This is a genomic window from Heyndrickxia sp. FSL K6-6286 (assembly GCF_038630395.1).
GTDB lineage: Bacteria > Bacillota > Bacilli > Bacillales > Bacillaceae_C > Heyndrickxia > Heyndrickxia oleronia.
This window is the reverse complement of the sequence record NZ_CP152029.1, coordinates 175001-405686: the sequence shown is the minus strand read 5'-3', so window position 1 is coordinate 405686 and position 230686 is coordinate 175001. Positions and strand designations below refer to the sequence as shown.

Genomic DNA, 230686 nt, shown 5'->3' with positions numbered 1-230686 from the left:
TCAAATCATTACATTTAATAAAATACGTACTGGTTCTTTTCTTAGCGGCAGCGATACCAATTGAGGTAGCTAAATGGGTTTTCCCGACCCCACTTGGGCCAAGAAAAATGATGTTTTCTTTTAACTCAATAAATCGCAATGTCGTAAAATCTAATATCTGTTGCTTATTTATGGAAGGTTGAAAATTGAAATCAAAGTCCTTTACTTCTTTCATGTGAGGAAATGCCCCAACCTTTACCATAGATCTCACCATGTTTATTTCCTTCATATCAATTTCGTAATCAGTGAGTTTGACTAATGTATCTACAAATGGAAGTTGATTTATGGTCATGAAATCAATTGTTTCATCAAGATGATTGATCATCTGCTTTAACTTTAAGTATTCAAGATTTTGTACAAGTTTTGCATAACTACTATTCATTTTTATACACCTCATTAATTGCCTCTAGATTTTTCTTTGCCAGTTCTTCAATATTCGTCGAAGAAGTCAGTCCCCTAGCCAATGTTTCTATGTAGTGTTCTTGTTTGTAATTGATTTTCAACGGGCTAATGGTATGTTCGACAATTAAATCCGTGTTATAATAAACAAAGATATGATTATCATATACTTGTAAACCTACGGTTTTTCCTATGTATCCAGCTGGAACTGAATACTGATTGGATTTGTAGGTGATCATATTGGAAGTATTTACTTTAACGAGTGTATGATCGATTTTATAGTGGTCTCTTATTCTTTCATTTGGTAGTGGGGATAAGAGATCTTTTTCTTTTTTTAATGCCAATACAGGTATTTTCCCTGTTCCCTGATGGTAGCTATGATTGATTCGATTGCACAGTTTTTGAACAAATTGATGAAGCTCTTCGTAGTCAAACTTTCCTTGATAAGCATGTATCTCGTCTAGTATCTTCATTGGGGCTTCTATCTTGGCTTTTGTATTGGGTCTTCCGGCAATACAGGGTTTGACTTTAAATCCCATATCCTGTGCGAATTGATCAAAACGTACATTTACTTTTCCTTTCGTGTATTTGGTTCGAGGCTCGTCCATGACAGTTTTCATATTATCAGTCACAATCGTTTTAGGAACTCCCCCAAGCGCTTCAAAACTTTCCGTCAGGAAAGATAATAAGACGCTTTGGGATTTTGAAAGGGATAAATAATATGTTCTAAATCTTGAATATGCAAGTAACAACACGGCAATATTCACATAGATGATTTCCCCATCTTTTGTAATATATCGGATATTTTCTTTCCAATCTAATTGTGCTTGTTCAGCAGGCGGTGTTTCGAAGCGAATAACTTCGCTGTGTGTTCCCTTTGGCTTCCCAGAATCAAAATACTTTTGAAATTCTGGTTTAGATGATATATAAGCTCTAAAGGTAGATGCAGCGCACTTTAACCCATGATTATCTTTTAAGTACTGCCATAGTACTCTTTTGTAATAAAATACTTGTTTAGAATCCTCTGATAATAACAGCGAAATGGTCCCGTAATATTCATCAATTTTTGATGTGCATTTCCGGGAAGTTTTGGGTACATAGCCCGAAAGATATTTATCAATCGTACGCCGATCAACCCCCATATCCCGAGCCAGGCTACTCTTATTAATTTTCATTTTTAAATTTTCCATCAACATTTTTAATTTCGGCAAATCTAAAAGACTACTAATTTCAATATCTGTATTAATACTTAATTGTAAATGCACAATATTCACCTCAAGAATATTATGCAAGATTATCGACGAAATTGTACATTTTTAGACAATCGTTTCTGTACATGATTAGGGTATCATTTATAATTTTGACCGGTTTCTTTCTTTTTTTGTTTGGTTCACTTACATTTTTAAGGGGTTCTCTCTCGTTTGTGGGGTTTCACTCTTCCTTTATTTGGTTCATCCTTTATTTTGACCGGTTTCCTTCTTTTTTTGTTTGGTTCACTCACTTTTTTTAGTGGTTCCCTCACATTTGTGGGGTTTCATCCTTTTTTTATTTAGTTCATCTTTTATTTTGACCGGTTTCCTTCTTTTTTTGATTGGTTCGCTCACTTTTTTAAGTGGTTCTCTCTCGTTTGTGTGGTTTCACCCTTTTTTATTTGGTTCATCCTTTATTTTGACCTGTTTCTTCTTTGGTTCGCTCACTTTTTTAGTGGTTCCCCCACAGTTGTGTGGTATCATCCGGTTTTTTAGTCCAACCTTTATAGTCCGGTTCCACAATTCAAATAAAAAAACGCAGATGTTTCCATCTGCATTTTCTAACATCTAATTTAATAAGCTTTTGCCCAGTATACTAAATGCTTCGCTTCGCCGCCACAGCATACACATGTATCCGATACTTTTTCTTCTTCGAAAGGAATACAGCGTGAAGTTGCGGATGTTTCGTCTTTAATGAAGTTTTCGCAGGCTACATCTCCGCACCACATAGCTTTGATAAAACCAGGATTTTCGACTAGAGCCTTTTTGAATTCGTCCATATTTAATGCGATATTGGTTTTTTCTTCACGATGTGCTTTTGCCTTTTCGAAAAGGTTGTTTTGGATATCTTCAAGAAGCTCAACTACTTTTGCTTCAAGATCTTCCATTGCTACGAAGATTTTTTCACCTGTGTCGCGACGCGCAAGTACGACTTGACCTTTTTCAATATCTTTAGGGCCCACTTCTAAACGTAGTGGAATTCCCTTCATTTCATATTCATTAAATTTCCAGCCTGGCATTTTATCGCTAGCATCAATATCTACTCTTGCTACCTTTTTCAGTTGATCTCTTAATTCATATGCTTTATCGAGTACGCCTTCTTTATGTTGAGCAATTGGTACAATCATTAGTTGTTTTGGTGCAATTTTAGGTGGTACCACTAAACCACGGTTGTCACCATGAACCATAATTAATGCTCCGATTAAGCGGGTTGTAATTCCCCATGACGTTTGATGTACCGTTTGAAGTTCGCCATTTTTATCTGTGAATTGGATACCAAATGCTTCAGCAAAGCCAGTTCCTAAGTAATGTGAGGTACCTGATTGTAATGCTTTTCCATCATGCATTAAGCTTTCAATCGTTAATGTATGAACGGCACCTGCAAATTTTTCCTTATCTGTTTTACGTCCACGTAAAACAGGAATCGCAAGGTATTTCTCGCATACTTCTGCATACATTTCAAGCATTCTTGATGTTTCTTCCTGAGCATCTTCACTCGTTGCGTGACATGTATGTCCTTCCTGCCACAGGAATTCAAGAGAACGTAAAAATGGTCTTGTTGTTTTCTCCCAACGAACCACATTTGCCCATTGATTATATAGCTTTGGTAGATCACGATAGGAATGAATAATATTTGCATAATGCTCACCGAATAATACTTCTGATGTCGGGCGAATAACTAGACGTTCAGCTAGTTCCTCAGAGCCGCCATGTGTAACCCAAGCTACCTCTGGAGCAAAGCCTTCAATATGATCCTTTTCCTTTTGCAATAGGCTCTCAGGAATCAATAATGGCATATAAATATTTTCATGACCCGTTTCTTTAATTTTCCCATCTAGCACATCACGAACATTTTCCCAAATGGCAAAACCATACGGACGAATAATCATTGACCCTCTTACAGAGGAGTAATCTACTAAATCTGCTTTCTTTACAACATCTGTGTACCATTGTGCAAAATCATCTTCCATTGCAGTAATTTCTTCGACAAATTTCTTATCCTTTGCCATGATTCAACTTCCTCTCAAATGTTTTCTTAAACGCAAAAAGACCTCCGTCCCTAGAAAAGGGACCGAGGCCTGGTGGTACCACCCTTATTTACAGCTTAGCTGTACACTCTTTACTGATAACGGTTTTGAATAACCGCACGTATCTTAGTCAATCGATACAGAACTCAAAGGCAGGTTCAAATGGGCCTTTTGGAAACTTGCACCAACCGTTTCCTCTCTAAAAAAGACGGGACATTTTACTAATCCTTATCGACGTTTTTTGATTTATAATTTTTACAAAAATATACTAATTATTTACGACAAAGTCAAGTAGATGAAAAATAAATTTTATTTTTTACGTTTGATGAGTTTTTTCTCTTTTTCATTTTTCACATCTAATACATCCAAAAGGAAAACGAAGACTGGAATTCCAAGAATTAACCCCCATACACCGAAGAAGTGCTCTGAGAAGATTAATACAATAAATGTATAAAATACGGGTAGATTTGTTTTCGATGACATAAGTTTGGGATTTAAAACATACGCTTCAACCGCATGGACAACTGCCACGATAACCACTACATAAAGAACTTGAATAGGTCCACCAATACTATAAGCGATAAAGCATAGTGGGACAAGTGAAATAATTACACCTGCAACAGGGATTAGACCTAAAAAGAAAATCATAATCGCTAATCCAAATAGCTGCGGGAATCCCATAATAGATAAAGCAATCGTTGTAAGAACCGTGTTCACAATCGCAATAATAAACTGGGCTTCAATTACCTTACCGAAAGTTGATACAAATTTCTTACTAAAGAACTCGATCTCATCATAAAATGGACCGACTTTACTCTCTTTAAACTTTTTTGTAAAATCGATGAGACGTTCCTTTTCTAAAAGATAGAAAATACTTAATATCAGTGATAAGAAAACATCTACACTTACTTTACTTACATTTGTAAAATAACCAAGGAGGAAAGTAAATCCTTGTTTTAAAAAGTTAGTAATTTCATCTTTCTCTTGTATCTGTTTTACAATATAGTTTATGACAACATTTTCTTGTGGTTGTGAGTAAAAATCAAAAAGCTGCCTAACTAATTGTGTAATTTCCGCAATGAGAACGGGTAGATATTTGACAATTCCAAGAGATAGTAAGCCGACAATCGCAATATAAAGGACGACGACGACCACCTTCCGATGAATCGGCAATCGTTTCGCTACAAATTCTGATAGACGATCCATTAAAAAGGCAAATATAAATGTTAGCAGTATTAAATTCATCATGCTTCTCAGAAAATATAAAATGAGTGCAATTAAAGCAAATATAATAAGGCGCTTCACTCCTCTTTTTTTAAAAAAACTGCTAACAAACTCTGTCATTATCCTTTTTTCCCCCTAAATATTAGCTTCTTCAACATCATAATACTTCATTTTCTCATACTTTCATACTATATACTCAAAAAAAGACTTGATTTTTTTAAATAGATACAAAAGTATCTTATTCAATACATTTTTTAGTAATAAATTTGTCCTGCTTATCAAGTCTAGCTAAAGCACTTCTCTTTTCTTAATATATGAAATAATGATGTTGTCCCATTCAAATTATGTGTAAACTATTTCTTCCAACGCCCTTTCGAGTTGTGGAAAATGAAATTTAAAATCGTATCGCAATGATTTTTCCGGTATAACCTTCTGCCCCTCCAATAGCATGCTACTCATTTCGCCAAGCCCTAATTTCAATACCCAACTTGGAACTGGTAACCAATGTGGTGAGTGCATGACGGAAGAGATAGCTTTTCCAAACTGTCGCATCGTTACAGGATTTGGAGCAGTTACATTTAAAGGACCTTCAATCTCCTTATGAAGGATAGCAAAGTACAGCATTCGGACAACATCTTCTACATGTATCCATGATACCCACTGCTCTCCTGTTCCAATCGTCCCACCAATTTTCATTTTATATGGAAGCAGCATGAGAGGTAATGCCCCACCATTTCCTAAAACTAAACCAAATCTTGCAAAGACTACTCGTGTACCAGTATTTCTCGCCTTTGCCGCTGCATTCTCCCACTTCCGGACTACTGTTGCTAGAAAGTCCGGTGCTTCATCGTTATTCACCTCAGTGAATTCTTGTGTTTTAGACATTCCATAATAACCGATAGCTGATGCATTAATTAGAACTTGAGGTTTCGGATGTAATTCGTTCATCATTCGCACAATTTCGTTCGTTGCTGTCATTCTGCTATGAACAATTTCATACTTCTTTTTATTTGTCCAGCGTAACCCATTAATAGACTCTCCCGCTAGATTGATAATAGCATCGACCTCTTTTAACTCCTTCTCAGGTCTACTATCTTTTTGAAGCCATTCTACTGCAGATAATCCCCTTGTTTGATTCGTTTTATTTGGATTCCTCGTTAAAATTGTTACTTGATGCCCATTCCCCAAAAGAAACTTCTGTATTTTTTTACCTATAAAACCACTTCCACCTGCAATCACTATATGCATATGCTCTCCCCTTTTCCCTATCAGTTATCGTCCATTTATCCAATGTATATGCACATTTATAAGGTATATCTAGTGTAATCTTTTAACTTTATTAAAGGAAATGATAAAAAACTTATTGATTTATGTATTATAAAACGAAAATCTTCATATTTATCAAAAAAGGACAAGGAGAGTGATGGTTTTGAATACGTTCATGATTTTGTGTTTTAGCATACTACTAATAATAATTCTATTAATTATTTGTCTTTCTTTTATTTCAAAGCACAAACAAAAGGCTATTCAGATATTTACATTTGAGAGCTTTATTCATTCTCCTCCAATAAGTAAGAATCACAAAAAAGGCTTTATTGATACTATAAATGACTTTTTTGATAATAATAGCACTGGAACAATCGATGGGATAGAAAATGACGACAGCGATGTCGGAGGGGATGATGGTGGAGAATAGTATTCCGCCATTTTCAGAAATGACATCACGAGTCCATAGAAAAAAGGATGATCATCGATCACCCTCTTTCTCTAGTTTTATTAAGATTTCCCAAGAACCCACTTACTCTTTTGGAACATTAGGGAAGCAATCGTAAATGTAATTGCGATAAATAAAATGGAGCTTCCAGCTACTAATAAGATACTATTTAAATCATAAATGCCATAGATTAATTGCTTAATAAGGGCGTAAATATTCATAAATGGAATAATAAAGTGATAAGGTTGAAATTCATTTGGTGTGATACCAATTAAAAGAAAGTATGGAATCATAGATACCATCATTACAGGTGATACATAGTTTTGTGCTTCCTTCATCGTATTTGCTGCCATGCTAAGGACCATCTGTAATGCGGAAACTAGAAAAGCAAATACAATTATACCTACAGCTAAACTACTTATAAATGCAGTGATATGCTGGTCAAGCTGAAGAGCTTCTTTCATATTAGACGTAAATAATTGAACAAAAGCTACTAAAGTTAGTACAGAAAAAATGCCACTAATCATTCCAAGAGTTGCAATCGTAAACCATTTTCCTACTAAAATATGAATTCTCTTCACAGGAGTCATCATTAATGCCTCCATTGTTTTTCTTTCCTTTTCACCGGCGAATAAGTCACTTGATGCCGGTAGTCCTCCCATTAAAACACCTAAAACAATAACAAGCTGTGCCATGATAGAAATCATATATTTAGACATTGTATCTTTTTCACCTGTAACTGATTGCTGTTTAAAGGTGAAGGGTTCCATAATCGAACTGCTTACATTTGCTTCCCCCAGTTTCTCTATAATTTGTTCATTCTTCTTGGAAGAAAGTAAACCTAGAATCATATCAGTAGCCGAGCTTCCTTTACTACTTGTCGGTTCGCTATAAACAGTAATGTCTGGTACTTGATTTGCTCCTTCTTTTACATCAATGGCAATTAATGCCTTACCTTCTTTCACCTCATGTAGGGGATCATCAGATAAGTTAATATCCAACTGTTTGATACCTTTAAACCAATTAATAATTTCTGTATCTGTATGTTCATTGATCGATACAGATATGCTATCCCCTTCCTTATCAGACTGAATATAATTATCGATAAAAAACACAATACCGATATTAAACAAAATAGGGATAATAATGCTTAGGAAGATTGTTTTTCGATCACGAAAGGCATCCTTCAACTCTTTCAGATAAACATTCCAAATCATACCGTTTCACCTCTCACTATACGTGACATAAAGATATAATTTAAATTCTCGGTTTCTTCTTGTTGATACAGCTCCTGAAGGGAACCATGATAGATCAAATTTCCCTTATGAATCATAACAATGGTCTGACATAGCTGTTCAACCTCTTCCATAATATGACTAGAGAATACGATGGTCTTTCCCTCTTTACGCAAGTGATGAATAAGCTCTCGAAACATATTTGCAGAAGTAATATCTAAACCTGTAGTCGGCTCATCTAAAAGAATCACATCTGGATTATGAATCAGTGTCCGAGCAATCGCTACCTTTTGACGCATTCCTTTAGAAAACCCCCCTACTTTTCGGTCAAGATATTCCTTCATTCCAAACCGTTTCGCAAGATTTTCAATTCGCACATTTGATTCATGTTTGCTTAAGCCATATAGTTTGGCAAAATATTGGAGATTTTCCTTCGCGGTTAACCGGTCGTACAATCCTGTTTCACTACCGAAAAGAACCCCGATTTTCCTTTTTATTTCCATCGTTTGCTGACTAGTATTTTTTCCATCTATAATAATTTCTCCTTTTGTAGGTTCTAAAATAGTCGCGATCATCCGTAATAATGTTGTTTTTCCTGCCCCATTTTCACCGAGTAAACCAACAACCTCACCCGTTGGGATTGTAAAACTTACATTTTGAACAGCATGAATTTCCTGCTTTTTTTCCTTAAATGTTCGGGAAACATTATTTATTTCAATCATTCGATATCCCTCCAGCCCTTTTGATATGTTAATCATACTCGATAACCATTTTCCCGACTTCAAAAATGTCGCAAAACGTCTTTTTCATGTCATGAATAGGTCAAATTTCATGATGAATCTGGTACAATATAAATATTATTATTGGTAAAGAGTGGGGTATATGATAAAGATTGGCTTAGTGGATGATCAAGCATATGATTTAGAAAAACTACAAACGATTTTGGAAAAAGAAGAGGAGATTAAAATTGTCTTCGCTACGAATAATTCCGAACATGCCTACTCATTACTGAAAACAACAGAGATTGATCTTCTCATTACTGACATTGAAATGCCAAAATTATCCGGTTATGAATTAGCAGACTTTGTACATACGAATGCCTTAAATATTCGTATTATCTTTGTAACAGGATATAGTGCATATGCCGTACATGCCTTCGAGTTGAATGTATTGGATTATATTTTAAAGCCCTACTCTAAAGAGCGGTTATTAAAAGGCATTCATCGATTCAATCACGTCAATGCAGAGAAGTTAGAAACAGATAAAATGATGTTAAAGTATAAATCTGATATACATATGATCGAAAAGCAGGAGATTATTTTTATTGAACGAACAGGTCGATCAACAACAATCGTCACAAAAATAGGAGAATTCCAAACCTATCAAACTTTAGGGGAATTAGAATCAAAGTTAACAAACAAAAGCTTTATTCGGGGACACCGTGGTTTTATTATTAATATACAATATATCAAAAACTTTTCTCTTTACACGAAACAGTCTTATATTGTCCATTTCCATCACACTGAAAAAACAGCCATGATGACGAAAGTGAATGTAGAACAATTACAAAAAAATTATTACTAAAACCTTTCTCAAAAACTGGCTAGTGACTTTACATATCAAGTTGCAAAAGGAGCTACCGTGTTGAAAACCAACCTGCTTCATTTATTATATTTTAGTATGAATAGTATTCTAGTAGCCTTATTGTTTATTATAAAATCCCATAACTCAGCTATTATTTCTATTATATTTTTACTAGTATCTGTTTTCATCTTCGGCTATTTTAAAAGAAAAATGACGATTAGTAATGATCTATCCCTTCTTATTCTTTGCTGCTTCATCTTTTTCCAAGGACTTATGATCGCAAGTATACTTGCGACGAAACAGATTACTAGCGTAATCTTCCTACTCGCAGGAATGAATCTTATGTATTATCTAATCAATTATCTTAGCTTAAACAGTTATCTATATCAAAGGAGAATTGATGCGATTCAAGAGGAAATAAAACATTTCAATCAATCGGTGCAGCACTTACGTATACAGCGTCATGATTTTTTAAAGCATGTCAATGCCTTGGATTATATGTTTGAAAGTAAAGAATATGATCAAGCACATCAATATATGAAATCCTTGGTACAGGATTATCAAACAGTCAATGGCACAATACAAGGGGAATCGAGCCACATGACTGCTGTTCTTTTAAAAGCTGTCGCACGGTCTCATTACGATAAAATCAAGTTGAATTTACACTCGAATCAACCAATATCCCATATCCCGTTACCACCAGTCGACCAAGTTAATTTAATATCTAATTTACTAGACAATGCACTAGATGCAGCTGCAATTAGTAAGGAAAAAAAGATTATTTGCTCAACCAGAAAACAAAAAGGGTTCTTTATTTTCGAAATCAAGAATTCAACAACAGAATTGCCAAACGAAATTGCCGATCATTTATTTCAACGATTCAATCAAACGACTAAAGCTGGGAATCATGAGGGACTGGGGACATTCATTATTTATGACATTATTAAGCGTTATAATGGAAATATCAGCTATTCCTATAATGGCAATGAAATGGCTATTAAAGTTAAGTTTCCGATTGTTGAGGAATATCTTCAAACGATACAAAGGGGATGTCATAATACTTCAGACATCCCCTTTATCTGCTTGCATATCATGCACTGGCTGGTGTTTTCATGTTCTTATCCTTTTGTTTAGTTAAGAATTGTAGAACAATCATCCCAACAAAAATACAGAGACCAATAATATCAGAAATACCTTCAGGATAGATTAACAATAATCCCCCTGCAAGTGATAAAAGTCTTTCAATAATATTTAGCTTTCGATACCAAAATCCAATGAAGCATCCACCAATAGCAATCATTCCACAGAAAGCAGTAATAATTACCCAAACTAAGTTAAAAAAGGTCGTATCAATCATTAATAGTTCCGGTGAAAATACAAACATATATGGGATAATAAATGCCGCTATTGCAAGCTTTGATGAATTTATTCCCGTTCGTATCGGTTCCCCACCAGATATCCCAGAAGCAGCGAAGGCTGCAAGAGCAACAGGCGGAGTGATATCAGCGACAATCCCGAAATAAAACACAAACATATGCGCTGCTAATTCAGGTACTTGCAAAGCGATAATCGCTGGTGCAGCAATGGTTGATGTTATTACATAGTTTGCCGTTGTCGGAGAACCCATTCCTAAAATTAATGATGTAATCATAGTAAAAATTAGTGTCAGTAATAATTTTTCGTCTGCTAAATCAACAAGACCATTTGCTAATTTTAAGCCTAATCCTGTTTTCGTTACAACTCCTACGATTATACCTGCACAAGCGGTAGCTGCTGCAACAGATAATGCTGATTTTGCTCCTTCTGCTAAAGCAATAATAGCATCTTTAACACCGATTCGAGTATCTTTACGAATCGCACTCACTACAACAGTTGAAACTATGGACCATAATGCCGCTCTCATAATACTCATACCACTAAATAGTAGTACGACTACTACTAATATTGGAATTAATAAATATATTTTTTTCAATACTTCTTTACGATCAGGCATTTCCTCATCTGAAAGTCCTTTCAAACCTGTACGTTTTGCTTCCAAATGAGTCATAATCCAAATCCCTGCAAAGTAAAGTATTGCTGGTATAGCAGCCGCTTTTGCTATTGTCCAATATGTCATTCCCGGGATAAAGTCAACCATTAAAAAGGCAGCAGCCCCCATAATCGGTGGCATGATTTGTCCTCCTGTTGAAGCTGCTGCCTCAACTGCACCGGCAAATTCCTTACGGTAGCCCAATTTTTTCATCATTGGAATCGTAAACGATCCTGATGTTACTACATTAGATACAGAACTCCCACTAATTGTTCCTTGGAGTGCACTAGAAAATACTGCAACCTTCGCTGGACCCCCGATTCTTTTTCCAGCAATGGAGCACGCCAAGTCATTGAAATATTGCCCAACTCCTGTTCTAATGAGAAATGCACCGAACAGAAGGAATAAGAAAATATAGGTTCCGGAAACCTTTAATGGGGTGCCAAATATCCCTTCAGTTGTAAAGAACATCGTCTGCACCATGGACTCGAGATCTAATCCACGATGGATAAAGAATCCTGGCATATACGGTCCGAAATAAGCATAGGCCAAAAAAACTAGGGCAATAATCATAATCGGCAATCCTACTGCTCTTCTCGTTGCCTCTAATACTAAAAGTATCCCTAATAGTCCCACTGTAAAATCAAGGGTTGTCATAACCCCGATTCGGTTTACGATCGTATCGAACATTAGAGGTAGGTATGCACCAACGCCTACTGAAAGAATAGACAAAATTAAATCATACCATGCAACACTAAATTTCTTTTTCGTTTTTTTCCGCGCGGGGAAGAGTAAGAAAATAAGTGCTAAAGCAAATCCAAGGTGGATGGATAATAGCTTTTGGATTGGCAATACCTGAAACAGTGAAAAATAGACTTGAAAGATTGAAAAAGCGATTAGTCCAATGAACACAATCCACTTAAATACACCTTTCAATTTTCTTGTATTTGATTCTGGATCAAATTGTTCTAAAAGTTTCTGTTGTTCTTCTTCAGAAATCGTCTTTAGTTGTTCCTTTTCCAACGATGTTCACTCCTTTCAATAGTTGAAGCAGTGATAGCTTCTTAACCTCAATCGTTATGATGGTTCCTGGTTTAATAAAATTTTTAAAAGGATAGATTTTATTTTTGTATATGAGGCGATGATTAGCGACAACCTGCCCCGTACTTAAATGAAATTTCCGAAAATCCCTTTTCATATTTTTTATATAATAATGTCCATTTTTTTGAATAAAAACTTCTCCGTCTTCGGCCTCAGAAGGCATCCCAATAGATGTATCATCATACATTAATTCATATTGCCTGATGTCATTATTTTTTAAGATCTTATACGATTCTTTTACCTCTGAGAGGTGAATGGAATGTGTATATTGAATCTGAAAAGTTTGCTCTTTTTGCACGGGCATAAAAGCGAGGATTTCCTTTGAATGCATTTTTTTACAAACAATGCTTTTCTTAAAAGGAACCATAAAGATCAATATGGTGAAAATTACTACGATAAACAAATAGAGATATTTTTTTCTGGCTAGCATAGCTACACCTTTTTCTTAGCTTGGAGATTTCGGATGCGAATAGGCTTGTCATCCACATTAATGAGGAAAGAGGCTGTCTAAAAACATGAGGTTTTCACCTCATTATCGACAACCCCACCTTTAACACACCAAAATTTGAGCGAAGGTTTAAATGGCTGACTCGTTTATATTTGAGTCAGCCCAAGTCCCTCAATTATTATTGAGAAATACCCTTTTCATCAAAATATTTCTTTGCACCTGGATGCAAATCGATACTCATTCCATTTAAAGCACTCTCTGCTTTAATAAATTGAGCTTTGGAATGTTTAATCTTATCGGTATTTTCATAGATTGCTTTTGTAACTTTGTATACAACATCTTCTGGTAGATCCTCTCGTACAACTAGCATAGATAAAACAGCGATTGTAGGAACAGCTTCTTTAATTTTATACGTATCAGCTGGAACCTCATCTTTAATGTAGAAAGGATATTTTTTAATTAAGGCATCTGCTTTGTCTGCATCGATTGGAACAATACTAACTGTATCTGTAGCAGACAAGCCCTCAACTGCACTTGTTGGAGTCCCCGCTGTAATAAATGCAGCATCAATCGAACCATCTTGAATGCCTGCTGTAGAATCATCAAATGAAAGATCACGAACTTTAATATCATCAAATGACATGCCATATGCTTCTAAAATCTGCTCTGCATTAGCTCTTGTACCCGATCCAGCCGCACCAACTGAAACCACTTTTCCTTTTAAATCTTCAACCGATTTAATATCTGATTTTGTTGTAACAATTTGAATGGTTTCTGGATAGAGTGTTCCTAACCCTTTAAGTGAATCAATCTTTTTGCCATCAAACATTAATTCACCTTTTGTTGCATAGCTTACAATATCTGTTTGAGTGAATGCGATATCTGCTTTATTATCCTTTAAAATTGCCATATTTTCAGACGATGCTCCAGATGTAATAACATCCGCATTTATTCCTGTCTCATCTTTAATAATTTTCCCCATCATCCCACCAAGTGGATAATATGTACCCCCTGTTCCACCGGTTGCAATGGTTAATAGTTTTACTTTACTATCCCCTTTAGCATCACCAGAAGATTTCTTCTCGCCACCACATGCAGCTAGAATCATAGATAATGAGAGCATGATTACCGCGCCGAGAAAAAGGCTTCTTCTCTTCATAAAATTTCCCCCTTTAGTTATTTTTTTCTATCAAGGTTATTTTATCAAAGGAGTCCTAATTGTCAAATAAATTTAAAAATTGAAACCGTAACCAGAGTTCAAAGTGTACCATTTTAAATATATTATAAATATTCAAATATATGATCATAAAAACAAAGGCACCCTACAAATATAGAGTGCCTTTGTTTATTCGACTTTTCTAATCCTAAATAATTGATAGATGTGTAAAACAACAACCTTCAATACTGCATAGGTCGGTATAATTAAAATCATCCCTAGCACACCTGCAAGATTCCCCCCGACAAGGATGAGTAAAATAATGGTTAATGGATGAACATTTAATGTTTTTCCCATGACCTGTGGCGATACCAAATTACTTTCAATTTGTTGAGCGACAAACATGATGATAACGACATAAAGTGCCATAATCGGATTCTGGAAAAAAGCGACGATAATAGCGGGCGTCGCGGCAATAAATGGTCCAAGGAATGGGATGACATTGGTTGCCATACCAAAGAGTGCTAGAATCAGCGCATAATCCAAACCAATAATTAAATAACCAATTAATAAAAGAATCCCAACAACAGAGCTGACAATTAATTGACCTTGGATATAACCTCCAAGTGCTTTGTCCATATCATGTAGAACGGAACGAATTTCTTTTTCCTTTGATTTAGGGAAAAAGCGTGTCACATTTGGTACAAACCGATCCCGATCATTTAACATATAGAATAGGATAAATGGAACAATGACTAGCGAGAAAATAAATCCAAAGACATTTCCTAAAACTTTGGCCACCGCTCCCCCTGTTGCCAATGCATTTGTTTGCAATTTAGTAGTTAAATTTGCAATGATATCCTTTGCAAATTGAGGGATATATTCTTGATTTTTTTGCCAATAAGTAAAAGCATCCTGTGCGGCTTTTACCATATCTGGTACATTTTCTATTAACCGCTTAAACTGATCTTGTAATAACGGACCAATTAATTCAATCACCGCAATGACGATTCCAATCAAAATCACAAATATCAGCATAATAGCTAGTTTTCTTGGAATCCTCCATCCTTCTAGCAGCCTAACAACAGGTCTCGCCAAATAGTATAAAATTCCCGAAATTAAAAACGGAATAAACAGGGTCTGAATAAAGATAACCAATGGAGTGAAGACAAAACTCACTTGATTTAATAGCCAAATGATAATTAAAACAATAATTATCCCTATCCCTAAGTTAAAAAATTTCTTTTTTATTTTAAACACCTCTACTATTTACTTTTATTTACTATGATAATGAATTTTCCCATAAGTTAAAAGGAATTTCCCCGACGTTTTAAAAAATTTTCACCAAAATAAATAAGGACTGTCTAAAAAGCAAAGGGGGCAGACCCCACAACACAGTATATAGAATGAATTTATTCAAAATCACTCTATATAATAGTTCATCGTGAGGGATCAGACCCCTTATTAGACAGCCCCTTGCCCGTACATATTAGATAAGATTATTTTTTTTCATTTGAGTCGTCATCCATGATTCCGCTCATACCTTTTTTAAATTCTCTTAATGTTTGACCTGCAGCTTTACCTAACTGAGGAAGTTTTGACGGACCAAAAATCAATAGGGCAATGACAATAATAAGAAGAATTTCTCCGAATCCTAAGTTACCCATTTGTTCATCTCCTAAGTATTTAAACTAGATTTATACGATCTTTCAATTTAATCATTATGCCTACGGCTATTTTAAGCCTATTACTTTTGAAATTCAAGTTACTAAAATGGACAAATGATGACGTTTTTTACAGAAAATGTTGTTTATTCTGCTATAAAAGAACGACGAAAAAAAAGAAAAAAATTCTTCTTTACAACTTTTTTTGATGGGAGTAATATTTCAATATAAAAAAATGAATATCTTTTATCGCTTAATTCGAAAGAAGCGGGGGAACCATGATTGTGGCTATTAGTCACTTGGGGTGAATCCTTTTTTTAAAGGTAGGGTTACTCTCATACCCGAATCCGACAGCTAACCTCGTAAGCGTTGCGAGAGAGGAGTGTTTATGTGATCGAATCATCGACCACAGAGGACTGCATCCCTCTGTGGTTTTTTGCTGTGCAATTTTAAATAATCAAGACATCAAACAGACTTACATTAAGGAGACTTTATTTATGTACAGTTCATTTAAACGCTTATTAATTGGAAGGCCATTAAAAACACATGAACTTGGCGAACAAAAGCTAACAAAACTTAAAGCATTAGCTATTCTTTCATCTGATGCCTTATCTTCTGTTGCCTATGGTACAGAACAGATTTTAATCGTTTTAGCGACGATTAGTACATTAGCCTTCTGGTATACGATCCCGATAGCGATCGGCGTTTTATTTCTTTTAGCAGCACTTACCTTATCTTATCGTCAAATTATTTTCTCTTACCCTCAGGGTGGAGGTGCTTATATTGTCTCTAAGGAAAATCTCGGTATCAATCCTGGTTTAATTGCGGGAGGTTCTTTATTAGTTGATTATATACTAACCGTGGCTGTTAGTATTTCAGCAGGAACCGATGCCATCACATCAGCGTTTCCTATCTTGCACGAGCATAATGTGTTTATTGCCGTCATGCTTGTCATTTTTATTACAATATTAAATTTACGTGGTTTAACTGAATCTGCAGCAGTTTTAGCCTATCCTATCTATTTATTTGTTTTTGCTTTAGTGATGCTGATTTTTGTAGGGATGTTTAAAATTGCAACAGGGCAAGTGTCACCACAATTGCATACATCCATTGGGACACCGGTAGCAGGAATTTCTTTATTCCTATTACTACGCGCCTTTTCATCAGGCTGCTCAGCTTTGACTGGTGTAGAAGCGATTTCGAATGCTGTCCCAAATTTTAAAGCACCGGCTGCAAAAAATGCTGCTGCAACATTAGCCTTAATGGGATTTATTCTTGCTGTTCTATTCTCGGGAATTACTTTTTTAACCTATTGGTTTGGAATTGCTCCTAAAGGAAATGAAACGGTGATTTCTCAAATTGCAGCACAAACATTCGGACGAAATTTCCTTTATTTCTTTGTACAAGGAACTACTGCATTAATATTAGTACTTGCTGCTAATACAGGTTTCTCGGCATTTCCTATGTTAGCTTACAGTTTATCCAGGGATAAGTATATGCCAAGAATGTTCTCGATTAGAGGGGATCGTTTGGGATACTCAAATGGAATCATTTTTTTAAGCATTGCTTCTATTTTGCTCATCATAGCATTTAAAGGAAAAACAGAGCATTTAATTCCCTTATATGCAGTAGGCGTTTTTATTCCATTTACCCTTTCTCAAACAGGTATGAGTATGAAATGGTTAAGAGAAAAACCGAAAGGATGGATTGGTAAACTTGCTATTAATTTAATAGGGGCACTTATTTCATTTCTTGTACTAGCGATTCTTTTTGTAACTAAATTCCATCAGGTTTGGTTTGTCATTATCTTCCTACCTATTGTTGTATATACGTTTTATCAGATAAAAAAACATTACTCAGCGGTTGGAGAACAGCTACGTTTATCAAAGCATATAGAGGAAGAAATTAAGGGAAACATTTTTATAGTGCCTGTTGCGGGAATAACAACGGTTGTGGATCGCTCGATTAATTATGCAAAATCTTTATCTGATCAAGTAATTGCTGTATATGTTGCCTTCGATAAGGAAGATGAAAAAAAGATGGAGCTACAATGGGCTGAATTAAATAATGGGGTTCGCCTTGTGACACTTTATTCATCCTATCGGAGTATACTTCATCCTTTGTGTAAATTTTTAGAAACGATACAAGCCAAAGCAACAGAAAAGCATTATATGGTGACTGTATTAGTCCCACAATTCATCCCTAAAAAAAGATGGCACACTATTTTACACAATCAATCAGCTCTATTGATAAGAGCCAGATTGCTGTGGCAAAAGGACATTGTTGTTTCAACATTGCCGTATAAATTTAAAAAATAGAAGCCAAAATATCGTTTCAAAAAATTTACCATTGATTTATTATAAAATTATTTTATAATAGTAAATTATGAACTAAATAAAAAAATCCTCATCAAACCGATGGGGTAGAGGTCGCGGTTATTAAGAGTAAGACGGACGAGATCCAGAGAGATTGATAACTCCATCTGAAAGGAATAACTGCCGAAGCTTGTACACATCTCTGTGTGTATCGGCTGGGGCTGTATCCAAATAGGAGCAGAACTGTCACGTTTATTGATTCCAAATGAACGTGTTGTGCTATCTTCGGAAGGTATGATGCGGGGTGTTTACAATGCCGCGAAATCTTTTTCGTGGCATTTTTGTTTATTCCCCACCCTTCCAATAATCAATTAAGCGACCACCTCTTAAGGTCCGACGCTTATTATGAAAAGGGAGTGTATTTCTACATGGATAATCAACAAGAACCTCAACTAAAACGCAAATTAAAATCCCGACATCTATCGATGATTTCACTTGGAGGTACTATTGGTACCGGTCTCTTCTTGGCTAGTGGTGGAGCGATCCATACAGCAGGCCCAGGTGGAGTAATCGTCGCATATCTATTAATCGGAATCATGGTTTATTTTCTAATGACCAGTCTTGCAGAGATGGCTGCCTTTATGCCTGTATCTGGAACATTCAGTACGTATGCATCAAGATTTGTTGATCCCTCTTTGGGGTTTGCTCTTGGATGGAATTACTGGTATAACTGGGCGATTACAATTGCCGCAGAATTATCAGCAGTCACTATAATTATGAAGTTCTGGTTTCCACATACTCCTTCTTTAATTTGGAGTAGTATTTGCTTAGTCATTATGTTTCTCTTAAATTATTTATCTGTTAAAGGATTTGGTGAAGCTGAATTTTGGTTTTCCCTCATTAAAGTCATAACTGTTATGGTATTTATTATTACAGGTTTTTTAATGATCTTCGGCATTATGGGTGGCGAACCTGTAGGTTTTAAGAACTTCACTGTTGGTGATGCCCCATTCCATGGCGGATTCATGTCCATGCTTGGAATATTTATGGCTGCAGGATTCTCATTTCAAGGTACAGAACTTCTTGGAGTAGCTGCAGGTGAAAGCGATGATCCAGAGAAAAGTATTCCAAAAGCTGTTCGACAAGTATTCTGGCGTATTCTTTTATTTTATATATTAGCTATCTTAGTAATCGGTCTTCTTATCCCTTATACTGACAAAAATTTAGCGATGGAAGATGTTGCAATGAGCCCTTTTACTATTATTTTTGATAAAGCTGGAATTGCCTTTGCAGCATCAGTAATGAATGCAATCATTCTGACAGCTGTATTATCTGCAGGAAATTCAGGGATGTATGCATCTACTCGTATGTTATGGGATTTAGCACGGGATGGGAAAGCACCAAAGTTTTTAGCAAAATTGAATAAAAACGGAGTACCAGTTAATGCATTAATCGTAACATCTTTAGTTGGAACAATTGCCTTTCTGGCCTCATTTTTTGGTGATGGTGTTGTGTATGTTTGGTTGCTCAACGCTTCCGGAATGTCAGGGTTTATTGCATGGCTGGGCATCGCGATTAGTCACTATCGATTTAGAAAAGCTTATGTGGCACAAGGTCGTGATTTAAATGACTTACCTTATCGATCAAGGCTATTTCCATTCGGACCAATCTTCGCCTTTATCCTATGTGCAATTGTTATATTAGGACAAAATTACTCATCATTTTTAGGTGGGCATATTGATTGGACAAGTATTTTAATTTCTTATATCGGTTTACCACTATTTATCATCGTTTGGTTAAGCTATAAGTTCATTAAAAAAACAAAAATCGTACCTCTTGAGGAATGTGATTTTAGTACAAATAAAAATTACTAATATTGACCGTCTCTGACGGTCTTTTTTTATACCGGTACATGGAAGATCCATAGAAAAAGAAAAGCAGTTATAACGGAAAGAGCATAAACAAGCAACGGTTTAAGCATATGCAATCTCATAAATGTATACATAACGAAATAAAATGGAAGCTCCATCCAAAATCCCCATCCATGGTCAAATTCAATCTCATTAAAGTAAATAAATAAACCTTCAATTAGCATGGAGCCTATAACCCACTTACTTAAAAAAATAAACTTTTTTATTTTCCTTACCCCCTCTGGATAACGGGATAAGTACAATAAGGATAATAATGGTAGGAGAACTAGGACATTAAATAATTCTATTTCTTTTTCAGATAGAAAAGGGGAATGATATTTCCAAAGCCAATAGTCCCTACATAATACAATATAAGTTAAATTACAAGTAATTACATATAATAACGTTGTGTGATAGTCTCTCCAATTTTTTAGATACCCTTTCCAAATCAATATAATCAACAATAAAACTGTCACTGTGATGCTCATTTAATTACTCCCATCTAGTCTCTTGCCTATGATTATTTTTTCCAAGCCGGAAGTTTCTATCCACTAATTATTTGCGGTTGAACGGATAAAAAATGCCGAATATCAAAAAATAAAAATGAAAGAGGTGATTACAAATGAAGGAACGGAACACAAAACTAACTAGTCCCGAAATAGGAGCTCTTTGGGGAACTTATATGAATAATACAATGGCTTGGTGCCTTATTACTTATTTTCTTCATCATATTAAAGATAGTGAGATTGAAAAAATTCTACAAAAGTCACTGGATTTTACTAATATACGAATACAAAAAATTATAACTATATTTAACGAGGAAAATATCCCCATTCCAAACGGTTTTACAGAAAGGGATATTAACCTAAATACACCACCACTGTTTAATGATCCTTTTGCCTTAAGCTTTGTTTATAATATGGGAAGATTGGATATGATTTTTTACTCATTTGCCATTGTAAATACTGCAAGACATGATATCACTTCCTTCTTTTCAGCTGCATTATCTGAAGCTTCTATGCTATATGAAGATGCAGTAGTTTTACTATTATCAAAGGGATTATATGACCGTCCCCCAAATATTCCGTATCCTACAGAAGTTAAATACATAAAAAAAGAAACCTATATAAATGGGATATTTCATAAAAGAAGACCATTAAATGTTAATGAATTGACTGAAATCTTCTTTAATATCGAAAGAAACTACTTTTCTATTCTGTTATGTACGGGTTGCTTGCAAGTTGTTCGTGATAAGGAAGTAAAGGACTTTATAAAGAAAGGAAAGGAAAGGAAATTTCAACTAAACAAATTAAATTTTTTAATGATCTATTATTCAAGGAAGATTTACTTGGAATCACTACTGTAAATATGGAGGTAACAGACTCACAGAATTCCCCTTTTTCTGATAAATTAATAATGAATCTGTTCAATACTTTAAATGCACTGGATATTTCATTGCTCGGGCATTCATTATCCACTTCATTACGAACGGATTTAACCGTACAAATTAGTAAGATTATCGCTGAAATTCTGTCCTATACGAAGGATGGTTTTGACTTAATGGTAAATAGAGGCTGGTTAGAGGAACCTCCTGCAGCTCCTGATCGAAGAGCTCTTGAAAAAAATGAATAACGAAATAAGGAGGCTTCCATAGGAGCCTCCTTATTCATTAAAATTGAATTTTTTCTTCTAAAAAGCTTTTTAGTTCTGAAATTGGAAGACGAGTTTGTTCCATAGTATCCCGATCACGAACCGTTACCATATGATCTTCTTTTGAATCAAAGTCATAAGTAATACAGAATGGAGTACCAATTTCATCTTGTCGACGATAACGTTTTCCGATTGAACCAGTTTCGTCAAAGTCAACCATATAGTGTTTAGCTAAATCAGCGAAGATCTCCCTTGCTTCATCAGATAATTTTTTCGATAATGGTAGGATTGCTGCTTTATACGGTGCAAGTGCTGGGTGCAAATGCATAACTGTTCTCGACGTACCATCCTCTAATGCTTCTTCTTCATAGGCATTAATCATAAATGCTAGTGTTACACGGTCTGCTCCTAAAGATGGTTCAATACAATACGGAACATAGCGTTCATTTGTTTCTTGATCCAAATAGGTAAAATCTTCACCAGAAAATTGCATATGCTGTTTTAAATCGTAATCTGTTCTTGAAGCGATTCCCCATAGCTCTCCCCATCCAAATGGGAATTTGTATTCAAAGTCCGTTGTTGCATTACTATAATGTGATAGTTCTTCCTCAGAATGATCACGGAGACGAAGATTTTCTTCTTTTACTCCAAGTGATAATAACCAATTCTTCGCATATTCCTTCCAGTAATTAAACCACTCTAACTCTTCACCAGGTTTACAGAAAAATTCTAATTCCATTTGTTCAAATTCACGGGTACGGAAGGTGAAGTTTCCTGGAGTAATTTCATTACGGAAGCTTTTACCGATTTGGGCAATACCAAATGGTAATTTCTTACGCATCGTACGTTGAACATTTTTAAAGTTTACGAATATCCCTTGTGCTGTTTCCGGACGAAGGAAAATTTCGTTTGTGCTCGTTTCAGTTACACCTTGGAACGTTTTGAACATTAAATTAAATTGACGAATCCCTGTAAAATCTTTACTACCACAATCTGGACAAGCAATATCATATTCCTTCATAAGCTCTTCCATTTTTTCAAACGGGAGCCCATCAACAATAATTTCTGTCCCTTTTGCTTCTGCTGCATTTTCAATTAATTTATCTGCACGATGTCTCGCTTTACAATTTTTACAATCGATCATCGGATCATTAAAGTTACCAATATGGCCAGATGCTTCCCATGTTCTTGGGTTCATTAAAATAGCTGAATCAAGACCTACATTATAAGGGGATTCTTGAATAAACTTTTTAGTCCAAGCCTTTTTAATATTATTCTTCAACTCTGTACCAAGTGGACCATAATCCCATGTATTTGCAAGACCTCCATAAATCTCTGATCCAGGAAATACAAATCCACGGTGCTTCGCATGTGATACAATTTGTTCCATAGTTACTGCCATAGTTATTCTCTCCTTTTCGTAAAAATCAAAAAGCTCTCGTTCCCAGGCTCGTTTAAGCCTGGGGACGAGAGCTATACTCACGCGGTTCCACCCCAGTTGATGTGTAAATATACACATCCACTTTCTTACAACGACTCCAGATTGCCGTTTCACTAAAACTTCTTATCAGGCTTCCACCTTCCCTGACTCGCTAGCAAAGAATACATTTAGCTACTATTGATCCTTCAATGTCGTCCATATTTTTAAGATTATATTACCCCAATGGAGGAATATAAGTCAATGGACGGTAGCTCTTTATTGTTAACACCTACTATAAAAAAGTTATTAAATATGATATTTTTACATAAAATAATTGACAAATGGAGGTTATGAAAATATAATTATATTTAAATCACCAACTATAAAATATATAGCAACTTACATTAAGTAATTAATATAAATGGAGGAATGAAATATGACAATGTCAAAATGGACTGTTGACACAGCACATAGTAGTATTGATTTTTCAGTAAAACATATGATGGTATCTAAAGTAAAAGGAGCTTTTCAACAATTCTCTGCTGTAGTTGAAGCTGATCCAACAAACCTAGAAACAGCAAACATCGATTTCAGCATTGATGTCGCAAGTATCGACACTAGAAATGCAGATCGTGATAACCACTTACGCTCTGCTGATTTCTTTGATGTTGAACAATATCCAACGATGACCTTTAAAGCAAACAAAATTGTGAAAACAGGTGAAGATGAATACAATGTTACAGGTGATGTTACACTTCATGGCGTTACACGCGAAGAAACATTTGCAGTGACATTCGAAGGATTAGCAAAAGATCCAATGAGTGGAGCGGAAAAAATCGGCTTCAGTGCTAATGGAAAAATCAAACGCAGCGACTATGGTTTAACTTGGAATGCAGCTCTTGAAACTGGCGGTGTCCTAGTTGGAGATGAAATAAAAGTAGCTATTGAAATCGAAGCAGCGAAGGAAGCGTAAAAAGAGGCTGGGACATAACTAGCTTCAAATAGTGAAAAAGTTGAATTTGAGCGAACTCAAATTCAACTTTTCCTATTTTTGTGTGTTAATTCTTCTATTACCGTAGTTGTTTGGCCGTGAATTTTCTTAAATTCACGGCCATTAATGCGAGTCCCATTTCATTTTCTACCTTCGATTTTCCTCGTACAGAAAATCGAGTGAAACGTAAATTAGCCTTCAAGAATCCAAAAACTGGTTCCACATCGATTTTGCGTTTTCGATAGATGGAGCTCGTTTTCTCTTCTGAAAGCTTCGCTCTCACATATACTTTTTGTTGTTCCCATTGTTCATTCACCATTAGTTTTCGATTGTTGCCTTCTTTCGCTTTTGTACATGATGAACGGAATGGACATCCCGAACAGTCCTCACACTCGTAGATCTTGAACCTTCGTTGGAATCCCGTACGATCAGTACGGACAGAATGATATTGAAATTCAAGACGTTTCTGGTTAGGGCATATATATGTATCTGTTTCTTCACAATACTGCCAGTTGTCGGGATTCAATGGGTTTTGTTTGTACTTTTTCTTTTGCTCCTTCAAATACAGATTATACGTAATCAGTGCTTCTCGTTTTCTGTTCAAAAGGATATCATTATAGTTTTGTTCACTACCATAACCTGCATCTGCGACAATATGTTTCGGTAACACGAAATAATGGTTCTCGATTTCATCAAGAAATGGAATTAACGTACGTGTATCTGTTGGGTTTGAAAATAAACTATAGGCAAGCGTGTATTGCCCTTCTGTTGCGATTTGTACATTGTAACCAGCTTTCAATTGTCCGTTTTGCATATAATCATCTTTCATTCGCATAAATGTCGCGTCCAGATCTGTTTTGGAATAGCTATTACGTGTGCCTAAAATTTCAAAGTCTCGTTGATATTTTTGTTTTCGTAAGACAAAATCAATCAACTGTTTACGCACTTGTTTCGGGTATTTGCGTTCACTTCTTAAAGCTTTTCGTTCTGGAACGTCTGATGATTCCTTAATTTGTTTATCATACTCAGCTACGACATTGTCCACTTTTCCTACCAATTGAGCGAGCTCTTTCAATGATAATTGTTCATCACCTTCCCGTTCAATTTCAGGTATAATTTCGTTCTCAAGTAGCTCGTTATATAGCTGGTTTGACCTTTCAATTAAACTGTGATGATATTTCTCAATCGATTTCTTCCAGACAAACGTAAATTTATTCGCATTTGCTTCAATCTTTGTACCATCAATAAAAATTGCTTCTTGATCGATTAGTTTTTCTTCGATTAATTGGCAACGAAATTGGACGAAACATTGGCGAATTAATTCTTTCACATCTGAATGAACACGGAATCGATTGATTGTACGGTAGCTTGGTTCATACCCTTGTGATAGCCACATCATCCGGATACTGTCTTTTAATAGGGCTTCAATTTTTCGCCCTGAAAAGACAGATTGGGTGTAGGCACATAAAATAATTTTAAGCATCATGCGTGGATGATAAGCAGGATAGCCCTCATTTCGCAGAAATGGTTCGAAAACTTCATGAGGAATACTTTCAACTAGATGATGGATATGAAAGGCAATATCATTTTTTTGTAATTTTACTTCTAAATCTAAAGGCAAAACTAATTGATTCATGGTATAATTTTTAAACATAAGGATCCTTCTTTCTGTATAATTTTGTTGTGGTGACTTAATTTTATCAGAAGTGGTCCTTATTTTTGTTAAAAAAATAATCAAAGCCGGTGAAATTTTACTTGTCGTAAAATTTCACCGGCTTTTTCATCTCAGAGGTGGGTTTTGTCCCAGCCTCTTTTTTAGGCTGCCACGTATAGTTGATTGCTCTTGTCAAAAGCGATTTAGCAATTATTATGGAGCTTGTAGCTCTTTTCTCAGTGGAATGAGAGGTGTAACGTTATAACTACATCTAAATAGAAACTATGTTTGAGAAAAGAGCCATTTTTTACAATTCCATGTCATTGCGGTCTATAACTTGACGTTTCAAACTACATTATGTAAAACTTACGTTAAATTAGAAACTATAATGGTAAAGGTGTGCAATTATGGCAAAGTCAAAAAAAGCTAATAAATCAGGAAGTTCATTTTTTTGGATCGTTATTGTAGTAGCTGTAGTCTTACTTGCATTAATTGTATTTTTAAGTAAACAATCTTCTGATGAACCAAAACAGGACGAGACCTTCTCATTTGATTATAGTAATCAGCCATTTGAAGGTGATGAAAATGCCCCAGTTGAAATTGTTGAATTTGGAGATTACAAATGTCCAGCTTGTAAAGATTTTAATGATACTGTCTATCCAGTGATTCAGAAGGATCTTATTGAAACAGGTAAAGCCAAATTATATTTTATGAACTATCCATTCATTTACAAGGATTCGGAACGCTCAGCACAATTTGCTGAAACCGTTTATCAAGAACTTGGAAATGATGTATTTTGGAAATTCCATCATCTTCTGTATAGCAAACAGCCTAAAGAAGAAAAAACTGATTTCTTTACTCTCAAAGTCCTTAAAGATTCATTAGCTGAATTGGTGAATGAAGCAGATGTAAAGAAAGTGGAAGAGGCATTTAAAAATAAGGAATATAAGGATGCATTAGCAAAAGATCGATCCTATGTGAGCGAATTAAAAATCGACTCCACCCCTTCCCTCTTCATCAATGGAAAGAAATTCACAGGCAGTTCCTATGATGAATTTATTCAAGAAGTGAAAGATGCGGCTAAAAAATAATAATAAAAAAAGAAACGCTTGATTTTTCAAGGGTTTCTTTTTTTATTAACTCTTATTGATCAATTGTTTTAATAGTCATAAATATTCTTGAGAAAACATCTAAAATGTTTACCTCATTTACAGTATCATTATATAAACCATATCCCCAAGATTTCTCAGTATCATTTGATAGGTGGTAATATCCAGAGGCATATTCACCTGAATCTGTATCTGGAAATGCTTCATATTCAATTTCTGCTTCAATGAAAGGTACATGGGACTTTTTCGATTCAATAAAGAAAAATGGAATACCATAATTTTTATAGATTTTTGCATATGGAGCTCTAGCTGCTTCTATTAAATGCTCCTTCATAATAAAGATTGCATCATATTTTGAGGATAGATTTCCTTTTCTTATATCATTTAAATCGATGTTTTTAAAAACAATGTTCCTTTCCCGAACATCAGGTATTTTACCAACAACACCAATAGTCAAATCTCGCCCTTCATATAACGGGCTATCCTTGACCTCATTTTTATCCATACTACAAGCTGCTAACGTGGATATCAACAAAAAGAGCAGTATAATTTTTCTCCTCATTTAACCCTCCCGAGTCCATACTTTTTCCTAATAATAGCATATATTCCCACAGGAAAATTCACCTAAATATCTTTGAAGCTAATAAAAAAAGCACAAATCGAAGTTTTTTTGGAGTACTATGATGGTTACAAAAAGTAATGTTAATGTTTGTTATTCTTTTCACGGAAACGAGCGGAGCTTAAGTAAAGAGATTTATTATAAAAATTTGGAAAAAGACACATACTAATTTGGTATTGTTTTTCGTGAAGGAAACATTTTTAGTTCATGATTAAAACCGTAGATTCACTCAACTATCTTTCTCTAGACCCACCAACACTGCGTTTGTTATGATACAAAGGCAACGTTAAAAAGTTACAAAAGACCGTTTTTTTTGATTGGGGTGTTTTACATTGGGGAAAAGGGAAGCCATTGCTAAAAAAATTGCATGGATTAGTGTATGGAGTAATATCCTCTTAACCTTAGGGAAAATGATTATAGGCTGGTATGCACATAGTGATGCCGTATTTGCTGATGGAATCCACTCTGCTGCTGATGTGTTCGCCTCTGTCATTGTTCTATTAGTTATTAAAATTGCAAACAAACCTGCAGATAAAGAACACCCATATGGACACGGAAAAGCAGAAGTCATTGTATCTGGAATTGTTGGTATTTTATTGTTGTTAGTAGCCCTTTATATTGTTTATGAAGGAATTAGTGGCTTCTTCCACCCAATAGAGACACCTAATATTCTAGCAATGTATGTTGCAATCTTTTCTTATCTGTTTAAGGAATTCTTATATCGTTCCTCTATGAAAGTAGCTAAAGCTCATAATAGTAAAGCGATTGAAGCCATAGCATTTGATCATAAAGCGGATATAGTTGCTTCGATTGCTGCAGCCATAGGGGTATTATTATCGGTTATTGGAGAAAAAACTGATATTACGATTTTACTTTATGGTGATAAGGTAGCCAGTATCTTTGTTGCATATTTAATCTTTAACATTTCAAAGGAATTACTCAGTGAGGCATTTAATATCCTTTTAGAAAGAAATATTGATATGGATACACTCCAAGATTTTGTAACCATTATTTCTACATTTAAGGATGTCAAACGAATCGATAAAATCCGTGCTAGAGACCATGGCCACTATATTCTTGTTGATTTGAGAATTTCTGTTGATCATAGTAAAACAATAAAGGAAGGTCATGATCTTGCTAGAGAAATTAAACACGCACTGATGAGCAACTACGATAATATTCAAGAGGTGCTTATTCATTTAAATCCTTATTACACGAATGAGGAAAAAGAATAAGTAAGACGAAGCTGTCTATACTGAGGTCTACCCTCTTTACCTTTTAGACAGCCCGTCTGTAGTCCTTATTTCTTCTAGAGATTCCATTTTATTAAGAGACCTGCATGTGTGAGTCCTCCACCAAATCCGTACATTAAAAGAGTCTCTCCGTTCTTTACTTTTCCTTCTTTTATAGCTAAATCCAATGCTAAAGGAATAGAAACGGATGATGTGTTTCCAAAGTATTGCATACTAGTTAATGTCTTCTCCAGCGATATTCCTGTTCTATCACATACAGTTTCGATCATTCTAAGGTTCGCACTGTGCGGGATGAACCAGTCTACCTCATTTAGCGACATGCTGTTTTTTTCCAATAATTGCTCGATTCCTTCTGGTAATGTTCGAGCAACCCATTTATAGACTTCTCTCCCGTTCTGCACCATCTTCTTACTATCGATCAGCTCCTGCCCGTGCATTGTTGTCGATAGATGCGTTCGATAGACATTTTGCCCTCCATCACCATTCGTACCAAGGTGACTTCCAATAAAGCTAGGATTTACCTCGTCAAATTCAACTAAAGCAGCTGCAGCACCATCCCCAAATAAAATACATGTCGAGCGATCCTGATAATCTGTTACTTTCGTTAATGTTTCAGTTGCCACCACCAAGACTTTCCGATGTAGACCTGAAGTAATCAAACCATTCGCTACATGTAAGGCATAAGTAAATCCTGCACATGTGGCGTTTAAATCGATGGCACCTGTTTGTGGAATATGGAAATGATCTTGAATTTGACAAGCTACACTCGGAAAAGCGTAATCAGCTGTCGTTGTAGAGACGATGATGAAGTCAATGTCTTGAATATTCTTTTGGTAGTTTTCCGCTAAATTTTCAATCGCTTTAAATGCTAATGATGAAGCGAATTCATTCTCCTCTGATATTCTTCTTTCTTTCATACCAGTCCTTTGGACAATCCATTCATCATTCGTATCTACTAACTTTTCTAAATCAGCATTGGTTAGTTTCTTCTTTGGCACATAAGTTCCAATTGCTGTAATTCTTGCCGTTGACTTCATTTTAATCCTCCCCTTTTCTAACACCTAATATTATTATCTAATATTAGTACCTGGTATTAATTATGTCAAATTTGTTTGTAAAGTTTGTGTAAATAAAAAGGGTTTTTTCCAATATACATGGAATGAACACATTATCAATTGAAAGAAGGTGAACGAATGATTCAGAGTCATCAGGCGAAACAAATAGATACTCATCCTGATCGACCATTATCTACATGGAAATTATTTTTATCACTACCGATTTTGTCTTGGGCCTTATACGATTTTGCTAATACGATATTTTCCTCCAATATCAACACCATCTTTTTCCCATTATTTCTTGAGCATGCAGTTGGTGGAAATGCGGTAATGAATCAAATTGCTAGTACGTTTATTTCTTACGCGAATGCAGCAGCAAGCTTTTTCTTAGTTATCTTTTCACCACTTTTCGGAACAACTATTGATCGAACCGGAAAAAAGAAAAGTTGGATTGTCTGGTTTACGTTAATCACCGTAATCGGTACCTTATCAATGGGGGTATTTGCTTATTATCAAGTACCCGGTCAATTGTTTAATCTTCCTATCTCACTGATTCTTGTTATTATTTCTTTTGTCATTGCAAAGTTCTTTTATCATTCTAGCCTCGTCTTTTACGATTCAATGATTTCCGATTTAGCTCCTAAGTCGCAAATACCTTTAATATCTGGATTTGGTGTAGCGGTAGGATATATTGGGACATTACTTGGTTTAGGCGTATATCCTTTTGTCGGAGATGATGGGTACCATATTGCATTTTTACTCACAGGGGCATTATTCTTTCTATTCGCATTACCTCTATTCTTTTTTTCTAAAGATAAAAAAGTCATACAAAAACCTGATCATGCAAGTTTTTTATCAGGTTATAAAGACATCATTGCTACCTTTAAAGAAATGAAGAATTACAAACCAGTCTTTACATTTATGATTTCATACTTTTTCTTAAATGACGCGATTGCAACAGCTATTGCTATGATGGCCATTTATACGAAGGCTGTCGTAGGATTTACAACAGGCGAATTTATTTTACTGTATTTAGTCTCCACCGTATCCAGTATTATTGGGTCATTTATATTTGGATTTATTACAAAAGCTCATGGTACTAAACGGGCCGTACTCTATGTTGGGATATTAATGTGTTTAGCTCTACTTGTTGGAAGTATTGCCACAGCAAAATCAATGTTTTGGGTTGCCGGAAGTATGTTTGGAGTGAGTCTTGGTGCTATGTGGGTCACCTCAAGAACCTATATTGTTGAACTCAGTCCAGAAAACAAGCGTGGGCAATTCTTTGGACTATTCGCCTTCTCTGGAAAGGTTTCATCCATACTTGGTCCCCTATTGTATGGATCGATCACCTGGATTTTTGCAGGTTACGGAAATTTAGCCAGTCGCTTAGCAATGGGATCTCTTATTATTATGACGTTCATAGGAATATTGGTACTATTTAAAGTTAAACCTGTCAAAAATTAGGAAAGTTTGATAGTTCACTTGATATGACAAGTGAACTTTTTTGTTCGGACTTTTGGAATTGATCAGTTGGAGAGTATTTTTTGTGGGATTAAGTTTACTTTTTGAGGGGATTCGTTGAAAATAATGGGTACTGTAACCTTTTTATCAGGTTTTCTCTCTTTTTTTGTCAGGTCCTATTAGGATTGATTGGTTTTATAACTTTTTTAATAGGTTTTCCTTCTTTTCTGTTTGGTTTATCCTTCTTTTTCGTAGGTTTCTCTCTTTTTTTGTCAGGTTCTATTCAGATTGGTAGGTTTTAGAACTTTTTTATCAGGTTCTTCTTCTTTTTTGTTTGGTTTATCCTTCTTTTTCGTTGGTCTCTCTCTTTTTTTGTCAGGTTCTATTCAGATTGGTAGGTTTTAGAACTTTTTTATCAGGTTCTCCTTCTTTTTTGTTTGGTTCATCCTTCTTTTTCATTGGTCTCTTTCTTTTTTTGTCAGGTTCTATTCAGATTGGTAGGTTTTAGAACTTTTTTATCAGGTTCCTCTTCTTTTTTGTTTGGTTTATCTTTCCTTTTCATTGGTTTCTCTCTTTTTTTGTCAGGTCCTATTTATATTGATGCGTTTTGTAACTTTTTTATCAGGTTCTCCTTCCTTTTTGTTTGGTTTATCTTTCCTTTTCATTGGTTTCTCTCTTTTTTTGTGAGGTCTTATTGATAATGTTAGGTTTTAGAACTTTTTTATCAGGTTCTTCTTATTTTTTGTTTGGTTCATCCTTCTTTTTCGTTGGTCTCTCTCTTTTTTCGCGAGGTCCTATTCGTACTGATAGGTTTTATAACCTATTTTACGGGTGCTTCTTCTTTTTTGTTTGGTTTCATCCTTCTTTTTAATGGCTTTACATATAAATAAACAATACAGTTTCACAAATATTCCCTCTCAAAGAAGGATTTTTTTGGGACCTAATAGAATATTAATCTAACAGTAAAAGGAGTGATTTTATGATTGTTAAAGAGTTAACCATTCCATACAAATTATTAATGGATGTTGCCTTATTAAGGCGTCTTCGACCTACTCATCCTAAATTAGCTATGATTGAGGAAGATTTAACTAGACGTAAAGTGGGGTATCGTGGTGAGCAAAATCTTCTCTATCATTTAGGATTTTTACCTCCCCAAAATCAAAAAATTTTTTTTGGACTCCGTTTACCATTTGAAGATAAAACCTTCCAAATTGATACCCTTATTCTAACTCCCTCATTTATTCTCATTATCGAAGTAAAAAATTATTCAGGAATATTACTTTTCGAAAAACATTCTGATCAATTAATAAGAATTTATCAAAATAAGGAGGAAACATTCCCTAATCCAATTTTTCAGGTACAACGACATCATATACTGTTTGATCGGTTTCTAAAACATTACAACATTCCAAATGTCCCAATTGAACACATTGTTATTATTAGCCATTCAACCACACAAATTAAAACAGCTTCTGATAATCTTCATATCTATGAAAAGGTTCTTCACTCCGAAAAAATCATTTCCAAAATGGCGGAACTCCATCAGAGACATAAACAAAACAAACTTAAAAATCATCATCTACAGAAGGTCTCACAACTATTACTTGAACAGCATAAACCCGAGGTACCAAATTCTAATGAGATTTTTGACATTTACAAGGACGAGATTATAAAGGGGGTATGTTGTCCAGTTTGTCGAGCCTTTAAAATGGTTCGAAAACACGGAAAATGGGTATGTTCACGCTGCCATACAAGTTCTAAAGAAGTACATAAACAAGCTATTCTTGATTATCTCCTTTTAATAGAACCTTCCATTACAAATAAAAGTTGCCAAGACTTTCTTGATTTATCTAATCCCAGTCTTGTACACCGACTTTTATCATCCATGAAGCTACCCTCCAAAGGTAATGATGGTGGAAAAAAATATTTACTCCCCACTCCAGCATATTTCCAAGAACAATATGGTTTTTAATAGATGAATGCCAATCCTAACTACTTCCTGGATATATAAAAAATGACATTTGTCATCTCATAAACATGACATTCCTTACTAAAAGCATCTCATTATATTTTTTAAACTAAGACTATAAGTTACGGAGGTGCATTATCAATGAATGAAATTGTCAATGTCAATCAGGTTTCAAAAGCCTTTCAGGATAAGCATGCGGTAAAAGAAGCTTCTTTCTCAATAAATAAAGGAGAGATCGTTGCCATACTGGGACCAAATGGGGCTGGAAAAACAACAACTATTTCGATGATGCTCGGTCTACTGAAGCCTACTTCTGGAGAGGTTCGTTTGTTTAATCAAAATCCAGATGATAAAAGCGTACGAGAAAAACTGGGGATTATGCTCCAAGAAGTAAGTGTCATGCAGGGGCTAAAGGTACGAGAATTACTTGATTTAGTCAGACAGTACTATCCCAAGCCACTCTCACTAGAAGAAGTGATTGCTTTAACGGGTTTAACTGAAAATGATTTAAAAACACGCGCGGAAAAATTATCGGGTGGTCAAAAGCGGCGTGTAAGTTTTGCACTCGCTCTTTCCGGAAATCCAGAGCTAATTATTTTAGATGAACCAACTGTCGGAATGGATATTTCTTCACGAAACCGTTTCTGGAAAACGATTCAGACGTTATCTAAGAAAGGCAAAACGATTATTTTTACTACTCATTATCTTCAAGAAGCTGATGATGTGGCGGAAAGGATTATTTTATTCAATAACGGAAGTATTATTGCTGACGGTACTCCAATAGAAATAAAAGCAAGACTGACGAAACAATTTGTTTCATTCCACACTACTTCTGGATCAATTAATAAGCTTTATGGACATTCCGTTATAACTGCTATTTTTGAAAAAAATGATCGAGTATATGTTCAAACAGATGATACGGATGCAGTATTAGCCCTCTTGTTTTCAGAAAATATTGGGGCTCATCATATACAAATTGAACGAGGAAAATTGGAAGAAGCATTTGAACAACTAACAACTGAGCATAAGGAGGTCATTTAAATGAGACTGATATGGTTACAATGTAAAGCTGAAATATTAAGGGTGTTGCGAAATCCCTATTTTGTTTTTTGGTCCCTTTTAATGCCAATCGTATTCTATTTCATTTTTACAAAGGTCGTCAATACTGGAGCACCTGATGCTGAAGCATGGCATGCACATTATTTAATGTCAATGACTGCCTTTAGTGTCATGGGTTCATCAATTATGACCTTAGGAATCAGGATTGTGCAAGAAAAATCGCAAGGATGGTCCACCTTTATGAGGTTGACGCCACTGCCTGATTCTGTCTATTTCTTTGGACAAATGATTGGTCAAACAGTGATCCACATTCTTTCAATTTGTGTTATTTTTATCGCAGGAGCGATTATTAATGGCGTTTCTTTAACTTTATTTGAATGGGTAATGAGTGGACTATGGATCTTAGTTGGCTCGATTCCTTTTCTAGCATTTGGTACGATTATTGGATCAATGAATAAAGTTGAAACAGCATCCGGGATTAGTAATGTTCTTTATATGGTTTTAGCCGTTTCAGGTGGTATGTGGATGCCAATGGAGATTATGCCCAAAATGATGCAAGCTATCGGAAAATGGCTTCCTTCCTATAATTATGGAAATGGTGCATGGCAAATTGTTCAAGGAAATTTGCCAGAATGGAAAAATATTCTCGTTTTATTCTGTTATTTTGTCGCTTTCATGCTACTATCAAAATATATAAGAAGAAAACAAGAAGCGGTGTGATCATGAATGATTCAATTAAAAAGCTTAAGGTTTCAGATATTCCCTAAGAGATATGGTTTTTTCCCTTACATGTTTCTTGTGTATTTAGCTCTTCCTGTCTTTTATATAGCTGGCGAAACTGGTTTAAGGAGAATCATTGGATTTATTCTTCTAGGTATATTTTTATTCACCTATCGTCAGCTATACTTTTCAGTTTCTAATGTTGTTGCTTTTTCCTACTGTTTAGCCATACAAATGGCAATTGTATTTTTGTTTAGTATGTTTTATGATCCTAACCTATTATTCATGGGGTTCTTTCCAGCTAATTTTATTGGATGGTATTTTGATAAAAAGAAATTTAAGATTGCACTTATTAGTTTTATCTTAATGGAGTTAATACCGGCTTTCTATCACGGTCTATTCTTTTCAACGAATACTCTCTACATTTTGCCGTTTTTAGTGATTATGATCTTATCTCCATTTGGCATTCGTTCCATGAATAAGCGGATGGAGCTTGAAAAGCAGTTAGATCAAGCAAATGAAAAGATTAAAGAGTTGGTTAAACGGGAGGAACGGACACGTATTGCCCGTGATCTACATGATACACTCGGGCATACCTTATCCCTTATTACATTAAAGAGTCAGCTTGTAGAAAAATTGACTAAAATCGATCCAGAAAGAGCACAAATAGAAGCAAAGGAAATAGAAAAAACATCAAGATCTGCTCTTAAACAAGTACGTGAGCTTGTAACTAGCATGCGCGCCATTACGATTGCGGAGGAACTCATTCAAGTTCAAGAAATATTACAAGCGGCAGGAATTGCCTACCATCACGAGGGTTTAACTGACTTATCTAACATCCCTCCATTGACGCAAAATATCATTAGCATGTGTTTAAAGGAAGCTGTAACAAATGTTGTCAAACATAGTAAAGCAAAGAACTGTTCCATTACAATCCAATCTACTACAGATAGCCTTCGCTTTATCGTTAAAGATGATGGAATTGGATTAAACAATAAAAATGAAAATGGGAATGGCTTAAAAGGCATGGAGGAACGACTTTCTCTTATTGATGGCATTCTACTACTCTCACATCAAAAAGGAACGAGCCTAGAATTACAGATACCTATTATCAAAAAATTAGAGAAGGAAGGTGCTGTCGTTTGATACGAATCTTTATCGCAGAAGATCAACGGATGTTGCTCGGAGCACTCGGATCATTACTAAATCTTGAGGAAGATATGGAGGTTATTGGTCAAGCTACAAATGGTGAAGAAGCACTTTCCTCTATTTTAAAGTTGGATCCAGATATCTGTCTGATGGATATTGAAATGCCCGTAAAAAGTGGTTTGGATGTGGCAGAAGCTCTAAAAAAAATAAACAATCCAACTAAAATCATCATATTAACGACCTTTGCACGACCCGGTTATTTTGAACGTGCGATTAAAATTGGTATTGATGGTTATTTACTTAAAGATAGTTCCATTGAGGATCTATCCGATGCCATTCGCCAGGTGATTTCAGGAAAACGAATGTATAGTCAAGAATTGATGTTTGATCTCATTAGAGAAGAAAATCCTTTAACACCTCGTGAACAAGAAATTTTAAAATTAGCAGCCGAAGGAAAAACAACAAAGGAAATTATGGCCGCTCTTTTCTTGTCCTCAGGAACAGTACGTAACTATATTTCTGAAATCATTCAAAAATTAGAAGCAAAAAATAGAATGGAAGCCATTACTATCGCTCAAAACAAGGGTTGGATCTAACATGAAAGAAACATTTACCTCTTATTATGCATATTCTATTATAGGTGCCTAACCCAGTATCACTTGGGAAACTTTTTGAACAAATGCATTTGGAGGTGGAGTGAATGCTTTGGCTCATTGCCGCCATAATTATGGTCGTATCAATTGCTTGGATTTTGGATTATCGAGATCAGAAACAAAAGGGAAAGAAGAGCAGGATAAATAAAATAGATAAAGGTCCTACTTTAAAAATGGGAGATCATCGATATACAAATAATCGGTGAATAAAGGAAAGGTGGGCTATACCACGCATGATAGCCCACCTTTCCACCTATAGTTGTTTGATTGCCACATTAATTGGTGTTTCACCTGCTACTACATCAAATGAACGTCTTAATGTATTCTTTTCATTAAGACAAGCGATGATCAGTTCAGCAACATCCTCTCGAGAAATAGCTCCTCTCTGTAGGTTTTCTGCAATTGAGACCTTCCCTGTACCTGGATCATTTAACAATCCACCAGGACGAATGATTGTGTAATCTAAATTACTGGAAACTAATACCCGATCAGCATAGTGCTTTGCTACATAATATGGTTTAATTGATTCATTCCAATTTTCACGGTGATGTGCTTGTAGAGCACTGACAATAATAAAACGTTTAATTCCTACCTTTTCTGCAGCTTCCATTGTTTTCACTGCTCCATCCAAATCTATCAGTAAGGTCTTGTCGGCACCCGTTTTCCCCCCAGAGCCTGCCGTAAAGACGATTGCATCACAGCCTTTTATGGCATCTGCTATTGTCTCCACCTTATCTTCGAGATTCGCGATTACTGTCTCAATTCCCTCATTCTTTAATTGGAGAGACTGCGCTTCATTTCTTACCATTGCCTTTGGTGTATGTTCTTCATTCTTCTTGAGCTTTTGAATAAGGTGTCGACCAATTTGTCCATTTGCTCCGACAACAAATACTTTCATTTACTTTAGCTCCCTTCATTGAAATAATCTATTTCTTTTATTATTTCAGAAGAGAAATCAGTTTACAAATCAACCGATTATTTAATCGCTATATATATATCTACCACTGCTTGGTCGGGATCAACGCATCTCTCATCATACAGTTCAAAATCACCTGTATATGTGCGTTCTACACCAGAAGTTTCGAACCATTTCCAAATATCTATCCATGCCATCGGAACAATTTCAGTGATTTTCCCCTGATTAGTTGTAAATACAGCATAATTGGATGCCGGTATCGTTTTGATCACGAAATAATTTGAAGATTGATTTGGCTCTTCCACCTCTGTTCCAATAGAGAAATCATATTCGCCTGAAACATCACTTTCATAGTTAGAATAGAGGGCAATTGTATGTTGTGGGTTGACTTGATTTGGTATTTGCGCTGCAATTTGCCCTGTATAATATTTTTCCCACATAGATGGGATCACACCTTCAGGAGTAGCTTCTATTGCATTCATTGTTCTTGTATTTATTCCCATGAAGGTAAAACCATCTTTTAAGACTATTTTAGGTTCGGAAATCGGCTCACTTTTCCTCCAACGTTTTAAATATGGCATCGATTTCTGCAAAATAGTAAGTGCCTCATCCTCTTTCATCCCTTCCTCTACCATAAATGGGATGCAAAATTGGATCATTTCCTCCATCGTCATATTTGGTTGCTTAAACTCCCCATTTTCATAACAATATAAGCAAAATTCCTTATTCTTTTCCCCCGTCAATTCAGTTCCAAAAACAGAGCTCTCCTTCATAGGCATCCCACAGCTTTGACAAAATACTTGATTCATTATTAACAACCTCCTTTTTTTCCTAGTATATCGACCCTAACTTGACATCTTTATGTCATGTTTCAATAATTATCATCCAAGTATTTATCTATCATGTTTTTTAGCAGGTCTTTTAGTTTTTTCCTTACATGTAAGGGCTCAAGTACTTCAATGCGATCCGAAAAGCTAAGTAAAAAACTGTACATCCCTTCATCCTCAGGCATTTCTGTATGGACAAGGAGTCTCCCATTTTCATCCCTTGTCACATTTTCAATTCCAAACATCTCTTCCATAATGGATTGGTGTTTTTCTTGAAAGGTTATTGTAAGCTGTATCACGTTTTTTGGATTGTACCAAGCTTTATCCCAAGGAGATTGATCAACTTGCACTTCCTTTCTACAAAATGTCTTGTCACTTAATACCAAATCTTTCATTCTCGGAATCTTAAATAATCTAAATTCTCTTCTATGTAAACAAAAACCGTATAAATACCAAGATTGGCCTTTCAAAACAATCGTATGTGGTTCTACATCCCGATAAGATTTCTCTCCTAAATTATTTGAATAGAAAAATTGTACACATAAAGAGCCTTCGATTGCCCGTTTTAAGCTTGTGATTTTTCCCTTTAACAATGGATTTCCACCCCAAGGACTAAAATCTACAAAAATAGTTTCTGGCGGCTGTTGGGAGTCAGACAATCCTTTAATTTTTTCCAGTATGGTTGATGCATGTTCATCTTGATAGGAGGTAGAAATACTTTTTAATGCAGTAGAAATAGCGGATAATTCATCTCTTGTTAAAACATTTTTATCCATTCTAAAACCATCAATTAACCCAATGCCACCATTTTGCCCTTGATAAGTCACTATTGGGATTCCCGCTTGATTAAGTGTCTCAATATCACGATAGATGGTTCGTACCGACACTTCAAACATGTCTGCTAGCTCTTGTGCCTGCACTCTCCGTTGATTGATCAAAACCATTGTAATCGCTAAGAGCCTATCTAATTTCATGACCATTTTCCTTTCTTCTACAAAAATCATTTGTAATGACACTTTTCTTTGTAAATATGAGTTTTCCTTCTAAAACAACTTCTTTTTCGTTAAAACTAAATTGTTTTTTAGTGGACATTTTATTGAAAGTCATTATACTAAAAAAACCGATCTCAGCTATGGCCAAAATCGGTTTTTATCCTGCTATTTTCGATGCATTTTAAATTCTAAGAACAGTTCATTATAGTGAGCAAGCATTCGTTTTCCGAGATTCTCATATACTTCAAGACCTTCAGCTTTATCTAAATCTGGATAGAAGCGCTTGTCTTCAGATATTTCCTTCGGTAAATAATCCAATGCCTTTTCATTTGGCGTCGAGTAACCAATGTACTCAGCATTTGCTGCTGCATTTTTTGGATCAAGCATAAAATTAATAAACTTATGCGCCCCATCAATATTCTTTGCAGTTTTAGGAATGACCATATTATCAAACCAAAGATTAGAGCCTTCCTTTGGAACAACATAGTCTAAATCCTCATTCTCTTCTACAATACCTGCTGCTTCTCCAGACCATACTACACCAATGGCAGCTTCATTGTTGGCTAAAAATAGTTTAATTTCATCTCCAACAATAGCTTTTACATTTGGTGTTAATAAATCTAGCTTACGTTTCGCTTCTTGAAGATGTGCCTCATTTGTATCATTTAAGGAATAATGCAGACTATTTAATCCCATTCCAATAACTTCTCGTGCACCATCTGTTAATAGTATTTGATTTTTTAGTCCTTTATCCCATAAGTCATTCCAGCTCGAAATGGTCTTTCCATTAAGAAGCTCTTTATTATATACAATTCCCACCGTTCCCCAAAAATAAGGAATTGAATATTTATTCCCTTCATCAAACGGTAAATCTAAAAAGCGAGGATTAATATATTTCAGGTTCGGTAGCTTTGAATGATCCATTGGCAAGAGCAAATTTTCTTTCTTCATTTTATCAATCGCATATTCTGAAGGCACAGCGACATCAAATGTGGTTCCACCTTGCTGAATTTTCGTCATCATCGCTTCATTCGAATCGAAGGTTTGATAAATGACTTTAATTCCTGTTTCCTTCTCAAATTTCTTTATTAATTTCGGTTCAATATAATCTCCCCAGTTATAAACCGTTAATGTATTCCCACCGGCAAGTCCTTGAGAAGAATTAATTCGATTGATAAAAAATAGAATCGCAAATGACACGATAAAAATCATAATAAACACTCGTACAAGTTGCTTCATTTTTTAACCCCCATTCCACTTGGGCGGTTATTACGCTGATTAATATAGTAATATCCAATCACGAGAATGATTGTGAACAAGAAGATCAAGGTTGATAATGCATTAATAGATAAAGAAATACCTTGTCTTGCCCTTGAATAAATTTCAACAGATAATGTTGAGAATCCATTTCCCGTTACAAAGAAAGTAACCGCAAAATCATCTAGTGAATAGGTTAATGCCATAAAAAACCCAGCAAAAATCCCTGGAGTAATAAATGGCAGCACAACCTTTGTCAGCACATTCCATCGGCTTGCACCTAAGTCTCGTGCAGCATCGAGTAGTGTCGGGCTCATTTCCTGAAGCTTCGGCAATACCATCAATACAACAATAGGTACACAGAAGGCAATATGTGAAAGTAAGACAGAAAAGAAACCTAGCTTAATACCAATAATCGTAAACAAAATTAGAAAAGATGCACCAATAATGACATCTGGACTAACGATTAGTACGTTATTCAGTGTTAATAATGTATTTTTTGATCTTCTTTTTCTCACAAAATAAATAGCCAATGCACCAACAACACCCAGAATGGTAGACAATGCTGCTGAAAGAAGAGCAATGACAACTGTATTTAACACAATGATTAATAACCTTGTATCGTGAAATACCTCTTTATACCATTCCAATGTAAAACCTTCAAAGTCATGCATGGATCCCCCACTATTAAACGAGTAATACATTAAATAGAAGATTGGGGCATACAAAATAATAAAAATGATGACTAGATAAAGATTAGCTATTTTTCCTTTTTTTCTCATGTTATACCCCTTTCTTTCTATTTCCTGTAACAAGCATGAATAATGCCATCGCTATAATTAAAAAGACGGCAATTGTTGACCCCATTCCCCAATCCTGTGTAACGAGGAAATGCTGTTCAATCGCTGTACCAAGCGTTATCACACGGTTTCCTGCAATTAATCGTGTAATCATAAACAGGGACAATGCAGGGATGAATACAACCTGACATCCAGATTTTACTCCATCTATCGTTAATGGGAAAATCACGCGACGAAACGTTGTCCAAGGAGAAGCACCTAAATCCTTCGAAGCATCTAAAAGGGTTGGATTCAGTTCTTCTAACGAGTTGAAAATCGGTAAAATCATAAAAGGTATAAAAATATAAACCGCTACAAATAGGAAACTAAAATCAGTGAATAATATTTGTTTAGTTCCAATGCCTACCCATTCTAAAAATGTATTTGCTGTACCATACGTTCCGAAAATTCCAATAAATGCATAGGCTTTTAACAGTAAATTAATCCACGTAGGCAAAATAATCAGCAATAGCCATAGATGCTTATGCTTCGTTTTTGTTAGTAAATATGCAGTCGGATAGGAAATAATTAATGTAATGGCTGTAATTAAAAACGCATACCAAAATGAACTCAGAGTCATTTTTAAGTAGACTGGTGTAAAAAACTTGCGATAGTTTTCGAATGAAAAATCTCCTTCAATATTAAAGAAGGAATAATACAAGATTAGAAGAATAGGAGCGACGACAAATAGAATAATCCAAAGAACATACGGAATAAGATATATATTGCGTGATTTAGTTTGCATGATCGCCCTCATTATATGATTCTAATCGCTTATCAAATTCTTCTTCTGTCTCACCAAATCTCATGACATGGATCGCCTCTGGGTCAAAATAAAGTCCTATTTCATCGCCTACTACTGCTTTTTTAGTTGAATGAACAAGCCACTCATTTCCCGCTTCATCATAACAACAAATTTCATAATGAACACCACGGAATAATTGGGAATCAACGCGGACCTTTAGCTTACCTTGATCCTTTTTCGTAATTTCCAAATCCTCTGGTCGAATAACAATTTCTACAGATTCATTAGGATCAAAACCTTGGTCGACACACTCAAATTGTTTGCCAACAAACTCTACTTCAAAGTCCTGAATCATTTTTCCTGGTACAATATTCGATTCACCAATAAAGTCAGCGACAAAGCGATTAATTGGCTCATCATAAATATCTGTTGGTGTTCCACTCTGTTGGATTTTCCCTTTGTTTAAAACAAATATCTCATCAGACATTGCTAAAGCTTCTTCCTGATCATGAGTAACAAAGATGAATGTAATTCCGAGACGACGTTGTAGCTCACGAAGTTCGTACTGCATTTCAGTACGTAGCTTTAAATCTAGTGCCGATAACGGTTCATCAAGGAGGATCACTTCAGGCTCATTGACGATAGCTCGTGCAATTGCAACACGCTGGCGTTGTCCACCTGACATTTCTCTAATTTCACGAGTTTCATAGCCTTCCAAATTGACGAAACGCAATGCCTCTTTCACTTTTTGTTGAACTTCGGCATTTTTCATCTTTTTAATACGCAAGCCAAAGGCTACGTTCTCAAACACATTCAAATGTGGGAAAAGGGCATAGTCTTGAAAAACAGTATTTACTTGACGATTATTTGCGGGAACATGATTAATCACTTTCCCATTAAAATAAATATTCCCATGGCTCGGCTCTGTAAACCCAGCAATCAAGCGTAAAATAGTCGTTTTTCCACACCCAGATGGACCTAATAGTGTATAAAACTTCCCTCGTTCAATTTCAAAGCTAACACTATTTAGAACAGCAGGGTCATCATCGTATTGCTTTGTTACCTCTTCAAAGCGGATAATTGTGTTTTCAGTCATAGTGGGCTCCCCCCTTAAAAATTATAAATAAGACTCTGTTGCAACGAGAAGTAATTTGGAGATACCTGGGGAATCATTGATGATTTGATGTTTCTCGGAAGCATGATAATAGATCACTTCTCCTGTTTTTGCGGAGTATACGCGTCTACCTAACCGAATCATGATTTGTCCACTTAATACATAAGCAAATGTTTCTGATAAAGATGGTTCAAATTCTTTAAATTCCCCTTTTTCTTCTAGGGTTAAAATAATTGGCTCCATTTCCTTTTCATTTGACTCCGGAACAAGCCACTGAATTTGATAGCCTCTTTCCTCATCTATATAATCGGTTTGATCCTGTTCTCCATAGACTACTTTCTGTTCTAATTCTTGTTCATCAAAGAAATCCTTTGGTGCGCAACCCAAAACTTCAAGAATATCAAAAAATGTTTCGATAGATGGGGAACTTAAGTCACGTTCAATCTGAGATATATAACCTTTACTTAAATCTGTACGCTCACCAAGTTCCTCTTGGGTTAATCCTTTTTTTAATCGTAAATTTTTAATCTTTTTTCCGATTTGCATTGTAATAACCCTCATTCATGTTTAGCATTAGTAAACTACAAATGAATAAAGTTCACTTATATTAAACTTAAAGTTTACTTTCCTAGACCATTATACATAATCAAACAAAAAATTCAATCCAAACCTTTCATATTTTATTAAATAAATAGGAAAAAAGTTGTTTCCTTTTTATGGGGGGTCAGACCCCCTTTTAAAATACATTGCCATTAGTGGCTTTCTTCTTTCAAAGCGTCCCTTTTGGGGTCTGACCCCACCACGAGATTTACTAAAAATTCCGTCTTATCTTTCCTTTTGAAAAAGCGATTGCATAATTCCTAGTTGAATGCTATGTTTTTACTGATTACAGTATTTTGGGGAGGACATCATGAACAAGAGAAATCCTTTTAAGCACTTATTTATGTTTGTTTTAGTTTTGGCACTGGTTGTTGTAACTGCTGCCTGTGGTAATGGAGATTCCACAAAGGAAAAGAAGGAAAAGTCAAGCTGGGATAAAATTAAGAAGGAAGGAAAGATTACTGTTGCTACTTCTGGAACACTTTATCCAACATCCTTCCACGAATCCAAAACAGATAAATTAACTGGATTTGAAGTAGAAGTCGTGCGAGAAATGGCTAAAAGAATGGATTTAAAAGTAGATTTTAAAGAAATGGCTTTTGATGGGATGCTAACTTCTTTAAACAGTGGAAAGGTCGATATCGCGGCCAATGATATAAATAAAACAAATGATCCAAGTAGAAATAAGAAATTCGCTTTCTCCACTCCTTACAAATTTTCTTATGCAACAGCAATTGTACGAAAAGATGATTTATCCGGAATTAAAACGGTCGATGATATAAAAGGAAAAAAAGCTGCTGGTGAAGCAACAACAAACTATATGAAAATAGCAAAAAAATTTGGTGCAGAAGAAGTAGTCTATGATAATGCAACCAATGAACAATACTTAAGAGATGTTTCAGCAGGAAGAACAGATATCATTATTAATGATTATTATTTACAAAAGCTAGCAATTGCTGCTTTTCCAGATCTAAATATTACCATTCATCCTGATCTCCAGTTCGAAACTGGTGAAAAAGGGACAAGCATTGTCATGAAAAAAGCAAACAGTAACGAATTAAAGAAACATATTGATCAAACCATTCAAGAAATGCTAGATGATGGAACGATTGCAAAGCTATCCAAACAATTCTTTGATGGAGCCGATGTAACAAAACAACCTGAGGTTGAACTTAAGTAATTACATCTAGAAAGGAAGAGGAATATGGCGAACATTCAATGGGAGTATATATTTGATATCAAATTAGCCATTGAATCCTTTCCTTATGTTATGCAAGGTATTGGCTATACCGTACTCATTTCTTTAGTAAGTATGCTATTGGGTTTAATCCTTGGCTTTTTTATTGCACTAGGTCGAATGTCAAACAAGTGGCTCTTCCGATTTCCCTCAAGATTATATATTTCATTTATGCGTGGGGTGCCAATTCTTGTTTTTTTATTTATTCTCTACTTTGGCTTACCTATGATCGGTATTGAATTTACAGCCGTAACGGCAGCGATCATCGGTTTTAGTCTAAACAGTGCAGCATATATGGCGGAAATTAATCGCTCTGCAATTGCCTCTGTAGATAAAGGACAATGGGAAGCAGCCTCCTCACTGGGCTTTACTTATTGGCAAACAATGAGGAAAATTATTCTTCCGCAGGCAGTGAAATTAGCTCTCCCCCCCTTGTCAAATGTGTATCTTGATTTAATCAAGGGAACATCATTAGCGGCAATGATTACCGTGCCTGAGCTTTTTCAAAAAGCCAAGATTGTTGGTGGACGTGAATACGATTATATGACCATGTATATTGTAGCTGCATTAATCTATTGGGGAATCTGTTCAATCATCTCGATTCTTCAAAACTATCTTGAAAAGCGTTATGAAGTAAAGAATCTTTAATAGGTAGGCTCTTTTCTTAAACAAAGTTGCTATGTAAGTAAAGCTTTAACTAGTAAATATCGGCTTAGAATCGCTAACCATTCATTTTACTGAGAAAAAAGCTGCAATCTTCTATACGAACCGCTGGAACCTTTTTTGGGTGTAAAAGCTGGTAATTGGGCTTTCACAAAAGCAACAAGCTTTACGAAAATAGCCAACATGTAAAAGGGTGCCATCACTTGTTGTGAAACGCACCCTTTACTATATTTCTATAATATTTCATGAATCCATTTTTCTAAATTCTTCTTTTTCATTTCCCCTTCTTCCATTCTCACAACTTTTCCCTCTCTATTAACAAAAAAGCTGGCTGGAAGATTATAAACATTATACATATTGTTTACCTTTGAATCCTTATCCTGCATGACCGGGAAGGTTAATCCATATTGTTTAATAAATTTATTTACGATAAATTTCGCTTCTTTCTGATCAATCGAAACAACTTCAAATCCTTGTTTATGGTATTTTTCATATGCCTTCTGAATAAGGGGCATTTCCCGTTTACATGGTTCACACCATGTACCCCAAAAATTAATTAGAACCGCTTTCCCCTCTAAATCCTTTAATCGGAATGTCTCACCATCTAGTGTCTCAAGCTTAAAATTGGGGGCCTTATCCCCAATTGCCACCTTTTTATCTTTATGAAGATTTTGGTATAAGGTAAATCCAACCACCCCAAGTAAGACGACTAAAATAATGGTCCGAGTGATCAGCCTTTTCTTTTTATTACTCATAAAGTCACCTCTAAAAAACATGTATATACTATTATCTTATAAGATAACAAGGTGAATAGGTAAAAAATTTGTGTTTGTATTGTTACAATTTTAATTTCATCATCTTTCGTTTTCCAACTTGCAGGATCATTCCATCTACTATTGATACTTCAGTAAAAATATCATTAATCTTTTCGGAATTCATTTTCACCCCGCCATTTTCAATCATTTTCCGCGCCTCACCTTTGGATGGGAGTAATTCTAATGTCACAAGAAGTTCGATAATGCCTATTCGTTTCTCTCCATCCCATTTACGCTCGGGTATATCTGTTGGAATGGCACCTTTTTGAAAAATGGTTTTAAAGTTTTCTTCCGCATGATTAGCAGCCTCTGCCCCATGATACATGTTTACAATGGTTTTACCTAATAACATTTTTGCATCGCGTGGATGAAGCTTGCCTAACTTTAACTCATTTTTTATTTTCAACTTATCTTCAAGTGATAAATCCGTCACAAGATCAAAGTATTTTCCCATTAATTCATCAGAGAGCGACATCGTTTTTCCAAACATTTCAGTTGGCTTTTCATCGATACCAATGTAATTATGTTTTGACTTCGACATTTTTTCTACTCCATCCAATCCTTCAAGTAATGGCATAAGGATAACAATTTGCTTTTCCAGGCCGTAATGTTCCTGAAGATGACGCCCCATTAGTACATTGAAATGTTGATCATTCCCACCTAATTCAATATCACTTTCAAGAATGACCGAATCATATCCCTGCATTAACGGATAGAAAAATTCATGCAATGAGATTGGTTTTCCTGTTGCGTAACGCTCCGAAAAGTCATTCCTTTCAAGTAATCGTGCAACCGTCATACTACTAGCTAAATGAATAATCTTTTCCAGATTTAGTTCAGATAACCACGCTGAGTTATAATTCAGCTCAACTTTCTCCATATCAAGAACTTTTCCAAATTGCTCAAAATATGTTTTAGCATTATGTTTCACTTCTTCATCGGTTAACTGCTTTCTTGCCGTTGATTTACCAGTCGGATCACCAATTTTCCCAGTAAAATCACCAATAATAAGCTGAATGATGTGACCATTATCTTGAAATTGCTTGAGTTTATTAAGGACCACAGTGTGTCCTAGATGAACATCTGGTGCAGAAGGATCTAGCCCCAGCTTTACCTTCAACGGAGTATTTAATATAAGAGATTTTGCAATTTTATTCTTCAACTCAAGGGCAGGAATGACTTCTTGTGTCCCATTTACATAAATAGCAAACTGCCTCTCCATCTCTTCTAATTGTTCACTTGTTAACCGTTTAATAAACTGTTCCATTTTATTAACCTCCTATTTTATTAAAATAAAAAAGACAGCCACACCCCTTATAAAAGGGACGTGGCTGTCTTACACGCGGTACCACCCTCATTGAAGAATATGCTCTTCCGCTCAAACGTATAACGGTACGTCCGTTCTTTGCTACTTCATTGTTCGCAAAGAAAGCTCGAGGAGGTAATTCGCCCTTATCTTTGTTCCGATTTCCACCAACCATCGGCTCTCTATTACAGGGAGATAAGACACTACTGAATCCTGTCATAACTTTTTAAATATTTCTCCTATCATATCTAAAACAAAAAATAAATACAATATTAAATTTTTTAAAACATGATTGATGCAAATAAATAATTATTCATTCGTTATTTGTTCCTCTATGTGGTTTTTAAGATGGTCAATTCCAAAGCGATTAATGAATTTAAAGAAGGGCTCTCTCTTTTTTCCTTGTTCAGCATACATATCGACCAACTTCTCCACCACCACATAGAGCTGTTCAGGGATTAACTGCTCCATAAATAGAGTACCTATATGTGCATCCTTTCCTTTTGCTTTTCCACCAATATATAAATCATATCCATCCTTTATTTTCATTATGCCAATATCATTAACTAGTGGCTCGCCACATCCAATCGGACAACCTGTATATGCTGGTTTTAAGGTAAAGGGAACAGGTTTTCCAGCAATCCGTTCATTTATTTCGATAGCAACCGGCATTCCTTCTCTCTCTGCACCTTTACAAAAATTACAGGTTCTCAAGCTTTTCACAAAGTTCCCTACTGGATAACAGGATAAACCAACTTCCTTAAATCTATTTTTTACTACCTCTACTTTGTCCTCTGGTACCTCAATATAAAGCTGTTGAAATGTTGTCAGCTCAAGCTCGTCGCCATCATCCAAATACTCTGTAATTACAGTTAATTGCCTAGCATTTAATTTGGCACCAAAAGCAATGCCACCATTAACAGCCAGCTTTATTTTCGTTTCTTTCTCTTCCATTCCACCTTCACATCCTATTCTTAGTTAAGTCTTTTCTCATTTGTATAGGGCTCACCAATAACTGGACTATCTGATCACTTGATTGATTCTGCAGGACATCTTTTATAGGCGTCTTTTATTTCCTAATAAGGGAGATGGGGAAATTCAGTAAATACTATACCACCGAATGGTATAATTAATACTAAAAAACATACTCCATTCGCCTTTTGCTTAATTACAATCTATTTCTATAATTAGCCCCTCAACAATCATTTTACTATACCCTTGTAAGGTATGTAAATACAAAAATATATATTTGCGTAACTCTCCACTTAATTTCATCGTTATGTCTTCTTGGTTTGACTTTCTTTATCGACATACTTCATATACAATTGCTTCGATTAGGGATATCATTTTAAAGCATTTATAAATTCTTGCATGTACTTCTCCACTCACATTTTTTATACCCTACCCTCGTATATAACAATAAAGAATCAAACAGACAACTTCCATCTAATTGTCTGTTTGATTAATACTTCGATGAAAGGTGCAGCTTTATATGGTTCATCATTTGAAATATCACCTATTGTGCTTCACCCTTTTCACTTCATAGAAATCATAAAAATCCAGCATATCGTCTTTTTTGTCTCGAATCACCAAGTTTGCTATGATAATTTCAACTACACATAAAATGATTAAAATCAATATACCTATCAACATATTTTATTATCTCTCCTTCTTCTTCTTTTAAGAAGGCTCTTTTCGTATAGGTTGTTGCTTTTATAAAATCTTTAGCTAAATAGCAACAATGTTTGAAAAAAGCCTCTATGAAAAAGGTAATGGATGAAACGCGTTTCAGGTCAAGGCTGAGTTTGATTTTTATAGAGAGGATTTTTTTTATGGCAAATATTCGTGAAATTGCAAAGCTTGCTGGGGTATCAGTAACAACAGTATCTAGGGTTATTAATAACCATCCTTATGTTAGCGAGAATAAAAGAAAAGCTGTTCTAAAAGCTATGGAGACATTAAATTATAAAAGAAATATTCACGCTATCCATTTAGCTAAAGGTAGGTCTAACATGATTGGGATCGTACTTCCAAACATCGATCATCCATATTTTAGTCAATTTGTTGAAGGTGTTGCAGAAGAAGCAATCAAACATCACTTGCAAATAGTTTTATTCCAGACAAACTATGAAATTGCAAAAGAGCTCGATGCCCTTGAATCACTACGAGGTAACTTGATTGATGGATTGATCTTTTGCTCACGTGCCATTTCCCTTGATATTCTATATCAATATAATGACTATGGATCAATTGTTCTTTGTGAGGATTCAGATCAATCCATCTACCCTTCCATCAGTATTCCACATGAACAAGCCTTTCAGTTTGGATTAGAATACTTATTAGCAAAAGGACATACTAAAATTGCTTATACATTAGGAAGAAGAGAAGGACCAAATAGTTTTAAAAGAATGCAAGCTTATGAAAAAATGATGAAAAGAATAAATCAAAACATACGTAAAGAATGGATTTTTGATAAATGTCTATCCATTACAGATGGAAGTGAGGTTATGTCGAAATTTAAAGCATTAAAAGAAAAACCAACTGCCTTTTTGGCAACTAATGATCAAGTTGCTGCCGGGCTTTTATTAGGGGCAAAAAAATTGGGCTACATTGTTCCTAAAGATATAGCTATTTTAAGCTTTGATAATCAACCGATTGCGGAATTAATGGATATTTCGTCTATTAGTATCCCTATTAAAAAAATTGGTGCATTATCTGTCAGCACTTTATTAGATACGAACAATCAAAGTAGTAAAAAAATGATACTACCATTTAAATTGTATGAACGATCAACTGTCTAACTTTATCCTTTACAGGTTTCGAGGAATTTCTCAGGAAATAATTCTTTATTCGACTAATTTTTTGCTAGATTATCTATATATTCTCTGATTTCTCTCTTATTCTTTAATGTAATAATTGTTTTTCCTAAATCCTGATATTCTTTAAAGCGTTCATTCATTTTAACCTTACGTGGGTGATAGGTAGTTACAATAAACTTGATAAACTCCCAATCAAGTTTTTCCTTACACCCTTTTCCCATGTCTGGTCGAGTTCTGCCTATATTCATTAGCCACCTCTTCATTACACGATATAAGCAAACAGACAGAGGAAGTTCAAGATAAATAATCGTATCTGCAGGAGCAATGCGAATATCAAAGGAACCTGTATAATTACCTTCGATAATCCATTGGGACTGTTTGACAATGTTCTCCTGTTGGCCACGAAATTCCTCTTCGCTTGCCTGAACCCAACCAGGCTTCCAAAAATACGCATCCAAATGAAACACATCTATATGTAAAATGTCTCCTAACTGTCTAGCAAAGGTAGATTTTCCTACACCCGCAGAAACTCCAATAATCATGATTCGTTGCATACTACCCAACTCACTCCTTCCCTAATTTCAACTTATTTAAAATTTGTTTAATTCAGAGAATAAACATAATATCAGAAGTTCTAATATTTATCTAGTATTGAAAGTTTGTTTTTGATAGTTTTTTGCTTTTGTAAAAACCCAACTGCTCGCTTTTACAATCAATAAAGGATTCAGTAATTTGGTAGAGAAATGAAAGGTGTAGTGGTCTTCAGCCGATAGTTATTAGTTAAAGCTTTACTTAAATAGCAGCAATGTTTGAGAAAAGATCCTTTAGAAAAAACTAGTAAAAAGAGATAAAATAGAAAGAGATATTTTACCCAAAGGAGTTTATGTCATGTACATATCTACAGTTGAAATTCAGCTATCATATGCTGACACAGATATGATGGGAGTTATTTATCACGGCAATTATGTAAAATGGATTGAGCTCGGCAGGACTAAATTAATCGAAGATGTAGGATATAATTACCTGGATATGGAGCAAGCAGGCTACTACGCACCAGTATATAATTTAGAAATCACCTATAAAAAATCAATCAAATATGGAGACAGAGTCTTTGTAAAAACATGGGTTGAGGAAAACAAAAATTTACGTACCATTTACGGATTTACTATTGTGAATCAAGAAGATGAAGTATGTGCAGAGGGAACGACGACACATATTGTTGTACGAAAAGAGGACTTTAAACCCGTTCAATTTAAAAAGATATTTCCAGAATGGTTTCAGAAGTATGAGGAAATTAAGAAGCAATAGTTCTTCACAACTAAAGGGGCTGTCACTTTAACAGCCCCTTCTTCCTTATCGTAAATATGCTTGAAGCATCCAGATATGCTGTTCTAATGAAGTTTGAATATCAGTAAACATATCCGCTGTTGGATGATCGTTTGCCTCTTCGGCTAATTCAATTAATTCCTTAGAACCCTTTACAAGACTTTCATAATCACGAACAAGATCACTGACCATGTCCTTTGCTTGCAATTCATTACCTGCTTCATTCAATGTTGTAAGCTCTAGATATCCCCTTAATGTTGCTACAGGTTTACCTCCAATAGCTAATATTCTTTCCGCAATTTCATCTATATTTCCTTGTGCTTCCGTATAAAATTCTTCAAATTTAGCATGTAATGTAAAAAAATCTGGTCCTGTTACAAACCAATGATAATTCTGTAATTTTGTATTGATCACATTCCAATTTGCGAGCTGTATATTTAATTTATTCATTAATTGATTTTCCATTTAAATCACTCCTTATGTATTGTTCTTACATTTATAATAATAGCATTAATTATAATTATTATCAACTAGTAATTATTATAATTTAATCATTATAATTATTTATTTTTAATTGTAATTTATTTTGAAACTTTTATAAAAACATTTGCGTAATTGTATATAAAACCTTTTGGGGGGATTTCATTGGATAGTATGTTTGAACTTGCACCCATTTTCTTTGGCATTATTTTTATTATCGTCATTGGATCAATTATTTTGAATGCAGGTAAAGGTATCAGTCAATGGAAAAAGAATGAGGATTCGCCACGATTATCTGTTCATGCCATGATTAGTAGTAAGAGAACGAATGTAAGTAGACATACACACCACCATGACGATCATATGCATTCCCATAGTACCTCTACTACTTATTATGTTACATTTCAATTTGAAAGTGGTGATCGTTCCGAATTTAGGATTTCTGGAAAGGAATATGGACAGCTTGCTGAAGGTGACTTGGGGACTCTCACCTTTCAAGGAACAAGGTATCTTGGATTTGAAAGAGACTATCACTCGTCTCAGGATACACTAAGGGGGTAATCATTACTTGGAAAACGGATATTTTGTTGGCTGGGGAACACTAGCCCTTATTAATGCAGGATTAGCCCAAGGAAAAAACAGATCAGGGTTCAATTGGTTTCTCCTTTCATTATTCTTAGGTCCTCTGGCCACACACTGATATTATTATTTGTAGAGAAGCGCAAAGAAAATTAGGTCTTTGCAATAGACTAATAAAAAAGCCCTCATGTAAAATTTATACACATGGGGGCTTTAGTGTTTTTATGCTCTTTTCTCAAACATTCAAAAAAGGTTACAGATAGATCCTTAGATCAATGTTTTCCTCAAATTCCGCAAGTATCGATAACGGATCATAAGGAAATACATCAGCTGAGCAACTAGAAAACCTGCGAGGACAATGATCACTTCGGTAGCAATTGAGAGCTGATAAAAGCTTTGCAATGCCATAAATGCAAAGGCACTGTGTACAAATGCCACCACAATAGGTACGAAGAAAAGTAATGAGAGCTGACGGGTGACTATTTTATTCAACTCCTTATCTGTTAGCCCTACTTTTGTGATTGTTAAATATTGACGGCGATCATAATCTAGGTCTGCATAAAGTCGGAAATACAAGAAGCTTCCCGCAGCTATGAAAAAGACAGCACCGACAAGAAGAGCCACAAAGAGCATCATTCTAAACATATTCATTTGCACTTTATACAAAGTACCACTTACAATCATTGAGTATTTCTGATCAGGTTTAGATTTTACTATTCCTTCATCTACTAGGTTTTCTGCCATACCTGCTGTTTTCTCGAGATTTTTTGTGTAAAATCCAGTAAATATTCCAGTATTCACTGGTTTTAATTGCTTATAAAGCTCATCGCTTACGACCAATCCCTTATTTTGAATCAATTGAATAGGGAAAACAACATTTTCTGTAAGCTTAACTTGCTGAAGGGTAAGATGATCTTGTTTTAAAGTATATTGCACGGATTCATCATTACTATAAGGTGATGTTCGCATTTCAAGTGCCACATTTCCTGCTAGTGGCTTCTCTTGTACATCAAATCCCGCTGCTTTTCCTATTTTTCTGTAATCCGAGAACGAAATAATCGCCATTGTATCTGGTGTATAACGATCTGACGAAGAATCGATCGCAATATATTTAATAGGCACTTGATTGGTTTTATAATGAATATTTCGATGCTTAAACTCATCATTAATTTGTTGTAAATGTTCCTTATGAATGGCTTGATCATCTAATGCGATATAACCGATTTCTGCCGGAAATTCCTTGTCCACCTGTTTATTCATGACATTCATAGAAGCAAGTGTGCCAACTGCACAAAATGCAACTGTGGACACAATCGTAACCATAAAAAACATTCGTGCATTATCCTTCAAACGATAAGCTAGACTAGAAATGGTGATTAAATTTGTTTTTTTCCAAAATAATAATCGATTTTTCTGCATCATTTTTATAATAAACACTGATAACTGTGTAAAAAAGAAGTAGGTCCCTACAATTGTCATAGCAATTACAGGCAGGATTCTATAAAGTATTGTTTGCATGGTTGTTGTAGCTGCCAAGTAATAGCTGACAATGAGTAACACCGCTGCCAAAAGCGATAATAATACAGAAGCTTTTGGTTCTTTCTTTGGTTTTTCCCCTGCCTGAAATAAATCAATTAACTTATTTACCCCAACAAGAATGGTTGTAAACAAGGAAATGCAAAAGAATAATAGTAAAAATGCAAGGGTGGTCAACAATAAAGCTTTTATCGATAGGATAAACGGTAATTGATCGATTCCAATCATCCTCGAGCCAATCATTAAAAACAATTTTCCTGTAAGAATTCCTACTCCAATACCAACCACAATCGCTCCAATACCAATAATCATATTTTCCAAGAAGACCATCCGGTTTAACTGACTTCTAGTCATTCCATGCATCATTAATACTCCAAATTCACATTTCCGCGATTTTAGAAAGGTACTTACAGAATATAATACAAATAGGAAGGAGAATACATACATAATCACTTCTGCAGCGGTCATTAATTGTACCGCAACAGCAGATGTGACTCCTTTTTTAATATCTGGATGAAAAATAAATAATGCATAAACAAAGAAAATCATCACCGAAAATGCACTACTCAAAAAATACGCAGCATATATCCGTTTGTTCCGGATTACATTTCTATAAACGAACTGTGGAAAGGTCACGACTATCCCCTCCTAATAATGCAAGCATATCAATGATCTTTTGAAAGAATGTTTGGCGGTTTTCCCCGCGATAAATTTCGTTATATAATTGGCCATCTTTAATAAAAATGACACGATGGCAATAGCTTGCTGCTACTGCATCATGGGTAACCATTAATGCAGTGGCACCATCCTCTTTATTAATGGTTGTGAGAGTTTCCATAACATCCTTTGATGCTTTGGAATCTAAGTTTCCAGTTGGTTCATCCGCTAATATAAGGGAAGGTTTATGGATAATAGAACGAGCGATTGCTGTACGCTGCATTTGTCCACCTGAGATTTCATATGTTCGTTTCTTTAAAATTTTATCAATCCCAAGCTTTTTTGTGACTTCAATCAGCTTTTTTTCCATTTCACGTACGCTCACACCATCAAGGGTAAGTGGTAAAACAATATTCTCTTCAACCGTCAATGTATCTAGCAAATTAAAATGTTGGAAAACAAAACCCAATTCATGTCTTCTAAATAATGCTGTATCTTTCCGATTAAGCACATGTGGATTCTTCCCATTAATTAACACCTCGCCAGATGTTGGTTTATCAATAGTTGCAATTAAATTTAGTAGAGTTGTTTTCCCGCTACCAGACGGGCCCATTATTCCTACAAATTCCCCTTTATTTATCGAAAAATTAATATTATCTAATGCCTTGTGAGCTACTTTTCCCTCATATATTTTTTCTAAATGCCTTACATCTAAAATCGGCATAACCCTCACTCCTATATCTTTGTTATCCTCATTCTAACCAAAATCCTTTTCACCCTACCATTTCATATACTTACAATTCCCTTACAAATATGTAAGGTGTCAGACCTCATGTGAATGGTTACACATGGAGCCTGACACCTTTAGAAGACAAGACGAATAGTCGTACCTTGATTGATTTTTGATTCAATTTCTATTTGATGCCCAAGCTTCTCGCATATTTGTTTTACGAGATACAGGCCCATTCCTGTTGATTCTTGGAAGTGTCGGCCATTTTCTCCGGTAAAATAAGGATCGAATACCCTTGATAAATCACTTGGAGGAATTCCAACACCCTCATCTGTTATTTCCAACACTATACTAATACCTCGTCTATAACTATTAAAATAAATTTTACGATTCTCGTGAATGGTATAACGCAGGGCATTGGTTATAATTTGGGTAATGATGAATGATAGCCATTTCTCATCAGATGCTATCTGTATATCGTGATTAATTTGGATTGAAGGAAAAATGCGTTTTCGAATAAATAATCGTTTTTGACTCGAGGTAACTGCCCGAACCACATTTTCTAAGGAGAGACTTTCCACATAGAAATCACGTTCAAAAGTATCGAGACGTGCAGTATATAAAACCATTTCCAACCCTTTTTTTAAACGATCCAATTCATCTCCAATTGCAATAAAACGAGGATCATCTTCATCTTGAATCGTCAAATGTATGACTGAAATAGGCGTCTTCATCTGATGAACCCATTGATTGATAAACTGTATATGTCCATCCAGTTTATGTTTATAACGATATAAGTCCGTTCGATAGTGACGGAACTGGCTTTCTAGTAATTGTTGTAATCCTTCAGCCAATGGTGTGGTATGGATACCATTTGCAAAATCCTCCAATTGAGCAAAAGGTTTTTCTAATCGTTGATAGAAGGAACGGTGCCTTAAATATCGAAAAACTAGATACCCGATTAATAGACTCCCACTTAATATAGCGGCATATAGCGAGATAGCTACATGACGATAACCATCAAGCCAGTATATCATCATAATAATCAATAATTGAAGAATATAAATAACAATCAATGGGAGCTGCTCACGAATAAATAGCTTCATTCTTTATGCCCCCAGTCTGGAATCAAACGATAACCTTGACCACGAATCGTTTGAATTGCATCATTTATTCCAAGTAGCATTAGCTTTTTTCGTACTCGTGTGACATAGACATTTAGTGTATTATCATCGACAAACGCCTGATCATCCCAAATTTTTTCCAATAACCGGTCACGACTAACTACACGTTCTAACTTTTTCATTAGTTCATCAAGTATTTTCGCTTCTGTAAGGCTTAGTTCAATTGTTTGTTCATTTAAAGAAAGCTGTAGACGTTCAACATCGAGCGTTAACCCATGAACAGTATAGCTTCTACCATTTTCTGTGCTGGCATACTGACCATATGCCCTTCTAAGTTGACTATTAATTTTCGCAGTCACAATTTCATAATCAAATGGTTTCGTAATATAGTCATCTGCCCCATTATCTAACGCCATGACCTGATCCATCTTACTATCACGGGCAGATATAAATAGAATTGGACAGGTAGATATGCTGCGAATTTGTCTACACCAGTAATAGCCATCAAATTTCGGTAGATTAACATCTAATAGAACCAGATGGGGAGAATACTGTTCAAATTGATTTCTTACTTCTTCAAAATCATCAACGGACTGTACATCATAGCCAAATTTATGTAAATGCTCTTTAAGTAAGTTAACAAGTTGTTTATCATCTTCAATAATGAATATTTTAAACATCTATATTCCCCACTTCCCTTTATACTTCATTAAATTGTACCAAAAATAGGATAATAATGGAGGTAAGAGAATACAATGGCCCATTAAAAATTATTTTTGTTACCTATTGACCCCAACCTTAGGGAAGCCATTAATATATCCAATGAGGTGGAAAACATGTTATATACGGTAAAAGATATTGCATCATTAGCAAATATTACGATTAAAACTTTGTATCATTATCATAAAATCGGTCTATTAGTGCCTTGTAAGATAAGTGAAGCAGGCTATCGATTATATGGCATAAAAGAACTAGAGCGCTTACAGGAAATATTATTTTACCGCGAACTTGACTTTCCTCTCAAAGAAATAAAACAAATTTTAGATGGTAACCCCGATCGATTATCTATTTTATCTAATCAAAAAAACCTCCTTCAAGCACGCATAAAAAGAATGGAGAAATTAGTCCAGACAATTAATCAATCGATTTAGTATACCGCGAAAGGAGAAATCATGGATCAATCCAATATGTTTAATGGTTTTCGCAATAGGAAGGAATGGAACGAGGCACTTAGTGAGCAGAAACAATATTTAAAAGAAACATACAACTATGATGGATTTGAAGAAAACTCCATTCAAGTTGAGGAAATGAATGAGCAAGCGATAGAAGCTAAACATTTTATGGAAACCTTGGCTAAAGCACTCAAGGATGGATTAAAATTTGACACAACTGAGGTTCAAACACTTATCGAACAGCATATTCAGTTTCTAAATAACCATGGACATTTAATGGAAGCAAACGACTTTGCCGCTCAAGCACGATTCTTCCTACAAGATGATTTCCATCGAAACATGCTTGAATCTCAACAAACTGGTCTATCCTATTTTCTTTGTATTGCTGCCGAGGAATACGCAGCTAACTAATGGATGTCTAAAAGATTAAGGGGGCGTTAGCCTTAATCGCCTCCCTTTTCCTTTTTGCATCTTTTATGTGGAAATAAAAATTAAGGACCTTCAACATTATTGCTCTGCATATTGATAGCGATATTTAATATAGGCAACACGACAATCCGTGGAACTCGACCAACTCTTCCACATACTATTGTTTTTCTTTGTCTCCTTCGTTAAAAGTGGAGCTTCTGCCCCTGCTTGCAACGACATATGATCAACTGATGTTGTTTGCATTAATTGATCATTTCGATCATAGAACTGTACCTCTATGTTTACGTTTAAATTTTGTTTACTAAAATTCTTTACCACAACTAAATTTTCATAATTCGAATCTCTACATGATGATGATTTAGAAGAGTAGCAATGTTGTTGGGACTCAACAATAGCAGCCGCAATCGGTTGTTCTTCTATGGTTGACATCTTTTCAAACGCTTTATGGGCTCGTTTCAATATCTCTATATAATCTGCTTTCTCTCCGGCAGGTAAGATAAATAAAAATACCAGCATTAAATGTAAGAAAATAAAACCAAACACTCCAAAGAGATTGAATAGCAAGTGGAGCATTTTTCGAAATGGGGTACGCTGTACAAGCGATGTTATGATGGAAACAAGAAAAATAATAAAGGCTAAACTAAAAATAACCCCTCCCATAATAAAAATTTCTGTATGATTAGGTAAAATAGGAAATTGATATTTCCTTAAATAATCAATATTCATACCGAAAGCAATGCCGAAAAAAACAAGCCATATGAATACACTTATACTAAGTGGCCTGATTAATACTTTGTAATGTCTATGGCTCATTAGCGAAAAAATAAACACAAGCAATGGTAACGAAGAAATAAGAATGAAAATGTAACCAAACATCCGTCTATTACACTTCCTTTCTATCTTTTTCCGTGGGTTTGAGTTGTAACTTCTCATCTGTAAATTCAATGATAAAATCATTTTTAGTTTCTTGTAATGAATACAAAAATGCTAATCTTTCCTTTGTTTCATTGAAAAGCTTCTTATACATTTGTTGATAATTATCGGGATTTGTTTTCCAGCGGGTAAATAAATAAAAGTAACGATCATGCCAGAAAGCATATAGTTTCCATCTAAACCATCTCCATTCAATACCCGTCATAAATTTCATCTTCTGTGCATGAATAAGCTTTCGTGCTTCAAATAAAGGAAGCTCTACTAATTTCATCGAAAGGATATAACATGTATGTAAACGTTCTAAAATTTTTACTAGATATTTTTCATCAAATTTTAAATAATCTCCATTTCTCCATAACGTTTTTTCTTTAGAATCCTCAGCTATATGAATAATCGAAAGCAAATGATCCATTGTTTCGTTGAAATAAGTTATATTTTGATGATTAAAAAAGGAGTGTTCTTGTTGCTCGCCTATTTCCTGTAATGATTTGAAGAAATCCACACATTGTTGAAATGTTTGTTTTGCCTTATCATTCTCGAGGTATTCAAAAAAAGTTGCTGCAATAGTATATAAAATTTGAAATAGGTACTCGCGTTGAATAAAATCCTCACCCATTTCCTTACTCGAAATGCTTCGAACTGAATTTTCATCATGTACCAATAAACGAGCTTTAAATTCTTTCTTTCCCTTTCGATAAATTAAACACTCTATAAGGCGATCTTCCTCTTCATAGACGATTCTCCCGTTGAATTGCAATAAGGAAATGCCTAATTGCTTTAGCACCTTCGTATCAGATAACCTCATTTCTAACTGATTGAGTAACTCATTCATTCGATCACCATTTTCTTTTATCAATTTCAAAAATAACCAGACTTATGTGATTTTATTCTTAGGCTAAAAGTATTTATATTTTTTGTCTATCCATTTTTATGACTAATTTTCATAAAAATAAATAGGATAAAAGAACGTGCTATGACGAATGAATACACAAGCCATAATCAAAATTATTATCCCTTCTTTCAATTGTGGCTATTTTTGGAATCTACTTTTCGTTAAAATTAATATAATGATAGGCTTTATTCTCAAACATTGTTGCTATTTAAGTAAAGTTTTAACAATTAATATCGGCTAAAAAGACCACTACACCTTTCAATTCACTTAAGAAGAGAGCTACAAGCTTTATAAGAATGGCTGAATCTTGTATTGGGTGGAATAGCTGGCCATTGGGCTTTTACAAAGCAACAAACTATATGATGAAACGAAGGAGTGTGAACATGAATAACCGCATTTTGTTCGTAGAGGATGACCATTCAATTCTTGAAATGGTCAAAGATTATTTAACGAAGGAAGGATTTCAGATAACTACGGCAATGGATGGCGAAGAAGCCGTTTCAACTTTTCTTAATCATGCCTTTGATTTAATTATCCTTGATATTATGTTACCGAAACTCGATGGATTAGAAGTAATGAAAATCATTCGTGAACGAAGTACTGTTCCAATCTTAATTATGTCTGCAAAGGATAGTGATCTTGATCAAGCATTAGGTCTTGGTTTAGGCGCAGATGATTATTTATGTAAGCCATTTTCCATGGTTCAGCTTGTTGCAAGAATTAAGGCCCAAATTAGACGGGCTACAAAGTACTCTCAGCACAAAGAGTCGGTAGTAAACATTTTGTCTATTCGTGATTTAACAATTGACTTCACCAATTATCAAGTAAAAAAACACGATCGGCCAATTAAACTAACTTCAAAAGAATTTGAGATTTTAAAGCTTTTTACTACTCACCCTAATCGTGTATATACAAAAGCACAAATTTATCAATCCATTTGGCAAGATGAATATTATGGCGATGAAAATATCATAAATGTTCATATGAGAAGATTGCGAGAAAAAATCGAAGATGATCCGTCCAACCCTCAATATATTAAGACTTTATGGGGGATTGGGTACAAATTAGAGGAATAATCTTATGGTCACGATTTTATCTTTAATTATCATTCTTTTAATCGGAATCATCCTGCTCCAATTTTACAATAAGAAGGTACGCAGTCGTTCCTTAGCCTATTTGCATAAAAAACTTCAATCCATTCTGACGACGGAAACAAGTGAAAGACTACTTATTGTTACAGATGATCAGGAACTTAAGTCAATCTTAATTGCAATTAATCATCTTTTAGATTCAAATCATAAAATAAAAGCAACTTATGCTAGAACAGAAGATTCCATGCGTAAAATGCTATCCAACATTTCCCATGATTTGAAGACACCACTCACCGTTATACTTGGCTATATCGAAATATTAAAAATTGATACTTCCCTAAACGATAAAGAAAAAGAACAATTATTAAATAAACTTCAAATTAAAGCAAATGAAGTTTTAGAACTAATTCATAAATTTTTTGATCTAGCAAAGCTTGAATCTGGTGATAAAGATATTCAGCTAACCAAAATCAATGTGAGTGAGATTTGCCGTAAAAATATCCTTTCTTATTTTGAACACTTAACAATGAACCATTTTGCAGTTGATATAAATATACCCGAAAAGGATCTTTATGCACTTGGTAATGAGGAAGTACTGGATCGCATTTTAAGTAATCTCCTTTCAAACGCTATTACGTATGGAGTAGATGGAAAAATGGTTGGGGTATCTGTTAAAGAACATGGAGCATTTATTTCTATAGATATTATAGATAAAGGAAAAGGAATTGATGAAATTCATATTGACAGAGTATTTGAGCGAATGTATACATTGGAAGATTCACGAAACAGATTTTATCAAGGAAGCGGTCTAGGCTTAACCATTACAAAAAGACTTGTAGAAGCATTAGGAGGCGAAATCCATCTCAAAAGTAGGCCGTATGAAAAAACTGTGTTTACCGTTATGTTAAGAAAGATCTCCTACTAACATTGGGAAAATAAGGACCCTCTTTTGTAATTACAAACTTAAGATTTATGTAAGAAATGAGTAAGAAAAAAGAGATTTTCATTTCCTATACTTAAAGTATCAAAAACAGAAAGGAAAATGGATCATGTCCTATCTTTTAAAAACGAATCATTTATCAAAAGTATTTCATGGAAAGGAAATCATTTCTGATGTGAATTTACACGTAAAGCAAGGAGAAATTTATGGATTTATTGGCCCCAATGGTGCAGGAAAAACAACGATTATGAAAATGATAACCAACTTAATTAAACCGACTAGTGGTGAAATTGAAATGTTTGGCGAAAAATTAACAGATACATCCTATGAGATTTTAAAACGGCTAGGAACAATTATTGAGTACCCCATTTTTTATGAAAAATTAACCGCTGTTGAGAATCTGGAGCTCCATTGTGAATACATGGGCTATCATAACAAGAAGGCAATAGTAGATGCACTAGAACTAGTAGGCTTGAAGAATATTAATCATAAGCCGGTAAAGGAGTTTTCCCTTGGAATGAAACAAAGACTTGGTATTGCCCGAGCCATCTCAACAAAACCGGAACTACTCATTTTAGATGAGCCAATTAATGGTCTTGATCCTATTGGTATCAAGGAGTTAAGAGATTTATTTAAAATGCTTTCTAAGGAATATGGTATGACCATCTTTGTTTCCAGTCATATTTTAGGCGAGATGGAACAAATGGTGGATACCATCGGAGTCATTAATCATGGTAAATTACTTGAGGAGATCTCACTAGATAGCATTAACGGGAGACATACTGAATATATCGAAGTTGTCGTGGATAACAGCAATCTGGCCTCCTTTATTTTAGAGGAAAAGATAGGGATAAAGAATTTCAAGGTTTTAAATCATGGTCTAATACGAATCTATGATTCTAATGTTACTCAAAAAGAAATATCTAAATCACTAGTGTTAAACGATATATCAGTTGAATCCATTAATAAGAAAAGCCATTCATTAGAAGAGTATTTCTTAAAATTGATTAATGGTGGTGGAATTCATGCTTAATATTATTAAACTTGAACTGAAAAAATATAAACTTAGTGGATTAATTAAAGGGGCACTCATTGCAACTTCGATTATTTTCCTTATCGTAGCTTTATTATTTTTTGTAAAAGTAGATGATGAACTTTCCTTTGAAAATGTCAACGATGCACTGATACTTATTGATACTGCTGTTAGGTCTGTATTTATTATTTATGCTGCATCGCTAATTTCAAAACTTGTGATTGATGAATTTAAAAGTAAGACGATCTCCATTTTATTCATGTATCCCGTTAATCGTAAGAAAATATTAATTGCAAAGCTGCTGATCATTGCGATTTTTACTTTTGTCTCAATCATATTTGCCAATACCGTTCTTGCGATTTTATTTTATTTGATCAATAGCATCTACCCTACTTTAGAAGATACCTATACGCTTGCTTTAATTAAAAAAAACACTCATTAGCCGTACTTATGAACGCACTATCCGCTACAGGAATGAGCCTCATCCCCTTATTTTTTGGGATGCGCAAATACTCAGTACCAGCAACGATCATTTCCTCAATTATTCTTGTTAGTTTATTCAGCTCAAACTCAGGTGGGAAGTCATTGAATGATATTGTCATTATTCCAATTACGCTTGCCATTATCGGTGTGCTTATCGCCTTTTTCTCCATTAAAAATATAGAAAAAACAGATTTATTATTATAAAAATGAGCGAGTAGAAACTTTGATCTACTCGCTCTTTACCTTATATATTAAACGTATTCACTAGCTCTCTTAATTCCTTCGCATTATTAGAAAGAGATCTTGCAGAAGAATTAATTTCCTCCATGGAAGCCAATTGCTCCTCTGTTGATGCCGCCACTTCTTCTGAACTTGCTGCATTCTCCTGTGCATAAACAGAAATTTCTTTTGCTGTTGATGATACCACTTCTACATTAGCAGAAATTTGTTGAACAGTTGCTGTAATATCTTCTATTTGTGGAGTGATATTCTTTGTCCGTTCAATGATTTGCATGAATCTTCTTGAGGTCTCTACTGACCCTTTAACCCCTTGTTCGGCATTTTCCATAACTTCATTCATCATGTCTATCGAATGTTTCATATCCATCTGTATCCCTTGAATAAGCTGTGCTATCATTTTTGTGGACGATTGCGATTGCTCTGCTAGGTTTCTTACTTCATCCGCTACTACCGCAAATCCTTTGCCATGTTCTCCTGCCCGTGCAGCTTCAATAGCGGCATTTAACGCAAGCAAATTAGTTTGATCAGAAATCCCACTAATGACATCGAGAATTCCACCAATTTCATGGGAACGCTCAGCTAATGACTGAATTACTTCATGAGATTTCGATACAGATTCATGAATAAATTTCATTTGTGCCATATTCGTTTCGATTGAATGTCCTCCCTCTTCTGCTTCCTTAGAAGTTTCCCTTGCAAGCTCTGAAACATTTGTTGTGCTTTCTGCAATGCGTAACACACCTTGAAGAACCTCTTGCAAGGATTTTGAGTTATTTTCAAGTTTTTCAGTCGAATCCTCAGCTCCGCTTGCTATTTCTTGGATAGCTGATGCAACATGTTCCGTTGCAGCTGTCGTTTGATCCGCACTCGCTGTTAGCTCTTCTGATGCTGCGGCCAATTGTTGAGATGTATCACTTACTTGTTTGACCATCCCGTTAAGGCCGACAATCATATGATTAAATGAAGTGGTCAATTGACCAATCTCATCCTTTGATTGATATGTTCCCTTTACGGTAAAATCTCCTTTTTCAGCTTTGGAAAGCAAATCAACAATATCCTTTGTTGGATTTACAATTACTTTTGTAATTAATATTCCTAAAGCAGTAGAAATAATCAATGCTGCCAAAATAATCCCGATTGTGATCAATGACTCAGATTTATAGGAATCTTTAATATCAGTTTTGATTTGCTCGGCTACCGCCTGGTTTAATTGCATTAAATCATTTAGAGTATTACTTACTTTTTCACCTTGTGGCAGAACCTTTGATTTATAGAGATCATAAGCTTCTCCGTTCTTGTTTTGTAATGCTAAATCAAGGACCTCATCTCGAACGGCCTGTAAGTCTTTCGCTTCTTGTTTGTATAAGTCGAAAATTTCAAATTCCTTCGAAGATAGATTAGACTGACTAAGTTTATCGATGACTTCATCTATATCCTTCTGTAGTGAAGCGATATCATTTTTCATTTCAATATTTCGTGATTCCTCAGTTGTAATCATTACCTCTAATATATCTGCATCAATGGTTCGATCATTTCTTTGAATTTGCCCAATCCATTGATTAGGTATGAATCGATTTTGATACATAGAATCAGAGCGATTTGCGATATCTTTTATAAAATGCAAACCTCCAAATCCCACAACTAGTAACGCTAGAATTTCAATCACGATAAGCAGAGATAATTTTCGTGATATCCTCAAATTTCGCAAAAAATGCATTGTAGGCTTCTCCTTATATTTTATTAAATTGTTTGGATATCATCCTCTTGTTATATACGAACACTTCTATCCATAAAATTTAATTTATACTATATTAATTACTTATTCAACATTATTCGACGTAGTACGACATTTTTTTATACGAATTAGTGGATATAAATTTACAACTCATCTGTAATTGAAAACAAACTTCTATATGTTACATATTTTTAATGTCAATACAAATAATAGTAATGGTGTTTTCACCAATCTAACTTTCAAATGGAGGGAATCATTTTATGAATAAGCTTAGAATAATCATTCATTTCCTCATTTATTTGTGGAAAAACTTTATTCAAAGAAACCTTCAAAAACTTAATGGTCTCTATAGGTTCCCCTCTTATTCGTAAAGACTACATTTAAAGTTAGATACACAAGTTTTCTTTAAAAACACAAAAACCCCCAAGTGCAAGTCTACTACTGACTTGTTCTTAGGGGGAGTGTTTTATCAACGAAGTTTTTTCATTTAATCTCTACTCTAAAATATATCCAATTACCGAAACAATAAAAATTATAGTCAGTCCAACAATGATCCATTTTCTTATTTCAACACCCATCATCCTTCACACCATTACTCTATTTAATTGGCGAAGATATAAAATGCGAACAAAGATAAAATAAAGCACCTGAGCTGCACCAAATGCACCTACCGCTATTAAAGAAGGGCTGAATGTAACTGTAAGACCAACTTGTCCTTGAATGATGGCAACGGTAACGAGAGTTCCTATAGCTGCTACAATTAACGGTAGGAAAAAGAGAACGAACATCTGGATGGTAGCTGCTCGATTCATTTCCTTTTGACTAAGCCCTATTTTAGATAGAGAATGGTAAATCTTTTGATCCTGTTGAAGGTCGGTATATAGTTTAAAATATAGAAAACTCACAGTTGATAACGAAAACAAAATGGCAATAAAGAGAAAAATAAATTGGATTAAACGATACATTTGCTCTGCTTCTAAATAGTGTAAGCCACGTAGCATCGCATATCCCGTTTCTCCATGGACAACCGTTTCAGGTATTTTCTTCGTTATCATTATTTCCTCTGATTTTTCAGTCGGAAGCTGATTATTCTCCCATCTAGGAATATAATAATTAATTAAAACTGATAGATCCATCCCCTGCTCCTTCTTGGTTAAAGAGGCAGCTAGACCATTAAAGTCTTCATCAGATAGTACACAAAGCGAGCTAAATCCAAATCGATCCAAGAGATTAATCTCCTCAATCCCTGCTATTTTAAAGCTTGTTGATTTTGCTGTCAGCTTGGATAGTGATTGTTGATGCTCAACGGCCTTCTTACTATCATTGTGTAACTGTGCAATATTTTTAGAATTAAAAATGGTGATGGCTTCATGATTCTTTACAGATATCGTTGATAACCCATAATCCGCTGCGTAACGATTATAGTCTGATGCTTTCATTACTGTAAATGAAGTTTCTTTAAATGTATATTGTAGTGAATGCTGAACATGCTTTTCATACTTTACTCCAACAGATTCCAACTGTTGATCAATCTCTTCGATATCCTTCTTCCAATTTTCTTGATCTTGTTCATTAAAAGGAGTATAGGTGATCGCATATGGATTTTTTCTATATAAATCTCTCGTTTCGTTACCCATACTGACGATCAGACTTACAAACCCACAGGCCATAGCGGTAACAACTGTAATAATAAAGAACATTCGTGCATTGTCCTTCATCTTATAGGCCATCTCTGATATCCATAGCATATTAATTCCTTTTCTAAAAAAAGAACGTCTTTTTTTTAGCAATCTAATCGAAAAAACACTTAACTGTGTAAAAAATAAATACGTGCCAATACTACCTAATCCTAAAACATATAAATAGGTTTTCCCTAAATCATGGAACATCAAATAAAACGAACCTACAAAGCTAATGATACAAACAAAGGCTAAGAGGATTGATAGTTTTGGTTCCTTTTTTGGCTTACTATTTCCTAGAAGCAATTCAAGGGCCTGTTGTTGTCGTAAAAAGAGAATCGTCATAATCGATATGCCCAAAAACAAACCAAAGAAACAAGCAAATGTTAATATAATTGCCTTCACTGGTAGATAAAAAGGCAGATTATCAATACCTGTCATCGTTGAAGCAAATAACAAAAACAGCTTCGAACAAATCAAGCCAATAACGGTTCCCATCACAATCGCCGCAAAACCAATGATCATATTCTCAAAAAATACGATTCCATTTACTTGTCTACGTTCTGCACCAAGTATAGTTAAAATACCAAACTCCTTTTTTCTCGCTTTTAAAAAGGCACTAATGGAATATAAAACAAATAAAAGGGAAAAGAAAAAGATGACATATTCCCCCGTTTTCATTCCAACCTGTGCTGTTTGTCCCATTTCTGTTTTTTTTAGCTCAGGGTGAAACATAAATACTGCATAAGAAAGAAAAATCATGACAGAAAAAGTACTACTCAAAAAATAGGCTGCATATGCCCGTGAATTACGTTTCACATTATTCCACGCTAATTGACGAAAGCTCATGTGCATTGCCTCCTAAAAAAGAGAGTGTATCTATGATTTCCTGAAAAAATGCCTGTCTATTTTCTCCACGGTAAATTTCATTGTATAATTGTCCATCCTTAATAAAAACGATGCGATGACAATAACTTGCTGCAAGTGGATCATGGGTAACTAATAGCATTGTTGTATGATCGGTTTGATTAATAGTTTCCATCATTTCCATGACAGAGCGAGAGGATTTAGAATCTAAATTCCCTGTCGGCTCATCTGCTAATAATAATGATGGTGAATGAATTGTTGCCCTTGCAAACGCTGCACGTTGTTTTTGCCCTCCAGATACTTCGTAGGTTCGCTTATTTAAAATTTGGGTTATTCCCAGCTTTTCTGCTATGGTTGCCAGCTTTTCATCCATTTCTTTATTGCTTCTTCGATCTAATGTTAAAGGAAGTATAATATTTTCACCAATTGTTAATGTATCAAGTAAGTTGAAATCCTGAAAAACTAGACCGAATTCCTGACGACGAAACTTTGCTAAGTCATTTTTTTTCAATCCATTGGGGTTTTTCCCGTTAATAAAAATTTCCCCAGACGTTGGCTGATCTATCGTTGAAATTAAATTTAATAAAGTGGTTTTCCCACTTCCAGAAGGACCCATAATCCCAACAAATTCACCTTGCTTTATTGTTAAATCAATATCAGTTAATGCACGATAGTTTACTTTTCCATTATAGATTTTTGATAATCGGTTAATTTTTACAATCTCCACTCGTTTTCCATCCTTTCGTTGTCCGATTGATACTTAGTTTACTAAAACAAAGACAGATGAACGACCGATTAAAATTACAATAACCTTACATCCCTGTAAGGTTATCTATTGTAAATTTCTAAAACTTAAACTCACAGTCGTTCCCTTGTTAACAACCGATTTCAACGAAATATCATGGCCTAACTGTTTACAAATTTCAGCAGTTAAATAAAGCCCCATACCAGTTGACTCCTTATATTTGCGACCATTTTCACCAGTATAATAAGGTTCAAACACACGCTCAATGTCCTGCTTAGGGATCCCTACCCCCTGATCCCTTACCTCAATTATTTGTTCTGTACCCTTTTTGACTGCGGCAATAACGACTGAATTTCCATAACCCGCCGAGTAGCGAACGGCATTCGTTAATAATTGATTGAGAATAAACCTTAACCATTTGGCATCTGTTAATACTTCCATTGTCTCTGATATTTCAATAACAGGGTACACCTCGTTACGAATGAGTAAGCGTTTGTTTTCATGAACCACTTCACTAACAAGTTTCTTCAAATCTACCGATTCAATATGAAAATCCGGTTCAAATGAATCCAAACGAGACATATATAAAATCATTTCCAATCCTTTTTCAATCCGATCTACTTGATCATGAATATCATCAAAAATAGGCTCAATCTTACCTTTCAGCAATAAATGAATAACTGAAATGGGCGTTTTCATTTGATGGACCCATTGATTCGTAAAGGTTCGATGATTTCTCTGCTGGTATTCATATCGATGTATGTCTTGCTTATATTGTTGGTATTGGTTCTGTAAAACTTCCTGTAATGCTACTGGCACTGCAAAAATTTCCTTCCCATGAACCGTCTCCTCTAGAGTATGCATAGGTTCTTGCTTGGAAAGCTTTTTATAGAAGGAAAAATGGGTAAAAAAACGAAAAAGTAAATAAGCAATTAATAAACATCCTCCAAAGAAGAGAGAATAAAGTGCAATCGATAGATCATGATTTCCATTTAACCAGTAAATACTAATGATCAATAAAAGCTGAATTATATTGAATACAATTAAGAAAAGATGATCCTTCAAAAAGAGCTTCATGATTGATCCTCCTCTGAAAGATTCAATCGATAGCCTGCTCCTCTTACTGTTTCTATCACATCACCTAATCCCAAATCCTTTAATCGTTTACGTACCCGAGTGATATAAACATTCAATGTGTTTTCACCTACAAATTGATGATCATCCCATAAAACATCTAACATATGAACTCTTCCAACCACCTGTTTCGGATGCTCCATTAGTAATTCCAACAGATTAGCTTCCTTCAGACTAATTTCCGTTTTGCTCTTCCCATATTGAAGTTCTAATGTTTCTGGAAAAAGGGTCAGTCCCGAAACGTGAAGCTTTCTAATCTTTTTATCTAACGCATAGCTACCATATGCTCTTCGTATATTGCTCTCTACTTTTGCTAACACTACTTCTGGATAAAAAGGCTTCGTTATATAATCATCCGCACCGTTTTGTAGAGCAAGGACTTGATCCATTTTATCGGCTCTTGCTGAAATAAATAAAATAGGACAGGTTGATTTTGTTCTGATTTGCCTGCACCAGTAAAAACCGTCATAACGCGGAAGATTGACATCTAATAACACAAGATCTGGTTGGACCTGTAAAAAAGCCTGTAGTATATTTTCGAAATCATTCACTATTTCCACAGAATAACCGTATTTCTGCAAATATTCTTGTAATAAAGTGCTTATCTGCTCATCATCTTCTATGATTAATACTTTGTTCAATGTTCATCCCTCGTCTTTTTGGCTATTAAAGAGTAATTAACCTTCTATTCCCTTGGCCCTTTTCTAAAACATTGTTGCTATTTAAGTAAAGTTTTTAAAAATAAACTATCAGCTGAAGGACCGCTACACCTTTTATTTCGCTGAGAAAAGAGCTACAAACTTTATGAGAATCGCTGAATCTTTTACATCAAACTTTATGAAAATAGCCTTTTCCTTTTGCTTACATTGTCTTATTTAAATTCCTAAATTTCAAATGGAAATTTACATTTCTTATATGATGTTATTTCCCAAGGAGGCATCTGGCTAAATATATTTGTGCCACATCTTAAAAGAATAAGGAGCTATCAATAATTCAATAATTGTATTAAACCAAATTAAAATTAGCCATCTCTCTTCTCAGCTAAGAAATAAAAATCATTTACATTTTATTCACGCTATGATAAATTAGCCTATGAACCAATCATCCTACAAATTTTAGAGGTGTACTATGGAAATTTCAAAAACCAGTCGCTTATCTCTTGTTGAACAAGTAGTAGCACAAATGGAGGCCTTAATTGAATCTGGTACATGGCCAATTGGGTACCGCATTCCTCCAGAATTAGAATTAATGGGACAATTTGATGTAAGCCGGAATACATTACGTGAAGCGATACGAGCTCTAGTCCACGCAGGGCTTCTTCAAACAAAACAAGGTAGTGGTACATATGTACTAACATCCAGTGTGCTTGGAGCTGCACTAGAAAAACGAATTCAAAAGGCGAGTCTTCTGGAAACTTTGGAGGTTCGACAAGCACTTGAGAGGGAAGCCGCACATTTAGCTTCCATTAGAAGGAATAACGAAGATATCGAGCAATTAAGAATCCTGCTAAAAAAATGTCAAACGGCTGCTAAACAAAAGGATCGGAGAGAGTATGTATTATCAGATATGCTTCTCCATAAAGCAATTGTAGATGCTACTCATAACAGCATATTAATAGACTTGTATGACCATATGACTACCTCTATTCAAGCTTCTATTGAAAACCTTGCTGAAATGACGAATGATGTTGATTTTCATATTGATCCACATAAAAGACTTGTCCATGCCATTATCGATCAAAATACAGATCAAGCAATGGCAGCTGTTAATGAATATATTGCTCAATTTAAAGAAACTTTAACATAAACGGGAGGTGCATCATGAGTTCACAACAAGTATCGGTTCACCAAGAACATACATCAACAGTAAGTGTAAAATCAAAAGCGATATTATTTATCATTGGAATTATTTTTATTGCTGCAAACCTTAGAGCACCATTGACATCAGTCGGACCATTAGTTGCCCCAATTCGGGACAGTTTAGGAATATCAAATACATTGGCAGGGACACTAACAACTGTTCCACTTCTTGCCTTCGCCCTCCTTTCACCTTTTGCACCAAAACTTTCACGCAAATTTGGAATGGAGACTGTTCTCTTTACTTCATTAATTTTAATAGCAGTTGGCATCACGTTAAGAACCTTACAAAGCGTCTGGACTTTATTTGGAGGGACCGTCCTACTCGGATTAGGAATTGCGTTTGGTAATGTATTACTACCAAGTATCATTAAACAGAGATTCCCGAAAAAAATAGGATTGATGACAGGTGTTTACGCTGTTGCCATGAATTTATGTGCTGCGATTGCATCAGGATTAAGTGTACCTGTTTCATCAAAAATCGGTTGGCATGGTGCATTAGGCTACTGGGGATTTATCGCATTTATCGCTATCCTATTTTGGATCCCACAAATTCGTACTCATAAAATAAAGGCAGAAACAAAAACGAATCAACAATCTTCAGTGAATTTATGGAAATCAGGTTTGGCTTGGCAGATAACTCTCTTTATGGGATTACAGTCACTGATATTTTATACAATTGTTGCTTGGCTTCCTGAAATCCTTAAAGAACAAGGGGTCAGCTCCAATTCAGCCGGATGGATGTTATCGTTAATGCAGTTTGCTATCATTCCCTTTACTTTTATCGTGCCAATTATTGCCGGTAGAATGAAAAATCAGCTTGCTTTAGTTGTTCTTACTGCTCTTTTCTTTATCGTAGGAATGTTTGGGGTTCTTTATGGAAGTGTAGCACTTATACCATTATGGATCATTATTATAGGTATTGCTGGGGGAGCAGCATTCAGCTTAGCTATGATGTTTTTCAGTTTACGGACCCGAAGTACACATGAAGCAGCTGAGCTTTCAGGGATGGCCCAATCATTTGGCTATCTGCTTGCAGCCATTGGTCCTACATTATTTGGTATATTACATGATCTTACACATAGCTGGTCTCTACCTTTATGGATGCTAATTATTGCCTCCTTTCTTATTTTAGTTTCTGGTATGAGTGCTGGAAAAGATCAATTTATAAAAGTTAAGCATGATGGTTAATCATACAAAATAAGACACTGAGAAAATGGTTCTCTGTGTCTTATTTTTATATATGGATAAAAGATCTCTATTGTTTGGCTAATCTCTTTTTGATAAATAAAATGACAAATAAAATAATCAGCACGGCTAATATCGCGTAGACGATATTTGAGTAGACATCCATATATCCAACTATTGTTTCCCATGAAGCCCCAACTGCAGCACCTACATTCACTAAAATGGTATTCCATATTAATGTCCCTATAGTAGTAAATAGTAGGAATAAACCAATATTCATATGTGACATTCCTGCTGGTATCGAAATTAGGCTTCTAATTAAAGGAATTAAGCGACAGAAAAAAACCGTCCATATCCCATATTTATTAAACCAATCATTTCCCTTATGAAGATCTTTTTTTGTTAAGCGCAGTATATGTCCCCATTTTTCAATAATTATTTCTAATCTCTCCACATCGAGAAGACGCCCAATTCCATAAAGAGCAATAGCACCAAAAACTGATCCCAAGGTCGATACAATAATTACCCCCATTACACTTAAATCAGAGGAGGTAGTCATAAAACCTCCAAATGTAAGAATGACCTCTGATGGGATCGGTGGGAAGATATTTTCTAATGCGATTAAAAGAAAAATCCCGACATACCCGAACTCATCCATTATATTTGTTATCCAAGCTTCCATTTGCTCACACCCCTTTTTTATCATGTTAATTGTTCATTAATTTTACGATAAATGAATGAATCCATTAGTTTATAACCACAGAATAAAGCAATAAATCCCATCCCATAAGCAATAAGTATGAGACCGATGATCAATAATAACTGTGACGAAGGATAGAACCCCCCATATAGCAACCATATGATAATATCTACAATGGCTGCTAGGATCGCCCAGCCTATTAAATAATAATGAGCATGTAGGTTAAAAAGCATGGTATCTTTTGATAAGGATAAAATTTCCTGAACCTTGAATTGGTTAATCGCTTCCTTTGCAGCTTCATTTTTTGGCTTACCTTGCATAATTAAGTCGGCTGCATAGTCTTCCAAATAATGTTGTAGTTCTAATTTATCCTCCTTACCCATTGCTAGGTTTTCAACATAAGCCTGAATATTGTTTTGCTTTTGATACATAACATTCATACGAATATGCCCTATATAATTAATCACTCCCCATACTACTGCCAGTGCAAAAGCTAAAAGATAGCCAATTGTCAACCATCCTGGATCCTTCATATCAGACCGATCAATATAGAAGACTAAGAAGCAGAAAGCTATCGATAGTAAGAGAAGCCAGCTATATTTTATATCACGTAAGCAAAATACTTTTCTCATTATCTTACTCATACACCATTCCTCCTTAAATAAAACGGTCAACCATTTTCGTCATTTGATTCCAATCATGAATAAACCTTTGTAATAAAACAAAACCGTCTTCTGTAATGGCATAATATTTGCGTCTCCCACCATGGCTTTCATTTCCCCAATAAGATGTAATTGCTCCTTGCTTCTCTAATCGCTTCAAGGATAGATAAAGTGTCGCTTCCTGAATTTCAAACATACCTTCTGTACGTTCTTTTATCTCTTTGGAAATTTCATAGCCATAATTCTCTTTTTCTTTAAGAATGGAAAGAATGAGAAGATCAATCGTTCCTTTCAGCATTTCTTTATTCAAAATTAAGACCTCCACAAACTACCTTACATTATTAAGTACTTAATTATCATATGTTATATTACTTAAAAATGCAAGGTACTATTTAATGATATATATTCTTCATTAAAAAAATCCACTGTTCTAAGAACAGTGGATTTTGGCCTAATATGCCTTCATTACATGTAGTAAATAATCTTTCCTATTTAGAGGATTAAAGTCTACTCGTTTTCTTACTGGAAAATCACTCACCATTTTTTTATATCCATATGGTTTGGCAATAAATATACCTTCACCTTCTGTAAATGAGTAAAGATTTCTCTTGAATTTCTCAGTTACAGCCATAGGAAGCGTCCCTTTCAGAATATAGGAATCCCTACGAAAGAATGGTTCTGTAAATTCTGCCTGAATCGCTGAAAGTTTAAACATTGCTTGGCTAATAGAGTTAGCAGGAACACTTAATTCAAATTTGTTCATTGGCTCATATACATCCGTGCCCGCTTTCACAAGTGCCTCCATTAATACTAATGGAACTAACTTTCTAAAATCACTCGCTGTTGTGACGGGACTTGCATATCCAGTATGTGTAAGAGTTACGACAATATCTTCTACTTCCCATCCAAACAATCCTTGCTTTAATACATCAAAAACCGTCTCTTCAATGGCTTTATGAAACGCCAAAGGCAAAGAACCGAGTTCCACTCCTAGTTTATAGGTCTTACCGCTACCAAATTCACCAGGTTCTACTCGAAAACCCACTGTCCCATAGAAGGGGTTATCTGCCTCCCCCATTCTTTCTAATGCCTGACCGATCCCTTTTGGTTTTTCAATACAGATGACTCTTGTTTCAGAAAAGGTAACTTCTACATGATATTTCTCTTTTAAAACCGAGTGAATAACCTCTTTTTGAACTTCTCCAAATATACGGATGAAGAGGTCATGATGAAAGTCATCCTTTAATACATGTATAAGAGGATCCTCCTCAGACATTTCCATCAATGCTTGATAAAGATCATGCGTTTTTTCCTTTTGTACTGGTTTAATCTGTGTTTCTAGCTGCGGGGCCGCAAAAGGAATATTCATGATTTTATCGGACCATTCACCTACAAGATCGCCAATTTTAATATCCTTCAAGCCCCAAACTTTACAAAAGTCCCCGGCTATTACTTTTGGCGATATCACACTGCTTCCGTTATAGAATTGGTGAATCTTTTTAATTTTTTCAGTGTGTGTATTTATTGTCTTTTCTATATTTTTTCGATTGATCTTTACATATTCTCTAACATGAATGGTCCCAGAAAAAACTCTAATATACGCAATCTTTTCACCTGATGCTTCTCTCTCAATCTTGAACACTGTCCCTGATAATGACTCTTTTTCTAAACCATGACTAACGGGAAGCATCGTTTCAACCCCATTAAGCAATTCCCTTACACCAATACCAGTCATAGCTGAGCCAAAATAAATAGGACAGAGCTTACCTTCCTTTATTCGATTGATCATGATGGCTTTTATTTGTTCTTCTGTGATTTTTCTCTCGTTTACGTAAGCTTCTAATAAAAAATCGTCATTCAATGCCAATAGACTCTCTTCAAAAAAATAAGGATCTGATGCTGCATTAAATTGTTTTTGAACAATCTTGGCTTCCTTCGTTCCCAATTTTTCTACGGTATATAACGGAATAATATTTTCTATCAGTTTTTCTTTTATATTCTCAATTAATCTCGTTGACTTTGCCCCCATGCGATCAATTTTATTGATAAAAATGAGGGTCGGTATCCTTAACTTTTTAAGAATGCTCATTAATATTTTAGTCTGGGCTTGGATCCCTTCCACAGCAGAAATGACAAGAATCGCACCATCTAAAACGGAGAGGGATCGCTCCACTTCCGCAATAAAATCTGCATGTCCAGGAGTATCAATTAAATTAATCTTTACATCTTTTAGAAAAAAAGAAACGACTGATGCCTTAATCGTAATCCCTCTTCTTCTTTCTAATTCCATTGAGTCTGTTTGAGTATTTCCATGATCGACCTTTCCGATCGTATCAATCACAGCAGTCTCAAATAAGATACGTTCAGTCAAACTCGTCTTTCCAGCGTCTACATGCGCTACGATCCCTATATTTATTATTTTCATGAATGAATATCCTCATTTCGTTTCTCAAATTAAATTCCTCTTTTCTTTTGATAAATTGCCGCATTAGAATCACTCCAATCAATTTTGTAAATCTATTATATAATTATTGTAAATACTTGTAAAATTTCCAATAAAAATAACCTGATCTCCATTTATCAGGTTATAACTATTAAATAGCCATTGAATTTGTGAATTTTAAAACTTCCACTTCAATAAGACAAATATTCACTTTTTTCGGCAACGCCTTTTCGTCTCACCAGGGTTAAAAATATAGCAATAGATAAGAAAGACATTAAGATTAAAATTCCAGCACATATAAAGAAATCAGTATTAAAGGGATAATCGTACATATAGATTAAAACACTGGTAACAACCAACAAAACGGCTAGAAACAATTCAAAAAGAAGTGTCATTAATATAAACAATAAATAAGGAAACACAATCTCTTTTCTTGAAACATGCTGTAAAGTAAGGCCTTCCCAGCAAATATCAGCTAGCTTAACAAGTTTCATCATCTCTCCATCACCCCTAGAACATCCTTATAGTAAAAGTATGTCCAAAAGGGAGAATTATTAACTGAATAATAAAAAAATTTATTAGAAGGTTCTGAAGCACGGACTTAGTCATTTGTTGGCTTTTTTAAATAGAAGTTTTTAGACTTTAATATTGGCACTTTTCGAAATATTATTTCTATTAAAGTAAAGTTTTAACGAATAACGATCGGTTGAAGGCTCTACACCTTTCATTATAAAGATTATCCCTAGTCATAAAAAATCAGCCTCAAACAAATTTGAAACTGATTTCACTTCATGCTTAACCTAACAGAAATAAGGATATTAGTCCTCTGCTATACTTTTTATCGCTTGTTTATACTTCTCATACCAGATTTCCCACTCATGTTTTCGTGATTGTACAGTTCTTCCATCTAATAATGCCTGGATAACCTGTAGACAAACATGCCATCCTGCAAGATCCTTTGGCGTGTGATTCGTTATTTCCTTTATCGTCTCAATAAAGATTAATAAACATCCTTCAGGCTCTTTATATAATTCGAAACGGACACGGTCTGCAGCCCATGTATACTCCAATACGGAATACATTTTCAGTTCAGTAATCTGCATCTCCGCAAAGGTGCCATCCCCCATATTAAACGTAATCAGCCCACCCTCACGAAGATCGGCAACTCTTAATTCTGAAAACCACTTTTTTAATTCTTCATTATCTGTTAGCATCCTCCACACTTTTTCTAAATCGTGTGGAAAATGGTGTTCATATCTAGCAATGTAATAATCATCAACCTTTTTTATAGTAGCTAACATTCACTTCACTCCTCTTTTATTAGCATGATTATATATCCACAGACATGATTAATTTTATCTTAAAAAAGACATTCTATTTCAAAAGACTCATTTACTTTATCTTTTTACTAAATCTATCTGTTAAATTTAGATCGGATATCAAGTGGTAAACTATTAAAAATCATTATTTTCGATTGAAACGATCGAAATAATCATCTTTATTGATTTATAATCCCATTATAAAATATCAATGATAAAGACTCTTTTCTCATACATTGTTGCTATTTTAAGTAAAGTTTTAACTAAAACTATTCACTGAAAATCGCTACACCTTTAAATTTTACTGGGAAAAGAGCTACAATCTCCATACAAAAACAACCTTTATAAAAAGAAGAAAAGGAGTAGACTTATTCATGTCAATTGCCGTTATTTATGGTGGGACTAGAACAAATGGAAATTCAGAAGAATTAACTAAGTACACTATTCAAGGCTTAGAAGTGGAAAGCATATTTTTAACAGATTATACGATTCAGCCCATAGTGGATGGACGACATGCAACAGAGGGATTTCATGAAGTGAATGACGATTATAACGCAATTATTGAACGGATTTTACCTCATGACATTTTCATTTTTTCTACCCCTATTTATTGGTATAGTATGTCTGGTGTGATGAAAAATTTTATTGATCGTTGGTCACAAACATTGCGTGACATAAATTATCCGCAATTCAAAGAAAAAATGGCCACAAAAAAGGCATACGTTATAGCTGTTGGCGGAGACCAACCAAATATTAAAGGACTTCCGATGATTCAGCAATTCCAGCATATCTTTGATTTTATGGGAATCACATTTGAGGGCTATATCCTAGGTGAGGGAAATAAACCTGGCGATATTGCAGAGGATAAAAATGCTTTATATGCAGCTGAACAAATTCAAAAAAAGCTAAAAGAAGGGTTGTCTAATTAGTAAAGGGGCACATCCCCTTATTAGACAACCCTTCAAATTATCATGTAGCTATCTATACGGCAGCTGTTTTAGAAAATTGGCTATTATAAAGATCCGCATAAAATCCATCTACCTCTAATAAATCTTGATGTGTACCTTGTTCAATCACTTTTCCTTGATTCATGACTAGAATTAGATCAGCATCTCTGATTGTTGAAAGACGATGAGCAATGACAAAGCTAGTTCGATCCTCCATTAATCGATTCATTGCTTGTTGGATAAGTAGCTCGGTCCGTGTATCAACACTCGATGTCGCCTCATCTAATATCATAATAGGTGGGTCTGCAAGTATCGCTCGGGCAATCGTAAGGAGCTGTTTTTGCCCCTGAGAAATATTCGAAGCTTCTTCGTTTAAAACTGTGTCATAGCCTTCGGGGAGTGTTCGAATAAAATGGTCCGCACGAGCTGCCTTGGCAGCTTGATAAATTTCCTCATCTGTTGCCCCAATTTTTCCGTAAGCCAAATTTTCTTTAATGGTTCCATTAAACAGCCATGTATCCTGTAGAACCATTCCAAATGTTGTTCGCAAATCTTCACGTGAAATTTCCCGTGTATCAATACCATCAATTTTTATTTTCCCGCCATTTAATTCATAAAATCTCATTAAAAGATTGATTAAGGTTGTCTTTCCTGCTCCTGTTGGTCCTACGATTGCAACGGTTTGCCCTGGTTTTACATCAATATTCATATCCTTTATTAACAAGTCCTTCCCGTAACCAAAATCAACATGTTCAAATGTCACTGCACCCTTTGCCTCAGTGAGACTAGCTACCTTTGATTCCGGGATTTCTTCTTCTTCATCCAATAATTCAAAAACCCGTTCTGCCGCTGCAACTGTAGATTGAATGATATTAGCAATATTAGCAGTCTGAGTAATCGGTTGCGTAAACTGGCGTGAATACGTAATAAATGCTTGGATATCTCCTATTGAAATTGATCGCTTAATGACTAAGATTCCTCCAATTATGCTAATCAGGACATAGCTCAAATTCCCAATAAAAAACATCATCGGCATAATAATTCCCGAGATAAATTGAGCTTTCCTTCCTGCTTGATATAATTCTTCATTCACCTCATCAAACTGAGCAATCGCTTTTCTCTCATGACCAAAAGCCTTCACCACTTGATGACCTGTATACATTTCTTCAATATGTCCGTTTAACTGACCAAGTGAGCGCTGTTGATCCATAAAATGCTTCTGTGATCTCTTCAATACAGGTCGAATGACAAAAATCGATAACGGCAAACTAATGATCGATATCAATGTCAGAAGTGGGCTGATCGTCAGCATCATAATAATGATTCCAACAATGGTCACAATAGATGTAATAAACTGAGTCGCACTTTGTTGAAGGGTACTCCCTATTAAATCTACGTCATTCGTTACACGACTTAATGTCTCACCATTTGCACGACCATCATAATATTTAAGTGGAAGTTTTTCTAACTTTTGGTTCACATCTTCTCTTAATTGATAAACAGTTTTTTGGGCAACAATTGACATTAGGTACTGCTGAATATAACTAAATAAACTACTAATGACATATAGTCCAGCTAATAAAAGTAACAACTGTCCAACAGCCCCAAAATCAATTTCTGCTCCGGGTATGCCGGTTAGTTTCCCATAGATCCCTTCAAATAATTTAGTAATGGCATTCCCCATTATTTTTGGTCCTGCAATCATAAAAATTGTACTCATAATCGCTGCCGCAATTACAGCAATTAAACGATTTCGAAATGGTTTTAAATAGCTTAGTAATCTCCATAATGTTCCTTTAAAATCTTTCGCTTTCTGTTGTCCCATCATCATGTGCCCGCCGCCATGACCAGGTCCACCGCCTTGAGGTCTTGCTTTTCTTTTACTCATGCAATTTCCTCCTCTTGAAGCTGGGATTCAACAATTTCACGATAGACATCATTGTTCTCTAACAACTCTTCATGTGTTCCAATACCAGCAACTTCTCCCCTATCGAGTACAATAATTCGATCTGCATCGATGACCGTACTCACACGTTGAGCGACAAGAATTACAGTTGCATGGGCAATCTCGCTTTTTAGCGCTTCACGTAGTTTAGCATCTGTTTTATAGTCCAATGCTGAGAAACTATCGTCAAAAATATAGATATCTGGTTTTCTAATAAGTGCCCGGGCAATAGATAAGCGCTGTTTTTGCCCACCTGACACATTAGAACCACCTTGAGTAATCAACGACTCATATTTGTTTTCCATATTATTAATAAAATCATCTGCCTGAGCTATATTAGCGGCATACTCAATTTCTTCTTGGGTGGCATCCTCTTTTCCAAAACGAATATTATCAGCAATCGTTCCTGTAAATAGGAGCGCCTTTTGTGGAACGAAACCAATCTTTGAACGAATTTCTTCCTGTGATGCATCACGAACATCAATACCATTTACTCGTATCGAACCACTTGTTACATCATAAAAACGTGGAATTAAGTTAACAAGAGTAGATTTACCAGCACCAGTCCCACCAATAATTGCGGTAATTTCACCTGTATTCGCTTTAAAGCTAATATTTGATAAAGCAGGTTCCTCAGCTCCAGGATAACTGAAAGATACTTGATCAAACTCAAGGGTGCCTCGGTTACGATTAGCCTCCTTTGTTCCATCATCTAAAAAGGTCGGCTCCATCTCAAGAACCTCATTAATACGTTTTGCAGAGACAGCTGCACGCGGAATCATGACAAACATCATGGATGCCATGACAAGTGCAAACATGATTTGCATAATATATTGGATGAAAGCCATTAGATCCCCAACTTCCATGGCTCCATTATTAATCCGAATTCCACCAAACCAAATAACGCCTACAACAGTTAAATTCATTACAAGCATCATTACAGGCATCAAGAGTGCCATTACTTTATTCACTTTTATTGAAACATCGGTTAAATCCTTATTCGCCTTTTGGAGACGAATCTTCTCTTCCTTTTCACGATTAAATGCACGGATGACCCGAATACCAGTCAAATTTTCCCGTAATACTAAATTCAATCGATCCAGACGTGTTTGTACAGCTTTAAAAAGCGGAATTCCTTTATTCATTATAAGAAGAATGGAACCAACTAATAATGGAATAGTAACCACTATAATAAGAGACAGCTTTGCATCCTTTGACAATGCCATAATCAGACCGCCTATAAACATAATTGGCGCACTTATAACCATACGCAACATCATGATGACAACTTGCTGTACTTGTGTAATATCATTTGTGGTTCTTGTTATGAGGGAGGCAGTACCTATGTGATCAACATCTTGAAGTGAAAACTTCTCTACATGAGTAAAGACTTTTCGACGAATATCCCGTCCTAGTCCCATCGCAGCTTTAGATGAATAATAACTTGCAATGACCGATGCAAAAGCACCAAATGCAGCTACCAGAAGCATTAGCCCTCCAATTTTCCAAATATATGGTGTATCTCCCACAACCACCCCTTTATCAATAATATCCGCCATCAAAGTTGGTAAATAAAGATCTGACATGGATTGGATAAACACAAGTCCAAATACAGCTAGAACGATCCATTTATAAAACGTAAGATTTTTTAGTAGTTTAATCATCCCATCATTCTCCTTTTTCAGTCATTTCTTTTTCTAAAAAAAGTGCAATTTTCTCGAGGGAATAAAGGAAATCATCACGTTGCTTTTCAGTAAATGTTTGGAGCGCTAACTCAAAACCATGATGAATGCTTCCCTCTCGTAACCAGATTTTCTCAAAAAATTCCTTGCCTTTTTCGCTAAGTATCAGTTGCATTTCCCTACGATTATCCTCAACCGGATGGCGATGAATTAAATCTGCTAAGACTAAACCATCAATAGCCTGACTTAATGTGCTTTTAGGAATATAGCTTTCCTTCGCCAATTCCTTTTGAGTCATTTTCCTTCTAGGAGCTATCTTCATTAGAATCACTAATTGCGGCATGGAAAGATTATTGTCTGCAGCCGTTTTCTGGAAAATTTTACGTGAATTTTGTTGAACACGATCAAATGCTTGGAGAATTTCAATTAATTTAATGCTACTCATAACTTATCCTTTCTGTTCTGTTTCGAATTGTTCATTTATGAACTGTTTAAAATCATACAATAAATTTACTCCTTTAGATTCTTCAAGTCAATCGTTTAATTTTTGTTCATAACTATCTTTTTGTTCCACGCAAAGAGGCCTGAATCACCATTTCATGTGAAATCAGACCTCTTAATCGTCTTATTTTTAGGCAATAATCCTTTATTGCATATAGGTTTTTACAAGTTCATAACATCTTTCTTTCGTTACACGAGCAGCTACACTAAGATACTCTACTTGTTCATGAGTACCCCCTTTATATTTTGAAGATTCTTGTAGCGCAGTCTCATCTCTATATGTTATCCATTGTCTTTGCTTATGCTTTAACTTCTCCATCTCATCAGATGGCAACGTCATTTTTAGTTGATTATAAACATCATTTAATGCATGATCCCATCTTTCATATCGTTCATGTTCTGCTTGTTTCATTTCTACCGTATTTTCATTTTTATATAAACCATCTAAGTCAGACATTCCATATTCAATCGAATCAAGTTTTGCTAGAAATTCATTTCTTTGGCCTGCATTCGAATGACTAATAGTTTTGTTTTTAGAATCACTTTTTTCTTGATTTAGATTTTGAGATTCATTGTTTTGTTTAATGACTTTTTGATTCGCATTCGCCTTTTTGTTCTCTTCTGCTAGCTTTGCATACTTATCTAATTCAGTTTTTAAATGACCAGATAACGATTTTTTATCTCTAATTTGGTTTGCCTTTTCAATGGCTTTATCCCATTCATCCTGTTCAATCGCTTGTTTAACCTGAATAAGTGCTTCTGTGTTTTCATATAATTCCTTTATATTTTTATCTTCAGGTTTTTCGTCTAATGCAAGAGCATAGGAGGCAGCAGCTTTTTCAAATTCACCACTCTCTAATGCTTCTTGTGCCTTTTTCATCGCTTTATCATATATACCATTACTACAACCTGCAAATATTATAGATGCAACAATAAGGAGCAATCCCTTTTTCACATTTATATCCTCCATTCAAAATTAAGGGGGTATCCGAAAAATTTAAGTTTCAGACACACCTCTTTAATATATTTCATCAACTATTCTGTTTCATATGTACCTCTTCATATGGTTGAACAACAACAAAACCTTCTCCTTCAAATTTCATCTGAATAGATTCACCACTTCCTCTACCTAAGAAAGTCTTGAAGGAAATATCTGTTTGAAACTCCGGCTTTAAATCTCCCGACCAAGCGACCGTTGCATTTGGATCTGTAATAATAGGTTTTCCTGGTGTCACCTTTAAAGTAAGTGGTTCATAATAGGTAGTGATCGCAACCATTCCGGTTCCTTCACAACGGACATTGAATAATCCTCCCGCCATCATTCCAGCCACTTTTTTCATTAATTTAATGTCCCATTTGATACTTGGTTCAAATGCGAGTAAATCATTTCCGTTAACAAAAATGGCATCATTCTGTAAGTGGAGAATAATTACTTTTTTACCTGAATCAGCAAGATATAATTTCCCATTCCCATTTGCCTTCATTAGGGATGTTCCTTCACCCGTAAATGCCTTTTTAAATGTTTTGCCTAAACCATGCTCAAAAATCCCCTCACGTTCAAACTTTATTTTCCCAGTGTAAGAGACCATTGAACCCGCTTTTGCCCATACTTGCCCATCTAAGTTTACTTCAAGAATACGAGGTGTTTCTAATTCAAAAAATCCTTCGCCTTTATCCTCCTGTTCTGTTTGTTGAATAAATTGGTCAATTGAATATTTGCTCACCATAAATCATCCTCCCTTTTAATAACAAACATTGTTCTCCAGGTATGTAGCAATTTTTTGTAAAACCACTTTATCTGTTATGATAATAGAATATTTTTTTGAAAAAAGTCTTTTTTTTAACTTAATTTCTAAATGATATCCGTGATTTACATCTTCATGAAGCCCATAAAATTTATGCCATTTCTTAATCTCTTCTATTTCAAAGGAATCGATGGCTGAGTAATGATAGAATTTTCCATTCATAACCATTCCCTCTTTAACGATAAAAAATGAATCTTGTAGTTTAATGGATGTAGTAAATAAATAAAAAAGAACCGACAATGTAAAATAGGAGGAGTGGAACCAATTTGTAGTAAAAGTAACAATGACGAATACTACAAATAGACAAATAGTTAGCACAGTCGTCCATTGAGCCAAACGGTATCCTCTAGAATCCTTCTTTAATGGTTTCTCGATCTTCATTTCTGGCAAAAACCGAATGGCATGATAATCTTCATTAGAAGGATAAAGTGCTTCCTGACTAAGATTTATTGCATTTCTTAATTGGAAATTATAACGAATTAACATTCCGGTTATACAAGCTAGAACGATACTAAATAGGATATTAAACATTATTTCCATAATAAATCACCCTACAAGATTTTACGAATGAACCATTGAAAATGTTTCATGTTCTTTTATTTAAATATAAGACTGATTTCGTATAGATTGTTGCTTTTGTAAGAGCCCAACTACCGGCTATTACATCCAATAAAGAATTCAGCGATTCTTATGAATTTTGCAGCTCTTTTCTCCGCGAAATGAAACATTTAAAATAGCAACAATGTTTAAGAAAAGAGCCCAATAAAAAAAGCCCGAAGCTATTTTTTGCTTCGGGCTGTTCATTTTATCCTTACCTATTTCACTGGAATCCATATTTCGGAATATAAATCTGGACTTGATGGATCATCTTCTGAGTAGACCTCTAATTCAGGTGTACCGGCATGCTCATATCCACTGGAAGGAAACCATTCTGAGAATATTTGTTTCCATACCTTTGGCATTGCACCAGGCATCGGACCATGAACCTCAAACACTGCCCATTTTGAAGCAGGAATTTCAAAGCTATCTAACCCTTCCGGCACTTCCCCATTACTTGCAGATGCGATCCAATACTCCATTTTCTTTGATTGATCAGCAATATTATCAACACAGATTCCCAGCACCCCTTTAATTGGTCCATTATTCACCTTATACAATAAACCGTCGGTACCATTCTCATTGACTTCCTCCCAAAATTTTGGGATACCGATTAAATTTTCTTCATTCTCATAAGAATATTCCCTCTTTAATCCAACTACTTGAAATGCAGCTTCTTCCACAATACGATATTTCATTGGTTCTACCCCTTTCAGATTGACCTGAATAATCAGGCGATTATAGGATTGCAGCTTTCCTATCCCTTTTCGAGCATCACTGGGAGTAACACCGTGTTGTCTTCGAAAAGCTTTAGTAAAAGCCTCGGGAGTGTCATAACCATATTTATAGGCAAGATCAATAATTTTACAATCAGTACGCGATAGTTCTTCAGCAGCTAAAGTTAAACGCCTCCTACGAAGATATTCACCTACCGATACATCCGTTAGGACGGAGAATGTTCGCTGAAAATGAAAGCTTGATGCATTTGCATGTCTAGCAATACTTTCAATTGTTATATCCTCAAGCAAATGATCCTCCATATAATTGATTGCCTTTTGCAAAGATTCGATCCATGCCATGTCACTCACTCCTTAATTACATTTTAAAAGGGGGAACCATTTATATCCTGTTATTTTATGCTTTGTTCGGACAGTAAATGGCAATATCATAGATTATTACAATAAATAGAATAGACTCATCATTCAAATTATAATATATCTAGCCAAATTTTTGCTGCAGTTACAAAAATTAAAATGGATAAAATAACTTGAAGAACCTTCGTATTAGTATTTTTTCCGATCTTAGCTCCTATTGGTGAAGCGATAATACTTGCAATAACGATAATTAATGCTGGCAAATACTCCACTTGTCCCGTCGATACTTTTCCAGTAGCGGATCCGATCGATGAGAGAAAAGTGATGGCTAAAGAGGAAGCAATCGTCATTTTTGTAGGGATCTTTAAAACAACTAGCATAATCGGTACTAATAAAAATGAGCCACCTGCTCCTACAATTCCTGCACCAATTCCTATAACGAATGCAAGCAGTGCAGCTAACCATTTATTAAATTTCACTTGATTTAGTGGAATATTATCTATTCCTTTTTTAGGAACAAACATCATAATTGCTGCAAGCAGTGCCAATATCCCATAAATGATATTCACTCCACCTTCAGACATATGTGTCGAACCAAAGCCCCCTACAAAGCTTCCAATGAGGACACTAATGCCCATAAAGCCAATTAAAGTCTTATTTAAATACCCACCCTTTCGGTAAGCCCATACACCACCTATCGTTGCGAAGAACACTTGAATTGCCGTGATGCCTGACACTTCATGAGCACTAAAATGTGCAACTCCGAGAATTGCAGGAATATATAATAATAGAGGGTAGTTAATTATCGCCCCACCTATACCTAACATCCCCGAAATAAATGAACCTACAAAGCCAATGAAGAAAATGGTAACAATAAGGCCCATATCCATCACCGTTTACCTCCTTTAAAAAAGGAACCATAATCGGTTCCTTTTATTTAAAGCATTTTACTAATGTTACTTCACATGTCACTACTAGCCTTTTTTAATCCAAAATTTTAGAATTCCATCAATTTCTTCTTGTTTTATAAGCTCATGACCAACTGTGTTAGTCCATGCAGCCAAGTCATTCTTTGCACCTTTATCAGTTGCATGAATTTCTAAAATTTCTCCAAGGTTCAGTTCATCCATTGCTTTTTTTGTTCTCACGATTGGCATTGGACATGCCAGCCCTTTTGCATCTAGAATTTTTGTCACTTCCATCTCTCTATTCCTCCTATTCTACCGAACCGCACAACGATTTGGCCCAATTTCCATTTCGCGTTGCTTTTCTTCATCAAGGGAAAATTTCCCCATATTTGCTTGTCGAATTTCTTGATACGCATTTGGTTGAGGGGGCAAATTCTCGGTTACTAGCCTTCTAAATTCCCTTTCATCCTCTATGCTTAAGCCATGATTCTTTCTAAACAAAGTTCCTAGCTTCTCTGAAACACTGCCATCATCATTCAACTCATCAATAATCATGAAATGAGCTGGTAGAACAATTAGCTCTTCTGATAATTCTCTATAACGGGTATACAGGCTGTCTCTTAAATCAGAGACCCAATCTTCCGCCATCCCAGCTAGATCTGGTCTTCCGATTGAATCAATAAATAAAATATCCCCTGTTAATAAATATTGGTCATCAATGATAAATGACGTTGAGCCAATGGTATGGCCCGGTGTGTATAAAGCATGAATATGAATACTTGTATTTCCAATCATTACATCGCTTCCGTCTTCTAATGCTTGATAACTAAATGTAACTTCTGTTGCATCTTTAGACGGTAGCCAATAGATCGCATTCATTTCGTTGGCAATGCTTCTCCCCCCTGAAATATGATCCGCATGAAGATGCGTATCGAAAACATGCTTTATTGTTGCATTTTTACTTTTCGCAAAATCTATAAAAATATCAATCATGCGTGTGGCATCTATTACCGCTGCTTCTCCATTTGATATAACCATATAGGATAAACAACCTTTACCCATTCGAACAAATTGGTATACTTCGCCGCCATTGATCAAGTCGCCTACTTTTACTGGCTCTAAATACTCACTCCAAGCTTTCATTCCACCTTTTAAGTAGGACACAGTTAGACCTGCTTCGGATAACATTTCCGCGATCATGACAGAGGAGCCTTCCTTCGCACAAACCACCAATACCTCTTGTTCAGTTGGAATACGATCAAGAATTCCCTCTACCCCATCAAGCAATTCAAAATAAGGAATATTTAAATGGTCAAAGAATTCCCCTGTAATTTTCCAATCCGCAAATTCTGAATGATTGCGTACATCTAAAATAAACAATTTTTCTTTAGCAACAATCCTTCTAGTTACATCCTTAGCTGTTAACATATGAACCGTCATTCCAAATTACCCCCTTAGGTATATTTGATACTAAAAAAAATACTCTTATCTTTGATTTAATAGGGGGCTTTACCCCCTATCAATTAGAATGTTAATGTAATATCAGCATCTTTAGCAAAATCTAAAAATGTAACGGCTCCACCAACTTCAATTCCTGAGACAAATGATTCCTTTTCAAGTCCCATAACATCCATTGTCATTTGACAACCGATAAATTTCACTCCCATTTCTTGAGCCATTTCAACTAACTCAGGGATAGATGGTACATTTGCCTTTTTAAACCCTTCAGCAAAGTGTTCTTTTCCTTCAGGCATTGGAAGTTGCTTATGAGCTTCCTTATGAATTAAATTTAAACCTTCAAAAGTAAAGAAGATAGCTACCTCTTGATCAGTTGCTGCTGCAGCTGTTGCAATATTAAACACCTTATATGCATCAAATAGTCCACCATTACTTGCAATAATTGCTACCTTTTTATTCATGTTCATTTCCTCCTAGTTTTCTAATGCTTTCATTATTTGATTTGGGTCATAACCGACAACCCATTTGCCATTAATCTCTATTTGAGGGACTCCCATTTTCCCTGTCATATCAATTAGTTTTTGAACAATTCTCGGATTTTGGTCTACATTAATCTCTTTAAATGGAATGTTTTGATCCAATAAAAAGTTTTTTAACATGACACAATATACACATTGGTTAGTTGTGTAAACAGTAACAGGTTCCATATTGATTACCTCCTAGCTGTTGATATTAATCGTTTTACCTAGCCAGTTACTCATCCCAGGAACAACATTAAATACCTTCTTAAAGCCTTTCGCTGCTAATTTTTGTGCAGCAAGATCACTCCGATTCCCTGTACGACAAATAATAGCAATTTCCGCCTCTTTATTGAGATCATCTAAACGACTTTCTAAATCTTCTAATGGAATAGAGATGGCATTTGGTATATGATTAAATACATATTCGGCAACTTCACGAACATCGATTAAGACGAAATCAGCATTTTCTTCTAACTTCTTTTCTAATTCTTCATTACTTAAAATATGGGGATGTTTTCGCTCATCCGATTCTTCATTCGAAGACTTTCTCAAATAATGTTTCAATACATCTCCATCTTCAATTGTCCCTAGATATTGATGGCCAGTTGTTTCTGCCCAGGCTTTCATATCTGCTTTTGAACCCTTATCAGTGGCTTGAACCTCTAATACTTGACCAGCTGCTAAATCATTCATTGCCTTTTTCGTTTTAACTATTGGCATTGGACAAGCTAGCCCTTTTGCATCCAATGTGAAATTGGTTTTTAATGATTCCATATGATAACCTCCATACTACTACCCCTATAGGTATATTGTATTCCAAAAATTTTTATTCTGTTTCACCATCCCACTCTAGCATACCACCAGACATGTTAATTACTTGATAGCCCCAACTTTCAAGAAATTGTGTCGCACGTCCACTTCTTCCTCCAGAGCGACAAACCATAATATATTCCTTTGATTTATCTAATTCATGCATACGTGCTTCCAATAAACCTAGAGGAATATTTACAACACCTGGTATCTTACCTTCTTTTACTTCATCCACCTCACGAACATCGATTAGATTTAAAGACTTACCACTTTCAAGTAATTGTTTCACTTCAGTTGTTGATAGTTGTTTCACTTTATTCCCTCCATTTACTTATCTCCAGCTACTTACTCCGCCTTTTACATTGGCTATATGTTTAAAACCTAATTTTTTTAGCATTTTACTCGCCTGTTGGCTTCTCATCCCACTTTGACATATAACCACAACATCTTTCTCTTTTGATAGAATTTGTGCTTTTTGTGATAGCTGTTGAAGTGGAATATTTTTAAATCCAGGGATATGATATCCTTTAAACTCGCCCGGTGTACGCACATCGATAAATTGTTTATTTTGATGATCTTCTAATTCATGTTTTAACTGACTAATCGTTATGTTCTTTACTCCCTTTGTTGGCAAAAAGCGAAATACAATAAAAATAACAATCACACCAAAAATTATATAGCTCAACAACATCTTCTCCTTTTTAATTACCATTACCCCTATAGGTATATAGAACCTTAAAAATAAAAGGGGTGTCAGACCCTTTATCTACTTTTTACGAGTAGATTAACAGCTTCCTTAATTAATTCCTCAGGACTGTCTCCATTATTTTCATTCGCTTCTTTTACACATTCAACGAGATTAGAACTTACGATTACACCAATTGTTCGATCAATTGCAGTTCTTGCAGCGGATAATTGAGTAATCACATCTTTACAGTCTTTCGTTTCTTCCATCATTCTTAAAATGCCTCTTAATTGACCCTCAATGCGTTTCACTCGATTTTTCATTTGATCATTATATTCCATTCCCTTTCCTCCCTTCGCACAATATATTTATTAAGGCTCTGCTATTTAAGTAAAGTATCAACTATTGTAGACTGCTCTCACCTTTCATTTCACTGAGAAAAGAGCAGTAAACTCATGTAATTCTTTATTAAGTCTTTACTTAAACAACAAACTATACTAAGACAGCCTTTTTTTAAAATGACCTTATTTCAAAGATCATCTATTTATTTGTAAAATGACTTAACAAAACTAATCATATACCCATATGGGTATGTTGTCAACTAAAAATATATTTCTTTATTTACAATAATCAATACAGACTATTAATCGTTTCTCAATATCCTCTGCTAAACGCTGCATCTTTTCATCATGTAACATGCTAATTAGTGATGTAGGTCGAGGCATGCCGATTTTAGTTTTCCCATTATCTTCAAACACTACTATTTTACATGGCAGAAAATAACCGGCCATTTGATTTTCACTTAGTACACGATAAGCTTCATATGGATTACATACCTCAAGGACTTTAAACTCTCTTGAAAAGTCTAATCCTTTATCATTCAGCTTTTCCTTCATATCAAATGTAGATAAGACTCCAAATTGCTCCTTTTTCAAGCTTTCCTCGAGGGCTGCAATTGCTTCTGGCATACTTTTATCTGTTTCAATTGTGTAATCAAACATATTGAACCATCCTTTCACTACCTCATCTCTATAATCGCTGCATAAACTGCAGCATTTAATGAAACAATTTTGGAATGAAATCCATTGTCTAATAAAAAACTTTGCATTTTATCAGAAGATATTCTTTCATGAATCGGTGGTCCTACCTGTGACTCTACGGCATCCCACTCAATAATCATTAATTTTCCATCTTTTTTTAAAATCCTCTTGAATTCACTTAAAGCTTTCTCCATATTAGGTATCTCATGCATAACGAAGGCAACAAATGCTTTGTCTACGCTTGCATCACCCAATTGGATATTTTCAAGATCACTTAGGACATATTGAATATTCTCTATCCCTTCTTTTAACGCACGTTCCTTTAACAACTCAAGCATTTTAGGCTCAACATCTACCGCATATACATGATTATCCGTTTCTTTCGCAAACGGAATAGTGAAAAATCCATTTCCAGATCCGAGATCGGCAATACGATCATGATCAGAAAGATCTAGTAATGAGATTATTTCTTTTTGATTAAGTAGTTTCGTTCTTTTTGGATCCAATAGTTTATCTGCCTTTTCTGGGCTAAAACGATGACCAGCCATATTCATCTCTCCTTTTCATTTGAATTCATTCGGAATTATAGACCTATATGACCCGCTGTGTCGAATAATAGGATTACTAAGTTTTGATTTAGTATTCCAATTCAACCGTAAAGAATATTATTTTTTAGGACAAAATTGAACAAGGAAATTATCGCCAACTTCCTTTACCTTAGGAGCAAAATTCTTTAGAATTATTGATTCTTTTAATATGATAGCATTGACTATATTTTTATGGATATCTTAAGACTAGGTGATAATTATGACACAAACATTACGTAAGCCATGGTTACTCGTTTTAACCATTGGATTAGGCACATTATTAAATCCGTTAAATTCTTCAATGATTTCAGTAGCATTAACACGAATGCAGCATGAGTTTGCTTTAAGTTTTGCAGATGCATCGTGGCTAATTTCCGTTTTTTATCTGGCTAGTGCTGCTGCACAACCTGTAATGGGGAAATTAAGTGATATGTTCGGACCAAAAAGATTGTTTTTAGCTGGGTTGATTCTTGTTGCAATTGCTTCGACATTAGCACCGTTTTCGCCCAGTTTTCCTTTTTTATTAGGGTGTAGAGCGCTTCAGGCAATTGGTAGCTCCACATTGTTTCCAAGTGGGATGAGTATGGTTCGCACAAGTATTTCTAAAGGGCAGGCAAAAGCACTTGCAACATTATCTATTTTTTCCTCCACCTCAGCAGCTTTTGGCCCTTCCATTGGGGGATTTTTAATTGAGTCGTGGGATTGGCCATCGATCTTTTTCGTTAATTTCCCTTTTATCGTCCTTTCCTTTATTATGGCAATTTTTATTTTGCCTAAGACTGAACAAGTAAAGATTGAATTGGGACGTATAGATTTCGGAGGCATTCTACTTTTTATCATAACAATGATTGGATTGATCCTTTTCCTTTTATCTTTGGAATCAACTATTCGCTGGTGGGCATTAATTGTATTTGTAATCGCAGGAATCGTATTCTACAAGTATGAAAACAAGCAAAACGAACCGTTTATTGACTTCGATTCTTTGAAAAAGAATTCGAATGTATCCTTTATCTATTTACAGTTCATCAGTATTAATCTTGTGTTTTATTGTTATTTCTTTGGGTTTCCACTATTTTTACAGCAGGTTCATCATTATAGTGAAAAGCATACAGGTTTAATTATGCTTGCCCTCGCAGGGTTTGGTGTTATTATCGCACCGATTGCAGGGCGATTAATTGATCAATATCATTCAAAACTTCCACTTGTTATCGGAGCAATATTTTTATTAGTAGGAACAGCTTTATTATTAAGTCTGCGGGAACAATCCCCACTATTGTGGCTACTTATCATTATGGCAGTCCTGGGAATCAGTAACGGCTTCAATAATATTTCCATGCAAACTGCTCTTTATGAACATGTGAAACCTGAAGAAACCGGCTCAGCATCTGGCCTTTTCCAAACAAGCCGTTATATTGGCTCCATTCTTTCATCCAGTCTATTAGGTATTTTATTTAGCACACATTTAGATGTGCAGCATCTTCACAAGGTTGCCATCGTCTGCCTATTTTTTTGTGTATTAGTGCTCATATTGGCACTTCGACTTCCGGGAAAATTGCAGCTAAAAAAACAGGGGTAGGGGTATCATGGATGCCCCTCTTTCTTTAGCTAAACTTTCTACCATCCATCTGTAACTTTTCCCTTTCTTTTTCGTCAATATAGTTAGAATAATCGCTGGGAGGAAAGATAATGAAAAAAGTGAGTATCATTACTGCAAGTGTAATAGCAGCTGGAATCGCATTAAATAGCTCTCCTGTCATGGCCGCCAAATCTGAAACAGCAGATGAGAGTACCCAACAAATAGATGCATCGGACTATATCAGCGGAACTGGGGTGATAACGGAAATAAACCAAGATGGAAACTCCCTATCAATAGTTGTTGAAAATCCCGAAAATTCATTAATTACAATTTTCCCGATCACTAAAGATGTGCTGTTAGTTGATAGCGGGACCACTAACGAGATCAATAAGAATCAGCTAAAAAAAGGGACGAAAGTAACAGCATATTATGATAAACATAAACCAATGCTGATGATTTATCCCCCAACGATTACCCCAGAGCTATTGGTCGTTCACAGCGACAAGGACATGGGGATGGTCAAGGTAGCTAAGTTTAATCAACAACTGGTTAGCTTAGATGGTCAGCTAAAATTAAATCTTAGCAATGACACCATTCTCTTAAATAAAACAGGAGAAAAAATTAATAAAAAGGACCTTTATGGCAAGGATCTTGTTGTCTTTTATTCAATAGCAACAAAAAGTATCCCAGCACAAACGACACCCAAAAAGATTATTGCTTTAGACAACCTTGATCAGAAAAAAAGGGAGATACAGCAAATAATCGGTAAAGATTACTATATGAAAAAAGAAGTGAAGATGATTCCCCTACGCAAAGTGGCAGACCATTTAGGCTATCATGTGAAATGGGATGCTAAAACTTCTAACACCATCATCACCATTAGTAAGCAAAATCGATCCTATCAAATTTCGATTGGACAAAAAGAATACGGATACAATCGCAGTATTAAATTTTTTGAGGTGGCTCCTGAAATAAAAAATGGAAAAACCTATGTTTCTGAAGATTTCCTCGAGGAGTTATTTAAGGATTAATTTCAGTAGTAGAGCTTCTGTAAAAGTAGGAAGCTCTTTTTTCGTGCAAAAGATGTGCTTGATTGTGCGAAAAAGACTAATTTCGTGCGAATCGTTGCCCAAAACGCGCGAATATCGATTGATTTCGTGCGAATCACCTCCGAAATCATGCGAAAATAATCAAATTAAGCTAGCTTTATTAAAAAATAAAGACTCTTAAAGTTAGATTTCTGAAAGTTCACTCCCCATGCAGGAATCCAGACACAGTTGTTGAATAAATTTAGAAAGAAAAGGAGTTGAAAAGATGATTAAGAAGGAGTGCAAAAAATCATTTCGATTATTAGGATTGGAAACCATTCACCGGAGAATATCCCCTTCACATCAGAGAAGATCAATGATTGAAGAGAACTTAAGAAGAGAAAAAGCTGGATACCAGGGTGAAAAATCACTAGATTATTATTTAAGTTTTTTATCCGATCGAAAATACCTCATTTTCCACGGAATTAGACTTCATAATACTAATCAATATTATTTTCAAATGGATATTCTTATACTATCTCAAAGTTTTTTTGTCATTATAGAGGTAAAGAACTTTGGAGGCGCGATTACATTTGACGAAGAATTAAAACAATTAATCCAGGAAAAGGACGGGGAAATTAAAGTTTATCAAGACCCACTCTCTCAAGTTCTACTTCAAAAGCGTCAATTTGCGAAATGGTTGCAAATACATAAGATTTCTTCCCTCCCCATCTTCACATTTGTTGTCATCAGTAACCCCTATACACTTATTCATTTTAAAAACACATCTAATCGTCTGCATATGGTAAGTAACTCTATTCATCTAATCTCAAAAATCGAGGACATTGAAAGAATAAATCATAGGGATGTTTTAACAAAAAAAGAAATCCAAAAACTAACAAAATTATTATTAAGGGAAAACGAATCAAAAAAGGAGGATTTATTAAAGCAATTTCAGATTCACAAAGATGAGATAATCAAAGGTGTATATTGCCCTAATTGTTTTCAGCTCCCAATGAAAAGAGGACACGGAAAGTGGTATTGTAAACAATGTCTGCAGTCCTCAAAACATGCACATTTATTTTCATTGCAAGATTATATTTTGCTATTAGGAACCTCCCTTACCCATAAACAATTAAGTGATTTCCTACAGATTTCCTCGCGAACAATTGCTACAAATATTATCAAATCATTAAATTTACCATTCGAAGGAAAAGGGAAAGGAAGAGTATATGATCTATCAACATTGGAACGGAAAATGTTTTAAAGCAATATTAAATGCTCTTGCTTATTAAGAAATCTCATCACTTTTGAACCTGCGTTTACCTCGAACAAATGCATCCCTGTGTCACCCGTTGGAAAAACAGTTTCACTATTAAATGGAAGTGAAAGACATGCTTTTAAAAAATTTGAGATAAATCCACCGTGTGACACAATAGCGATACGCCGATACTGATAATAATCTGTGGTCACCCTGGAGTACACTCGTTCCGCTCGATAACGAAACTCGAGTTCAGATTCTCCATTTTGAATCGGAATATGTGCAGGTCTCCCATTCACAGGTAAAGGATATTTCTTTGCTGCCACTTCTTTAGGGACTCCAGCTAAGACACCATTATTAAACTCCATTAAGTCCCTATCCTCAATTAAGGAACAATCTATTCGTTCCTTTAATAATTCAGCCGTTCTTTTTGCCCTTTTTAGTGGACTTGTTAATATGATATCTGGTGGGAAATGGGTATCTACATATTGAGCCATTTTCTTTGCTTGACGTTCCCCTAATGGTGTCAATGGGAAGTCAGCTCTCCCTTCATGCACATCTAACAAATCTGCTTCTGATTGCCCATGCCTTATTACTAATATTTCCATTTCAAACCCCCTCTTCATGTCTGTCTGTTGCTAATACATCATTCTCCCCTCTAAGGACTTTTTCCTTCATACTTATACTCACAACAAGTAATTCTCATTTTCTACTTCCAGTTGAATAGAAATTATGATCATTCAACCAACCGTTGATAGGAGAATCTCTTTATGCTATTGAATAAAATAGATACAGAACAATTAAGCCCTCAACTATTTGCTAGCCTTGCCCCATTTCTAGATAAACAAACGATCACTAATATAGTAAATAAATGATTATGTAAGGAAAACTAGTCTATTTCTATTGAGAGATTTTTCAATTTTAGTATAATTACAATAATATAAACACCGTTTATTAATGTTAAGGCCTTCATATATAAACAAGGCCTTTCATTATTTTTTTAAAGGAGAGAGCAAATGGAAATAAGAGAATATCACTCAAAAGATAAGGTCGGATGGCTCCGTTGTAGAGCTCTATCATTTCTTCATACTTCATACTATGACAATGTCTTAAGGGAAAAGGAGCACTATGAAAATCCTTCTATTGAATTAATTGCTATAGAAGATGGGATAGTTGTTGGTTTACTAGATATTGAGTATGAAAAAGAAGAACTCACAGTCTGTTCTAGAGGATCTGGTCTTGGCGGTATGATATGGCATGTAGCTGTTCATCCCGATTACCAAAGAATGGGGATTGGTAATAAATTATTATATGAAGCTGAAAAAATAGCCAAGCAAAAAGGGCTAAATCGATTAGAAGCTTGGACAAGAGATGATCAGTGGGTGCAAAATTGGTACGAAAAAAATGGCTTTAGCAAGGTGGATTCCTATTTACATGTATTTATGGATGGAGAACAAGAACTAAAGGGATATGTCCAATCTTCATTCCCAAAATTATACCCTGTTCAGGCTTTTGCCCATTATCTTGGCGAGGAAAAAGAAGAAATAAAGAAGAAATTTAAACGTGTCCATGAATGTGTATGCTATGAAAAAATGTTAAAATAAGTAATATTGCCGAAACGTCAACCTTTTTTAGAAAGGAAATTGTATATGAACAGATGCGGTTGGGTCAATGATGATCCATTATACATTCATTATCATGATCACGAATGGGGTGTGCCTGTTTATGATGATCAATTATTATTTGAGTATTTAAATTTAGAGGGAGCACAAGCAGGCTTAAGCTGGTACACCATTCTCAAAAAAAGGGAGAATTACCGAAAAGCATTTGATCAATTTGATCCTGCAAAGATTATTCATTATGACGATAAAAAAATACAGGAGCTATTAAACAATGAAGGCATAGTCCGTAACAAACTAAAGATCAACGCAGTAATAACGAATGCAAAAGCCTATTTTAACATTGTTGAAGAATTCGGTTCCTTTCATACTTATTTATGGTCATTTGTCGGAGGAAAACCGATACAGAATCATTTTCACTCATTAAGTGACGTCCCTGCCACTACAGAAATTAGTGATAAACTAAGTAAGGATTTAAAAAAACGCGGATTCAAATTCGTCGGCTCTACAATTTGCTATGCTTTTATGCAAGCAACCGGAATGGTTAACGATCATATTGTCAGCTGTCATTGTTATCCGGGATAATGGGACAAGGGGTCAGGTCCACTGTCCCGTTCTTTCTAAATCAAAATGGGACAGGGGGTCTGACCCCCTGTCCCAATTATTTTGATTGTACTAGTTTTTCAGAACGATCTTTTTGATTTAACATCACGACGCCACCAATTATTAATATAATACCAATTCCAGAATAAAGATTAAAAGATTCACCCCAAACAACTACACCGACAATGACGGTTAAGGCTGTACCTACACCTGACCAAATGGCATAAGCTAAACTTAGCGGTATCATCTTTAAACATAAAGACAAACAGTAAAATGCAATACCATAGCCTAGAGCAACCCCTATACTAGGGAAGATCACAGTAAACCCATCTGATATTTTTAGCATCATTGTTGCAAAAACTTCCGAAATAATAGAAATTGATAAAAATAGATAACCTTTCATAAGTACTCCCCCTAATGTCCTCCGCCTAAAAGATTTAACACGACAACCCCTACAATAATCATGGCTATACCCGAAAGTTTTTTGAAATTAAAACGTTCACCAAAAATGGCGGCTCCTGCAATAGCCGTTAAAGCTGTACCTAATCCAGCCCATACAGCATATGCTGTACCAAGTTGGAGATGCTTTAATGTTAAGGATAGAGTATAAAAAGCTAAGGCATATCCAATCACAACGCCCAAACTCGCCCATACATTCTTAAAGCCATTTGAGAGTTTCAACATGGAACTAGCAAAAACCTCTGACACGATAGCAATTAGCAAAAGGATATATACATACATTAGTGTTCTTCCTTTCTAGTCATTTGTAATAATTTCTCTATTACCTCATCTGTCACACGATCTGAAACTGGTAGAATATTCAATAGCCGTGAATAATACAATCCATCAATAGTTAAACGGATCAGCTGAACGGTCGATGCATCGATATCGTTCTCCTGAAGCAAATCATTCATTAAACATTCATACATTTCCGTAATGTTCGTATTGCTATTTTGCATAATTTGGATCGCAACATTAAAACGTGCTCCAGCATGTAAGTCCCGTTGTGAGGCGAGGATAAACGCTCTAATATGTTTCCCATCCCCTTTTTCGTGCTCTACTATAGTTTCATATGCTTCTAGGAACTCATTTATAATTTCTTCCGCCACGGCGAGTTGTAATTCGTTTTTGTTTTTAAAATGATATAATAGCCCACCTTTACTAATTGAAGCTTTTTGGGCAATCCCATCTAGTGTCAGTGAGTTCAAATCATTTTCCAGTATATATTGAATCGCTGTATTTAGGATTAATTGTCGTTTTTTTATAGCTTTTAATGACATGATCCATCACCTTTTAAACCGTCTAGTCGGTCTTTTTTATATTCCTAATATAAAGTGTTATCCATCATGTGTCAATTACTATTACACTGTCCTTTCCCGCTCTTGAGAGGTCTCCTGTGTCTTCTTCAACCATTCTTAAATGGGGTCAGTTCAATGCTGTGACCCCATCATAACTATTAACCTAGTTTTCTAAACATTCGAAAGGGATCCAACCTACCTCCCCGTCTCCATTCTTTACAAGAACAAAGCCATCACATTCCTTATCAACAATCCATACCTTCTCTCCCTGCTTAACAGATAAAAAGGTTGTACTTAGATCATCTTTGCAATAAATTTGATCTTCTTTATAAGATAAATATTCATTTTTTATCCATTGTTGAAAACCTAAATTACTATTCTCACATAGAGTAAAATATGGTTCCTTTTTTATAATTTTCATTTCATAATTTGGATAGGTTACCGTACCTTTTCGATTCAAAGAGTCTGTATAATCTCTTTGAACCACCTTTTCTTCCTTTAGTTCATCCACATATATAAATGTGTATGTGTCCTTTTCTATAACTAAAGCGTTTAATTGGCCATCGTCTTTAATTTGGTTTCCACCATCTATTGAAATAATCCTTTTATGAAAATCAATGATGGGGTTATGTGAGCAAATTTCGTCTGACCGGTAATTTACAACGGGCCAATGTCCGACAATGACCATTTTTTCAGCATAATGCTCTTTTTCATAAAAAGCTGGTAAAGATAAAGCCATTGACTCTTCGGTTTTCTTCCAATCTTCTATTCTATCAATTCCTGCATGAATAATAATATAATCATCTGTTTCATAAGCAATCGGAAGGGATTCAATCCATTCAATTTCATTATGAAAATGCTGGCGATAAAATTGCGATAATTCCTCTATAGAAGAAAAATCATCTAGTGATCTCCCTTTAATAGATAACATTTCATTTAACACGGATTTTTTTCGTTTGTTCATATAGGGGATAATCCATTCGCTTCTATTAAAAACGGAACGATGGAGTACATCACAATTCCCTTTTGTTACATATACATGTCTAGTCTTCCTAGATAAATTCCTTACGAATTCAATCACATCTAGACTATTATCTCCTTTTTCACAAAGATCACCATTAATAAAAAGATAATCATCATCTGTATAATTTAACTTGTCTAGCAATTTGTTAAAGAGCTCAAGATTTGCATGTATATCTGATATAACAATAGTACGTTTGGTTTTATCTATATCCACTTGTCTAACATCAAGCATTTACTCATCTCCAAATTTCTTCCTTCTAACTATTCTTTACCATTATATCAAAATATACAGAAATTACATTCTAATTAAAAAACACCTTCCCTCTGAGGCATAGACCCATACGGTCATCGCATCAAATGGAAAGTGTTTCGCATAATAACTAGTTTATTAGCGTTGTCCTGTCTTCCGTTGAAATATCCAAGTACACCAAATATACGAGCCTATAAGAATCAATAGACACCAGCCTATTGCCCACCATGCATAATGGTGTATTGGAGTATGGGTGAGTAACCCGCGAATCGTTTCAATTACTGGAGTGATTGGTTGATGAGCAGCAACTCCTTGCAGCCAACTTGGCATCGTATCGGTTGGAACAAACGCACTAGAAAGATAGGGTAGAAAAAGCAAGGCAAATCCATAACTACTAGCAGCAGTCGGACTGGAGGACACCAAACCTATCGCCGCAAAAAGCCATGTAAAGGTGAGAATAAACAATGTGATGATCCCAATTGCACCAATCCACTCAAGAAGATTCGCAGAAGGTTGAAATCCAACTAATAATGCGACACAAATAACAATCCCCGTCGCCACAAGGTTACGTACTAAACTAGCAATGACATGACCTGTTATCACATGGATACTCTTGATAGGCATGGTTCGAAACCGATCAATGATACCGTTCGTCATGTCTGTAGCGACATCCACCGCTGTGCTTGATGATCCAAAGCCTGCACATAGGAGAATAATTCCTGGCACAACATAGGTTACATATTCACCACTCGGATCGATTGCTCCACCAAATACATAAGTAAATAACAACATTAGTATGATTGGTAGTGCAATAGCCATGATTAAGCTTTCCGTATTTCGCAAACTATGTCGCAGGCTACGACCGATAAAAACAGAATTTACCACTCCAAAAGATGGGGATTTTACTTCGAAATTATTCGGTATTTTCATGATAAAGATCCCTCCTGTTTTGTCACAGTTAAATCAATAAAAACATCATCCATACTTGGCTTTCGTATATTAATTCTGGTATTTTCAGGAAAATGGCCCATGTATTCATCAAGTACAGATTTCAATTCTTGGATACTTCCATCCGTTGGGAACTCTTGAATAACTTCATCATTCCCATTCCGAAACTCAACCACTTCTCCACCAATCCTTGATTTTAACTCATCTGCAGATCCTTGAGCGACAACACGCCCTTTAGCAATGATGGCAATTTCATCAGCTAACTGATCTGCCTCTTCCAAATACTGTGTTGTTAGGAAAATGGTCATTCCACTAGCTGCAAGTTTTAATATTATATCCCATAATGCTCTTCTACTATGAGTATCAAGCCCGGTTGTAGGTTCATCTAAGAATAGAATGGATCGCCTCACGACTAAACTAATGGCTAGATCTAATCGACGACGCATACCACCTGAGAAAGCCTTTACTTTCTTATGTGCAGCCTCAACTAGATCAAAATATTCCAAGAGTTCTGTTGCACGGGTACGTGATTGGGCAGGAGAGAGTCCAGATAGTCTCCCCATCATCCGAAGGTTTTCTTCCGCAGTTAATATTTCGTCAACTGCTGCATATTGACCGGTAAGACTAATAGATCGCTTCACCCCAGCCTCTTCAGTCACAACATCATATCCTCCTACACGTACTGAACCTTCATCCGGAAAAACTAAAGTTGATAAAATATTAATCAATGTTGTTTTTCCAGCACCATTAGGACCGAGCAAGGCGAAAATGCTTCCCGATGAAACCTTTAAATCAATCCCACTTAACACTTCATGATTACCGAAACTTTTTCGTAAACCAGCGATTTCAATCGCAACAGTAGTCAACTATCCCACGCCCCTTTTGTATACGTTATATACTGTTTATTGCATACACAGTATATAACGTATACAATTAAATTGCAACATGATTTTTTTCACTTTTAGCCTATAATTAAGGTTAAAAAATTCTCTTATTGTTGAACGGTTACTACAAAGGTCCAGTATAGATAGATTCAATAATAGAACAAGAAATAGAGATTATTTGATTGAACCAAATATTTAGGAGGAAAAGGATCGTGGATGAGAAAATTAATGAACTATTACCTCAAGGGGTTGCACTTAGTTGGGGGTTAGTTAAGCAACCACAACGGGGTCCAAAACGGGAACTGAATGTAAACCAAATTGTAGAGGCAGCGATCGCCATCGCAGATGAAGATGGACTTACAGCAGTTTCTATGAATCGGGTGGCAGCATCACTTGGATTCACTCCGATGTCGCTTTACAGATATATTCCTAGTAAGGATGACCTTTTATTACTCATGCAGGATGCTGTCTGCGCTATCCCCCTACCTCCTATAAAGGAAGAGGCAGGTTGGCGTGAAAATATTAAAGAATATTTCAATGCATGCTTAAAAGTATATACGGATCACCCTTGGTTTGGAGACATCCCTATCTCTGGTGCCCCTATCACCCCAAATAATCTTCAAGTTGTTGATTGGGCATTAGGTTGCATTAAGGAATTACCTCTGAGTGATTTTGAAAAAATGGGAGTTATTCTATTAATCAGTAACTATGCACGCGGTTGTGGGTTAATTCAAAGGGATATGAACCGTGCCTTACAATCTGGGGCAACTGAAGGAACATTTAGTGGTCGAGATTACAGTGCTGCACTTAAGCAGCTTGTTACATCTGAACGATTTCCTCATTTGCACCCGATTATCATGTCAGGTGTCTATACAGAGGAGAACCCGGAAGCAAATGATGTAGGGGATGACTTTGATTTTGGATTAGAACTGATATTAGATGGAATTGATAGCTATCTATTATCTAAAATGGGGAAATAAACCGTACCGTTCATTTTATCAAAAAAATCAGCGGGGTCCTATTTATCCCCGCTGATTACTCATTAAAGACTTGTCTTTAAGCAATTTCAGTTTTTTTCTTACCGAATGAACAGTTAGCCGATGAAAGGTGATTAATTCTCCTTTAAATACGGCTGAAAATATCCCATATGGGGTAGGTGATAACCGCATGAGCTCATCTCGATTATTAATTTCAATGATATTGGCTTGAATCCCTAATTGACTTGCCGCCTCTAAGAAATTACTCGTAGCAATATCTACATATGGACATTGAAAAGACCGTATGATGGTTAATTGTTCAAACCTTTCTACTCGCTCGTCCCAATCAGTAGGAAAATAGGGATCTGGAGCTTCGTGAAATTTATGTACAAGTAATTCAAAATTATATGGAGCTTGGTCAATCATTAAAAAGTTATTTTTAAGAAAAACCTCCTTACTTGGTGTCCATGAAGTCTCGGAATTGGTTAAGACCACCACCCCATGTTTCCCCATATTTCTCGCATCCTCTAGACATTTATCTATAAGTTTCGTTCCATACCCCTTACCTGTTACACTTACCCATAAGCAATGAATGACTAAATAGTTTTCAGCATAAACCACTCGAGAAGATGACTCAGAGGCTGTATATTCAATAAAGCCTACCTGCTTTCCATTCTCCAATAGCTTTACATATTTCAATCCTTCTTCGAATTGATCATTCAACCATTTATTTTTGTTTATATATCCTTGGGATTTCGGTTTACTTCGTAAACAGTAGCTTCCTGTCCCTTGAAGAATTTCATGATTTAGCTCGATGATTTCCAACAGCTCTCCCCCTTTCTTTGACCTCTTAACCTTTCTACAGCAACAAACACTTCTCCTTTAAATTCTCTTAAAAAGTTTTTATAATCCTATCATTCATCATCTATACAAATCGAATCCAAATGATAAGTAAATACATTATGAATCCATTCCTTCGTCACCCGCTGTGGTTCTTGCATAGCATGGAATGCCAATCCATCAACAATTGCATATAAACGCTCTGCTTCTATATCTTTATTGACATTCTTTTTAAGTAATTGATTCATTTCTAAAAGGGCCATTAATTTTTGGATACCTTGAAAGATTCTGTCATTCACATGGTCAAATATATCCACTTTATTTTTTGAATGAAAAGTAAATGCCAACCAAACCTCCATTTCTGCGATAGTCTCTGTATTAACCGGGACAATTTCCATTAATATACTCACTACTTTTTCTTTCGGAGGTAAATCACTCATAACTAGTTTATTAATTCTTTCTGTTACTCGTTCCTTAACGAGATTCATCGCATAAATAAGCAGTTCATTTTGGGTCGAAAAGTAATGACGTAATGCACCTAATGATAATCCCGCTTCCTTTGCAATGTTTCTTACTGTCGCTCCCTCCATACCGTTATCGAGGATCACCCTCCATGTTGCTTCTGCTATTTGTGTTCTTCTTTGTTCATGATCAACTATTTTTGGCATACCATTATTTTAACAAGAAAAAAACACCACAGCAATTAAATAATACAGTTGTATTATTTAAAAACACCTGTTAAAATATTCTTACTTAATACAATTGTATTGGAATGGGGTGCCTTCTTGAATTTTGTAGCATGGATGATTGTTGCTAGTGAAGTTGGGTTTTGGGTTTTTATTATTTTAGGATTAGTTACACGTTATTTCCTAAAGAAGGAGAAACTAGGATTATTTTTCCTTGCTTTAACTCCTTTAATCGATTTGATATTATTAATCACTACGAGTCTTGATTTATATAATGGGGCTACCGCGACAAGAGCACATGCGATCGCGGCCGTTTATATAGGGGTTTCTATTGCTTTTGGAAAAAGCATGATCAAATGGGCTGATGAAAGATTTCGTTATTATGTGACAAAACAAGGACCAAAACCGGTTCAGCGTTTTGGAATGGAATATGCTTTACACTATTTAAAAAGTTGGGGAATGCATGTCTTAGCTTATGTTATAGGAGCAGGCCTTTTAATTGGCTTAATTTTCTTCATCAATGACTCTTCACGTACGGAGGCACTGTATGGAATATTAAAGCTATGGACGATTGTGCTAGGTGTTGACCTGCTTATTGCTATTTCAAATTTTGTTTGGCCTAAAAGAGCGAAGGTGAAGGCTTAAATCTTTAATTTGGTATATTTTTCAAAATGAAAAGGACCGACTTAGTGAACTGCACCTCCAATTGTTAGTTGGGTCTAACAATTGTGGTGCAGTTCATCTCCTAACTAGCCTATTTTCTTCCATCTGGAGTATTGTCTATTTCCGATTCCCCAGTTGACTCAACAATATATTTAAGTCTGGTCAATTTATTACTCCAGAATTGTTCATAATAAGCAAGCCAATCCTTCAATTCTGTTAATGTTTCCGGTACAAGTCGGTACCTTTTCTCTCTTCCAACCTTTCTTCCACTTACTAATTCTGCTTCGGAAAGTATGTGTAGATGCTTTGCAACGGCTGTACGGCTCATAGGAAAGTGGGAAGTAATTTCAGAGATCGGCAGCTCCTTTTCCGATAACAACCGAAGTACTTCTCTACGAGTGGGATCAGCGATTGCTTGAAATACATCATACTTTTGGGCTGCCCTGGACACTAACCCTCAATCAGCTTTCGTAGTTTATTAACAATACCTGCCCAACCTTGATTCATTTTTTCACGAATAATCGATGCTTTTTCACCCGCTTTTGGCACAATCGCATCTGCTTCTTTCCACCCACCATGTATAAGAGTAAATTCTGTTTTATCACCTAAATCTTTTAAAATGAAGGTAACGAACCAACCATCTGTATCCCATGAAAAGGTTAAGCGATTGGGAGCATCAATTTCTAACACTTTACAAGGGGATGGTCCGAAAGGAGATTGCACATGAAACTCATGTCCTAATTGGAGTTCAAAATCATTTGGCATAAACCATGATGCGATTCCTTCAGATGTTGTGACAGTCTCCCAAACTTTTTGGATTGGAGATTGTATAATAACTGTTTGCTTAATATCTGGTACATTATTTTGATGAATTGTTTCCATTATCAATAACCTTCTTTCATTTTATAGAACCTTTTGGTTTCACTTTCTGATTATATAAAACCTTTTGGTTTCATGTCAACTTTAGATTTTCCCACACCTAATGATTATCATTACTCTTGTTCTGAACTTTTACACACAAAAAGAGAGACAAGCTTATCTTGTCTCTCACTTATATCATCAATATTTCTCTTATATCATTTTCTGTAAGTGTAAAAGAGGAATTTTTATTAGGATCAATAATTTCCTCAATTAAATGGCGCTTTTCTGTTTGAAGTTCATTCATTTTTTCTTCAATTGTTCCACGCGAAATCATTTTAATAACCTGTACTTCATTTGTCTGTCCCATACGATGTGCCCGATCAGCGGCTTGCTCTTCAACGGCAGGATTCCACCATAGATCATATAAAATGACCGTATCAGCTCCAGCCAAATTAAGACCCGTACCTCCTGCCTTTAAGGAAATAAGAAATATATCTCGCTCACCTGAGTTAAATCGACGGCACAATTCTACCCGCTCCTCTGAAGGAGTTTTTCCATCAAGATAAAAATATGGTAATCCCTGTGCAACTAGCTCACTTCCAATCAGATGAAGCATCTTTGTAAACTGAGAAAAGATCAACACTCTTCTTCTAGAAAGCATAGATTCTTTAATGATTTGCTTCAGTTGCTCAAATTTTGATGAGGTTCCTTTATAGCCATCAACAAACAGAGCGGGATGGCAGCAGATTTGTCGTAATCGTGTAAGGCCAGCAAGGATTTTAATGCGATTTTTCCTTATTGTATCTCTATCTAAATGTTTTAACGTGTCATGCCTTAGCTTTGCTAAATAGGCAGCATACAGCTTCTTCTGCTCCGGAAGTAACTCGATGGATTCCATTGACTCAACCTTCCCTGGAAGCTCTGATAAAACATCCTCTTTTAATCGGCGAAGTAAAAATGGACGAATCCTTTTAGCTATGACTTTTCTTGATAAGTTGTTGTATTCCTTTAATCCTTGAAATAAGTCAGGAAATACCACATGAAAAATAGACCACAGCTCCTCTAGTGAATTCTCTACAGGCGTTCCTGTAAGAGCGAAGCGATAATCTGCCATTATCTTTTTTACCGCACGAGCAGTTTGGGTAAAAGGATTTTTAAATGCTTGAGCTTCATCAAAAAACACCGTATGAAACTGTTGTTTCTCAAACCATTTAATATCCCTTCGTAGCAATGGATAGGAGGTTATCAACACATCTATTCCAGTTAGTTCCTTTTGTAAATGAAGCCGTTCTTTTTTATTACCATCAATAACAATCGCCTGTATCTGCGGAGTGAATGTCATTATTTCACTCAGCCAGTTATAGGTCAAAGATGATGGACATATAATGAGAGCTGGATGCTGCTTCTTTCTAATATCCGATAGTTCCGATTGAATAAAACTAATGCTTTGCAATGTCTTTCCTAATCCCATATCATCTGCTAGAATTCCTCCGAAGCCGTAACTAGCAAGGGTTTTCATCCATTGATAGCCCTGTACTTGGTAATCCCTTAGTATTGACTGAAGTTCCTTTGGTACCTCAAATTCCATACTACCAGGGTTCTGGAGCGTTTCTAAAAATTGACGGAATGTGTCTTCTAATTCAAAAGAAGGACCATCCTCTACAGAATCAAGAGCACGAAGGCCCTGCACAATGGGTACATCGAAGCTACCTTCCATGTCCTCATTCTGAATTGGAAGGGCCCGTAAAAACCGTTGGATTTCTTCAAATTCCCTTGTTTCCAAAGATAATAGTGATCCATTTCGCAAACGATAGTATTTCCTTTTCTCCTCCAGCGCTAATAAAATGTCACGAATATGTTTTTCAGGAATTCCATCCATTTCGAATTTAAATTCCAGCCAATTCTTCCTTTCCTTTTTCATCTTTATCCTGATTTTCGGAGGAGTATTTCCCTTAAATATCCGATTCCTCACTGCTGTCGTTGCGTAGATTTGAACAATCTTTTCAAGCTTTGGAATCATATAATATAGGAAATCGTATTCTAACTCTTCATTATGCAAAAAATATCCACCATCTGTTTTAGCGAATGAACTCTCCTCCATCAATTGGAGAATTTCATTTTCTTTCTCAATATCCCTCATGATCATTGCTCCTGAAGGAAGTTCACGATTTTCTAATGGATTGATCACCATATTTTCATAGTGAAATTCCAGCCCTGCAAGCAAGCGGTTTTTTACGCGATCCAAGTATAGCTTGGCCACCAAGGGAATCTGAACCAGCTGTCTTGAAATGGAGGGAGAAATGTTTACATTACCTATCCGTTTCAATCCAGGAACCACTTTATTAAGGAATATCTCTTTTTGCTCTAGAGGAATCGTAATTTGATTTGTTCTTGATGAATCTAATAATTGCTTTAAATACAATAGACGATGAAAATCTTCGCTTTCTAAACGAACCAATATTCCATCATATAAAGCATACCCATACAGCTCGAACACCATAATCTGGTTCAATCCTTGAATTTTCAAACTATATCCACTTCTATCGTTTTCGGCAAAATCATATCGGATTGGAAGGGGGTCCTGTGATAGTTGCAATCCTTCAAAAAACTTTCCCTGATGATGCAAATGTACGTACGGGAGATTTTTCAATAAAGCAATAAGTGTTTCCCATGAAGAAGGAGGAATCAATAATAGATCATTGCCTAAGCTCTCATTAATAGAGTCCATTATGCTCTTCTGAAACGCCTTTTCATCTTGAATCACTTGGATCAGCTGCTGAATGACAAGATCCGTTTCCTTTCGAAAACAGTGAATACTTGGATCATAAGTAAAGGTATCTGAAAGAAAAATTGACATTCCTTCTTTCACACGCATTAAAAAGTTGCGAATATCTTGTATCTTTATTAATCCAATCTTTAACTGTATCCCAAAAATATATTTCCCATCCCCTATAGGTACAGGTTTACATATAAAATCGGCATCAATTACCTGTCTATTTTCAAAATATAATTGATGTCCACTTGAACGCTTTGGAACATCATCAAATAGTGTCAATATACCTTCAGTTAGCCCCTGATTTTCTGAATCCATTGGTTGGATACTTTGAAATGGGGTTTTTCCTTGGCGCTGATATTCGTATATAGATAGCAAGACTGCGGCAATATGCTGACACTCCTTTTGAAAAGAAGCTAATTTGGGACAACTGCATTGTGTCCGAATTTCTCCATCTGCATCTTTTACGATTGTCACAAGGAAATCATCCACACCAGCTACTTTAGCTATAAATTCATTTGAATTGAATCTTTCAAATGTTATTTTATTCGTCCGAAAAAAACCTTCTCCTCTTTTGAAGGAGACTGTCCCGCACATATCTTTAATGATTTTTGGATTTAATTTTAAATTCATTCAGCCCTCTCCTTCCTGAGGATTCGTTTTAATATAGGCCATTTTCGTATTGTTTGTTGCTTTTGTAAAAGCCCTACTACCGGCTTTTACACCTAATAAAAGGGCAGCGTTCTTTTATAGCTTGCAGCTCTTTTCTCAGTGGAATGAAGGTCTTGTCGATTTTCAACCTATTTGTATATGTTAAAAATTTTGTTAATAACAATGGTTGAGAAAAGAGCATTATAAAAAATTATATGATCATTGTATCATAGGGCTCAGTGATTGTCTGACAGCACCTACTTTTAAAGAATCGTTATCGCATTATTTGGATAATTACCAAAAATTGATATACTTTTAATAAAGCAGCATCGATTTACTTCAAAAAAAATGATTACCATGAGTATAATTCCGTTCTCTTCATTCGTTATACATATAGATACAGGAAATGGAGGTTTTATTGTGATGATAGATAAAAAGAATGAGCTCTATGAGCCATCTCGAGAGCTTCATCAAAAATTTAATGCTCTTATTGAAGATATAGGAGAAGGATTATGGAAGTACTGCCGCTACTTAACTGGATCGCCTTGGGATGGCGAAGATCTCTATCAAGAGACCCTGTTAAAGGCATTAGGTGGTTTATATCAACGGTGGCACCCAACCAATCTCAAATCCTATCTTTATCGAATCGCGACGAACACTTGGATCGATCAATGCCGTAAAAGGAAAAAAGAGATTGGGCGCTTAACTGAACTAGATGGTGGGATAGTAGAAGAGATTTCAGATCACTTTGACATCGAAGAAGCATTGGAACATCTCTTCTATCTTTTTACACCTAGACAGACAGCGGTATTTTTACTGATGGAAGTTTTCCAATTTACAGCTGATGAAGTTGCAGGTATTGTGAAAACAACACCTGGAGCGATTTATGCAACAACACGAAGAGTCCGAGATAAATTAAAAAGAACTGAATTGGCACCCCTAAAAGCTCACGAAAACTCAAAGAAAAATCATAAAATTATTCAGGCCTACTTAAAAGCATTTAATCAAGGAGATGTAGAAGGAATACTAAGGCTAATAAGTGATCATGCACACTATGAGGCTTCTCTAGGATTCTTAGAAGTAACAAAAGAAGAAATTCGAAATGGCTCCCTACAATATGGTCTACCACTCTATAAAGCCCAAGAATTTACTTTGTGGGGGAAGCAAGTCATTATTGTATTGGCAGATTCTGAAGGTGGTCCTCTCATTCACGATATTCAATATCAAGAAATAGAGAATGATCAAATTGTGTACCACCGAAGTTATTTTTTTAGAAAGGAATTGATCTTTGCTGCATCAAAAGAGTTAGGCATCCCACCTCAATTAGACAAACATCCATTCTTGAATTGGCGTCACTAGAAATAAAGGAAAACAAAGACGATTCATTTATAAAAATTGATTCAGTCTTTGTTTTCTACCTTATACTTTATAAAATTAATGATTTTTCACCAATGAATATACATTTGTGTCATATGAAATGCCATTTTGATAAATATAATTTCGTAAGACTCCTTCTTTTTCGAAGCCCAACTTAATCAATAAATCATTAGAAGCCGTATTATCCAAAAATACTACTGCACCAATTCGATTTAAATCCAGATGATTGAATCCATAATCGACGACTGCTTTCACTGCTTCTGATGCATAGCCCTTCCTCCAAAAATCTGGGTGCAGTTCATAGCCGATTTCAGCTCTTTTATATTTAGGAACCCACGCATTGAATCCAATCGACCCAATGATTCCCTTCTGATCTTTTAATTCCATTCCCCATCTAATTCCGCGTCTTTCTTTAAAGTTATGATTAAACATCTCAATGATCTGCTCAGCTTGTTCGAAACTTGTAAAGGATTCCTGACCATAGTAACGAGTTACATCGGAATTTGAAAAACAACGAAAGATATCTTCAGCATCTTCTTTTTCAATTCTCCTTAAGTTAAGCCTCTCAGTTTCTAGTAACGGAAACATCCTACACTCTCCCCTTTCATTTACGGTAAGATTAATATGTATAATTTCGTTTATCATTCTACTAATTAGTGTTTTTCCCTTCCGTGAACCATATAAAAATCAAAGAATACTCTTAAACCTGATTAATTTTAGGAAGGTAGCTTTTTGTATATATGTTCATTCTTGAGGGTTAATTATTCCGTAATATACTAGGTCGACATATTGATTTTCTTTCTTCACATGGTCAATGAATATCCCTTCCTTTTTCATGCCTAATTTTTGCATAACCCTTCCTGATGCTTGATTTGAATGAAAGTATCGAGCAAATACTTTATGGTATTTCTTTTCATCAAATGCAAATCGTAATATAGCCTGTGCCGCCTCAGTAGCATATCCATTTCCCCAAAACTCTTCACCTATCCAATACGCTAGCTCCCCATTATTAAATTTTTTGTTGTTAGATAAAGCGATAGCTCCATATACACGACCAGTTTCTTTATCTGTTATAGCAAATTCATATGACTTATCAGCATTAAAATGATCAAGATGATGGTCAATCCATGTTAAAGCATCCTCTAAAGTGTATGGATAAGGTAGGTATAATGTATTTTTATAAATATTATAATTATTGCAGAGTTTAGTGACAGCTTCTGCATTAGATTTTTGAAATAATCTTAGTACTAGCCTTTCAGTAGAAATTCTTTTATTTTGATGGTCATAAGTCATAAGGCATCCCCACTCCTTCTAAGTCATGCTAATAAAAAAAACGTACGAGTCACTTGTTCCATTCATACCTACAACTACCTATCTTTAACTTCGACAAAAAAAGACGAAAACCTTCATAGGTGATCGCCCTGTAGAAATTGAAAATAATAATAGATTATTATTGCATGAATAAAATTACTTTTTTGGTATACATATTTTTACTATATACTCTTTTTATGTTTCTTAATATCGAATAAAAACCAGAATATGATTGTACAATCGACCTGCTCATCTAGAATTTTTTCTTCCAAATAATTTTTTATACTCCCATAGCTCTGAGTAATCTTTTAATCGTTATTAATGTAAAACGATTATATTCCTCCATTAATAATTAAACCGAGAATCGAAGAAATGACTGCACCAATCACAATTCTTAATATCCAAGTTGTATTGCTTTTTATACTAGCAATGTCTTCCTTTAAATCTTTGATAGTTGATTCTGCAACAGCGAGTCTTATTTTAACCTCGGAAATTTCATTTTCCAATTTCAAAATCCGCTCCTCCATATGGCACCACCTTTAAATTTTAGTACACTTAGACTTTAATCATCGTGGTCTTAGTAAGTTTGATAAATGTCTACTTACTTTGTTTTATATAGTATGCAAACCTGTCCTTCTTTGGAAAGGCTCTTAAGCAAAAGAATAGTTTATCCATAAAATAAAAACTCTCCTTAAACGAAAGGAGCTTTTATAGTATAAATCCTAAATATGAACTTATAATAAAGTACATTGGATAAATGAAGTGCTAAACAATTCGGTTTTTCCTTCATTTCCTAGGTTTATACAATTTTATAACAAGAAATTCAAACATTATTTCTTTTTCCAGGCATATTAAAATCCACAATTATTACACCCTTAATATCTCCCATTGAATCAAAAACCTATAATGTAGCCATATTTCAAAATTTCATTAGCCTTAAATTTGAGCCTTTAATTGGTTTTATGAATTATCAAGACTACCCAGGGCCATCATTTTTGAATATTGAGATCAGAATATGTATTTGTATGAGAATAAAAAATAAATGGTTGATCTAATTATTTATGTGGTAAATAAAGGTAAATAACCCATTAATATAGAAAACGGTTTCCTTTTACTGTAAAATTAAGATAGAAATAAATGGAGGAGATACTAACTATGGATGAAAGAGTAAAAATAATTAGAAGCTTTTGTGCAGGAAAGCTTGCCTTCATAGAACTACCTAGTGATGTAAAACAGCTTATGATAGATTATGGGTATATAACTAGAGAAGGTAATTTTACTGAAATGGGTAACATATATAAAAATGCAGTTATTATTAATCAAGATATGAACCAAAAACATCATATATAATTATTTAGCGGGTTAAAGATATACTATTGATCCGTGCGCTTGAATAATCTCCATTTAAAAGTATTATGTAATATCAATATTACATAGAGTATATAACGAAAAATCCCACAAAAAATCACCTAGTTTTTTGTGGGATTTTATCATCTTACAGGTTTGAATTCTAGTGAATATTATTCTTTCTAAAATTACCACCCTTAACTTCCGCTACATCATATACGGTAACAAAGGCAGATTCGTCAATATCCTGAATGATTTCCTTAATTTTACTTTCTTCTAGGCGGTTAATGACACAAGTGATTTCTTTAAACTTTTCTTTAGAATAACCACCATACACTTCATTATATGTTGCACTTCTACCTAAGCGATCACGTATTGTTTCCACCATTAATTCAGGTTGAGTCGTAATAATTTTAAATGTTTTCGATCCGCTTAAACCAACCTCAACAATGTGAATCACTTTAGAAGCAATAAAGTAAGCAATAGCTGAAAGAATTGCCCCTTGAAGTCCAAATACAGTTGAAACAAAAATAAATACAAACATGTTTAAGAAAAGAATGAAGTCACTTGTCCCGAATGGTAATTTTCGTGAAAGTAACACGGCTAACATATCAATACCATCTAATGCGCCACCATTACGCAATGCTAACCCCATCCCCAATCCGAGGATGATACCTCCTACTACAGTAACTAACAAGGTATCCCCTTCAATAATTGCTGGGATATGGTGCATAAGGCTTGTACCAACTGCTAATGAAGCAATTCCGATTATCGAATAAACGGCAAAGCTTTTACCGATTTGTTGATATCCTAACCAAATAAATGGGATATTAATAATCGCAATTAAAATTCCTAATGGTAATCCAAATAGCTTGGATGCAACGATACTAAGACCCGTTACTCCTCCATCAGATACACTATTGGGGATTAATACTGTTTCTAGCCCATATGCCGCAATAAATCCCCCAATAATGATGATCAATCCCCGTAAAAATAGTCTTAGTTTTTTTGATTTGTGCTTTTTGTTTGTGTTCATATTATTCCTCATTTCCAACATTCTATCTTATTTAAGTTTACCATAAAATACTTCAAATCATTCTGATCGAAAAAGAAGGCGTCTTTTCTTATTACAAGAAATGCCTTCTTTGTTTATAAACTATTCATCATAAACTTTATATTACTATAATGGATTATAGTATTTAGTAAATACTCATGCTTGGTTGAAAACAGAAAGAATATCATTTACTCATTCTAGAAAAATCCAATTTTTCTTAGTAAATTTCTCCCGAGGCTACTCCATTAATCTTACCTTTACTGCGTTCCTTTCTTGGATGTCCATAACGAACCAACACATGCCAAAGCAGTTTTAATTCTTGAAGAACATCAGCCATCGTACCACGTTCACTCCAAGATTCCGGATTACACTTTAAGTCCATTACAGCAGCTCCTATTGTACTGGCATTAATATAACGATCTTTTGCAATCCGTTTTGCTAATGATGGCATCGACGAACCTCTAAAATCTATCGGAACTTCATCAACCAATAGTTCAAAACCCATGTGCCATTTTAAAACGATGGAATACTTAGAGCATAATGATTTTAAAATTTCACCTATTGGAGTATCTTGATAGGAAGGATCAACTACGAGCATTTCAACGTCTTCCTTTAAGGATATATCCCCATGTATCTGTGCCTCAATATAATGATTAAGATTACGGCTTGCCTCTTTTTGTGATAGATTGATAACACCATTTTCAAAATTAGAAAGCAAATGATTGATTAATCTAGTAGGAGTTAAGTTTCTTTCACCGATAGCAAATTCTCTCGTAAATGTTTCTTCCATCAGTCCTGCCAAAATCATATCAAATTCTTCATATGTTCCCTTTTCCTTAGGGTTCTGATGTGAATCCAAGTATGTATATGTGGATCGTTGTGAGACTCCCGGTGAGAGTAAAAAATAGCATGATCCAAAACGTGGGGCTGGTCCGTCCGGATGTAACATCACATTTAGCGCTCCATATTTGGGTCTTTGATTATTGGGCGAGTTTTCCAAATGATAGGCTCCTCCGAAGACTTCCTCTTCCCAACAATCTCGTTCACCACCAGGATATGCCGTGACACTACCATTTGATAAACCTGTTTCAAATTGACTTTTGTATTTCCCCTGCTCAAGAAGTGATTCAGCAATCAGTTTCATCGTTGAATCTGGTCGATCAGGATGAAAATGCACCGCGATTTTAGCTTGTGCCTTTAACTGATCAACAGCCATTTCAAATACTTGATCTGAGATATTTGACATTTTAAGTACGTGATTAATAATAGCTCTAGCTTCCTCTTTATGATTTTTAGCATAATTAGTAATATGCTGGATAGCTTTCAGTTGAGAATGAGTTAAATCTACCAATAGAATCATTCCTTTTTAAATATATTTCTTTGGCTAATTGCAATTAATTTTTTTTATAGAAATAAAAAGTAGAGAGAGATCCCTTAAATAAATCTATACTTCGAATACATATCTCAAAGTATCCTTAAGAAATTCGTCAAAGATAGAGATTTTCCTTTAAATTAAATGTACTAATCGTTCAATATAACCCCATTATCTAATCAGCACTCAAGAAATTATCCCTAATATTTTTGCATTTTTATACACACAATATATGTACTAAAGTAAAGACGGAGGTACAAAATGAAGAAAGACTCTATTTTAAAAGAAGAAATTGAAGAACATCAGCCAAATAAACAGCTAACATCAGCTGAACTAGCTGATCTGTTTAGTAATTTTATGGGAGACTCTATGTTCAGTTGTGTCTTTGAGCATTATCTTCAAGTAGTGCATGATGACGAGGTTAAAGATTATGTCGAGTTTGCCTTAGTACTATCAAGAAGACATGTACAGGAGATAGGCAATATTTTTAAAACGGAAAACATACCTGTACCTGTTGGTTTTGGGGAACAGGATATTCGTAAGGATGCTCCTCGTCTCTTCGGTGATCTCTTCATGGTCTTTTATATTACTCAAATGGCCAGTGCCTCACTATTACTTTATGGAAATGCTTTTTCAAATGCTACTCGTCAAGACATTATCAATTATTTAGAAGCTCATTAAATGATTCTATAGAAACCTATGAGCGAGGGATACATTTATTACTGTCAAAAGGAATGGATATAAGTTCTCCAACGATCCCTTATCCAAACAAAGTAGATTTCGTAGAGAAAAAATCATTTATTTCTATCCTAACAGGTCGAGACCGTCCGCTTACAGCTAATGAAATTAAGCACTTGCACTACAATATTAATACCAATATATTAGGAAAATCATTAATGTTAGGATTCAGCCAGGTTGCTTCCTCAGAGAAGATTCGAAAATACTTCCGAGATGGAGCAGACCTTGCAAATAATCAAATTAAGAGTTTTGCTGATCATTTACTCAAGCAAAACCTGCCCTCTCCTAAGCTAATGGATGATCATGTAACAGATTCAACTACTTCACCTTTTTCTGACAAACTAATGATGTATCACGCTTCGTTGGCTGGAAACATAGCACTCACTAATATGGGAACAGCTCTTTCTCAAATGATGCGACATGATTTAGCCGCAGAAATTATGAAGCTCCTTCCTGTCATTGGAAAGTATAATAATGATGGATTGAATATCATGATTGAACATGGTTGGTTTGAAGAACCATTTACTGCAACTGATAGAAAAGAACTTTCTAAATCATCCTCTGGATTTAACAAAAATTGATTAAGTTAAACGACAATATCCAATCATTACATTGAATATTATTCCTATATTAGATGCAAGGGAGGTAACAGTAAAAAAATTTATATATGTTCTGCTACCTCCCTATGGCTCCCCAATTTATTTATGAACTATTTGACCAATCCCATTAAAAATCCATCATACCCCTTTGATCCGACCGTTTGAATAGAAGTACATTCAATTCTATTTTCATTAGCAAGCAAATCCATAAATTGTCTGATACCATGGATTCTCTCATCACTACTTATTTCATTAGTCACTTCACCATCTCTCACGACATTGTCCGCAATAATTAGTGTTCCAGACTTTGACATACTCATCGCCCATTTTAAGTAATGGGGATTATTGGTTTTATCAGCATCAATAAAGATAAGATCAAAAGGGGCAACTCCTCTTTCTTTTAATTTGGGTAAGCTATCTAGGGCATCTCCCACAATCACTTCTACCTTATGCTCGTAACCAGCATATTGAATATTTTGATTAGCTATTTTTGCAAATTCTGGATTCACCTCCAATGTATAGACTTTTCCAGACTCAGGTAATGCCCTTGCAAACCAAATACTACTATATCCACCAAGTGTTCCAATTTCTAAAACGTTTCTTACCCCCTTCATTTTAGCTATTAAATAAAGAAACTTCCCTTGTGACGGAGATACATCAATTTCTGGGATTCCGGACTCTCTATTTGTTCGCAAAACATGATCAAGTATAGGATCAGATAATTTTAATTTTCCTATAAAATATTCATCGACTTCGTTCCAGCTTTCATTTGCTCCCATTCTTAAATCCCTCATTTCTTCAACTTGTGTCTTCACTAATAGTGTATGATAGTATAAACGATAAAAATAATATATCTTTTTAACAGTTATATAAATTCAAGTTATGAATGGAGAAAAAAATGAATTTACATGGCCTTCGCTTATTTCACCATGTTGCCACAACAGGAAGCTTTACTAAAGCAGCTGAATTGATGCGAATTAGTCAGCCCGCCGTTTCTAGTCAAATAAAGAAATTCGAGCAAGAGATTGGAATAATCTTATTCAAGCCTCATGGGAGGGGAGTATTATTAACAGAATTCGGTAAAGAGTTAGCAGAAAAGGCACAGAACTTTTTTGCCTTTGAGAAAAAGATTGAAGGCTTCATTGACAATCATCGTCATGGGAAGGCAGGAAGCATCCATATTGCTGCAACTTACTTGCCTGCAAATTTTTTAATTCCAAAATGGGCCGCTACATTTAAGGCTCACAACGAGGAAATCAATTTATTCATCCATACTACTAATTCACAAGGTGCATTTGATCAACTCAAACAATTTAAAGCGGATATCGCAATCTACGGTGGGGGAGTTTCAGAAAGACCAGATGAAATTGAGTGGGAAGAATTATTAGAAGATGAACTTTGGTTTGTAGTCTCTCCTACACACCCACTTGCCAATCAGTGCATCAGCTTACAGGAAATGGTGAAGGAGCCATTCATTATGCGTGAGGAAGGAAGCTCTACTCGAGAAAGGCTTTTTTCCCTTTGTCAAACCTTTCAAGTAGAGCCACCAAAGATTGCACTTCAGTTTAATGGTTTAAATGAAACCATTCATTCGGTTATGGCAGGTTATGGGGCAAACTTTATCTCTTCTCTTGTTGTCCGTGAGTATGTGGAGAATCATCAACTTGCTCGTGTATTTGTTCAAGACATCTGTGTAAAAAATAAAATTGCGATTTGTACTAGGAAAAATGAAAAGAAAAGCCTCCTTGTATCTAATTTCATCGACACTTGTAAGCTTTCTTTAGAAAAGACTAGAGCTTAAAAAGAGGAGAGATTAAGGTAACAATCTTGATGAATGGTAGAATTCCCTTCCCTTTTTTATACTAAATCGAGCAACTCATAACAAATTCGAGCAATTCTACTATATTATTGTTTCTTGTCCAGCCATAACTGATAAAGATACAGAATAACAGCGATAAACATCATTAATAAAAAATTTAATAAAGAGGAAATTTCCCCATCTTCTCTAATTTCTCGCATATTTAATATTCTTGAAAAAATAAAGCCATAAAAAAAATCTATTACAGCGTTTACAAGCATATAGATCCAAAATTTATTAAAGGTAAAATAAAATATCCACATGGTCCCAATGAGAAAAACACCATATACTGTAAAAAGTGGAGCAATCTTATCCCAATAAAACAGACTTTCATTAAACTTCCACCAATGATGAAACCAAGCAATTTGAGCTATAATTGTATTTATGATAGTAGCTAAAAAAGCAACAGGCATATATCTCCGAATTGATGAATGGTTCATAAAAATTAAAGATAGCCATGGTAGAATAAATAATGCCCATATCAATAGTTTGTCCATATGTAGCAATCCTCTCTATTCCCTATAAATAACCATATCATCTCTCAAAATTAATTGTCCTATACCTGTCAGATGCTTAGCATCTTTCAATTCGTTTCTATTATCGGGTTCATTATCTGAAATACATTAATCTAATTGTAGCAATATATCATATATCAATCCTTTTCGTTTTAAGGTATACTAATAGTATAGAAAACAGACAAATTTCTAGGGAGGTAAGTTATATGCCAATACCTACTGATCATTCAAAACCGGTTCGCACATCCGCAAAAGAAAGCGCATTCAATCAAATACAACAATGGATTATCGATGGAACACTAAAGCCAGGGGAAAAGCTCAATGACTCCGAGCTTGCAGAAGCATTAGGAGTCAGCAGAACTCCCATCCGTGAATCCCTTCAATTGCTTGAAGCACAAGGATTTGTAGTTATGTATCCGAGTAAAGGGACACAGGTAACGGAAGTAGAAAAAGAATCGATTAAGGAGCTACTTCCTCCATTAGCTGCTTTACAAGCATTATCTGCTGAACTTGCCATTTCCAATCTAACGGACGAAATTACGAATAAATTGGAACAAACAAATAAAAGATTCGCGGATGCCATTCATTCGGATAATGACTTCCAAGCATTGAAAATTGATGAAGATTTCCATCAAATTATTGTAGATGCAGCAAATAATTCATATATTGATAATATGGTTGCTTATCTTCAAGCACATGTAAGAAGATTATTCTTCCATCAATCCATTATTCTAACAGAACAATCAATTAAAGAGCACGACACCATTATACAATTAATGAAAGATGGGAACGAAGTGGCAGTTTCTAATATTATGCGACAAAATTGGTTGCGTGCTATTGAAGAATTCAAGTCAGTGAAAAAGAACTAAATATGTAAAAGCCGGTCCTATTGTTAGAAACCGGCTTTATCTGTATCCATAAATAGATTGCCTGACCACTAGTCAGTCATTTGAAAGATCCTTTATCATTACCCACAAACTCATATCTCCATTTACGCCTTTTAAGATCGTCTCAGTTTTCACGTTAAATCCTTTCTTTTCGTAGAATGCCTTAGCTTGATGATTAGTTTTTAATACTTCTAACCAAAGTAGTCCCTGATTATTATGTATTGACAATTTAATCGCTTCATTTAAGAGTATATCTCCATAACCCTTGCCTGTAGAACTCGGGAGAAAATATATTTTTTGCAACTCGGCTCCTCTAGTTTCGTTATTAGGTAGTTTCCTATCAAAATTCACTTTTGCAAAGCCAATTGCCTCATTTTCAATATAAGCAATCAACCAGACTATATTATGCATCTGTAGGCTTTTTTCTAATGATTCTTTAGAAAAGTCTTTTTCTAAAAATTTATTTATTTCCTTTTTATTTTCCCAATTATTCTTGAAGTGTGCATAATAAGTGTCAATCCCTAATTGTCGGATAATCGATAGATCCTCAACTGTTCCCTTTCTAATTTCAAGCATGTTATACTCCCTTTCACTTATTTATTTTGCTGATAATTAAGTAATCAAAATAAACAAACGATAGTTAGCCTCACCTCTCCATTGGAAAACTATTATTCTGCCAATTGAAACTTATATGCCTTTTATCCAATTCTATCATTATTAATCATATGAAATAAACTCACGTTTTCATTACTACTTTATGTATCTCAACCATTAAACATTTCTTTTAGTTCAAGGCACATTTCACTAGGCTGTTTTCTTATAGTTTGTTGCTTTTGGTAAAAGCCCAACTGCCGGCTTTTACTCCCAATAAAGGATTCTAGCGGTTCTAATGGAGATTGCAGCTCTTTCTCAGTAAATTGATGCTTGTAGCGATCCTCAGTCGATATTTAATAGTTATAACTTTACTTAAATAGCAACAATGTTTAAGAAAAGAGCCTTTCACAAAGAAAAGAGCAGTAAACTCCATCAAAACCATTGGGGCCTTTATTAGGTGCAAATTCCAGAAGTAGAGATTTTATTCAAGTAGGATACTTATGAAAGCAGACTTATTCAAAAATCATGTCTAAATTGCCAACATTATTTTTCTAAAATATTACAAATAAAAAGCCAGTTCCATTAATACAGTCGGAACTGACTTTTTTAACCGCGATCTTTTAAAGAATTTTTGATTTACATTCGGTGCCTGTTATCCTTTTACGCATGAACTTCAGAGTATTGCATGAAGCGAGCAATAACCCCCGTAATTAAGATAACAATCAGTACTGGCAGTAACCATCCTAGGCCTTCATGATAAAAAGGTAAATAATGTTCATACACTTTAATTATGCCTGATACCCATCCAAAATAGTCCATTTTGAATAATTTAATAAAAGTTTTTAAACCGTCAATGATACTAATTAAAAAAGTAACAACTGTTGCTGCAATATAAACCAATCTTGAATGATTAAACAATGGTGACAAGAAAGTTAAAAGCATTAAAACAATCGCAAGTGGATAGAGAAACATTAATACAGGAATTGAATAGTTAATAATATTAGCTAGTCCAAAATTTGCGATGATAAATGTCGCTGTAGTAAACAAAGTGACAAATAGTTTATAGCTTACTTTCGGAAATAATGTATGGAAATACTCTCCACAGGCTGTCATTAATCCAATACTTGTCGTTAGACAGGCAAGTAAGATTACAACAGATAACATCACGGTTCCAGTCATTCCAAAATAATGCGAAGCTGCACTACCTAAAACAGGACCCCCTGTATCAAAAAGACCAAATCTTTCTGTACTAGTTGCACCTAGATAGGCAATCCCTACATAGATAACTCCAAGAAAAACAATTGCAACCGTTCCGGATTTAACAGTAGCTCCCAGTACTCCTCGTGTCGTTTTTACTCCAAGTGCACGGATGGAATTGATAACGATAATACCAAATACAAGTGAAGCTAATGCATCCATCGTGTTATATCCCTCTGTAAAACCTTTCATAAACGCACCATTTTGATACGCTTCCTGTGGAGCTTCAATAGAACCCATCGGTTTCACAATAGCCATTACTAGTAAAATAAATAATAAAATAATGATTCCAGGAGATAAGATTTTCCCCACTCGATCAACCAATTTAGCTGGATTCAATGAAAACCATAGAGTAATAGCAAAAAACAACAATGTAAAAATAAATAACCCGATATGTCCATTACCATGTTCAAAAAACGGTGCAATACCAATATCATAAGCAACAGCTCCTGTACGGGGTGCTGCAAAAAAGGGTCCAATTGTTAAATACAATAGTGAAGTAAATACTGTTCCATAAATAGGGTGAATTCTACTTGATAACTCACGTAGGTCACGGCTACCTGATATCCCCATCACTAGAATTCCAAGAAAAGGTAGACCCACACCTGTTATTAGAAAGCCTATTACTGAAGGCCATAGATTCGTTCCTGCATTTTGTCCAAGTTGTGCAGGAAAGATTAAATTTCCTGCTCCAAAAAACAAAGCAAATAGCATAACTCCTACTATAAAATAATTTGAAAATGAAAGTTTATTGTCCATATGACCAGTTCCCCCTAAGAAGTAAATATTCAAATTTATCTAAAAATTCATTACCCGCATATGCAATATATCAATGGAATTAATCATACTATCATTATATAAAAAATGCAATATATCGCTCGGTATTTTTTTAATAATTTCGACATAGTTCTACTTGTTTCTTCACATCTCTAAAGTGCATGGTTTACATATATTTTATTATCCACGTGTTTCCTTCCATAAATATGTTTTTGCATAAATCATTTTTTTAAAGTCAAAATATAAAAAAGGACAAGGGGGAGATAATTTGGTCGTATTACTTATTCGAATAATGCTAATTTGTTTATCATGGTCTACAATCTTCTTTTTACCAATCAAGTCAATTAAAAGGTTCTTACCTGTTACACTTTTTTCATCAATCATTCTTCTAGTAGAAACATTGCTAGCGAACTCCCATAAATGGTGGAAAGTAAAGGGTGGAGCTAAAGCCTCAACAAATAATGCTTTAACATTTATTTTTGGACCTTTCTTCGTAGGAAACTTATGGGTTTTTCATCTAACATACGGCAAATTTTGGCTTTATTCTCTTTTGAATGTATTTAATGATCTTATGTTAGCATTTCCATTAAATCGATTTTTTGAAAAATTCAACTTATATAAATTAAAAAGGTTCAAGCCTAAGCACCTGTTCTTAACCGCTTTTTCTTATTCCCTTTTGAACTATCTTTTTCAATTCTTTATAGAAGGAAAATCACCTAGAAAGTATAATCAATAAAAAAGATGGGCAACTTCCCTATCTAATATCGACTTGTAGGTGATGATATTGCGTAGTAAAAAAGAGATAATGGAATTAGGTATGAACTTTGCAATCAATTGTGAAAAAATTAGAATATTCACCCTTGAAGGCTCTTTAACCAACTCAAACATTCCAGAAGATGAATTTCAAGATTATGATTTTAGTTATTTTGTTACAGATATGGACTTTTTTAAGAAAAGTGATGATTGGTTAGATTATTTTGGACAAAGAATCATTCTCCAAAAGCCAGAAGCAATGGAATTATTCCCACCCGAATTGGGAAACTGGTTCTCGTATTTAATGATTTTTGAAGATGGGTCAAAAATCGACCTAACTCTCATTCCGCTTAATGAATTTGAAGATTATTTTAAAGAGAGTGATGGTTTAGTCGAAGTACTATTGGACAAAGATCAACTCATCAAAAAAACAATTATCCCAAGCGATGCAAAATATCATATTCAAAGGCCAAGTATGCAATCCTTTGACGATTGCTGCAATGAGTTTTGGATGACTTCTACATACGTAGCAAAAGGACTTGCTAGAAAGGAAATCCTCTTTGCTAACGATATAATGAATAGCGCTTTTCGCCCTAATTTACTTACGATGTTACGATGGAAAATCGGAATTGAAACTAATTTTTCTTTAAGTATTGGAAAAAGTGATAAGTTCTTAAAAAAATACGTATCTAACGAAACATGGGACACACTACTATCCACGTATAATATGTCCACCTATCAAGCAGTGTGGGACGCACTTAATTTTAGCTTTGAATTATTCCGAGAATCCTCCCTTTATGTTTCTAAAACACTTGGTTATCCTTATCCTGAGTACGATAAAAAGGTTACCAATTATATAGAGAGAATTCAAAGAAAGTACAGATAATTAAAAAACTTCATTGTGCACATTCAATACTTCGATTACAATGGAAGTATGAATTACAAAGGGGTGAAAAAGATGAGTATTAGTCCTAATGTAGCTGAAGTCGCTGCACTTCTTGGTGAAACTTCACGTGCTATTATTTTAACAAGTTTAATGGACGGACGTTTTCATACTGCAAGTGAACTAGCTTATATGGCCGCGATCAAACCACAAACAGCAAGTTTTCACCTTTCCAAATTAGTTGATGGGAATCTCGTTATTGTTGAAAAACATGGTCGCCACCGTTATTACCAGCTGGCTAATGAGGAAATTGCACGCATTTTAGAATCATTCCTTGCTATTTCTCCTCCTCCTGAAGTTCGTTCATTAAAGCAATCAAGGCAAATGAAATTACTCCAAAATGCTAGAACGTGTTATGATCATTTAGCAGGAAAATTAGGAGTTGAGTTAACTGAAGCCATGTTGGCTGCAGGCTATTTAGAAAAAGAAGCACAGGAGTTTACCGTTACAACAACAGGCGAGCAGTTTTTCACTGATTTTGGCATTGATTTAGTTGAATTAAGAGGAAAACGTCGTTCATTTTCTCATGCATGTTTAGATTGGAGCGAACGTCATCATCATCTTGCAGGAGCCCTAGGTAACGGATTATTAAAAAAGTTTTTAACATTGGGCTGGATAACTCAGGATCCATCCATTCGCGCTGTGACTATTACAGATAAAGGAAAAATAGGATTCAAAAAAACATTTCAAATCGAAATCAAGTAAAGTTACCCTCCAAAGTACATAAAGAATGGTTTAATCACTTTGGAGGCAGTCTTATATATATTCATTTAATCTATCTATTTTGGATTTCTATACTAGCATTCTCTTGTTTTAAATTCTGAAATTTTCTATTTACAAGATAAATACCAATGATAATAAACAAACCGCCAATAATAAGTGAAGGATATAGATGATCCCCAAGCAGTAACCAACCGGTTATTACACCGAAGAATGGGGCTAAAAATAAATAAGCGCTCGTCTTTCCAGGATCACCTTTTTGCAGAAGATAGTACCAAATCGCAAATTGAACAATTGAGGACATCATACTTAACCAAAATAAAATGAATAAGGACTGGCCATTGAAAGTGAAAAATGGCTTTTCAAAAAGAAAACTAGCAAGTAACAGTAATAATCCGCCAAAAAGCATTTGATAGGCTGATAATACCCAGGTATCAAAAGTTGCCCCCCACTTATTTGCTAATAATGTAGCAATTGCCCAAAAAACTGCTGAAAGAATACCAAATACTATCCCAATTTCAAATTGTAATTGGGTCCCCATTGTAATAACTACCCCTAATAGTCCTAAAAAAACACCGATCCACTGATATAATCTATAACGAATTTTGGTAAAAATGGTCCCAAAGACAATAACAAGTAACGGATTTGTGAATGTAAGGATGGAGGATTCACTGGCAGTAATCGTTCGCAAGCTCAAAAATATACACCCCATCACGCCAGCTGTTTGACAAGCACCAATAATAACCATCCTTATCCAGCTCTTTTTAGTTATGGGATGTGGCCTTTTTAAAACACTCACAATTATGCTCATAATGATTCCTGCAAGTGTAAAACGCAAAGCTGCTAATAATATCGGTGAAGAATAGGACAAGCCTATTTTAACGATAGCGAACGACGATCCCATTAAAAATGTCGTTAAAAGTACTAATGGTATAAATTTGTAATTATTCATTGTGTCTCTCCCTATTTTTGTAATACTAAGCTATTGCTATTATATCCGCTTTAAATTTCAACTTTTATCGAAATATGGAATCAAATAGAAGCATATTTAAAGCATTTCAATATAAAAGGAATGGTGCAATTAAGATTTACGTTCTCATAAATATTTTTTCATTATCTATACATTATTTTTTCATTTAAGATTCATGATAAAAGAAATATTGGAGAAGATTCCCTTACCTATATAGAAGCATATTCTTTTATCTTTTTTGATGGGATGTGCCATAATATGAAGGTATTTAATTGGAAAGAAGGAGAACTGGCTATGAATTATCAAAATATTACCGTTGCCGGTAGCGGTGTGCTAGGGAGTCAGATTGCATACCAAACAGCATTCAAAGGATTCAATGTATCTGTATATGACATTAATGATGAAGTATTGGAGCGTGCGAAAGAAAGAATTAACGGTTTAAAGGAGCACTATAAAAAAGATTTGAATGCTACTGATGAAGAAGTTAATTCAGCATATGAACGCATTTCTTTCAATTCTAATTTACCAAAAGCAGTTGCAGATGCAGACTTAGTAATCGAAGCGATTCCTGAGGTTGTTCAAATTAAAACTGACTTTTACAATGAGCTTGGAAAGGTCGCTCCTGAAAAAACTATTTTCGCAACAAACTCTTCTACATTATTACCAAGCCAATTTGCTGATGCAACAGGTAGACCTGCTAAATTTTTAGCCCTACACTTCGCAAACGAAATTTGGAAAAATAACACAGCAGAGGTTATGAAACACCCTGGAACAGATATGAAGGTCTTTAATGAAGTGATTGAATTTGCCAAAGCCATTGGTATGGTTGCTTTGCCTTTATATAAAGAACAGCCAGGCTATATTTTAAATTCATTATTAGTTCCTTTATTAGACGCTGCTCAGCTTCTCTTATTGAATGAAGTTGCAGATGCGGAAACAATCGACAAAACTTGGATGATTGCAACAGGTGCTCCTCAAGGTCCTTTTGCCATTTTAGATGTTGTTGGAATCAATACTGCTTATAATATTACACTCGCTAAAGCGAAAGCAACGGGTAGCCAAGAATACGAAAAATTAGCTGAGTTATTGAAATCTGAGTATATTGATAAAGGCAAACTTGGTAGAGCTACTGGAGAAGGTTTCTACACCTATCCAAATCCAAACTTTATGAAACCTGGTTTCTTAGAAAACTAATTCCTTTTTTACAATATGAAGGAACTCACCTAAAAGGGAAAGTTCCTTCTTCTATCTGTATATAGCTTTTTCTTCATACAGATATCAATATAAGCTTTTGATATTATCCGGTAATTGAAATGGATTTTCTTTATTCATACGATCGTAAAACATAATACCATCTAAATGATCAATTTCATGCTGTACAACAATTGAGGAATATCCACTTAGCTTTAATAACACTTCTTCTCCTGTAAGATTAAATCCCTTCACTTTAATCCGTTCATATCGAGGTACAAAGCCTTTAATATCTCGATCAACAGAAAGACACCCCTCGCCCTGTGGTAAATAAATCATGGAGACGGAATGACTGATGATTTTCGGATTTATAATTGCATATTCATGTTCTTTCCCCTTCTCATCGGTTAAAAACGCCGTAAACATTCTCTTATTCAACCCGATTTGATTGGCTGATAGACCTACTCCAGGACGTAAATTATATTTTTTTGCTAATTTAGGATCCTGACTATTTTTCAAAAAATTCATCATGGATATTAATGTTTCCTTATCTTCTTCAGAAGGTGGGAGGGACACCTCTTTTGTAGCCTGATTAAGAATTGGGTCACCTTCCCTAACAATATCCTTCATTGTAATTATATAATTTGAATGAAATTTACTCATAAATAAACAATGCATCCACCTTTACTCTTAGTATTTTTGATAATTTGAATGCCAATTCCAGTGTAGGATCATATTTATCATTCTCGATACAATTAATCGTTTGCCTCACGACCCCACATTCCTTAGCAAGATCCTCTTGAGTGAGTCCCAGCTTTTTCCTTATCTCTTTTATTTTATTTTTCATAAGCATCACCTATGTCAAAAGTATTGGACATCATTATTCTAACAATCGTAAATAAAATGTCAATTACTTTGGACAATTCAACACTGAAATCAATTTTTCAATACGCCTAAATATTCCTTCCAAGGTCCAACATCCATATCATATCTCTTTGCCATCACCCGTACAATTTGGGAAATATGTGTTAAATCATGAACCACCCATGTCGATAATAATTCTTTGACCTTCACTATTCCAAATTCTGGATGCACCCCTGTACGCTCAAGTTGTAATTCAGGTTGAATAATCGACTTAAGTTTAGTTATATTTTCTGTTCTCACCTTCTTAAATTCTCGCAACTGTTGTTGAATGGTTCTCTCCGACATCTTATTTAAATGTGCAAAACGATCAAAAGGAGGAAAAGGTCTTCTCTCACCTGCATGAAGCATTGTTTCTAATCTTGGTATCCAATTATGTTTATCGGCTTCAATAAGATGCTCAATCACTTCAGCTACATTCCAAGTTCCCTCACCCTCATTACAATCCAACCAGCCTTTCGATAAACCAGATACAAATTCATTCAATGTTTGTGGAGTACGTTGCAACACTTCAATAGCTTCCATTAGTTTAAAATTCATCTCACTTCTCCCCCCTATGATTCACTTGCAACCATCTTCTTAAAAATATCCCATGATTCATATATACAGTTGTTCTTGTTTTATTACATTGTACTTATAACTAAAAAAGGGATATAGCCCTCGCTACATCCCTTTTCTTCTTTAAACCTTCACCCTCTTCGCCATCATTTTTTTAATAATCCTTATTTGCCCTCTATGATTTATTTCATCTTCAAATACATGGAACCATTTAAAGTAATTATTAGCTTGTTGATCAAACCAAAAAGGAGTTTGCTGAAATAACCATTCATCCGGGAGTGTTTGAAATGTTTCGATGGTTTTATTACGAGCATCGATTAATTCCTTCATATAAAAATCAATCGTGTTTCCATGGATCTGTTCCCGTGCCTTACTTCCCAATTCTAAGGATGGATTTAACTCATTAATTTCCTCATCTGTCACTTCACGATTATAAAATGTTTCGATTTGATAAGCTTTTTCAACCGAAACCATATGTGCTAATAACATTCCAATTGAATTAGCTTCCGCATCATAAAGGAAATCAAGTTCTTCAACGGTTAATTCCTGTACCTCTTCAATGGTCGTCTCTCTCGCATAATTCATCATTGAAACTAATTTACTAAACTCTAAACTCATACCATCCTTTTGATCAATTAAAAATAAAGTTTCTAAATTTATTGCCATGTTTTCACCCGCCTATAAAAATACTCACTCTTTATATATTATGGTAAATACATGGAAATCCCTTTGAAATCCAACTATTTCCCTAAAAAAAGCAAGTTGTAATCATTCCGATGTTTATTAACTTATACATTCATGAACAATAAAGAGAATTCCTTCTTAAATCCATACATCATTTTCCGCCGTTAACTCTCCTTGGTGATCACCTGTGTTAACGACACCTTTCGGCTCTACTAGCATGACCTGACATTCTTTTTCCGCAAATGGCTTATGCTCTACCCCTTTAGGTACGACGTACATCTCTCCTTTTGAAAGTGTAACCTCTCCATCGCGAAATTCAATTTTCATTTCCCCCTCTATCACAAAAAATACTTCATCGGTATCATTGTGGCTATGCCAAACAAAGTCACCTAATAATTTTGCTAACTTAAACTGATAATCATTCATTTCACTAATTACTTTAGGAGACCAGTATTCATTAAATTTCGATAATTTATTATTGATGTTTATTGCATGATTTTGGTAATCCATGTAAATCCTCCTTGAAACTTTCCTTAATTAACTGATTGAGTCATGTTAATAGTCTATTTTCATGAGAAGGAAATTACGATGATTGATCGAAATCTCCCCTTCATTCGCATCTCTTTTAGTATATTTTATTAGGAATTGCAAATATATAACATAGAAAGAATATAATCTAAAAACTAGAGGTAGTCACTAATGAAACATTCTCTGCTTTCTATTTTCGTCTTATTTCTTTTAATGGTTCCCTTTTCCGTTCCTACATACGTTAAAGCAAAGACCACATCTTTCGTTCATGAGCTATCCGCTGAACCTAAAAAAGATCCATTATCCTTATCAGAATTAAATAATAAATACCAAAATACATTTTTTTTGTATGGATCGAAGACAAAACGAGAAATTGCTTTAACATTTGATGATGCACCTGATAATATTTTCACCCCACAGATCTTAGATATTTTAAAACAAAAAGGGGTTAAGGCAACATTTTTTGTAGTTGGATATCGAATCGAGGAACATCCTGATATATTTAAAAGGATTATTCGAGAAGGACATGCTCTTGGAAACCATTCGTATAATCATGCGAATTTTTCTAAATTGAGTGATACTGAATTTAGAAATCAAATTATAAAAACAGACACTATTATTAAACAGTATACTGGATATATTCCAAGAATGATTAGACCGCCATATGGAAATATCAATGAGGAGCAACTCCAATGGTTGAAATTACACAACAAAAAAATTGTAAATTGGAATGTTGATTCTCTAGATTGGAAAGGCTTAGATGAAGATCAGGTGGCGAGTAATGTTCTATTGCATGTAAAACCGGGTGCAATTATTCTGCAGCACTCTGGAACCGGGACTGGTGGAGATTTATCTGGGACCGTAAAATCTTTACCGAAAATTATTGATGAGCTGAATAAAGAAAAATATCACTTGGTAACGATCCCTAAATTGCTTAATATACCAGCTAAATAATCAATTTTGTACTTTTTCGCTTTTATAGAACTAAAAATACGATGGAAATTGGAGGATAACTCCAATTTCCATCCTCAATGACTATTCAAAAAAATTGGTTTAGTCATTCTTTTCCACTTCATTGTTTTGCTTCTCTTGAGTAGCTAGCAAAGAGGACGTTTCAATTACCTCTTCTGTTTCTTGAACATCTCCTTCTTGTATACAAAAAGTCAACAAAACATTTAATAATGTGTAAGCACTCTAACGGTGAAATTAACTCAACAAATTTTCGAGTTTACCCCTATTATTCACATAAAAAAGGCTGCCATTTTTGGCAACCAACCTTTGGGAAAACTACATCCTTACATATTATTCCCTCCCTTACTACTGTTATTAAGACCATTGATTTTGCTCTAAGGTATAAGTCTCTCAATATCCCTAGGAAATGCTGTTGCCCCCCTAATATTTCCTACTCCTGTCATATTTGCTGTCAATCTCTCTAGTCCAATGGCGAATCCACCATGTGGAGGTACACCATATTTAAACATTTCAATATATGAGGCAAAATCATTTGGATTTAATCCTTTACTTGAGAATGACTGTAACAGCATTTCATAATCATGAATACGAAGCCCACCAGAAGTAATTTCTAAGCCTTTGTACAATAAATCATATGATTCTGTTAATCCTAAATCATTACTAGGCATCGTGTACATTGGACGTGTTTCACATGGATAATTGGTAATAAAGACAAATTCACTATTATATTTTTCTCTTACGTATTCACCTATTAATTGCTCTCCTTCGGAATCTAGGTCCCCTTCAGGAGATGCTTTTTGATATTGACTACTTAATATTTCCTGTGCTTCGTAAAGAGTTAAGCACGGAATCTCAGTTATACACGGAAGTTTAACATCAAGAATTTCTAACTCCCGTTTACATTGGTCATTTACACGTGAGATCATATATTTAAGTACATCTGTTTCCCATTCCATAATTTCTTTTACATCGTCAATAAATCCTATTTCAACATCAAGAGAAACATATTCATTTAAATGTCTTGATGAATGATGTGCCTCCGCTCGAAATACCTGCCCGATTTCAAAAACACGTTCGAAACCACTTGCTACCATCATTTGTTTATAAAATTGAGGTGATTGTGCTAAATGGGCGTTTTTCCCAAAATAATTTAGGCTAAATACATTTGCACCTCCTTCTGCACCCTGAGAGACAATTTTTGGTGTAAAAATTCGTGTAAATCCATGTGATGTAAAAAAATCGCCAAATGACTGTGATAATACACTTTGAATTTTAAAAATGGCTTGATTTTTTTCATGTCTTAAAGATAAGGTACGATGGTTAAGAAGATGATCCATTCCAGCTTTCAATTCCGATTGATTGATTTCAAATGGGATCTCCTTTTGACTTTTATTGATCACTCTAATATCTCTCACATGTATTTCTACGCCCAATTTTTGTTTCTTTGATTCAACAACGTCCCCGATGATCTCAACAATTGATTCATTTTCTACTTTGAAATTTAACCATTCTTTCTCCAAAATACATTGAATAATCCCGCCCCTATCCCGAAGTAACAGGAAGGTAACTTTTGATAAATAACGTTGTTTGTGAACCCAACCCGATAATTTTACCGTTTCACCAGCCTTATAAGGTGTTTCCGTCGTTACTATTCGAATCATTTTGACTTCCTCCTTTTCATTGATAAAGAATCAAATAAAAAAATTCGCCCCTATATAAACATAGGGACGAATTTTTTCCGTGGTACCACCCAGATTGCCTTTTTACCAGCCTCTCATTCCACATAACGAGTGGTACCGTCTGATTCTACTTTGCCTTTAAGCATTTCTTTCAGCACTTACGGATGTCACCATGATAACCTTGATGCGTTTTTCCACCAACCAAACGCTCTCTATAATCAAGGACTTATCATTTCCTTCCGATCATTGATTTCCATATTTTGATTGTAGAAGATTATATATTTACGAAAGGAAAATGTCAACCTATTCAGAGTATAAAAAAATGCTTCATTATTCACTCTCTTCATTGTACACTTGTAGTAAGTGAATACCTGCAGGGAATAGGTTGCTAAGATATTAGCATTAATAGGGAATTCGGTGTGATACCGAAGCTGTTTCCGCAACTGTAAGTGCCGATGAAATAAGAAGTAAACCACTGTTTGCAACATCGAAAACGGGAAGGTTCTTAAAGTAAATTGACGCACAAGCCAGGAGACCTGCCTATTCTTGAACGTAACATGCTCTTCGGAAGATAAGAGATTTTATGGCAGCTCGATTGGTTCTTCATATCGTTTAATAAAGGATCATTTTCCCGCCGGCCAAATTCTATCTGGGCGGTTTTTTTGTGTTCTATTTTACAAGTATATTGATATCCTCGTTATGAAACTATATAGATCGAAACCAGACGAATTTTTTCTGAAGTGTTATGAGGTAAGCATTTAAAATATTTAAGATTAGGAGAAAAAGACATGGTAAAAAAAGACTTACGTTATTTATGCTATCCCTTTATGCGCGAATCCGCTTCAACCGTTGATTTCGAAATTAGAACAGATTCATTAACAACGCGTATTGGACAAGCTGCTTCCTTAACAAAGGATATTCCTATTGTTTATGAAGATTTAATGTACTTGCTTCCAATGGCCTATCATCTAAATGGATCTGTACGCGGAAAGCTTGCCATTAGCGAGGAAGATTTAAATCGTCTAAGCAGCATGTATGATTTTTATGTTACGGAAACAGATGGTCGCATTGATCGATTTGTACTTCCACAAGGGACGGCTGCTGCATGTGCTCTACATGTATGTAGAAGTGAGGCAAAAAAGTCCGTTCGTGCTTTACATAAGGTAAGTCTTGAAAGAGAGGTTCCGGATATCTTATTCAATTATACGAATCTACTAGCTAATGTCCTATTTTACATGGCGGTCTATGTAAACAAGGATAAAGGTGTTGAAGAAATCCAATTTGTCAGTAAATCTTATCCAATAAGACCGATAAAAAAGAAAGTAGGGAAATAACTTGAAGAAATATCATTTGTTTCATTGGCTAACAGCTATCATGTTAATCATTTTCTTAGCAGGCTGCCAATCCAATCAGAGCAGCAATGAACCTAAAAAAGGGGATACACCTGAACAAGTAAAAGTGTATACCGTGAAGGATGATACGGGCAAAGAAGTTTCCTTCAAAAAAGCTCCTGAAACGGTCATTTCATTGCAGCCTAGTAATACTGAAATTCTTTTTGCCATTGGAGCTGGAGATAAAGTAATTGGCGCAACGGAATATGATAATTATCCAGAGCAAGCAAGTAAAATTGAACGTGTATCGGACTCTGTTACCATTAATACAGAAAAAATTATTGCACTAAAACCAGATATTGTCATTGCTTATACAATCGGAGATGAAAATGCCTTAAAACCAATTGAAGATGCAGGTATTCCTGTATTTGTCATACAATCTGCTTCTTCCTTTGAGGATGTTTATGGTGATATCCAACAAATTTCAGAAGTAATGGGTGTGAAAGAAAAAGGGGAAGAACTTATTACCAATATTCGCACTCATATAAATGATATCGAAAATAAATTAAAAAATATCGAAAAACCAAAACGCGTATATTTTGAAATAAGCCCATCTCCTGATATTTATTCAACAGGCAAAAACACATTCCAACAAGAAATCCTCCAAACAGCTGGTGTAGAGAATATCTTTGGGAATCAAGAAGGTTGGATCAAGGTTTCAGAAGAGACAGTCATCAAGCAGAATCCTGAAATCATTGCAACAACTGTCGATTATATCGAAGGCCCTGTAGCAGAAATCAAAGCTCGTAAAGGATGGGAAACCATAGAAGCGATTAATAAGGATAGAGTATACCAATTGGACTCGGATATCATGTCGCGCCCAGGCCCAAGAATTGCTGAAGCGGTTGAATTAGTTGCTAAAATGGCGTACCCAGAATATTTTAAATGAGACTAAAGCTGGAGTGTTGATCACTCCAGCTTTTAACTTTAGCTATAATCAATATAGTACTTTCAGAATTCATGAAAAGAACATCATAAAGATAACTAAGTTCGAATATCTCGACTTAGAGAATAGTAGTGAGCAAAACCGAATCTATCTAATATATTTCTCGGCACTACCTCTTTGCTGAATAAATTTCGATTTTGCAGGGAGAATAATTTTAAAAAAAATCTTTTACACAAGTAACAAACGATACGAAAACAGCCTAAAGGTAAAACGAATCCTAAAAAGCCTTTTTTAATTTAGCTCTTTTATAAATAGTTTTAATGGATCAGCATCCTGGGATAATTTCGTTAATAAGTCAAATTGAAATCCTAATTTTAATAAAAGATTTTCTGATGCATGATTATCGGTAGTTGTAATGGCTGCGAGCCTACTTATATTTAATTCGGTTTTTGCATAGATCATGACTGCCCGAGCTGATTCATATCCATACCCTTTACCTGTAAAGTCTTTCAGAAAAGCAAAACCCAAATCAACATCCTCTAATCCATTTCTCTTAACCAAGCCACACATACCAATAGGTATTCCATCTTCTTTTAAAGTCACTAAATACAAACCAAATCCCAACTCGTTATACATTTTTATAAGGCTTTGCTCGATATACTTTTTTGCATCCTCAATGGTTTTAATCCCTTTGTCACCGATATATTTGATCCAATCAGGCTCATTAAGGAGATTTAAAATAAACTCAGCATCATCTTCTGTAAATCTTCGAAGTAATAATCTTTCTGTTTCGATCATCATTATCACCTTTTCTTCGAAAAAATTTAATTTATGAGTATTAGATATTTATGTTTGGTTCTATCGTTGTAACACATTCTTAGGAACTAAATATTGATAAGACAAAATAAGCATACTATAAGTGCATAGACCATCTATCAATGATCATAGTATATAACGATTTTGTATGTCTGAACATTGTAAAGCTACATAGCTGACTAAGAAAAAACGTTTATTCTTTCATTGTATTGATGAAGAAATATAATACCCCAAACCTTTTCAGAAATAGCACAGCTTGTTTTCATACTTTTTTCCGTTGTCTGTTTATTTAGCTTCTACTGTTAAACTATTTGTATAAAATTAAGATTTTTAGCGCATAAAAAAGAGAGTATACTCCTCACTATATTGAAAGAAGTATCTCTCTTCATTTTCTTTACTTAACTTATGCTTTTAGCTTTTTATTGGCGTGATTCTGTTAAAGGCTTTTTTAAGACTCCTATTAATACGGCCGAAACAATTGCCCCAATGACAACCGCAAGCAAATATAGAAGCCAACTACCCTCAACTAGTGGAAATACGAAAACTCCACCGTGTGGTGCGCGAAGTCCAATATGAAACATCATTGACAAGCCTCCCGCAACAGCTGAACCTACCATTAAAGAAGGGATCACTCGAATTGGATCAGCAGCTGCAAATGGTATGGCACCTTCGGTTATAAAAGATAGCCCCATAATATAGTTTACTTTACCTGCATCTCTGTCTTGCTTGCTAAATTTATGCTTAAATAAAGTAGTCGCTATAGCAATACCTAATGGAGGAACCATCCCTGCTGCCATAATTGCTGCCATTGGCTCATAGACTCCGCTTGCGATTAATCCAGTACCGAATAAGTAAGCGGCTTTGTTTACAGGTCCCCCCATATCAATAGCCATCATTAATCCTAATACTATTCCTAATAATACTGCATTTCCTGTACCCAGACCTGTAAGCCAGTTAGAAATCCCTGTATTTAATGCACTCAATGGATTATTAACGACAAAATGCATGATAAAACCTGTAATTGCAATACCTAATAACGGAAATAACAAAATAGTTTTGATTCCTTCTAAAGAACTAGGAAGTCCAGCCAATACCTTTTTCAATCCAACAACGACATATCCAGCTAAGAATCCGGCAACCATACCGCCTAAGAATCCGGCACCACTGTTTGCTGCCATCATACCACCAACCATACCAGCTGCAAATCCTGGTCGATCAGCAATACTTAATGCAATAAACCCTGCTAATACAGGAATCATTAAGGCAAATGCATTTCCACCGCCAATGATATTTAATGCTTCGGCAATCACATTATAAGTAGGATCTTTTGGGTTATGCGCATTTACACCGAATAAGAAACCTAGAGCAATTAAAATACCACCGCCGATCACAAACGGAAGCATATTTGAAACACCACTCATCAGATGTTTATAGATTGTTGCTCCGACCCGTCTGCAACTGCAGCCTCAACTACATGTTTTCCATTAAAGCGATTCATCTCCACATTCGTATCTGCTGCCACTATGACTGCGATAGCGTTTTCAATTTCATCAGCAGTTAGAACATTTTTTGCCCCACCAGATCCGTTTGTCTCAACCTTAATAGCGACACCCATTTCTTCAGCTTTTGCTTTTAAAGAATCTGCTGACATATACGTGTGGGCAATACCCGTAGGGCAAGCTGTTACTGCAACAATAAATTGTTTCTTATCCGTCATGGATTGATTTTCTTCTTTTTCTTCCTGATCATAGCGATTAATAATATTTAATACATCATCTTCAGAATTTGCCTCTAGCAATAATTGGCGTACTTCTTGTTTTAATAATATAGTAGAGAGCCTAGAAAGTGCTTCTAAATGGGTATTATTTGCCCCTTCTGGTGCTGCAATCATAAAGAAAAGATGTGAGGGTTGACCATCAAGGGAATCATAGTTCACTCCATTACTTGACCTTCCAAATGCAATAGCTGCTTGCTTTACCGCTTTTGTTTTTGCATGGGGAATGGCGATTCCCTCGCCAATCCCTGTTGTGCTTTGTTCTTCTCTCTTTAAGATCGCCTTTTTAAATTCCGCCCTATCGTTTAATTTGTTAGCGGAGTCCAGCACACTTACTAATTCTTCAATAGCATCCATTTTTTCCGTGCTATTAATTGATAGACTAATTGTATCTTTTGTTAATAACTCGATAATTTTCATATTCCATCCCCCTTGAATGAAATTCTCTCTATATTTATTTCAGGTAGTAAATTTTCTACCTGTTCACGCGTGCATAAACCAAATGAAAACGCGGTAGCACTACCAGCTGCAATACTAAAACGAAATGCTTCTTCAACACTTTTTGTTTTTTCAAACATTGCAATAAATCCAGCTACCATTGAATCCCCTGCACCAACTGAGCTTTTCACTTCTCCCTTTGGGGCAGTTGCAACTAATGCATATTCCTGATTAATAAGAACTGCTCCATTTTCAGCAAGAGATACGATAACATTTCGAGCACCTTTTTTTATAAGCTCTCTTCCATAGGGAATAACCTCTTCAGCTGTAGTTACGACTGTATTGAATAATTCTCCAAGCTCATGATGATTGGGTTTTATAAGATATGGTTGGAATGGAAGAACATTCATTAATAAATCTCCCTCAGCATCCACAACAAACTTAGTCCTATTTGCCTTGCATATTTCTACAAGCTCTTCATACGTATTTGCTGGCATGGACGATGGAATACTACCTGCTAATACGAGGATATCTTCACTTGTAAGTCCACGAATCTTTTCTTTCAAAGTTTCATAGTTTTGTCTAGTGATATTCGGGCCCTTTGCATTGATTTCTGTTTCTGTTATAGACTTTAGTTTTACATTTATTCTCGTATCCTCTTTAACTCTTACAAACTCTGTATCAATCTTTAAAGTTCTTAAGAATTCTTCAATATAGTCTCCGGTAAAACCACCTATGAATCCAAGAGCTTTACTATTAATCTCTAATTTCTTTAATACTTGCGATACATTAATGCCTTTTCCACCAGGAAATTTCGAATCATTTTTTGTACGATTTAAATCACCTAAGGTTATCTGATCTAGTTCTAAGATATAATCAAGAGATGGATTTAAAGTTAATGTATAGATCACGATATCACTACCTTTATGTTTGTCTTACTAATAAATTGCTCTTTTGTATCTGGGTCTAATTTATTTGTAATTATAGAAGCTTCGTTTAGATCTGCTATTTTCGCAAATGAAATTTCCGAAAATTTTGTTTCATCAGCAAGGACATATGCTTCTCTAGTTAATGAAATAGCTAGTTGTTTGACCATTGCTTCCTCTGGATCAGGTGTTGTATATCCAAATTGATGGTGAATTCCATTTACGCCCATAAAACATTTATCAAAACGATAATGCCCCAGACTTTCTAGAGCACCTCTACCTATAAAAGCTTTTGTTGTTGGTTTTGCATATCCACCTATTAAATATGTTTTAATATTTTTTTCAAGAAGCTCATTCGCATGCATGAGTCCATTCGTCACAACTACAATATTAGTAGGTAAATACGGAATCATTTCAAAAACGGTCGAACCAGCATCTAAATAAATACAATCACCTTCTTCGACTAATCCTCCAGCATATTTAGAAATTTGACGTTTTTCCTGAAGGTTTTTGGAAGATTTCTCAATCATGCTAGGTTCTTGAAGCTTACCTTGCAGTCTTTGTGCCCCTCCATGAACTCTTTTAAGAAATTTTTCTTGTTCTAGCTGAATTAGATCGCGTCGAATAGTTGATTCTGATGAATTTGTTAATTTTACTAGTTCTTGAAGTGTCACCGAGTTTTTTATCTTTAATGCCTCTAAAATTATTTGATGGCGTTCTGGTTCTAACAAAACAACACCCTCCTAAAACGCTTTCATTACAATTAGTAAGTTTATTTTACAACTTCAATCATTAAAAATCAATCAAAATAATTCAAAATCATTCACAACCAATCAAATGTATTCAACTCTTTATGCTAATAGGAAAATCCTTTATTTTACAATTGGTACTTTGCTATGATTATTAATTATTAGCAAACAATAATAAACCTTAACTATTCAACTACTAATGAAATTCATAATAGATAGTAGTTTCCTTGCAATTGAAGTAGCCATACTTTTTCCAATTCCTTTAATCGCTTATTTAGTTATATAGTTAAGTTGGAATCAATCGTTCCAAGCTCCCCTTATTTCTCATATAAACAATCTTAGTTGTTTTATAAAATCAATATTATTTTTGCCATTGACTTTACCCTTAGGGGAATGTGTATAAAGGAATTGAACAAAGATTATTTGAAATAAGCTTTATACAATCACAAATGGAGGTGACCTCTTGCTATCAATTGGAGAATTCTCGAAAATCTGTGGAGTATCTACAAAAACACTTCGATATTATGATGAAATTGGCTTAATTAAACCTGACGAGATTAATCCTGAAAACGGTTATAGATTTTATTCCATCAATCAGCTAAAAAAGATGCTCTTTATTAACCGCATGAAATCATATCAATTTTCTCTAGAAGAAATCAAAACCATCGTCGAGTTGGAAGAGGATCAATTGGAAGAAAAGCTTTGCTCTACACTGAATCATAAGAGAAAGGAAATACTGGAAAAGATATGCACCTTGGAAGATACCCTAAAACAAATAAATAAAGATGTCTTGAATATAAAAAATGGCCGATCAATCATGTCAATGGTTGACGATATTGAAGTTCAACTAGTTGAAACACAGCCAATGAATATCCTTTATATACGACAAATGATGACTAGTGATGACTATGCTCAAGGTTATGGAGCACAATTTAGCAGACTATACGAAAGGATTGCTACAGAAAACCTCACATTAATTGGAATGCCTATAACCTTTTACCATAGCCCCGAATATAATCCTGCCGGTAACGATACAGAGTTTGCTATTCCAATAGCAGAGCCTGTAATGGGAACCCGAGAAATGCCTGGTGGTCTTTGTGCAAAATCTGTTTTAAAGGGATCCTATTCAGAATTAACAGCTGTATATGCGAGGCTAAGAGAATGGATAGAAGATGAAAACTATGAACTGGTGAAGTCACCTTATGAAGTGTATATGACTGATCCCAATCAGACCGATGTTCCTGAAGGGATGATAACTGAAGTGTATTTTCCCGTGAAGAAAAAATAGTGTCAATTTCTTTAAACTAAAAAGGGGGAGCGATTATGCAAAGAACCTATTGGCCAACTACAGAATGGCAAACAGTAGACCCAGAAGAATTGAAAATAAACGCAAAAAAGCTTTCTGAGCTTACATCAATACTAAAAACCGAGTACGGCAATATAAATGGTATTGTGATTGTAAGAAAAGGATTTATTGCTTATGAAAAATATTTTAATGGCTATGATCGACATGCTGCGCATCATGTGGCATCTGTAACAAAGAGTATCATTTCTGCCCTTATTGGTATTGCCATAGACAATGGATTTATTAAAAATGTAGATCAAAAAGTGTTAGATTTCTTCCCCGAGTATGATTCAGATCCTTCTGATACGACCAAACGAGAAATTACTATTCGCCATCTTCTTACGATGACTGCTCCTTATTCATTTGATGATTGGCAGGAGCCGCTTGACAAAATGTGTAGGCAACCCGACTGGGTAGAGTATACTTTGGATATTCTTGGTCAAAAGGGGAGTATTGGGCCGTTTAAGTATTCCACTGCAGGGGCACATCTGCTTTCAGCCATCATTACTCGTAGTACAGGAAAAAATGCCCGCGAATTTGCTAATGAACACTTATTTAGTCCCCTTGGTATGAAGGAAATCCCTGATTATGAAATGCAAGCATTTGGGTTCGAAGACTTATTCGGAAAGAATGTAAAAGGGTGGGTAAAAGACCCAACTAATAACTCCACAGGAGGATGGGGACTTACACTAAATCCACGTGATATGGCACGCTTAGGTCATCTCTATCTGAGCCAAGGTATTTGGGACAACACACAGATCATTTCTGAGAAATGGATCAAAGAATCGACTGCAATGAATCCTCATAAATACGGTTATTTATGGTGGCTACACGACGAAAATGGAATGTATGCATACGCAGCACAAGGCGATGGGGGCAATATCATATGTTGTATACCAGAAAAAGACCTAGTCATAGCCATCGCATCCGAATTCATCATCAACGCCCGAGATAGATGGAACCTGATCAAGGAGCATATTATTCCAGCTGTAGGGACAGGGGGTCAGGTCCACTGTCCCACCATCACACAAGATTTCGAATGATTATTCTTTAACTAAGGGCAATGGATTCCTTCCCTTACCCATGTATAAAGCTCCATCCATTCATGGATAGAGCTTTATGCCATTTTTTAATTTTCCCCTTTATTCATCAGTTGTTCATATAGTTCTTCCCATTGCTTTTCAAGTTTTTCCTTTTCTATAAATAAGGTTTGTAAATATTCCAATTCCTGTGTTTCTCCTAACCTTGCTTCCAATTCTAAAATTTTACTTTCCAACTCTTCTAATTCCATTTCCAAGTTTTCATATTTTAAGTTTGTATGTTTTGGTGGTTTCCGAAGAAGAGATGCTTCCTTCTTGTTTTCTGCTATTACTGGTTGTTGTGTCTTACTTTTCCTCAACATCATCTTTTCTCTAGCCCAGTTATAATCCCCTTCAAAGCAATGAACTTCCCTGGATTCAATCCAATAAATCTTCTTAAATAGCTTATTCAGGAAATAACGATCATGAGAAACAGCTAAAATTGTCCCATTATAATCTTCAAGCGCATCTTCTAATACTTCTCTCGATTCAATATCTAAATGGTTGGTTGGCTCATCTAAGATGAGGATATTAATATCTTGATACATAAGCTGTGCTAAACGAAGCCTCATTCTTTCTCCCCCACTAAGCTGAGATACTTTCCGAAACACCATATGTCCATAGAATAAAAACCTCGCTAAGATATGCCTCGCTTCTCCCTCCGTTACTCTTACTTCATTACGAAATGCTTCAATAATGGTTTCATCATCATTGTTGGAAAATAAGTGTTGAGACAGATAACCAATTTTCACATTACTTCCGATCTTAACTTCCCCTTCATCAGCATCAATTTGTCGAAGAATTAGTTTAAGTAAAGTCGATTTCCCTGTACCATTTTCCCCGACAATAGCTACACGTTCCTGAAATTTCACATCCATAGTGACGTTCTTGAAAAGCAATTGATCTGCAAACTGTTTCGAGACCTCCTTAAGGATGATCACATCATTCCCACTACGATCAGAAGACTCCATTTCAAGATTCATTTTCTTGTGATTTAACACTGGTCGACTCAATTTTTCCATTCTTTCGAGAGCCCTTTCCATATTTCTCGCTCGCTTATGGAGTCCTTCATTCGGTGGATTGGCTCTGTTCGCCCAATCTCGTAGTCGTTTAATGGCTTCCTTCATTTTCTTGATTTTCTTTTGCTGTTCTTCATAAGCACGGAACTCCCTTAGCAGTTTTTCTTCCTTTTCCTTTACAAAACCAGAAAAGTTAGTATGATAGCACGCGATTTCACCATCCTCTAAATCTAGAATCTTATTTACGGCTTCATCGAGAAAATAACGATCATGAGATACGATAACAACAGTTCCACTATAATCTCTTAAAAAGCTGCCAAGCCACTCTACTGCCATCAAATCTAAATGATTGGTCGGTTCGTCCAGCAATAATAAATCTGGATTTTTAAGAAGAGTCAAAGCTAGGCAAACCTTCGTTTTTTCACCACCGCTTAGAGTTGAAATTTGTTCATTGATTAAATCATTGATATTCAAACCATTAACGATTTTTTCAATATTGGCATCAATTTCATACCCCCCATTTAACGTAAAATTATCTTGTAAATCCCCATAATCCTTTATTAACTTTTCTAGTCTCTCACCATTTGCTTCACTACTCATTTCCATCTCGAGTTTCTTCATCTTTTCCTCTACTTGCAAAAGATCAACAAATGCTGTCCTCAATACGTCCTTTGTAGTTGATTGGTTTTGAAAGTCTGGAATTTGTGCAAGATAACCAATTTGAACTCCCTTTTTCCAATGAATTTGACCGGAATCAGGCGTCTCCTTACCAGATAATAATTTCAATAGCGTAGTCTTACCACTTCCATTCCGTCCAACTAAACCGACCCTGTCTTTATCCTGAATTTCAAAGGTTATATCTTCAAATATAGAGCTGCCCCCATACATTTTTTTTACTTGATTTACACTGCATGCAATCATGTCTAATTTCCTCCTTCGTTTAATGAACACAAAAAAGCTATGGGAAATACACCGCGATCCCATAGCTTTTTATTCGAAACTCTTTATTTTGCATGAATTGTTGCTTTTCTCATTTAGATTAAAGTAACAAAGCATTAAAAAAGAGTCTTTTATAACGAATGGCATAAAAAAAGAAGAGCATGAAAAGCTCCTCTTCAACCATTCTTATATATTGTGGGTTTTGAGATGTTTTCACCGTTTTAGATTTGCTATTAAGTTGTTAAAAAAGGGCATACGTATCCCGTTAACAGCTTTCACAGCAAATTTTGCACGGTTTAGATATAAAAATTCAGTCCAATAACCGCACACTAAAACAGCTTGATTTAACATCATTACCCACCTCCGTATCCTATATATTCAATTACATTTTATTGGTTTTGCAAACAATTTTCAAGAGTTTTCAGTCGAAATGTTGTTACTTTTTAAAAAATTCCTCACTTTATGGGAATACCATGACAAGAGCATAGACAGTTGACTGACCTAATAATCTATGTTTTTAAAAAGATTCTCAATTTATTTGGACATAAATAGTATGTTTCGATAACTTTAATTAACAAGGGACTTTGTATTAATTATAGCTTCACGGTATACCTTTTCTGGGAACTTTTTAATCCTCAATAATTCAATAGCGTTTTTGGTCTTTGAAGGACCATCTTTAATTAGATAGTCAAATGTAATTACATCATTTTTTATCTGTTCTCTAAAATGATAATTATCATACTTTGCTGCTAACTTTTCTGTGAGTTCTAAATCATGGGTTGCTGCCATAATCCTGGTTTGCTTATAATCACTTAAAAAGTTCAATACTGATTCTGCTGCAGCGATCCTTTCAATGGTGTTTGTACCTTTAAACACTTCATCTATAAATAAGTATATGAAGTTATCTTTACTATTTTCCCTTACATCAAATATTCTCTTTAGTGCGTTTATTTCACTTATGAAATAACTTTGTCCTTTTTCAATATCATCCGACATAGCCATAGAGGAATAAACTAATCCTCGTTTTAAAATGATTTCCTTGCTCGTACTAGTATTTAAAGCCTGTGATAGTACGATATTGATTGCTATTGTTTTAATAAACGTAGACTTTCCTGAAGCATTGGAGCCAGTAAGAAGAATGTTTTTATGAAAGTCAAAATTATTTCCAACTGGTTTATCCAATAAGGGGTGGTATGCATCCTGTATTACAAGTGGTGAATTACTTGTGTATTTTGGCAAGCAGTAAAATGGAAGTGTTTTTCTCCATAATGCAATTGAGTAGCAACAATCGATATTCCCCAATTTCCTCCATGCCATTTCATATAATTCTCTATTGTTACTTAAAACTTTTATGATGTAGTTGAAAATAAAATAATCAATTAAGAAGATAGATTTTACTAATGTGAAGAGTTGAAGGACCAAATTACTTCCACTATCATCGTCCTGTATTAAGAAAAAACTAATAAAAGTTGCTTTTTTTAATTTGGTTGTTTGTTTAATAAACTCATGATCATGATTTAACTTTGCTATTTTCCTAGATGATGATATGACATGTAAACAATAAAATAAACTTTTAAACTCTACCTCATTTTTAGACTGATTAGAATAGTATATGAAGATGTTTACCAGCATGCTTATTAATACCATTGAAATACCCAGTTGGAGCGAAACAAACATTGTTATCACACCAACAATAGGAAGAAGGCTAAGTATAAAATAAACTTTATTGACTTTATAATCGGGTTTACCAAAAATATATTGGGATGAGTTTGCAAAGGTCAATTTCCCTAAATTTGATAAAATCAACGATAGTTTACTTCTATATATCCCATCTCTAGTAATTCTCTCTATTAATTCTTCATTAATTAAATGCCTTTCATGAGCCTTTTTCAACCTGTAAAACAAGATTTCTTCCCCAACAGAGGTAAATGTATAATTCAGATTTTCAAAGATTTTACCCATATTTAAATCATTCCAGGTAATATCGTCTACACAATAGTCATCCTTAGAGCTTCCCTTTGTATTTTCATAAAAATAGTTAAACGTTTCATGAGAGTTTATTGGGTAATCTACTTTTTTATTTCTATCCCATAAAGTTAAAATTAAGTTCCTCTTTTTACGAGCATAATACCTATTAACTAGAATAGTGATTCCCGTAGTAGCAATAATTAAGTAAAGGTATACCATGTTACGTTCCTCCAATGCTTTATTCTTTCAATTCATAAACATTGGAGAATGCGGACCTTCCTCATCCTGTTCATCCATAGATTCTTTCCGAAAAACAGAATACACTAATTTATATTTACAGTACGTACATGTAGTCAATTCACTGCTATGTAAAAGACTAACATTTTGCACAATGCACCTATCATTTTGTTGCAAACCAACCTGTTTATTTGCATGATATGCAGAAAAAATAAGTACAGCATGCAAAAGGAAAACTGTAAATATGAAAAGTGGAATATAAATGAAAGTATCTGGTATTAATAGCACCATAAAACCCAACACCCTAGTGAAAAAATTTCGAACATTGTATCACAAACCATCATTACAAAAGAACTAATTTTTATAATGAATCATCCAATAGTACTGCCCGCGCTATCATCTATTAAAGAATGAAGTCTATCAAAGAAATGATCCATATTAAAAATGCAGGACCACAAACAATGATTTCGAAAAAGTATATCCATATGACTTTATTTTTCGAAACATAAATCTTTTGAAAGCCTAGAAAATTATAATTGTGACTAATGTATAAAAATAAAGAGTAGTAAATTGGAAAAATCAATAATTGTACTAGTTGAGGCAATGAGATGGCATATCTACTACTTGTATCGATCGATTCATAATCATGCAATACTCCGTATGGATTAAATAACGAATAGTAAATAATGATGGAAGTAAACAACACCAAAGAAATGCTTATTGGTTGATATCTGTAATCTATTAATCTTAACAGCTTAGTTTTTCTTTTCTGGATCGGTTTTAACTCATCCTCATCAAAATCCTTTGGATTTTCATATTTCATAACCATCATAAAGGCAATCATCATTGCTATTATTAGCAGAATAAATGCAAACAGTAGATTATGTATTGGATACTTAACTAGTAAGTATAGTCCAATTGCTATAATGGGTACTACTTTCCACCCCGAAAGTTTTTTATCAAGGACTTTAAGCCAATTGAGAAATAAACTAATTCTTTTTCTATTCTTATATAGTTGTTTACCATTCAATTTGTTTTCCAACTGTTTCTTTTTGATCTGTTTCAAAAAAACGGAACCCCAAATAGCACTCAATCCAACTAAAAAAATGCCAATTGCTAATAACCAATCAACCAATTTTGAGTATTGAAATAATAGCTTGACCAATGAACTAAGGGATGTCGTTGTCAGAATTAATGTTCCTCCGATTGTTATAGAGATAATTCCTGCAAATAATAGATAAGGAATAAGTTTATAAATATTTATCCCCTCTTTCTCTCTTAAACGATCTTTATTATGTTGAAGGTCATCTAACAAAATATCTCTTGATGGCAAGAGGTATTATAACCCTATAATGAACTATTTCTAACTATACAAAACTGCAACAAACATAGTAAGGATAGTTATTGGCTTTGAACATTTCATATTCTATGAAGGCTTTTTTAGTGTGATTAATTGTACTTCCCAGTCCTTATAGAGATTAAAGTTATATAATGATATATTGTTATCATCGAAATAAAGTATGCCCTTTACCTTTAATACGATTCTTTTTATGATAAGTTTCAAATACAACAAAAATAAACAGCGCAAACAAGAGTGACAAGAAAGCAGACAGTACATTCGTATTTGGTATATATACATCCCAAAAAGAATTAATGAGTGCGTGAAAAATAATACATAGAAAAATACTATTTGTTAATGTATAGATGACCGTCAATAGAAAAGATAATGCCAAAGCACTTAGAGTAAACCAAAGAAAGTTCATACTCATTTGATTTGAACCAACCACAAACCATAATGGCAAATGCCAGATTGCCCATATACCTCCCACTATGAGAGTACTAATGAATGATGACCATTTTTTCTGCAAGGTAGGTTGTAAATAACCTCGCCAGCCTATCTCTTCCAATCCACCTCCGATGATCATGATTGGGAATTCAATCAATGCCAAATATAGTGGATTCTCCATCGCTGCTCAACCCCATAGAGTTGGCAAAAAGCAGACGGTAAATGCCAGGCCAACTGTAAATAGATACCATGCTATCGGGTGTCTAGGATTTCTTATGTTATGAATAAATGATTGATACTCTTGCTTAGAACTATATTTCTTCTTCAACCAAATCTCGCAAATAGCAGGGGTAACACCACCAAGTATAAACAATGTCATTGAAAATACAGTTCCAAACTTAAGTAGATTGAACTGTGTTAATAATGCTAGACCTCCCCATAGAACCCACGACGAAACAAAGGTATAACATAGAAACCTTATAATCTCTTTCCTCATGGTAACCTCCCCTTATTTAGAACCCAACAATAATAATACAGACTTGCAAAGTGTCTCCATTTGACGGGTTTCATCAAATTTAATAGGACTATTTTGAAACATACCGTAGCACTTTTGCAAAACGACATCCCTGACAATGCCATCAATAGATGTCATAATAAAAGTGAATAAATCTTCTAGTGAAACTTCAGGTTGAAAACTTCCTAAAGATATTCCTTCATGAATTGTGCTAAATATTCTCTCAACTAAATATTGCCCGCTTTCATTTTCAGAGATGTTTCCTAAAATTTTCTCCTCCCTCTCAGGATTATTAGCAAATACGATAGTAAGCTCGAATTGGATTTTACCTACCGTTGATAAGTTTTCTTTTATGTATTCACCTAAAAAAGTAAATAGCTTTTTTATCGATTCTTTCGGAGAGCTGCTATTTTCAATAATCGTATCTACAGCTTGCGTATAATCTGCATTTGCATTGACTTGATTTATAACTGCGACTAGAATTTCATCCAAATCCGAATAGTAGCGGTAAATACCACCTTGACTAACTCCTGAAGCTTTAATAATATCTCTCATCGTAATTTCATATAACGGCTTAACTTTACATACTGATATAGCCGCTTCTAAAATGGCATTTTTCTTTTTTGTTATATAATCATGACTTACCTTAGGCATCCTTTTCACCTCTCATAAAAATGACACTAATGTCATTTTTATAGTATGTTACGAACCACCTAATGTCAATATTAAAATGACACTGCCTTCATTTTTTAATTTTAGCTTGCAAAGAATTGCTTCAAATCCTTAGATGAGGGAGGAAATTCAAGATATACACAAAGTGATTATTCTTGCAACTCCTTAATTGTATCGATAGCAGTATAATTTTGTGACAATTCAAAATTTATGTGATTTAATAATATTATTCTATAGATGTCTTTTCGAAATACATTCAAAATGAAACGAACAATGAAGTGCATGCAATCTTAAAGCTATTGATCACATATACATTCATTATTTCAATTATGTTAGTAGTGAATTGCTCAAAAGAAAGCCCAATATTTACCAACAAAGGAGAATATATAGATGAAAAATAGAGTTGAAACGTTTGTTGAAAAGTATCAATTATATAAAGAGGATACGATCCAACAAATCCAATTGGAGCATCGTTTTAATTTGGTGGAGACATTCAAGATTAGAAAAGGGATGCATGTTTTAGAAATCGGCTGTGGCCAAGGGGATACGACAGTAGTGTTAGCTGATATGGTAGGGGCGGAAGGAAAAGTTGTTGCCATTGACATCGCTTCACCTAATTATGGAATGCCATTTACTCTTGGGCAAGCAATAGAACGCATAAAGCAATCGGAACTAGGTGCCCGAATTGATTTTCATTTGGAAACAGAGTTTCTGAATTTCCCCATCACTCAGCAGTTCGATGTAGTTGTGTTATCACATAGTTCATGGTACTTTGAGAGCGAACAAAAATTAGCGGATTATTTCAAACGACTACGCCATATCACCAAACGAGTTTGCTTTGCAGAATGGGATTTACGTTTCAGTGATCTCTCACAGCGTGGACATTTTTGTGCCGTGACTATTTTAGCACTTTATTCACAATTCGTTAAAAATGATGGTAACATCCAGCATGTGTTTGGTGAGAGTCAGATTGTAAATTTAATGGCTGAAGCTGGGTTTACATTGCAAGACAAAGAAACTATAGATGCTAGCTTTTTACAGGATGGTTTATGGGAGATGGATTATGCCATTTCCATTCAAAACGAGTTTAACCAGGTTCCCTCTATGATCCAAGCACTTGTATCAAACTATTATGATGTGATGAATGAGAATATCGATAAAAAATCCTTAAATAGTTTTGTGCTTATTTTCGAAGCATAATTTTGTCTATGCTCCTTTCTTTTTTTAGGCTCTTTTCTCAAACATTGTTGCTATTTAAGGAAAGCTATAACTATTAAATATCGACTGAGGATTGCTACACGTATCATTTTACTGAGAAAGAGCCAATTTCCATAAGGACCGCTAAGATCCTTTATTGGGAGTAAAAGCCGGCAGTTGGGCTTTTACAAAAGCAACAAACGATACGAAAACAGCCTTTATTTATATAAAAATGGCGTGAAGTTCTAATTTCACGCCATCTCCAACATTCATAAAATGTCCTTTAAATGAAGAAATAAGCCAAGGTAAAATTCTTCGCCTTAGATTATTATTGTTTTAAAATAAACTTTCTACAAAGTGCCCACATCATCACACTTAATATCAAGAAATAAAATGGCATCATAAACAATGATCCATTATGAAGAAAACTCATCCCCGATGTTACTAAACTAACCAACAAATAATAGCCAAGACTAAAAATAGCTCCAGCAGTCCCAACAACATCATGAAAGTCTACGAGGGCAAGACTTAAACAATTTGGTAAAGCCACACTCGCACCCATTAGCATGATAAAAATGGTCGTCAAAATACCTCCCGTCAATACTATATTGGGTAGAGTTGTGAACGTGTTGATTAATAATAATAATAGAGATCCGATAGACATAATGAAACAGCCAAGGTGAATAATTTTCTCTGGTTGGAATTTGGTTAACAGTCTTTTTGAAATCATAGCTCCTATAATAGATGCAAAAGCCACGATAACTCCTAAAAAACCATAGATTCCCGGAGACATGTGAAAATGTTCAATAAAGATAATGGGAGCCTCAGCATAATAACTAAATAATATCCCATTTATTCCACCGATCAGCAATCCATAGACTAATACTCGTGGTGATGAGACAATTCGCTTGATAACTGAAAAAATAGGGACCCTTTTTCTAGTTAAAGCATTCGTTGTTTCGGATAGCCTAAAATAAGCATAAATAAACAACAAAACACTCATTGCAACTAGGACAAAAAATACAGCCTTAAACCCAAACGCCTGATCAACCCAACCGCCAATAATTGGTCCAATTGCAGGTGTAAAGGCAATTACTGCAGATATTTTCGCAAACATCTCATGCCTTTTACTGCCAGTTACACTTTCACGTAAAATTGTTTGTGTAATGACAGAGCCCGTAGCTGCCCCAAAGGCTTGAATGAATCGACTAACAAGAAGCAAAGTAATAGATTCAGAGTAATAACACATTAAACTCCCAATTCCATAAAAAACTAAACCGCCTAACATCGCAGGTCTTCGTCCAATAAAGTCAGAGAGCCATCCCCAACAGAAAACGCCCAAAGCAAACCCTATAAAATAGATACTTAAAGTTAACTGTACAGAATTATTTGAAACTCCGAATGCCACAGAAATATCCGGTAATGATGGTGTATAAATTGTTTCACTTATTTGTGGAAAAGCCACAAGTACAATCATTAAAAATAAAGATGGTGTTGCATATTTTTTCATTTTATTTTGCCCTCCTACAAGCATGGTCTACTTTTTTAAAACACTATAGACCTAGCTAGGGAAACGGAGGGATCATGATAAGTATACGATTATATGATGTCATTAATAAATCACCTTAAATATGCTTTAAGTAGGAGAGCATAGTTTTGCTTTTATTATATAGTCTTTTATTATTAAAAGAAATCTTACCCATGACTTTTGATGAACATAAAGATTAACCCTTTAAAACTGAACAAGTCTAACAAGGTTTCACATTTGAGCAAAGCGATTCACCCATTTTTAACCTTCTATCTACATTTCTATTTAACTACTTAGAATGCTTATTTTTATTAATATAAATTAATGCAATCCCATTGATCTCTTGTTTTTTTTAAATAAAAAACCCAAGAAATTAAGTTTTTACATATTGTTTTGAGGATAAATTCTAATTCTCCCCCCTCTAATTGAAGGAATGCTCCGCTAGACGTGGAATAGTTTAAAAGAAGGGATAAAGTGATCTCCCTGATATTACGTTAATATAAGTAAAACACTATGATGAACCGAGGATTTAACCGATGAAACTGCAACTACTCTATCATGAATACTTAAATATTAAATTCAGCAGAAAAATACAGTCCGTTCAACTGGACTGCTTTGAATACTGCCTGCTTGAAAACGATAGCGCAGAATTATTTTTTGTCGATAGTGGGAACGAGTCATTTGTTGAGTGGGCATATGAATTAGAGCCGAAAGATCCAAATTATATGATGAATCCTAACTGGAAGCCTGTTCTCTCAGCATTTTTCAAGCAACTAGATATATATGATGAATTAATATTATATTATTTACTATTTACTATTAACAGGACGACATCCATTGTTAGCAACAACCCGTTCAATGCAATGAATGATTTTATGAAAAACTATTGTTTTTTTCAGTTAGCACAATTGACTGATGCTACTAAATTAAATAAGGAACAAAAACACCAATTAAGAGACTTTTTCTTCTTTTTCTATCTTTATACTCACCCGGTTAACGAAGAAACTCTCTACTCTTTTTCATTCGAAGGAAAGGATTTGGTCCATACGAAAACCAATATCCACCTGGAAGATTACTTTTCTAAATTTCACGATTACTACAAGGAGAACCTCAACAAGTATAGAGATCAAATAATGATTAATCCACATGAAATAGATGCATGTAAGAATCTCACACTAGAATTGTTAAGGTCCATCGAAGGGAAATCGCCCAAGCTGTCGCTGCCTCCTGAAGAGGGGTTAGAGGATGTAATACGACTAATCAATAATGTTGATTATTTATTACATATATATTCCGAAAATAAAACAACATTATTCAGTATCATGGAAGGCTTTCTCGCCAACAATTGCTCCACTCCCTATCGTGACCATTGTTTCACCATGTTGCTTCAGAATTATGTGTGCTATATCCTATACTTTAACTTTGATGAAATTCATGAATTGGTCGATTACTTTAAAGGCACTCCACTATCGTGTGAATTACTTATCAATAAAATGTTTACGGATGCCATCTTTATTCAAAAGATAATGAGACAGAACAGTATAAATATTACCGAGTATAATAATGTCATCGAATTTTTCAATGATGAGGCACGAAGCATGTATTTGTAACTAAAAAACAAAGAATGCGTTGGAAACTACTTTTATTGGAAAGAAAAAGCTAATGCATATGCACTAGCTTTTTTAACTATCTTATTTAGCAGTTACTTCGTCTTCGGTTACCCATTTATGATTCTTTACCACAGGACCACCAGTTGTCGGAGTGTAATCTACCATATAGACGGTCGTTTTTTCCGAAGAGACGATTTCAGCACTCGCACCTTTCATTCCCTTCATATGATCTGCTTCTAAGGTAACTTCTGTTCCAGGTTTCAATACTTTATTTCCTGCATCTTTGATTTCCTCTTGGATAACCCATTTATGATTTTCTACTTTCGGTCCACCAGTGGTCGGAGTATATGTAACTACATATGCAGTAGTATCAAACGCTCCCGAAATAGTTGCTTCAGCATCCTTCATTCCCTTCATATGATCTGTTTTAAGTATCACTTGATCTCCTACTTTATACGTTGGTTGTTCAGCTACCTTTAATCCCTCTGGAACTTCACCAGAACTCGAGTGCTCCATATGATCCTTATTTACACTGCTAGCAGGCTTAGATCCCATGTCCAATTTTTTATTATCTGTTGAGTCATTGCTTTTTCCACATGCTGTTAACGCAAAGATTAGCATTAACGCAACAATTCCTATTATGAATTTTTGGTACATAATTATTCCTCCTAAAACATTTGATTGAATGAATCTCGCCTCTTATGTAATGGAAATAACAATATTATTAATTTTCCCCTAATCCTATATAGGTAAACAAAATGCTGCTCAAACATAATAATTTATGCATCAAGAGATTAGACTCTACTTTATTGAAAACAGGAGGATAAAAAGTATGGTGATTTATAACTTTATCAGTGCATACACTAATTAGAAAAAAAAATGATTGAATGACTCCCCTTGCTTATATAAGTAAATAGTTATATATTTATTAATTGAATCATATATAAGTAAATAATTATATATCTATATAGGAGGTGCTCAAATGCAAGAAACATTACCCGATATTGAACGTACATCAAAAGTTCTTAAATTACTTGGTGATAAAACAAGATTAACAATGGTTGCTTTATTAATGAAACGCGAATTATGCGTTTGTGAATTTCAGGAAGTTTTCGATATGACCCAACCATCTATTAGTCAACATTTACGTAAATTAAAGGATTCTGATCTAGTAAAAGAATCACGAAAAGGGCAATGGATCTATTATTCATTGAATAAAAGTAGTGAGTTCTATCGCCTCATTAATTATGTAACGACGCAGATACCTGACCAAGAAGAAACCATTAAACAAATTGATAAGAGTAATCCAACCATCCGCTGCGGTTGTTAATCAAACATGGAGGTGACAAAAAACATGAGTCATACTGAAAAAAAACGTTTATCATTTCTTGATAGATATTTAACACTATGGATATTTCTTGCAATGGCTATAGGAATTGGACTTGGTTACATATTTCCCGGAATGATCAATGGATTAAATAAGTTTCAAATTGGAACTACATCTATTCCATTAGCTATTGGGTTAATACTTATGATGTATCCTCCGCTAGCCAAAGTACGTTATGAAGAAATTGGTCGAGTGTTTAAAGATATTAAGGTGCTAGCTTTATCCCTCGTTCAAAACTGGATTATTGGTCCGATTCTGATGTTTTTTCTTGCCATCATTTTCTTACCTGATAAGCCAGAATACATGATAGGACTTATTATGATTGGATTGGCACGCTGTATTGCTATGGTCATTGTTTGGAATGATCTAGCCAAAGGGGATACAGATTATGCTGCAGGCCTAGTTGCATTTAACTCAATTTTCCAAGTCATCTTTTTTTCCATCTATGCTTATGTCTTTGTAACAGTAATTCCGGAGTGGTTCGGATTACAAGGGGCAATTATTGATATTACCATTGGAGAGGTAGCAAAATCAGTATTTATTTACCTAGGCATTCCTTTTGTCGCGGGAATGCTTACAAGATTTACATTAGTGAAAGCAAAGGGGAGAAATTGGTATGAGAAGGTATTTATCCCTAAAATCAGTCCCATTACATTAATCGCCCTACTATTTACTATTATTGTGATGTTCTCCTTAAAGGGGGATATGATTGTTGCATTGCCATTAGATGTAGTGAGAATTGCTATTCCTTTACTTGTTTACTTCGTTATCATGTTCTTTGTATCTTTCTTTTTAGGAAAAAAATTAGGTACCAATTATCCAGTAACAACTACATTAGCCTTTACGGCCGGAAGTAATAACTTTGAATTGGCCATCGCTGTCGCTGTTGGGGTGTTTGGAATACATTCAGGAGTTGCCTTTGCCGCAGTAATCGGTCCTTTAGTGGAAGTACCAGTAATGATTGCATTAGTCAATGTTGCACTTTGGTTTAAGAAAAAGTATTACAGTGAGACTGCAGTATAAATTCAAATACTAACAGTTCTAAACAATGAAGATCTAGTAGTGGACGCTGTGGTAATCAGGAAAAGTGGCCTGTAACCATTTAAAAGTAAAAAGAGTTCGGTTATGATATCACAAAAGCAGGAGTTACAGATGAAATAAATTTATAAAAATGGTCCACCTAATTATAAAAATAATTACTGGACCATTTTAGCTTTTTTACTAATAAAGGAAGTTTACTCTCTACTTTATATAGGTTCTTCAGTGTCTACAACTTTAACTTGGTTATAATAGTTATTTTGTCAATTGATTTTGGATCAAAACATAATCCTTCATTAAAACAATAATTAACTATTAGGAGAAAACCTGCTCCTCTTCAGAATTTCATCAGAGTCCATAAAAGTCCATTCTTTAATAGGAATATCAGGATTTTTCCGCAAAAAATCTTGCATAATTTGATAACCAATTTTGTAATCGGACCATTTAGGAATAACACCGTTTCCGGCATTCATCTCTGCTAAGTCGTTATTATTAAAAGAATACCTCTTATCTTTTGCCCAATCCCAAATTGTTAGTTCCACATCTGGAGATAATTCATCTGTCCATGGAACGTTTATCTCAGGGTTGATCAAGGTAGCAAAGGAGTCAGCCTTACCTTCAGATAAAATATAATCAAATAAATCTCTTTGTTTATCTTTCTTATCCTCAAAGTAAACAATATGGTGATATTCATGTGCCACGGTGTATTGGAGCATCTCCTCTTTATATTTTTGAGGTGCTATTTGTAAAACTATAATTTGGTTAGAGGTCGCAAATGCTGTAACTCCACTCATTTGACTTATGATAGTATACTGGTCTGGATTAAACGGGAACAAATATATGGTTGTCTTTCCACCATGAAGCAGGTTAGAGGACTTTTCTAAAGTTTCTTTTATTAAATGACTAAAATGTTCATAGTTTTCATCCAATAATTGAATTGATTCATTCAGTCGATCGACATTTATAGGCGCTGCAAAATTATATTTATCTTTTAACCAATGTGCACCATTTTCGCCAAATGCCTCTTTTCGGAAAGGTTCGACAACTGTCGATATGTATAATTCTTTATGGTTTGGATCTAAATTCTCTTTTACTTTTTGTATGTATTCGAGGATAGGATTAAAAACTGGTACAATTTGAAACTCTTGTTCTCCTACCTTAAAATGTATTGGAGTAGCATTTTTTATCGTATAACTTTGGGTGTTTTCAACATGGTTAGAGGATTTATCCGTTATAGTTGAATCTTTTGGTGCTGAAGTCCTTTCTTCGATACAACCTGTTAATAAACATATAATTATAAAGGTAACTAAAACTAAGTGCCTATAAATATTTAAAACCCCCTATTATAAAAATGAAATTTCAAAATTATCAATCACTAATATTTTAACATAAATTACAAATGGTTTATTATAACCTTCCGTTCACATGATCCAAGGGGCATCTCTTTAATAAGGGATACTCTTTTCTTTTTAAAGTAGAAAATAAGACTGTAAATCAAATTTGGAAATTGCATATATAACAGAGCTTCACTTGATAGAAATTTAACGAAAGAGAAAATGAACCCGTGATTTTTAATATGGCTGCTTGGCATAGAGTAATAGACAAATGCTAACTTGAGAGAAAATCATTTCATTCGATGTATGCAACTAATTGATACTCTTATATATCTAATATATTGAAAAACAAACCAGTCAGTAAAAGGGGGGGCTGAATGGGATAATTAAAAACATTAGTCAAAAAGACAAGCGTTTGTTTCGCTTGTAAAGCAATATGAAGATGTATTATATCGGACTGCAAGTAGATTGTTGAATAATGATGAGGATCTAGCTGATGCTATGCAGGATGCTTTCATTTCGGCTTATGAAAAATTACATACACTAAAAAATGAGAGTAATTCAATACTTGGATTTGTAAAATCCTAATCTATAAATGAAACAGCATACTCAATAAGAATAAAGATATTTTGGTGATTGATGGGGATTTATTTCTTCAAGATAGAGATGATGAATTTCAGAAGATAGGATTCGCCTCATAATATAATTCTATTTATATACTTTAATAACCTGTATTATTAAACTAAATGGCCCTTTAGTACAATAAGAAAAAGCAGATTAACCTTGATCAAATCTCCCCCCCTTTCGTTCAATAAGAACAAATTCAATATAGTTCGGATGGAACAAATATAATTTGACCTTTATCCCCTAACTCTTTCTTCACCTTTTTCCATAATTGTAATCCTTTTTCATTGTGATTTTCCTGTAGCTTTAATCCATTTTCCTTTAATGAATCTGTTTCCAAATCAATCCAATTACCATATACCAATACCCATTCCATTAGTTCTTTCATTAAATTATCGGATAAAGGAAATTCTTCTATATCAAGATTCCAACCGCATATATTACACCAAATAGGGTCAGCCGAAAAATCCGCCTCAAGTTTAAATGAACTTGTAAAATTGCATTTACAAACTTCTTTTAACATCAATAGTCACTCCCCAAACATACAATTTCTCCAACAAGTGATTCAAATATCCTGGCCCTTTAAAAAAAAAAGAATTGCCAAAACAGGCCGTTCAATTGTTTTTATACTAAAACACCGGATTATTAATTAATGGCTACCTAAAAGGAACTTTAATATATAATAATAAATGGTGAATCGATTGGGCTGGGAGGAAACAATGGAACAGTTTACTTATCAAGTTCCTGAAAAGGTGCATATTACAACAATAATACCAATACTAAACGAAAAAAAAGAAGTTGCATTCGAAATAAGAAAACAGCAACATAAATTCCTTGCACGTATCGTCCACAACACATTACGAAGTGGTATTCCTTATAGTTATAAATTAGCTAATGGGTATGGAAAACCACTATATACTATAGACTGTGCGTTTCCTGGCATTAAGTACAAATTAACTGACAATTTATCCTCACAAACCGTTTCTATATCTTCTCAAAGAGTTCAACTAATTGAAAAAGCGTATCAATTTAGGTTGGATAGCCACGAATATTTTTTTGAAAAAGATTATACTGGTGCCGGTTACCTCAAATGTGATAATGACCTAATAGCCACTGTTTCGATGTCCCTTAAATCGAATACTTCTTTGTTCAAAAACTCGGAATTGAATACTATTTTAATAAAATCAACAACGCAGAAATTCGCTGGTCTTGCTGCCGTATTGTATCATACGTTTTATTACTATGGTGCTTAAAAATAGCATACAAAAGTCAAACTGTTGTTCAACAAACTTGCACCTTTAGTCGAAAAGAAAAAAAGCCGTTGATCTATACTTTTGCCCACTTTAGCTCTATAATTTAAATCAATTTTAACGCTTCATGAACTGCCCAAATTTGATGTTCATGAAATAAATTTTCTACTGCTCGAATTGGTTCAACCCATATAAGTAAGTGATCCTCTTCTGTTGGTTCACTTACCTGTTTTCCCATTTCGCATAGATAAAAATAACCTTCGCTAAGGTAATACTTATATTCATTTGTGGAAAAGAAATATCTTTGAGCACATCCTATAAAATGACCTACTTCTATTTCCATCCCCATTTCTTCTAATGCTTCCCTTTTTATACACTCTTCGTGAGTCTCAGTATTTTCTATTCCTCCGCCAGGAAGAAAATACTTACCATCACCTGTTTCAATGATTGCAATTCTATCTTTCTGATTATTAAACATTAAACAATACACAGCTGGCCTTTTTATATATTCTTTAGCATCTTCTTTTTGACCAAATGTAATGACAGCCATAATTGATATCTCCTTTGTTCTTAGCGATTTTACTAAATATACCCTTGGATTCTTCTTCTCTTTTTATAATTACATTTTTTCACAAAACTTTACTTCCAAAAAAATAACTGCAATTTAGCAGTTCCATTAGATTACATATTATTTAAAGATCAGTTTAAAATTTTTAATATGGTTAAAGATTAGTTTCACTTGGAATGCAGTCCAAATGATTAAGAAAATAGCTGATAGACTAAATAGGGAAATTGAAAACAAATAATACCAATCAGGAAAATACTGGTGTACAACAAAAAAGTTCTTTCCATTATACCTTTCAATTGGATATGCAGCTCTAGTTAATAAATTATCCTTTAATTGAGCTTTGCTAGGAAATGAATAATTAGGTTCTTTACTAAATTTATTGTCCTTACTTGTATATATAGCTATATACTCATCGGTATGAAATCTATTATTTATTTCTTTTACAGCATTACCAATCTTATCAATTTGTTGTGTAGAAAGATTGTTAACTTCTATCATATTGAGCAGATTATTACGGGATATTCCATAATTTTTATGGACTGAATTTGCAATGAATAAGCTAATTATCCCTAACACCAGAAGAAATAAAGAACCAAAACCCAACCAGTTTTTTTTAGTCTTAATATTAATCCCTCCATCGCAACTATTTAAAAGTAAATATTCTCCAAAAGGGTTAAAATTCCTGTTTAAATGTTCCAATTGTATTCCACTAAACGGCCCCTTCACGTTAGTAAATTCAACAAATAAAAATGTTAATCCATCTCGAAGTGCATCCCAATAGTTAGAAACAAATTTTACAATTAAAGATGCAATTCATCTTCAATTAACACTCCCTTTTAAGCTAAAAGTAAACTATTCTATAAACAAATATGAAGGTGACACGGTTAATTCTTCAATAGAAATATCTTTGTTATTATCAAGGTACCACTTAACCAAATAGTATCCTATTGCATAACCGCCCCAAAAAGGTATTCCTTCTTCTTCATTACCAAACATAAATACATCAGTTGATGTACCTTTATCGTTTATATGTTGTATATAATGGCTCTCCCATAGATTCTTAGCTTGAATTTCGGATAATGCATCTTTAAAAGGACCCAAATATTTTTCACCCAATTTTAAACGAATAAAGTGCTCCGCTAAACCTTCTAATATCATTCGGTCAAGTAAAGTCTGGTTTGCTTCATTAATTTCTAAAGCACTTATTCTCCAGTGGTGATGATATTCGTGTGTAATAACAGACTTTAACATTTTACGTACATTTTCTTCTGGAAGAACTGTAAAACACATCTTTCCATCCCAATTGGTAAAGGCAGATACTCCACCAAGTTTTGATTTAACGAAGTCATCCTCCTCGTCTAAAATAAATAACTCAAACTGTATTATTCTATTAGATGGGTATTGTTGTTGCAAAAGCACAAGTTCCTCTTTTATAAAATTTTCAAAACCTAGTATTCGCATTTTATTTAATTGTTTTTCAAGTAAACAAATATTATTATCTAAATTAAACATCCCGAAAAATAGCATCATTTCTAATTCTTCTTCTTCAAATTTAAAAACATCCAAAAAAATCTCTTTTCTATTTGCATCTGGATTTAATCTCACAATTGAGATAAATTTCTGCATATCGTCAAGTCTAGATATAGTCTTTACTAATAAATTTGTTTGACTAATTGTTCTCCACTCCAATCCAAAAGAACTTACTATGAATTTTACTTATTCAAGTAATTGATAGTAGTACACCTATAGTTAAAGCCTTTTTTCTGAACAACTAAATATTTTAATTCTTTATCATTTTACGAAGTTCCTTTTTATACTAACTTGTCCCGTTAGCTTAATATCTGAAACAAAAATGCGTTATCCTTCTCGATTCACTCCCCCTTTAGTTGAATAAAAAATAAACAATAATAACTAGATATTAAGCTTAGGTATGGCCACAAAAATTCTACATTCATTCTTTGTGGTGAAAAGCTTTGAGTATTTGATTCATGGATGGCTACCAGGGCTGTTTACTTTAAGAAGGATTACTTACATTATGTATAGAACATATATATGAGAAGTTTTGCTTAAGAAGATAAATAATGAAACAATTATATAAGTTTCTCTAGTATTTTTTGGTTCTCTTAATTGCAGGTTTAATATTTAATATTAAATTCAATTTTTTAAACATAATTTAAATATCCTTATAGAATTCCCAGCAGCATTAGGAATTTCATTAGGTATTATTTTTTTGATAAAAAAATCAAAGCAAAGTAATTTCTTATTATGCTAACGGATGCAAGAATTAAAATAGTTGAGTTCGCTATGATGACTTTTTTTAAATTCCACTACGGGGGAGTTTAGTTTAACAATAAAAAAGGGGGATCTTTATTGAATCTATTTACTGATTTGGATGTAGCCAGTCCTAAAATTAATTATTTGAATGAACTATTATTAAACAAATTTGATAAAAAGATTAAAAAGGATAATGTTGATAGTTGTCTTATTCTTCAAGATGGTGCGTTAGTCTATAAATACTTTAGAAATAACAAAATGAGAGTTAAACAACATAAAATAAATTCTGTAACCAAAAGTGTGTTATCAGCACTCATTGGAATTGCTTTAAATAAGGGGTTAATTGAAAGTGTTCATGTTCCAATTGTACACTACTTCCCAGAACTTAAAAGACCTGGTGTGGATAAAAGAAAATTAGAAATTACGGTCTTACACTTATTAACTATGACGGCGGGATTACGATGGACTAGTAATAAAGAAATGGAAAGCAGTAAGAATTGGGTGCGGTACATACTTGAGCGCCCTATGGAACAACAACCAGGCATTGCCATGAATTATTGCTGTGGATACTCCCACTTACTAAGTGCTATTTTAAGTAAAACAAGTGGTATGGATGCTAGTACATTTGCACAAAAGTTTCTATTTGGACCTTTAGATATAAAAGATTACAGGTGGCCTTCGGATGCACAAGGAATTTCAAACGGCGGATTTGGTTTAGCAATGCAAACTATTGATATGCTGAAAATTGGATATTTGTATTTAAACAATGGGAATTGGTTTTCCAAACAGATCCTACCAGAAAGCTGGGTTAAAGATTCTACAACAGCTAGACTAAATTCCTATGGTTATCATTGGTGGGTATTATCAGGAAAAGTTGATATCCCTATGGTTTACTATGCACAAGGTTACGGTGGAAACAATATCATTATCGTCCCCGATTATCAATTAATAACAGTATTCACAGGAACTATCTTCGAGGACTCTTCTCGACCATTTCGTTTATTTAATGAACTCATTCTTCCTGCTGTAATGAACATAAATCAAGCCTGATCTGCATTTGATAAAATCTTTTTAAACTTTAACAAACTCATAATGAGCCTGCTAATAATATTGAACTAATCTTTCCCTTTAGAACAAAAAGAAAAGCTGGCTAACTCTTGTTATTCAGCTCTTTAGTCTATATAAGCAATTTCTTTATTAATATACTAAATACACTTCTGATTATTGTACCGCTACTAAGACATTATCGTAATCTGGTAGTTACGTTGTTACTTTCGCATATATAAGAAAGAATACAGCCAACTGAACAAATATAAAGATGTTTGGAACGACTAGGGCAAGATCTATGATAAGAAATGCTGCTAATATTAATAAAAATAAACCTAAATGGAAAATGTTCAAACGATGCTTAATAATTCGATATTTATGGAACACCAGTGTGGTTGATAAAAAGTAGATAAGAGTGGCAGCAAAGGTCAAGATTAACAAAAACTGATAATGGATGTCCTTTAAAAAGGCTAACTGAATCGCCGATGCAATGATACTTAAAGACATATAAATAAATAAATGCCCATAAATAATCGCTTGCCCGGTGGATTTTATTTTTTTGTCAACCTTTTTCTCTATATTATCAAAATATTGCCACCACATAGCAATAACAATGATAAATGATATCATGGTAAAAATAATCGCTTCCCACTCTCCTTTTTCTGGATGTAAGACAGCAATTAAGCTTACGATTGATTCTCCAAACAAAATAATAGTAAAAAGTCCAAACCTTTCTAGCAGGTGAGAGGTATCTGTTGGAGCCTTGACGAGATATTTACGACCTAAAATAGGGACAACAATATCAATAAAAATACCTAAGTATAGGATAAGATATCGTGGCCAGGAGACAAAGAAAACGGAAATTAAGGAGACAGTAATACCAATTAAAAAGACATACCCTAAATAAACCGCTGCTCGTCTGCGAGGTCCACTCTCCCACCTACTAATCCATAGATATTGCATAGATGTTAATAGGCGGATTCCTATGTAACCTATGAGGAAAGGAATATAATATGGATCAAAGTTAACAGACAGGCTAGCTGTCATCAATATGATAAATATCATTTGAGTGATCATAAACAAACGTTGGGTAACACAATCTTTACCAAAACGATTGATAAATAAAGACTGACCTACCCAAGCCCACCAAATAGGGACGAAAATTAAACCAAACTTTAACAGATATTCAACCGGGATAACCCCATGTTCCTCATGCATTAACAGGTGCGTAGCTTTTGCTATTGCAGCCACAAAGATTAAATCAAAAAGTGCCTCTAACCACGTTAAGTTCTTATTTTCCATGAATGTTTCTACTCCTCTATGCAAAAATAAATCCTACTCCAGCTAGATCATATCAAACTGTAAATCATAAAATATCAGCATGACTACTTTTTTAAGGCACCCATAGTCTGTAAATTATAAACTTGTAACATTATCAAATTGAGTGGACTTCCCATTAATCAAGATATCAATAACTTCATGTTCGGGGTCTAACGTCAATTTATAAACATGTTGTTCGATTAAACCATCTTGTCTATTTGTTTCATCTAACTTTACTTTTAATGTGTCACCTTGTACCTCAAGGTCAGTAACAACTGTTCCCTTTGATTGGTAAAAAATGTAAGCAATATCTTCTCCATCATTCATTAGTTGGAGTGTATGGTGATAATCGATTTTATCTTGTACATCATCTGGAATAACATCAATTTCACTAATACTTAAGCTTGATGAATTACACGCTGCTAGAAGAGATGTTGTAAATAATAACAAGAACAATATTTTTCTCAAAGAATTTTCCTCCTGACCATTTTTACACTTAACTGAGATATAAATATTCATACCTTTATTGTACTAATGTATCCACCCAAAAAACTCGTTCCAACTCCCCTCCCCCCTTAAACCTTACCAACTCCTACTCCCCCAACGCCTCAAGCCCTTTTCCATTATTACCCTCCTAATAAAGTCGTTCCCGCATTTTCCCCACATTCATCTAATTTTTGTTCAGATTTTACAACCATTTTGGACTAAAAAAGTCACTCCATAATAGAGGTAAGGGATTAGGGTTTAGGGGAAAAGAAAAAGGAATAAAGGCTCGAAAACCCTTATTCCTTCTGGCTTTTATTCAATTCCGAAAGACCGAAGATCGCCAGATTTTGCTCTGGTTTTCCTTCTGTTCAGCCATAAAAAAGTTTAGGCAACTTCCTTTCCTTACCACCCCCGCTTCATCCCTTCTCCCGCCTATCTTCACGCCCTTTTCCCATCTTTTTTAATTGAATAAAGTTTGTCCTGCTTTTTCTCCCACTTTTGATCAATCTTGTACCGAATTTTCAATGTCTCAGAGATAAAAAAGTTTGTCCAAAATAGAGGTAAGGGATAAGGATAAAAGGGTTGATTCCCCTTCTTTTTCAAGCCTTTTCAGGCTTTTCTTCAAGATCTTCCTCCCACTTTTACTCTTTGATCGCCCTATTTTGTGTATAACTTGTTGATATCTCACATTTCCCCATTCCCTTTTTCCCGCTTCAATTCCGTTATTCACAACTTATCCCCCTTTCAACCCAAACCTTCCTCACGCTTCTTCCTATTCACACTATTTATAAGCAAAAAAGAACCGAATGGCGTACCGATGGTACGCTACTCGATCCTTTGATATCAATATCTCGCTGATTGATCTTATCCTCAGAAGCAGATAATGTCTTTTTGTAGCTCTTGTATCCAATTCATTATTTCTTTGAAATTATAATCAAAGTCAAAATTGCATTCCAATATCTCTTCAATCTTATAATAGGCATTATCAAATAAATACCAAAGATATTCTAAAATCCTTATATCCTCTGGATTTTTTTCCGAAAATAGTTCAAGACTTTTCACGATAATGCCTAAGCCTACATTAACCTTTTCCCATATTTTGTGCCAAGTTTCATCATTTGGGTTAGTAATATATTTGAAATCATCCAACAGATTAGGAAGTGAGGATAATGCATCATTTAGTGTAGTAACTCCGTACAAGTACAAATCTTCATTATCTTCTTTGAGAAGAAAGTTATAAGAATTAATCTCATATTTGTGCTGTATCCAAAGATATTCGTTAATTTGTTGGGAAAATGTTTGATTAGTCATATTGAGGTCTCCTTTATATGAGGTTTTGTTTGAGGTAAGCTAAGCGTCAGACGGTGTACTGTGGAAAAGGTTAAGCACATCCTTGTGAGGCAATCGTCTATCGCTTATATTCTATTTTATAACGGATGATGAAGCGGAACAACAGATTGATATTCCCCTGTCTTTTTGTCCTTCCCCGCCTTCCTCTCCCTCTCACTCCCCTCAAACCCTTGCGTCCCTAAGCCTCTTACCTCCTAACTCTTCATTCCATTACTCTTCCTTCTGCTACATAGTTCTTCCCCAAAACCCCCATTTTCGCCCTCCTTTTTCTGTTCTGGCTTGTATCGAATATTCTGCCAATGTTAAATAGATGTTCCCTGAACGGGAACAGAAATAAGAAAAAAACATGAAAAAAGAGCCTGAAAAAACCTCTTTCCTCAGCACTCTCTTTCTTCTTTCCCGTGTTCTTTCGAACTGTATAGGAAACGATATGAAAAACACCTGAACACGCTACGGACAAGGGATTGAAGGAATATTGGAGACAAAGAAAAGGGACGGAGTCCTATTGGACCCGCCCCGAATTGATATTGATTTTACGATTGAAAAAACCGATTGAATAACGATTGAGTACATAATAGACTGCTCGCTGCTACTCCCGCTTCCTTTGCCGTTTGGATACCAACTATGTGGCAGTGGGTACCGACTTTTTAGCATGGGGAAGAAGAAAAAGACAGCTATATATAGTAGAAAAAAGAATAGAGAAATAAGAAGCATGGTATTGATCCCACCTTTATTCCGCAAAAGCCCTCGTTACTCGAATATAGTATTTGTATTTGTATTTGTGAAATGTATTTTCCTTTCAATAACATCTACCAATGTAAATTGATTCAGTTTTTTATTTTCAATCATAATCACCCCCAATTTTATTGAGCACTCATTTTATTAACTTTCTAATTACACACTTTGCAAAGTGTTTCTAAATGATAACGGATTACTTCCTTAACCTTTTCTGAGGAGTACACATCAGGTCTTAATAGAGCATGAATTGACAAACCTTCAATCAATGCTGATAGCCTACTTGTTTCTAATTCTACATTAATTGACTCGGGTAAAAGCCCTTGTAAAACTAACATCTGAATCATAGAATTCGCTAATTCATACGTTCCGTTAGTCATTTCATCTTTTTTTTCTTTTAATGTATCACTTGTAATTGAGCGAAGTGCAAAGATCCACCAAACACTCGTTTCAATTTTCTTTTTTTCGTCAATTGGCACAAGCTCTAATAGAACTTCCTCAACTGCTTGCAATGGGTTTTCTGACCAATTTTTACTTTGAGAACGTTTTTTTCCTTCTTCCAGGTAATAATTCATGATAAATAATAACATTTCATCCTGTGTTGAAAAATAATGTCTTAACGCACCAGAGGACATCCCTGCTTCAGTTGCAACTCTGCGTATTGATGCTTTCTCAAACCCTTCTTGCTTAATAATATTCCATGCAGCTTCTGCGATCGACTTCCTCTTTTGCTCATGATTAACAATCTTTGGCATTATTAAAACCACTTCCCTTATTTAACACAGTGTGTTATTATCTTTTTTAGCACATTGTATTATAATAATACCACATATTAAAAAGGAGGTACTATTTAATTGATAGAAACGATTGAAGCAATGATGCCATCTTCATTAATAGACATATCAACAGCCTTAATAATTATTTCCATTTGTGCCTTAGTTGACATATTAAGTCCTGGTGTACTCGCTGTAACAGCCTATTTATTATTGACACAACCTAATCAATTTTCTTCTCGCTTGCTTGTTTTTCTATCTATTACGCAATTAGGCTACTTTGTAATGGGTTTATTACTATACTTTGGTGGAGAATCACTATTGACGAGAATCGAACAATTATCTGAAATTGACTTTATCAATTGGTTTTATATCCTTTTTGGAATGGTTCTTGTTCTAATTAGCTTCAGTAAACCAAAAGATACTACAAAAAAACGTTTAATTTCAATTATACCCACAAACACAACTATCAAAGGGATGATCATATTAGGAAGCATTGTTTTTCTAATTGAATTTGTAACTGCATTGCCTTACTTTTATTCAATTATATTAATGGATCACCTAGCAATAGAGACTACTCCTTCTATCTTAATTATAACTGGGTACAATCTTGTAATGGTGCTTCCTTCACTACTGCTTTTAGGAGTTAATATTGTGCTTAAAGACAAACTACATCAATTTCTAAATAAAATCAGGTCAAAATTAAATGAAGCTCCAATTTCTTCACTCTTAGTAGCGATAGGAGTAGTAGGTGCAGTTTTTTTCAACATCGGTCTTAGAGGCATATTAAATTAAAAAAATTTTAATGAGGTGTTCATCATGAAAGAAATTATTAGTGGACTTAGTTTACTATTCCTTATCCAAGGAGTAGGAGGGCTAATTAATCATCTAACAAATGGAGGTAAAAGCTGGTTTTTAGTTAATTATGTTGATGCCTTTCAAGGATTTGAAATCATTTTAAACATTGTATTTATTATAGTTGGCGGGGTCATAGGTTTAGCATCTCGTAAAAAAGACGACTCTACTAAAAGTGAAAACTAAAATGTACAAATTTACAATACAGCGGAGGAATTCTCACCACTTCCGCTGTTTTCCCTTTACTTTGCCTTTTACAAAAGAAAAGGGACGAAGTCAAACTGGACCCGCCCCCCGAATTTTGATTGATTTTACGATAGAATCAAGATTGAATACATATTTGTTTACCCGCTGGTCTTCCCGCTCTGGATACCAACTATTTAGCAGTAGGTACCGACTTTTTAGCGTGGAAATCAACTTTTTAGCATGGAGATAATTGTTGTCCCCATCGAATAATAACGTTCCCCCGCTCCATCTTCCCCCAATCCCCCTCAAACCCTTGCCACACATGCCCTCACACCCTTTTCTCACCTTTCCCCAATCTCGTTAAAGAATAATAACGTTCCCGCTTTTTTCACCCTTTTTCCTCATTTGTGTAACGATTTTTCACTGAATCCGAAAGAATAATAACGTTCCAGAATAGAGGTAAGATTTAAGGTTGGAGGGAGCGGTTTTTCCCGCTTTCTTTCACACGTTTGCTCATGCCTTTTCTTCTTCTTTTTTGTTGCGAAACCCTGTAGTTACTTGTCTTCTCATGCTTTTCTTCATGCTTTTTCTCATGCTCTTTCTCGCTCTTTCCCCCGCCTTTTTTCGGGCATAAAAAGACCGAAGGTCTGCCTGAATCGGATCAGGAAACCTTCGGATTTAGGAACGTTCTTTTTAGTTAAGGAACGGTTTTATTGTGTAAGAAGCGGTAATTTTAGTTTGAGACATAGTAGGGATAAGGTTTAAGGAAGAAATCATTTCGTTTGTTAGCCCTTATTTCAAGAATGTTTCTGTTGGTTAAGTAACTTTGAAATCCATGAACGGTCAGATGTATTTAATAAATCTAAAACATTCGATGCAACCTTTTCAAAATCTTCTTCTGTTTTTACATTTTCAAAATTAAACCAGATTCCATCTTCATCTTCTGATTTAGCCCCTAACCTATACCGTCTGTTTATATGATGGGCAGTAACTTTATTAAGCGGGACTTGTTCTCCCCAAGACATCGTTACACCTTTAATTGGACAAATTGCTAATTCCACTACAAATGAACCGCCCCATTTGTTAAATTGGAAAGTAATTAAATCAATATTATCTTCATTTTCACGTCTAAAGTGAGGAAATGAGCCTTTAAACCCTTGATTTCTTAATACAGGTATAACAACTTTTTTCAGGGCATTATCCATCATTTTTCTTTCATTCGATGCCACAATATTTCCCCTTACCTTTAGTTTATTCATAATCCTTCTTCATCGTCTAAAAGAACCACTATTCTATTGAACATTCGCACTCGTAGAAAATATAAAGAAGTTACTTATTCTTAACACCTTTTAAATCACCATAATAATCCACAATTTTCTTTAACTCTTTAATGGTTTCTTCAAAAAAACTTTGATCGCTTTCAATTTCGAATTTCAATTTGTTCTCTTGATATGCTTTTTCCTGAAAATAACCGTCTATGGTGATTTGACCTAATTTATCAAATTTAATTTCAATTTTCAGGTTAGTTTCGGAAGTCCAAAACGTAGCAACACCGCTCAATTTACGATAACAACTTGCTAATTGTTCGTGGAACTCATAGATTTCACCAGTAGTAAACCACAGTTCACCATTAACGTAATAATTCCCACTCTTAATTTCTATTCTTCCTTGAACATCATAGCCACCAAAATTACTTGTCAAATCGGGAAAGCCAAATACTTCTTTTAACTCAATTCGTATAAAGCCCTCTTTACCTTTAATGACAAACTCATTCACACTTTTCATCTCATTTCAATTAGGTAGATAGTTAGCTTACTGTTATTAATATGTAGGCGAGTAAATTCTATCGGTATCAGTATCTATAACAAAGTCCACCTTAATAGCCTCTGAATAAGGTATTTGTTCAAAGTTGTAAATTTTGCAAAATACGTCAGAAAAATCCCTTTGCTCAAAGTTCAATTCTTTGGCTTTGAGATACATTTGCTCCAATTGTTGTTTTGAACACTTTTTACCCGTAAGTAGAACTTGTTGAAAGTAACCATCAATTTCAATAATCATAATAATCACCACTGTTTGCTGAACAGTCATATAGCTCAAAATTCTCAATACTTTTCTGTATCATGCATTGCATTATAATAAGGATAAAATAACTAAACACTAAATTTTAACAGAAGCAGACATAGTAGGGAAAAGCTAACCGCCTAAGAACAATCGGAAGCAATATGCATGTTTTCTGCCTGACAACGTAATTCATAAAAATATCTAACTAATTCATGTTCTCCTAAAATAGACACTTCCATATTATGCAATGTTCTTTTTCCTACTCTACGGTCTAACAAACAGAGTATTTTAATTAGGATATCATATGACTTTAGGGATTCTTCAATGGAAGAGTTGAAATATTCCTCTAATGAAGAAAAGAAGTCGTATTGAGCAAAGATACCTTCTTTTTTCAATTGTGTGTGGGCTTGATCTTGTATGAATCTATTTTTTGCTACATCATCATAATCAAAATCATTCAGATTCCTTCTGATATCTCTTTCTCTATAATACTCTTCTCTTTCTGCTGTAATTGTACACATACTTAATTGCTCAACTTTATCAACAGTAATGACAGCCCGACCTAACCCATCATGTGCTTTTCTATAATTAATGACTTGAAAATCCACCCTTGAACGCAAAGGCTCACAGATAAAACTTTTTAAATGTTTCTTGGCTTTACTCCACTTAGGCTGATATAACAATTAACCATCTCCTGATTATTTTATTTAATCGTTCCCTTTTATTGTGTAATACATTTGATGCCTTAATAAACTATAACGGTTGCCATTCTGAATCTTTTTCATCCTTTTCGTTAGGTTTTCTGACAAACTCCATACACTTCTCCTCGCAAGCTCCAAATAAGATGTAGTCTCTTTGTGCCTGCCTTAATGATGGAGTATTTGCACCACCCTCATAATCAACATCATCATACTGAATCCCGTCATCTTCCCAATAACAGATATTGCATATAGCATATGTTCCAGGTGGTTTTTCATCTAATGTTTTATAACCGCAACAAGGACAAGTATATTTCACTTAATCACCTCAGTATAAGAATCACTTTTATTCCATTTCTGTATATGTATTTTTCAATAAGAGAAGGCACTTTTCTTATTCCAAAAGGATTGGAGCATTTCTTTTGATCTAATCACCTGTTCTGAGTTTTCTAAGAACAAAGGACTTTTTTCAATTATAGGATAATAGATTTAGTATTCTTTGTTAGTTGAAGAATACCGTTTCATTAAATGAAATCCCCAAATAGCTATATCTTATATCAACCTTAAATATTGCCTCATGATGAATAACACTAACACCATAAATTTCATCATCCTTAGTGGCAGTACCATCATCTAATTTATTAAAGTACGAAGAAGGGGCTGTACCTTTTTTAAGAACAATATCCCCTATATTCTTAAATCCATATTTTTCTGATTCTTGATTTTCAAAATCATCCGTTATAATGAAACCTTGTACAGCATCACTTTTTTGTACTTTTAATTTTGATGGTTTTTCATTGTTATTAACTGAAACGTCTAAATTCTTCACTTCGAGAAACCCTTTATTACCAATTCCGACAACAACCGATTTTTTATCTTCACTTGAAGCAAGTGTACCAATTTCTATAGGCGGGTTGAATTTTACTAAGGAATAAAGACCACCAATAACTATTACTAAAATTAGAACTGAAAACCAAATTTTCTTCTTCAAATTCTCCCATCCTTTATCGTAATCACTCTTCAACTAACCTGTTCTATGAAAAAATGCGACATTCCTCCGTTTGCTTAGTAAGGTCTAAATTTTTTTAAATTTACTTTGAACTTTAACAAGAACATATTTTTTACTCCACATTTGGGTAGTAGCAATTAATCTTTCTCCCTCTTTTTCAAAGAACAGACCACTACCATCTTTTTCTTTAAATTCCCATCCCTTAGAACCGATCATTTGTTTAATATTTTCATCAGCGATCAAAACACCTTGATTATCTGTTCTGGTAATATACCAAATCGTATCGCCTTCTACTGCAATTTCTACTACTTTACTATCGGAGTTTTCCAATTTTTCAATCGTCTCTTTAGCTGATAAATTATTAATTGGAAGAGAAGGATAGTATAATTTATTTACAAATATGAAAACAACCAAAATAACAATTACAATAGCCGAAATAAATCCAACTCGTTTCAATGAACTCCCCCCTTGTTTTTAAATTGTGATATCTAAATAATTATTCTTCAACTAAACTACGACCTTAGTGAAAGAGTGTCTCCATTATATTTTCATTGAATCACTGTTTCAATCCTTTAGCTCTTAACCTTACAAATACAAATTTGCCTATCATAAAACAAACAATGCCCGCTAAAAATGACAAAATTAAAAGCACTGCACCTCCTGAATTATAAACAATACCAAACGCAACCTCATTTTGGAGCATATGAACATTATCATAAGTATTTATGTCGCTTGGAATATGAGATTTTGTCAGCAAGTATCCTTTAATTATCGTAAATCCAAGGATTAGTACATGAATAATAATCGAAAATATAACTGCATGCAAAATTGTCTTTTTCATCTATTATAAATTACCTTTCTGTTTTGCAAATGAGACAGAAACGAGCATCAACGATAATCATTTTTATAAATTGCATATTTACTTAAACTAATCCATAAAACCTCACTTACCTATTACAATAGTATAATTGGGAATTCGCTGTGCAATCGTTTCAATGGACTTGTTTTCCTCTAAATCTGAAAATAGCAAAAAACCATATGCATCATGGGTAATCGCTATTGACGTTGATTCTTTAGTCATATCTATTAAAATCGTAGAGTATTCGGTCTCTTTACCTTTCCAGTCTTTCCCCAACTTATTTATAATACTTACATTATCAGAACAGGAAAGGATAAATGTGCAATTCGATTCTGCCATCCAGAAAGAGGTACGAATGATCGATTCAAAGGCAACTCCATCCGTTATTTTCACTTTAAATAGGGGAACGTGGTATTTAAGCATTTCACTATCTTCTGTTGAAACATATGCTACATCAGCTAATGAATTTACTTCATACTCTTGGCCTAACCTTTTCAATAATGTTTCAAATTCATCATAATCGTTATAGGTAGTTATAGTTAAGTGGATTGGAAACCTATTTATTTCATGTAGATAATCAATTAACAGCTTCTCAATTTCTTTTACTTCAATATGATATATGTATTTAGGTTCACCTATAATTTCATATCTATCATCATACTTATTAAGACCGCTTATGCTTGAAATATAAACAGTAGCCACTATTATCACCTTCTTAAAATACGATATTTGCATTTTCAAAAAATTACTGGCCAACGCTACTCATTCAAAAAGAGCAATTCAAGACAGCCCAATATTCTTCAACACTTGCTTCCATTTGTTTAAAAGCGATTCTAATAAAATCCAACACATTTTAATAATTCACAATCGTTGTGTACATGTTGCTTTGACCATCAGTGAAGGTAATTTTTTTGTGCCATTCGTCAAATCCATTTATGCAATACTTCCACCATGCATGGAAAATATATAGAAATCCCCTTCGTCTGTTAAAGTCCAACCGTCAAAAAAGGAACTGGCATGGAAGACATCTACAAAGACATTATCACATTGTACGATTAGAAGTGGACACTGTTCGAATAACTGAATATCTTCAATTTTTTTACCAACCAATAGCTCTTTGACCGATTTCCATTCACTTTGGTTAGATTGAATATCTGTTTCTCCTAACAATATTCCTCCTGTATCCCGAATTCGCCAAGGACATTCAATAATTATTGCCCCTTTTTCCAACCTAATAATGAAATGAACTTCTGAATCAATGGCGGTAACTTTCTGTCCAATCAGTTCCTTAAACGTGATCTTACTTATTTTTGTATGCCATAGATTACGTGCATGAGCAACAATCATTTCATAGATCTTATCCAGGGTATAGCCGTAATCGTTATCTCCGTACTGAAAGTCATCTATGGCATCACTGATCTCCTGCCAATTCATCTGTTCTTCGAATAAATCGTTTGCAATTGTACAAGCATAAATCTCTTTCACAATTGACACAGCATTCTTTTTGGGCATTAATAATTGTGAATGTAGGCATTTTAAATGGTAGTCTACACATTGTTCTTTAGAAGGTGCTTCTCTTTGAATACTATTTATTGCATCGACAAACATCTTTTCAATTTCAAATATATTTAATTTCCCTTTCATACTGGCTAATTTCTTAATTTCGAGAAAATCCAAATACAAATAAGAATTTGCCCATCCTACATAATCTGATGCCTGTACTGTACCTGTATATTTCTTGTAGTACAACTCTAAAAGTTCTATATGGAACACCTCAATTCATACTATTCTTGGCAAAAGTACGGCCCACACCAACCCGTTTCGTGCGTTTTTACATAAGTCCAGTTGAATTCCTTATCTACCACGTACACATCTGCTTCATTTAGGAAATCATTTGCATTTAAAGATGAAGCATTTTCAAGAATAAATGCATCATCAGAATGTTGATAGAAAACGTAACAGGACTTCTTTGACTTTTTGTTAAACGCTATGTCGGCTTGTTCTACTTTTAAGCAATTCTTTTTCTCATAACTAAATATGTGCCACAAAAAGTCATAAAGATAAATAGATTTCTTTTCTTGATCGCTGAGATGATTGGCAAAATTGTTTTCCCATCGTTTCCTCAAAAATGTTCCCCATTTGTCTATTTCAGTCACCTTTACTTTTTTGCTTCTAAGCAATGATACTAAGTCCATACGATTTTCCAATAAGACACCTACTTCTCCTTTAACTTTATTAAATTCATTGTTGATTCATCTTATAAGGTAAAGACCGCTTATTTTTGTCCTTTCCTCACCTATTCATCTATTTCATCGTAGGGATTGGCGTATAAATCAATATCAAAATCAGCATTAATGCTATTGGCAAATGCAATTAGAAATTCATCTAAATATAAACCAGGTGTATAACCGTTGTTCATTATGATGACAATGGTGAATCTACATTCTAATCCGAACCGCCTTTTTAAATCATTGATGATTGATGCCTTACCCCCGATTTGATTGATAATTAAATTTAACTGATCACCAACGTCCAATGATTCTTGATAACCTGTACTTAGCTTCCAACGGGTATAACCTCTTACATGATTTTCTGTAGGAGATATTTTCTTTATGATGTCACCTTTTTTATAACTTTCAGTTGGTACGATATCCAATTGTTTTGTTACAGCATCTAATGAAAATTCATCTGCAAACAAACTAAAATACACCATCACTTGCGTTTTCTCCATCAATATCCTCCACTTTTTATTAATTCGTTATGTAAGGAGATTTGAAGTCCTCGACAAATAATCCCGTTTCCTTAACAACCTCTATAGCTTCCGTACAGTCTTCACTCGCCCCAATGTACATATAATAATCGTATCCAAAGTGAACAAAGAATTTCTTCTTATAGCCTAATTTACACCAAATGGCATTCCGTAATGTCAACTTGACTAACTCTCGGACTTCCTGTGCAGTCACCGCTTTTCCTATCCAAATCTTTGATAGAAATTCATTCGTTGATGTTTGATCTCGTCAGACCTTTGCTCTAAGGCAATTACATAAACTCTATTCAAACCCATTTCCGTCATAAATGTCGTGATAGTATTTATGTACTTTTCCTCCGTAGCCTCATACTCCTCCATGCTTATCTTTGTCCCAACTTCTGAAAAACAAGTCCATTCTTCATGGTCAAGATAACTTCCATCAGCATTCCTTTTTAATGGATCATATTTTGTTATTCTCCAATAATTCAATGAATCACTCCCCTTTTGAATAAATCAAACACATCATTTAATCATTTTTTCTATTGATTCCAAGTTTTGTTTCCAATTGAGAATGTGTAATGATCGTTACATGTTCCAGATTAATTTCGGGTATATCCGCTCCTGAAATCTCTTCACCAATGATTGCTATAGTAAAAGGAGAACTTTCAAAAATAGTTTCAACCAACTTTGCATACAGCTCAACAACCTTACTTAGCCAAGGGTTTAACTCTTTTGTAAGAGGATATCTATATGGAAATTTTTCTTCAAGTATAGCTTGTGGAATTGAAATATCTAACCAATCAGACTCACCATGAACCCTAATTATGCTAATCACACAAGGTAACTGATTACTTGCTGTTAGAGTTATGGTTCCATAAAATAAATGAACACTCTCCTCTTCAATATTTATAGGAAGAGGAACAGGAGACGTTTGATAATCACTTTTTTCTACCCACATTCCATTAAAAAAATCACATTGGTATAATGAGTCCAGAGCATCATTTAGCTTTTTATGATCACCTGATGGATGATACTCAATTGAAAGTTCATAAAATCCACCAGTCCATATTTCAGGGTTAATATAGTCTGCATACTTCATTCATTTTTTCTCCTATTTTGATGCGTTGATTTCTTTTGTTCTGTTTCAGGCTCCCATCTAACAAATGCCCATTCGTGTATTGTATTAACAGTTAATGGTGTTGGATGGAAGATGTATTCCTCTTGAACCTCATTAATGTTAGGGAAATCAGATAACACTTCAGTGCAAGCAACACTTAACACTTCCTTTTCATCCTCTGTTGGCTCATGATCGAAAAAAGCCTGCCATAACAGCCGATTATTTGTTAAAATTACTTTTAATCCTCTCAAATTTTCAGGAATTGCACCGATTAAAGCCCGATGTAGGCTTAATACTAATGAGTTGTTCATTGGAAGCCTCCTTCCTCTCACTCAATATTTTCAAACTGTCTTTTATCGTCAGCTCTACAAACATTCCTATCACTTACACAAACACACAAACACTTTACAATGCCCCATATATCTACTACTCTATTATTTCAATTAAGTCAGTGTGAATCTTTACGAAATACGTTTCTAATAATTCTCTCAGTTTTTCATTGAGATGATAGTATTCATTGTCTGCTTTTTCGATAACGCTATAAAATTCCTTTTCGTCAATCTCGTCATTTTCTAAGGCAACGTACAAGTCCCACATTTCTTTTCCATACTTTCTCTCAATCAGTACATACTCATGTGCATCTATTTTATCAAGAACACCGATCAGTTCTTCCAAATAACGAGTGATTCCTACTCCTTCTACATGGTCTGAATTCCATCTTAAAAAACTTTCATGACCTCCACTTTCCATTTCGGAATAGTATTGAAGAACAGTAAATGCTTCATAAGCTACTTTATTTTCTAATTGATAGGCAGATTCAAGTAGCACATCACTAACGGCGTTCCAAATATCATCTTTATTTAATAAGTCTGATCTTTTTAATTTAGGCTTCTTATCCATATTTGGGGGCACCTTTCCATACTTTGTTGCCCAAGACAACAATTCTTTCTGTTAAATACTTATCACTGTCAATCAAGCTACAAATCATCTAACGCTATCACTTCCCCGTTTGATGCATTCACCCCATACTTGCAATCTAATTTCCCGCATAAAACGTATTGTTTTTGTTTAAAGTCATACACATAGTAAGATTTTAACTCAAACAAATCTTTAAGTTTTTCATAGGCTTCTTCTTTTGTGATTGTTACCTTGTCAGGTGCTTGAAAGTCATTAAAGGTCTCCAACATCGGTTTACTATCCATGTAATTTACAACTTGAAAACTTTTTGGATCTATGAAGACCTTTATTTTCCGCTGAAATACACGAACATCCTGAATATTCGCTTTCAATGTAACGTGAATATACCCTTTATCACGATAACAGTGTTTTAATACCCAATTCCCTGATTCACTTGGATATTCCCGCCGTAAAAGGTTTTTAACTGCTATCATACATTTCTCTTGTTCTATCTCTGTAATGGGGAATGAATCAGGAGATGGCTCACATGAAAATGCTTGTTCTGCTGTAAGATCTTCAATCCATTTGATTTCTTTCCGTTCAAACGGTTGATTCATTGGTTCATCCCAATAAATTGTTTGATCGATATTCAAAAAATAATTTTCATCTGCAAAAACCTCAAACGGAATCGTTGTTGTCCCATCATTTGTAACAAAAATCTCTTCCAATGCATATATAGGGTATAATTTTTTCTGTTCATAGGAAGGATATTCAATCAACTTCAATTGTTCCTTTCCCAAATCTTCTAATCGATCAAGAGAAAGAGTATATTTTTCTTTCTTAATCAGCTCTTTTGAAGGAAATTCACCATGCATTGAAAACATAGTGAGCTTCCCTTCTTCGTTAAACTTGATGTCAATATATCCAGGAGGTGAAACGGCAACACCATCAAAACACGACATAAAGTTAAGTTCCCCTTCATCTTCTCTTACCCATTGGAATTGTTCCCCATACGATAATCCTGTTTCACACTCAACCCATTTTATAACGGCTTCCTTATTAAGATTGCTAAATGTAATCCCGTCTTCTGCATAAGGCTTACCTTTTGCAAAAATACGTTCAAATTTAAGACTTTTCAAGTTGATTTCAAAACTTACTGTCCCCTCTGGATTTAGTCCATCATCATCTTGTACAGCATCATTGGGGAACCACTCCATGGACAATGTATAAATTGTCTCATTGAAGATATCTACACTCCGATAAAACTGTTGTTCATGTAAATAATAGTTACTTAGTCCGAACTTTTTCTGCGTAAACTCAACTAATTCTTGTATTCTTAAATCCATTCGCTATGACCTCACTTGCAACTTATTTTGAAACATTCAGATACCGCATCAATAACTATAGCTCTACTATACTTTTAGGAAAATTAGAAAGTTCTTATACTAAATAGATTAATTATATGGTCTAACTACTTCTCCTTGGATTGGTTCAGAACTACCTTCAAGTTGGATACGAATAGATTTACCAGTATAATAATCAAACGAATCCATGACTTGAAAGTGCAAATGAGGCTCTGAGGAATTTCCAGAGTTTCCACATAATCCAATCACTTGCCCCTGTTGTACATGATCTCCAACCTTAACAAGAATCGAGTTTTGTTTTAAATGGGCAAGCATGCTGTATTCATTATTTGGATGTCTAATCACAACACAATTTCCTTCTGGCTGACTTTCATCCATTTCACCTGGCACATTGTCCTTCACACCTTCTATTACTTTTACCACCTCGCCATCAAACGGAGCGACTATTTCTTTATTGAAAGCATAATAGTTTTCATTCTTAGTAGGTGCATCACGATAGGATTGACCATCTTTCATAATGACCAAATCATATGCGTATCTTTGAGTTTCATAAACATAATGGTAATTAATAAATTGATTTGTTCCTCCCCAAAAAACAAACCATTCTTCTTTTATTGGCATGATATAAGTATTCTCAGTGTATCGGTTATCACTTTCTGGATAAGAAACAAATGGAGCAAGAAGCAAACTTTGAATGGTGTAATCTTCATCAAATGCTACACTAATTGCCTTTTCCCTCTCATTGTCTAACCATAAAAATTGCTCAATATGTTTACCTAAACGGTTACTCATTTCTAAGTTATACTGCTTAACTTCAAGATTAAAAGACTCTCCTAACTCTATGAATTGCTCCAATATGACCAACTGTTTAAAATCCTTAGAGGTTTGTTGATATATAGTGGAAAACTCTCCATTCAAAAAACTTTTTCCAAATTCGTCAGGAATAATCCTTTTTTCTTTTCCCTCTTTCATAAATATCACCTCATATCCTATTGTCCTCACTCTATCTAAAACCGTTTTTCCTGTTTGCATAAGATTTCGCACTGGTAGATGATATGAATTTTATTTTATATTTACCGCCAATTTCTTGTTTCACCTTTTCCGTTAATACGAATCCCATTTGATTAAATTTATCTTCCAGTTCAATCCCATTAGGAAGCAATTTATCTGAATCCCAATCAATCCATTCTCCATACTTTGTTGCCCAAGACAACAATTCCTCTGCTAATCTATCTGAAATCGGAACATCTTCTAAGTCGAGATTGCCACCGCACCTATTACACCAAATTGGATCTGCCCCAACATCTCCTTCTATTTTTAAATCATTTGTTTCTTCACTATCACAACAACAGTTCAAGCGTTTTCACCTCTATTCAATTTAACAACTTTAAAGTTTCCTTATTTTTTCTCCCGACTTAATGATGATATTTACACCTGTTGAACTACCCTGTTCAATATGATTTTCCATATTTGAAACGTCTATATTTGACTCAATTTTCACTGTTTTTCTTTCATTTCCCTTTAGCTTCACCTCATACGGATCATTGTTGTTCATGAGTGAAACCATGAGTACATCATCTTCAAAATAGTATTTTTCATAAAATTCAATGGTGAATTGGACATCATTCCTACTGTAATTTTCAAAAGGAAGTTCACATTCTCCACGCAATGTTGTTTCACCGATCATTTCAAATTGACAGTTGCTCCAATCACGCTCATAAGAAACAGCATAAATACCTGTTGCAAATGTTTTTTGAAACGAACTGGCAATCATCGATGGTGCGAATAAAGCGAGAACAATGGCAACCAAGACAACACGCCCATGATATTTTTCTACCGATTTGGTAAGGAAATACAAACTTGCAATCAATAAAGCTAATGAAGCAATTCCTACATAATGTAATCCATTAACAGATTGAACTGGTATATTCAATACCGATGCGACAGTCTCACCATAAGGACTTTCGTGTGGAAAAGGGAAATTTAGGACAAGAGATGCAATAAAAAGAATAAGAGAAAGATATAACATTTTTTTACTTTTCATCATAAGGAACACATCCTTTTATCCAGAATTAGTTAAAAATTGTTTTCACTATGTATCTACGAAACTTAAATGATTTTGGTATCACATTTTTCAATTATTTTGACTATTTCATTTAACTAAATTTACTCTTTGGGATTTGTGGCAGAATTTTAAAAGGGAAATTCAATAAATAAGGGCATTATCCCAGTGATAATGCCCACGTTTTTAGAAAAAACCTAAACTCAATCCAACGTAAATTAATCCTGAAACAACTGCAAAACCTGAGAAGAATAAAACCTTTTGGAGATTTGACCAGTTCTTCATCCATCCCCATCTTTTTTTATCAACATCGAACCAAAAGAAATCCGCAATAATAGCTAAAACAATTATGATAATCACAATAAAAGAATTCATATTGTTATAACTCCGTTCCTTTTCGATCATAGCTAACTTGATAATCGAAGTATTTTTCCTTTAGCAAACGTCTTCCTCTAAAAAGTCTATTCTTAATGACACCAATATTTTCATTTAAAGTCTCACTAATTTCTTTATAGGAATACTGTTTAAAATAAAAAAGTAAAATCGGTTCCTTGTATTGGTTAGGTAAAGAATTAACTGTGTGGCATAACCATTCCTTCTCAAACTTTTCTATTGCTTCAATTTCTGCCGAGTCAGTATTTGCTACTTTAATTTCTTCGAGATATTCAATTAACATAGGAGATTTTATCGTTTTACTTCGAAAATAATCGATGCATTGATTATAAGTAATTTTATATAACCACGATCTAATAGAAGATCTTTTTTCGAACGAGTCCAACTTTAGAAATATCTTAATGAATACCTCCTGCATAATATCGTCAACTATTATCCAGTCACGAACAATTTTGTAGGCAAAATAGCGTAATTCTTTTTCATATTCATTAATTAACTCTTCTAAGTCTGTTTCACATAAACCGTGAGATGGAACAAGAGTCTTTATGTTCCCTTTTTCTTCTAATACAACCAATGTTCCTCACTCGCTTACCAATTCCCTAATATTTGTTAATATTATGGTAACACAACTTTGGAAATTGAGGGAAACAGATTACCAGTCTATTACATAATTATTACATTAGTGTATCAACTTTGCATAACAGGTCTTTAATCACTGACAATCACTCCCTTAACTATTTGACCTTGTGCGTCTCTTAAATACGAAAAATAAAACAATACCGATGGCTATAACTACTGCACCCCATATATATAACCCATTTCCTTCCTGCTTATCTGTTAAATCAACTTCTTCAATCGGAGGCTGTCCTTCCCCAAGTATCGCCAAATCTTCCTCTGAGGAACCCAATTCATTCGTACGATCGCAAATGATTGTTACAAGCGTTTTTTTTCCATACATAGTTGATTCGTAAGCATAGACCAAATACTCTTCCCCTTCTTTAAAGTCATATCCACAGTCTCCACCACCTTGTCCAGTGGTAATGATTATTTGTGATTGCTCTACACCCTTCCAGGTGTTCGTTACTTCAAAGAGGACTGATTTAGTCGTATATCCTTTTAAACTTCGTTTCTCTCGTATATCAATAACTTTCCCACTAAATACGGCTTTTGAACGTTCAAATTCTTCTTCTACACCTGGTAATTCTGCACACGAACAAGCACTTGTTATCGAAGGAAATGAGCCTATAAATATAATACCAATGATTATACAAACGAGAATTGGAATTGCCATTTTCAAATAATCACCTCAATCTCTCTGAATATATCATTTGAACACCGATTTCCTCATTTCTTTAAATACATCAAGAAATAGCTGAGTAAATAGGCAAAGCATGTAACCCCAAATAAAGCAAAAATGCTTGGAGTCATCGTTACATATAAACTGATTGGTAACGACCATATAAAAGCAATTAACAATAATACTTTTTTAGAGATTAAAGAAGAAATAATTGCTAAACAAGCAGGAATACATAGCATGAAAAACGTATTTAAAATGGGTTCAATATCAGTTGTATTTGAATAAGGATTGAAGAAGCTAAAGATAACCCATAAGCAAATTGAAAACGCCCCTGAAATTACTCCCAACATAGCTGACACTTTTGGAATTTCTCACACCCCCTCATAACCTCATTTTTAGGTTTCTATGGAGCAAAAGGTACAAAGTATCGAAACATAAAAGCCGTAAACGCTAAAACTGAAATTGTGCATATGCAAGCTAAATGCAACAGGATATACATAATTTTACTTTTTCCTTTAACGAAAAATGAATAGATAAAGCCAAATAATGGGTTAAGCATTAAGAAAGGTAAAGAAATTGCAATTGTCGCTTTACCAATCATATGTACAATCCTTGAATCTACTCCTGATAACCTCAATACACACAAGAGTAAAACAGTAACAACTATAGTAGCGATTAGGGAAATTAACGCAACCTTAGACGGCTTTCGGAAAAACTTATTCATGCAATCCTCCTTATTCGTTTCTTTATCGACAGTACTTCTACCAATCCTTATTTTTCGTTAATAGATCAATCATCCTTTGATGGTATTCAGGCTTTTCCTCTTCCGCATCGAAGGTAATTTTCCGATCAACATATTCATCAGACCAAGAAAAGTCTATATTATCTGTCCAACTAACTAAAAATATCTTTTCAATATTTCTGTGCTTAAATAAATCATCCATAATGCTCTGTTTATTACTGTCTTTCGTTACAGAATCAAACGGATAAACAACAGCGAAATTGAAACTGTTAGGAGAACTCCTCCATGTTCGAGGGTTAATGGTGTCAACAAACATTGTGTTACTTCCTAAATTGTATGCAACACCCGTCTTAAAGTTTTTATTAGCCCTAAAGAATGTGCTTAAATTCTGCATTGAGTTGGCTCTAAATAATATTCTGCTCCCTTTGAATAAATCATTTATAGTCCTTAAAACTAAAGGATGTTTCTCATTTTGAAAAGTCCCAGTTAATAAAGCACATTTTTCATCAGACTCAATAAACTCGATAATACTTTCCATAGCCATTTTTCTCGTATTCATACATAAACCTCCATTTTTAATTAGAATTGATTTATACTGTGTGAGCCTCTATAATTACGCCTTGAAGTTACTATCAAATTAACTAATTAAAAATGATAGTCATATTCAACAACTACAGACATCATTAATCAAAACTCATCTAACCTACAGCTAGTAGTGTACCTTCAATATACTGGGACATTATATGTGTTGTAAAAATAAAACAACAAGTTAATAACTATATTCCCCTGCCAAAATGTCCTTCCCCGCCTTCATCTCCCCCTCACTCCCCCCAAACCCTTGCGACTCTAAGCCTCTTCCCTCTTATCTCGCCTTTTTTCTTCATTCCATTATGTTATATAGTTCTTCCCCAAATCCCCCATATTCGCCCTCTTTTTTCCTTCTCGGGTTGTATCGAATATTCTGACAATGTTAAAGAGTTGGTACCGATAATGGAGGAAAGAATCAGGAGAAAAGAAAGGAAAATGATTGAAAAACCAGCGAAAAAGAACTAAAACCCTACGGGTTTATACAGTGAGGAAAACAACAGAATAGACACAAGAGAAATTGAGAAAGGATGGTTTGAACCGTTATGAGACAAGGGATTGAGGGGCTATTGGTAAAAAAGAAAAGGGACGAAGTCCTATTGGACCCGCCCCGAATTGATATTGATTTTTGATTGAAAAAACCGATTGAAAAACGATTGAATACATAAAAATCTGACCGCTGCTCTGACCGATTCCTTTGCCGTTCGGATACCAACTATTTAGCATTGGGTACCTACTTTTTAGCATGGGGAAGAGGATTTTAACAGCTATATAAAAGGAGATGGTTGAGACCCATATTGGACAAGGAATTGAGAGGATATTGAACAAAGAAAAAGACTGAACCCTGGTATTGGATTCAGCCTGAATTTGTATTGATTTTTGATTGAAAAAACCGATTGAATAATGATTGAAAAACCAACCGAGTACATATTGTATCTCCCGTTTTTCTCATCGTTCTTTTCCCGCTTAGAAACCAACTTAGTTACAGCAGGGAAGAACAAAGTTACATGCGAACCGAGAAAGTTACAGGGATATACTAATATTCCCCTGTCTTTTTGTCCTTCCCCGCCCCTCCTCTCCCTCTCACTCCCCTCAAATCCTTGCGGCTCTAAGTCCCATCCCTCTTTCCTCTTCTCTCCCCCACTCTTTCTTCTGCTTTATTGTTCTTCCCCAAAACCCCCATTTTCGCCCTCTTTTTTCCGTTCTGGCTAGTATCGAATATTCGGACAATGTTAAATAGATGTTCCCTGAACGGGAACAGAAATAAGAAAAAAACATGAAAAAAGAGCCTGAAAAAACCTCTTTCCTCAGCACTCTCTTTCTTCTTTCCCGTGTTCTTTCGAACTGTATAGGAAACGATATGAAAAACACCTGAACACGCTACGGACAAGGGATTGAGGGGATATTGGACAAAAGAAAAAGGGACGAAGTCCTACTGGACCCGCCCCGAATTGATATTGATTTTTGATTGAAAAAACCGATTGAGTAACGATTGATTACATAAAGATCTGACCGCTGCTCTTCCCGCTTCCTTTGCCGTTTGGATACCAACTATTTAGCAGTAGGTACCGACTTTTTAGCGTGGGGAAGAGGAAAGTAACAGCTACACATAATAGAAATAAGAAGAAGGAGATAGGTATAGTGCAATACTACACCTCTAAGAACATAATGGACTCCTTACATCCCTTCCCTGTTTTAAATTAACTTCTTAATACTAATTTTTGATCCTCTATGAGATAAACACAATCAGCTACTCTATCGACAAAGGTTTGATCATGCGATACAAATAGTACAGTTCCTTCATATCCTTTTAAAAACCGTTCCAACGCTTCAATACAAAAAACATCCAAAAAGTTCGTGGGCTCATCCAAAATGAGTATATTGTATCTTCCTAAGAATAACTGACACAATAATAGACGAATAGCCTCTCCGCCACTTAAATTACAAACATTCTTTTTTAAATCATTTCCTGTAAAACTCATTGAGTGTAGGACAGAACGAATTTTACTTTCGTCGTAATAACTTCTATCTTTCATAAAGTCCAGTACCGTTTCATCTTTGGTAAACTGATAGTCCATTTGTTCATAAATGCCGATAACAGCTTTTGGCGAAATCGTAATCCCTTCACCACGCTGTAAAATATGGCGAAGCAACGTTGTTTTGCCTGAACCGTTTTTACCTGTAATAGCAATGGTCTTGCCTAACGGGAATTGAAAGCTCGATTCATCAAGAAGGGGCTTCCCCCCCGCCTTTAGCCTTAACTGATCTGCCATTATCGGAAATTTATTGTGTAACTGAAGAGCATTTGACTGGTGAAATCGAATGACTTCCTCTTCTTTAGGTGCTTCTACCGCTTCAAGCTGTTCCACTCGCTGCTCTATTGCCTTTGCTGCCCGCTGGACTGCCTTCTGACTTGTATCCTTGGATTTCGTCATAAACATTTTATTCGCCTTTGCTTTTGTTTCCTTTTTAGAAATATGTCCATTTTCCTGTGTGATTTTTGTAGCCTTCTTCATTTTTTCCCCTGCAGCTTTCATAAGACGTGATTTTTCTTTAACGTACTTTTCATGTTGTTCCCACTGCTGCCTTTTCTGAAGCTCAATTTGTGCTATATAATCCGAATAGTTCCCTGTATATTCCGTTACTAATCCATCTTCCACTTCCCAAATCTTTGTCACAAGTTTATCTAGTACATATCGGTCGTGACTCACTATGATTAGAGCACCATAATAGTAGGTCAATTCCTCAATAAAAAACTGGATACCATCTGCATCAAGATGCGTTGTCGGTTCGTCAATTAATAATCCTTCATGATAGTTTGAGAAAATTTGGGCTAACTTTAGTCTTGTCTGTTCTCCACCGCTATAGTTCTCAATTTCCGTTTCTGGAATAGACAGTTTCCCTTTTAAACCGTAATCTACCTTGGTTTTCCCTGGGATCGTTAGTTGATCAAAATAGGCAAAATCTATAAATCGTTTCACTAGACCTTTTTCCGGCTTAATTTGACCATCTATAAGTTTTAACAAGGTACTCTTTCCAGCACCATTTTTTCCAACAATTCCAATCCGGTCAAACTGGTGCACGGCCAGTCGTGGGATGTTTAATACCACTCTATCTAAGAATGAAAGTTCAATATTATCCATTTCAATACATACATTTTCCATTAAATTCTCCCCCCTTGCGTCAGCTTATTTATTCCGACCAAAATATCTAAATCAACAGTAACCTCAGAAATACCTCGATTTATAATTCGATCAATATCATCCTCGCTCGTGTTCCAGGTAAGGGGAGACATTTGAACTAAATTAATTAACTCTGTTTGGGTTAATTTCTTGATATAACTGAGATTGAGTACATCTACCAGATGGAAATGATGGTTAAACAGTGATACTGTTTCATCATTTTTATAAGAACTTTTGTCTGTATTATCGAATAGTGCTTCTCGTAATTCTTTTAGATAATTAGAACGAGGTACAACCTTAATAACGAGACCATTTGGAACTAAAGTCCTTTTGAACTCCTTATAATTTGCAGGAGAAAGGATATTCAAAATATAATGGCATGATTGATCCGCTAAAGGCGAGTTTGCCAAATCACCGACAAGCCAGGCGGTTTCTTTGTACTTACTTGCAGCCATTCGTATGCCCTCTTTTGAAATATCTAAACCAATTCCTGCAAATGTTTCATTCTTACATTCATCTAAGATCCTTTGTAAATGTGATCCCTCTCCACACCCTGCATCAAAAATTATAATTTCACCCTTTAAAGCATTCATATTTCCAATGATAATTTCTGAAATCCTCTTGTGTAGGAGGGCAAAAAGATTGCTTTCCATAATGACCTTTTGTCGTGCTTTAAATAATTCCTTGTCATAATGGCTATTTGCAGAACGAGTCATCATGTTTACATAGCCTTGTTTCGCAAAATCAAACGTATGATTATTCAAGCAGACTAGGCTTTTTAAATGAGTGACCTTCATTGGACTTTTACAAATCGGACAACTAAATACATGAACATATTTATTAACTAATTCAGCACTTTTTTCTTTTTTAGTCATGGTTTCTCTTCCTTTCAAATAAAAAAATCACAAGCATCTGCCTGTGATTTGAGAGTAAAGGGAAAGAGACCCATCCTTATTCTATTAGGGGGGCTATTAAAAGCCGTCAGCAAATAAAACCTGCCCTTGATCTAAACAACGAAAGGTTAAATTAGACAAAAATAAAGAAAGGCAAATAAGTCGCCTTTCCTTACATTACATATTTTCCACACAAAACAGGCAATAAGGATCCACCCATAAGTTGATTGGGGGAAATAAATTGCTGGATGTGGTGAATAACTATGAAATGAAGATTATTAAAAAAGGACAGACTAATCCCATTTACTCTGCATACACAAACAGAGCCTTTGACCGTATTCAATTACTGGTTCAAAGTTGGGAATCGTAGTCTCATAAAATGTGTCATTTTTTAATAATCCTCCTTAACGTTTAAGATTCACTATTAATTGTAGACTGACTTACAGAAAAAGTCAAAGGTAAATAGTGCTTTTACAATTAGAGGCGGTTATTTACCCTCAACTTGATATTTGTTTTAGTATCATTTCCGTATCCGACATAAGGTTATGTAACATTTTAACAGCTTCACTCGTATGATCTGAATCGGAAGAAATTAATGTAACAATCTGGTCGATGCTTTCCTTGTAATTTTTTGGTTTCTTATTAAAGCTCACAATCATCCGGACTGCTTTCTTCTCATTAATACAGTATTCTTCATTTAAAGCAAATAATACTTGATTTAAACATGAAATGGTTCGGAAGCAGTGCCCCATAACATATGAAATATCATCCTTATCCACATTGTCCTTCGCAAACATTAAAGAAAAAGATGCTTCAAACATAAAATTGAACTGCGCCCTAAATTTCGGACAGTTTAATAAAAGTAACCCTGCTATTTAAGCAGCGATTAGATGACTTCGGTATTCTGCCGGAGTCATCTTTTTTAAATTCCATTGTCTTCTTGATGCATTATAGAAAATCATATATTGATTAACTAATTGTTTTAGTTCTTCAAATGTATGAACTTCTTTATAGTCCATTTCATCTTTCATATGTCCAAAGAAGGATTCCATTGGTGCATTATCGATACAGTTCCCTCTACGTGACATAGATTGTTTCAAATTCATCTGTTTCACCCTTTTTTGAAATTCTGGATGCGTGTAATGGAAACCTTGATCAGAGTGTATCATGGCTTCTGGATGTATATTATTCCCTAATTTCTCTTCTAATTTTGCTAGAGTATTGTAAACAATCGACATTTTCAATGTTTGTGATAATTCATATGCCACTATTTCACGTGTAGCGACATCCTTAACACAGGATAGATAGGCTGTTTTTCCTCGATACTTTAAATAGGTAATGTCAGTTAAAAATACTTTTTCCGGCTCGTCTTGTGTAAATTCACGGTTTAATCTATTTGGTAATGTCTTATGTTCTTGAGTAGCTTTTGCAATATTTTTATATGGGTTTGCACGTCGCACTTTCGCAAAGAAATTATACTTGCGCATTAGACGGCGTATTTTCTTTGGGTTCATTGGGTTTTCAAGTAATTCACATACTTTCATATAAAGTCCACGATAGCCAACTTTCCCTTTGAATGCATCATAGATGCACTTTAAAAAGAGATAATCCTCATAATCATTGTTCTCTCGAATGGCATGTTTTTCAGTATTCCGCAGCCATGCATAATAACCACTGCGACTAACATGTGCGACAGTACATAGCTCAGAGACACTATTGATTAGTTGATATTTACGAATTACTTCATTGATGACTGCGTATTTTTCATGTGGAGCTACTTGTGTTTCTTCGCCTTCCTTTCGAGTTCCTCTAGCTTTTTTAGTAATTCAATTTCAGCTTCGAGATAACGAATACGAGCCTCTGCTTTTTCTAGCTTCTTATCAGCGGATAACTCACTAGTTGTTGGTCTTCCCGTACTTCCTTTTCCTCGACGTTCTTCCAAAAAACCATTTTCTCCATATTGATTAAAAGTATTTCTCCAACGCTTCAAAGCTGATTTAGCTTTTTTAGGGCCAATCATTTCAAGATCAAACCCATTTTCTATAAAGATTTGAGTAGGTCCTTTCCCAGCTAAGTTCTCATTTACTGCTTTAATTTTAAATTCAGGTGTATATTGAATCGCTCGGTCAGATACTGAAGCAACATTGGGATTGGCTTCTAATAGTTGACGTTGATGTTCATTAAAATAGATTTTACTCATAAGATAACTCCCGTTCAAATTAATTATGTTAAGTATAACGGGCTTTTCCCATAGAAAAAACCCCGAATAGGGCACTTTTTTTTAAGTGTCTACTATTCGGGGTTCAGTTCAAATAGCCGATTATGGCATCCTTTAATGGTTTTGGATAAGGGCTAGTCTTAGCTTTTAAATCTGAAATTTGATTGATACGTTCAAACAATATTTTGCAAATGGAGATTTCCCCCATATACATAACATTTAGATAGGCATGTGGATGTCCCGTATGATAGTGGGTGGACACTTTACCTGATAAGCATTCATCGACTACCTGTGATACTCTTTTAATATCACGAAAGATCAAATCAACATGGTACCCTTGGACAACAATCCAACCACCGCCATTAATCCAGGCACCCCACTCACCTAAAGATGTAACCAAGTTTTCTCTATGATCATCATCCAATCTAGTAGCAGCTTCACTAACCCATCTGACATCAAACCCTGCCGATGTATCATAATATATTCCAATATCTATATCGGAAGTTGGGTGATTCGTACCTCTTGATCTTGATCCTCCTAATACCACTCCAACAATGCCCGGGACATCTTTTAATTCATTGTTAATTTCATGTAAAATGTTTTCTACGCTCAACAATTTTCAACTCCTATTTTTATCCTATGGTTAATAACATTCACTCAGTTATCATCGAAACAATCGGTTTTTCCCAAATAATCCCCATTGCCCAATTCATTCTACGAAAGGTACAGTTAGGCAATAATTTTCCATATATCTCATAGTATTTCTGTTCTGAAAGGTACTTGTCAGATGCTAAATGTTCGAGCCACGACTTTGAAGTGTTATACTTGAATACTCTCACAGCATTTTTCACACCGAATTTGAAACAGTTAGGAAGAAATTCTTGGATTGCTCCTAATATGTAAACGTACGTTGGTGGGGTTTCAACCTTAGACACATTATCAAGAATAACAATTTTCCCACCTTCGTACAGCAATTCTTTCATTTGATTAATTACAATTGATATATCCCTCAAATGATGGAAAGTCGTCCTGCTTACGATATAATCAAACTTATACCCCAAACTAAGATTTTCTGCATCCATCTTCAAGTATGAAATATTCGAACACTGACGCTTCTTGTTGGCAAACTCAAGCATCCCTTCCGATATATCAATACCAACTACCTCGCTAAAGTAATTGGATAATTCATAGACTAATATTCCCGTCCCACATCCAATATCTAATGCTCTCCCTTTTTCTATTGGCATATTAGCAATAAAAAAGGTATTGTCATTCAGAAGATTAGTTACAAAGTCATACTCTTCAGCCACTTTATCAAACTGTGATCCTGTAATACTCATATGTTCACCCCCTCCTATTCAACAATGGGATAGATTTACCTTACCATTTACTTATTTCATTCAACTCTTCCTGTAAATAGTTCATCGTTATAACTCTTTCTTGTTCCCTTTGTTTATCATATAAAAGTTGTTCCATAAATTCCCATATATCTTCCAATCGTCTCTTTCCCTTATAAAAGGTCATTGCTTCAGGATTAATTGAAAAGTTTTGATGAGTTTTCCGATAGATACTTAAAAATTCATTAAAGTAGGGTTTATCATCTAAGAACATCAAGTCAGCTTCAGGCGGGGCTAGTTTCAATCCTTCCCAATCAATTAATATTAGCTCTTGTCCCGACTGCATTAAATTCCAATTGTGTAAATCTGTATGACATAAGGCCATTCTTAATTTTGAGTTTTTCAAGTTCTGTGAATGCTCCTCAAGTGTATAAATCAGATCATTTAATTGTAGAATGTAGGAATGGATCAATTCCCATACCTCAGACGGAAAATCATTTCTCCCTTTTTGCAATGTTTGTCTCAACATCGGTAAAAATGGAACCTCAAAATCTTCTATAAAAGCATCAGTCCCAATTGGAATGTTATCACTATATGAATGAAGCTCTGTTATGATCTTTGAAAGCTGATAAACCTGATTCTCTGTTAAATCTCGATCCCCAATCGTTTCCCCCTCAATATATTCATAAAGCAAATAAATCCCATACTCATCTTCACATTTATATTTTCTTTCACTTGTCATCATAGGAACGGAGATTTTCCCTTTTAAATTGCTATTCTTTATAAGCCATACCAAGATTGGAACATATTGATCAATCAGAGCAGTCAACTTCGGTGTGGAAGCTCTGCTTTTTTCATATACCTTCAAAAAATAGCTTTGATTTTTATTTGACACTTTATATGCGAGGGATGCCCAACCACCCCGCTGAGGCGACACAACATTAATCTCTATGTCATAAAAGTCTTTTAATATACTTTTTACTTGATTCATCCTAGCCCCTCCAGTAAAAACTTACAACACGGAAAAAGTATAACACAATTCGAGGTTGCCCTTTAATTATTGTAAAAAGCCATACATATGCGTATTAGAATGGTTGAATATGAATTTCAAATGATTTAGTATCTTATTTAAAGCATTATTTATGAGGTGAGGGTATTGGTGAAAGCAGACAAGTTAGCCTCCTAAAAATCAAAAACACATTTTTAGGAGGCTAATCAAATGAAATTTAATCTAATTGAAAAAGAAAAATGGGATAGATTGCCGTATTTCGAGCATTACTTAAATCAGAAGTGCACATTTAGTATTACAGCAAATATAGATATTACAACGTTATTGGAACAGCTCAGGAACAAAGGGATAAAGCTATATCCATCCTTTATTTACATGGTCACTAGAATAGTAAATTCTCATAAAGAATTTAGAACTTGCTTAAAAGATGATGGTACTCTGGGTTATTGGGAAAGTATGTTGCCTAGCTATACAATCTTCCATAATGATAACAAATCATTCTCAAGCATATGGACCGAATTCTCTGATGAATTTCGTGTCTTCTATAAAAACTATCAAGACGATATGAAACAATATTCAGAGGTTAAAGGATTTTTCACAAAAGAAATGTACCAGAGAATTCCTTTCCTTTATCTAGTATTCCATGGGTTAGTTTTACTGGCTTCAACCTAAACGTAAATAATAATCATAACTACTTATTACCAATAATTACTGGCGGAAAATACTGTAATCAGGAAGATAAAATATTATTGCCTATTTCTTTACAGGTACATCATGCGGTTTGTGATGGATTTCATGCTAGTAGATTTATAGAAGATCTACAGCAACTTTCTAATAACTGCCTAGATTGGCTCCCATAAGCATTGATGATGTAGCTTAATAAATTTAGTTAAGGAGTTACTTTGGTAACTCCTTTTCTTAATTATACTAAAACCCCATCTTTACCTAGTTATGATTAGCTCACCTATATTTGACCTTATTACTCATTCAATGACTGATAAATGTTTTGAGTATACTTCGTGATGGCCTCGTCATAATCTGGATACTTATATCCAAGATTTTCAGCCACAGATATAGAGTATTTTCTAAATAACTCATAACATGTAAATATAGCCTCCCACATGTTTGTGTAGCTACTTTCAGAATAAGTTGTGAGTAATGTTTCCCAATCATCTTTCGGTAAATACTGATCAATAAATTTATAGTTTTTCCCCACACTAAAGGTAAACCCTCGCTCTAATCCTATTTGCCAAGACATCATTCTTAACAGATTAGGCCTTACTATCTCGTTCAAATGGTCAATTGCAAATAGAATTTCTTTTCTAGCCAATCCTTTTACTACATATGTAGAAACCCACCAAAATTCATTGCAGCAATCATCAAATTCTCTTGCTGTGGGCTTTTTGATCCAATACTTTCGATCATTTGCAACCACTTCACTTTTGACAGGTCCATCCTTATCAAGCAAAACTTCAACTAAGCCATCACTATTAATAAAATACTCCTCAACTTCATCAATCGGAATCAGTTTCAGATCAATCCGATTTCTATCTTTAAATAGCATAAGGTAGGAAAACCAATTCCCTAACTCTGGTGGAAAAAGCTCCATGTCCTCTGGTTTTTGCATGATCAAACGCTTCCCAAAAACATTCAGCCATTCATCATCCTTTTTGAAAGAATCCATATCTGTTACAAAATAAGAAATATCATAATCTTGGAATGTATCTCTGGGAATGTTTTTGTTTGCACGTGAACCTTCCAAAGTTACCAAGCGAATTCGATTATCGTTCTTAGCAAAACTAATGAGCAAATTCATCATTTCTTGTTCACTTCTCATTGTATTAATCCTCCAATTTGTTGAATAGTAGTTTATGTGTCGTATACGAAGAAATCTCAGAAAATTAATGTTCTGAGATTTCTATTGGTGTATTTTTTATTTAGTAAACTATTACTATTACTTTTCTACTGAAAAGATTAAAAACATGGGTCTTCTGTTTTCATCTTTCATCCCTGGAACATTCCTTACCATTTCTTCCGTAGCCATAGGTTCCTTGACTGCGTTTATGTTAAAACCAGCATGAATTAAATCATTTATATAAGTTGAAAATGTACGGTGATATTTAATTACGTTTTCAGTTAGGAAGGTTGTTTCACGCAATCCTTCTGTTTGATAATTATCCACTGGCCAATGAAGGCGATTTCCTTGATCATCATAATACCAATCTTGTTCGTCCCGAGAAGTAAAAATCGGATGTTCCACGGAAAAAATAAAAGAACCTCCAGGTTTTAAATATTGATAAACTTTTTCGCAAATAGTATCAAACGATTTAATATAGTGAAAAGCTAAAGAACTGATCACTACGTCAAATTGTGCGTCCGAAAAATTGATGTCTTCAATTGGCATTTTAATATACGTAATTAAAGGATCATCTGTTTTTTCACGGGCTGTTTCAAGCAATTTTTCGGATATATCTACTCCAATTATCGAACTTGCTTGGTGTTCACGTGCGTATCGACAATGCCAACCGAATCCGCACCCCAAGTCAAGTACACTCTTATTTTTCAACTCTGGAAATAAGGATTTTAAAACCGGCCATTCTCCTGCACCTTCAAGCCCTTTAACTGATCTTGGCATTTTTTCATATTCAGAAAAAAATAAAGTATCATCATATTTGTTTTGTTTCATTGTTTTTACATCTCCAATTTATTAATAAACCAAAGTACATTCTTTTTTCAACAACATTGGATTGATATTGATGTCGATTGATTAATGATTTTCCCGTGTTTACTTGCCGTTAAGATACCAACTATTTAATCATTAGAAACCAAAAACTTTAAGGCATGGAGACAAGTTAGTCATGAAATTTTCGTATATATTGAACCTCTCCCTCATCTTTCACAACTATTCCAAGTTCATTTAAGTCCATTCTTAAATGTTTTATTTTTTTCTTATCTCCTTCTCTAATTGCATTCCTACGTTCATATAAGATGGCATAGACATTTTCTCCAACCGTGCGATCTTCAAGCGTCCAGAGTTTATATTGATCGGCATATGAATCCTGTTCACTCCAAGGATAGTGATGATTCAGGAATTTTTCTCGTATGATTCCTTTTTTTATGTCTGTCTTTTCTCTCAATAATTCTTGTCCTTTATTACCTGTAATGATAACTGTTTGATCCTCCATAAAGATTTCTTTTACGTCTGAACTGTTAATTCTATTTTCTTTATCATCTTTATTAATCAAAATTTCTGTATCACTAATACTCACTTTCAAGGCTTCACTATAGACTGTTAATGACAAAAGAACCCCTATAATCGCACCTATAATCATCAAGACAATAGAAGTCCAAAAAGGGTCAAGTGACTCCAAGAGTACAATGACCTTTGAATCATTAAAAAGCGGAATTTTTATGATGAAATCCAATAATCTTGGAAGAAACCAACCAATCGTTCCTAACACAATAGGAAATAAAACAGCAAAGAGCTTTTCCAAGAAACCCATACCAATTGTGGATGTATCTTTCATATTATTTTTTTACTCCTTCATTCTATTTTTTTAATAGATGATTCTATTTCCTAAATTAGTGCTATATGACTATTTTTAACACCATTTTAATTAATTCATTTTTATATTTCTCAAAACTAAAGGTTTTATTATGTTTAAGCATACTTTCTTCAATTGCTCCTTGAATCAGGACACAGATCATTTCAACATCAAACTGATTAGAAAACTCCTTCTTTTGTTGCCCATCTAATAGAATCTCTTTGAGCAATGTATATATTGGATCTTCGTCTTCTTCCCCATTGTCAGCTCTATAGAATGGAATTCCTTCTTCATTTTCAACATTAAAGACAATCTCAATTAATGCGATATTATATTTAAAGTTAGCCACTTGATAAGCCAAACACGCTTCAATATATGCAGTTAATTGCGAAGTAGGTGTTTCCTCTTGAACCACTTTTCCACTAATAAAATCCAATTTTTTTTCTAACAAGTACAGTAAAGTTTGATTAATTAAATCCATCTTGTCGGAAAAATGATAAGAAATTAAACCTGTGCTCACCTTTGCCTTTTTGGCAATTTTAGTTAAACTCACTTTTGTATAACCAACTTCTTCAAGTGTGTCAATACAAGATTGAATAATCTGCTCTCTTCGTGCTTCCGCAATAAAAGATTCACCCATTTTTAAAAACATCTCCTTTAAATTATATTACTTATCCAAATAAAATATTGATTGTACAATCAAAATATTGATTATACGTTTTATTTTACTTACATCTTTTATTATTGTCAAATATGCTTCCATAATTAATGGAACAGGACTTCTGGATTTTATTTAGTAGGAATTTTAAACAAAAAGAAAAGCAGTTTAGATGATTGGTTCCTTATTGGACAAAGGATTATATAATTATTGAACAACAGAAACAAAACTGGACTCGCTAATGGAATCTAGCCTGAATTTTGATTGATTTATGATGAAAACAACTAATTGTTTAAGGATTGAATACATATGGGTTGCCCGCCGCTCCTTCCCGATACCTTTGCCGTTCGGATACCAACTATTTAGCATGGAGAAGTAGAAAGTAACAGCTATATAGTTGTGCTAGTACGCATTACATTTTGGTCTATTAAACAAATCTTCCTAAGTAATTTAGGAGGGGGGTTCTTATTTCTCCGTCCATTTATTTCTTTAGTTAGTATCCCCATTATCAATTACTTTGAACATCAGGTACAAACAATCCCTATCTCCATTTACCTCATTTATGAAAATCCAAGTCCATCTACTATGTCCCCATCGAATAATTAAGTTCCTCCGCCCCTCCTTCCTCCTATCCCACTCAACTCCTTCTCCCCCAAGGGCTCACGCCCCATCCAAGCAACCTCCCGATTTTTCTTATAGAATAATTACGTTCCCGCCTTTTTGCCGATTTTTGCCCAAAATTGTACCGATTTTGCAATGATTTTGATAAAAAAATTACGTTCCATAGTAGACGAAAACTTCACCTGATTTGCTCCACTAAAATGAGCTGAAAAAAGATTGGACATCTTGGAATCTATTATGTGAGGAAAACAACTGAAAAGGAATTGGATTCAGACTGAACCCTTACTGGACAAGGGATTGGAGGAATATCGAATTTAAAAAACGATTGGATATAGATTGAATTTTGATTGAAAATGGGATTGGATTCTGATTGGAACCGCACCGAACTTCACACAAAAAAACCGAAGGTCTGCCGGGAAAAGTACCAGAAAAACCTTCGGATTGGGAACATTAATTTTATTTAAGGAACGCTTTTTTTATTTAAGGAACCTTAATTTTATATGGAGACAACTATTTAGCAGTAGGTACCGACTTTTTAGCATGGGGAAGAAGAAAGTAACAGCTACATAGAAAGATAAGGATTGGATGAAAGTTTGAGGAAAAGAAGCGGTTTATGTGGGAGATAATGTTTGAACCGAGGCGGGATAAAGTAGAGAAGGGTTTAGAATACAGAATGAAGAAGCGGAAGAAAAGCCAGAAGCGGTTCTTTTTTGATAAATAAAAAGAACCGAGAAACGTACCAACGGTACGATCCCGATTCTGATTGATAGAATAATCGGCTACATACATAATTGTCACTGCACCCTCAGTCTTGACCAGACTTTTTTCTTTAAGGACAAAGTTTTTTAGCTTAGCCTAAAGATTTTTGGGTGGGTACAATAAACTGTTGCTTTGAAATAAAGTTTGATCAAAAATATCACACAAACCCTAATTCTACAACGAATATAAAGAATCCATTTTGAAAAAAGATTGATTAAAATGGATTCTTTATCAGCAGATTCAAGTGTCGTTTTTATAAAAAAGTTTGATCATTTCGTAGTGGTGTTAATCTAGTAAGCATATACAACTAATTTAATTACATAACTCAAATTCACTGCCCTTTTTGCTTCAGCGTAGGTGTTTAATTTCCTGAATTCAGATTGATGGTCTTCTAATCCTCTTAGAACATCTATTTCAAGAGATATCCTTGGAGTTACACCCTTATTATTAATATCCAAGTTAGCCTCGAATTCTTTCATTGACTTCGCTAGAATATCCCATTCAGATTCTGAATAATGTTTTGTAGCAATGTATGCTTTCTCTATCACACTTCCCACAGTAATATTTAAAGTTAAATTCAAACTAATACCTTCTAATTCCCTATAAAAATCTTGAAGTAGTTTTTCTTCCAACCTATCTATTAAACCTTGTCTAATTTCTTCATTTAATTTTGCTTGTTCATTCTCCCAACAAAAAATAATGGAGAACCCAAATAAAGCAACATCCACGCCTAAGCATTTTACCTCTTGAAATTTATATGGACCCTCTATAATGGTTTAAAACATGATGTTAAACATCGACTTAAAGCCATCCAATTATGGATGGCTCGGATATTTTCTCTTAATTAAGGTGGGCTTGTTCCTTTGTTTTCCAGCATCTATTATTTTTAAATTAATGTCAATATTATTAATTGAGTGATTATTCAACGGTATTTTTCCATCATGTTGTATTCTTTTCCAAGTGGAATAATTCTTTATGTAAAGTACGTTTGAAAGACGATATATATCAGAATCCAGTTTCAGACCTTCTAAATAAGTATCCATTATTTCTTTTTTAATTTTCCTTTTAGCCTCAGAACTTATTTCCTCTAATGAATTAGTTCGTCTTACTTTATTTATATGTACTTTAGCTTTAATTTTAACATCAAATTTAACCTCATTATGTTTTATGACCGGAGTTACCTTTACATGTAAGTTCCTTAATAAAAGACCCATACCTTCCTTGCCTTTTATAGTTATTTCTGATCTTTGAAAATCCTTATTCATCCATCTATATCCTTTAGCTTTACTGTTACTAAGATACCCTTTCAAATTGTCATTAGTGATAATACCTAATCCGTTTAATATTGCTGCATCCATGTGTTTAGAATCAGCTTCCCATGATTGGTGATTTCCTGAAATAATTGGTAATACTATTTCATTTGGTGGACGGTTATTGAAAATAATTAATCTTCTTAAATCAATAGGTCGGATATAGGAAAATTGTTTAAAACTAGGTTTTGGATCACTAAGGCGTGAAAGATCTGTAGACATTCCAATATTCGGCATGGCATGAAGTATATTAGGAATGGAATCTTCCGTTAGATATATCCATATTTGATAATAAGTTTCAACATACCGATCTAATATATCTGTAATGGCTTGTAAGCCTCCTTGTTTCAAAACATTTTCTGTGAAAACAATGTATGCAATATGCCCCCAGAAAAGTCTTCTTTGAGTTGTCTGATAGATATTAAAGATGGCTTCTTCCACGGTATTTCCTGATGCATGACCAAGTTCTGCTGTAACTTGGTTATCGCTACCTCCTGACTCGCTTTTTGCAAGTAGTCCTAAATTAATGATTTGTAAATATGCTATATATTTACCGTCTTTATAGTCAAGACCTATAGAATGTATGTAAACCATTCTTTCCGTTTGTTTCACATCCCAGCATCCAGAAAGAAATACTGTAGTTAAAATGCTCAATAAAAGAAAAAATTGATTAGCTTTTCTTTTTATTTTCATTTTCTTCACCTGTTCTAGTAACGTCATTTAATTCGAGCGCTTTTGGCCTTTTTGTGTATTTTGTGCTAGGAATTTTAATAATTGTTTTAATAAAATCAGATATATTTAGTAGGCTAATTCCCTCCAAATAAGAAACACCAAATGTATTTATTCTGCCGATATATGCACAAATAACAAATATTGCTGTAAACATGCCAAAAAAACCGAATAAAGAAGAGAATATAATAATAAAAAGACGTGTAAGAGAGAGTGTTCCAATTAAAGATTGGTCATTTAGATTAAACGTGGATAATGTGGAAAGAGCTATTACAACGACGGTAACCGGACTAGCCAATCCAGCACTTATTGCAGCATCTCCAATTATTAATCCACCAACTACACTAAGAATTTGACCAATGGACATAGGTAATCGTAATCCCGCCTCTTTAAAAAGTTCAAATAAAAGTATCATAAGAATAACTTCAATGGATACTGGTAATGGAACTCCTTTTCTTGATTCGACAACGGTTGCTAATAATGAGATTGGGAGTTGATCTTGATGAAATGAGGTTAAAGAGACCCATATGCCTGGTAGTATAGATGACAAGAAAAGTCCAGATATTCTTATCAATCGTTGAAATGAACTGAAGATGTATGATACTTCTTTATCTTCACTTCCTTTAAGTAGCAAAAAAAAGTTAATAGGAGTAATTAAGGCAATAGTGACACCATCAATTAGGATAACAAACCTTCCATTTAATAATGTTTGCACAGCGAAATCTGGCTTACCAGTATACTGGTGTCTTGGAAATACTGCATAAGGAGTGTTATTGAACGTTTCTTCTAATTGTTGGGTAGTTACAAGTCCGTCGATATCAATGGTAGAAAGTCTATTTTTTATTTCTTTAAGTACATTCATATTTGCGATATCATCCATATAAAGAATAGCAACTTTCGTTTGGGAACGTTTACCTATCGTTGTTTGTTCAAATGCAAGTGAAGATGTGCGTAATCTTTTCCTGATTAAAGAAATGTTAACATTGATATCCTCAATAAAGTTATCTCTAGGACCTTTTACAGTTGTTTCAGTGGCAGTCTCTTCAGGCTTTCTTTGAGGACGTTCTGATATATCAATCGTAAAAAGTTTTCCATTGATTCCAAAATCGATTAATAATTTTCCGGCGAATATATCCGTTATTGCAACCTCTAAATTATCAATTACATCCAAGGTTGGGATATGTAGATAGTTGCGTATCTGTTCCTCAGTGATTTCGCCTTTATGTACGAAAAAAAAATGATCAATTGACTGAGGAACAGTATTGTATAATATTTCAGTATTGACTAGTCCCGAACAATATATATATGTAATTTGATGATGTATATAAGTAGTTGAGGAAAATTGTATATCCGGACATTTTTTTAGAACATTTCTTAATACTCGTTCACTAATTACGGTGCTCTTTTTATTATTATCATTACTTATTGATAAATTTTTTTGTAGGGATTTTTTTTTGAAAAACTTCATACATTTGTTCTCCTTTTATGTAGTACTAAAATAAATAAGGATAATAGAAGTAAAAAACTGATTAAAAAGTAAGTCGTAAAAGGTAGTAGGATATTCCATAAAACATTCGAATAATGAATATCACTGATGGGATAAACGGCATATCCAATTACGATAAATAAAATTACAAATAGACACCATTTTGAATATAAATTAATTTCTAATAAAACTTCTTTTATCGTATAAAAGAATAAGGAAATGCGAATAAATGCACCTGCTAACCATTGAAACAAAGCTAAAAAACTCACATGTTCAATAAAATCCCCTATAGAAACTAATCCCCATTCTTCAAATGCTGGGAAACGTTGATAGGATGCTTCAACCTCATCAAATTCCGTTATTGCTCCTATTAATGGTCCTAATGTAAGCCCCATTAATATGAAAGACGTTATAAAGAGATGTCGAAATTTAACTGGAGTATTAATTCTCTTTTTTAAAAATAAAAAAAGCATAAGTTCAGTCATTCCGGAATAGGGAAAAATAATACTTTTTAATATGGGCCTATATCCATTTTCAAAAATAGGAAGTAATAGTGAATAATCTTTGTGTTCCATATTTGTAAAAGCAACGAAAAACCCAAGACAGACAACGAAAATGAGTAATAAGATATTAATGATACTTATCGTTCCTAGTTTTGATCCTCCAAAATATAGGCAAACAATACTGAAAATACATGCTACTATCCATTTTGGGGTTTCAGGAAGATATACAACATTAATTAACGCAATAGTTTCTCTTAATGTGATAGCACTTAAATTTATTAAAAAGAGAATAAAGATTATTCCCAAAATAATAATAATTTTTTTGTTTACTTTAAATCGTAGCCACTCAAAAATTCCCTCATTATTAATTGACTTTTGCAAAACTAAAAGAAGTATAATCCAGACTAAGGATAATAAAAATGATAGAATTACACTGATCCATGAATCTTTACCTGCATGTTGCACAAGTGGAGATATTACAAATACATGATTGTTTAGACCTATCACTGTTATTAGAATAAGCATCATTTGCTTATTTGTAATGGAATCAAGTGTATTAATACTAGCACCTCCTTTTTTTAGAATATTATTTTTAAAAAAGGAGAAATTTATTCGTTTTTTTATATAAAATCATAGGTAGACTCAGGAAAATACATAAACTTAATTCTTAGGAACATTTCAATATTAATTTTAATAGGCATAATTTTTTACAATATTTTTGAGAACCACAGCTTTTTTCATTGTTCCATTAAAGCAAATGTTAGTTATCTTATTTATTTTGCGTGGTAGAAAAAAAAAAATAAAGCCCAGTATTCCAAGCTTTATCTATCTTAAATACTTATGAAGTTAGGTAGCATTTTTTACATAATGTTTTCCATCTATTTTCAGCATTTAACCATCTTTTTTTATGACATGAGGGACAAGGAATTCTTATCTTATGTAATTCCCATTTCAACTTTTCCCCGTTAAAAACGTACTTTTCATTTTCGTTTGAAGGATTAGGGATTTTTTTTACTCCTGCATCAATAATGCATTTCTGACAATAAAGTTTATTATCAAATTTAATTAGTTTTACAAACTTAATTCCTTTCAGTTCCCCGTCTATCACACCACAAGAACTACAAACAAGTCCATTTAATTTGTTCTGATAAAGTTTAATATTAATTTTACATATGTATTCATTATAACCATCATAGTAACGAACATCTGGAATAATCTTTGAACAACAATAGCAGTTTAATTCCTTTGTTCCAGATGGATAGGTAAATTCATAACCCGAACTGCCTTTCTTATCCGACTTAAGTTCAGCACTACCCAAAACATTTAAGACATTGTTAAATCCACAATGAGGGCATATTATACTGAATTGGTCTGTTCTACAATCCTTACAATCACATGGTCTACCCCAATCACAATTTGGCATAAAGCACGAACTCCCTCCCTAAAATATTCTTTCTTTTAAGATAACATGTTAATAGATTCGGAAAAACATCTTTTTTCACATGGAATAAGGTGAAAATTACCGATATCCTCTCAATATAATTGTTCAGGAAATCACAGCTTTATGTACTATTAAAGAATTGTTGTTGGTTTGATTTAAAGTTTGAACAAAAATATGCTTTGAATGTTGATTTTATAAGAAAAACCCCCTCCGTTTTGAAAAAAGATTACTCAAAACGAATGAGGTTAATTTTAGCTAAATTTATTTTTAATAAAAAGTTTGATTACTTAGGAGACTTTCCTCCATTAAGACTAGATAAAACTTGTTTCAAACATTTTTTGAAACAAGTACATGGAAGGATAACTCATTTAATTACCTGTTTTCAAGTTGTCTATCCCAAGGCAGAATCTCATTAGATTCTCTTAGTACCTTATCTAGAGTAAATATATTTTTTGCAATCTCATTACTTACACTTTTTACTATAGGTGGATTACTCCTTACCACTATTGAGCATTTTAAAGATGATGCGGATAACGTATTTAGATTTTTCCTTCCACTTACTGCTGGGGAACGTTTAATAATAACGGAAGAATCATGTTCATAATTCTCTTTTCTCATAATTTCCCTCCTATCAGCAATTTTAAGTACTCGTAGAAATATTCATCTTCTTCTTTAATTATAGCATATTCGATTAAGTCAATGTGTGCCTTTACTTGATCATTATTCCACCGTTCAACTAAAGGAAAATGGAGACAAAGTACACATTCACCTATGGGTTCAGTTATATACAAAGTTTGTTTTTCTTCCCTATAAAAAATAATTTTCTCTTGTTGGTTAAATGCATCCACTACATAGACATTTGAATTAGTTAAATCAAAAGTATCAGGTGCAGTAACATTTCCAGTTGCCCCTAATAAAATTAATTTTTGGGGTGTGTTCTCATTATAATGATAAAGTGATGCAGCCTTACAACCTCTTATTATGTTTACTCTAGTCGGATTAAAGTCTGGAGCTACAATGATTTCTTTGTCCTTCTGTAAAAAATTAATTGCCTGTTCTAAAAAGTTTGACCAATTTCCAATTTCATTATTCATTATTAAGTTTTTTTCTGAAAGTAAGGTAAGTGTATAGTTAGCATAGTTCATTAAGTTAGCAGTTTGATTCTTAAGTTCATTTAACTTCGTTCTTTCAGGGATTAGATTTACAACTGACCTTAACGAAGTACTTAATAATGCAGATATATTCTTTGCTTGTTCCTGAGAACGTGCAATATCAAATTCGTATAACCAATAGCCATTGTTGTAAGGTATCACTCTCCCATGATCCAAAGTCTCCATCTTCAAATATAGGAACCTCATGTCCGCTTTTCTCTAAATGATCTTTTACAATCTTTCTAGTATCTTTTAAAGCATCTTCATAAGCAGAACTAATGAAAATTCTAGTTCTATTAATCAGTTTAAACGACTCCTTCAATATCATTTGGTTAACAAAACAAATAATAAAGCTACGTACAATTGTAATTGCAAGTAGCTCTATAACTTTTTAAATTTATTTTCAAGTCACTTAGGACTAACGTACACTGATCTTAACCGGTGCGTTTTTAAGTCTAAGGTCTGTTGTTGCAAATGATTCGTTTAGTTTTTGAGCAACTTCATTATATACTGGTAATTCTCTTTTAGGATCTTTAATAGTTAATGCTATTACAAATGGTACTCTTTCCTTTTCGTCTAGGTTTCTCCAAGTAGGTAATACTTCTAAAATCATATCATCTGTACCTTGCCTACCTACAGGACTCTTAAATTCGACTTGCTTAATATTGGACCACTTTGATTCACTAGTTATTCTATCTCTTTCCCATTTTGCATCAAATGAAGCATCATCAGTTTTGCTTCCTTCTGTAATTTTTTTATAAGAATCGCTAATTTTTGTTCGAATACGAACATCAAGGTTGCACCTACAATATTCACTTCCATATCTTGCATTTAATGGAGTTTCATACCCCAAAGTTACAAGAATATTTCCTTTAATTTTTTGGTTTTCCTCATCAAAAAAAGATTCCGGAAAAGGGAACTCCTCAATTTTTATCCAATTGGTACCTCTTGAAGAATCAATTTCTCCTTCGAATAATAAAGTAATTTCATGCTCATCCCCATTTAAAATATCTGATATTCTTCGGGGCAAACCATATCCATATTCATAATGAGCTGATATTTCTTTTATTCTATCTTTACCTACTGGGTTTTTAGCACCATGTATTAACAATGTTTTCGCCATTAACGGATACATGTTCTGAGGATAAAGACTAAAATATTCAGCTATAATTGCTGATACCAATGGGGTAGAAAAGCTAGTCCCGAAATCTCCAATCCTTTTACCATTAGAATCTAATGAATATATAGGGTGGTTAGACGGATTACCACTAAAGTGTACTACATCAGGCTTTATCGAAAGGCCAATACCAGGGCCGACTCTTGAATAAGGAACTATCATATTCTCTTCTACAACATCACCTATACTGCTATTTAAAGCAATTGAGCCCACAGTAACTGATCTAACCGAATCAGCAGGCAATGTAATTCTATTAATACGACTATTTGTGGTATTTCCAGCAGCGACAACAAAAATCACATTATATCTTTTTTGTAGTTCATCAATCGATGCAGTGAATTCTGATACAAACCCTGTACATTGTCTCTTACTAGACAGAGATAAATTCCAAACTTTATACGTATCCGAGTATTCCTCTAAAGCCTGTTCAAGTGATGATAATAAATCATCTTCTCTTACTTTCTCTTTTTCTGGATCAGGAAGTACTATAACATCAAGTATCTTAACTCCAGAATCTACAACATTAGTTAAATTTTCATTTAATATGTGTCCGTAATTTATTATTCCTGCAACAAAATCACCATGATAATTATTTTGATTTGTTTCAATCACATAGTTATCAACATCTTCTACCCAAGGTTTTAGGTGGTGATTGTCAGAGGAAACACCAGAATCTACAATTGCAACTTTTGGGTATTCATTACCTGGCAACGAATTTATAATATCAATAATTTCATCTTCTACTAAAGTTTCCTGCGAGCCCGATTCAAAATAAACAAAACTAGAAACAGACTCTACTCCAGGAAAGTGGGAAGCTATTTGGATTATTTCATCAGACAGATAAGGAATCGCATAAACTTCTACAGAGTTAACAAAGTCCATTTTCCTAATTTTACTTCTATTTATCCCATAATCTTTTAATTGCTTTAAAAATGCAGTTAAAACTATTTGATTTATTTCCGAATCACCATAATTAAAAAACCTGACCTTAAACTCTTTGTCCTCTTTAATGTTAATCATTTCATCTTCGTTTAAATTTTCAACGACTAATTCATTATTATAAAGTTTTATATTATTTATACACGTGAGCTGATGAATAACTTCATACCATTTTCTTTACTCTTAGTAACTGCCTCACGCTCATCTCTATAAAACAACCATTCTCTACGGTTATTTGGAACCACTTCAATGACATCATATATTAGTTCTATTAATGTTTCTAAAGAAGACTTAGATGCGCCAACGACAAGAACTCCGATATCCTGTACAGCAATAACTTCACTATTAATTTGATTTAATATAGATGTTGGCCTATGATTCTTTGCGATTTTATTATTTTGAAGTTCAAATAATATTGGAAAAGGATACTCCGATTTATTTCTAATAAAATCTGCATATCTTTCTAATTCAACATCTAAAATACTTTCTATTTGGGCTATTAATTTTTTAAAGTGTTTTCTTATAGTTGGACCTTCATCATAATACCAAGTCTTTGGACCTGGTGAAATTTTCATATGATTACCTCTTTGTCTGTCATTAGCTCTTAATCCTATCTGTTTTGCCGGAAAATCTGGATTAGCCAATTACTCCAACTCCCCTTGGATTTTTTTAAAATCACTTCTTATTGTATTGTGATGGCAATTTAATATTTGTCCTAACATTCTTAGACTAAAAGAAGGATTAATCTTTAATAAAAACTTTAATTTTTCTCTACGTACAGCGTCTGGGTCACCATCCAAATTAACATCTGTAGCGATATAATTGAAATATCCCTCAATAAAGTCTAAAAATTCAGTTTCTCTATTTTTTAATACTGCTGTTCGAACAGATTTTTTTAATATTTGCTCTATATCAGCTACAGATAAACTTTCAAATAAATCAACCAATACATCTAAGAAGTTCCTTTTATAGGTATTATAACCTATATCAGAGAGTATTTGGATAATTATTTCTCTTCTTAATTGTCTCTCAGGATAACTAATATTTAATCTAGTGCCGAATCGTCTCCAAATAGCTTTATCTAGTAAATTCTCATGATTCGTTGCACCAATTAAAACACTTCTATCATTTAAAAAATCAATATTCTGCAACAAGGAATTTACTACCCTTTTCAATTCACCTTGTTCATTTACATCGTCTCTTAGTTTTGCTATTGCATCAAATTCATCCAAAAATAGAATACACGGGTTTTTTTTTGCATATTCAAATAACATTCTTATATTCTTTGAAGTGCTTCCTAAATATGATGAGATTAAAGTATCTAATCTTGCAATTACAATTGGTAAGTTGAGCCTTTTTGCAATAAAAAATGCTAATTCTGTTTTCCCACACCCTGGGGGGCCATATAATAACAAAGTAGAAGGGATATTTAACCCATATGATGCAAGACGATCAGATTCTTTATAAGAATCAATAAACTCATCTATTTGTTGTCTTAAAGATTCATTGTAGAACAGTGTTTTTTCTTCTATTTGAATCGGCATTAAGACTGTTGCTACTTCAAGTTTAGATTCACTATCAAATGGGACTTGCCTAGAATAGTTTATTGTATTTTCATCAAAACTACCTGATTTCATTAGTATTTTTTCTATTCTTTGTGATTTTTTTTCTTCACCATCATCTTTTAACTTTTTTGCTAATAAAGTAGCATAATCATTTACTTTCTGGGAATCTTTTTTTATTCCTCCTTCAATTATTTTTAATAACTCAGTATAATATTTCACGGTACATCCTCCTTACTAACATTATCCAAAAACCCTAAAAAACTATCCATATTTGTAATATTTTTATCCATTTACTTATATATACTATCCAAATCAGTGGAATTATTCAATGTTTTTTATATTTCAGCAGGGTAAGAAATAAAACAAAGAGATAGCATCCTCTATCTCTTTTACTTTAAGTTCTCTAGGAAGAAAGGTCGCAATGAATTAAGCAACCGACTAGAAGAAAAAAACAAATACCGATACATAACTAAAAACTATATCTCGAATCCACTTTAAGAGAACGGTGTAAAACTAATGATTTTTGAGAAGTTTATACAAAAAGACAACTTCCCCTATGGAATTAAATAGGAAGTTGTCTTTTTAGTATTTCTACTTCAAGTCGATACGGTAAATCCACCCACACAAAGGACGTTATTAGCTAAAAAAATATTTCATTAATTCTATCTCAGTGATTCCAATATATTCCATTATAAAGATAAGTTATTCTTAAAGCTCTTAATTCTATCTTTCTTTAAGAAAGTCAGCAAAGATAATTAATGCTACCTCATATCCCAATACGTCCCAATTCTTCCTTGGATAATATTTCTATAGTAACTTGCTTAATAGGATTTCTGCCTTATGATGAATACTATTTTTACTGTGCTTTGCCTTAATTATATTAACTCCTTCATTTTGGCTGTCTCTTAACGATTTACTTGTCCAGGTACCACTATTATTAACCAAATTTACAAGCAAACGATTATACATAGGTTTCCATTCGTGAATAAAGGTAGCAGATAAAATTAACATCGACAATGATCGATTCTCTCGCTCCACTTCTAAAATATTAAACAACTTTCCATTAACCATATATACTTCGGCAGTCACATATCTTCGTTTGGTTATACCATCACTTAATTTAGTAAACCTACGCTCTCCTGATCCATCTGGTAAAACATCCATAAACGCTCGAATTGCCTTAATTTGTGGATATTGTTCTAGAATCTTTAAAACATTAATAAAATCCTGTAGTTCACCTTGAGCTTGTATTTCGTGCAACATTTGATGCTCTAGCCCTCTTGCCAGTTTTTGACCTCCAGTGTCTGCTGTAGACCGAATTGAATTATTTTCTCCAAAGTATTTCTTTGTATTTTCATCCTCTCTTGTTCGCTGCTTTGAAGAACTACTTTTTATACGTTTAATTTTAGGTACCGATGTATATTCATGTTTCAACTGATTCATTTGTAAAAGATCAAAATCTTCTGTAGAACCACCGGCTTGTTCATCTAATGTAAGACCATCTTCATCGTTCTTTTTATTTAGTAAACGATATGTGAATTTCTTTGCCTCATTAGATTTCTCTCGATCCAGTATTTCTGGATGCGAAATCGAAATATGTTCATACGGAATATATTTATTTTTCACATTAACAACTTGTAATACTGTACATGTGTTATTCTTTTCTTTTACACGAGCTATTATGGTGATCGGTTGTGTAAAATCCCATTCAAATTTCAAAGTCTTTTCTTGCAACCAAGTAAAGGCGATATTTTCATATACTTGTCGTATATCACTGTTCGTTAGCAGCCACGCAAGTTGATAGATAAACGTTGTCTTTGTATATTTCAACTCATATTGTGATGAAAAACTAAGATGAATTTTATTAGGTTCGTATGTTTCCGTGAAATATTGAGGAAATGAATTCGATTCAAACAAGCGATATAAAAGAAAGACATTCGGGGCTAAGATACTACGTAACACTTCAATAACAGGTAAAATAATATTCTTGCCATCATATGAGAATACGAAACTACGGGAGGTTGCAGAATCATCGCTACCTCGAATGTTCCATGGCCTTTCATAATACTTTACTCCGTTAGGATAAATGGTTATATCTACTTCTCGAGCTCCTTGAGGGGGATGACTTGTTGTTATGGTTCCATCTGAATAAAAGTGTTGAATTGCTAAGCAGGGTAAAGTTCCCCAGTCCATCAGAATTTTCTCTGTTCGCCCATGCACACGAAAATAAGCATGTATCATTATTTTATTTTCTTGTCGGAAGGGCTCACCAATCCAGATTAATTCGGCTTTTTCCCCCTTTACAAATGGCCAAACAATTTTAACCTGTTGTTTACTCATAATCATCCACTTCCTGTTTTGTTCGTATATACACTTCTAAATGAGATTTTATTTCGTTAAAATGATGTGACTTCACAGCACCAATTCGTTGTACTTTCCATAGCAATACTGGTTCTTTTTTTAGTAACATACTGTCAATTATTTTACAGCAACGTCGAATCTGAAATTGTAGTGTAGATTCCGTAATTTTATTTAGATATTTTTCAGTTTGTTGCAACTTATCAAGATGTTTCACCAAATTTGATAAGATTCCTAGACGTTTCCCAATTATCGAAATTGTGATACGTATGGGCTTATCTATTTCAATTAATTCTTTGTAAAGCTGTTTCACTTTAGAAAGATACTCCCGATCACGTATGCCCCAATCGACAATTGATTTTGGCTTCTCCTTCGCCTGAACTATAGGTAACTGATCAAACAACCATTCATAATCGTGGCGATACAGGTACATATATTCTTTTGAGAAGCACTTACGTATTTGTGTTCTTGAAAAACCTGGATAAAGCTGTATCCCTTTTAATAATTGGTTTCGATACATATGTAACTTAGGTGGGAAATCCTTTTCAGATAATTCCTCTATTTTCACAGCTAAGGAAAGTTGCCTTTTAACTGTTTTCGTATCTACACCAAGTATATTCGCTATTAATCTTGTACTGTACATCCCTTTAGCTGTTAGTTCATGTAATTTAGCCTTCCATACATCCCCATAGGCTTTTGTACGTCCAATTCGATATTTATCTTCAGATAATCTATCCGGGCCTTTTCTAGCGTAAATAAAACCACAAGAGCATTCAAACGTACCAATAGGTGCTTTTGATTTAAAATCTCTCGTAACATTTACTTCAGGAATCACACATTCCTTATAATGATTAGCTGCCTTATTTAAACAAGGCCATGGGCCACAACCGAAAGGACCTGTATCAGTTTCAACTTGTAAAAAAGAATCTACATCTTGTTCTAAGAAATAAAGCATAAGCAAATGACGGAAAGGATGTGAATGGCGTTTTAGATTGCGTGTAATGATCCTCAGCCAATTGTACTCATCATCAACATCGATTTCTGATTCATATTTAACTAAAAATCCTTTTGGAAACTTTGATTTAAATGCTTTGTATAGCTCATTCTGCCGAACTCGATTAGAAGTTGTTATTAATTTGTGCTCACGTAAAAGAACACGATATTTATGATTAATAGATTCTCTTGAAAATCGATCTATTGGGACTTGCAGCAGTTGATAAGCTTTCTTTGCCAAAGCAATTTGAATAGCTTCGAACTCTTTTGGTTCAACTTCTTGAATCATTGATAAGTTCAGTGACCTTTTATCGAATCGAATAAATTCTATTCGACTCTGCTTTGAAGGATCTACAGGATACTTCTTTAATTTCAATTCATGATGCGCACAGAAATCAATTCCTTGTAGCTGATGCTCACGATGAATATAGGGTTCTCCATACTGATCAATATCATTAGCAGCACATTCTGGACAATAACAAAGCCAGTCTTTTTTACAAATACCTCCTGCGACCATCCCAAGTCTTATATAAAGTCCTTTTCCATCTCCTTGAACATCATGTAGAAGTTCTTTCTGGCGGTTCTTAGAAAGAAAAGGAGCATAGAAAGGATAAATTGTATGCTTGGCTAATAGGCTCTCAACAGAATAGTTAGAGCCAAATTGCTCAACTAGTACAGAAAAATGGCTGCCAATCTCTACACTTGGTATCACAGTACGACTTTGAAATACTTCTTCCAATGTGTCCTTAAAATCGATATTGCCACTATAAAAGTGATAACGAGCAATCGCTGAATACATCAATTCATCAGGATATGGGTTCGTAAAGAACGGTAGCATCCGAAATCCCCCTAGTTTTATTCGACATACTTCTATCATGTCGATCAATCTAGGTTTTTAGACACCTCATAACTTAATTTCTAATTTACTTATAGAATTCTTGTAGTGGACTTTTAATAAATCCTTTTAATTTCAACAATTCATAAGGGTGTTGTTTTTTTTCAATTGCTGCTGTTCTTAATGTTAACAATGGCAATAATTCTCCCTTTTGCATCTTTGATTCTTTATTTTTTTTCTTTTGTTGATTTATTGTAATAGCTTGTTGAATTGAATCTGTTTTTAATACATTTAAATCTGTATCAATCGGGTAATTTTCAACAATTTTGATTATAATTCGCTTAATATCACTCAATTCCAGATTATCAAAAATTCCTAGTGAGGCTACCTCCACAGTTAAATTTTCTATCGTATCCTGTCGCTTATATCCCAAAGTATTTTGTCGTTCTTTCATCGCCTTTTTGATTTTACCTTCATACTCTGTGTTTTGCTTATGATTAATCATCAGATCATCTAGATTAATCATAATATCCTCGTACTTATACATCGCTTTTAAATCGTTTTTACGAATTGCATTAAGCATTGGTTGGATAATTTTCATTTCTTCTTTTGCTGTTTTCTTCAGAACACGTGGAGTAATTCTTTCTTCTTCATTTGATTCGTCAAATAAAGCTCGCTCCTGTGCTAAAATAAACAAGTTTACTGCAACCGAAGTTATCCCCTGACATTCCTCATAAAAAGTCTTTTTCACATCTTCAGTAAGTTCTGAGCGTGTTTTAAGACATTGTAATTCCCATAAAGTTTCTAAAAAGAAATCCCATTCCTCACTGTCCTCAGCCATACGATCCCAAATAATCGCACCGTCACTTGCTGCACGACGAGCTTGTCTGAAGTTACCTTTAAATAATTGCTGTGCCTTTGAAGTACCAATTAATACTGTGGGGATACCAACTGTATTTGATAGCGTAACAAAGAAATTCAGCATTTCCTCTTGGTCGTTCTTGGAATGTAAAAGGTGCTGAATTTCATCGATGACTAGTACACCAATACCATACATACTGGCTAATGAAGTCATATGTAAAAGCATTGTTGATGTAATACGATTTAAGTAGCCGTACTTCTCTAGGTAACGAGTTCCTAATAAGTCATCAATCGCTTTGAAAAAGCTTTTACAAAGTGTTGATAAGCTGCCATCATATGGACAATCAATTTTAAGCCAAACAATTTGTGTACGGTTAAAAGGCTGGCCTTTATACGTCTCATGCTTAATAACTTGAGGATACATAAGTAACAATCGTTCAATTGCTGTTGTTTTACCAATACCAGATATACCGATAATTGATAAACTATCTGCTGTAGAACGAATATAATTCAAGCGCTCATCAATATATTTATGAGCTTTTTCCTCATCTTCACGTAATTGGTGTAATACTCGAATACGTTCAAAAAACGTTTTCTCTAAAGGATTTCGAGCTAAGTAACCTCTACGTATTAGCGTAGAAAGTCTCCGTTCTACTTCAAAATGAATTGGTAAAGGCTGAATAAAGTTTTTCACACGTTTTAGCACATGATATCGGATATTCGTTTCACTTTGCTTTTCTTGCTGTGTAATACGTGGGGTCACCATAAATCGCTCTAGTACATTGTCTTCATCGAAAATACATGGAAGAGCTTCGATGAATGGATTGTTACTATACTCAGATAAAGCTTGTTCCCTATATGTTGCTTTCCCAAAATCACCTTTAAGGACAAGATTATTCGTCTTTTCCAAACTTCTCATCTCGCTTCTTCTTTAGTTTTTCCATTAGACGCGAACTGGATTTTTTAGGTATGTCATCTTGCACTTTTTCTTTTGTTACAAAATCAATAATATCTGGTTGATCACTGACTACAGCTAGCGATAAATCAAACTTCTCCTCTACACGATTTAACTGTTTTTCCGTATGTTTGTTATCTCTTATCGAAACAATTTTTTCTTTCTTACTTGTCGGTTGATTGAATGATTGCTTTTTCTTCTTCTCTGCTTTTTTTATTATTTCATTCATCATGGCATCCGTATTAATTGTTAGCTGTACTTGATGAGATCGTTCGATTTCTTCCAATTCACTACGTAGCTGTTGATAAAAAACGATTTCCTCTAAAAAGTCGTTTCGATACTGTTGGCTTGGCTCAAGTAATATACACGCTTCATAATCCATACCATTATCATGAGGAATATATATCTTCTCGACATTACGAGGATCATAAACAATTTCAATACTGCGATTTTTTAACTTCAAGTACCACTGTTCTTCAATTGCTTGTCGTGAACCATATAACAAGTTTTTAAACTTAATACCGGCTCTAGAAATTGTTGCCTTGCCACGTGGTAACACATTTAAGCGTAGAATATTACGATCGATTGTTCTTAATCGCCCTTTACGATTTTGAATGCCCCAGTTCCATAAATTAACTGGTGTTGGTACTAAACCGTCTGTAATCATTTCTTTTTCCATTGGATATTTATCAATGATTTTATGATTATGATGAAGGACTAGCGTAATAATTAATATTGTGAACTCTTTAAGATTTAACGTAGCATCTAAACGATAATCTTGATCTCCACGTTCTCGATATTCCTTTTGAATTGCACCAGGAGCCTTCTGTTTTATCTTGCCGTTAAACGTACGAAATTTGCGCTCAACAATTCCTTTTAAATCTCCTCGGTATGCTGTCGTATTTTCTATTTTTATATTTAAGTTATTGATTAAATTTTCGACAGAATATCCTTCAAACTCTCCACGATCTGCAATAATAATTTCAGGTAAATGTTTTGTTGGCCATTGTTCCTCAGTAATCTCGATTCCATATTTCTTACAAAACTCCACCTTGTCTGCTACCATATTATCTAAAGCCATCATCGCTCCAATCCATGAAGGTCCTTCTAATCCAACATATAGTCCTGTTATTATTCGTGAATACACATCAATGACAGCATAAATAACAGGGCGACCAATGACTTTATTTACATCCAACGAGCTCACTAAATAAATATCTGCAATTGTAGCATCAATTTGAAAGCGAGTACCTGGACCATTCGTTTCCGATTTTGAATCACTTAAAATAGGACGATGCTTCAGTTCATATTCTTTAGCACTTTTACGGAACTGAATATCTTTCTTTGGATCTTCTATTTTCTTAAACCAATAGTAAAACTGATTGTAAGACGGTATTCTGTTTACTTCCCATACTCTATATTTCATTTCACCATTTTCTTTATAACGGTCGGAATAAAAATCACGCAATATGAAATGATAGACATCTTTTAATGAGTAGTTGTTCGTTTTTCGGTAAAATTTATTAATGGCATGCTCAAACTGTAGCTTCACTTCGTCTGTTATATTAATACCAGTTTGATAATCGCCATGAATGTTCACTCTACGTGGACGACCTGTTTTGGCTTCTTTCAAAGACTTTGCTTTACCCTTGCCACCAGAATTTGCATAGTCTGGTAACATGGAATTTTTATTCATACCACGCTGCCAATAACGGCTAAGTAATTTTTTTATTTTCGTTTTTCCAACTCCACTTGTCTTAACGATTTCAGTAATTTTCTTTTCTCTTCCTTTTTTTCGTAGTAACTCACTTATATTAGGGAGGATATATTCTTCTACTGTTCGCCAATCTTCTTCACGTTTACGAATTTGGACTTCTGTGAGCTCATTATCTGGGATAGCTTTTGCATAAGGATCACTTACAACAAGCAGTTCATCTTGATTCATCTCTGTTTGTAAGTTTAAATAAAGTTCCCTTTGGGGCATAGCACTTGTCGTATCAATATTGACTATATATACATAAGATTCTTCTATCTCAATAACACGTAATCTTCTTGAATCAGATACATATTGAAGCACTTGGTTAATCAACATCATCCGTATTTCACCTTCTTCAGATTGCTATCATCAATCGACTTAATGGTGATTGGCTTTTCCAAATTTAAAGGCTCAATCATATCTATGATGATGATTTTTCGAGATAATAAATGATAAAACAACGTTACACCACTACCAAAAGGCAAATGCGTATCTGTATCAAATTCATTTGTGATTTTACGAATGCTTTCTGTAGTTCCTAATAGCCTTTGCATTAAAGAAATAGATAAGTCTTCAATATGCTGTGCACTCATTTCTCGAAATACATCATAATCTCGAATGTCATAGTAATCGTGGATATAACTGATGTTTCTTGCCATTGTTTTAAGTATTTCTTCTTCTGTTACAATGCCCCAATCAATTCCTTTTCGATGCCAATACTCACGTTCAATCTCAAACTTTTCAAGTATACGCTCTTTTAATAATTCATCCTTCATTTTAATTGTATGAGCTACTTCAAATACGCTTTGTCCATTATTAATCGTTAATAAAAAATCCGTTGTCATCACAATCGGTTCTCCCGTTCTAGGATCGGTAGGATGTTTAATACCTAACTCATCTGCAATGACAATTGTTTCTTCAAATGGAAGTAAAGGAAATTGTTCACGAATATCAAGAACCAAATCCGAATATTCGGTAATATAAAAGTAGTTTCGTTCTAAATCTGATAAAAACTCATGCTGCCTTTTTGTCTTAATTCCTTTCAAGCGAGTAGATCTACCTAACGAAGATACATCTTGGATCTTTAACCATGGTTTATATTCTTGTATCCACCTAAAAAACTTGTTCCAACTCCCCTTCCCCCTCAACCACCCTCAAACCCTTGCTCCTACTGACTTCAAGCCATTTTCCAATATTCTCCGCCTAATAAAGTCGTTCCCGCATTTTCCCCACATTTATCTAATTTTTGTTCAGATTTTACAACCATTTTGGACTAAAAAAGTCGTTCCATAGTAGAGTTAAGGGATTAGGTTTTAGGGGAAAAGAAAAAGGAATAAAGGCTCGAAAACCCTTATTCCTTCTGGCTTTTATTCTATTCCGAAAAACTGAAGGTCTCCAGATATTGCTATGGATTTCCTTCGATCTTGATACGACTTTATTTGTCCTGAACCGAGTTTTTTTGGTCAGGAGCGAGTTTATTGGGTGAAGACAATTCTGAACCAATTCCTGAGCCACGACCTTCCTTAATCCACTTCTCAATTTTAGATGTTCTTTTTCTTTTAGACATAAAAACACCCCTTTAGACAATCATATCTAAAGGGGGAAAGCTTCGCAACTTTCTTTAAAACATCGTGACTTTCTTCAAAACATCGCATCTTTTTTATAAACATCGCGACTTTATTTCAAATCCACAATCACCCAATAAACAATTCTTTTCCTTATTCCACCGTCACACTCTTCGCTAAGTTACGTGGTTTATCCACATCACAATCACGATGTAATGCCGCATAATATGCAAGTAGCTGTAACGGTACCACAGAGACAAGAGGTGTTAATAATTCATGTACTTCTGGAACGACGAAGCGGTCTTCGTCAGTTTCTAAACCTTTCATGGAGATAATGCAAGGGTTGGCTCCACGAGCGACAACTTCTTTTACATTTCCACGAATGCTCCAGTTGACATTTTCTTGTGTTGCTAAAGCGATGATTGGTATTCCATCTTCGATTAAGGCAATCGTGCCGTGTTTTAATTCTCCGCCAGCAAATCCTTCAGCCTGAATATAGGAAATTTCCTTCAACTTCAGAGCTCCTTCAAGACATACGTAATAGTCAAGGGCACGCCCGATGAAGAAAGCATTGCGTGTAACTGTGAAGTATTCATAGGCCATCTTTTCAAATTCTTCCTTCGAATCACAAAGAACTTCCATCGCATTCGCGACGATACCAAGTTCGTGAACAAGATCAAGATCACCTTTATTGCCTGTTACGCTTGCTAAAATAGCTAGTACAGCAATTTGAGCAGTGTACGCCTTCGTTGAAGCAACAGCAATTTCAGGACCTGCATGTAATAATAATGTATAATCCGCTTCACGGGATAATGTTGATCCTGGAACATTTGTAATAGTGATTGCTTTATAGCCTAGCTCTTTCACCTTCACGAGTACTGCACGACTATCTGCTGTTTCTCCACTTTGAGAGATAAAGATAAATAATGGCTTATTCGATAATAATGGCATATTATAGCCCATTTCACTAGCAACATGGACCTCTACTGGAACTTCAGCAAGCTTTTCAATCATTTGCTTTCCAACAAGACCAGCATGATAGCTTGTGCCACAAGCAACGATATAGATTCGATCAGCTTCATTCATCGCTTGAATGATATCAGAATCAATTGTTAAATCACCATTAATATCTTGGTAAGCTTGAATGATTTTTCTCATCACAAGTGGTTGTTCATCAATTTCCTTCAACATATAGTGAGGATATGTTCCTTTTTCAATATCACTTGCATCTATTAATGCTTTATAAGGTTCTCTTGAAATCTTTTCCCCTTGGAGATTTTCGATGATGATTTCATCCTTTGTTACAATCACCATTTCTTTATCCATTAGCTCAATGAATTGATCAGTTACTTGAATCATTGCCATTGCATCACTTGCAATGACATTAAATTCTTCACCTACTCCAACAAGTAGTGGGCTTTTATTTTTTGCAACGAAAATCGTATCATCATTTTCAGCATCTAGTAAGGCAAGAGCATATGATCCATGTAGAAGTGTTAATGTTTTACGAAACGCTTCTTTAGTACTTAATCCCTCTGAAACAAATTTCTCTACAAGCTGAACAATAATTTCAGTATCTGTTTCACTTTTTAAAGTGACACCCTGTAAATATTCTTGTTGTAATAAGGAATAGTTTTCGATAACCCCATTATGAACAAGTGTAAATCGACCAGATGCACTTTGATGTGGATGGGCATTTTCCTTACTTGGCACCCCATGAGTTGCCCAACGAGTATGACCAATTCCCATAGTAGCTAACATTTCGTTATTAACAACTTCTCGAAGATCAGCAATACGTCCTTTTTCTTTATAAACATGAACACCTTGATCATTTTTCACAGCAATACCTGCTGAATCATATCCTCTATATTCAAGCTTTTCTAACCCTTTTAATAAAAGCTCTTTCGCATCTTGATTTCCAATATATCCTACAATACCGCACATTTGTATTCTTCCTCCCTAATAAAGGGGGCAAGATACCAGGAGGCACACTTGCCCCCTTATCTCTGTTTTTTATTTAATGTCATTTTTGTGCGTTTTTACAGACCAAGCCTAGATTCACATTTCTTTTTCCTTTGTCCACCGAGTCACCTCAAGTGATTTGAGAAAAAGATCTCGACTATGTGGGAGTCGGGAGGTATCCGCCGAAACTTCGATAAACCTCCACCTCGTCAACTAAACAATTTTATCCGATCGTTGTTTAGTTCTGGCGCTTTGTGTTGCTTACTTCATTAAAATTCTACTACAATCCTCCTTTTTTCAAATTGGCAAGTAAAAACAAGATAATCATATACTACTTTATTTATTTGGTCAACCAAAAGATTCTTTAGAATCTCATAACATAAAAATATGCATAAGGGCTCTATTTCGTTCCCCTTATGCATATAATTCCACTTATTCCTCTGGTAAGCCCATTTCCGCTTTGACTACTTCAGCAATTTTATTCACATAACTTTCACATGCTTCCACTGTTGACGCTTCAGCCATTACTCGAACAAGTGGCTCTGTTCCAGATGGACGTACTAGAATCCGTCCGTCTCCAGCCATCTCACCTTCCACTTGTTTAATAATTTCTTTTACTTTTTCGTTTTCAGTTACATGATGTTTATCACTGACACGGATATTTACAAGCTTCTGAGGGTATTTTTTCATTTCGCCTGCTAACTCGGACAATTTTTTATTTGTTGCTTTCATGATATTTACTAACTGTAGACCCGTAAGTAACCCATCACCCGTTGTATTGTAATCTAAGAAAATAATATGACCAGACTGTTCCCCACCAAGGTTATAGCCGCCATTTTTCATCTCTTCAACAACATATCGGTCACCTACAGCTGTTTGAACACTCTTTATTCCTAATTCTTCTAAACCTTTATGGAAACCAAGATTACTCATTACTGTTGAGACAACCGTCCCTTGTTTAAGACGAGCTTCACCTTTTAAATACTTCGCACAAATAAACATGATTTGATCGCCATCAACGATTTCACCATTTTCATCGATTGCAATAATTCGATCTCCATCTCCATCAAATGCGAGCCCTACATCTGCTTCTTTTTCTTTCACAAACGCAGCCAAGCTTTCTGGATGGGTTGAACCGACACCGTCATTAATATTTAATCCATCCGGTGATGCACCCATTGTCGAAACATCTGCATCTAAATCAGCAAATAAATGAGTCGCTAAAGAAGAAGTCGCCCCATTTGCACAGTCAAGAGCAATGTGGATATCTGTAAATTCTTCATCAACGGTTTGTTTTAGAAATTGAAGATATTTTTGACCACCTTCAAAATAATCATTCACTACCCCAAGATCGCCACCAACAGGTCTTGGCAAATGATCAACGGATTGATCCAATAATTCTTCAATCTCAGCTTCTTGCTCATCTGAAAGCTTATATCCGTCTGAACCAAAAAATTTAATGCCATTATCAGCAACTGGGTTATGAGAAGCAGAGATCATAACTCCCGCTTGGGCTCCTAAAGCTTTTGTTAAATAAGCTACCCCAGGGGTAGAAATTACACCTAATCGCATCACTTCAGCTCCAGTAGATAATAACCCTGCAACTAAAGCGCCTTCTAGCATATGTCCTGAAATGCGTGTATCTCGACCAATGATCACCTTGGGTCTATCTGTATTTTTCGTTAAGACATATCCACCACAGCGACCTAGTTTAAAGGCTAATTCAGGTGTTAATTCCGTATTAGCTATTCCTCTAACTCCATCTGTACCAAAATATTTACCCATTCGAATACTCGCTCCTTCTACTAATACTATACTTTGCAATTAAATATTTTCGTCTTCCTTCTCTGTTAAGCGAATTTTCACTGTTTTATTCGACAGCTCCCATGACACATCATTTGGTCCTTCAACCTTTAAATTAACATCATGATCGCCTGGGGCTAGACCTGACAAATCCATCAATATATTAAAGTCGTTTGCACTGATAGCCTTTAACGAATTGCTCGTGCCCATTACTGTCAAATCCACCATTCCATTGGCAGGTGATAAAAATTGCATTGTATAGTTTTCATTCATTCCTGTACTACTTACCTGGATATCGCGTATCGTTTTTTCTTCTTCTTTATCACTAATATTTAACTTGACCCTGACGACTTCTGGTTCAATTTTGTTTACACCTTTAGGCACTTTTAAATGAACATCAAATTCAGTGTCCTTATCATATTTACTTATATCTACATCAACACTTAACGCCTTGATATCTTTTAATACATCATTACGTCCATAAATCTTGATGCTTTTTGGCTCTGTCGTGATGCTGTTAATCACTACACCATCTTTTTCATCACCAATGGGGTTCACTGTAATTGGGACGGTTTTACTCGGATTCTTTACTGGAATCGTCACTTCTACAGTATCTTGATCAACCTCTACATCCAGCTTATTCAAAGACTTGTCTAAAACTTGAACCTTAGCATTTCGTGTGATTGTTTGGTTAATTTCCTTCTTCGCATCAATCGTTGCTTTAACATATGTTATTTGATCAATCACATTTTTGGCACCAGTAATCTTTACTACTTTTGGATCAACAATAGGACTTTCAGACTCAAAACCACTAGCTAAAAGATTCGTATTAAATTCTGCATCTACTTTAAATTCTTTTGTTACTTTCTCCTGGACATCAACGGTTGCATAGGCAGGTGAAATTTTAGCGGTTAACTTATCCGATAAATCCTTATATTTAAGCTTCACTCGTTGCTTTCCAATCTCAGCATTACTCAAATCAATATAAACCGTGAAATCCTTAAGATTTTTTGTTGTTTTTACTAAACTTTTTGGTCCATCTATCGTTACATCAACCGTTTCTGGTGCACCAGTGACAACAAAATTTTGTTGATCATAGATAAGTTCGACCGGCATGTTTTCAACAACGTCATTTTCTACCTTTTGTTTCACATCTTTATTCTTATCATTATTTTCAATACTCACCGATACATAAAGAAGCAAGGCGAGGAATAAAGCAACAATTCTAATAAACCATTTATTATCCATAAATTTATCCACGCTTCTTCACCCTCCAATTCCATATTGATGAGGAAGCTTGCTTATTCATAGAAACCATAAATTCTTTTTGAAGAAGTTCCTTGAACTGTTCAATCTTTAAATCACGGTGTAGTTCACTATTTTTTGTTAATGAGATCGCACCTGTTTCTTCAGATACCACAATGGTTAAACTATCTGTTACTTCACTTATTCCTATTGCAGCACGATGCCTTGTTCCCAACTCTTTCGAAATAAAGGGACTTTCCGATAGAGGAAGATAACAAGCCGCAGCTGCCACTTGATTCTTTTGTAAAATCACTGCCCCGTCATGTAAAGGTGTATTAGGGATAAAAATATTAATCAGTAATTCTGAAGAAATCGCAGAATTCAATGGAATGCCCGTTTCTATGTAATCACCTAATCCCGTTTCTCTTTCTATGGATATTAAAGCACCTATTCGGCGTTTAGCCATATAACTTGTGGCAGTCACAATTGCATCAATAATTCTTGATTGCTCTTCTTCTTCCTGCATTGTTCCCCTTGAAAATAACTTTCCTCTACCTAATTGCTCTAGTGCACGCCTTATTTCTGGCTGGAAGATAATGATCAGGGCAAGAAATCCCCAATCAAGGGTCTGCGCCATAATCCAATCTAGTGTCGTTAAACCCAAAAAATTACTTAAATTACGTACAATCAGAATAACAATGATCCCTTTTAATACTTGTACTGCCTTTGTACCGCGGATCACCATTAAAAGTTTATATATGACATACCATACTAGGAGTATATCGACAATATTTGCAATATAATCGAAAAAATTGAAGTCTGCAAACGGCATGTTCCATCCTCCATTAGTTTTATATCCATCAAGAGCCGTTAAAAAATTTCCTATTTAAACCTCTACATTATACCACATATTTGTATTCAAAAAAAATTACTTGAGGAACATCTTATTCCCTATTAATAGTAAAAAAGGGCCCTTTATCCAAGGTCACCCTCTCTTTTTGGAAAAATTTCAGTTAAATAAACTGATAACTTCCTTGCCACCATTTTTTATTTGATACCATAACCAATCAAACATTTCATTTATTTCTTTAATATCACCAGTTACATTTCCGGCTGATGCCATATATTGATCCCCATTAATAACCGTTACATCCCCTTCAACCTTTCCCTCTATTCTTAAATCACCATTTTTTACAATGAGATCACCTTTAATCGTTTCCCCTTCTGGGACGATGACTGTGTGGTTTTCAACTTGTAAATTAGGTTGCTTTGTAAAAGAGAATTCCTGGTTATTATTCCAAAAGGAGAATATACTACCACCCATTAAAATAATAAATAACGATGCCGCAGCCAAAAATGGATGACGGGAGAACCATCTTTTGACTTCGACTTTCCGCTTTTCTTTTGGCAATCTTGCCATTACCTTTGATGCAAAGTCATTTGGTGCAGTGATTATTGAGGTACTCTTTATAAATGCACTTGTCTTTTTTAATTCATGGAAGTGTTTTGCACAGTCTTGGCATGATTGAAGATGTTTCTTCAGAGTTGCTTCATGCTCTGTGGATATATCTCCATCCATATATTCATGCATATAGAGAATCATTTCTTCAGAACAAGTATTCAATTTCGTTCTCATCCTCTCTATAAATTTCGAAGTTGCTTTCTCAAAGCTTCACGTCCTCTATGAATTCGTGTTTTAACCGTTCCTAGAGGTAGATCTAGCATTTCACTAATTTCAATTAATGAAAGCTCTTCAAGATATTTTAATACAATAACCGTTCGATACTTCTCAGGAAGAGAAAGAATAGCTAGCTGTATCGTTTCTTGCAACTCAAAATCCTCAACTTCTATATCTGGTGTTTTTCCCGCTGCCGCTACTTGGGAATACAAGGTTAAGCCATCTGTACCTGCAACCTCAGCATCAAGATAATAATCAGGCTTTTTCTTTCTTAACCGATCAATACATAGATTTGTTGCAATCCGATATAACCAGGTTGAAAATTTCCTCTCCTCTTTAAAGCTGTGAATATTGATATAGGCGCGAATGAAGGCTTCTTGTGCAATATCCTCTGCTTCATGTAAGTTGCCTAACATCCGGTAGCATATTTGAAATACTTTGTCCTTATATATCTCTACGATTTCCTCGTATGCATTTTGGTCGCCTTTTAACACTTGTTTTATTCTTTTTTTAACTAATAATTCCATTCCTATACCCCCGCCCCAGCGGCTATACATTGTTACGAATGAATAGCTAAAAGGTTTCAAAAAAAAATATTTTTATTTTTATTTTATCAAATATCTACCAACGGATGTTTGTTTTTTAACAAAAATGGATAAATAAAAACAAATCTGTAATTATTCTGGTTATAATAATTGATAACGAGATATCATCTCCTTTTAATGATTAAAACAAAATACAGTAGTTAAAACAACTACTGTATTTGCATGATTATAATAATTTTTCTCCAAACAATGAACCCATTAAGGCGACTGCAACCATCGCTGTGCGATTCCTTTCATCGAGTATCGGATTTACTTCAACAAATTCTGCAGATGTAATCATACCTGATTCTGCTAACATCTCCATTGCTAAATGGCTTTCCCGATAACTAATTCCCCCTAAAACAGGTGTCCCCACACCAGGACAATCACTAGGGTCTAATGCATCTAAGTCAAGAGATAAATGAACACCATCTGTTTTGTCCTTTAGATAACTAATTGTCTCTTCCATCACTTTTGTCATACCTAAACGGTCAATTTCGTGCATAGTATATACTTTGATTCCTTTATCTTTAATCAGTTCCTTTTCCCCTTCATCAAGGTCTCTCGCACCGATAATGACAATATTTTCATGCTTTACTTTCGGACTATATCCCCCTATTTCTGTTAAAGTTGGATGTCCATGCCCAAGACTTGCTGCCAATGGCATTCCATGTATATTCCCCGAAGGTGAAGTATCAGCAATATTTAAATCCCCATGAGCATCATACCAAATAACTCCTAGATTACTATAATGCTTTGAAACTCCTGCTAACGTCCCAATAGCAATACTATGATCACCACCAAAGACTAATGGGAAATCACCCTCTTTTACTATTTCATCGACCTTTGATTCAAGGATTGCATTCGCATCCGCAACCGCTTTCAAATTTTTCATATTTGTTTCTGGATCTTGTAGTCGTTCAGCAGCACCGATCTCAATATCTCCATGATCAGCTACCTCATAACCTAGCCTTTCTAAACGTTCAATTACATCTGCATAGCGAATTGCACTAGGTCCCATATTAACTCCTCTACGTGCTTGACCTAAATCCATTGGAACACCAAGAATAGATATTTTTTTTGTCATTATTATTTCCCCTCTCTCAAACCCTTCTATTTCTATTTTAATACGTCATAATCTTCTGACTCAACTCAACAATTTTTTGTATATATATGCAATTTGAAAGAGAAGGTATTTTTAGAAAAGAGAGGAATCTAGCCTACAAATAAAATAAGCTGCCTAAATAAATTAGACAGCTTTTGCTATTACTTGGTTTCTTCTTTATTATCTTCTTCCCACTTAGAAACTCCATCATCCTCATCGAATTCAATAATCACATCGGCAACACCCTTCTCGGCCATGATTCTCTCTTCTAAGCGGTCTTTTATATCATCGGCTTCTGCTACTGTTAAAGTTGGATCAACTTCAATTTCAAGTTCAACATGAAGCTCCTCTCCCTCTTTAACGACTGTGATATCTTGTATATCTTTAACGCCAGGGTCTTGCATTACGATGTTGCCAATTTTCTCTTCCATTTCTTCGTCTGCTTCTCCTAAAGCCCCTGCAGCATTATCTAAGAATACCTTTCCAACAACAAAAAACATCATAATCCCGATTAATACAGATGCGATTCCTTCTGCTTGGTGGAAGGCAGTAAAATGGGATATTGTAACCGCAATAACTGCTAGTAGCCCACCTAATGTGGCTACTGTATCCTCCATAAAGACTAATTTCGTAGCAGGCTTAGCTTTTCCTAAATGCTTAAAGCTTTTAAAAAAAATGCTTGGACCCTTTGCTTCTTCTCCAGCATCATGAAGGATCTCTCGCATTGCTTTAAATAAGACAAATCCTTCAAGGATAACAGCTGCTCCAAGAACTAGAACATTAATTAGAAACCCTTCGGAAGCTGTTGGCTTTACTATATGATGAAAGCCTTCCTTAATCGTTTCATAAGACATAATCCCAACAATTAATACTGCCCCTAGTAATACTAAATTAACAAGACGTCCAAAACCATTTGGAAATCGATCGGTCGGAGCCTTTTTACTTAGTGCGGATCCAATAAAGACAAAAAATTGATTGGCAGCATCTCCTAAACTATGCATAGTTTCAGCAAACATAGCCACATTTCCAGTAAAGAAAAAAGCAATTCCCTTTATAATTGAAATAACTGCATTCACAATAGCAGCGAGCATGGCTGATTTATTCCCATGCTTTAATAGCCTTAATACCTCTAACATATATCTACCTCAACTTTCCAAAGACTTTCAAATAAGTATGTATTAATAAATTTTTTTGATAAGGAGAATCGTTTCATCATTAGTCCAGAAATTATTGTTTTAATTATACACAAAGATGTTTAATTACAACTACTATTTTCAGTTACATTTTTTACATATTTAAACTCCATTATTTTAAAATTAGTCTCTTTCCTCAAACAATGTTGCTATTTGAGAAAAGTTTAACTAACAACTATCGACTGAAGACCACTACACCTTTCCATTTCACTGAGAAAAGCACTATAAACTCCATAAGCACCCCTGA

Annotated in this window: 234 protein-coding genes, 6 pseudogenes, 3 riboswitches and 3 other annotated features (1 of these 246 only partly in view); of the genes and pseudogenes, 63 read left to right on the top strand and 177 right to left on the bottom strand. The window is 34.6% G+C overall.

Going from position 1 to position 230686, the window contains the following annotated elements:
* From istB to MHI39_RS02185, 5 genes are all read right to left on the bottom strand, one after another.
* Positions 1–421 carry the 5' portion of an IS21-like element helper ATPase IstB gene (gene istB / locus MHI39_RS02205; RefSeq protein ID WP_058006956.1) on the bottom strand. 353 nt of this gene lie to the left of the window's left edge, so the window shows 421 of its 774 coding nt (coding positions 1–421); the start codon lies at positions 419–421; the stop codon falls past the left edge of the window.
* Positions 414–1703, bottom strand: a complete 1290-nt coding sequence (istA, locus tag MHI39_RS02200) for an IS21 family transposase (RefSeq protein ID WP_259547020.1) — start codon at positions 1701–1703, stop codon at positions 414–416. The genes istB and istA overlap by 8 nt, the downstream gene beginning before the upstream one ends.
* Before the next feature lie 557 nt (positions 1704–2260).
* Positions 2261–3700, bottom strand: coding sequence for a proline--tRNA ligase (gene proS / locus MHI39_RS02195; protein ID WP_276514007.1), 1440 nt, complete (start codon positions 3698–3700; stop codon positions 2261–2263).
* Positions 3701–3751: 51 nt separating this feature from the next.
* Positions 3752–3959, bottom strand: a binding site (T-box leader).
* Positions 3960–4024: 65 nt separating this feature from the next.
* On the bottom strand, positions 4025–5059 hold the full coding sequence (locus tag MHI39_RS02190; RefSeq protein WP_058004159.1) for an AI-2E family transporter: 1035 nt from the start codon (positions 5057–5059) through the stop codon (positions 4025–4027).
* Between the two features lie 222 nt (positions 5060–5281).
* Positions 5282–6187: a TIGR01777 family oxidoreductase gene (locus MHI39_RS02185; RefSeq protein ID WP_278892412.1), complete on the bottom strand. Its 906-nt coding sequence runs from the start codon at positions 6185–6187 to the stop codon at positions 5282–5284.
* Positions 6188–6368: 181 nt separating this feature from the next.
* On the opposite strand from MHI39_RS02185, the gene MHI39_RS02180 reads away from it, so the two are divergent.
* The gene (locus MHI39_RS02180) at positions 6369–6635 is read left to right on the top strand and encodes a hypothetical protein (protein ID WP_259548697.1); all 267 of its coding nucleotides are present in this window, start codon (positions 6369–6371) and stop codon (positions 6633–6635) included.
* Between the two features lie 80 nt (positions 6636–6715).
* On the opposite strand, the gene MHI39_RS02175 is transcribed toward MHI39_RS02180, so the two are convergent.
* Complete coding sequence (locus tag MHI39_RS02175; RefSeq protein WP_259548696.1) at positions 6716–7870, bottom strand: ABC transporter permease; 1155 nt, start codon at positions 7868–7870, stop codon at positions 6716–6718.
* Positions 7867–8610, bottom strand: a complete 744-nt coding sequence (locus MHI39_RS02170) for an ATP-binding cassette domain-containing protein (protein ID WP_342540612.1) — start codon at positions 8608–8610, stop codon at positions 7867–7869. The genes MHI39_RS02175 and MHI39_RS02170 overlap by 4 nt, the downstream gene beginning before the upstream one ends.
* Positions 8611–8770: 160 nt before the next feature.
* On the opposite strand from MHI39_RS02170, the gene MHI39_RS02165 reads away from it, so the two are divergent.
* Complete coding sequence (locus tag MHI39_RS02165) at positions 8771–9472, top strand: LytTR family DNA-binding domain-containing protein (protein ID WP_259548694.1); 702 nt, start codon at positions 8771–8773, stop codon at positions 9470–9472.
* A gap of 60 nt (positions 9473–9532) precedes the next feature.
* Positions 9533–10606, top strand: a complete 1074-nt coding sequence (locus MHI39_RS02160; RefSeq protein ID WP_342540611.1) for a GHKL domain-containing protein — start codon at positions 9533–9535, stop codon at positions 10604–10606.
* On the opposite strand, the gene MHI39_RS02155 is transcribed toward MHI39_RS02160, so the two are convergent.
* From MHI39_RS02155 to tatA, 5 genes are all read right to left on the bottom strand, one after another.
* The gene (locus MHI39_RS02155; RefSeq protein ID WP_278892422.1) at positions 10563–12524 is read right to left on the bottom strand and encodes a TRAP transporter permease; all 1962 of its coding nucleotides are present in this window, start codon (positions 12522–12524) and stop codon (positions 10563–10565) included. The genes MHI39_RS02160 and MHI39_RS02155 overlap by 44 nt on opposite strands.
* Positions 12493–13032, bottom strand: coding sequence for a DUF1850 domain-containing protein (locus MHI39_RS02150; RefSeq protein WP_278892423.1), 540 nt, complete (start codon positions 13030–13032; stop codon positions 12493–12495). Before MHI39_RS02150 ends, MHI39_RS02155 begins: the two co-directional genes overlap by 32 nt.
* Positions 13033–13228: 196 nt before the next feature.
* A complete protein-coding gene (locus tag MHI39_RS02145) occupies positions 13229–14209 on the bottom strand; it encodes a TAXI family TRAP transporter solute-binding subunit (protein ID WP_278892424.1) in 981 nt (326 codons plus the stop codon).
* Between the two features lie 186 nt (positions 14210–14395).
* The gene (locus MHI39_RS02140; RefSeq protein WP_342540610.1) at positions 14396–15466 is read right to left on the bottom strand and encodes an AI-2E family transporter; all 1071 of its coding nucleotides are present in this window, start codon (positions 15464–15466) and stop codon (positions 14396–14398) included.
* 239 nt (positions 15467–15705) lie between these two features.
* Positions 15706–15873 carry a twin-arginine translocase TatA/TatE family subunit gene (tatA, locus tag MHI39_RS02135; protein WP_278892426.1) on the bottom strand — a complete coding sequence of 56 codons (168 nt, stop codon included), beginning with the start codon at positions 15871–15873 and terminating at the stop codon, positions 15706–15708.
* Between the two features lie 237 nt (positions 15874–16110).
* Positions 16111–16255, top strand: a riboswitch (cyclic di-AMP (ydaO/yuaA leader).
* 112 nt (positions 16256–16367) lie between these two features.
* On the opposite strand from tatA, the gene MHI39_RS02130 reads away from it, so the two are divergent.
* Together MHI39_RS02130 and MHI39_RS02125 are read left to right on the top strand one after the other, a co-directional pair.
* Positions 16368–18188 carry an APC family permease gene (locus MHI39_RS02130; protein ID WP_078110278.1) on the top strand — a complete coding sequence of 607 codons (1821 nt, stop codon included), beginning with the start codon at positions 16368–16370 and terminating at the stop codon, positions 18186–18188.
* A gap of 97 nt (positions 18189–18285) precedes the next feature.
* Positions 18286–18475, top strand: a riboswitch (Lysine riboswitch).
* A gap of 138 nt (positions 18476–18613) precedes the next feature.
* Positions 18614–20059 carry an amino acid permease gene (locus MHI39_RS02125; RefSeq protein ID WP_180212814.1) on the top strand — a complete coding sequence of 482 codons (1446 nt, stop codon included), beginning with the start codon at positions 18614–18616 and terminating at the stop codon, positions 20057–20059.
* 26 nt (positions 20060–20085) lie between these two features.
* Here the strand turns inward: MHI39_RS02125 and MHI39_RS02120 are convergent, their stop codons facing one another.
* Positions 20086–20583, bottom strand: a complete 498-nt coding sequence (locus MHI39_RS02120) for a CBO0543 family protein (RefSeq protein WP_342540609.1) — start codon at positions 20581–20583, stop codon at positions 20086–20088.
* A gap of 134 nt (positions 20584–20717) precedes the next feature.
* Between MHI39_RS02120 and MHI39_RS02115 the strand changes: the two genes are divergently transcribed.
* On the top strand, positions 20718–21461 hold the full coding sequence (locus MHI39_RS02115) for a DUF3231 family protein (RefSeq protein WP_342540608.1): 744 nt from the start codon (positions 20718–20720) through the stop codon (positions 21459–21461).
* On the top strand, positions 21389–21727 hold the full coding sequence (locus tag MHI39_RS02110; RefSeq protein WP_342541409.1) for a DUF3231 family protein: 339 nt from the start codon (positions 21389–21391) through the stop codon (positions 21725–21727). Before MHI39_RS02115 ends, MHI39_RS02110 begins: the two co-directional genes overlap by 73 nt.
* A 37-nt stretch (positions 21728–21764) precedes the next feature.
* Here the strand turns inward: MHI39_RS02110 and MHI39_RS02105 are convergent, their stop codons facing one another.
* Positions 21765–23147, bottom strand: coding sequence for a glycine--tRNA ligase (locus tag MHI39_RS02105; RefSeq protein ID WP_071977325.1), 1383 nt, complete (start codon positions 23145–23147; stop codon positions 21765–21767).
* A 454-nt stretch (positions 23148–23601) separates the two neighbouring features.
* On the opposite strand from MHI39_RS02105, the gene MHI39_RS02100 reads away from it, so the two are divergent.
* Positions 23602–24138 (top strand): YceI family protein, encoded by a 537-nt coding sequence (locus MHI39_RS02100; RefSeq protein ID WP_058004174.1) that lies wholly within the window; start codon positions 23602–23604, stop codon positions 24136–24138.
* Positions 24139–24235: 97 nt separating this feature from the next.
* On the opposite strand, the gene MHI39_RS02095 is transcribed toward MHI39_RS02100, so the two are convergent.
* Positions 24236–25810: an IS1182 family transposase gene (locus MHI39_RS02095; RefSeq protein WP_058006960.1), complete on the bottom strand. Its 1575-nt coding sequence runs from the start codon at positions 25808–25810 to the stop codon at positions 24236–24238.
* 407 nt (positions 25811–26217) lie between these two features.
* Between MHI39_RS02095 and MHI39_RS02090 the strand changes: the two genes are divergently transcribed.
* A complete protein-coding gene (locus MHI39_RS02090; RefSeq protein WP_058004175.1) occupies positions 26218–26901 on the top strand; it encodes a thioredoxin domain-containing protein in 684 nt (227 codons plus the stop codon).
* Positions 26902–26953: 52 nt separating this feature from the next.
* Here the strand turns inward: MHI39_RS02090 and MHI39_RS02085 are convergent, their stop codons facing one another.
* Positions 26954–27481, bottom strand: coding sequence for a hypothetical protein (locus MHI39_RS02085; protein ID WP_058004176.1), 528 nt, complete (start codon positions 27479–27481; stop codon positions 26954–26956).
* A 389-nt stretch (positions 27482–27870) separates the two neighbouring features.
* On the opposite strand from MHI39_RS02085, the gene MHI39_RS02080 reads away from it, so the two are divergent.
* Positions 27871–28773 (top strand): cation diffusion facilitator family transporter, encoded by a 903-nt coding sequence (locus tag MHI39_RS02080; protein ID WP_278892434.1) that lies wholly within the window; start codon positions 27871–27873, stop codon positions 28771–28773.
* A 74-nt stretch (positions 28774–28847) separates the two neighbouring features.
* Here the strand turns inward: MHI39_RS02080 and MHI39_RS02075 are convergent, their stop codons facing one another.
* Complete coding sequence (locus tag MHI39_RS02075) at positions 28848–29828, bottom strand: ketoacyl-ACP synthase III (RefSeq protein ID WP_278892435.1); 981 nt, start codon at positions 29826–29828, stop codon at positions 28848–28850.
* Positions 29829–29984: 156 nt separating this feature from the next.
* On the opposite strand from MHI39_RS02075, the gene MHI39_RS02070 reads away from it, so the two are divergent.
* The 7 genes from MHI39_RS02070 (at position 29985) to MHI39_RS02040 (ending at position 37066) form a co-directional block, all read left to right on the top strand.
* A complete protein-coding gene (locus MHI39_RS02070; protein WP_342540607.1) occupies positions 29985–31313 on the top strand; it encodes an MFS transporter in 1329 nt (442 codons plus the stop codon).
* Positions 31314–32289: 976 nt separating this feature from the next.
* Positions 32290–33282 (top strand): NERD domain-containing protein, encoded by a 993-nt coding sequence (locus MHI39_RS02065; protein WP_342540606.1) that lies wholly within the window; start codon positions 32290–32292, stop codon positions 33280–33282.
* Between the two features lie 138 nt (positions 33283–33420).
* Positions 33421–34320: an ABC transporter ATP-binding protein gene (locus MHI39_RS02060; protein WP_259548680.1), complete on the top strand. Its 900-nt coding sequence runs from the start codon at positions 33421–33423 to the stop codon at positions 34318–34320.
* Entirely contained in the window at positions 34321–35058 is a 738-nt protein-coding gene (locus tag MHI39_RS02055; protein WP_342540605.1) for an ABC transporter permease, read from the top strand.
* Positions 35059–35064: 6 nt separating this feature from the next.
* On the top strand, positions 35065–36204 hold the full coding sequence (locus MHI39_RS02050; protein ID WP_342540604.1) for a sensor histidine kinase: 1140 nt from the start codon (positions 35065–35067) through the stop codon (positions 36202–36204).
* On the top strand, positions 36201–36803 hold the full coding sequence (locus MHI39_RS02045; protein ID WP_071977334.1) for a response regulator transcription factor: 603 nt from the start codon (positions 36201–36203) through the stop codon (positions 36801–36803). Before MHI39_RS02050 ends, MHI39_RS02045 begins: the two co-directional genes overlap by 4 nt.
* A 104-nt stretch (positions 36804–36907) precedes the next feature.
* Entirely contained in the window at positions 36908–37066 is a 159-nt protein-coding gene (locus MHI39_RS02040) for a hypothetical protein (RefSeq protein WP_251345554.1), read from the top strand.
* Positions 37067–37113: 47 nt separating this feature from the next.
* Here MHI39_RS02040 and MHI39_RS02035 read toward each other — a convergent pair whose 3' ends face one another.
* The 8 genes from MHI39_RS02035 to MHI39_RS02000 form a co-directional block, all read right to left on the bottom strand.
* Entirely contained in the window at positions 37114–37758 is a 645-nt protein-coding gene (locus tag MHI39_RS02035; protein WP_058004186.1) for an SDR family oxidoreductase, read from the bottom strand.
* Positions 37759–37835: 77 nt separating this feature from the next.
* A complete protein-coding gene (locus MHI39_RS02030) occupies positions 37836–38585 on the bottom strand; it encodes a zinc ribbon domain-containing protein (protein ID WP_251345553.1) in 750 nt (249 codons plus the stop codon).
* A gap of 62 nt (positions 38586–38647) precedes the next feature.
* Positions 38648–39607 carry a YafY family protein gene (locus MHI39_RS02025; RefSeq protein WP_235849669.1) on the bottom strand — a complete coding sequence of 320 codons (960 nt, stop codon included), beginning with the start codon at positions 39605–39607 and terminating at the stop codon, positions 38648–38650.
* Positions 39608–39760: 153 nt separating this feature from the next.
* Positions 39761–40834 carry an ABC transporter substrate-binding protein gene (locus tag MHI39_RS02020; protein WP_058004190.1) on the bottom strand — a complete coding sequence of 358 codons (1074 nt, stop codon included), beginning with the start codon at positions 40832–40834 and terminating at the stop codon, positions 39761–39763.
* Complete coding sequence (locus MHI39_RS02015) at positions 40831–41634, bottom strand: ABC transporter permease (RefSeq protein ID WP_058004191.1); 804 nt, start codon at positions 41632–41634, stop codon at positions 40831–40833. The genes MHI39_RS02020 and MHI39_RS02015 overlap by 4 nt, the downstream gene beginning before the upstream one ends.
* Position 41635: 1 nt before the next feature.
* The gene (locus tag MHI39_RS02010; RefSeq protein ID WP_058004192.1) at positions 41636–42436 is read right to left on the bottom strand and encodes an ABC transporter permease; all 801 of its coding nucleotides are present in this window, start codon (positions 42434–42436) and stop codon (positions 41636–41638) included.
* A complete protein-coding gene (locus MHI39_RS02005) occupies positions 42426–43532 on the bottom strand; it encodes an ABC transporter ATP-binding protein (protein WP_342540603.1) in 1107 nt (368 codons plus the stop codon). Before MHI39_RS02005 ends, MHI39_RS02010 begins: the two co-directional genes overlap by 11 nt.
* A gap of 21 nt (positions 43533–43553) precedes the next feature.
* Positions 43554–44096, bottom strand: coding sequence for an XRE family transcriptional regulator (locus MHI39_RS02000; RefSeq protein ID WP_058004194.1), 543 nt, complete (start codon positions 44094–44096; stop codon positions 43554–43556).
* 364 nt (positions 44097–44460) lie between these two features.
* Between MHI39_RS02000 and MHI39_RS01995 the strand changes: the two genes are divergently transcribed.
* A complete protein-coding gene (locus tag MHI39_RS01995; RefSeq protein WP_058004195.1) occupies positions 44461–45330 on the top strand; it encodes a transporter substrate-binding domain-containing protein in 870 nt (289 codons plus the stop codon).
* A gap of 24 nt (positions 45331–45354) precedes the next feature.
* Complete coding sequence (locus MHI39_RS01990; protein WP_058004196.1) at positions 45355–46035, top strand: ABC transporter permease subunit; 681 nt, start codon at positions 45355–45357, stop codon at positions 46033–46035.
* 248 nt (positions 46036–46283) lie between these two features.
* On the opposite strand, the gene resA is transcribed toward MHI39_RS01990, so the two are convergent.
* The 3 genes from resA to MHI39_RS01975 all read right to left on the bottom strand — a co-directional run bounded on the left by resA (position 46284) and on the right by MHI39_RS01975 (position 49125).
* Positions 46284–46805, bottom strand: a complete 522-nt coding sequence (gene resA, locus MHI39_RS01985; protein WP_180212821.1) for a thiol-disulfide oxidoreductase ResA — start codon at positions 46803–46805, stop codon at positions 46284–46286.
* A gap of 82 nt (positions 46806–46887) precedes the next feature.
* Positions 46888–48132 (bottom strand): tyrosine--tRNA ligase, encoded by a 1245-nt coding sequence (gene tyrS / locus MHI39_RS01980; RefSeq protein WP_058004198.1) that lies wholly within the window; start codon positions 48130–48132, stop codon positions 46888–46890.
* A gap of 51 nt (positions 48133–48183) precedes the next feature.
* Positions 48184–48400, bottom strand: a binding site (T-box leader).
* 80 nt (positions 48401–48480) lie between these two features.
* Positions 48481–49125: a nitrite reductase gene (locus MHI39_RS01975; RefSeq protein WP_058004200.1), complete on the bottom strand. Its 645-nt coding sequence runs from the start codon at positions 49123–49125 to the stop codon at positions 48481–48483.
* 878 nt (positions 49126–50003) lie between these two features.
* Between MHI39_RS01975 and MHI39_RS01970 the strand changes: the two genes are divergently transcribed.
* Complete coding sequence (locus tag MHI39_RS01970) at positions 50004–50972, top strand: LacI family DNA-binding transcriptional regulator (RefSeq protein WP_058004201.1); 969 nt, start codon at positions 50004–50006, stop codon at positions 50970–50972.
* Positions 50973–51025: 53 nt separating this feature from the next.
* Here MHI39_RS01970 and MHI39_RS01965 read toward each other — a convergent pair whose 3' ends face one another.
* Positions 51026–51544, bottom strand: coding sequence for a topology modulation protein (locus MHI39_RS01965; protein WP_058004202.1), 519 nt, complete (start codon positions 51542–51544; stop codon positions 51026–51028).
* 334 nt (positions 51545–51878) lie between these two features.
* Here MHI39_RS01965 and MHI39_RS01960 point away from each other — a divergent pair, with 334 nt between their 5' ends.
* A complete protein-coding gene (locus tag MHI39_RS01960; RefSeq protein WP_058004203.1) occupies positions 51879–52298 on the top strand; it encodes a thioesterase family protein in 420 nt (139 codons plus the stop codon).
* Positions 52299–52343: 45 nt separating this feature from the next.
* Here the strand turns inward: MHI39_RS01960 and MHI39_RS01955 are convergent, their stop codons facing one another.
* Positions 52344–52781 (bottom strand): Dps family protein, encoded by a 438-nt coding sequence (locus MHI39_RS01955; protein WP_058004204.1) that lies wholly within the window; start codon positions 52779–52781, stop codon positions 52344–52346.
* Between the two features lie 189 nt (positions 52782–52970).
* Between MHI39_RS01955 and MHI39_RS01950 the strand changes: the two genes are divergently transcribed.
* Together MHI39_RS01950 and MHI39_RS01945 are read left to right on the top strand one after the other, a co-directional pair.
* Positions 52971–53357, top strand: a complete 387-nt coding sequence (locus MHI39_RS01950; RefSeq protein ID WP_058004315.1) for a DUF2500 domain-containing protein — start codon at positions 52971–52973, stop codon at positions 53355–53357.
* A 7-nt stretch (positions 53358–53364) separates the two neighbouring features.
* The gene (locus MHI39_RS01945) at positions 53365–53496 is read left to right on the top strand and encodes a hypothetical protein (RefSeq protein WP_342540602.1); all 132 of its coding nucleotides are present in this window, start codon (positions 53365–53367) and stop codon (positions 53494–53496) included.
* 146 nt (positions 53497–53642) lie between these two features.
* Here MHI39_RS01945 and MHI39_RS01940 read toward each other — a convergent pair whose 3' ends face one another.
* From MHI39_RS01940 to MHI39_RS01925, 4 genes are all read right to left on the bottom strand, one after another.
* Positions 53643–55547, bottom strand: coding sequence for an ABC transporter permease (locus MHI39_RS01940; RefSeq protein WP_342540601.1), 1905 nt, complete (start codon positions 55545–55547; stop codon positions 53643–53645).
* Positions 55522–56292: an ABC transporter ATP-binding protein gene (locus tag MHI39_RS01935; protein WP_058004206.1), complete on the bottom strand. Its 771-nt coding sequence runs from the start codon at positions 56290–56292 to the stop codon at positions 55522–55524. Before MHI39_RS01935 ends, MHI39_RS01940 begins: the two co-directional genes overlap by 26 nt.
* 140 nt (positions 56293–56432) lie before the next feature.
* The gene (locus tag MHI39_RS01930) at positions 56433–57404 is read right to left on the bottom strand and encodes a sensor histidine kinase (protein ID WP_342540600.1); all 972 of its coding nucleotides are present in this window, start codon (positions 57402–57404) and stop codon (positions 56433–56435) included.
* On the bottom strand, positions 57401–58102 hold the full coding sequence (locus tag MHI39_RS01925) for a response regulator transcription factor (RefSeq protein ID WP_342540599.1): 702 nt from the start codon (positions 58100–58102) through the stop codon (positions 57401–57403). Before MHI39_RS01925 ends, MHI39_RS01930 begins: the two co-directional genes overlap by 4 nt.
* A 156-nt stretch (positions 58103–58258) precedes the next feature.
* Here MHI39_RS01925 and MHI39_RS01920 point away from each other — a divergent pair.
* Positions 58259–59005: pseudogene (locus MHI39_RS01920) on the top strand (MerR family transcriptional regulator).
* A 96-nt stretch (positions 59006–59101) separates the two neighbouring features.
* Here the strand turns inward: MHI39_RS01920 and MHI39_RS01915 are convergent.
* Both MHI39_RS01915 and MHI39_RS01910 read right to left on the bottom strand, forming a co-directional pair.
* Positions 59102–59899: a hypothetical protein gene (locus tag MHI39_RS01915; RefSeq protein ID WP_342540598.1), complete on the bottom strand. Its 798-nt coding sequence runs from the start codon at positions 59897–59899 to the stop codon at positions 59102–59104.
* Positions 59900–59906: 7 nt separating this feature from the next.
* A complete protein-coding gene (locus MHI39_RS01910; RefSeq protein WP_342540597.1) occupies positions 59907–60812 on the bottom strand; it encodes a hypothetical protein in 906 nt (301 codons plus the stop codon).
* A gap of 419 nt (positions 60813–61231) precedes the next feature.
* On the opposite strand from MHI39_RS01910, the gene MHI39_RS01905 reads away from it, so the two are divergent.
* The 4 genes from MHI39_RS01905 to MHI39_RS01890 all read left to right on the top strand — a co-directional run bounded on the left by MHI39_RS01905 (position 61232) and on the right by MHI39_RS01890 (position 64354).
* The gene (locus tag MHI39_RS01905) at positions 61232–61924 is read left to right on the top strand and encodes a response regulator transcription factor (RefSeq protein ID WP_071977349.1); all 693 of its coding nucleotides are present in this window, start codon (positions 61232–61234) and stop codon (positions 61922–61924) included.
* 4 nt (positions 61925–61928) lie between these two features.
* Positions 61929–62864, top strand: a complete 936-nt coding sequence (locus tag MHI39_RS01900) for a sensor histidine kinase (RefSeq protein WP_342540596.1) — start codon at positions 61929–61931, stop codon at positions 62862–62864.
* A gap of 124 nt (positions 62865–62988) precedes the next feature.
* Positions 62989–63912: an ABC transporter ATP-binding protein gene (locus MHI39_RS01895; RefSeq protein ID WP_342540595.1), complete on the top strand. Its 924-nt coding sequence runs from the start codon at positions 62989–62991 to the stop codon at positions 63910–63912.
* Positions 63905–64354: an ABC transporter permease gene (locus tag MHI39_RS01890; RefSeq protein ID WP_342540594.1), complete on the top strand. Its 450-nt coding sequence runs from the start codon at positions 63905–63907 to the stop codon at positions 64352–64354. The genes MHI39_RS01895 and MHI39_RS01890 overlap by 8 nt, the downstream gene beginning before the upstream one ends.
* Before the next feature lie 285 nt (positions 64355–64639).
* Here MHI39_RS01890 and MHI39_RS01885 read toward each other — a convergent pair whose 3' ends face one another.
* From MHI39_RS01885 to MHI39_RS01865, 5 genes are all read right to left on the bottom strand, one after another.
* Positions 64640–66352, bottom strand: a complete 1713-nt coding sequence (locus tag MHI39_RS01885) for a methyl-accepting chemotaxis protein (protein WP_342540593.1) — start codon at positions 66350–66352, stop codon at positions 64640–64642.
* Between the two features lie 602 nt (positions 66353–66954).
* Positions 66955–68898, bottom strand: a complete 1944-nt coding sequence (locus MHI39_RS01880) for an ABC transporter permease (RefSeq protein WP_342540592.1) — start codon at positions 68896–68898, stop codon at positions 66955–66957.
* On the bottom strand, positions 68870–69643 hold the full coding sequence (locus MHI39_RS01875; protein WP_278892103.1) for an ABC transporter ATP-binding protein: 774 nt from the start codon (positions 69641–69643) through the stop codon (positions 68870–68872). Before MHI39_RS01875 ends, MHI39_RS01880 begins: the two co-directional genes overlap by 29 nt.
* 105 nt (positions 69644–69748) lie before the next feature.
* On the bottom strand, positions 69749–70738 hold the full coding sequence (locus MHI39_RS01870; protein WP_278892102.1) for a sensor histidine kinase: 990 nt from the start codon (positions 70736–70738) through the stop codon (positions 69749–69751).
* Entirely contained in the window at positions 70735–71436 is a 702-nt protein-coding gene (locus MHI39_RS01865; protein ID WP_058004220.1) for a response regulator transcription factor, read from the bottom strand. Before MHI39_RS01865 ends, MHI39_RS01870 begins: the two co-directional genes overlap by 4 nt.
* Positions 71437–71923: 487 nt before the next feature.
* Between MHI39_RS01865 and MHI39_RS01860 the strand changes: the two genes are divergently transcribed.
* Both MHI39_RS01860 and MHI39_RS01855 read left to right on the top strand, forming a co-directional pair.
* Complete coding sequence (locus MHI39_RS01860; RefSeq protein ID WP_071977355.1) at positions 71924–72601, top strand: FadR/GntR family transcriptional regulator; 678 nt, start codon at positions 71924–71926, stop codon at positions 72599–72601.
* Between the two features lie 14 nt (positions 72602–72615).
* Complete coding sequence (locus tag MHI39_RS01855) at positions 72616–73842, top strand: MFS transporter (protein ID WP_078110414.1); 1227 nt, start codon at positions 72616–72618, stop codon at positions 73840–73842.
* A gap of 67 nt (positions 73843–73909) precedes the next feature.
* Here MHI39_RS01855 and MHI39_RS01850 read toward each other — a convergent pair whose 3' ends face one another.
* The 6 genes from MHI39_RS01850 to MHI39_RS01825 form a co-directional block, all read right to left on the bottom strand.
* Positions 73910–74521 (bottom strand): DedA family protein, encoded by a 612-nt coding sequence (locus MHI39_RS01850; RefSeq protein ID WP_342540591.1) that lies wholly within the window; start codon positions 74519–74521, stop codon positions 73910–73912.
* 20 nt (positions 74522–74541) lie between these two features.
* A complete protein-coding gene (locus MHI39_RS01845; RefSeq protein WP_058004224.1) occupies positions 74542–75183 on the bottom strand; it encodes a hypothetical protein in 642 nt (213 codons plus the stop codon).
* Between the two features lie 13 nt (positions 75184–75196).
* Positions 75197–75511 carry a PadR family transcriptional regulator gene (locus MHI39_RS01840; protein WP_058004225.1) on the bottom strand — a complete coding sequence of 105 codons (315 nt, stop codon included), beginning with the start codon at positions 75509–75511 and terminating at the stop codon, positions 75197–75199.
* A 141-nt stretch (positions 75512–75652) separates the two neighbouring features.
* Positions 75653–77626, bottom strand: a complete 1974-nt coding sequence (locus MHI39_RS01835; RefSeq protein WP_342540590.1) for a translation factor GTPase family protein — start codon at positions 77624–77626, stop codon at positions 75653–75655.
* A 209-nt stretch (positions 77627–77835) separates the two neighbouring features.
* Entirely contained in the window at positions 77836–78141 is a 306-nt protein-coding gene (locus MHI39_RS01830) for a hypothetical protein (RefSeq protein ID WP_342540589.1), read from the bottom strand.
* 321 nt (positions 78142–78462) lie between these two features.
* Positions 78463–78945: an SRPBCC family protein gene (locus MHI39_RS01825; RefSeq protein ID WP_342540588.1), complete on the bottom strand. Its 483-nt coding sequence runs from the start codon at positions 78943–78945 to the stop codon at positions 78463–78465.
* 392 nt (positions 78946–79337) lie between these two features.
* On the opposite strand from MHI39_RS01825, the gene MHI39_RS01820 reads away from it, so the two are divergent.
* Positions 79338–79892, top strand: a complete 555-nt coding sequence (locus MHI39_RS01820) for a flavodoxin family protein (protein ID WP_058004229.1) — start codon at positions 79338–79340, stop codon at positions 79890–79892.
* A gap of 52 nt (positions 79893–79944) precedes the next feature.
* On the opposite strand, the gene MHI39_RS01815 is transcribed toward MHI39_RS01820, so the two are convergent.
* The 18 genes from MHI39_RS01815 to MHI39_RS01730 form a co-directional block, all read right to left on the bottom strand.
* On the bottom strand, positions 79945–81798 hold the full coding sequence (locus tag MHI39_RS01815; RefSeq protein WP_342540587.1) for an ABC transporter ATP-binding protein: 1854 nt from the start codon (positions 81796–81798) through the stop codon (positions 79945–79947).
* Positions 81795–83519, bottom strand: coding sequence for an ABC transporter ATP-binding protein (locus tag MHI39_RS01810; RefSeq protein WP_058004231.1), 1725 nt, complete (start codon positions 83517–83519; stop codon positions 81795–81797). Before MHI39_RS01810 ends, MHI39_RS01815 begins: the two co-directional genes overlap by 4 nt.
* Before the next feature lie 4 nt (positions 83520–83523).
* Complete coding sequence (locus tag MHI39_RS01805; protein ID WP_342540586.1) at positions 83524–83982, bottom strand: MarR family transcriptional regulator; 459 nt, start codon at positions 83980–83982, stop codon at positions 83524–83526.
* 201 nt (positions 83983–84183) lie between these two features.
* On the bottom strand, positions 84184–84993 hold the full coding sequence (locus MHI39_RS01800; protein ID WP_342540585.1) for a lysozyme inhibitor LprI family protein: 810 nt from the start codon (positions 84991–84993) through the stop codon (positions 84184–84186).
* 76 nt (positions 84994–85069) lie between these two features.
* Complete coding sequence (locus MHI39_RS01795; protein WP_212946157.1) at positions 85070–85762, bottom strand: AIM24 family protein; 693 nt, start codon at positions 85760–85762, stop codon at positions 85070–85072.
* An 18-nt stretch (positions 85763–85780) separates the two neighbouring features.
* Positions 85781–86383 carry a hypothetical protein gene (locus tag MHI39_RS01790; RefSeq protein WP_341041118.1) on the bottom strand — a complete coding sequence of 201 codons (603 nt, stop codon included), beginning with the start codon at positions 86381–86383 and terminating at the stop codon, positions 85781–85783.
* 275 nt (positions 86384–86658) lie between these two features.
* Complete coding sequence (locus tag MHI39_RS01785) at positions 86659–87519, bottom strand: AraC family transcriptional regulator (RefSeq protein ID WP_342540584.1); 861 nt, start codon at positions 87517–87519, stop codon at positions 86659–86661.
* A gap of 128 nt (positions 87520–87647) precedes the next feature.
* Complete coding sequence (locus tag MHI39_RS01780) at positions 87648–88424, bottom strand: sulfite exporter TauE/SafE family protein (RefSeq protein WP_342541408.1); 777 nt, start codon at positions 88422–88424, stop codon at positions 87648–87650.
* An 84-nt stretch (positions 88425–88508) separates the two neighbouring features.
* Positions 88509–88736, bottom strand: coding sequence for a sulfurtransferase TusA family protein (locus MHI39_RS01775; protein WP_058004238.1), 228 nt, complete (start codon positions 88734–88736; stop codon positions 88509–88511).
* 18 nt (positions 88737–88754) lie between these two features.
* Positions 88755–89882 carry an MBL fold metallo-hydrolase gene (locus tag MHI39_RS01770; protein ID WP_342540583.1) on the bottom strand — a complete coding sequence of 376 codons (1128 nt, stop codon included), beginning with the start codon at positions 89880–89882 and terminating at the stop codon, positions 88755–88757.
* A gap of 83 nt (positions 89883–89965) precedes the next feature.
* Positions 89966–90361 carry a DsrE/DsrF/DrsH-like family protein gene (locus MHI39_RS01765; protein WP_058004240.1) on the bottom strand — a complete coding sequence of 132 codons (396 nt, stop codon included), beginning with the start codon at positions 90359–90361 and terminating at the stop codon, positions 89966–89968.
* A 12-nt stretch (positions 90362–90373) separates the two neighbouring features.
* On the bottom strand, positions 90374–90607 hold the full coding sequence (locus tag MHI39_RS01760) for a glutaredoxin family protein (protein WP_058004241.1): 234 nt from the start codon (positions 90605–90607) through the stop codon (positions 90374–90376).
* A gap of 12 nt (positions 90608–90619) precedes the next feature.
* Positions 90620–91195 carry a sulfurtransferase TusA family protein gene (locus MHI39_RS01755; protein ID WP_071977365.1) on the bottom strand — a complete coding sequence of 192 codons (576 nt, stop codon included), beginning with the start codon at positions 91193–91195 and terminating at the stop codon, positions 90620–90622.
* Positions 91196–91247: 52 nt separating this feature from the next.
* Positions 91248–91544, bottom strand: coding sequence for a rhodanese-like domain-containing protein (locus MHI39_RS01750; protein ID WP_058004243.1), 297 nt, complete (start codon positions 91542–91544; stop codon positions 91248–91250).
* A gap of 18 nt (positions 91545–91562) precedes the next feature.
* Positions 91563–91922, bottom strand: coding sequence for a rhodanese-like domain-containing protein (locus tag MHI39_RS01745; protein ID WP_058004316.1), 360 nt, complete (start codon positions 91920–91922; stop codon positions 91563–91565).
* 71 nt (positions 91923–91993) lie between these two features.
* Positions 91994–92257 carry a metal-sensitive transcriptional regulator gene (locus tag MHI39_RS01740; RefSeq protein ID WP_058004244.1) on the bottom strand — a complete coding sequence of 88 codons (264 nt, stop codon included), beginning with the start codon at positions 92255–92257 and terminating at the stop codon, positions 91994–91996.
* A gap of 276 nt (positions 92258–92533) precedes the next feature.
* Positions 92534–92917 carry a DUF302 domain-containing protein gene (locus MHI39_RS01735; RefSeq protein ID WP_342540579.1) on the bottom strand — a complete coding sequence of 128 codons (384 nt, stop codon included), beginning with the start codon at positions 92915–92917 and terminating at the stop codon, positions 92534–92536.
* 17 nt (positions 92918–92934) lie between these two features.
* On the bottom strand, positions 92935–93504 hold the full coding sequence (locus MHI39_RS01730; protein ID WP_342540578.1) for a methyltransferase domain-containing protein: 570 nt from the start codon (positions 93502–93504) through the stop codon (positions 92935–92937).
* Between the two features lie 259 nt (positions 93505–93763).
* On the opposite strand from MHI39_RS01730, the gene MHI39_RS01725 reads away from it, so the two are divergent.
* The 3 genes from MHI39_RS01725 to MHI39_RS01715 all read left to right on the top strand — a co-directional run bounded on the left by MHI39_RS01725 (position 93764) and on the right by MHI39_RS01715 (position 97414).
* Positions 93764–95119 (top strand): MFS transporter, encoded by a 1356-nt coding sequence (locus tag MHI39_RS01725; protein ID WP_342540576.1) that lies wholly within the window; start codon positions 93764–93766, stop codon positions 95117–95119.
* A gap of 110 nt (positions 95120–95229) precedes the next feature.
* Entirely contained in the window at positions 95230–96150 is a 921-nt protein-coding gene (locus MHI39_RS01720; protein WP_180212836.1) for a copper amine oxidase N-terminal domain-containing protein, read from the top strand.
* 283 nt (positions 96151–96433) lie between these two features.
* Complete coding sequence (locus MHI39_RS01715) at positions 96434–97414, top strand: nuclease-related domain-containing protein (protein WP_342540573.1); 981 nt, start codon at positions 96434–96436, stop codon at positions 97412–97414.
* On the opposite strand, the gene MHI39_RS01710 is transcribed toward MHI39_RS01715, so the two are convergent.
* Entirely contained in the window at positions 97411–98016 is a 606-nt protein-coding gene (locus tag MHI39_RS01710; protein ID WP_342540571.1) for a histidine phosphatase family protein, read from the bottom strand. The genes MHI39_RS01715 and MHI39_RS01710 overlap by 4 nt on opposite strands.
* 408 nt (positions 98017–98424) lie before the next feature.
* Between MHI39_RS01710 and MHI39_RS01705 the strand changes: the two genes are divergently transcribed.
* Positions 98425–99012, top strand: a complete 588-nt coding sequence (locus MHI39_RS01705; RefSeq protein ID WP_342540569.1) for an N-acetyltransferase — start codon at positions 98425–98427, stop codon at positions 99010–99012.
* 45 nt (positions 99013–99057) lie between these two features.
* Positions 99058–99612 carry a DNA-3-methyladenine glycosylase I gene (locus MHI39_RS01700; protein ID WP_071977373.1) on the top strand — a complete coding sequence of 185 codons (555 nt, stop codon included), beginning with the start codon at positions 99058–99060 and terminating at the stop codon, positions 99610–99612.
* A 76-nt stretch (positions 99613–99688) separates the two neighbouring features.
* Here the strand turns inward: MHI39_RS01700 and MHI39_RS01695 are convergent, their stop codons facing one another.
* The 6 genes from MHI39_RS01695 to MHI39_RS01670 all read right to left on the bottom strand — a co-directional run bounded on the left by MHI39_RS01695 (position 99689) and on the right by MHI39_RS01670 (position 104015).
* The gene (locus tag MHI39_RS01695) at positions 99689–100033 is read right to left on the bottom strand and encodes a multidrug efflux SMR transporter (RefSeq protein ID WP_071977374.1); all 345 of its coding nucleotides are present in this window, start codon (positions 100031–100033) and stop codon (positions 99689–99691) included.
* A gap of 11 nt (positions 100034–100044) precedes the next feature.
* On the bottom strand, positions 100045–100371 hold the full coding sequence (locus MHI39_RS01690) for a multidrug efflux SMR transporter (protein WP_071977375.1): 327 nt from the start codon (positions 100369–100371) through the stop codon (positions 100045–100047).
* Positions 100371–100910 (bottom strand): TetR/AcrR family transcriptional regulator, encoded by a 540-nt coding sequence (locus MHI39_RS01685; protein WP_071977376.1) that lies wholly within the window; start codon positions 100908–100910, stop codon positions 100371–100373. The genes MHI39_RS01690 and MHI39_RS01685 overlap by 1 nt, the downstream gene beginning before the upstream one ends.
* Positions 100911–101091: 181 nt before the next feature.
* Positions 101092–102183, bottom strand: coding sequence for a metallophosphoesterase (locus MHI39_RS01680; RefSeq protein ID WP_071977377.1), 1092 nt, complete (start codon positions 102181–102183; stop codon positions 101092–101094).
* A gap of 156 nt (positions 102184–102339) precedes the next feature.
* Entirely contained in the window at positions 102340–103131 is a 792-nt protein-coding gene (locus tag MHI39_RS01675; RefSeq protein ID WP_342540564.1) for an ABC transporter permease, read from the bottom strand.
* Positions 103128–104015, bottom strand: coding sequence for an ATP-binding cassette domain-containing protein (locus MHI39_RS01670; RefSeq protein ID WP_342540562.1), 888 nt, complete (start codon positions 104013–104015; stop codon positions 103128–103130). The genes MHI39_RS01675 and MHI39_RS01670 overlap by 4 nt, the downstream gene beginning before the upstream one ends.
* Positions 104016–104245: 230 nt before the next feature.
* Here MHI39_RS01670 and MHI39_RS01665 point away from each other — a divergent pair, with 230 nt between their 5' ends.
* On the top strand, positions 104246–105013 hold the full coding sequence (locus MHI39_RS01665; protein WP_236722903.1) for a TetR/AcrR family transcriptional regulator: 768 nt from the start codon (positions 104246–104248) through the stop codon (positions 105011–105013).
* Between the two features lie 42 nt (positions 105014–105055).
* Here the strand turns inward: MHI39_RS01665 and MHI39_RS01660 are convergent, their stop codons facing one another.
* The gene (locus MHI39_RS01660) at positions 105056–105838 is read right to left on the bottom strand and encodes a GNAT family N-acetyltransferase (protein ID WP_071977380.1); all 783 of its coding nucleotides are present in this window, start codon (positions 105836–105838) and stop codon (positions 105056–105058) included.
* A gap of 86 nt (positions 105839–105924) precedes the next feature.
* Positions 105925–106518 (bottom strand): TetR/AcrR family transcriptional regulator, encoded by a 594-nt coding sequence (locus MHI39_RS01655; RefSeq protein ID WP_071977381.1) that lies wholly within the window; start codon positions 106516–106518, stop codon positions 105925–105927.
* A 117-nt stretch (positions 106519–106635) separates the two neighbouring features.
* Between MHI39_RS01655 and MHI39_RS01650 the strand changes: the two genes are divergently transcribed.
* Positions 106636–107181, top strand: a complete 546-nt coding sequence (locus MHI39_RS01650) for a hypothetical protein (RefSeq protein WP_071977382.1) — start codon at positions 106636–106638, stop codon at positions 107179–107181.
* Between the two features lie 109 nt (positions 107182–107290).
* Here the strand turns inward: MHI39_RS01650 and MHI39_RS01645 are convergent, their stop codons facing one another.
* The 3 genes from MHI39_RS01645 to MHI39_RS01635 all read right to left on the bottom strand — a co-directional run bounded on the left by MHI39_RS01645 (position 107291) and on the right by MHI39_RS01635 (position 111466).
* Positions 107291–107650, bottom strand: a complete 360-nt coding sequence (locus tag MHI39_RS01645; protein ID WP_342540557.1) for a metalloregulator ArsR/SmtB family transcription factor — start codon at positions 107648–107650, stop codon at positions 107291–107293.
* Positions 107650–108081, bottom strand: a complete 432-nt coding sequence (locus tag MHI39_RS01640; protein WP_071977383.1) for an SRPBCC domain-containing protein — start codon at positions 108079–108081, stop codon at positions 107650–107652. The genes MHI39_RS01645 and MHI39_RS01640 overlap by 1 nt, the downstream gene beginning before the upstream one ends.
* A gap of 169 nt (positions 108082–108250) precedes the next feature.
* Positions 108251–111466, bottom strand: a complete 3216-nt coding sequence (locus MHI39_RS01635; protein ID WP_071977384.1) for a DEAD/DEAH box helicase — start codon at positions 111464–111466, stop codon at positions 108251–108253.
* Positions 111467–111907: 441 nt separating this feature from the next.
* Here MHI39_RS01635 and MHI39_RS01630 point away from each other — a divergent pair, with 441 nt between their 5' ends.
* Entirely contained in the window at positions 111908–112843 is a 936-nt protein-coding gene (locus tag MHI39_RS01630) for a sigma-70 family RNA polymerase sigma factor (protein ID WP_071977415.1), read from the top strand.
* A gap of 75 nt (positions 112844–112918) precedes the next feature.
* On the opposite strand, the gene MHI39_RS01625 is transcribed toward MHI39_RS01630, so the two are convergent.
* The 3 genes from MHI39_RS01625 to MHI39_RS01615 all read right to left on the bottom strand — a co-directional run bounded on the left by MHI39_RS01625 (position 112919) and on the right by MHI39_RS01615 (position 114699).
* A complete protein-coding gene (locus tag MHI39_RS01625; RefSeq protein ID WP_071977385.1) occupies positions 112919–113449 on the bottom strand; it encodes a GNAT family N-acetyltransferase in 531 nt (176 codons plus the stop codon).
* Positions 113450–113605: 156 nt separating this feature from the next.
* Positions 113606–114154, bottom strand: coding sequence for a GNAT family N-acetyltransferase (locus MHI39_RS01620; protein ID WP_342540553.1), 549 nt, complete (start codon positions 114152–114154; stop codon positions 113606–113608).
* A 350-nt stretch (positions 114155–114504) separates the two neighbouring features.
* Positions 114505–114699, bottom strand: coding sequence for a hemolysin XhlA family protein (locus MHI39_RS01615; RefSeq protein WP_342540551.1), 195 nt, complete (start codon positions 114697–114699; stop codon positions 114505–114507).
* Between the two features lie 628 nt (positions 114700–115327).
* Between MHI39_RS01615 and MHI39_RS01610 the strand changes: the two genes are divergently transcribed.
* Positions 115328–115522, top strand: a complete 195-nt coding sequence (locus tag MHI39_RS01610) for a hypothetical protein (protein ID WP_058004267.1) — start codon at positions 115328–115330, stop codon at positions 115520–115522.
* 160 nt (positions 115523–115682) lie between these two features.
* On the opposite strand, the gene MHI39_RS01605 is transcribed toward MHI39_RS01610, so the two are convergent.
* Together MHI39_RS01605 and MHI39_RS01600 are read right to left on the bottom strand one after the other, a co-directional pair.
* Positions 115683–116555, bottom strand: coding sequence for a YitT family protein (locus MHI39_RS01605; protein WP_058004268.1), 873 nt, complete (start codon positions 116553–116555; stop codon positions 115683–115685).
* A 235-nt stretch (positions 116556–116790) separates the two neighbouring features.
* Positions 116791–117933, bottom strand: coding sequence for a DUF3626 domain-containing protein (locus tag MHI39_RS01600; protein WP_058004269.1), 1143 nt, complete (start codon positions 117931–117933; stop codon positions 116791–116793).
* A gap of 273 nt (positions 117934–118206) precedes the next feature.
* Between MHI39_RS01600 and MHI39_RS01595 the strand changes: the two genes are divergently transcribed.
* Both MHI39_RS01595 and MHI39_RS01590 read left to right on the top strand, forming a co-directional pair.
* On the top strand, positions 118207–118626 hold the full coding sequence (locus MHI39_RS01595) for a DUF3231 family protein (protein ID WP_235813325.1): 420 nt from the start codon (positions 118207–118209) through the stop codon (positions 118624–118626).
* 53 nt (positions 118627–118679) lie between these two features.
* On the top strand, positions 118680–119264 hold the full coding sequence (locus MHI39_RS01590; protein WP_235813327.1) for a DUF3231 family protein: 585 nt from the start codon (positions 118680–118682) through the stop codon (positions 119262–119264).
* A 128-nt stretch (positions 119265–119392) separates the two neighbouring features.
* Here MHI39_RS01590 and MHI39_RS01585 read toward each other — a convergent pair whose 3' ends face one another.
* On the bottom strand, positions 119393–120061 hold the full coding sequence (locus tag MHI39_RS01585) for an O-methyltransferase (RefSeq protein WP_058004270.1): 669 nt from the start codon (positions 120059–120061) through the stop codon (positions 119393–119395).
* Between the two features lie 119 nt (positions 120062–120180).
* Between MHI39_RS01585 and MHI39_RS01580 the strand changes: the two genes are divergently transcribed.
* Entirely contained in the window at positions 120181–121083 is a 903-nt protein-coding gene (locus MHI39_RS01580; RefSeq protein WP_342540550.1) for a LysR family transcriptional regulator, read from the top strand.
* A 104-nt stretch (positions 121084–121187) separates the two neighbouring features.
* Here the strand turns inward: MHI39_RS01580 and MHI39_RS01575 are convergent, their stop codons facing one another.
* A complete protein-coding gene (locus MHI39_RS01575; protein WP_342540549.1) occupies positions 121188–121637 on the bottom strand; it encodes a hypothetical protein in 450 nt (149 codons plus the stop codon).
* Positions 121638–121861: 224 nt separating this feature from the next.
* Here MHI39_RS01575 and MHI39_RS01570 point away from each other — a divergent pair, with 224 nt between their 5' ends.
* Positions 121862–122524, top strand: a complete 663-nt coding sequence (locus MHI39_RS01570; RefSeq protein ID WP_058004273.1) for a GntR family transcriptional regulator — start codon at positions 121862–121864, stop codon at positions 122522–122524.
* Between the two features lie 72 nt (positions 122525–122596).
* Here the strand turns inward: MHI39_RS01570 and MHI39_RS01565 are convergent, their stop codons facing one another.
* Together MHI39_RS01565 and brnQ are read right to left on the bottom strand one after the other, a co-directional pair.
* A complete protein-coding gene (locus MHI39_RS01565; protein WP_342540548.1) occupies positions 122597–123118 on the bottom strand; it encodes a GNAT family N-acetyltransferase in 522 nt (173 codons plus the stop codon).
* A gap of 678 nt (positions 123119–123796) precedes the next feature.
* Positions 123797–125152 carry a branched-chain amino acid transport system II carrier protein gene (gene brnQ, locus MHI39_RS01560; protein ID WP_058004275.1) on the bottom strand — a complete coding sequence of 452 codons (1356 nt, stop codon included), beginning with the start codon at positions 125150–125152 and terminating at the stop codon, positions 123797–123799.
* A gap of 286 nt (positions 125153–125438) precedes the next feature.
* Between brnQ and MHI39_RS01555 the strand changes: the two genes are divergently transcribed.
* The 3 genes from MHI39_RS01555 to MHI39_RS01545 all read left to right on the top strand — a co-directional run bounded on the left by MHI39_RS01555 (position 125439) and on the right by MHI39_RS01545 (position 127571).
* Positions 125439–125906: a hypothetical protein gene (locus MHI39_RS01555; protein ID WP_058004276.1), complete on the top strand. Its 468-nt coding sequence runs from the start codon at positions 125439–125441 to the stop codon at positions 125904–125906.
* A 48-nt stretch (positions 125907–125954) separates the two neighbouring features.
* Positions 125955–126809: an aminoglycoside 6-adenylyltransferase gene (gene ant(6) / locus MHI39_RS01550; RefSeq protein ID WP_065107267.1), complete on the top strand. Its 855-nt coding sequence runs from the start codon at positions 125955–125957 to the stop codon at positions 126807–126809.
* A 72-nt stretch (positions 126810–126881) separates the two neighbouring features.
* Positions 126882–127571 carry a helix-turn-helix transcriptional regulator gene (locus tag MHI39_RS01545; protein ID WP_058004278.1) on the top strand — a complete coding sequence of 230 codons (690 nt, stop codon included), beginning with the start codon at positions 126882–126884 and terminating at the stop codon, positions 127569–127571.
* A gap of 70 nt (positions 127572–127641) precedes the next feature.
* Here MHI39_RS01545 and MHI39_RS01540 read toward each other — a convergent pair whose 3' ends face one another.
* Positions 127642–128538, bottom strand: a complete 897-nt coding sequence (locus MHI39_RS01540; RefSeq protein WP_058004279.1) for a DMT family transporter — start codon at positions 128536–128538, stop codon at positions 127642–127644.
* A gap of 312 nt (positions 128539–128850) precedes the next feature.
* On the opposite strand from MHI39_RS01540, the gene MHI39_RS01535 reads away from it, so the two are divergent.
* Positions 128851–129750 carry a 3-hydroxyacyl-CoA dehydrogenase gene (locus MHI39_RS01535; protein WP_342540547.1) on the top strand — a complete coding sequence of 300 codons (900 nt, stop codon included), beginning with the start codon at positions 128851–128853 and terminating at the stop codon, positions 129748–129750.
* An 84-nt stretch (positions 129751–129834) separates the two neighbouring features.
* Here the strand turns inward: MHI39_RS01535 and def are convergent, their stop codons facing one another.
* The 5 genes from def to MHI39_RS01510 form a co-directional block, all read right to left on the bottom strand.
* Positions 129835–130410: a peptide deformylase gene (gene def, locus MHI39_RS01530; protein ID WP_058004280.1), complete on the bottom strand. Its 576-nt coding sequence runs from the start codon at positions 130408–130410 to the stop codon at positions 129835–129837.
* Positions 130403–130594, bottom strand: coding sequence for a helix-turn-helix transcriptional regulator (locus tag MHI39_RS01525; RefSeq protein ID WP_058004281.1), 192 nt, complete (start codon positions 130592–130594; stop codon positions 130403–130405). The genes def and MHI39_RS01525 overlap by 8 nt, the downstream gene beginning before the upstream one ends.
* A gap of 89 nt (positions 130595–130683) precedes the next feature.
* Entirely contained in the window at positions 130684–131208 is a 525-nt protein-coding gene (locus MHI39_RS01520; protein ID WP_280617734.1) for a DinB family protein, read from the bottom strand.
* 141 nt (positions 131209–131349) lie between these two features.
* Positions 131350–131892 (bottom strand): DinB family protein, encoded by a 543-nt coding sequence (locus MHI39_RS01515; protein ID WP_058004283.1) that lies wholly within the window; start codon positions 131890–131892, stop codon positions 131350–131352.
* 156 nt (positions 131893–132048) lie between these two features.
* Positions 132049–132420 carry a cupin domain-containing protein gene (locus MHI39_RS01510; protein WP_058004284.1) on the bottom strand — a complete coding sequence of 124 codons (372 nt, stop codon included), beginning with the start codon at positions 132418–132420 and terminating at the stop codon, positions 132049–132051.
* Between the two features lie 189 nt (positions 132421–132609).
* Between MHI39_RS01510 and MHI39_RS01505 the strand changes: the two genes are divergently transcribed.
* Entirely contained in the window at positions 132610–133392 is a 783-nt protein-coding gene (locus MHI39_RS01505) for a polysaccharide deacetylase family protein (RefSeq protein WP_071977388.1), read from the top strand.
* A 392-nt stretch (positions 133393–133784) separates the two neighbouring features.
* Here the strand turns inward: MHI39_RS01505 and aspS are convergent, their stop codons facing one another.
* Entirely contained in the window at positions 133785–135071 is a 1287-nt protein-coding gene (aspS, locus tag MHI39_RS01500; protein ID WP_342540546.1) for an aspartate--tRNA(Asn) ligase, read from the bottom strand.
* A gap of 59 nt (positions 135072–135130) precedes the next feature.
* Positions 135131–135345: a binding site (T-box leader), on the bottom strand.
* A gap of 109 nt (positions 135346–135454) precedes the next feature.
* Positions 135455–135648: riboswitch (cobalamin riboswitch) on the top strand.
* A gap of 229 nt (positions 135649–135877) precedes the next feature.
* Here aspS and MHI39_RS01495 point away from each other — a divergent pair.
* Together MHI39_RS01495 and MHI39_RS01490 are read left to right on the top strand one after the other, a co-directional pair.
* Positions 135878–136423 carry a hypothetical protein gene (locus MHI39_RS01495; protein ID WP_212946461.1) on the top strand — a complete coding sequence of 182 codons (546 nt, stop codon included), beginning with the start codon at positions 135878–135880 and terminating at the stop codon, positions 136421–136423.
* A gap of 1 nt (position 136424) precedes the next feature.
* Positions 136425–137369, top strand: coding sequence for an ABC transporter substrate-binding protein (locus MHI39_RS01490; protein WP_342540545.1), 945 nt, complete (start codon positions 136425–136427; stop codon positions 137367–137369).
* Positions 137370–137657: 288 nt separating this feature from the next.
* Here MHI39_RS01490 and MHI39_RS01485 read toward each other — a convergent pair whose 3' ends face one another.
* The 4 genes and pseudogenes from MHI39_RS01485 to MHI39_RS01470 form a co-directional block, all read right to left on the bottom strand.
* Positions 137658–138170, bottom strand: a complete 513-nt coding sequence (locus tag MHI39_RS01485; protein WP_342541407.1) for a GNAT family N-acetyltransferase — start codon at positions 138168–138170, stop codon at positions 137658–137660.
* A 431-nt stretch (positions 138171–138601) separates the two neighbouring features.
* A pseudogene (locus MHI39_RS01480) lies at positions 138602–140376 on the bottom strand (fructose-specific PTS transporter subunit EIIC).
* Positions 140373–141305 carry a 1-phosphofructokinase gene (gene pfkB / locus MHI39_RS01475; RefSeq protein WP_071977391.1) on the bottom strand — a complete coding sequence of 311 codons (933 nt, stop codon included), beginning with the start codon at positions 141303–141305 and terminating at the stop codon, positions 140373–140375. The pseudogene MHI39_RS01480 and the gene pfkB overlap by 4 nt, the downstream one beginning before the upstream one ends.
* Positions 141302–142051, bottom strand: a complete 750-nt coding sequence (locus MHI39_RS01470) for a DeoR/GlpR family DNA-binding transcription regulator (protein ID WP_058004290.1) — start codon at positions 142049–142051, stop codon at positions 141302–141304. The genes pfkB and MHI39_RS01470 overlap by 4 nt, the downstream gene beginning before the upstream one ends.
* Positions 142052–142532: 481 nt before the next feature.
* On the opposite strand from MHI39_RS01470, the gene MHI39_RS01465 reads away from it, so the two are divergent.
* Together MHI39_RS01465 and MHI39_RS01460 are read left to right on the top strand one after the other, a co-directional pair.
* Positions 142533–143357, top strand: coding sequence for a MerR family transcriptional regulator (locus tag MHI39_RS01465; RefSeq protein ID WP_071977392.1), 825 nt, complete (start codon positions 142533–142535; stop codon positions 143355–143357).
* A gap of 35 nt (positions 143358–143392) precedes the next feature.
* Positions 143393–144457, top strand: coding sequence for a serine hydrolase (locus tag MHI39_RS01460; RefSeq protein WP_342540543.1), 1065 nt, complete (start codon positions 143393–143395; stop codon positions 144455–144457).
* Positions 144458–144543: 86 nt separating this feature from the next.
* Here the strand turns inward: MHI39_RS01460 and abc-f are convergent, their stop codons facing one another.
* The 7 genes and pseudogenes from abc-f to MHI39_RS01425 all read right to left on the bottom strand — a co-directional run bounded on the left by abc-f (position 144544) and on the right by MHI39_RS01425 (position 151610).
* Positions 144544–146433: an ABC-F type ribosomal protection protein gene (gene abc-f / locus MHI39_RS01455; RefSeq protein WP_341041087.1), complete on the bottom strand. Its 1890-nt coding sequence runs from the start codon at positions 146431–146433 to the stop codon at positions 144544–144546.
* Positions 146434–146664: 231 nt separating this feature from the next.
* Complete coding sequence (locus MHI39_RS01450; protein ID WP_212946470.1) at positions 146665–146802, bottom strand: RAxF-45 family protein; 138 nt, start codon at positions 146800–146802, stop codon at positions 146665–146667.
* A 216-nt stretch (positions 146803–147018) separates the two neighbouring features.
* Positions 147019–148638, bottom strand: coding sequence for a hypothetical protein (locus MHI39_RS01445; RefSeq protein ID WP_342540542.1), 1620 nt, complete (start codon positions 148636–148638; stop codon positions 147019–147021).
* A 27-nt stretch (positions 148639–148665) separates the two neighbouring features.
* Entirely contained in the window at positions 148666–148947 is a 282-nt protein-coding gene (locus tag MHI39_RS01440; protein ID WP_216385988.1) for a hypothetical protein, read from the bottom strand.
* Between the two features lie 112 nt (positions 148948–149059).
* Positions 149060–149989 (bottom strand): hypothetical protein, encoded by a 930-nt coding sequence (locus tag MHI39_RS01435; RefSeq protein ID WP_342540541.1) that lies wholly within the window; start codon positions 149987–149989, stop codon positions 149060–149062.
* 172 nt (positions 149990–150161) lie between these two features.
* Positions 150162–150938: pseudogene (locus tag MHI39_RS01430) on the bottom strand (CPBP family intramembrane glutamic endopeptidase).
* A gap of 12 nt (positions 150939–150950) precedes the next feature.
* Complete coding sequence (locus MHI39_RS01425; RefSeq protein WP_342540540.1) at positions 150951–151610, bottom strand: TetR/AcrR family transcriptional regulator; 660 nt, start codon at positions 151608–151610, stop codon at positions 150951–150953.
* Between the two features lie 408 nt (positions 151611–152018).
* Here MHI39_RS01425 and MHI39_RS01420 point away from each other — a divergent pair, with 408 nt between their 5' ends.
* Complete coding sequence (locus tag MHI39_RS01420; RefSeq protein ID WP_342540539.1) at positions 152019–152828, top strand: class I SAM-dependent methyltransferase; 810 nt, start codon at positions 152019–152021, stop codon at positions 152826–152828.
* Between the two features lie 325 nt (positions 152829–153153).
* On the opposite strand, the gene MHI39_RS01415 is transcribed toward MHI39_RS01420, so the two are convergent.
* Complete coding sequence (locus MHI39_RS01415) at positions 153154–154335, bottom strand: multidrug effflux MFS transporter (RefSeq protein WP_342540538.1); 1182 nt, start codon at positions 154333–154335, stop codon at positions 153154–153156.
* A 554-nt stretch (positions 154336–154889) separates the two neighbouring features.
* On the opposite strand from MHI39_RS01415, the gene MHI39_RS01410 reads away from it, so the two are divergent.
* Positions 154890–155963, top strand: coding sequence for a hypothetical protein (locus MHI39_RS01410; protein WP_342540536.1), 1074 nt, complete (start codon positions 154890–154892; stop codon positions 155961–155963).
* A gap of 81 nt (positions 155964–156044) precedes the next feature.
* Here the strand turns inward: MHI39_RS01410 and MHI39_RS01405 are convergent, their stop codons facing one another.
* Positions 156045–156620, bottom strand: coding sequence for a YdhK family protein (locus MHI39_RS01405; protein WP_071977396.1), 576 nt, complete (start codon positions 156618–156620; stop codon positions 156045–156047).
* A gap of 325 nt (positions 156621–156945) precedes the next feature.
* Between MHI39_RS01405 and MHI39_RS01400 the strand changes: the two genes are divergently transcribed.
* Together MHI39_RS01400 and arsB are read left to right on the top strand one after the other, a co-directional pair.
* The gene (locus MHI39_RS01400; RefSeq protein ID WP_209391840.1) at positions 156946–157293 is read left to right on the top strand and encodes a metalloregulator ArsR/SmtB family transcription factor; all 348 of its coding nucleotides are present in this window, start codon (positions 156946–156948) and stop codon (positions 157291–157293) included.
* Positions 157294–157317: 24 nt separating this feature from the next.
* The gene (gene arsB, locus MHI39_RS01395) at positions 157318–158373 is read left to right on the top strand and encodes an ACR3 family arsenite efflux transporter (protein ID WP_342540535.1); all 1056 of its coding nucleotides are present in this window, start codon (positions 157318–157320) and stop codon (positions 158371–158373) included.
* A gap of 323 nt (positions 158374–158696) precedes the next feature.
* Here the strand turns inward: arsB and MHI39_RS01390 are convergent, their stop codons facing one another.
* On the bottom strand, positions 158697–159317 hold the full coding sequence (locus MHI39_RS01390) for a DUF2268 domain-containing putative Zn-dependent protease (RefSeq protein ID WP_342540534.1): 621 nt from the start codon (positions 159315–159317) through the stop codon (positions 158697–158699).
* An 873-nt stretch (positions 159318–160190) separates the two neighbouring features.
* On the opposite strand from MHI39_RS01390, the gene MHI39_RS01385 reads away from it, so the two are divergent.
* On the top strand, positions 160191–160310 hold the full coding sequence (locus MHI39_RS01385) for a hypothetical protein (RefSeq protein WP_342540533.1): 120 nt from the start codon (positions 160191–160193) through the stop codon (positions 160308–160310).
* A 235-nt stretch (positions 160311–160545) separates the two neighbouring features.
* On the opposite strand, the gene MHI39_RS01380 is transcribed toward MHI39_RS01385, so the two are convergent.
* Positions 160546–160869 carry a hypothetical protein gene (locus MHI39_RS01380; protein ID WP_251345997.1) on the bottom strand — a complete coding sequence of 108 codons (324 nt, stop codon included), beginning with the start codon at positions 160867–160869 and terminating at the stop codon, positions 160546–160548.
* Between the two features lie 196 nt (positions 160870–161065).
* Between MHI39_RS01380 and MHI39_RS01375 the strand changes: the two genes are divergently transcribed.
* Entirely contained in the window at positions 161066–161599 is a 534-nt protein-coding gene (locus MHI39_RS01375; RefSeq protein WP_342540532.1) for a hypothetical protein, read from the top strand.
* 103 nt (positions 161600–161702) lie between these two features.
* Here MHI39_RS01375 and MHI39_RS01370 read toward each other — a convergent pair whose 3' ends face one another.
* From MHI39_RS01370 to MHI39_RS01360, 3 genes are all read right to left on the bottom strand, one after another.
* A complete protein-coding gene (locus MHI39_RS01370) occupies positions 161703–162146 on the bottom strand; it encodes an NUDIX domain-containing protein (protein ID WP_342540531.1) in 444 nt (147 codons plus the stop codon).
* Between the two features lie 138 nt (positions 162147–162284).
* Complete coding sequence (locus tag MHI39_RS01365; RefSeq protein ID WP_342540530.1) at positions 162285–162863, bottom strand: hypothetical protein; 579 nt, start codon at positions 162861–162863, stop codon at positions 162285–162287.
* Between the two features lie 153 nt (positions 162864–163016).
* Positions 163017–163853 carry a DUF2268 domain-containing putative Zn-dependent protease gene (locus MHI39_RS01360; protein WP_342540529.1) on the bottom strand — a complete coding sequence of 279 codons (837 nt, stop codon included), beginning with the start codon at positions 163851–163853 and terminating at the stop codon, positions 163017–163019.
* Between the two features lie 681 nt (positions 163854–164534).
* On the opposite strand from MHI39_RS01360, the gene MHI39_RS01355 reads away from it, so the two are divergent.
* Complete coding sequence (locus MHI39_RS01355) at positions 164535–165488, top strand: serine hydrolase (RefSeq protein WP_342540528.1); 954 nt, start codon at positions 164535–164537, stop codon at positions 165486–165488.
* Between the two features lie 210 nt (positions 165489–165698).
* On the opposite strand, the gene MHI39_RS01350 is transcribed toward MHI39_RS01355, so the two are convergent.
* The 4 genes from MHI39_RS01350 to MHI39_RS01335 all read right to left on the bottom strand — a co-directional run bounded on the left by MHI39_RS01350 (position 165699) and on the right by MHI39_RS01335 (position 170131).
* Positions 165699–166787 (bottom strand): low temperature requirement protein A, encoded by a 1089-nt coding sequence (locus MHI39_RS01350; protein WP_342540527.1) that lies wholly within the window; start codon positions 166785–166787, stop codon positions 165699–165701.
* 114 nt (positions 166788–166901) lie between these two features.
* Complete coding sequence (locus MHI39_RS01345) at positions 166902–167273, bottom strand: hypothetical protein (protein ID WP_071977405.1); 372 nt, start codon at positions 167271–167273, stop codon at positions 166902–166904.
* An 888-nt stretch (positions 167274–168161) separates the two neighbouring features.
* Entirely contained in the window at positions 168162–168602 is a 441-nt protein-coding gene (locus tag MHI39_RS01340) for a hypothetical protein (RefSeq protein ID WP_342540526.1), read from the bottom strand.
* Positions 168603–169531: 929 nt separating this feature from the next.
* Positions 169532–170131, bottom strand: a complete 600-nt coding sequence (locus tag MHI39_RS01335; protein WP_341116787.1) for a TetR/AcrR family transcriptional regulator — start codon at positions 170129–170131, stop codon at positions 169532–169534.
* 99 nt (positions 170132–170230) lie between these two features.
* Here MHI39_RS01335 and MHI39_RS01330 point away from each other — a divergent pair, with 99 nt between their 5' ends.
* Together MHI39_RS01330 and MHI39_RS01325 are read left to right on the top strand one after the other, a co-directional pair.
* Positions 170231–170944 carry a GAP family protein gene (locus MHI39_RS01330; protein WP_341116789.1) on the top strand — a complete coding sequence of 238 codons (714 nt, stop codon included), beginning with the start codon at positions 170231–170233 and terminating at the stop codon, positions 170942–170944.
* Between the two features lie 24 nt (positions 170945–170968).
* Entirely contained in the window at positions 170969–171190 is a 222-nt protein-coding gene (locus MHI39_RS01325) for a hypothetical protein (protein ID WP_099354670.1), read from the top strand.
* A 797-nt stretch (positions 171191–171987) separates the two neighbouring features.
* Here MHI39_RS01325 and MHI39_RS01320 read toward each other — a convergent pair.
* The 34 genes and pseudogenes from MHI39_RS01320 to MHI39_RS01155 all read right to left on the bottom strand — a co-directional run bounded on the left by MHI39_RS01320 (position 171988) and on the right by MHI39_RS01155 (position 195644).
* Positions 171988–172419, bottom strand: a complete 432-nt coding sequence (locus MHI39_RS01320; RefSeq protein WP_189655310.1) for a DUF4304 domain-containing protein — start codon at positions 172417–172419, stop codon at positions 171988–171990.
* Positions 172420–172519: 100 nt separating this feature from the next.
* Positions 172520–172966: a hypothetical protein gene (locus MHI39_RS01315; RefSeq protein WP_116353939.1), complete on the bottom strand. Its 447-nt coding sequence runs from the start codon at positions 172964–172966 to the stop codon at positions 172520–172522.
* A gap of 45 nt (positions 172967–173011) precedes the next feature.
* A complete protein-coding gene (locus MHI39_RS01310) occupies positions 173012–173248 on the bottom strand; it encodes a hypothetical protein (protein WP_189655309.1) in 237 nt (78 codons plus the stop codon).
* A 143-nt stretch (positions 173249–173391) separates the two neighbouring features.
* Complete coding sequence (locus MHI39_RS01305; RefSeq protein WP_341116796.1) at positions 173392–173934, bottom strand: hypothetical protein; 543 nt, start codon at positions 173932–173934, stop codon at positions 173392–173394.
* A gap of 70 nt (positions 173935–174004) precedes the next feature.
* Positions 174005–174268: a CPCC family cysteine-rich protein gene (locus MHI39_RS01300; RefSeq protein WP_342540525.1), complete on the bottom strand. Its 264-nt coding sequence runs from the start codon at positions 174266–174268 to the stop codon at positions 174005–174007.
* A gap of 183 nt (positions 174269–174451) precedes the next feature.
* Complete coding sequence (locus MHI39_RS01295) at positions 174452–174940, bottom strand: hypothetical protein (RefSeq protein WP_116353936.1); 489 nt, start codon at positions 174938–174940, stop codon at positions 174452–174454.
* An 84-nt stretch (positions 174941–175024) separates the two neighbouring features.
* Positions 175025–175414, bottom strand: coding sequence for a hypothetical protein (locus MHI39_RS01290; protein ID WP_284561386.1), 390 nt, complete (start codon positions 175412–175414; stop codon positions 175025–175027).
* Between the two features lie 100 nt (positions 175415–175514).
* Positions 175515–175799, bottom strand: coding sequence for a hypothetical protein (locus MHI39_RS01285; RefSeq protein WP_116354780.1), 285 nt, complete (start codon positions 175797–175799; stop codon positions 175515–175517).
* Positions 175800–175901: 102 nt separating this feature from the next.
* Entirely contained in the window at positions 175902–176519 is a 618-nt protein-coding gene (locus tag MHI39_RS01280) for a hypothetical protein (protein WP_342540524.1), read from the bottom strand.
* A 231-nt stretch (positions 176520–176750) separates the two neighbouring features.
* Positions 176751–177590: a hypothetical protein gene (locus tag MHI39_RS01275; RefSeq protein WP_223254543.1), complete on the bottom strand. Its 840-nt coding sequence runs from the start codon at positions 177588–177590 to the stop codon at positions 176751–176753.
* An 11-nt stretch (positions 177591–177601) separates the two neighbouring features.
* Positions 177602–178012 (bottom strand): DUF4275 family protein, encoded by a 411-nt coding sequence (locus tag MHI39_RS01270; protein ID WP_116354781.1) that lies wholly within the window; start codon positions 178010–178012, stop codon positions 177602–177604.
* A gap of 101 nt (positions 178013–178113) precedes the next feature.
* Positions 178114–178548, bottom strand: a complete 435-nt coding sequence (locus MHI39_RS01265) for a DUF4279 domain-containing protein (RefSeq protein WP_342540523.1) — start codon at positions 178546–178548, stop codon at positions 178114–178116.
* Between the two features lie 19 nt (positions 178549–178567).
* The gene (locus tag MHI39_RS01260; protein ID WP_342540522.1) at positions 178568–178780 is read right to left on the bottom strand and encodes a hypothetical protein; all 213 of its coding nucleotides are present in this window, start codon (positions 178778–178780) and stop codon (positions 178568–178570) included.
* Between the two features lie 8 nt (positions 178781–178788).
* Complete coding sequence (locus tag MHI39_RS01255) at positions 178789–179055, bottom strand: hypothetical protein (RefSeq protein ID WP_342540521.1); 267 nt, start codon at positions 179053–179055, stop codon at positions 178789–178791.
* Between the two features lie 37 nt (positions 179056–179092).
* The gene (locus tag MHI39_RS01250) at positions 179093–179665 is read right to left on the bottom strand and encodes a hypothetical protein (protein ID WP_116354776.1); all 573 of its coding nucleotides are present in this window, start codon (positions 179663–179665) and stop codon (positions 179093–179095) included.
* Complete coding sequence (locus MHI39_RS01245; RefSeq protein ID WP_116354775.1) at positions 179662–179994, bottom strand: hypothetical protein; 333 nt, start codon at positions 179992–179994, stop codon at positions 179662–179664. Before MHI39_RS01245 ends, MHI39_RS01250 begins: the two co-directional genes overlap by 4 nt.
* 115 nt (positions 179995–180109) lie before the next feature.
* The gene (locus tag MHI39_RS01240; RefSeq protein ID WP_116354774.1) at positions 180110–180583 is read right to left on the bottom strand and encodes a hypothetical protein; all 474 of its coding nucleotides are present in this window, start codon (positions 180581–180583) and stop codon (positions 180110–180112) included.
* Between the two features lie 77 nt (positions 180584–180660).
* Entirely contained in the window at positions 180661–181926 is a 1266-nt protein-coding gene (locus MHI39_RS01235; RefSeq protein ID WP_116354773.1) for a hypothetical protein, read from the bottom strand.
* Between the two features lie 108 nt (positions 181927–182034).
* Positions 182035–182916, bottom strand: a complete 882-nt coding sequence (locus tag MHI39_RS01230) for a M23 family metallopeptidase (protein ID WP_116354772.1) — start codon at positions 182914–182916, stop codon at positions 182035–182037.
* 31 nt (positions 182917–182947) lie between these two features.
* Entirely contained in the window at positions 182948–183301 is a 354-nt protein-coding gene (locus tag MHI39_RS01225) for a hypothetical protein (RefSeq protein WP_341116806.1), read from the bottom strand.
* 30 nt (positions 183302–183331) lie between these two features.
* The gene (locus MHI39_RS01220) at positions 183332–183991 is read right to left on the bottom strand and encodes a hypothetical protein (protein ID WP_116354770.1); all 660 of its coding nucleotides are present in this window, start codon (positions 183989–183991) and stop codon (positions 183332–183334) included.
* A 201-nt stretch (positions 183992–184192) separates the two neighbouring features.
* Entirely contained in the window at positions 184193–184381 is a 189-nt protein-coding gene (locus MHI39_RS01215; RefSeq protein WP_116354769.1) for a hypothetical protein, read from the bottom strand.
* A gap of 4 nt (positions 184382–184385) precedes the next feature.
* Entirely contained in the window at positions 184386–184973 is a 588-nt protein-coding gene (locus MHI39_RS01210) for an RNA polymerase sigma factor (protein WP_339217016.1), read from the bottom strand.
* Positions 184974–185129: 156 nt separating this feature from the next.
* Positions 185130–185690 carry a hypothetical protein gene (locus MHI39_RS01205; protein ID WP_116354767.1) on the bottom strand — a complete coding sequence of 187 codons (561 nt, stop codon included), beginning with the start codon at positions 185688–185690 and terminating at the stop codon, positions 185130–185132.
* Between the two features lie 53 nt (positions 185691–185743).
* Positions 185744–186046 (bottom strand): hypothetical protein, encoded by a 303-nt coding sequence (locus MHI39_RS01200; RefSeq protein WP_116354766.1) that lies wholly within the window; start codon positions 186044–186046, stop codon positions 185744–185746.
* A gap of 53 nt (positions 186047–186099) precedes the next feature.
* A complete protein-coding gene (locus MHI39_RS01195; protein WP_342540520.1) occupies positions 186100–186420 on the bottom strand; it encodes a hypothetical protein in 321 nt (106 codons plus the stop codon).
* 37 nt (positions 186421–186457) lie between these two features.
* Positions 186458–186997: a hypothetical protein gene (locus MHI39_RS01190; RefSeq protein WP_284561396.1), complete on the bottom strand. Its 540-nt coding sequence runs from the start codon at positions 186995–186997 to the stop codon at positions 186458–186460.
* A 1726-nt stretch (positions 186998–188723) separates the two neighbouring features.
* Positions 188724–190187: an Msr family ABC-F type ribosomal protection protein gene (locus MHI39_RS01185; protein WP_342540519.1), complete on the bottom strand. Its 1464-nt coding sequence runs from the start codon at positions 190185–190187 to the stop codon at positions 188724–188726.
* Positions 190187–191080, bottom strand: a complete 894-nt coding sequence (locus MHI39_RS01180; protein WP_342540518.1) for a putative RNA methyltransferase — start codon at positions 191078–191080, stop codon at positions 190187–190189. The genes MHI39_RS01185 and MHI39_RS01180 overlap by 1 nt, the downstream gene beginning before the upstream one ends.
* A gap of 515 nt (positions 191081–191595) precedes the next feature.
* Complete coding sequence (locus MHI39_RS01175; protein WP_342540517.1) at positions 191596–191919, bottom strand: hypothetical protein; 324 nt, start codon at positions 191917–191919, stop codon at positions 191596–191598.
* A gap of 54 nt (positions 191920–191973) precedes the next feature.
* Positions 191974–193298, bottom strand: a protein-coding gene (locus tag MHI39_RS01170; protein ID WP_139254896.1) for an IS3 family transposase whose coding sequence is annotated in 2 segments (ribosomal slippage) — positions 191974–192920 and positions 192920–193298 — 1326 coding nt in all. Because the reading frame shifts where the segments join, the coding sequence is not laid out codon by codon here.
* A 112-nt stretch (positions 193299–193410) separates the two neighbouring features.
* Positions 193411–193929, bottom strand: a pseudogene (locus MHI39_RS01165) (nucleotidyltransferase domain-containing protein); the annotation flags it as partial.
* Positions 193930–193969: 40 nt separating this feature from the next.
* Positions 193970–194656: a methyltransferase domain-containing protein gene (locus MHI39_RS01160; protein ID WP_342540516.1), complete on the bottom strand. Its 687-nt coding sequence runs from the start codon at positions 194654–194656 to the stop codon at positions 193970–193972.
* 40 nt (positions 194657–194696) lie between these two features.
* Positions 194697–195644: a phosphotransferase gene (locus MHI39_RS01155; protein WP_342540515.1), complete on the bottom strand. Its 948-nt coding sequence runs from the start codon at positions 195642–195644 to the stop codon at positions 194697–194699.
* A gap of 228 nt (positions 195645–195872) precedes the next feature.
* Between MHI39_RS01155 and catA the strand changes: the two are divergent.
* Positions 195873–196522 (top strand): annotated as a pseudogene (catA, locus tag MHI39_RS01150) (type A chloramphenicol O-acetyltransferase).
* Positions 196523–196641: 119 nt separating this feature from the next.
* Here the strand turns inward: catA and ant(6) (MHI39_RS01145) are convergent.
* The 28 genes and pseudogenes from ant(6) (MHI39_RS01145) to MHI39_RS01010 all read right to left on the bottom strand — a co-directional run bounded on the left by ant(6) (MHI39_RS01145) (position 196642) and on the right by MHI39_RS01010 (position 230382).
* A complete protein-coding gene (gene ant(6), locus MHI39_RS01145; RefSeq protein WP_342540514.1) occupies positions 196642–197499 on the bottom strand; it encodes an aminoglycoside 6-adenylyltransferase in 858 nt (285 codons plus the stop codon).
* A gap of 117 nt (positions 197500–197616) precedes the next feature.
* Positions 197617–198348, bottom strand: a complete 732-nt coding sequence (locus tag MHI39_RS01140; RefSeq protein WP_342540513.1) for a class I SAM-dependent methyltransferase — start codon at positions 198346–198348, stop codon at positions 197617–197619.
* A 166-nt stretch (positions 198349–198514) separates the two neighbouring features.
* Complete coding sequence (locus MHI39_RS01135) at positions 198515–199189, bottom strand: hypothetical protein (protein WP_342540511.1); 675 nt, start codon at positions 199187–199189, stop codon at positions 198515–198517.
* 61 nt (positions 199190–199250) lie between these two features.
* Positions 199251–199847, bottom strand: coding sequence for a TetR/AcrR family transcriptional regulator (locus tag MHI39_RS01130; protein WP_026562326.1), 597 nt, complete (start codon positions 199845–199847; stop codon positions 199251–199253).
* Between the two features lie 1688 nt (positions 199848–201535).
* Positions 201536–201973: a hypothetical protein gene (locus tag MHI39_RS01125; protein WP_061184579.1), complete on the bottom strand. Its 438-nt coding sequence runs from the start codon at positions 201971–201973 to the stop codon at positions 201536–201538.
* An 87-nt stretch (positions 201974–202060) separates the two neighbouring features.
* Complete coding sequence (locus MHI39_RS01120; RefSeq protein WP_342540510.1) at positions 202061–203248, bottom strand: Ger(x)C family spore germination protein; 1188 nt, start codon at positions 203246–203248, stop codon at positions 202061–202063.
* Entirely contained in the window at positions 203226–204752 is a 1527-nt protein-coding gene (locus MHI39_RS01115) for a spore germination protein (RefSeq protein ID WP_342540509.1), read from the bottom strand. Before MHI39_RS01115 ends, MHI39_RS01120 begins: the two co-directional genes overlap by 23 nt.
* Complete coding sequence (locus tag MHI39_RS01110) at positions 204749–205798, bottom strand: endospore germination permease (RefSeq protein WP_342540508.1); 1050 nt, start codon at positions 205796–205798, stop codon at positions 204749–204751. Before MHI39_RS01110 ends, MHI39_RS01115 begins: the two co-directional genes overlap by 4 nt.
* 313 nt (positions 205799–206111) lie before the next feature.
* Positions 206112–206696 (bottom strand): hypothetical protein, encoded by a 585-nt coding sequence (locus tag MHI39_RS01105; protein WP_055737866.1) that lies wholly within the window; start codon positions 206694–206696, stop codon positions 206112–206114.
* A gap of 390 nt (positions 206697–207086) precedes the next feature.
* Positions 207087–207332 carry a hypothetical protein gene (locus tag MHI39_RS01100; protein ID WP_061184583.1) on the bottom strand — a complete coding sequence of 82 codons (246 nt, stop codon included), beginning with the start codon at positions 207330–207332 and terminating at the stop codon, positions 207087–207089.
* Positions 207329–208057 carry a hypothetical protein gene (locus MHI39_RS01095; protein ID WP_101356529.1) on the bottom strand — a complete coding sequence of 243 codons (729 nt, stop codon included), beginning with the start codon at positions 208055–208057 and terminating at the stop codon, positions 207329–207331. Before MHI39_RS01095 ends, MHI39_RS01100 begins: the two co-directional genes overlap by 4 nt.
* Before the next feature lie 226 nt (positions 208058–208283).
* Positions 208284–210062, bottom strand: a complete 1779-nt coding sequence (locus tag MHI39_RS01090) for a S8 family peptidase (protein WP_342540506.1) — start codon at positions 210060–210062, stop codon at positions 208284–208286.
* A gap of 56 nt (positions 210063–210118) precedes the next feature.
* Positions 210119–210625, bottom strand: a complete 507-nt coding sequence (locus MHI39_RS01085; RefSeq protein WP_342540505.1) for a hypothetical protein — start codon at positions 210623–210625, stop codon at positions 210119–210121.
* A complete protein-coding gene (locus tag MHI39_RS01080) occupies positions 210626–211765 on the bottom strand; it encodes an ATP-binding protein (protein ID WP_055737862.1) in 1140 nt (379 codons plus the stop codon).
* 588 nt (positions 211766–212353) lie between these two features.
* The gene (locus MHI39_RS01075; RefSeq protein ID WP_101356531.1) at positions 212354–213886 is read right to left on the bottom strand and encodes a Tn7-like element transposition protein TnsE; all 1533 of its coding nucleotides are present in this window, start codon (positions 213884–213886) and stop codon (positions 212354–212356) included.
* On the bottom strand, positions 213879–215735 hold the full coding sequence (locus MHI39_RS01070; RefSeq protein WP_342540504.1) for a TnsD family transposase: 1857 nt from the start codon (positions 215733–215735) through the stop codon (positions 213879–213881). The genes MHI39_RS01075 and MHI39_RS01070 overlap by 8 nt, the downstream gene beginning before the upstream one ends.
* Positions 215736–215820: 85 nt before the next feature.
* Positions 215821–217512, bottom strand: a complete 1692-nt coding sequence (locus MHI39_RS01065; protein ID WP_342540503.1) for an ATP-binding protein — start codon at positions 217510–217512, stop codon at positions 215821–215823.
* The gene (locus MHI39_RS01060) at positions 217487–219643 is read right to left on the bottom strand and encodes a Mu transposase C-terminal domain-containing protein (RefSeq protein ID WP_101356532.1); all 2157 of its coding nucleotides are present in this window, start codon (positions 219641–219643) and stop codon (positions 217487–217489) included. The genes MHI39_RS01065 and MHI39_RS01060 overlap by 26 nt, the downstream gene beginning before the upstream one ends.
* A pseudogene (locus MHI39_RS01055) lies at positions 219640–220407 on the bottom strand (TnsA endonuclease N-terminal domain-containing protein); the annotation flags it as partial. The pseudogene MHI39_RS01055 and the gene MHI39_RS01060, both read right to left, overlap by 4 nt.
* 332 nt (positions 220408–220739) lie before the next feature.
* A complete protein-coding gene (locus tag MHI39_RS01050; protein ID WP_342540502.1) occupies positions 220740–220871 on the bottom strand; it encodes a hypothetical protein in 132 nt (43 codons plus the stop codon).
* Between the two features lie 151 nt (positions 220872–221022).
* The gene (gene glmS, locus MHI39_RS01045; protein WP_342540501.1) at positions 221023–222813 is read right to left on the bottom strand and encodes a glutamine--fructose-6-phosphate transaminase (isomerizing); all 1791 of its coding nucleotides are present in this window, start codon (positions 222811–222813) and stop codon (positions 221023–221025) included.
* A gap of 450 nt (positions 222814–223263) precedes the next feature.
* Entirely contained in the window at positions 223264–224616 is a 1353-nt protein-coding gene (gene glmM, locus MHI39_RS01040; protein ID WP_058004325.1) for a phosphoglucosamine mutase, read from the bottom strand.
* Positions 224617–224655: 39 nt separating this feature from the next.
* Complete coding sequence (locus MHI39_RS01035) at positions 224656–225894, bottom strand: CdaR family protein (RefSeq protein ID WP_078110658.1); 1239 nt, start codon at positions 225892–225894, stop codon at positions 224656–224658.
* A complete protein-coding gene (gene cdaA / locus MHI39_RS01030) occupies positions 225887–226711 on the bottom strand; it encodes a diadenylate cyclase CdaA (RefSeq protein ID WP_058004309.1) in 825 nt (274 codons plus the stop codon). The genes MHI39_RS01035 and cdaA overlap by 8 nt, the downstream gene beginning before the upstream one ends.
* A gap of 177 nt (positions 226712–226888) precedes the next feature.
* Entirely contained in the window at positions 226889–227515 is a 627-nt protein-coding gene (locus MHI39_RS01025) for an anti-sigma factor (RefSeq protein WP_058004310.1), read from the bottom strand.
* A gap of 5 nt (positions 227516–227520) precedes the next feature.
* Positions 227521–228084, bottom strand: coding sequence for an RNA polymerase sigma factor SigW (sigW, locus tag MHI39_RS01020; RefSeq protein ID WP_058004311.1), 564 nt, complete (start codon positions 228082–228084; stop codon positions 227521–227523).
* A 244-nt stretch (positions 228085–228328) separates the two neighbouring features.
* Positions 228329–229228 (bottom strand): arginase, encoded by a 900-nt coding sequence (gene rocF, locus MHI39_RS01015; protein ID WP_058004312.1) that lies wholly within the window; start codon positions 229226–229228, stop codon positions 228329–228331.
* Positions 229229–229407: 179 nt separating this feature from the next.
* Positions 229408–230382 carry a cation diffusion facilitator family transporter gene (locus MHI39_RS01010; RefSeq protein WP_259548601.1) on the bottom strand — a complete coding sequence of 325 codons (975 nt, stop codon included), beginning with the start codon at positions 230380–230382 and terminating at the stop codon, positions 229408–229410.
* Between the last annotated feature and the right edge of the window lie 304 nt (positions 230383–230686).

Bases quoted from the DNA above. Each gene is read 5' to 3' on its own strand.
- MHI39_RS01130 (WP_026562326.1), bottom strand. From the start codon at position 199,847: ATGGGTGAATCTTTTATTGCGGAAGCACGAAGAGAGCAGATTATTCAA.
- MHI39_RS01270 (WP_116354781.1), bottom strand. From the start codon at position 178,012: ATGGACTTAGTATCATTGCTTAGAAGCAAAAAAGTAAAGGTGACTGAA.
- MHI39_RS01680 (WP_071977377.1), bottom strand. From the start codon at position 102,183: ATGCTTGATGTTAGACAAGTGGATATAGATAAAACCAAACGTACTATT.
- MHI39_RS01505 (WP_071977388.1), top strand. From the start codon at position 132,610: ATGAAACATTCTCTGCTTTCTATTTTCGTCTTATTTCTTTTAATGGTT.
- MHI39_RS01190 (WP_284561396.1), bottom strand. From the start codon at position 186,997: ATGAATACGAGAAAAATGGCTATGGAAAGTATTATCGAGTTTATTGAG.
- MHI39_RS01155 (WP_342540515.1), bottom strand. From the start codon at position 195,644: ATGAATCAAGTAAAAAGTATATTAAAAGACTTTTATGACATAGAGATT.
- MHI39_RS01745 (WP_058004316.1), bottom strand. From the start codon at position 91,922: ATGTTGTTGAGCTATATAATTTTTGGTGTGATTGTTATTTTTATTGTA.
- MHI39_RS01410 (WP_342540536.1), top strand. From the start codon at position 154,890: ATGAAACTGCAACTACTCTATCATGAATACTTAAATATTAAATTCAGC.
- MHI39_RS01635 (WP_071977384.1), bottom strand. From the start codon at position 111,466: ATGAATTTAAAATTAAATCCAAAAATCATTAAAGATATGTGCGGGACA.
- MHI39_RS02145 (WP_278892424.1), bottom strand. From the start codon at position 14,209: ATGAAGAGAAGAAGCCTTTTTCTCGGCGCGGTAATCATGCTCTCATTA.
- MHI39_RS01525 (WP_058004281.1), bottom strand. From the start codon at position 130,594: ATGAAAAATAAAATAAAAGAGATAAGGAAAAAGCTGGGACTCACTCAA.
- MHI39_RS01730 (WP_342540578.1), bottom strand. From the start codon at position 93,504: ATGGCTGGTCATCGTTTTAGCCCAGAAAAGGCAGATAAACTATTGGAT.
- MHI39_RS01930 (WP_342540600.1), bottom strand. From the start codon at position 57,404: ATGAAGCTATTTATTCGTGAGCAGCTCCCATTGATTGTTATTTATATT.
- MHI39_RS01075 (WP_101356531.1), bottom strand. From the start codon at position 213,886: ATGAGTAAACAACAGGTTAAAATTGTTTGGCCATTTGTAAAGGGGGAA.
- MHI39_RS02050 (WP_342540604.1), top strand. From the start codon at position 35,065: ATGATTCAATTAAAAAGCTTAAGGTTTCAGATATTCCCTAAGAGATAT.
- MHI39_RS01140 (WP_342540513.1), bottom strand. From the start codon at position 198,348: ATGAAACAAAACAAATATGATGATACTTTATTTTTTTCTGAATATGAA.
- MHI39_RS01965 (WP_058004202.1), bottom strand. From the start codon at position 51,544: ATGCAACGAATCATGATTATTGGAGTTTCTGCGGGTGTAGGAAAATCT.
- glmM (WP_058004325.1), bottom strand. From the start codon at position 224,616: ATGGGTAAATATTTTGGTACAGATGGAGTTAGAGGAATAGCTAATACG.
- MHI39_RS01785 (WP_342540584.1), bottom strand. From the start codon at position 87,519: ATGGCATGGATCGAATCTTTGCAAAAGGCAATCAATTATATGGAGGAT.
- MHI39_RS02095 (WP_058006960.1), bottom strand. From the start codon at position 25,810: ATGTTTAAAAATTATACCATGAATCAATTAGTTTTGCCTTTAGATTTA.
- cdaA (WP_058004309.1), bottom strand. From the start codon at position 226,711: ATGCCGTTTGCAGACTTCAATTTTTTCGATTATATTGCAAATATTGTC.
- MHI39_RS02165 (WP_259548694.1), top strand. From the start codon at position 8,771: ATGATAAAGATTGGCTTAGTGGATGATCAAGCATATGATTTAGAAAAA.
- rocF (WP_058004312.1), bottom strand. From the start codon at position 229,228: ATGACAAAAAAAATATCTATTCTTGGTGTTCCAATGGATTTAGGTCAA.
- MHI39_RS01610 (WP_058004267.1), top strand. From the start codon at position 115,328: ATGGATGAAAGAGTAAAAATAATTAGAAGCTTTTGTGCAGGAAAGCTT.
- MHI39_RS02130 (WP_078110278.1), top strand. From the start codon at position 16,368: ATGTACAGTTCATTTAAACGCTTATTAATTGGAAGGCCATTAAAAACA.
- MHI39_RS01640 (WP_071977383.1), bottom strand. From the start codon at position 108,081: ATGGAAACAATTCATCAAAATAATGTACCAGATATTAAGCAAACAGTT.
- tyrS (WP_058004198.1), bottom strand. From the start codon at position 48,132: ATGGAACAGTTTATTAAACGGTTAACAAGTGAACAATTAGAAGAGATG.
- MHI39_RS02100 (WP_058004174.1), top strand. From the start codon at position 23,602: ATGACAATGTCAAAATGGACTGTTGACACAGCACATAGTAGTATTGAT.
- MHI39_RS01420 (WP_342540539.1), top strand. From the start codon at position 152,019: ATGAAAAATAGAGTTGAAACGTTTGTTGAAAAGTATCAATTATATAAA.
- MHI39_RS01325 (WP_099354670.1), top strand. From the start codon at position 170,969: ATGAAAGAAATTATTAGTGGACTTAGTTTACTATTCCTTATCCAAGGA.
- MHI39_RS01240 (WP_116354774.1), bottom strand. From the start codon at position 180,583: ATGGATAAGAAGCCTAAATTAAAAAGATCAGACTTATTAAATAAAGAT.
- MHI39_RS01090 (WP_342540506.1), bottom strand. From the start codon at position 210,062: ATGATTAACATTAAAGAGGACAAAGAGTTTAAGGTCAGGTTTTTTAAT.
- MHI39_RS01600 (WP_058004269.1), bottom strand. From the start codon at position 117,933: ATGATTCTATTGGTAGATTTAACTCATTCTCAACTGAAAGCTATCCAG.
- MHI39_RS01510 (WP_058004284.1), bottom strand. From the start codon at position 132,420: ATGGATTACCAAAATCATGCAATAAACATCAATAATAAATTATCGAAA.
- MHI39_RS01175 (WP_342540517.1), bottom strand. From the start codon at position 191,919: ATGTTTGAAGCATCTTTTTCTTTAATGTTTGCGAAGGACAATGTGGAT.
- MHI39_RS01065 (WP_342540503.1), bottom strand. From the start codon at position 217,512: ATGAGAAGTTTGGAAAAGACGAATAATCTTGTCCTTAAAGGTGATTTT.
- tatA (WP_278892426.1), bottom strand. From the start codon at position 15,873: ATGGGTAACTTAGGATTCGGAGAAATTCTTCTTATTATTGTCATTGCC.
- MHI39_RS02150 (WP_278892423.1), bottom strand. From the start codon at position 13,032: ATGCTAGCCAGAAAAAAATATCTCTATTTGTTTATCGTAGTAATTTTC.
- MHI39_RS01950 (WP_058004315.1), top strand. From the start codon at position 52,971: ATGTTTGAACTTGCACCCATTTTCTTTGGCATTATTTTTATTATCGTC.
- MHI39_RS01070 (WP_342540504.1), bottom strand. From the start codon at position 215,735: ATGCTACCGTTCTTTACGAACCCATATCCTGATGAATTGATGTATTCA.
- MHI39_RS02065 (WP_342540606.1), top strand. From the start codon at position 32,290: ATGATTGTTAAAGAGTTAACCATTCCATACAAATTATTAATGGATGTT.
- MHI39_RS01765 (WP_058004240.1), bottom strand. From the start codon at position 90,361: ATGAATAAAAAGGTAGCAATTATTGCAAGTAATGGTGGACTATTTGAT.
- MHI39_RS01285 (WP_116354780.1), bottom strand. From the start codon at position 175,799: ATGAAAAAGACAATTTTGCATGCAGTTATATTTTCGATTATTATTCAT.
- MHI39_RS01195 (WP_342540520.1), bottom strand. From the start codon at position 186,420: ATGAATAAGTTTTTCCGAAAGCCGTCTAAGGTTGCGTTAATTTCCCTA.
- MHI39_RS01405 (WP_071977396.1), bottom strand. From the start codon at position 156,620: ATGTACCAAAAATTCATAATAGGAATTGTTGCGTTAATGCTAATCTTT.
- resA (WP_180212821.1), bottom strand. From the start codon at position 46,805: ATGAGTAATAAAAAGAAAAGGCTGATCACTCGGACCATTATTTTAGTC.
- MHI39_RS01925 (WP_342540599.1), bottom strand. From the start codon at position 58,102: ATGTTTAAAATATTCATTATTGAAGATGATAAACAACTTGTTAACTTA.
- MHI39_RS01230 (WP_116354772.1), bottom strand. From the start codon at position 182,916: ATGAAAGAGGGAAAAGAAAAAAGGATTATTCCTGACGAATTTGGAAAA.
- MHI39_RS01710 (WP_342540571.1), bottom strand. From the start codon at position 98,016: ATGGAAATATTAGTAATAAGGCATGGGCAATCAGAAGCAGATTTGTTA.
- MHI39_RS02090 (WP_058004175.1), top strand. From the start codon at position 26,218: ATGGCAAAGTCAAAAAAAGCTAATAAATCAGGAAGTTCATTTTTTTGG.
- MHI39_RS01375 (WP_342540532.1), top strand. From the start codon at position 161,066: ATGGAACAGTTTACTTATCAAGTTCCTGAAAAGGTGCATATTACAACA.
- MHI39_RS02170 (WP_342540612.1), bottom strand. From the start codon at position 8,610: ATGATTGAAATAAATAATGTTTCCCGAACATTTAAGGAAAAAAAGCAG.
- MHI39_RS02120 (WP_342540609.1), bottom strand. From the start codon at position 20,583: ATGAGCATCACAGTGACAGTTTTATTGTTGATTATATTGATTTGGAAA.
- MHI39_RS02055 (WP_342540605.1), top strand. From the start codon at position 34,321: ATGAGACTGATATGGTTACAATGTAAAGCTGAAATATTAAGGGTGTTG.
- MHI39_RS01990 (WP_058004196.1), top strand. From the start codon at position 45,355: ATGGCGAACATTCAATGGGAGTATATATTTGATATCAAATTAGCCATT.
- MHI39_RS01740 (WP_058004244.1), bottom strand. From the start codon at position 92,257: ATGGAATATAATGATCAAATGAAAAATCGAGTGAAACGCATTGAGGGT.
- MHI39_RS01715 (WP_342540573.1), top strand. From the start codon at position 96,434: ATGATTAAGAAGGAGTGCAAAAAATCATTTCGATTATTAGGATTGGAA.
- MHI39_RS02020 (WP_058004190.1), bottom strand. From the start codon at position 40,834: ATGAAGCAACTTGTACGAGTGTTTATTATGATTTTTATCGTGTCATTT.
- MHI39_RS01370 (WP_342540531.1), bottom strand. From the start codon at position 162,146: ATGGCTGTCATTACATTTGGTCAAAAAGAAGATGCTAAAGAATATATA.
- MHI39_RS01630 (WP_071977415.1), top strand. From the start codon at position 111,908: ATGATAGATAAAAAGAATGAGCTCTATGAGCCATCTCGAGAGCTTCAT.
- arsB (WP_342540535.1), top strand. From the start codon at position 157,318: ATGAGTCATACTGAAAAAAAACGTTTATCATTTCTTGATAGATATTTA.
- MHI39_RS01975 (WP_058004200.1), bottom strand. From the start codon at position 49,125: ATGGAAGAGAAAGAAACGAAAATAAAGCTGGCTGTTAATGGTGGCATT.
- MHI39_RS01835 (WP_342540590.1), bottom strand. From the start codon at position 77,626: ATGAAAATAATAAATATAGGGATCGTAGCGCATGTAGACGCTGGAAAG.
- glmS (WP_342540501.1), bottom strand. From the start codon at position 222,813: ATGTGCGGTATTGTAGGATATATTGGAAATCAAGATGCGAAAGAGCTT.
- MHI39_RS01905 (WP_071977349.1), top strand. From the start codon at position 61,232: ATGAATAACCGCATTTTGTTCGTAGAGGATGACCATTCAATTCTTGAA.
- MHI39_RS01655 (WP_071977381.1), bottom strand. From the start codon at position 106,518: ATGCCAAAAATAGTTGATCATGAACAAAGAAGAACACAAATAGCAGAA.
- MHI39_RS01620 (WP_342540553.1), bottom strand. From the start codon at position 114,154: ATGACTTATGACCATCAAAATAAAAGAATTTCTACTGAAAGGCTAGTA.
- sigW (WP_058004311.1), bottom strand. From the start codon at position 228,084: ATGGAATTATTAGTTAAAAAAAGAATAAAACAAGTGTTAAAAGGCGAC.
- MHI39_RS01425 (WP_342540540.1), bottom strand. From the start codon at position 151,610: ATGCCTAAGGTAAGTCATGATTATATAACAAAAAAGAAAAATGCCATT.
- MHI39_RS01100 (WP_061184583.1), bottom strand. From the start codon at position 207,332: ATGAGAAAAGAGAATTATGAACATGATTCTTCCGTTATTATTAAACGT.
- MHI39_RS01915 (WP_342540598.1), bottom strand. From the start codon at position 59,899: ATGTTTGGTTACATTTTCATTCTTATTTCTTCGTTACCATTGCTTGTG.
- MHI39_RS02040 (WP_251345554.1), top strand. From the start codon at position 36,908: ATGCTTTGGCTCATTGCCGCCATAATTATGGTCGTATCAATTGCTTGG.
- MHI39_RS01400 (WP_209391840.1), top strand. From the start codon at position 156,946: ATGCAAGAAACATTACCCGATATTGAACGTACATCAAAAGTTCTTAAA.
- MHI39_RS01350 (WP_342540527.1), bottom strand. From the start codon at position 166,787: ATGGAAAATAAGAACTTAACGTGGTTAGAGGCACTTTTTGATTTAATC.
- MHI39_RS01820 (WP_058004229.1), top strand. From the start codon at position 79,338: ATGTCAATTGCCGTTATTTATGGTGGGACTAGAACAAATGGAAATTCA.
- MHI39_RS01855 (WP_078110414.1), top strand. From the start codon at position 72,616: ATGAGTTCACAACAAGTATCGGTTCACCAAGAACATACATCAACAGTA.
- abc-f (WP_341041087.1), bottom strand. From the start codon at position 146,433: ATGATTGCATGCAGTGTAAATCAAGTAAAAAAAATGTATGGGGGCAGC.
- MHI39_RS01805 (WP_342540586.1), bottom strand. From the start codon at position 83,982: ATGAGTAGCATTAAATTAATTGAAATTCTCCAAGCATTTGATCGTGTT.
- MHI39_RS01585 (WP_058004270.1), bottom strand. From the start codon at position 120,061: ATGGGAGCAAATGAAAGCTGGAACGAAGTCGATGAATATTTTATAGGA.
- MHI39_RS01720 (WP_180212836.1), top strand. From the start codon at position 95,230: ATGAAAAAAGTGAGTATCATTACTGCAAGTGTAATAGCAGCTGGAATC.
- MHI39_RS01545 (WP_058004278.1), top strand. From the start codon at position 126,882: ATGAGTATTAGTCCTAATGTAGCTGAAGTCGCTGCACTTCTTGGTGAA.
- MHI39_RS01050 (WP_342540502.1), bottom strand. From the start codon at position 220,871: ATGTCTAAAAGAAAAAGAACATCTAAAATTGAGAAGTGGATTAAGGAA.
- MHI39_RS01900 (WP_342540596.1), top strand. From the start codon at position 61,929: ATGGTCACGATTTTATCTTTAATTATCATTCTTTTAATCGGAATCATC.
- MHI39_RS01830 (WP_342540589.1), bottom strand. From the start codon at position 78,141: ATGATGAAACTTGTTAAGCTAGCTGATATTTGCTGGGAAGGCCTTACT.
- MHI39_RS02125 (WP_180212814.1), top strand. From the start codon at position 18,614: ATGGATAATCAACAAGAACCTCAACTAAAACGCAAATTAAAATCCCGA.
- MHI39_RS01705 (WP_342540569.1), top strand. From the start codon at position 98,425: ATGGAAATAAGAGAATATCACTCAAAAGATAAGGTCGGATGGCTCCGT.
- MHI39_RS01515 (WP_058004283.1), bottom strand. From the start codon at position 131,892: ATGGCAATAAATTTAGAAACTTTATTTTTAATTGATCAAAAGGATGGT.
- MHI39_RS01955 (WP_058004204.1), bottom strand. From the start codon at position 52,781: ATGGAAAATCAATTAATGAATAAATTAAATATACAGCTCGCAAATTGG.
- MHI39_RS01460 (WP_342540543.1), top strand. From the start codon at position 143,393: ATGCAAAGAACCTATTGGCCAACTACAGAATGGCAAACAGTAGACCCA.
- MHI39_RS02015 (WP_058004191.1), bottom strand. From the start codon at position 41,634: ATGAGAAAAAAAGGAAAAATAGCTAATCTTTATCTAGTCATCATTTTT.
- MHI39_RS01025 (WP_058004310.1), bottom strand. From the start codon at position 227,515: ATGAGAACGAAATTGAATACTTGTTCTGAAGAAATGATTCTCTATATG.
- MHI39_RS02075 (WP_278892435.1), bottom strand. From the start codon at position 29,828: ATGAAGTCAACGGCAAGAATTACAGCAATTGGAACTTATGTGCCAAAG.
- MHI39_RS01535 (WP_342540547.1), top strand. From the start codon at position 128,851: ATGAATTATCAAAATATTACCGTTGCCGGTAGCGGTGTGCTAGGGAGT.
- MHI39_RS01135 (WP_342540511.1), bottom strand. From the start codon at position 199,189: ATGAAAGATACATCCACAATTGGTATGGGTTTCTTGGAAAAGCTCTTT.
- MHI39_RS01615 (WP_342540551.1), bottom strand. From the start codon at position 114,699: ATGGAGGAGCGGATTTTGAAATTGGAAAATGAAATTTCCGAGGTTAAA.
- MHI39_RS01570 (WP_058004273.1), top strand. From the start codon at position 121,862: ATGCCAATACCTACTGATCATTCAAAACCGGTTCGCACATCCGCAAAA.
- MHI39_RS01695 (WP_071977374.1), bottom strand. From the start codon at position 100,033: ATGAAAGGTTATCTATTTTTATCAATTTCTATTATTTCGGAAGTTTTT.
- MHI39_RS01760 (WP_058004241.1), bottom strand. From the start codon at position 90,607: ATGGAACCTGTTACTGTTTACACAACTAACCAATGTGTATATTGTGTC.
- aspS (WP_342540546.1), bottom strand. From the start codon at position 135,071: ATGATTCGAATAGTAACGACGGAAACACCTTATAAGGCTGGTGAAACG.
- MHI39_RS02185 (WP_278892412.1), bottom strand. From the start codon at position 6,187: ATGCATATAGTGATTGCAGGTGGAAGTGGTTTTATAGGTAAAAAAATA.
- MHI39_RS01180 (WP_342540518.1), bottom strand. From the start codon at position 191,080: ATGACTAAAAAAGAAAAAAGTGCTGAATTAGTTAATAAATATGTTCAT.
- MHI39_RS01995 (WP_058004195.1), top strand. From the start codon at position 44,461: ATGAACAAGAGAAATCCTTTTAAGCACTTATTTATGTTTGTTTTAGTT.
- MHI39_RS01675 (WP_342540564.1), bottom strand. From the start codon at position 103,131: ATGAAAATACCGAATAATTTCGAAGTAAAATCCCCATCTTTTGGAGTG.
- MHI39_RS01810 (WP_058004231.1), bottom strand. From the start codon at position 83,519: ATGATTAAACTACTAAAAAATCTTACGTTTTATAAATGGATCGTTCTA.
- MHI39_RS01845 (WP_058004224.1), bottom strand. From the start codon at position 75,183: ATGAGTAAGATAATGAGAAAAGTATTTTGCTTACGTGATATAAAATAT.
- MHI39_RS01245 (WP_116354775.1), bottom strand. From the start codon at position 179,994: ATGAACAACTCATTAGTATTAAGCCTACATCGGGCTTTAATCGGTGCA.
- MHI39_RS01960 (WP_058004203.1), top strand. From the start codon at position 51,879: ATGTACATATCTACAGTTGAAATTCAGCTATCATATGCTGACACAGAT.
- MHI39_RS01265 (WP_342540523.1), bottom strand. From the start codon at position 178,548: ATGGAGAAAACGCAAGTGATGGTGTATTTTAGTTTGTTTGCAGATGAA.
- MHI39_RS02115 (WP_342540608.1), top strand. From the start codon at position 20,718: ATGAAGGAACGGAACACAAAACTAACTAGTCCCGAAATAGGAGCTCTT.
- MHI39_RS01755 (WP_071977365.1), bottom strand. From the start codon at position 91,195: ATGGAATCATTAAAAACCAATTTCACATTGGATGCAAAAGGGCTAGCT.
- MHI39_RS01725 (WP_342540576.1), top strand. From the start codon at position 93,764: ATGACACAAACATTACGTAAGCCATGGTTACTCGTTTTAACCATTGGA.
- def (WP_058004280.1), bottom strand. From the start codon at position 130,410: ATGAGTAAATTTCATTCAAATTATATAATTACAATGAAGGATATTGTT.
- MHI39_RS02035 (WP_058004186.1), bottom strand. From the start codon at position 37,758: ATGAAAGTATTTGTTGTCGGAGCAAATGGACAAATTGGTCGACACCTT.
- MHI39_RS02005 (WP_342540603.1), bottom strand. From the start codon at position 43,532: ATGACTGAAAACACAATTATCCGCTTTGAAGAGGTAACAAAGCAATAC.
- MHI39_RS01815 (WP_342540587.1), bottom strand. From the start codon at position 81,798: ATGAGTAAAAGAAAAGCAAGACCTCAAGGCGGTGGACCTGGTCATGGC.
- MHI39_RS01160 (WP_342540516.1), bottom strand. From the start codon at position 194,656: ATGAGTATTACAGGATCACAGTTTGATAAAGTGGCTGAAGAGTATGAC.
- MHI39_RS01115 (WP_342540509.1), bottom strand. From the start codon at position 204,752: ATGAAGTTTTTCAAAAAAAAATCCCTACAAAAAAATTTATCAATAAGT.
- MHI39_RS01880 (WP_342540592.1), bottom strand. From the start codon at position 68,898: ATGAGCTTTCGTCAATTAGCGTGGAATAATGTGAAACGTAATTCACGG.
- MHI39_RS01700 (WP_071977373.1), top strand. From the start codon at position 99,058: ATGAACAGATGCGGTTGGGTCAATGATGATCCATTATACATTCATTAT.
- MHI39_RS01120 (WP_342540510.1), bottom strand. From the start codon at position 203,248: ATGAAAATAAAAAGAAAAGCTAATCAATTTTTTCTTTTATTGAGCATT.
- MHI39_RS01590 (WP_235813327.1), top strand. From the start codon at position 118,680: ATGGATATAAGTTCTCCAACGATCCCTTATCCAAACAAAGTAGATTTC.
- MHI39_RS01540 (WP_058004279.1), bottom strand. From the start codon at position 128,538: ATGAATAATTACAAATTTATACCATTAGTACTTTTAACGACATTTTTA.
- MHI39_RS02190 (WP_058004159.1), bottom strand. From the start codon at position 5,059: ATGACAGAGTTTGTTAGCAGTTTTTTTAAAAAAAGAGGAGTGAAGCGC.
- MHI39_RS01595 (WP_235813325.1), top strand. From the start codon at position 118,207: ATGAAGAAAGACTCTATTTTAAAAGAAGAAATTGAAGAACATCAGCCA.
- MHI39_RS01520 (WP_280617734.1), bottom strand. From the start codon at position 131,208: ATGAATTTTAAACTAATGGAAGCTATTGAAGTGTTGCAACGTACTCCA.
- MHI39_RS01890 (WP_342540594.1), top strand. From the start codon at position 63,905: ATGCTTAATATTATTAAACTTGAACTGAAAAAATATAAACTTAGTGGA.
- MHI39_RS01380 (WP_251345997.1), bottom strand. From the start codon at position 160,869: ATGTTAAAAGAAGTTTGTAAATGCAATTTTACAAGTTCATTTAAACTT.
- MHI39_RS02175 (WP_259548696.1), bottom strand. From the start codon at position 7,870: ATGATTTGGAATGTTTATCTGAAAGAGTTGAAGGATGCCTTTCGTGAT.
- MHI39_RS01060 (WP_101356532.1), bottom strand. From the start codon at position 219,643: ATGATGTTGATTAACCAAGTGCTTCAATATGTATCTGATTCAAGAAGA.
- brnQ (WP_058004275.1), bottom strand. From the start codon at position 125,152: ATGGACAATAAACTTTCATTTTCAAATTATTTTATAGTAGGAGTTATG.
- MHI39_RS01200 (WP_116354766.1), bottom strand. From the start codon at position 186,046: ATGTTGGGAGTAATTTCAGGGGCGTTTTCAATTTGCTTATGGGTTATC.
- MHI39_RS01185 (WP_342540519.1), bottom strand. From the start codon at position 190,187: ATGGAAAATGTATGTATTGAAATGGATAATATTGAACTTTCATTCTTA.
- MHI39_RS01690 (WP_071977375.1), bottom strand. From the start codon at position 100,371: ATGTATGTATATATCCTTTTGCTAATTGCTATCGTGTCAGAGGTTTTT.
- MHI39_RS02105 (WP_071977325.1), bottom strand. From the start codon at position 23,147: ATGGCAGTAACTATGGAACAAATTGTATCACATGCGAAGCACCGTGGA.
- MHI39_RS01605 (WP_058004268.1), bottom strand. From the start codon at position 116,555: ATGAACACAAACAAAAAGCACAAATCAAAAAAACTAAGACTATTTTTA.
- MHI39_RS01735 (WP_342540579.1), bottom strand. From the start codon at position 92,917: ATGTTTGATTACACAATTGAAACAGATAAAAGTATGCCAGAAGCAATT.
- MHI39_RS01105 (WP_055737866.1), bottom strand. From the start codon at position 206,696: ATGCCAAATTGTGATTGGGGTAGACCATGTGATTGTAAGGATTGTAGA.
- MHI39_RS01310 (WP_189655309.1), bottom strand. From the start codon at position 173,248: ATGATTATTGAAATTGATGGTTACTTTCAACAAGTTCTACTTACGGGT.
- MHI39_RS01860 (WP_071977355.1), top strand. From the start codon at position 71,924: ATGGAAATTTCAAAAACCAGTCGCTTATCTCTTGTTGAACAAGTAGTA.
- MHI39_RS01790 (WP_341041118.1), bottom strand. From the start codon at position 86,383: ATGGAAATAATGTTTAATATCCTATTTAGTATCGTTCTAGCTTGTATA.
- MHI39_RS01825 (WP_342540588.1), bottom strand. From the start codon at position 78,945: ATGTTAGCTACTATAAAAAAGGTTGATGATTATTACATTGCTAGATAT.
- MHI39_RS01340 (WP_342540526.1), bottom strand. From the start codon at position 168,602: ATGACTAATCAAACATTTTCCCAACAAATTAACGAATATCTTTGGATA.
- MHI39_RS01970 (WP_058004201.1), top strand. From the start codon at position 50,004: ATGGCAAATATTCGTGAAATTGCAAAGCTTGCTGGGGTATCAGTAACA.
- MHI39_RS02025 (WP_235849669.1), bottom strand. From the start codon at position 39,607: ATGATTTTTGTAGAAGAAAGGAAAATGGTCATGAAATTAGATAGGCTC.
- MHI39_RS01780 (WP_342541408.1), bottom strand. From the start codon at position 88,424: ATGGATATGGGCCTTATTGTTACCATTTTCTTCATTGGCTTTGTAGGT.
- MHI39_RS01010 (WP_259548601.1), bottom strand. From the start codon at position 230,382: ATGTTAGAGGTATTAAGGCTATTAAAGCATGGGAATAAATCAGCCATG.
- MHI39_RS01565 (WP_342540548.1), bottom strand. From the start codon at position 123,118: ATGCTTGAAATTAGAAAGGGAACAGTTGAGGATCTATCGATTATCCGA.
- MHI39_RS01575 (WP_342540549.1), bottom strand. From the start codon at position 121,637: ATGGACAAACTATTGATATGGGCATTATTTATTCTACCATGGCTATCT.
- MHI39_RS01110 (WP_342540508.1), bottom strand. From the start codon at position 205,798: ATGCTTATTCTAATAACAGTGATAGGTCTAAACAATCATGTATTTGTA.
- MHI39_RS01495 (WP_212946461.1), top strand. From the start codon at position 135,878: ATGGTAAAAAAAGACTTACGTTATTTATGCTATCCCTTTATGCGCGAA.
- MHI39_RS01770 (WP_342540583.1), bottom strand. From the start codon at position 89,882: ATGACGGTTCATATGTTAACAGCTAAGGATGTAACTAGAAGGATTGTT.
- MHI39_RS01935 (WP_058004206.1), bottom strand. From the start codon at position 56,292: ATGCCGATTTTAGATGTAAGGCATTTAGAAAAAATATATGAGGGAAAA.
- MHI39_RS01685 (WP_071977376.1), bottom strand. From the start codon at position 100,910: ATGTCATTAAAAGCTATAAAAAAACGACAATTAATCCTAAATACAGCG.
- MHI39_RS01445 (WP_342540542.1), bottom strand. From the start codon at position 148,638: ATGGTATACCTTTACTTAATTATTGCTACTACGGGAATCACTATTCTA.
- MHI39_RS01250 (WP_116354776.1), bottom strand. From the start codon at position 179,665: ATGAAGTATGCAGACTATATTAACCCTGAAATATGGACTGGTGGATTT.
- MHI39_RS02070 (WP_342540607.1), top strand. From the start codon at position 29,985: ATGATTCAGAGTCATCAGGCGAAACAAATAGATACTCATCCTGATCGA.
- MHI39_RS02000 (WP_058004194.1), bottom strand. From the start codon at position 44,096: ATGCAAATCGGAAAAAAGATTAAAAATTTACGATTAAAAAAAGGATTA.
- MHI39_RS01440 (WP_216385988.1), bottom strand. From the start codon at position 148,947: ATGGTGCTATTAATACCAGATACTTTCATTTATATTCCACTTTTCATA.
- MHI39_RS01220 (WP_116354770.1), bottom strand. From the start codon at position 183,991: ATGATGAAAAGTAAAAAAATGTTATATCTTTCTCTTATTCTTTTTATT.
- MHI39_RS01895 (WP_342540595.1), top strand. From the start codon at position 62,989: ATGTCCTATCTTTTAAAAACGAATCATTTATCAAAAGTATTTCATGGA.
- MHI39_RS01870 (WP_278892102.1), bottom strand. From the start codon at position 70,738: ATGAAGCTCTTTTTGAAGGATCATCTTTTCTTAATTGTATTCAATATA.
- MHI39_RS01450 (WP_212946470.1), bottom strand. From the start codon at position 146,802: ATGTTAAATCAAGCTGTTTTAGTGTGCGGTTATTGGACTGAATTTTTA.
- MHI39_RS01205 (WP_116354767.1), bottom strand. From the start codon at position 185,690: ATGGCAATTCCAATTCTCGTTTGTATAATCATTGGTATTATATTTATA.
- MHI39_RS02030 (WP_251345553.1), bottom strand. From the start codon at position 38,585: ATGAATCAAGTATTTTGTCAAAGCTGTGGGATGCCTATGAAGGAGAGC.
- MHI39_RS01580 (WP_342540550.1), top strand. From the start codon at position 120,181: ATGAATTTACATGGCCTTCGCTTATTTCACCATGTTGCCACAACAGGA.
- MHI39_RS01235 (WP_116354773.1), bottom strand. From the start codon at position 181,926: ATGGATTTAAGAATACAAGAATTAGTTGAGTTTACGCAGAAAAAGTTC.
- MHI39_RS01215 (WP_116354769.1), bottom strand. From the start codon at position 184,381: ATGAATTCTTTTATTGTGATTATCATAATTGTTTTAGCTATTATTGCG.
- MHI39_RS01625 (WP_071977385.1), bottom strand. From the start codon at position 113,449: ATGTTTCCGTTACTAGAAACTGAGAGGCTTAACTTAAGGAGAATTGAA.
- MHI39_RS01415 (WP_342540538.1), bottom strand. From the start codon at position 154,335: ATGAAAAAATATGCAACACCATCTTTATTTTTAATGATTGTACTTGTG.
- MHI39_RS01850 (WP_342540591.1), bottom strand. From the start codon at position 74,521: ATGGAAGCTTGGATAACAAATATAATGGATGAGTTCGGGTATGTCGGG.
- MHI39_RS01775 (WP_058004238.1), bottom strand. From the start codon at position 88,736: ATGGAAGTGACAAAAATTCTAGATGCAAAAGGGCTGGCATGTCCAATG.
- MHI39_RS01885 (WP_342540593.1), bottom strand. From the start codon at position 66,352: ATGCATTTTTTGCGAAATTTGAGGATATCACGAAAATTATCTCTGCTT.
- MHI39_RS02060 (WP_259548680.1), top strand. From the start codon at position 33,421: ATGAATGAAATTGTCAATGTCAATCAGGTTTCAAAAGCCTTTCAGGAT.
- MHI39_RS02010 (WP_058004192.1), bottom strand. From the start codon at position 42,436: ATGCAAACTAAATCACGCAATATATATCTTATTCCGTATGTTCTTTGG.
- MHI39_RS01335 (WP_341116787.1), bottom strand. From the start codon at position 170,131: ATGCCAAAGATTGTTAATCATGAGCAAAAGAGGAAGTCGATCGCAGAA.
- MHI39_RS02085 (WP_058004176.1), bottom strand. From the start codon at position 27,481: ATGAGGAGAAAAATTATACTGCTCTTTTTGTTGATATCCACGTTAGCA.